223 protein-coding genes, 3 tRNA genes and 1 pseudogene (1 of these 227 running past the window's edge) are annotated in these 230,686 nt (G+C 32.7%); 65 read left to right on the top strand and 162 right to left on the bottom strand.

Annotated features, from left to right (window positions below):
- The 6 genes from ffh to GIY83_RS23510 form a co-directional block, all read right to left on the bottom strand.
- Positions 1-772, bottom strand: partial view of a signal recognition particle protein gene (gene ffh, locus GIY83_RS23535; RefSeq protein WP_083694162.1) — the 5' portion only. 581 nt of this gene lie to the left of the window's left edge; 772 of the gene's 1,353 nt are visible here — the first part of the coding sequence; it begins with the start codon at positions 770-772; the stop codon falls past the left edge of the window.
- A 293-nt stretch (positions 773-1,065) separates the two neighbouring features.
- Positions 1,066-2,751 carry an MBOAT family protein gene (locus GIY83_RS23530; RefSeq protein ID WP_208683776.1) on the bottom strand — a complete coding sequence of 562 codons (1,686 nt, stop codon included), beginning with the start codon at positions 2,749-2,751 and terminating at the stop codon, positions 1,066-1,068.
- 1 nt (position 2,752) lies between these two features.
- Complete coding sequence (locus GIY83_RS23525) at positions 2,753-4,120, bottom strand: GDSL-type esterase/lipase family protein (protein WP_229029163.1); 1,368 nt, start codon at positions 4,118-4,120, stop codon at positions 2,753-2,755.
- Positions 4,121-4,166: 46 nt separating this feature from the next.
- Entirely contained in the window at positions 4,167-5,651 is a 1,485-nt protein-coding gene (locus GIY83_RS23520; protein WP_208683772.1) for an SGNH/GDSL hydrolase family protein, read from the bottom strand.
- Positions 5,652-5,927: 276 nt separating this feature from the next.
- Positions 5,928-7,019, bottom strand: a complete 1,092-nt coding sequence (locus GIY83_RS23515) for an HmuY family protein (protein WP_208683770.1) — start codon at positions 7,017-7,019, stop codon at positions 5,928-5,930.
- Between the two features lie 18 nt (positions 7,020-7,037).
- On the bottom strand, positions 7,038-9,149 hold the full coding sequence (locus tag GIY83_RS23510; protein WP_208683768.1) for a TonB-dependent siderophore receptor: 2,112 nt from the start codon (positions 9,147-9,149) through the stop codon (positions 7,038-7,040).
- A 102-nt stretch (positions 9,150-9,251) separates the two neighbouring features.
- Here GIY83_RS23510 and GIY83_RS23505 point away from each other — a divergent pair, with 102 nt between their 5' ends.
- On the top strand, positions 9,252-10,154 hold the full coding sequence (locus GIY83_RS23505; protein ID WP_208683766.1) for a DUF6607 family protein: 903 nt from the start codon (positions 9,252-9,254) through the stop codon (positions 10,152-10,154).
- A 69-nt stretch (positions 10,155-10,223) separates the two neighbouring features.
- On the opposite strand, the gene argS is transcribed toward GIY83_RS23505, so the two are convergent.
- On the bottom strand, positions 10,224-12,002 hold the full coding sequence (gene argS / locus GIY83_RS23500) for an arginine--tRNA ligase (RefSeq protein WP_194616910.1): 1,779 nt from the start codon (positions 12,000-12,002) through the stop codon (positions 10,224-10,226).
- 327 nt (positions 12,003-12,329) lie between these two features.
- Here argS and GIY83_RS23495 point away from each other — a divergent pair, with 327 nt between their 5' ends.
- Positions 12,330-14,744: a TonB-dependent receptor domain-containing protein gene (locus GIY83_RS23495; RefSeq protein WP_208683764.1), complete on the top strand. Its 2,415-nt coding sequence runs from the start codon at positions 12,330-12,332 to the stop codon at positions 14,742-14,744.
- Positions 14,745-14,808: 64 nt separating this feature from the next.
- On the opposite strand, the gene GIY83_RS23490 is transcribed toward GIY83_RS23495, so the two are convergent.
- Positions 14,809-15,498, bottom strand: coding sequence for a copper homeostasis protein CutC (locus GIY83_RS23490; RefSeq protein WP_208683762.1), 690 nt, complete (start codon positions 15,496-15,498; stop codon positions 14,809-14,811).
- A gap of 130 nt (positions 15,499-15,628) precedes the next feature.
- A complete protein-coding gene (locus tag GIY83_RS23485) occupies positions 15,629-16,636 on the bottom strand; it encodes a 3-oxoacyl-ACP synthase III family protein (RefSeq protein ID WP_055093260.1) in 1,008 nt (335 codons plus the stop codon).
- A 262-nt stretch (positions 16,637-16,898) separates the two neighbouring features.
- Between GIY83_RS23485 and GIY83_RS23480 the strand changes: the two genes are divergently transcribed.
- Positions 16,899-19,310 (top strand): prolyl oligopeptidase family serine peptidase, encoded by a 2,412-nt coding sequence (locus GIY83_RS23480; RefSeq protein ID WP_208683760.1) that lies wholly within the window; start codon positions 16,899-16,901, stop codon positions 19,308-19,310.
- A gap of 111 nt (positions 19,311-19,421) precedes the next feature.
- Here GIY83_RS23480 and GIY83_RS23475 read toward each other — a convergent pair whose 3' ends face one another.
- The 3 genes from GIY83_RS23475 to GIY83_RS23465 form a co-directional block, all read right to left on the bottom strand.
- Positions 19,422-20,372, bottom strand: a complete 951-nt coding sequence (locus GIY83_RS23475) for an ABC transporter ATP-binding protein (RefSeq protein WP_194616914.1) — start codon at positions 20,370-20,372, stop codon at positions 19,422-19,424.
- 105 nt (positions 20,373-20,477) lie between these two features.
- Positions 20,478-21,173, bottom strand: a complete 696-nt coding sequence (locus GIY83_RS23470; RefSeq protein WP_194616915.1) for an OmpA family protein — start codon at positions 21,171-21,173, stop codon at positions 20,478-20,480.
- 17 nt (positions 21,174-21,190) lie between these two features.
- Entirely contained in the window at positions 21,191-21,691 is a 501-nt protein-coding gene (locus GIY83_RS23465; protein ID WP_208683758.1) for a lipocalin family protein, read from the bottom strand.
- Positions 21,692-21,894: 203 nt separating this feature from the next.
- Here GIY83_RS23465 and htpG point away from each other — a divergent pair, with 203 nt between their 5' ends.
- The 3 genes from htpG to GIY83_RS23450 all read left to right on the top strand — a co-directional run bounded on the left by htpG (position 21,895) and on the right by GIY83_RS23450 (position 25,582).
- Positions 21,895-23,778: a molecular chaperone HtpG gene (htpG, locus tag GIY83_RS23460; RefSeq protein WP_194616917.1), complete on the top strand. Its 1,884-nt coding sequence runs from the start codon at positions 21,895-21,897 to the stop codon at positions 23,776-23,778.
- A gap of 122 nt (positions 23,779-23,900) precedes the next feature.
- On the top strand, positions 23,901-24,731 hold the full coding sequence (locus GIY83_RS23455; protein ID WP_208683756.1) for a hypothetical protein: 831 nt from the start codon (positions 23,901-23,903) through the stop codon (positions 24,729-24,731).
- Between the two features lie 131 nt (positions 24,732-24,862).
- Entirely contained in the window at positions 24,863-25,582 is a 720-nt protein-coding gene (locus tag GIY83_RS23450; RefSeq protein ID WP_194616919.1) for a DUF4369 domain-containing protein, read from the top strand.
- A 160-nt stretch (positions 25,583-25,742) separates the two neighbouring features.
- On the opposite strand, the gene GIY83_RS23445 is transcribed toward GIY83_RS23450, so the two are convergent.
- The 8 genes from GIY83_RS23445 to idi form a co-directional block, all read right to left on the bottom strand.
- Positions 25,743-26,201 (bottom strand): DUF5362 family protein, encoded by a 459-nt coding sequence (locus tag GIY83_RS23445; protein ID WP_194616920.1) that lies wholly within the window; start codon positions 26,199-26,201, stop codon positions 25,743-25,745.
- Positions 26,202-26,353: 152 nt separating this feature from the next.
- Positions 26,354-26,427: transfer RNA gene (locus tag GIY83_RS23440), tRNA-Thr, on the bottom strand.
- 102 nt (positions 26,428-26,529) lie between these two features.
- Positions 26,530-26,603, bottom strand: a tRNA-Thr gene (locus GIY83_RS23435).
- A gap of 78 nt (positions 26,604-26,681) precedes the next feature.
- The gene (locus GIY83_RS23430; RefSeq protein ID WP_026982865.1) at positions 26,682-26,948 is read right to left on the bottom strand and encodes a hypothetical protein; all 267 of its coding nucleotides are present in this window, start codon (positions 26,946-26,948) and stop codon (positions 26,682-26,684) included.
- A 56-nt stretch (positions 26,949-27,004) separates the two neighbouring features.
- The gene (locus GIY83_RS23425; protein WP_208683754.1) at positions 27,005-27,973 is read right to left on the bottom strand and encodes a type I phosphomannose isomerase catalytic subunit; all 969 of its coding nucleotides are present in this window, start codon (positions 27,971-27,973) and stop codon (positions 27,005-27,007) included.
- Between the two features lie 55 nt (positions 27,974-28,028).
- Entirely contained in the window at positions 28,029-28,487 is a 459-nt protein-coding gene (locus tag GIY83_RS23420) for a peroxiredoxin (protein ID WP_194617238.1), read from the bottom strand.
- A gap of 3 nt (positions 28,488-28,490) precedes the next feature.
- Positions 28,491-28,901: a 6-carboxytetrahydropterin synthase gene (locus GIY83_RS23415; RefSeq protein WP_208683751.1), complete on the bottom strand. Its 411-nt coding sequence runs from the start codon at positions 28,899-28,901 to the stop codon at positions 28,491-28,493.
- A gap of 21 nt (positions 28,902-28,922) precedes the next feature.
- Positions 28,923-29,450 (bottom strand): isopentenyl-diphosphate Delta-isomerase, encoded by a 528-nt coding sequence (gene idi, locus GIY83_RS23410; protein WP_194617236.1) that lies wholly within the window; start codon positions 29,448-29,450, stop codon positions 28,923-28,925.
- Between the two features lie 295 nt (positions 29,451-29,745).
- Between idi and msrB the strand changes: the two genes are divergently transcribed.
- From msrB to GIY83_RS23385, 5 genes are all read left to right on the top strand, one after another.
- The gene (gene msrB, locus GIY83_RS23405) at positions 29,746-30,300 is read left to right on the top strand and encodes a peptide-methionine (R)-S-oxide reductase MsrB (protein WP_208683749.1); all 555 of its coding nucleotides are present in this window, start codon (positions 29,746-29,748) and stop codon (positions 30,298-30,300) included.
- A gap of 7 nt (positions 30,301-30,307) precedes the next feature.
- Complete coding sequence (msrA, locus tag GIY83_RS23400; protein WP_208683747.1) at positions 30,308-30,925, top strand: peptide-methionine (S)-S-oxide reductase MsrA; 618 nt, start codon at positions 30,308-30,310, stop codon at positions 30,923-30,925.
- Positions 30,926-31,171: 246 nt separating this feature from the next.
- A complete protein-coding gene (locus tag GIY83_RS23395) occupies positions 31,172-32,578 on the top strand; it encodes an aminopeptidase P N-terminal domain-containing protein (protein WP_208683745.1) in 1,407 nt (468 codons plus the stop codon).
- Positions 32,579-32,635: 57 nt separating this feature from the next.
- On the top strand, positions 32,636-33,304 hold the full coding sequence (locus GIY83_RS23390; RefSeq protein ID WP_208683742.1) for a hypothetical protein: 669 nt from the start codon (positions 32,636-32,638) through the stop codon (positions 33,302-33,304).
- 122 nt (positions 33,305-33,426) lie between these two features.
- Positions 33,427-34,386: a quinone oxidoreductase gene (locus GIY83_RS23385; RefSeq protein ID WP_208683740.1), complete on the top strand. Its 960-nt coding sequence runs from the start codon at positions 33,427-33,429 to the stop codon at positions 34,384-34,386.
- A 216-nt stretch (positions 34,387-34,602) separates the two neighbouring features.
- On the opposite strand, the gene GIY83_RS23380 is transcribed toward GIY83_RS23385, so the two are convergent.
- On the bottom strand, positions 34,603-35,694 hold the full coding sequence (locus GIY83_RS23380) for a hypothetical protein (protein ID WP_208683738.1): 1,092 nt from the start codon (positions 35,692-35,694) through the stop codon (positions 34,603-34,605).
- Positions 35,695-35,702: 8 nt separating this feature from the next.
- Positions 35,703-37,262, bottom strand: a complete 1,560-nt coding sequence (locus tag GIY83_RS23375; protein WP_208683736.1) for an NAD(P)/FAD-dependent oxidoreductase — start codon at positions 37,260-37,262, stop codon at positions 35,703-35,705.
- A gap of 268 nt (positions 37,263-37,530) precedes the next feature.
- On the opposite strand from GIY83_RS23375, the gene GIY83_RS23370 reads away from it, so the two are divergent.
- Positions 37,531-37,770, top strand: coding sequence for a hypothetical protein (locus GIY83_RS23370; RefSeq protein ID WP_208683734.1), 240 nt, complete (start codon positions 37,531-37,533; stop codon positions 37,768-37,770).
- A gap of 68 nt (positions 37,771-37,838) precedes the next feature.
- On the opposite strand, the gene recQ is transcribed toward GIY83_RS23370, so the two are convergent.
- Positions 37,839-40,034 (bottom strand): DNA helicase RecQ, encoded by a 2,196-nt coding sequence (gene recQ, locus GIY83_RS23365; protein ID WP_208683731.1) that lies wholly within the window; start codon positions 40,032-40,034, stop codon positions 37,839-37,841.
- A gap of 87 nt (positions 40,035-40,121) precedes the next feature.
- Here recQ and GIY83_RS23360 point away from each other — a divergent pair, with 87 nt between their 5' ends.
- From GIY83_RS23360 to GIY83_RS23340, 5 genes are all read left to right on the top strand, one after another.
- The gene (locus GIY83_RS23360) at positions 40,122-41,087 is read left to right on the top strand and encodes an SIS domain-containing protein (RefSeq protein WP_208683729.1); all 966 of its coding nucleotides are present in this window, start codon (positions 40,122-40,124) and stop codon (positions 41,085-41,087) included.
- Positions 41,087-41,902, top strand: coding sequence for a twin-arginine translocase subunit TatC (gene tatC / locus GIY83_RS23355; RefSeq protein WP_208683726.1), 816 nt, complete (start codon positions 41,087-41,089; stop codon positions 41,900-41,902). Before GIY83_RS23360 ends, tatC begins: the two co-directional genes overlap by 1 nt.
- Positions 41,895-42,248 (top strand): carboxymuconolactone decarboxylase family protein, encoded by a 354-nt coding sequence (locus GIY83_RS23350; RefSeq protein ID WP_065450930.1) that lies wholly within the window; start codon positions 41,895-41,897, stop codon positions 42,246-42,248. The genes tatC and GIY83_RS23350 overlap by 8 nt, the downstream gene beginning before the upstream one ends.
- Before the next feature lie 87 nt (positions 42,249-42,335).
- The gene (gene lptB / locus GIY83_RS23345; RefSeq protein ID WP_029272155.1) at positions 42,336-43,076 is read left to right on the top strand and encodes an LPS export ABC transporter ATP-binding protein; all 741 of its coding nucleotides are present in this window, start codon (positions 42,336-42,338) and stop codon (positions 43,074-43,076) included.
- 82 nt (positions 43,077-43,158) lie between these two features.
- The gene (locus tag GIY83_RS23340) at positions 43,159-43,380 is read left to right on the top strand and encodes a DUF5808 domain-containing protein (protein WP_194617222.1); all 222 of its coding nucleotides are present in this window, start codon (positions 43,159-43,161) and stop codon (positions 43,378-43,380) included.
- Positions 43,381-43,429: 49 nt separating this feature from the next.
- Here the strand turns inward: GIY83_RS23340 and GIY83_RS23335 are convergent, their stop codons facing one another.
- The gene (locus tag GIY83_RS23335) at positions 43,430-44,290 is read right to left on the bottom strand and encodes a glycoside hydrolase family 25 protein (protein ID WP_194617221.1); all 861 of its coding nucleotides are present in this window, start codon (positions 44,288-44,290) and stop codon (positions 43,430-43,432) included.
- A 10-nt stretch (positions 44,291-44,300) separates the two neighbouring features.
- Complete coding sequence (locus GIY83_RS23330) at positions 44,301-45,017, bottom strand: phosphatidylcholine/phosphatidylserine synthase (protein WP_208683724.1); 717 nt, start codon at positions 45,015-45,017, stop codon at positions 44,301-44,303.
- Positions 45,018-45,341: 324 nt separating this feature from the next.
- Between GIY83_RS23330 and GIY83_RS23325 the strand changes: the two genes are divergently transcribed.
- Positions 45,342-46,325: a PorV/PorQ family protein gene (locus tag GIY83_RS23325; protein WP_208687250.1), complete on the top strand. Its 984-nt coding sequence runs from the start codon at positions 45,342-45,344 to the stop codon at positions 46,323-46,325.
- Positions 46,326-46,361: 36 nt separating this feature from the next.
- Positions 46,362-47,498 (top strand): DUF4105 domain-containing protein, encoded by a 1,137-nt coding sequence (locus GIY83_RS23320; RefSeq protein ID WP_208683716.1) that lies wholly within the window; start codon positions 46,362-46,364, stop codon positions 47,496-47,498.
- 3 nt (positions 47,499-47,501) lie between these two features.
- Here GIY83_RS23320 and GIY83_RS23315 read toward each other — a convergent pair whose 3' ends face one another.
- The 27 genes from GIY83_RS23315 to GIY83_RS23185 form a co-directional block, all read right to left on the bottom strand.
- The gene (locus tag GIY83_RS23315; protein WP_208683714.1) at positions 47,502-48,896 is read right to left on the bottom strand and encodes an exopolysaccharide biosynthesis polyprenyl glycosylphosphotransferase; all 1,395 of its coding nucleotides are present in this window, start codon (positions 48,894-48,896) and stop codon (positions 47,502-47,504) included.
- Positions 48,897-48,953: 57 nt separating this feature from the next.
- Positions 48,954-50,303: an O-antigen ligase gene (locus GIY83_RS23310; protein ID WP_208683710.1), complete on the bottom strand. Its 1,350-nt coding sequence runs from the start codon at positions 50,301-50,303 to the stop codon at positions 48,954-48,956.
- A gap of 16 nt (positions 50,304-50,319) precedes the next feature.
- Positions 50,320-51,408: a glycosyltransferase family 4 protein gene (locus tag GIY83_RS23305; RefSeq protein WP_208683709.1), complete on the bottom strand. Its 1,089-nt coding sequence runs from the start codon at positions 51,406-51,408 to the stop codon at positions 50,320-50,322.
- Entirely contained in the window at positions 51,405-52,523 is a 1,119-nt protein-coding gene (locus tag GIY83_RS23300; RefSeq protein WP_208683708.1) for a glycosyltransferase, read from the bottom strand. Before GIY83_RS23300 ends, GIY83_RS23305 begins: the two co-directional genes overlap by 4 nt.
- On the bottom strand, positions 52,523-53,521 hold the full coding sequence (locus tag GIY83_RS23295; RefSeq protein ID WP_208683707.1) for a glycosyltransferase family 2 protein: 999 nt from the start codon (positions 53,519-53,521) through the stop codon (positions 52,523-52,525). The genes GIY83_RS23300 and GIY83_RS23295 overlap by 1 nt, the downstream gene beginning before the upstream one ends.
- Entirely contained in the window at positions 53,518-54,543 is a 1,026-nt protein-coding gene (locus tag GIY83_RS23290; protein WP_208683706.1) for an exostosin family protein, read from the bottom strand. The genes GIY83_RS23295 and GIY83_RS23290 overlap by 4 nt, the downstream gene beginning before the upstream one ends.
- A complete protein-coding gene (locus GIY83_RS23285; protein WP_208683704.1) occupies positions 54,536-56,077 on the bottom strand; it encodes a glycosyltransferase family 2 protein in 1,542 nt (513 codons plus the stop codon). Before GIY83_RS23285 ends, GIY83_RS23290 begins: the two co-directional genes overlap by 8 nt.
- Positions 56,078-56,080: 3 nt before the next feature.
- A complete protein-coding gene (locus GIY83_RS23280) occupies positions 56,081-57,226 on the bottom strand; it encodes a glycosyltransferase family 4 protein (protein ID WP_208683702.1) in 1,146 nt (381 codons plus the stop codon).
- A gap of 1 nt (position 57,227) precedes the next feature.
- Entirely contained in the window at positions 57,228-58,109 is an 882-nt protein-coding gene (locus tag GIY83_RS23275) for a hypothetical protein (RefSeq protein ID WP_208683701.1), read from the bottom strand.
- Between the two features lie 22 nt (positions 58,110-58,131).
- A complete protein-coding gene (locus tag GIY83_RS23270; RefSeq protein ID WP_208683699.1) occupies positions 58,132-59,016 on the bottom strand; it encodes a hypothetical protein in 885 nt (294 codons plus the stop codon).
- A complete protein-coding gene (locus GIY83_RS23265; RefSeq protein ID WP_208683697.1) occupies positions 59,016-60,449 on the bottom strand; it encodes an MBOAT family protein in 1,434 nt (477 codons plus the stop codon). The genes GIY83_RS23270 and GIY83_RS23265 overlap by 1 nt, the downstream gene beginning before the upstream one ends.
- A gap of 34 nt (positions 60,450-60,483) precedes the next feature.
- On the bottom strand, positions 60,484-61,569 hold the full coding sequence (locus GIY83_RS23260) for a glycosyltransferase family 4 protein (protein WP_229029162.1): 1,086 nt from the start codon (positions 61,567-61,569) through the stop codon (positions 60,484-60,486).
- The gene (locus tag GIY83_RS23255; RefSeq protein WP_208683695.1) at positions 61,560-62,951 is read right to left on the bottom strand and encodes a hypothetical protein; all 1,392 of its coding nucleotides are present in this window, start codon (positions 62,949-62,951) and stop codon (positions 61,560-61,562) included. The genes GIY83_RS23260 and GIY83_RS23255 overlap by 10 nt, the downstream gene beginning before the upstream one ends.
- Positions 62,948-63,850: an alpha-1,2-fucosyltransferase gene (locus GIY83_RS23250; protein WP_208683693.1), complete on the bottom strand. Its 903-nt coding sequence runs from the start codon at positions 63,848-63,850 to the stop codon at positions 62,948-62,950. Before GIY83_RS23250 ends, GIY83_RS23255 begins: the two co-directional genes overlap by 4 nt.
- Complete coding sequence (gene neuC, locus GIY83_RS23245; RefSeq protein ID WP_208683691.1) at positions 63,850-64,974, bottom strand: UDP-N-acetylglucosamine 2-epimerase; 1,125 nt, start codon at positions 64,972-64,974, stop codon at positions 63,850-63,852. Before neuC ends, GIY83_RS23250 begins: the two co-directional genes overlap by 1 nt.
- A gap of 4 nt (positions 64,975-64,978) precedes the next feature.
- Positions 64,979-65,764 carry a glycosyltransferase family 2 protein gene (locus tag GIY83_RS23240; RefSeq protein ID WP_208683689.1) on the bottom strand — a complete coding sequence of 262 codons (786 nt, stop codon included), beginning with the start codon at positions 65,762-65,764 and terminating at the stop codon, positions 64,979-64,981.
- A gap of 13 nt (positions 65,765-65,777) precedes the next feature.
- On the bottom strand, positions 65,778-66,818 hold the full coding sequence (gene neuB / locus GIY83_RS23235; protein ID WP_208683687.1) for an N-acetylneuraminate synthase: 1,041 nt from the start codon (positions 66,816-66,818) through the stop codon (positions 65,778-65,780).
- A gap of 15 nt (positions 66,819-66,833) precedes the next feature.
- Complete coding sequence (locus GIY83_RS23230) at positions 66,834-67,502, bottom strand: cytidylyltransferase domain-containing protein (protein WP_208683685.1); 669 nt, start codon at positions 67,500-67,502, stop codon at positions 66,834-66,836.
- Between the two features lies 1 nt (position 67,503).
- Complete coding sequence (locus tag GIY83_RS23225) at positions 67,504-68,388, bottom strand: glycosyltransferase family 2 protein (RefSeq protein ID WP_208683683.1); 885 nt, start codon at positions 68,386-68,388, stop codon at positions 67,504-67,506.
- 108 nt (positions 68,389-68,496) lie between these two features.
- Positions 68,497-69,738 carry a UDP-glycosyltransferase gene (locus tag GIY83_RS23220; RefSeq protein WP_208683682.1) on the bottom strand — a complete coding sequence of 414 codons (1,242 nt, stop codon included), beginning with the start codon at positions 69,736-69,738 and terminating at the stop codon, positions 68,497-68,499.
- A 1-nt stretch (position 69,739) separates the two neighbouring features.
- Positions 69,740-70,849: a non-hydrolyzing UDP-N-acetylglucosamine 2-epimerase gene (gene wecB, locus GIY83_RS23215; RefSeq protein WP_208687246.1), complete on the bottom strand. Its 1,110-nt coding sequence runs from the start codon at positions 70,847-70,849 to the stop codon at positions 69,740-69,742.
- Positions 70,849-71,835 (bottom strand): glycosyltransferase family A protein, encoded by a 987-nt coding sequence (locus GIY83_RS23210; protein WP_208683680.1) that lies wholly within the window; start codon positions 71,833-71,835, stop codon positions 70,849-70,851. Before GIY83_RS23210 ends, wecB (GIY83_RS23215) begins: the two co-directional genes overlap by 1 nt.
- The gene (locus tag GIY83_RS23205; protein ID WP_208683678.1) at positions 71,819-72,163 is read right to left on the bottom strand and encodes an FkbM family methyltransferase; all 345 of its coding nucleotides are present in this window, start codon (positions 72,161-72,163) and stop codon (positions 71,819-71,821) included. The genes GIY83_RS23210 and GIY83_RS23205 overlap by 17 nt, the downstream gene beginning before the upstream one ends.
- A 27-nt stretch (positions 72,164-72,190) precedes the next feature.
- Complete coding sequence (locus GIY83_RS23200) at positions 72,191-72,478, bottom strand: hypothetical protein (protein WP_208683676.1); 288 nt, start codon at positions 72,476-72,478, stop codon at positions 72,191-72,193.
- A gap of 169 nt (positions 72,479-72,647) precedes the next feature.
- Positions 72,648-73,601 carry a glycosyltransferase family 2 protein gene (locus GIY83_RS23195; protein ID WP_208683674.1) on the bottom strand — a complete coding sequence of 318 codons (954 nt, stop codon included), beginning with the start codon at positions 73,599-73,601 and terminating at the stop codon, positions 72,648-72,650.
- Between the two features lie 166 nt (positions 73,602-73,767).
- The gene (locus GIY83_RS25050) at positions 73,768-73,836 is read right to left on the bottom strand and encodes a hypothetical protein (RefSeq protein WP_229029335.1); all 69 of its coding nucleotides are present in this window, start codon (positions 73,834-73,836) and stop codon (positions 73,768-73,770) included.
- Between the two features lie 67 nt (positions 73,837-73,903).
- Entirely contained in the window at positions 73,904-74,923 is a 1,020-nt protein-coding gene (locus tag GIY83_RS23185; protein WP_208683672.1) for a glycosyltransferase, read from the bottom strand.
- Positions 74,924-75,092: 169 nt separating this feature from the next.
- Here GIY83_RS23185 and GIY83_RS23180 point away from each other — a divergent pair, with 169 nt between their 5' ends.
- A complete protein-coding gene (locus GIY83_RS23180; RefSeq protein ID WP_208683670.1) occupies positions 75,093-76,052 on the top strand; it encodes a beta-1,6-N-acetylglucosaminyltransferase in 960 nt (319 codons plus the stop codon).
- Here the strand turns inward: GIY83_RS23180 and GIY83_RS23175 are convergent.
- The 33 genes from GIY83_RS23175 to GIY83_RS23015 all read right to left on the bottom strand — a co-directional run bounded on the left by GIY83_RS23175 (position 76,045) and on the right by GIY83_RS23015 (position 112,849).
- Positions 76,045-76,983 carry a glycosyltransferase family 2 protein gene (locus tag GIY83_RS23175; protein WP_208683668.1) on the bottom strand — a complete coding sequence of 313 codons (939 nt, stop codon included), beginning with the start codon at positions 76,981-76,983 and terminating at the stop codon, positions 76,045-76,047. The two genes, GIY83_RS23180 and GIY83_RS23175, sit on opposite strands and share 8 nt — an antisense overlap.
- 6 nt (positions 76,984-76,989) lie before the next feature.
- Positions 76,990-77,712: a hypothetical protein gene (locus tag GIY83_RS23170; protein WP_208683666.1), complete on the bottom strand. Its 723-nt coding sequence runs from the start codon at positions 77,710-77,712 to the stop codon at positions 76,990-76,992.
- Positions 77,709-78,974, bottom strand: coding sequence for an ABC transporter ATP-binding protein (locus GIY83_RS23165; RefSeq protein WP_208683664.1), 1,266 nt, complete (start codon positions 78,972-78,974; stop codon positions 77,709-77,711). The genes GIY83_RS23170 and GIY83_RS23165 overlap by 4 nt, the downstream gene beginning before the upstream one ends.
- 49 nt (positions 78,975-79,023) lie before the next feature.
- Positions 79,024-79,890 (bottom strand): ABC transporter permease, encoded by an 867-nt coding sequence (locus GIY83_RS23160; RefSeq protein ID WP_208683662.1) that lies wholly within the window; start codon positions 79,888-79,890, stop codon positions 79,024-79,026.
- Between the two features lie 164 nt (positions 79,891-80,054).
- The gene (locus GIY83_RS23155) at positions 80,055-82,022 is read right to left on the bottom strand and encodes a nucleoside-diphosphate sugar epimerase/dehydratase (RefSeq protein WP_208683660.1); all 1,968 of its coding nucleotides are present in this window, start codon (positions 82,020-82,022) and stop codon (positions 80,055-80,057) included.
- Positions 82,023-82,107: 85 nt separating this feature from the next.
- On the bottom strand, positions 82,108-82,992 hold the full coding sequence (gene rfbA, locus GIY83_RS23150; RefSeq protein ID WP_194617192.1) for a glucose-1-phosphate thymidylyltransferase RfbA: 885 nt from the start codon (positions 82,990-82,992) through the stop codon (positions 82,108-82,110).
- A gap of 74 nt (positions 82,993-83,066) precedes the next feature.
- Positions 83,067-83,912 carry a dTDP-4-dehydrorhamnose reductase gene (gene rfbD / locus GIY83_RS23145; protein ID WP_208683658.1) on the bottom strand — a complete coding sequence of 282 codons (846 nt, stop codon included), beginning with the start codon at positions 83,910-83,912 and terminating at the stop codon, positions 83,067-83,069.
- Complete coding sequence (rfbC, locus tag GIY83_RS23140) at positions 83,912-84,460, bottom strand: dTDP-4-dehydrorhamnose 3,5-epimerase (protein WP_208683656.1); 549 nt, start codon at positions 84,458-84,460, stop codon at positions 83,912-83,914. The genes rfbD and rfbC overlap by 1 nt, the downstream gene beginning before the upstream one ends.
- Before the next feature lie 31 nt (positions 84,461-84,491).
- Positions 84,492-85,631 (bottom strand): DegT/DnrJ/EryC1/StrS aminotransferase family protein, encoded by a 1,140-nt coding sequence (locus GIY83_RS23135; protein ID WP_208683654.1) that lies wholly within the window; start codon positions 85,629-85,631, stop codon positions 84,492-84,494.
- The gene (locus tag GIY83_RS23130) at positions 85,624-86,271 is read right to left on the bottom strand and encodes an acetyltransferase (RefSeq protein WP_194617188.1); all 648 of its coding nucleotides are present in this window, start codon (positions 86,269-86,271) and stop codon (positions 85,624-85,626) included. Before GIY83_RS23130 ends, GIY83_RS23135 begins: the two co-directional genes overlap by 8 nt.
- 1 nt (position 86,272) lies before the next feature.
- A complete protein-coding gene (locus tag GIY83_RS23125) occupies positions 86,273-86,875 on the bottom strand; it encodes a sugar transferase (RefSeq protein ID WP_194617187.1) in 603 nt (200 codons plus the stop codon).
- On the bottom strand, positions 86,868-88,019 hold the full coding sequence (locus GIY83_RS23120; RefSeq protein ID WP_194617186.1) for a glycosyltransferase family 4 protein: 1,152 nt from the start codon (positions 88,017-88,019) through the stop codon (positions 86,868-86,870). The genes GIY83_RS23125 and GIY83_RS23120 overlap by 8 nt, the downstream gene beginning before the upstream one ends.
- A gap of 118 nt (positions 88,020-88,137) precedes the next feature.
- A complete protein-coding gene (locus GIY83_RS23115; protein ID WP_208683652.1) occupies positions 88,138-89,223 on the bottom strand; it encodes a right-handed parallel beta-helix repeat-containing protein in 1,086 nt (361 codons plus the stop codon).
- A gap of 10 nt (positions 89,224-89,233) precedes the next feature.
- Positions 89,234-90,241 carry an EpsG family protein gene (locus GIY83_RS23110; RefSeq protein WP_208683650.1) on the bottom strand — a complete coding sequence of 336 codons (1,008 nt, stop codon included), beginning with the start codon at positions 90,239-90,241 and terminating at the stop codon, positions 89,234-89,236.
- A 49-nt stretch (positions 90,242-90,290) separates the two neighbouring features.
- A complete protein-coding gene (locus tag GIY83_RS23105; RefSeq protein ID WP_194617183.1) occupies positions 90,291-91,139 on the bottom strand; it encodes a glycosyltransferase in 849 nt (282 codons plus the stop codon).
- Between the two features lie 43 nt (positions 91,140-91,182).
- Positions 91,183-92,211 (bottom strand): hypothetical protein, encoded by a 1,029-nt coding sequence (locus tag GIY83_RS23100; RefSeq protein ID WP_194617182.1) that lies wholly within the window; start codon positions 92,209-92,211, stop codon positions 91,183-91,185.
- A 7-nt stretch (positions 92,212-92,218) separates the two neighbouring features.
- Entirely contained in the window at positions 92,219-93,295 is a 1,077-nt protein-coding gene (locus GIY83_RS23095) for a polysaccharide pyruvyl transferase family protein (protein ID WP_194617181.1), read from the bottom strand.
- A 9-nt stretch (positions 93,296-93,304) separates the two neighbouring features.
- A complete protein-coding gene (locus tag GIY83_RS23090; protein ID WP_208683649.1) occupies positions 93,305-94,969 on the bottom strand; it encodes an FAD-dependent oxidoreductase in 1,665 nt (554 codons plus the stop codon).
- Between the two features lie 145 nt (positions 94,970-95,114).
- Positions 95,115-96,515: a lipopolysaccharide biosynthesis protein gene (locus tag GIY83_RS23085; protein ID WP_208683648.1), complete on the bottom strand. Its 1,401-nt coding sequence runs from the start codon at positions 96,513-96,515 to the stop codon at positions 95,115-95,117.
- Position 96,516: 1 nt separating this feature from the next.
- Positions 96,517-97,638: a non-hydrolyzing UDP-N-acetylglucosamine 2-epimerase gene (wecB, locus tag GIY83_RS23080; protein WP_194617177.1), complete on the bottom strand. Its 1,122-nt coding sequence runs from the start codon at positions 97,636-97,638 to the stop codon at positions 96,517-96,519.
- Positions 97,639-97,690: 52 nt separating this feature from the next.
- Positions 97,691-98,764: a lipopolysaccharide biosynthesis protein gene (locus tag GIY83_RS23075; protein WP_208683644.1), complete on the bottom strand. Its 1,074-nt coding sequence runs from the start codon at positions 98,762-98,764 to the stop codon at positions 97,691-97,693.
- Positions 98,765-98,771: 7 nt separating this feature from the next.
- Positions 98,772-101,246 carry an SLBB domain-containing protein gene (locus GIY83_RS23070; protein ID WP_208683640.1) on the bottom strand — a complete coding sequence of 825 codons (2,475 nt, stop codon included), beginning with the start codon at positions 101,244-101,246 and terminating at the stop codon, positions 98,772-98,774.
- 53 nt (positions 101,247-101,299) lie between these two features.
- Positions 101,300-102,346, bottom strand: coding sequence for a dTDP-glucose 4,6-dehydratase (gene rfbB, locus GIY83_RS23065; protein ID WP_208683639.1), 1,047 nt, complete (start codon positions 102,344-102,346; stop codon positions 101,300-101,302).
- Between the two features lie 12 nt (positions 102,347-102,358).
- Entirely contained in the window at positions 102,359-103,360 is a 1,002-nt protein-coding gene (locus tag GIY83_RS23060; protein WP_194617173.1) for a mannose-1-phosphate guanylyltransferase, read from the bottom strand.
- A 6-nt stretch (positions 103,361-103,366) separates the two neighbouring features.
- A complete protein-coding gene (locus GIY83_RS23055; RefSeq protein WP_194617172.1) occupies positions 103,367-103,786 on the bottom strand; it encodes an adenylyltransferase/cytidyltransferase family protein in 420 nt (139 codons plus the stop codon).
- Between the two features lie 11 nt (positions 103,787-103,797).
- The gene (locus GIY83_RS23050) at positions 103,798-105,081 is read right to left on the bottom strand and encodes a nucleotide sugar dehydrogenase (protein WP_305038388.1); all 1,284 of its coding nucleotides are present in this window, start codon (positions 105,079-105,081) and stop codon (positions 103,798-103,800) included.
- Positions 105,082-105,381: 300 nt separating this feature from the next.
- Positions 105,382-105,849 carry a UpxY family transcription antiterminator gene (locus GIY83_RS23045; RefSeq protein WP_194617170.1) on the bottom strand — a complete coding sequence of 156 codons (468 nt, stop codon included), beginning with the start codon at positions 105,847-105,849 and terminating at the stop codon, positions 105,382-105,384.
- Positions 105,850-105,930: 81 nt separating this feature from the next.
- The gene (locus GIY83_RS23040) at positions 105,931-107,322 is read right to left on the bottom strand and encodes a UDP-glucose 6-dehydrogenase (protein ID WP_208683637.1); all 1,392 of its coding nucleotides are present in this window, start codon (positions 107,320-107,322) and stop codon (positions 105,931-105,933) included.
- A gap of 28 nt (positions 107,323-107,350) precedes the next feature.
- Positions 107,351-108,334, bottom strand: coding sequence for an SDR family oxidoreductase (locus tag GIY83_RS23035; RefSeq protein WP_208683636.1), 984 nt, complete (start codon positions 108,332-108,334; stop codon positions 107,351-107,353).
- 9 nt (positions 108,335-108,343) lie between these two features.
- Positions 108,344-110,791, bottom strand: coding sequence for a polysaccharide biosynthesis tyrosine autokinase (locus GIY83_RS23030; RefSeq protein ID WP_208683634.1), 2,448 nt, complete (start codon positions 110,789-110,791; stop codon positions 108,344-108,346).
- A 15-nt stretch (positions 110,792-110,806) separates the two neighbouring features.
- Positions 110,807-111,598 carry a polysaccharide biosynthesis/export family protein gene (locus tag GIY83_RS23025; protein ID WP_194617166.1) on the bottom strand — a complete coding sequence of 264 codons (792 nt, stop codon included), beginning with the start codon at positions 111,596-111,598 and terminating at the stop codon, positions 110,807-110,809.
- 70 nt (positions 111,599-111,668) lie between these two features.
- Positions 111,669-112,289: a recombination mediator RecR gene (recR, locus tag GIY83_RS23020; RefSeq protein WP_194617165.1), complete on the bottom strand. Its 621-nt coding sequence runs from the start codon at positions 112,287-112,289 to the stop codon at positions 111,669-111,671.
- 194 nt (positions 112,290-112,483) lie between these two features.
- Complete coding sequence (locus GIY83_RS23015; protein WP_194617243.1) at positions 112,484-112,849, bottom strand: CoA-binding protein; 366 nt, start codon at positions 112,847-112,849, stop codon at positions 112,484-112,486.
- Between the two features lie 151 nt (positions 112,850-113,000).
- On the opposite strand from GIY83_RS23015, the gene GIY83_RS23010 reads away from it, so the two are divergent.
- Together GIY83_RS23010 and GIY83_RS23005 are read left to right on the top strand one after the other, a co-directional pair.
- A complete protein-coding gene (locus GIY83_RS23010; protein WP_208683632.1) occupies positions 113,001-113,630 on the top strand; it encodes a MarC family NAAT transporter in 630 nt (209 codons plus the stop codon).
- 300 nt (positions 113,631-113,930) lie between these two features.
- Entirely contained in the window at positions 113,931-114,287 is a 357-nt protein-coding gene (locus GIY83_RS23005) for a helix-turn-helix domain-containing protein (protein WP_208683630.1), read from the top strand.
- A gap of 191 nt (positions 114,288-114,478) precedes the next feature.
- On the opposite strand, the gene ctlX is transcribed toward GIY83_RS23005, so the two are convergent.
- The 37 genes from ctlX to rpsL form a co-directional block, all read right to left on the bottom strand.
- Positions 114,479-115,414: a citrulline utilization hydrolase CtlX gene (ctlX, locus tag GIY83_RS23000; protein ID WP_208683628.1), complete on the bottom strand. Its 936-nt coding sequence runs from the start codon at positions 115,412-115,414 to the stop codon at positions 114,479-114,481.
- 71 nt (positions 115,415-115,485) lie between these two features.
- Complete coding sequence (locus GIY83_RS22995) at positions 115,486-116,400, bottom strand: dimethylarginine dimethylaminohydrolase family protein (RefSeq protein WP_208683625.1); 915 nt, start codon at positions 116,398-116,400, stop codon at positions 115,486-115,488.
- Between the two features lie 65 nt (positions 116,401-116,465).
- On the bottom strand, positions 116,466-117,743 hold the full coding sequence (locus GIY83_RS22990) for a citrate synthase (RefSeq protein WP_194617160.1): 1,278 nt from the start codon (positions 117,741-117,743) through the stop codon (positions 116,466-116,468).
- 155 nt (positions 117,744-117,898) lie between these two features.
- On the bottom strand, positions 117,899-119,191 hold the full coding sequence (gene eno, locus GIY83_RS22985; RefSeq protein ID WP_194617159.1) for a phosphopyruvate hydratase: 1,293 nt from the start codon (positions 119,189-119,191) through the stop codon (positions 117,899-117,901).
- 102 nt (positions 119,192-119,293) lie between these two features.
- Entirely contained in the window at positions 119,294-120,412 is a 1,119-nt protein-coding gene (gene carA, locus GIY83_RS22980; protein WP_208683623.1) for a glutamine-hydrolyzing carbamoyl-phosphate synthase small subunit, read from the bottom strand.
- A gap of 248 nt (positions 120,413-120,660) precedes the next feature.
- Positions 120,661-121,152: a 50S ribosomal protein L17 gene (rplQ, locus tag GIY83_RS22975; RefSeq protein WP_029272056.1), complete on the bottom strand. Its 492-nt coding sequence runs from the start codon at positions 121,150-121,152 to the stop codon at positions 120,661-120,663.
- 36 nt (positions 121,153-121,188) lie between these two features.
- Positions 121,189-122,181 (bottom strand): DNA-directed RNA polymerase subunit alpha, encoded by a 993-nt coding sequence (locus GIY83_RS22970; protein ID WP_026109818.1) that lies wholly within the window; start codon positions 122,179-122,181, stop codon positions 121,189-121,191.
- Between the two features lie 21 nt (positions 122,182-122,202).
- Complete coding sequence (gene rpsD, locus GIY83_RS22965; RefSeq protein ID WP_026982953.1) at positions 122,203-122,808, bottom strand: 30S ribosomal protein S4; 606 nt, start codon at positions 122,806-122,808, stop codon at positions 122,203-122,205.
- 95 nt (positions 122,809-122,903) lie between these two features.
- On the bottom strand, positions 122,904-123,287 hold the full coding sequence (gene rpsK / locus GIY83_RS22960) for a 30S ribosomal protein S11 (protein WP_007803677.1): 384 nt from the start codon (positions 123,285-123,287) through the stop codon (positions 122,904-122,906).
- Positions 123,288-123,295: 8 nt separating this feature from the next.
- Entirely contained in the window at positions 123,296-123,670 is a 375-nt protein-coding gene (rpsM, locus tag GIY83_RS22955) for a 30S ribosomal protein S13 (protein WP_007803675.1), read from the bottom strand.
- Between the two features lie 2 nt (positions 123,671-123,672).
- Positions 123,673-123,789: a type B 50S ribosomal protein L36 gene (ykgO, locus tag GIY83_RS22950; protein ID WP_072945378.1), complete on the bottom strand. Its 117-nt coding sequence runs from the start codon at positions 123,787-123,789 to the stop codon at positions 123,673-123,675.
- Between the two features lie 12 nt (positions 123,790-123,801).
- Complete coding sequence (gene infA / locus GIY83_RS22945; RefSeq protein ID WP_007136545.1) at positions 123,802-124,017, bottom strand: translation initiation factor IF-1; 216 nt, start codon at positions 124,015-124,017, stop codon at positions 123,802-123,804.
- A 7-nt stretch (positions 124,018-124,024) separates the two neighbouring features.
- The gene (gene secY / locus GIY83_RS22940; protein ID WP_065450858.1) at positions 124,025-125,371 is read right to left on the bottom strand and encodes a preprotein translocase subunit SecY; all 1,347 of its coding nucleotides are present in this window, start codon (positions 125,369-125,371) and stop codon (positions 124,025-124,027) included.
- Positions 125,372-125,384: 13 nt separating this feature from the next.
- Entirely contained in the window at positions 125,385-125,837 is a 453-nt protein-coding gene (gene rplO / locus GIY83_RS22935) for a 50S ribosomal protein L15 (RefSeq protein WP_017495009.1), read from the bottom strand.
- A gap of 11 nt (positions 125,838-125,848) precedes the next feature.
- Entirely contained in the window at positions 125,849-126,031 is a 183-nt protein-coding gene (gene rpmD, locus GIY83_RS22930; protein WP_017495010.1) for a 50S ribosomal protein L30, read from the bottom strand.
- 12 nt (positions 126,032-126,043) lie between these two features.
- The gene (gene rpsE, locus GIY83_RS22925) at positions 126,044-126,568 is read right to left on the bottom strand and encodes a 30S ribosomal protein S5 (RefSeq protein ID WP_085950926.1); all 525 of its coding nucleotides are present in this window, start codon (positions 126,566-126,568) and stop codon (positions 126,044-126,046) included.
- A gap of 3 nt (positions 126,569-126,571) precedes the next feature.
- The gene (gene rplR, locus GIY83_RS22920; RefSeq protein ID WP_056245956.1) at positions 126,572-126,922 is read right to left on the bottom strand and encodes a 50S ribosomal protein L18; all 351 of its coding nucleotides are present in this window, start codon (positions 126,920-126,922) and stop codon (positions 126,572-126,574) included.
- Between the two features lie 11 nt (positions 126,923-126,933).
- The gene (gene rplF, locus GIY83_RS22915) at positions 126,934-127,476 is read right to left on the bottom strand and encodes a 50S ribosomal protein L6 (protein WP_042565877.1); all 543 of its coding nucleotides are present in this window, start codon (positions 127,474-127,476) and stop codon (positions 126,934-126,936) included.
- Between the two features lie 18 nt (positions 127,477-127,494).
- Positions 127,495-127,893, bottom strand: coding sequence for a 30S ribosomal protein S8 (gene rpsH / locus GIY83_RS22910; protein WP_017495014.1), 399 nt, complete (start codon positions 127,891-127,893; stop codon positions 127,495-127,497).
- Positions 127,894-127,997: 104 nt separating this feature from the next.
- Positions 127,998-128,267, bottom strand: a complete 270-nt coding sequence (rpsN, locus tag GIY83_RS22905) for a 30S ribosomal protein S14 (protein WP_007803655.1) — start codon at positions 128,265-128,267, stop codon at positions 127,998-128,000.
- 3 nt (positions 128,268-128,270) lie between these two features.
- The gene (gene rplE, locus GIY83_RS22900) at positions 128,271-128,822 is read right to left on the bottom strand and encodes a 50S ribosomal protein L5 (protein WP_035619635.1); all 552 of its coding nucleotides are present in this window, start codon (positions 128,820-128,822) and stop codon (positions 128,271-128,273) included.
- Positions 128,823-128,824: 2 nt separating this feature from the next.
- Positions 128,825-129,139 carry a 50S ribosomal protein L24 gene (rplX, locus tag GIY83_RS22895; protein WP_007803650.1) on the bottom strand — a complete coding sequence of 105 codons (315 nt, stop codon included), beginning with the start codon at positions 129,137-129,139 and terminating at the stop codon, positions 128,825-128,827.
- A gap of 11 nt (positions 129,140-129,150) precedes the next feature.
- On the bottom strand, positions 129,151-129,519 hold the full coding sequence (gene rplN / locus GIY83_RS22890) for a 50S ribosomal protein L14 (protein ID WP_007803649.1): 369 nt from the start codon (positions 129,517-129,519) through the stop codon (positions 129,151-129,153).
- 2 nt (positions 129,520-129,521) lie between these two features.
- Positions 129,522-129,782, bottom strand: a complete 261-nt coding sequence (rpsQ, locus tag GIY83_RS22885; RefSeq protein WP_007803646.1) for a 30S ribosomal protein S17 — start codon at positions 129,780-129,782, stop codon at positions 129,522-129,524.
- A 17-nt stretch (positions 129,783-129,799) separates the two neighbouring features.
- Complete coding sequence (rpmC, locus tag GIY83_RS22880; RefSeq protein ID WP_007803639.1) at positions 129,800-129,991, bottom strand: 50S ribosomal protein L29; 192 nt, start codon at positions 129,989-129,991, stop codon at positions 129,800-129,802.
- Positions 129,992-130,004: 13 nt separating this feature from the next.
- The gene (rplP, locus tag GIY83_RS22875) at positions 130,005-130,430 is read right to left on the bottom strand and encodes a 50S ribosomal protein L16 (RefSeq protein WP_007803637.1); all 426 of its coding nucleotides are present in this window, start codon (positions 130,428-130,430) and stop codon (positions 130,005-130,007) included.
- Between the two features lie 19 nt (positions 130,431-130,449).
- Positions 130,450-131,211: a 30S ribosomal protein S3 gene (gene rpsC / locus GIY83_RS22870; protein ID WP_007803635.1), complete on the bottom strand. Its 762-nt coding sequence runs from the start codon at positions 131,209-131,211 to the stop codon at positions 130,450-130,452.
- A 5-nt stretch (positions 131,212-131,216) separates the two neighbouring features.
- Positions 131,217-131,630 carry a 50S ribosomal protein L22 gene (gene rplV / locus GIY83_RS22865; protein ID WP_007803631.1) on the bottom strand — a complete coding sequence of 138 codons (414 nt, stop codon included), beginning with the start codon at positions 131,628-131,630 and terminating at the stop codon, positions 131,217-131,219.
- Between the two features lie 6 nt (positions 131,631-131,636).
- Positions 131,637-131,915: a 30S ribosomal protein S19 gene (rpsS, locus tag GIY83_RS22860; protein ID WP_012022488.1), complete on the bottom strand. Its 279-nt coding sequence runs from the start codon at positions 131,913-131,915 to the stop codon at positions 131,637-131,639.
- Positions 131,916-131,921: 6 nt separating this feature from the next.
- On the bottom strand, positions 131,922-132,746 hold the full coding sequence (gene rplB, locus GIY83_RS22855) for a 50S ribosomal protein L2 (RefSeq protein ID WP_007803623.1): 825 nt from the start codon (positions 132,744-132,746) through the stop codon (positions 131,922-131,924).
- Positions 132,747-132,755: 9 nt separating this feature from the next.
- Positions 132,756-133,046, bottom strand: coding sequence for a 50S ribosomal protein L23 (rplW, locus tag GIY83_RS22850; RefSeq protein WP_017495018.1), 291 nt, complete (start codon positions 133,044-133,046; stop codon positions 132,756-132,758).
- A 7-nt stretch (positions 133,047-133,053) separates the two neighbouring features.
- Positions 133,054-133,683, bottom strand: a complete 630-nt coding sequence (gene rplD, locus GIY83_RS22845) for a 50S ribosomal protein L4 (protein WP_065450855.1) — start codon at positions 133,681-133,683, stop codon at positions 133,054-133,056.
- Positions 133,683-134,300, bottom strand: a complete 618-nt coding sequence (rplC, locus tag GIY83_RS22840; protein WP_007803612.1) for a 50S ribosomal protein L3 — start codon at positions 134,298-134,300, stop codon at positions 133,683-133,685. Before rplC ends, rplD begins: the two co-directional genes overlap by 1 nt.
- A 403-nt stretch (positions 134,301-134,703) precedes the next feature.
- Positions 134,704-135,009, bottom strand: coding sequence for a 30S ribosomal protein S10 (gene rpsJ / locus GIY83_RS22835; RefSeq protein ID WP_007803605.1), 306 nt, complete (start codon positions 135,007-135,009; stop codon positions 134,704-134,706).
- Positions 135,010-135,020: 11 nt separating this feature from the next.
- On the bottom strand, positions 135,021-137,177 hold the full coding sequence (fusA, locus tag GIY83_RS22830; protein ID WP_194617157.1) for an elongation factor G: 2,157 nt from the start codon (positions 137,175-137,177) through the stop codon (positions 135,021-135,023).
- A 10-nt stretch (positions 137,178-137,187) separates the two neighbouring features.
- Entirely contained in the window at positions 137,188-137,664 is a 477-nt protein-coding gene (rpsG, locus tag GIY83_RS22825; RefSeq protein WP_007803600.1) for a 30S ribosomal protein S7, read from the bottom strand.
- A gap of 117 nt (positions 137,665-137,781) precedes the next feature.
- Entirely contained in the window at positions 137,782-138,165 is a 384-nt protein-coding gene (rpsL, locus tag GIY83_RS22820; protein ID WP_007136570.1) for a 30S ribosomal protein S12, read from the bottom strand.
- 182 nt (positions 138,166-138,347) lie between these two features.
- Here rpsL and GIY83_RS22815 point away from each other — a divergent pair, with 182 nt between their 5' ends.
- The 8 genes from GIY83_RS22815 (at position 138,348) to GIY83_RS25040 (ending at position 151,540) form a co-directional block, all read left to right on the top strand.
- Positions 138,348-140,048, top strand: coding sequence for a ShlB/FhaC/HecB family hemolysin secretion/activation protein (locus tag GIY83_RS22815; RefSeq protein WP_208683621.1), 1,701 nt, complete (start codon positions 138,348-138,350; stop codon positions 140,046-140,048).
- Between the two features lie 87 nt (positions 140,049-140,135).
- Positions 140,136-143,351, top strand: coding sequence for a SusC/RagA family TonB-linked outer membrane protein (locus GIY83_RS22810; RefSeq protein WP_208683619.1), 3,216 nt, complete (start codon positions 140,136-140,138; stop codon positions 143,349-143,351).
- Positions 143,352-143,361: 10 nt separating this feature from the next.
- Positions 143,362-144,867, top strand: a complete 1,506-nt coding sequence (locus tag GIY83_RS22805; protein WP_208683617.1) for a SusD/RagB family nutrient-binding outer membrane lipoprotein — start codon at positions 143,362-143,364, stop codon at positions 144,865-144,867.
- A gap of 311 nt (positions 144,868-145,178) precedes the next feature.
- Positions 145,179-148,340 (top strand): SusC/RagA family TonB-linked outer membrane protein, encoded by a 3,162-nt coding sequence (locus GIY83_RS22800; protein ID WP_208683615.1) that lies wholly within the window; start codon positions 145,179-145,181, stop codon positions 148,338-148,340.
- Between the two features lie 16 nt (positions 148,341-148,356).
- Complete coding sequence (locus GIY83_RS22795) at positions 148,357-149,814, top strand: SusD/RagB family nutrient-binding outer membrane lipoprotein (RefSeq protein WP_208683613.1); 1,458 nt, start codon at positions 148,357-148,359, stop codon at positions 149,812-149,814.
- Between the two features lie 175 nt (positions 149,815-149,989).
- On the top strand, positions 149,990-150,724 hold the full coding sequence (rlmB, locus tag GIY83_RS22790) for a 23S rRNA (guanosine(2251)-2'-O)-methyltransferase RlmB (RefSeq protein WP_208683611.1): 735 nt from the start codon (positions 149,990-149,992) through the stop codon (positions 150,722-150,724).
- A gap of 42 nt (positions 150,725-150,766) precedes the next feature.
- Positions 150,767-151,081 carry a hypothetical protein gene (locus GIY83_RS25045; RefSeq protein WP_229029161.1) on the top strand — a complete coding sequence of 105 codons (315 nt, stop codon included), beginning with the start codon at positions 150,767-150,769 and terminating at the stop codon, positions 151,079-151,081.
- A gap of 72 nt (positions 151,082-151,153) precedes the next feature.
- Positions 151,154-151,540, top strand: coding sequence for a DUF2490 domain-containing protein (locus GIY83_RS25040; RefSeq protein ID WP_229029160.1), 387 nt, complete (start codon positions 151,154-151,156; stop codon positions 151,538-151,540).
- A 6-nt stretch (positions 151,541-151,546) separates the two neighbouring features.
- Here GIY83_RS25040 and GIY83_RS25035 read toward each other — a convergent pair whose 3' ends face one another.
- Positions 151,547-151,723, bottom strand: coding sequence for a hypothetical protein (locus GIY83_RS25035; protein WP_228520487.1), 177 nt, complete (start codon positions 151,721-151,723; stop codon positions 151,547-151,549).
- A gap of 393 nt (positions 151,724-152,116) precedes the next feature.
- Positions 152,117-152,881, bottom strand: a complete 765-nt coding sequence (locus GIY83_RS22775; protein WP_194617150.1) for a rhomboid family intramembrane serine protease — start codon at positions 152,879-152,881, stop codon at positions 152,117-152,119.
- A gap of 152 nt (positions 152,882-153,033) precedes the next feature.
- Between GIY83_RS22775 and GIY83_RS22770 the strand changes: the two genes are divergently transcribed.
- On the top strand, positions 153,034-154,311 hold the full coding sequence (locus GIY83_RS22770) for a replication-associated recombination protein A (protein ID WP_194617149.1): 1,278 nt from the start codon (positions 153,034-153,036) through the stop codon (positions 154,309-154,311).
- 14 nt (positions 154,312-154,325) lie between these two features.
- Here GIY83_RS22770 and GIY83_RS22765 read toward each other — a convergent pair whose 3' ends face one another.
- The 7 genes and pseudogenes from GIY83_RS22765 to GIY83_RS22735 all read right to left on the bottom strand — a co-directional run bounded on the left by GIY83_RS22765 (position 154,326) and on the right by GIY83_RS22735 (position 159,425).
- Entirely contained in the window at positions 154,326-155,069 is a 744-nt protein-coding gene (locus GIY83_RS22765) for a hypothetical protein (protein ID WP_194617148.1), read from the bottom strand.
- A 2-nt stretch (positions 155,070-155,071) separates the two neighbouring features.
- Positions 155,072-155,758 carry a YjjG family noncanonical pyrimidine nucleotidase gene (locus GIY83_RS22760; protein ID WP_194617147.1) on the bottom strand — a complete coding sequence of 229 codons (687 nt, stop codon included), beginning with the start codon at positions 155,756-155,758 and terminating at the stop codon, positions 155,072-155,074.
- Between the two features lie 3 nt (positions 155,759-155,761).
- Positions 155,762-156,449, bottom strand: a pseudogene (gene radC / locus GIY83_RS22755) (DNA repair protein RadC).
- Positions 156,450-156,635: an N-acetyltransferase gene (locus GIY83_RS22750; RefSeq protein WP_228520485.1), complete on the bottom strand. Its 186-nt coding sequence runs from the start codon at positions 156,633-156,635 to the stop codon at positions 156,450-156,452.
- A gap of 21 nt (positions 156,636-156,656) precedes the next feature.
- Positions 156,657-157,313, bottom strand: coding sequence for a hypothetical protein (locus GIY83_RS22745; RefSeq protein ID WP_208683609.1), 657 nt, complete (start codon positions 157,311-157,313; stop codon positions 156,657-156,659).
- An 11-nt stretch (positions 157,314-157,324) separates the two neighbouring features.
- On the bottom strand, positions 157,325-158,680 hold the full coding sequence (gene murC / locus GIY83_RS22740) for a UDP-N-acetylmuramate--L-alanine ligase (RefSeq protein ID WP_194617145.1): 1,356 nt from the start codon (positions 158,678-158,680) through the stop codon (positions 157,325-157,327).
- A 58-nt stretch (positions 158,681-158,738) separates the two neighbouring features.
- Entirely contained in the window at positions 158,739-159,425 is a 687-nt protein-coding gene (locus tag GIY83_RS22735) for a lipopolysaccharide assembly protein LapB (RefSeq protein WP_208683607.1), read from the bottom strand.
- Positions 159,426-159,555: 130 nt separating this feature from the next.
- Between GIY83_RS22735 and GIY83_RS22730 the strand changes: the two genes are divergently transcribed.
- Complete coding sequence (locus tag GIY83_RS22730) at positions 159,556-166,050, top strand: carboxypeptidase-like regulatory domain-containing protein (RefSeq protein WP_208683605.1); 6,495 nt, start codon at positions 159,556-159,558, stop codon at positions 166,048-166,050.
- 196 nt (positions 166,051-166,246) lie between these two features.
- On the opposite strand, the gene GIY83_RS22725 is transcribed toward GIY83_RS22730, so the two are convergent.
- Positions 166,247-168,391 carry a S46 family peptidase gene (locus GIY83_RS22725; RefSeq protein ID WP_208683603.1) on the bottom strand — a complete coding sequence of 715 codons (2,145 nt, stop codon included), beginning with the start codon at positions 168,389-168,391 and terminating at the stop codon, positions 166,247-166,249.
- Positions 168,392-168,620: 229 nt separating this feature from the next.
- On the opposite strand from GIY83_RS22725, the gene GIY83_RS22720 reads away from it, so the two are divergent.
- Positions 168,621-169,061: a porin family protein gene (locus tag GIY83_RS22720; RefSeq protein ID WP_208683601.1), complete on the top strand. Its 441-nt coding sequence runs from the start codon at positions 168,621-168,623 to the stop codon at positions 169,059-169,061.
- Between the two features lie 106 nt (positions 169,062-169,167).
- Here GIY83_RS22720 and obgE read toward each other — a convergent pair whose 3' ends face one another.
- The 4 genes from obgE to hpt form a co-directional block, all read right to left on the bottom strand.
- Positions 169,168-170,169 (bottom strand): GTPase ObgE, encoded by a 1,002-nt coding sequence (gene obgE, locus GIY83_RS22715; RefSeq protein WP_194617139.1) that lies wholly within the window; start codon positions 170,167-170,169, stop codon positions 169,168-169,170.
- A 144-nt stretch (positions 170,170-170,313) separates the two neighbouring features.
- Positions 170,314-171,537: a hemolysin family protein gene (locus GIY83_RS22710; protein WP_229029159.1), complete on the bottom strand. Its 1,224-nt coding sequence runs from the start codon at positions 171,535-171,537 to the stop codon at positions 170,314-170,316.
- 252 nt (positions 171,538-171,789) lie between these two features.
- A complete protein-coding gene (locus tag GIY83_RS22705) occupies positions 171,790-172,362 on the bottom strand; it encodes an adenylate kinase (RefSeq protein ID WP_208683599.1) in 573 nt (190 codons plus the stop codon).
- An 80-nt stretch (positions 172,363-172,442) separates the two neighbouring features.
- On the bottom strand, positions 172,443-172,973 hold the full coding sequence (gene hpt / locus GIY83_RS22700) for a hypoxanthine phosphoribosyltransferase (RefSeq protein WP_208683597.1): 531 nt from the start codon (positions 172,971-172,973) through the stop codon (positions 172,443-172,445).
- Positions 172,974-173,157: 184 nt separating this feature from the next.
- On the opposite strand from hpt, the gene GIY83_RS22695 reads away from it, so the two are divergent.
- The 5 genes from GIY83_RS22695 to purE all read left to right on the top strand — a co-directional run bounded on the left by GIY83_RS22695 (position 173,158) and on the right by purE (position 179,379).
- The gene (locus tag GIY83_RS22695) at positions 173,158-174,432 is read left to right on the top strand and encodes a sorbosone dehydrogenase family protein (RefSeq protein WP_208683595.1); all 1,275 of its coding nucleotides are present in this window, start codon (positions 173,158-173,160) and stop codon (positions 174,430-174,432) included.
- Positions 174,433-174,654: 222 nt separating this feature from the next.
- Positions 174,655-176,751: a TonB-dependent receptor gene (locus GIY83_RS22690; RefSeq protein ID WP_208683587.1), complete on the top strand. Its 2,097-nt coding sequence runs from the start codon at positions 174,655-174,657 to the stop codon at positions 176,749-176,751.
- A gap of 21 nt (positions 176,752-176,772) precedes the next feature.
- Positions 176,773-177,327 carry a hypothetical protein gene (locus GIY83_RS22685; protein WP_208683585.1) on the top strand — a complete coding sequence of 185 codons (555 nt, stop codon included), beginning with the start codon at positions 176,773-176,775 and terminating at the stop codon, positions 177,325-177,327.
- 319 nt (positions 177,328-177,646) lie between these two features.
- Positions 177,647-178,801 (top strand): 5-(carboxyamino)imidazole ribonucleotide synthase, encoded by a 1,155-nt coding sequence (locus tag GIY83_RS22680; protein WP_194617132.1) that lies wholly within the window; start codon positions 177,647-177,649, stop codon positions 178,799-178,801.
- 95 nt (positions 178,802-178,896) lie between these two features.
- Positions 178,897-179,379 carry a 5-(carboxyamino)imidazole ribonucleotide mutase gene (purE, locus tag GIY83_RS22675; protein ID WP_194617131.1) on the top strand — a complete coding sequence of 161 codons (483 nt, stop codon included), beginning with the start codon at positions 178,897-178,899 and terminating at the stop codon, positions 179,377-179,379.
- A gap of 115 nt (positions 179,380-179,494) precedes the next feature.
- On the opposite strand, the gene GIY83_RS22670 is transcribed toward purE, so the two are convergent.
- A complete protein-coding gene (locus GIY83_RS22670) occupies positions 179,495-180,166 on the bottom strand; it encodes a hypothetical protein (RefSeq protein ID WP_229029158.1) in 672 nt (223 codons plus the stop codon).
- Between the two features lie 220 nt (positions 180,167-180,386).
- Between GIY83_RS22670 and GIY83_RS22665 the strand changes: the two genes are divergently transcribed.
- Together GIY83_RS22665 and GIY83_RS22660 are read left to right on the top strand one after the other, a co-directional pair.
- The gene (locus tag GIY83_RS22665; RefSeq protein ID WP_194617130.1) at positions 180,387-182,414 is read left to right on the top strand and encodes a M3 family metallopeptidase; all 2,028 of its coding nucleotides are present in this window, start codon (positions 180,387-180,389) and stop codon (positions 182,412-182,414) included.
- A 131-nt stretch (positions 182,415-182,545) separates the two neighbouring features.
- Entirely contained in the window at positions 182,546-183,205 is a 660-nt protein-coding gene (locus GIY83_RS22660) for a vancomycin high temperature exclusion protein (protein ID WP_208683583.1), read from the top strand.
- A gap of 169 nt (positions 183,206-183,374) precedes the next feature.
- Here the strand turns inward: GIY83_RS22660 and GIY83_RS22655 are convergent, their stop codons facing one another.
- From GIY83_RS22655 to GIY83_RS22640, 4 genes are all read right to left on the bottom strand, one after another.
- The gene (locus tag GIY83_RS22655) at positions 183,375-184,637 is read right to left on the bottom strand and encodes a sodium:proton antiporter (RefSeq protein WP_208683580.1); all 1,263 of its coding nucleotides are present in this window, start codon (positions 184,635-184,637) and stop codon (positions 183,375-183,377) included.
- 187 nt (positions 184,638-184,824) lie between these two features.
- Positions 184,825-185,523, bottom strand: a complete 699-nt coding sequence (locus tag GIY83_RS22650; RefSeq protein ID WP_194617127.1) for a hypothetical protein — start codon at positions 185,521-185,523, stop codon at positions 184,825-184,827.
- Between the two features lie 83 nt (positions 185,524-185,606).
- Entirely contained in the window at positions 185,607-187,100 is a 1,494-nt protein-coding gene (locus tag GIY83_RS22645) for a hypothetical protein (protein WP_194617126.1), read from the bottom strand.
- Between the two features lie 145 nt (positions 187,101-187,245).
- Entirely contained in the window at positions 187,246-187,659 is a 414-nt protein-coding gene (locus tag GIY83_RS22640; protein WP_194617125.1) for a DUF1842 domain-containing protein, read from the bottom strand.
- 350 nt (positions 187,660-188,009) lie between these two features.
- Between GIY83_RS22640 and GIY83_RS22635 the strand changes: the two genes are divergently transcribed.
- The 8 genes from GIY83_RS22635 (at position 188,010) to GIY83_RS22600 (ending at position 192,230) form a co-directional block, all read left to right on the top strand.
- Positions 188,010-188,513, top strand: coding sequence for a GbsR/MarR family transcriptional regulator (locus GIY83_RS22635; protein WP_194617124.1), 504 nt, complete (start codon positions 188,010-188,012; stop codon positions 188,511-188,513).
- Positions 188,514-188,568: 55 nt separating this feature from the next.
- Positions 188,569-188,907, top strand: a complete 339-nt coding sequence (locus tag GIY83_RS22630) for a hypothetical protein (protein WP_194617123.1) — start codon at positions 188,569-188,571, stop codon at positions 188,905-188,907.
- Positions 188,904-189,641, top strand: coding sequence for a YqjF family protein (locus tag GIY83_RS22625; protein WP_208683578.1), 738 nt, complete (start codon positions 188,904-188,906; stop codon positions 189,639-189,641). The genes GIY83_RS22630 and GIY83_RS22625 overlap by 4 nt, the downstream gene beginning before the upstream one ends.
- A gap of 35 nt (positions 189,642-189,676) precedes the next feature.
- Entirely contained in the window at positions 189,677-190,024 is a 348-nt protein-coding gene (locus tag GIY83_RS22620; RefSeq protein ID WP_194617121.1) for a hypothetical protein, read from the top strand.
- Between the two features lie 18 nt (positions 190,025-190,042).
- Positions 190,043-190,429: a hypothetical protein gene (locus GIY83_RS22615; RefSeq protein WP_208683576.1), complete on the top strand. Its 387-nt coding sequence runs from the start codon at positions 190,043-190,045 to the stop codon at positions 190,427-190,429.
- Positions 190,430-190,538: 109 nt separating this feature from the next.
- Positions 190,539-191,447, top strand: coding sequence for a TIGR01777 family oxidoreductase (locus GIY83_RS22610; RefSeq protein WP_208683574.1), 909 nt, complete (start codon positions 190,539-190,541; stop codon positions 191,445-191,447).
- 140 nt (positions 191,448-191,587) lie between these two features.
- Positions 191,588-192,058 (top strand): SRPBCC family protein, encoded by a 471-nt coding sequence (locus GIY83_RS22605; protein ID WP_208683572.1) that lies wholly within the window; start codon positions 191,588-191,590, stop codon positions 192,056-192,058.
- Positions 192,048-192,230, top strand: a complete 183-nt coding sequence (locus GIY83_RS22600) for a DUF1090 family protein (RefSeq protein WP_194617117.1) — start codon at positions 192,048-192,050, stop codon at positions 192,228-192,230. The genes GIY83_RS22605 and GIY83_RS22600 overlap by 11 nt, the downstream gene beginning before the upstream one ends.
- 369 nt (positions 192,231-192,599) lie before the next feature.
- Here the strand turns inward: GIY83_RS22600 and GIY83_RS22595 are convergent, their stop codons facing one another.
- On the bottom strand, positions 192,600-193,406 hold the full coding sequence (locus GIY83_RS22595; protein ID WP_208683570.1) for a hypothetical protein: 807 nt from the start codon (positions 193,404-193,406) through the stop codon (positions 192,600-192,602).
- 221 nt (positions 193,407-193,627) lie between these two features.
- Between GIY83_RS22595 and gcvP the strand changes: the two genes are divergently transcribed.
- The 6 genes from gcvP (at position 193,628) to GIY83_RS22565 (ending at position 201,577) form a co-directional block, all read left to right on the top strand.
- The gene (gcvP, locus tag GIY83_RS22590; RefSeq protein ID WP_194617115.1) at positions 193,628-196,477 is read left to right on the top strand and encodes an aminomethyl-transferring glycine dehydrogenase; all 2,850 of its coding nucleotides are present in this window, start codon (positions 193,628-193,630) and stop codon (positions 196,475-196,477) included.
- A gap of 813 nt (positions 196,478-197,290) precedes the next feature.
- Positions 197,291-198,349, top strand: a complete 1,059-nt coding sequence (locus tag GIY83_RS22585; protein ID WP_194617114.1) for a 3-oxoacyl-ACP synthase III family protein — start codon at positions 197,291-197,293, stop codon at positions 198,347-198,349.
- A gap of 168 nt (positions 198,350-198,517) precedes the next feature.
- Entirely contained in the window at positions 198,518-199,045 is a 528-nt protein-coding gene (locus GIY83_RS22580; RefSeq protein ID WP_173972579.1) for a methyltransferase, read from the top strand.
- 97 nt (positions 199,046-199,142) lie between these two features.
- The gene (locus tag GIY83_RS22575; protein ID WP_194617113.1) at positions 199,143-199,991 is read left to right on the top strand and encodes a glycosyltransferase family 2 protein; all 849 of its coding nucleotides are present in this window, start codon (positions 199,143-199,145) and stop codon (positions 199,989-199,991) included.
- Between the two features lie 78 nt (positions 199,992-200,069).
- Positions 200,070-200,816, top strand: coding sequence for an ABC transporter permease (locus GIY83_RS22570; protein WP_194617112.1), 747 nt, complete (start codon positions 200,070-200,072; stop codon positions 200,814-200,816).
- Positions 200,816-201,577 carry an ABC transporter ATP-binding protein gene (locus GIY83_RS22565; protein WP_194617111.1) on the top strand — a complete coding sequence of 254 codons (762 nt, stop codon included), beginning with the start codon at positions 200,816-200,818 and terminating at the stop codon, positions 201,575-201,577. The genes GIY83_RS22570 and GIY83_RS22565 overlap by 1 nt, the downstream gene beginning before the upstream one ends.
- 153 nt (positions 201,578-201,730) lie before the next feature.
- On the opposite strand, the gene GIY83_RS22560 is transcribed toward GIY83_RS22565, so the two are convergent.
- From GIY83_RS22560 to GIY83_RS22545, 4 genes are all read right to left on the bottom strand, one after another.
- Entirely contained in the window at positions 201,731-202,333 is a 603-nt protein-coding gene (locus tag GIY83_RS22560) for a SprT-like domain-containing protein (protein ID WP_194617110.1), read from the bottom strand.
- An 88-nt stretch (positions 202,334-202,421) separates the two neighbouring features.
- Complete coding sequence (locus GIY83_RS22555; RefSeq protein WP_208683568.1) at positions 202,422-203,099, bottom strand: SDR family oxidoreductase; 678 nt, start codon at positions 203,097-203,099, stop codon at positions 202,422-202,424.
- Positions 203,100-203,134: 35 nt separating this feature from the next.
- A complete protein-coding gene (locus GIY83_RS22550) occupies positions 203,135-204,112 on the bottom strand; it encodes a M20/M25/M40 family metallo-hydrolase (RefSeq protein WP_208683566.1) in 978 nt (325 codons plus the stop codon).
- 141 nt (positions 204,113-204,253) lie between these two features.
- A complete protein-coding gene (locus GIY83_RS22545) occupies positions 204,254-205,396 on the bottom strand; it encodes an acyl-CoA dehydrogenase (protein ID WP_072960457.1) in 1,143 nt (380 codons plus the stop codon).
- A 486-nt stretch (positions 205,397-205,882) separates the two neighbouring features.
- On the opposite strand from GIY83_RS22545, the gene GIY83_RS22540 reads away from it, so the two are divergent.
- The 3 genes from GIY83_RS22540 to GIY83_RS22530 all read left to right on the top strand — a co-directional run bounded on the left by GIY83_RS22540 (position 205,883) and on the right by GIY83_RS22530 (position 209,042).
- Positions 205,883-206,458, top strand: a complete 576-nt coding sequence (locus tag GIY83_RS22540; protein WP_194617107.1) for a chalcone isomerase family protein — start codon at positions 205,883-205,885, stop codon at positions 206,456-206,458.
- 146 nt (positions 206,459-206,604) lie between these two features.
- The gene (locus GIY83_RS22535) at positions 206,605-207,831 is read left to right on the top strand and encodes a Glu/Leu/Phe/Val dehydrogenase dimerization domain-containing protein (protein WP_194617106.1); all 1,227 of its coding nucleotides are present in this window, start codon (positions 206,605-206,607) and stop codon (positions 207,829-207,831) included.
- 308 nt (positions 207,832-208,139) lie between these two features.
- Positions 208,140-209,042, top strand: coding sequence for an energy transducer TonB (locus GIY83_RS22530; RefSeq protein WP_194617105.1), 903 nt, complete (start codon positions 208,140-208,142; stop codon positions 209,040-209,042).
- Positions 209,043-209,360: 318 nt separating this feature from the next.
- Here GIY83_RS22530 and GIY83_RS22525 read toward each other — a convergent pair whose 3' ends face one another.
- Both GIY83_RS22525 and GIY83_RS22520 read right to left on the bottom strand, forming a co-directional pair.
- A complete protein-coding gene (locus GIY83_RS22525) occupies positions 209,361-209,756 on the bottom strand; it encodes a biopolymer transporter ExbD (RefSeq protein WP_026983008.1) in 396 nt (131 codons plus the stop codon).
- A 3-nt stretch (positions 209,757-209,759) separates the two neighbouring features.
- Positions 209,760-210,455, bottom strand: coding sequence for a MotA/TolQ/ExbB proton channel family protein (locus tag GIY83_RS22520; protein ID WP_121322285.1), 696 nt, complete (start codon positions 210,453-210,455; stop codon positions 209,760-209,762).
- Positions 210,456-210,586: 131 nt separating this feature from the next.
- Here GIY83_RS22520 and GIY83_RS22515 point away from each other — a divergent pair, with 131 nt between their 5' ends.
- Positions 210,587-211,813 carry a folylpolyglutamate synthase/dihydrofolate synthase family protein gene (locus GIY83_RS22515; protein WP_194617103.1) on the top strand — a complete coding sequence of 409 codons (1,227 nt, stop codon included), beginning with the start codon at positions 210,587-210,589 and terminating at the stop codon, positions 211,811-211,813.
- A gap of 178 nt (positions 211,814-211,991) precedes the next feature.
- A tRNA-Val gene (locus GIY83_RS22510) sits at positions 211,992-212,069 on the top strand.
- Between the two features lie 357 nt (positions 212,070-212,426).
- Here GIY83_RS22510 and GIY83_RS22505 read toward each other — a convergent pair.
- The 6 genes from GIY83_RS22505 to GIY83_RS22485 all read right to left on the bottom strand — a co-directional run bounded on the left by GIY83_RS22505 (position 212,427) and on the right by GIY83_RS22485 (position 216,268).
- Positions 212,427-212,843, bottom strand: coding sequence for a hypothetical protein (locus tag GIY83_RS22505; protein WP_229029157.1), 417 nt, complete (start codon positions 212,841-212,843; stop codon positions 212,427-212,429).
- A 172-nt stretch (positions 212,844-213,015) separates the two neighbouring features.
- The gene (locus GIY83_RS22500) at positions 213,016-213,591 is read right to left on the bottom strand and encodes a hypothetical protein (RefSeq protein ID WP_194617101.1); all 576 of its coding nucleotides are present in this window, start codon (positions 213,589-213,591) and stop codon (positions 213,016-213,018) included.
- A gap of 76 nt (positions 213,592-213,667) precedes the next feature.
- Positions 213,668-213,802 carry a hypothetical protein gene (locus tag GIY83_RS25105; RefSeq protein ID WP_255474197.1) on the bottom strand — a complete coding sequence of 45 codons (135 nt, stop codon included), beginning with the start codon at positions 213,800-213,802 and terminating at the stop codon, positions 213,668-213,670.
- Positions 213,803-213,994: 192 nt separating this feature from the next.
- Positions 213,995-214,192 carry a hypothetical protein gene (locus tag GIY83_RS22495; RefSeq protein ID WP_208683562.1) on the bottom strand — a complete coding sequence of 66 codons (198 nt, stop codon included), beginning with the start codon at positions 214,190-214,192 and terminating at the stop codon, positions 213,995-213,997.
- 517 nt (positions 214,193-214,709) lie between these two features.
- Positions 214,710-215,480, bottom strand: coding sequence for an SDR family oxidoreductase (locus GIY83_RS22490; RefSeq protein ID WP_194617099.1), 771 nt, complete (start codon positions 215,478-215,480; stop codon positions 214,710-214,712).
- 32 nt (positions 215,481-215,512) lie between these two features.
- A complete protein-coding gene (locus GIY83_RS22485; protein ID WP_194617098.1) occupies positions 215,513-216,268 on the bottom strand; it encodes an SDR family NAD(P)-dependent oxidoreductase in 756 nt (251 codons plus the stop codon).
- Positions 216,269-216,376: 108 nt separating this feature from the next.
- On the opposite strand from GIY83_RS22485, the gene GIY83_RS22480 reads away from it, so the two are divergent.
- The 6 genes from GIY83_RS22480 (at position 216,377) to GIY83_RS22455 (ending at position 224,574) form a co-directional block, all read left to right on the top strand.
- Positions 216,377-216,730 (top strand): helix-turn-helix domain-containing protein, encoded by a 354-nt coding sequence (locus tag GIY83_RS22480; RefSeq protein WP_208683559.1) that lies wholly within the window; start codon positions 216,377-216,379, stop codon positions 216,728-216,730.
- Between the two features lie 270 nt (positions 216,731-217,000).
- Positions 217,001-217,870: a DMT family transporter gene (locus GIY83_RS22475; protein ID WP_194617096.1), complete on the top strand. Its 870-nt coding sequence runs from the start codon at positions 217,001-217,003 to the stop codon at positions 217,868-217,870.
- Between the two features lie 246 nt (positions 217,871-218,116).
- Positions 218,117-218,836: a hypothetical protein gene (locus GIY83_RS22470; protein WP_194617095.1), complete on the top strand. Its 720-nt coding sequence runs from the start codon at positions 218,117-218,119 to the stop codon at positions 218,834-218,836.
- 66 nt (positions 218,837-218,902) lie between these two features.
- The gene (locus tag GIY83_RS22465) at positions 218,903-221,611 is read left to right on the top strand and encodes a TonB-dependent receptor (protein WP_228520482.1); all 2,709 of its coding nucleotides are present in this window, start codon (positions 218,903-218,905) and stop codon (positions 221,609-221,611) included.
- A 6-nt stretch (positions 221,612-221,617) separates the two neighbouring features.
- The gene (locus GIY83_RS22460; protein WP_194617093.1) at positions 221,618-222,856 is read left to right on the top strand and encodes a DUF4249 domain-containing protein; all 1,239 of its coding nucleotides are present in this window, start codon (positions 221,618-221,620) and stop codon (positions 222,854-222,856) included.
- A complete protein-coding gene (locus tag GIY83_RS22455; RefSeq protein ID WP_208683553.1) occupies positions 222,844-224,574 on the top strand; it encodes a hypothetical protein in 1,731 nt (576 codons plus the stop codon). The genes GIY83_RS22460 and GIY83_RS22455 overlap by 13 nt, the downstream gene beginning before the upstream one ends.
- 96 nt (positions 224,575-224,670) lie before the next feature.
- On the opposite strand, the gene GIY83_RS22450 is transcribed toward GIY83_RS22455, so the two are convergent.
- The 8 genes from GIY83_RS22450 to GIY83_RS22415 all read right to left on the bottom strand — a co-directional run bounded on the left by GIY83_RS22450 (position 224,671) and on the right by GIY83_RS22415 (position 230,163).
- Positions 224,671-225,408: an SDR family NAD(P)-dependent oxidoreductase gene (locus GIY83_RS22450; protein WP_194617091.1), complete on the bottom strand. Its 738-nt coding sequence runs from the start codon at positions 225,406-225,408 to the stop codon at positions 224,671-224,673.
- Between the two features lie 78 nt (positions 225,409-225,486).
- Entirely contained in the window at positions 225,487-226,056 is a 570-nt protein-coding gene (locus GIY83_RS22445) for a Crp/Fnr family transcriptional regulator (RefSeq protein WP_194617090.1), read from the bottom strand.
- 68 nt (positions 226,057-226,124) lie between these two features.
- Positions 226,125-226,448 (bottom strand): MazG-like protein, encoded by a 324-nt coding sequence (locus GIY83_RS22440; RefSeq protein WP_194617089.1) that lies wholly within the window; start codon positions 226,446-226,448, stop codon positions 226,125-226,127.
- A 3-nt stretch (positions 226,449-226,451) separates the two neighbouring features.
- On the bottom strand, positions 226,452-227,366 hold the full coding sequence (locus GIY83_RS22435) for an AraC family transcriptional regulator (protein ID WP_194617088.1): 915 nt from the start codon (positions 227,364-227,366) through the stop codon (positions 226,452-226,454).
- A gap of 37 nt (positions 227,367-227,403) precedes the next feature.
- Positions 227,404-227,715, bottom strand: a complete 312-nt coding sequence (locus tag GIY83_RS22430; protein WP_194617087.1) for a hypothetical protein — start codon at positions 227,713-227,715, stop codon at positions 227,404-227,406.
- Between the two features lie 13 nt (positions 227,716-227,728).
- The gene (locus GIY83_RS22425; protein ID WP_194617086.1) at positions 227,729-228,535 is read right to left on the bottom strand and encodes an SDR family oxidoreductase; all 807 of its coding nucleotides are present in this window, start codon (positions 228,533-228,535) and stop codon (positions 227,729-227,731) included.
- A gap of 226 nt (positions 228,536-228,761) precedes the next feature.
- Positions 228,762-229,535 carry an acyl-ACP--UDP-N-acetylglucosamine O-acyltransferase gene (gene lpxA / locus GIY83_RS22420; RefSeq protein ID WP_194617085.1) on the bottom strand — a complete coding sequence of 258 codons (774 nt, stop codon included), beginning with the start codon at positions 229,533-229,535 and terminating at the stop codon, positions 228,762-228,764.
- A 64-nt stretch (positions 229,536-229,599) separates the two neighbouring features.
- On the bottom strand, positions 229,600-230,163 hold the full coding sequence (locus GIY83_RS22415) for a Crp/Fnr family transcriptional regulator (protein WP_194617084.1): 564 nt from the start codon (positions 230,161-230,163) through the stop codon (positions 229,600-229,602).
- Between the last annotated feature and the right edge of the window lie 523 nt (positions 230,164-230,686).

The raw sequence follows: 230,686 nt of genomic DNA, 5'->3' as shown, positions 1-230,686 counted from the left end.
CAGCTCCACCACGGGTATCTCCATCTAATTTGGTTAAGATAACTCCGTCGAAGTTCAGGATATCATTGAAGGCTTTTGCTGTATTTACAGCATCTTGTCCTGTCATTGCATCTACAACAAACAAAGTTTCCTGTGGCTGAATTGCTTTGTGAACACGTGCAATTTCATCCATCATCTCCTGATCTACTGCCAAACGACCAGCGGTATCGACAATAACAACATTAAAACCGTTTGCTTTTGCATGTTTGATTGCGTTTTGAGCAATCTCTACAGGATTTTTGTTTTCTGGTTCTGAGTAAACCTCAACACCTATTTGATCCCCAACAACATGTAACTGGTTGATCGCCGCAGGACGGTAGATATCACAAGCTACAAGAAGTGGTTTCTTGTTTTTCTTAGTTTTTAAAAAGTTGGCAAGTTTACCAGAGAAAGTCGTTTTACCAGAACCCTGAAGTCCTGACATCAAAATAACGCTTGGTGTTCCCGAAAGATTGATTCCAGCAACATCGCCACCCATTAATTCGGTTAGTTCGTCTTTTACTAACTTCACCAATAATTGTCCTGGCTGAAGTGTTGTTAAAACGTCCTGACCTATTGCTTTTTCTTTTACTTTGGCAGTAAAATCTTTAGCAATTTTAAAGTTAACATCGGCATCAAGTAAGGCACGACGAACTTCTTTTAAGGTTTCGGCAACGTTTACTTCTGTAATTTTACCGTGCCCTTTTAATATATGGAAGGCTTTATCTAACTTATCACTTAAATTATCAAACATAATTTTTTCTTTATTTGAAGTGCAAAGATAATCTAATTAGGTATTTCAGGCAATTTTTATTTATATGTAGTTTTTTGCCACTAAGGCGCTAAGACACAAAGTTTTTTTTACCAAGAACGTTGAGTTTTTTTTGCTCGCAAAGTCGCGAAGACGCAAAGTTTTTATTGTTTCATGCAGATTAAAAAAGATTTTAGCTGATTTTCAAAACCCACTTAATTTATGGCTTTAAATATAAAAGGCGCAAAAGAAAAACCTTTGCGCCTTTGTAACTTTGTCCCTTTGAACCTTTTTTTTTAAAACTGAAAGTAGATAAATGGCTGCGAACCTGCAACGGCTGTAGCGTACACTATCCAGTAAACAAAGCCCAGGATAATTGCTTTTCCTATTAAAGGGGTTTTATCGAAAACAAATTTCATTTTTGATGTGATCACTTCTGGTAGGAAATGCCAAACATATCCAAAAAGCATTAATCCGAATACATTTTTATATCCTAATATAATGGCTTGCCAATGTTCTGGTTCGAATGTTAACTGACCAATATTGTTGATGACCTGCAAAGCTGTTTCGAAATCTCTGGCGCGGAAAAAGATCCAACAGAAAACTACAAAATGGAAGGTGATTACAATTGAGAAAAACGTCCATAAGAAATTGGAACTTTTGCCTTCTTTTTTGGAAGGAAAAAATTCCATGAAGATTTTATGCACTGCTAACGCTAGTCCGTGTAGTGCTCCCCAAACAATAAATTGTGCTCCTGCTCCATGCCATAATCCTCCTAAAAGCATTGTGGTAAACAAATTGAAATTGGTTACCAATGTCTGGTGTTTTTTCTTGGAAAGTAAAAATGTCAGAGAGAATAATACAATTGCCCCAATTGCTATACCTAACGGAATAAAACTCTCGTTTATATTTGACATTCCCCAAAGCAATAATCCGAAAAAGAACAAACTTGGGAATAAAAAGCCGGCGAATGTTCCTTCTCTATTTCCTCCTATAGAAATATACAAGAAATCTTTTAGCCAGGTGGATAATGAAATGTGCCATCTTCTCCAGAAATCAGTAATGGATGTTGACTTATATGGCGTTCTAAAGTTGGCCGGTAATTTGAATCCTAACAATAAAGCAATTCCAATTGCCATATCTGAATATCCTGAAAAGTCGCAATAAATTTGAATCGCATAACCATACGATGCCATTAAATTTTCGAACGACGTATAATTCATTGGCGTGTCGAAAACACGGTCCACAAAGTTTATTGAGATGTAATTTGAGATTACCGTTTTCTTGATTAACCCACCAATAATTAAAAACAAAGCATTGTTTACATCTTGCTTGGTCAGATTTAGCTTTTGATAAATCTGTGGCAAGAAATCTTTTGCCCTAACAATTGGTCCGGCAACTAACTGCGGGAAAAACGAAACGAAAAATAAATACTCAATATAGTTTTTTGTTGGCTTGATTTCTTCACGATAAATCTCGATAATATAACTCATCGACTGAAACGTATAGAAAGAAATTCCGACTGGCAGAAAAATATCATGAAGCTTATAATTACCATGAAACATATCATTGAATGTTACAATCATGAAGTTCATGTATTTAAAATAGCCCAATAACCCTAAATTCAGGATTACACTTATAACCAGATAAATTTTCTTTCGGCTGTCTTTTGCTTCTCTATAGATAATTTGGCTTAAGCCGTAATCTACAACCGAGGAAAGCAATAAGAGCAAAAAGTAAATTCCGCTTGACTTATAATAAAAGAAAAGCGAGAAAAGAATCACGTATGTTAATCTCAAATAAAATGTCTTGCGTAAAAAAGCATACACAAAATAAAACACGAGAAACAATCCTAAGAATAAACCGGTATTAAATAATAGTTTTTCTTCGGGATTGTATATGAACCAACTTTTAGCCTGTTCTAAAGTAACTGCACCGAAATTTTGAACAAACCAATTATTTATGTTATCTATTGTAATCAACTTACTTTTTTAATTTAAAATTATCGTATGCTTTTAAAAACGCCTCTGTAAACAAGTCTCCTTGTTTTTCGTATCCTTTTTTAGAATAATGAACCCAATCGGGCCCTATTAATCCTTGAGATTTTAATTGCTGAATTCCATGCATTCCACCAAATTCATCATATAAATCCCAAACAGCTACATTGTCCGTTTCGGTCATTTGAATTATACCTCTCGCATAATCGAATATGTAAGTATTAGTTCTTCTTCCTTTAAGCAAAGAAGGTGCTGGCGTACTAATAATTATCGGCACATTTATATTCTGCTCTCTCACTTTCTTAATAAAGAGACGAATCTGTTCAATATAAGCTGAAGCTTCCATGTGATCATAACTTTCATTTGTTCCAAAGGAAAGAACCAACATATCAGGATGCAAAGCTTTTAGTTGTTCAAAAAATAATGGATACTTATTATAATCCGAAAATTTTGCTCCGTTTACCCCAATACCACTGTACATGATTCCAGGCGCATCTTTTTCCAGAACAATTCCGTTAAGCGCGTATTTATCAGCATTTTTATTCGGAATCAGAAAGATTTTATCCAATGCTTTATCCGAGTGATAAGAATGAGAAAAAGAATCAGATTCGAGATCTAATGAAACAAATGCTGAACTGGTAATATTTTTAGGCTTTGTTTCATTTGTTAAAATCCTCAGCGTTCTGCCCGCACGGATGTTATTTGACTTCAGATGATTCTCTCGTTTAATTTCAGCAATCGAGATGTTATACTTATCAGCAATTGTCGAGATCGCTTCGCCTTTTTTAATTTTATGAGTAATTACTTTTCGCTCTGTTGACTGAATTGTTTTGGTCTGGGATGATGTAGCCAAATCAAACATATTTTCATTTTTGGGCGTAATGATATGAATAGTATTAAACTTAAAATTTGCCTCTTTGATATGCAATTCGATTGCAAAACCACCATTATCTCTCCATAATGCTATCCCGCTCAAACCAACAGGAACATTTTTAAAAGGATGAATGTTTCGATAACTTTCCAATGCTCTGTTCGAATAAAAACGCTCGTTATAAGAACCATTTGTTTTTGCCAGTTGATAAGGAAAAACCAATCCTCTGCCGGCATTACCAAACTTTCGCTGAAGATTAAGCCTGATTTCATTGGTCATTAAATCACTCTGAATATGAGAATCGCCAATATGTACAATACTTATTTTTTGATTATTATGATCCTCGTTTTCTTTTAATTTCTCAAAAAAACGCTTTAAGACTTTTGCATTATAGATTCCATCCTCTGAAAAAGAATCAACTGTTGCTGTATCGACTTTATGAATCATGTTTTTTGTTATTGGTATTGGATCTGGCTTTTGCATTTTATCGTTTGTTGCGAAAAAAAGGCAACAAAAGAAAATCATTAATCTAGTCATTTACGCTATCATTTTTTACAGAAACGGAATCTGTATTTGTTTTCCTGACGGCTTTCCGCTTATTAACGTCAGTTTCTCTATTTTCTCGCAATGCTTTATATTGCTCGTAACCTTTATTTAATTGATCGTATAATAATTTACCTATAGCTTTTGCTCCTCTTTGATTAAAGTGTGTATAATCTTTATTGGCTTTTGCCGGAGATTCATCTACCCATTTTACCATAGATCCGTCGCCTCCCATTAAAGTATACAGATTCACAAATCCTGATTCGGTTTCGAGTGCATATCTTTTTTGAGCTTTCATTAAAGGCACAACGGCAGAATCTGTTTTCATTTCCATATCATATTTTGTAGACTTATCAGCTGTTGAAATAATCAAAATAGAAACTCCCGGAAAAGATTCTTTTATTTTATTCACCGCTTTTGTCATTCCTCTTTGATACCAGGAATAATTCTTGGTTCCGTAGTTTAAAACGTTGGTTCCGTAATGTAAAATAACCAAATCGTATTTTAAGCTATTATTGAATCCCTGCATTACATTGGCATTAAACATCGATATTGGTAATCCTGAATTTCCTCTTTGCGAGAAATTATCAACGTGAACTCCAATCCCATTATCAAAATTAAAGCCATAAATAGGAATTGAATCAGCATGGATGAAATTAGCTTTGAATGCCTTGATACTTCCCGAGCTTACTTTTAAGGTATTGATCAAATTGTTTGGGACAAGAGTTTTTCGTAAAGTATCTTTTCCGATAATAAAATTTACACTTCCTTTTTTAGACGATCTTCCATAATACAAAGTAGGATTATCTAAAGTTGTCGCGTATTTATTAAGACCTGCCTCGTATTGAACCCAGGTGGTATTTACTTTGTCATTTGCAAAAAACACATGACCGTTTACTCCAAAAGGACTAATTGGATTTTTAATATTTAAATACGAGAGTGTTTTCCAATTTTTAGAATACGAAGATTTTACAGATCCTCTTGAAGCTGCAGATTCTGAAGTTATCGAAACAAATCCAACACCATTACCTCCAAAACGTTCCTGATAATTAGATCGAACATCCTGCACGATCAAATCGCCATCTGTCATGGAATCTCCATAATAAGCAATCCTAACTTTGGCCTGCGGATTCTTTTCGAGTTGATATAATTTTTCATAAAAAGAAATCAGGTATTGATATCCTTTATAATTATCAAAAGTTTCAGATGGAAATTCGATTCCCTCAGCAGCGTCAAAAGTAATTTTTTCTCCTGCTTCCTTCTTTTCACTTTCAGAAATACTGTCGCCTTTTAGCGCCAAAGAGTCGTTCGCTACTGATTCTAAAAGCAAGCTATCTATAAGCACATTTTTAGAATCTACCTTACTATCTGGAAAGATTTTATCAGGTAAGATTTGTTTAAATCCAATGAAAGCTATGAATGCCAATGCTACAATTGCAAAAGACTGAAAAAAATAAGATTTTGTGTTCACTAGTAATTATAAATTTGAAGAAAGGATATGTTAAAATTTTTATTCAAAATTCCTATTAATTCCTTATAAAAAAGTATCTGCAAAGATAGAATTAAACATTAATTTATGAATTATTTTTAGCATTAAAATAAAAACAAAAAAAGAGGCTAGATTTATCTAACCTCTTTATCAAAAAAAAAATAAAAAAAACAAAGCTAATGATTCACTAATTTTAATGCTTTGGCATTTGTTAGTTAGGGTAAAACAATCTTTAATTTTTTTAGATTTATAAATCAATTATTTTAAGATCGCATACTCTAAAGTAACATAACCTCTTTCTCCAGCATCATTTGTCATGGTAAGGAATTTAACTTTATAGTAGTTTCCTGCTGCATCTTTTACTACATAAAAACGATCTGTTCTGATACTTGGTAATGAACCATTTTGTCCTCCACCATTTCTCCAGTTAGCACCAATCATTCTTTGATCAGTAAGAGAAGCTTTAAAACTATCCTCAACCACTTTTGCTTTAGTAAAATCTGCATAAGATCCTCCTGCAGAAACTAAAACCTGATACACTTGTGTTCCACCTTTTGAATTTGAAGTAATAAAATCAGAGTAACCATATGTAACATCCCCATTACCCATATTTAAGTAATTTGTAAACACAGTAAAGTTAAGGTCCCATTTTACTTTTGCTGGTTCAACTGAAACAGTATTTCCTGAAGTCAAACTAAAAAATGAAAAATTAAAATCGGCATCTTTTGCAACTATCTTTTCTGTAAAAGTTTTAGAATCTAAATCTGCATATTGAATTTTATATCCATTTCCACTTCTTAAAATTCTAACTTTTTTCCATCCTCTAGCAGCTCCGTCAACTTCTACACCACCTACAGCTGGTTTTGCACTACTAACAGCAAATCCTAAGTTTACTAAATATACTTTGTTTTCAGCATCTGTTACAGAAATTTCAGCAATTGCCGTTCCAACTCCTGCTCCAGCTCCTGCCAAAACACCTGTAGGATTGTCAACATATCCATTTGATGCTGCAGTTTCACCACCACCTGCTACAACTTTTATATCAATTACTTGTGGCAAAGTAATATCAGATGTTTCTAATTTCTTCACTGCCATCTTTACAGATCCATTGATGATTACTCTAAAATCTGTTGAGTTTGAGAAACCAAAATCCCAAGTAGCTCTATTAACTGATTTTGACTCTCCGGCACTTAAATCTAAATAAAGTTGATTAGGTTGGTTTGGACCTCCTACTGATGCTGATAAAGTTGCACCTACTGAAGGAACTTCAGGTTTTGGAGTATTGTCGTCATCACTTGAGCATGATGCTAGTGATAATAAGGCTATTGATAAGAATAATAGTTTTTTCATTGTATTTGTGTTTTTATATTAAAGATTAAGATTATATGCTAATTTTAAAAAGTACGAACGTCCGTAAGCAAGCATTACATCTCCTGACGAAGCGTGAACAGCATTTTGATTTGTTCCTGATTGAATCACATTTGTTACATCCAGTATATTTCTGGCCCCTATTGTAACTTCAAACTGATCTTTGAAAAAGTTTTTTCGGATAGAAACATCAAGCCAGTTACTAGGGTCAATTGTAGATAAAATATATGATGAAGAACCTTCAACAAATTGTTGTGTTCGCCCATTATATTTATAATAACCTGACACAATAGTTTTCCATTTCGGAATCATATAAGAAGCACTGGCATTTAAGTTGAACGAATAAAGAAATTTATCGTCTGAAGTAAATACCTGATTTTTTATTTCCTGAGAAATCCCAACTATTGCAGCACCAAAATTAACCGTTAGATTATCTTTTTTGAATTGGTTCATTGTTGAGAAATTCCACATTCTGTATTTGCTGATATTCACATATTGATATTCCGGATTTCCTGTATCGGGATTAAATCGTGAAAGTGCCATGTCTATTCTATCATTAACATCTAAGTAACTTCCTGAGAATGTATTTGAAAGTTGCGCCCCAGAAGAAAAAGTAGTCGATTTTTTAAGACTGGCTTCATAAGAAGTACTTGTTTCAGGAATAAGATTTTCATTTCCAACGAAAAAGTGTCCATCAAAAATTTGTTTTGAGTATAATTCCTCAAAAGTTGGTGTTCTAAAAGAGTTCCCATAAGAACCTCGAAGTTCAACTCCCTTATCAAATAAATATCTTAACCCAAGCGATGAAGCATATTGATTATCGAACTGAGATTGAGCAGAAAATCTAATTCCTGGTCGGATCGAAAATCTATCACTTGCCATAATTTCTGAAGCAGCAAAGAAATCGTAATTTTCAAGCGTTTTACGAACAGGTGCCATAATATTACTTGCTTCCTGAACTAGCGAATAGCCACGATTATTTACAAACTCATAACCTAATTGCAAATCGACCGTTTTACTTGAAAAAAAGTTATTCAGGGTTCCTGTAGAATAAAGTACTTCCATCGACTGATCTTTTACAATAACATTGTTTGCTTCATTTTTAGTAAACAAATAATATCTGAAACTTTCGATATCACGTGCTTGTCTCTGATGAGAAAGTGAAACATTATAGTTTAATTGAGAAAACAACTTACCGGTAGCATTTAAATTATGAAAATATCTGTTTGTTAAATATCTTTTATCATCTGCATAACGATACGATCCTAAAGTAGTATTAAAACCAGATTGCACGGTACTATTATAATAATCTACATTTTCATCTAAGTATTCGAACTTATAGAAAAAGCGAAAATTATCTTTGTGGTATGCAATTAATGCTGTTGCATTTAACTGATCTTTTGGCAACCATCGGTAACCACGCGTACCGTCATTTTCAATATAATCAGGTCCATTTTTATCGCTTAGAAACCCTTGAAAATCATTTCGGCTTGCGCCAAGTGAAACAAACCAATTCTTATTAAATGTATGAGAAACTTTTAAAGACTGAATATGGCGTCCCTGATCAAAAAGTGAATATTCTTTGCTTACTGTTTCTTCCTGAACTGATGCTGTAATGCCCCATTTATATTGCGAAGATTTTTTTGTAATTATATTCAAGACACCACTTACAGCGTTTGCTCCGTAACTAACTCCCATCGAACCCTCGACAATTTCAATATGATCAACATCATTAAGGTTTATCTGTGATAGATCAATATTATTTCCCAAACCTGCTTCATTAATTAAAGGAACATTATCAACCAGAATTTTAAAATATTGCGCATCTAATCCAAATAATGAAACTGTAGATCGCCCACTTGTTCCGCTGGGTCTAACTGTAATATTTAAATATTGATTTAAAACATCTGATAAATTATTTGCTGCTAAATTTTGAATATCCTGATTTGAAATCACACGAACATTAAAAACCGATTTCTTAATTGACTGTGGTTCAAACTGTCCAGTAACAACCACTTCAGAAAGTTTATTTACAGCTGTTGTATCCTTTTGTTGTGCAAAAGAAATTTGACAAAAAAGGAAAGCTGTAAAAAGGGTAAATTTTATTTTCATTATTTTTATTCAGTCTTAATAATGGGACAAATATATAAACTATTTTTATTTGTTCTAAATAAATTTATATATTTGCGAAAATTAAAAACAAAAAAATAAGTTATGATTTCAAAAAGCCTCTTCTTTTCAGCCGTTATGGCTTTGACTTGTAGCCTTGGTTTCAGTCAGGATAAAAAACAACAAGACATTAAATCAATCAAATCTATGTGCGGTTGTTATGAAGTGAAATTTAATTTTACAGAAACTTTTCAATATCCTAAAGATTCTCTTACTTACAAGCCTTCAGAAACGAAACATGAATCTGCTTTAGAATGGGTAGAGCTATTAGAAGACACTCCTAATAAAATTGTAATGCAACATTTATTGATAGTAAGTGACGATATGATCATCAAACACTGGAGACAAGATTGGCTATATGAAAACACTGATTTATACTCGTTTGACAAAGGAACTTCCTGGAAATATAAAAAACTGGACAAAAAAGCCGTAAAAGGACAATGGACTCAAAAAGTATATCAGGTAGATGATAGTCCGAGATATGAGGGATCATCAACTTGGGTACATGTAGACGGACAAGATTATTGGAAAAACGTTGCTGATGCTCCTCTACCTAGAAGAGAGCAAACAAAACGTAATGACTACAATGTATTGAAAAGAAGAAACATTCACGAAATTACTGCTACTGGATGGAACCACGAGCAAGATAATGACAAATTGATTCGCGATGCGAGCGGAAAAGATGTTTTGTTAGCGCAGGAAAAAGGTATGGATGTTTACACTAAAGTAGCAGACATTAAATGTATCGCCGGACAAAAATGGTGGAAGGAAAATAATGCGCTTTGGAAAAATGTTCGTGACAAATGGCAAACGCTTTTTGACAGACATAAAGACTTAAACCTTGAAGCTAAGGTAGACAGAAAAGCGCTTTACTCTCTGTTGTTCGATTTGAAACCAACTGCTACAAAAGCAGAAACAGATGCTATTATCGACAAATTTGTAAAATAAAATATTTGTGTTAGTTATAAAAAAGCCGATAGTTTTAGGACTATCGGCTTTTTTTTGCAATAAACCTTATTACATTCTTTCAGGAACTTCTATTCCTAATAATGTAAATGCTGATTTTATAACTTCGGCTACTTTCTGCGAAAGCTGCACTCTGAATATCTTTTTAGTCAAATCTACTTCTCCTAATATATGTACTGACTGATAGAATGAATTGTATTCTTTTACCAAATCATAAGTATAATTTGCAATTAATGCAGGGCTGTGATTTTGAGCTGCATTCTGAATTACTTCAGGGAAAACTTCGATTTGTTTTACCAATTCTTTTTCTTTTTCGTGCAATTCTTCGGTATGGGTTGTGGCAGAAAAATCAAAATCGGCTTTACGGATTATCGATTGAATTCTGGCATATGTGTACTGAATAAACGGACCTGTATTTCCGGCAAAATCAACAGATTCTTCAGGATTAAACAAAATACGTTTTTTAGGATCTACCTTTAAGATGTAATATTTTAAAGCACCAAGACCAATTGTTTTGTACAATCTCGCTTTTTCTTCAGCAGAATAACTGTCTAATTTCCCTAAATCTTCAGAAATTTGTTGTGCTGTATCGGTCATATCCTGCATCAAATCATCAGCATCTACAACAGTTCCTTCACGGCTTTTCATTTTTCCTGATGGTAAATCAACCATTCCGTATGATAAATGATATAAACTTGAAGCCCAATCAAAACCTAACTTTTTAAGAATTAAGAATAAAACTTTAAAGTGATAATCCTGTTCGTTACCAACGGTATAAACCATTCCGCCAACATCCGGCATATCCTTTACACGCTGAATCGCTGTACCAATATCTTGTGTCATATAAACCGCGGTTCCGTCAGAACGCAAAACAATTTTACGATCCAGACCTTCATCTGTTAAATCAATCCAAACAGAACCGTCAGGATCTTTTTCGAAAACGCCTTTATCAAGACCTACCTGAACGACATCTTTTCCTAATAAATAGGTATTACTTTCGTAATAATATTTATCAAAATTAACTCCAAGATTGGTGTACGTTGTTGCAAAACCATCATAAACCCATTGGTTCATCATTTTCCAAAGGGAAATTACAGCATCGTCTCCAGATTCCCATTTTTTAAGCATTTCCTGTGCTTCAATAATAATGGGAGCTTGTTTTTTAGCTTCCTCTTCGGTTTTACCGGTTTCTACTAATTGTGAAATTTCTGCTTTATACGCTTTATCAAACTCCACATAATATTTACCTACTAACTTATCTCCTTTTAAGTTTGAACTTTCAGGAGTTTCACCATTTCCAAATTTCTGCCATGCGAGCATCGATTTACAAATATGAATTCCACGGTCGTTTATGATTTGAGTCTTATATACTTTTTTACCTGAAGCTTTAATGATTTCGGCTACAGAATATCCTAACAAATTGTTACGAACGTGACCTAAGTGTAAAGGTTTATTCGTATTTGGCGAAGAATATTCGACCATAATAGCTTTGTCCTCCGGACTTGGAGTTACATATCCAAATTTGTGATTGTCTCTTATTTCATTAAAGAAATTCAAATAATAACTATCGGCAATTACAATATTCAAAAAGCCCGAAACAACGTTAAAACGTGATACTTCAGGAAGATTTTCGACTAAATAATTCCCTATTTTATTTCCTAATTCTACCGGGTTGCTTTTGATCACTTTTAGTAAAGGAAAAATTACCATTGTAATATCGCCCTCAAACTCTTTTCTGGTAGTTTGAAATTCGATTTTATCAACAGTAACATCAAATAATGCTTGTATTGCTTTTTGTATAGAAGGAGTAAGAATTTGTGATAATGACATGTAAACTTATTTTTAAAGTGAGCAAAGATACTGCTTATTCATCAATTACAGAAAATGAAAAACATATAAAATAGAACAAAACACTTAGAACTTCTTAAAAAGCTTTTTATTCTGATTGTTAAAATTATCAAAAAATTAAAATGCTAATCTATTAAAAAACAGGGCATCTTAAAAAAAACAAAATGTTTTTTAATTTTTCCTGTAACATATCGATGATAAAAGAGTCTTAATAGGGACTTTGAATTCGTTTGAAGCAAAAAAAAATCTAAACAAAAACAAAAAACAAATCATCATCATCAATCAAATCAAAATAATCACGACAACATTATGAAATTAAAATTCTTTCTGTTTGCATTACTGGGGGTAATTGCAACAACACAAGCCCAGAACACGGGAACAGTGTCCGGGAAAATTACCGAAAAATCGAATAATGCGCCTATTTCTTACGCCACAGTCTCAATCAAAGATAACGGAAAAGTAGTTACAGGAGTAAATACAGATGATAATGGAAGCTTTTCGATTAAAAATTTGGCTTTAAAAAGTTATACTATCGAGATTCAGTACATTGGATTTAGAAAATACGTTGGGTCAGTAATTTTTAGCGACAGTAAAAAATCAGCCACAATTAATGCTGCTCTTGAAGAAGAAGCAACGCAACTTAAAGGTGTAAATATTGTAAGCGATCGTTCGACAATAGAACAAAAAATTGACCGAAAAGTAATTACTGTCGGAAAAGATTTAACAACTGCCGGAGCTTCTGCATCTGATATTATGAACAACATTCCATCTGTAAACGTGGATCAGGATGGAAAACTTTCACTTCGTGGAAACGATAATGTTCGTGTATTAATTGACGGCAGACCATCAAATATTGATCCTGCTCAATTATTAAAACAAATTCCATCAACTTCGATCAAAAAAATTGAGTTAATCACTAATCCAAGTGCGAAGTACAATCCGGAAGGAATGTCTGGAATCATTAATATCGTTTTGCATAAAAATGCCAATACTGGTTTTAACGGAAGTTACAGCGGTGGAATCACGTTTGGAGAAACGGCTAAATACAACCAGTCTTTGAACCTGAATTATAAAACCGGAAAAGTAAATTTCTTTGGAAACGTAGGTCAGAATTTTGGAACTTATTTTAATGAGGGCTATATTAAAAGATTAGATCAGGACATTACTCAAAATTTAGATATTAAGAATGACAATGATTCTTACTTGTATAAAATTGGAATGGATTATTTAATCGATGATCATAACACTTTATCATTTTATACCAACCAAAACAAATCTAACGGAAAAGGATTTGTAGACACAAACATTGATTACAACAATGTAGCTGATTCTGATTTATTGAATGTTTTTCAAAAATCTAAATATACTGGTCCGGATCAGGTTGGAACTTACAACTTAGCATACAAACACATCTTTAAAAAAGAAGGTCATACTTTAGATTTTGAAGGAAACTATAGCGATAACAAAGAAACACAATATGCTTCATTTGATACTCAGTCAACAAAACTTGACAATACTAAAAATAGCGTAATTTATGATGACTACATTAGAGGTACTCGTAAATTAAGTACTTTAAACGTTGATTATGTAAATCCGTTAAACGAGAAAACTACTCTTGAAGCAGGTGCCGAAGCCAGAATTACTAAAACGGATAACGATTATACTACAGGAAACCCATTAGCTGAAATTCCGGTTTCTAATTATACTTACGACACTGATATTTATTCGGCTTATGTAACTTTTGGACAGAAATTTAAAAAATTCAGTTACCAGTTAGGAGCTCGTTTTGAAAGCTATAAAGTAGCTGCAAATTTAAATCACGGTCTTGAAAAATTTGATGATGATTATATTACTTTATATCCATCAGCTTATTTCACTTATAATTTGAATGAGAAAAACACTTTACAATTTAGCTATAGCCGTCGTGTAGACCGTCCTAGTTTAGAACAGACAAAACCTATTCGTGAGTTTTCTACTCCTTTAGTAACTTCATTAGGAAATCCTGAATTGAGACCTCAATTTACCAACTCAGTAGAAGTAAATTACACTAAAACTTTCGAAAAAGGAAGTTTTACAACAGGAGTATTTTACAGAAGCATCAATGACCAAATTAGCAGAATTTTATACCCGGATGACACAGATCCAAGTGGTAACAAACAAATCATGACTTTTACCAATTATGATCATAATACTTCTTATGGTTTCGAAGTTTCTTTCAATTATAAGATAACAAAATGGTGGGACATCTCTCCATCTATTGATTTCTCAAGTATTAACCAACAAGGAGTTGTGTTTTTATATGATCCGGCAACAAAACTCAGCAATCCAATTGAAAGAAAAGTTACGGTTGCTGCTTTCAACGGTCGTATGAACTCAAACTTTAAAGTAAACAAACGTTTAAGCTTCTTATTATTCGGATTTTACAGAGGTGCTGTTGATGGATTGCAAAATAATAGCCATGAAATGTACAAAATGGACATAGGTTCGCGTTATACATTGTTAGACAACAAGATGAACATTAGTTTACGTTTTAATGACGTCTTTAATACAATGAAATATGCTTTTGATACGATGTATCCTTATCCTCAGAAAGGACAATTTACATGGGAAAGCCAAACCGTTTATTTAGGATTAACCTATAATTTTGGTGGAGCAAAAATCAAAAATCTTGAGCGTAAACAAAGAGAAGACAACACTAATAAAGGTGGTGGCGGAATGTTTTAATCCCACTTTTACTAGTAGATTTTAATAGTTCTTGTAGAAAAGAAAAGCCTGGAGTTTGCCAACTTCAGGCTTTTCTTATTTTGTGTAAAAAATTCCGCAATTCCTTTATCTCTTCGGGATTTCCTGTTTGGCTATTATCTGTTATGGCTGACGAATGGTAAAAAGTAGGTTCTAATTTTTCCTGTAATAATTTAATATTCGAAGATCGTAGGCCTCCTCCGGGCATAATCTCGATTCGGTCTTTGGCAAGTTTCTGAATCATTTCTAAATCATCAATTCCTTCCTCTACATTTTTTCCGCGTCCAGAGGTTAGGATTGTTTGAAAACCGCAATCAATAACATCTTCAAGAGCCTGTCCTATCGAATTAACACTATCGAAAGCACGATGAAAAGTACAGGAAAGCGGACTGGCCAAATTGACTAATTCCTGATTTTGTTTTTTATTGACACTTCCCTCAGGATTTAAGATCCCAAAAACAAAACCATCAACACCCAATTTTTTCAGGTGTTTTATATCTTGCTTCATTTCTGTAAATTCTTCATCAGTATATACAAAATCCCCTCCGCGAGGTCTTATGATGACATGCATTTTAATTGATAATTTTTCACGAACTCTTACCGCCAAAACAGCATTAGGTGTTGTTCCGCCAAGTTGCATGTTTTCGCATAACTCAATTCTGTCTGCACCACTTTGCTCTGCAATCAGTGCCGATTCGTAATTGAAACACGCTATTTCCAGTTGATTTTTTTTCATTTTGATTAAAATAATTTTCTAATGAGACCTAACAGGTTTTAAAAACCTATTAGATCTTAATTTGCAATTTATAAAAAAAACCTGCTCCAAAAAAGAGCAGGTTTTAAAATATAATGCAAGATGAATTAATTTACCATTTAATAATAGCACTTGCCCAGGTAAAACCACTACCAAAAGCAGCCAAAACAACTGTATCTCCCGATTTGATTTTTCCTTGTTCCCAAGCTTCTGTCAAAGCAATCGGAATTGAGGCTGCGGTTGTATTACCGTATTTCTGGATATTGTTATGAACCTGATCATCCGTTAGTTTGAATTTGTTTTGAATAAATTGTGAAATTCTCAAATTCGCCTGATGCGGAATCAACATGTCAATATCAGAAACTTGCAAACCGTTTGCTTCTAAACCTTCATTGATTACCTCTGCAAAACGAACTACTGCATTTTTAAATACAAATTGCCCGTTCATGTATGGGTAATAACTTTCGTCATTTGGGTCGTTATCTGCTAGAATATCCGTTACCCAACGCGCTCCCATTCCTGGCGCCTGCAAAGCTAATTCCTCTGCATGTTGTCCTTCTGAATGTAAGTGAGTAGATAAAATTCCTTTTGTCAAATCTTCTTCACGGCTTAAAACCGCTGCTCCTGCACCATCTCCAAAAATCACCGAAACTCCACGTCCGCGGGTTGTCATATCTAATCCTGTAGAATGTACCTCAGAACCAATTACCAAAATATTTTTATACATTCCGGTTTTAATATACTGATCTGCGACAGAAATAGCATACACAAATCCCGAACATTGATTTCTAACATCTAATGCTCCAACTGTTCTTAATCCTAAATCGCGTTGTACTAAAACCCCAGGTCCTGGAAAATAGTAATCCGGACTTAATGTAGCAAAAACCACAAAATCAATATCTTCTTTGGCTACGCCAGAACGTTCTATAGCAATTTTAGCTGCTTTTACTCCCATTGTTGTTGTGGTATCTTCTCCACGAATAATATGTCTTCGTTCCTGAATTCCCGTACGCTCCTGAATCCACTCATCATTGGTATCAATAATCTTAGACAAATCGTCGTTGGTTACAACATTTGAAGGAACATAATATCCTAAGCCCGCTATTTTTGAATGATACATCTTATTTTATTATTTGTTAAAAATTTGGATTGCAAATTTAAGTATACTTTAAATCATTAGCGTACAAATTAGTGTTTTTTTCGTAATTGACAATTTAATATACTTTAATTATATATTCAATTAAGACTATTTACATTTTGAAAAATCAGTTTTTATCGCAAAATGATGAAAAGTATGAAAAATAACGTTTAAAATGTAACAAGATTGAATTACTTTAGTCAAACATAACGAATACCATTTTTAAACTTCTAAAATTCAAATTATGAAATTAAAGGTTACACTCCTATTATTTCTTAACGTCGGCTTTTTTGCCTTTGCTCAGGAAAATTTAACCTATCAAAAACCTTCTAAATCGATATTAGATTTAGCCGATTACGAAAAAGCTCCAACAGTATCTATGGACACTAAAAAGGAGAACATGTTACTAATGTATAGAAACACATATAAAACATTAGACGATTTAAACCAGGAAGAACTTCGTTTAGGCGGCCTTAGAATAAATCCGGTAACTAACATATCGAGTACAGTAACTTACATTATCAATCTTAAATTAAGAAAGATTAGCGGGAAGAACGAAATACAGGTAGCAGGTTTACCTGACAATCCAAAAATAAGCAACATTTCATGGTCACCAAATGATAAGAAAATTTTGTTCTCGCATACTACAAATTCAGGTGTAGAACTTTGGGTTATAGATGTAGCAACTGCAAAAGCAACAAAACTTACTGATGCCACTGTAAATGCAAACCTAGGCAATCCGTTTAGCTGGTTTTTAGACAATGAAACTATCCTTGTAAAAATGCTTCCTAAAAACAGAAAGCCTTTATTGGATTCTAAAAAAGATTTACCAACAGGTCCAATCATTTCGAGCACATCAGGAGCAAAATCGCAAAACAGAACCTATCCTGACATGTTGAAAAACCAAAATGACGAAATTAATTTTGAGAACATCATTACATCAGAATTGTACAAAGTAAACCTTAACGGAACTGCTACTTTATTTAAAGAAGCAGCGATGTATGCAGGAGAAAGAATTTCGCCAGATGGTAATTTTATTATGATAACTACAATCCAAAAACCATTTTCATACGTAGTTCCATTAAACAGATTCCCATCTAAAACAATTGTTTATGATGCAAGAGGAAAAGAAACTAAAATCGTTAATGAAGTTCCTTTAAACGAAGTAATCCCAAAAGGTTTTATGGCAGTTAGAAAAGGAAAAAGAGAAATGACCTGGAGAAATGACAAACCAGCGACATTATCTTATGTTGTAGCTTTAGACGAAGGAGATCCAGCTAATAAAGTTGATTTTAGAGATGAAGTTTTTTTATGGGAAGCTCCTTTTACAAACAATGCAACAACTTTGGTAAAAGTACCTCAACGTTACAATGACATTATTTGGGGTAATGACAATACTGCTTTTCTTACTGACGAATGGTACGACACGCGTAATACAAAAACGTATTTAATTAATCCGTCAAACCCGGCTCAGCAACCAAAAGCAATTACAGATCGAAACCAACAAGATGTTTACTCAGATCCGGGAGTTTTTGAAACTAAAAAGAATGAATACAATAAATATGTTTTAGCCATCGAAAAAGACAATGCATACCGTATTGGTGAAGGATATACAAAAGAGGGACAATTTCCTTTTATTGATGAATTCAATTTAAAAACACTACAGGCAAAACGTGTATATACTTCGACCTATAAAGATAAAAAAGAAGATTTATTAGAAATTGAAGATTTAAAATCAGGTAAAGTTTTAGTTCAGATTCAGTCTAAAAGCGAGTATCCTAATTATTACTTCAGAAATATTAAAAAACAAAATAGCCTGACGCCTATTACTTCTTTCCAAAATCCGTTTGAAAGTATTAAAAACGTGAGCAAAGAAGTAATCAAATACAAACGTAAAGATGGTGTTGAACTTTCGGGAACTTTATATTTGCCTGCAGGTTATGATAAAGCAAAAAAAGAGAAATTACCTTTGTTAATCTGGGCATACCCGGCTGAATACAAAGACAAAAACAGCGCTGGACAATCGACTCAAAACTCAAACGAATTTACGTTTCCTTATTACGGATCTTTCGTTTATTGGGTAACCAAAGGATATGTGGTTCTTGACGATGCCGCTTTCCCGATTATTGGTGAAGGAACGACAGAGCCTAATGACAATTTTATACCGCAACTGGTAGCTAATGCCGAAGCTGCAATTGATGCCGTTGATGCTTTAGGGTATATCAATCGTAAAAAAGTAGCTGTTGGAGGACATTCTTATGGAGCTTTTATGACTGCAAACTTACTTACACATTCAAATCTTTTTGCCTGCGGAATTGCCCGAAGCGGAGCTTACAACAGAACCTTAACTCCATTTGGTTTTCAGAGCGAACAGCGTAATTACTGGGAAGCTCCTGAGGTTTACACTGCAATGTCTCCTTTTATGAATGCAGATAAAATGAAAACACCACTTTTATTAGTTCACGGTGAAGCGGATAATAATCCAGGGACTTTTACTTTGCAGACAGAACGTTATTATCAAGCTCTAAAAGGTTTGGGAGCAACTACAAGAATGGTAATTTTACCAAAAGAGGCACATAGTTATGTTGCCAAGGAAAATATCTTACACCTGCTTTGGGAGCAAGATCAGTTTTTAGAAAAATATTTAAAAAACTAGATTTTTCAGAATTAACCATAAAAAAGAAACCCGACAGTTTAATCGCTGTCGGGTTTTTATTTTCACAAAAGATAAAAAATTATCTCATTTTCTAATGGGCAAATTATTTAATTACAGGTAATTTAAACCTAAAAATATTTCCTGTTCAAGAGGCAAATCAATTTCACTTTCAAAAAATATTAATTGTCTTTTATACACTGTTTCAATCAGATAATGATTTCCTCTAAAATAAGTTTTTCTAATTTTTACCGGCAAATTCGATTCGGCAACCATTTTAAACTGATGTGGGTAAACTAAAGTCTTGTGCGTTTGATCTTCATAAGAAAGCAGTAAATGAGTAGGAACTTCATTTACTTCTCCAAAAAGTGATGCTACATATTTAGTTTCAGGATCTTCGTAAATTTTTGCCGGATTATCTTTTACGATAACTTCTCCGTTTCGCATTACAATTGCCTGATCTGCAAACGACAAAGCATCTGTACTATCATGCGTGGCAATAATACAAGTGATTCCTTTTTGTTTTAAATATTTAAATAAATTTCGGCGTAAAGCATTTTTACGAAAAGCATCTATTTGGCTAAAAGGTTCATCAAGTAAAATTACTTCTGGCTCTAAAGCCAAAACTCTTACCAGTGCAACCCTTTGTTGTTGTCCTCCGCTTAAAAACTTCGCTTTTACATTCGAAAATTGCTCCATTTCTACCATTTCTAACAATTCCTGAACACGAAGTTTTTTCATATTCGCAAAACCATTCGAAAGAAACTTACCAACGTTTTCAGCTACAGTTTCAAAAGGAGACAAATCAAAATCCTGAGCCAGATATTTCATATAAGGCATTCCGGGAATCAAGTTGTATTTAGGGCCTAAAATAGGCTTTTCGTTATAAAAAATTTTACCTTCATTTAAATCATATAATCCATATATTAATTTAAGAAGCGTACTTTTTCCGCAGCCGCTTTCACCAATAATAGCAATATTTTCTCCTTTATTAATAGTAAAAGAAACGTTTTTTATAACAGGGTTTTCGGTATACGAAAAAGAGATATTTTGAATGTCCAGCATGGGTTATATTTGAAAGCACAAATTTACAATGTTTAATTTCTAAAGTCAAAAAAAAGCTGCTTCAATTATGAAACAGCTTTTAAGAAATTTTATTGCGTTTGAAACTTATTTTCCAGCTTCTGCTTTTGCATCGTTTACCATTTTATCGTTTGCAGTAATTGAGAATTCTACACGACGGTTTTGTGCTCTTCCTTCTGGGGTATCATTAGTTGCAATAGGATCAGCAATTCCTAAACCTGAAGTTTTGAAACGGCTTGATTTTAATCCTTTTGAAGCCAAATAAGCTTGCACAGAAGCAGCTCTTTGTCCTGAAAGCGTTAAATTGTATTCCGGTTTTCCTGTATTATCAGTATAACCAAAAATTTGAATATCAGTATCTCCATACTCATTAAATACAGGAACTAATTTATCCAAGTTTGCTTTTGCCTGAGTTGTCAAAGTTGACTTGTTAGTGTCAAAACGAACAGAGTTTTCATTTAAAGTTAAATGAATTCCTTCACCTACTCTTTCTACAGAAGCACCTGGCAAAGCCTGATCAATTTCACGAGCTTGTTTGTCCATTTTGTTTCCAATAAGCGCTCCGGTTCCACCACCTACGGCAGCTCCAATTGCAGCACCAAGAGCAGCGTTTCCACCACGTCCTAAATTATTTCCTAAAATACCACCAATAAGTCCACCGGCAACTACTCCAATACCTGCACCTTTTTGTGTGTTATTTGCGTTTTTTACTGAATCACAACTTGTAAAGAAACTTACTAATACAAGTAAACTACTCAAACCTAAAACTGTTATCTTTTTCATATTATATATTTTTAATTTTAATTAGCTCTTTGAAATTGGTAAACAACGTCTTTTACTTGTCCTCCAACATTAATATTATCGATTAACTGAAAAGAAGTTTCAGTCACACTTCCAACTTTTAACAAGTAACCATCTCTTACTTTCTTTGCTTTAATTCCAGCATCAAGAATCTTAAGTACAAACATACCCTGATTATTAATACTCCAAACAATTGGTGAACTAAAACCAGTACAGCTTGGCGCAGTCAATGCCATTGTTCCTTTGTTGTTATTTGAGATAAAGCTCCATGTACTACCAATAAAGCACTTAGAATCAGCAAGATCAAAAGAATTCACTTTGATGTATTCAGAACCAGGATAAGATACATTGGTTAAAACCCAATTTCCTTTAAGAGCGACTTGAGTAGATTTATCAAGTTTAGTCGATAGCGTAGTAGCTTCAGTTGAAGCCGTAGTCGAAGCTGATTTACACGCGAATAACATCGTGGCGATCATGCAAATGAAAATAATTTTCTTCATTTTGTACATTTATTTAAGTTAATACTTACTTATTTAACAATTATTATACCACAAAGATACAATTCATAAGAATATCTTGTGTTCCAGAATCTAATTATTTTCTTTCAAAATTAACACTTACGACATTTTGTCACTTAAAATGCAATTGGTATTCTATTTGAAGAAATGAGAATCATCACATTAAACTAAAAAATTAAAAAAATATGACAACAGGTAAAATTAATGTTTCGGTAGAAAACATCTTTCCCTTAATCAAAAAGTTCTTGTATAGCGATCACGAAATCTTTTTACGTGAGTTAATTTCCAACGGTACAGATGCTACTTTAAAATTAAAACATTTAATAAGTATTGGTGAGGCTAAAGTTGAATATGGAAATCCTTTTATCGAAGTAAAAATCGATAAAGAAGGAAAAAAAATTCACATTATCGACCAGGGTCTTGGTATGACAGCTGATGAAGTAGAGAAATATATTAACCAGGTTGCTTTTTCAGGAGCCGAAGAATTCCTTGACAAGTACAAAGATTCTGCGAAAGATTCTGGAATTATTGGTCATTTTGGTCTTGGATTCTATTCAGCATTTATGGTTGCTGAGAAAGTTGAAATCATCACAAAATCATACAAAGATGAACCAGCTGCACACTGGACTTGTGACGGAAGCCCTGAATTTACTTTAGAGCCGGCTGACAAAATTTCACGTGGTACAGAAATCATCCTGCACATTGCCGAAGATTCTCTTGAATTTTTAGAAGATTCAAAAATCAGCGGATTATTAAACAAATACAACAAGTTTATGCCTATTCCGATTAAATTCGGAACAAGAACAGAAACACTTCCAAAACCGGAAGACGCTCCTGAAGATTACGTAAACGAAACTCTTGAAGTAGACAACATCATCAACAACCCTAATCCGGCATGGACAAAACAGCCAACCGAATTATCTGATGAAGACTATAAAAATTTCTACAGAGAATTGTATCCAATGCAATTTGAGGATCCGTTGTTTCACATTCACTTAAATGTAGACTATCCGTTTAACCTGACAGGAATTTTATACTTCCCTAAGTTAGGATCTGATATGCAAATTCAGAAAGACAAAATTCAATTGTATCAAAACCAGGTTTACGTTACCGATAACGTGGAGGGAATTGTACCTGAATTTTTGACAATGCTAAAAGGGGTTATTGACTCACCGGATATTCCATTGAACGTTTCTCGTTCAGGATTACAGGCAGATGGTGCGGTTAAGAAAATCTCTAACTATATTACCCGTAAAGTAGCCGATAAACTTAAAGCTTTATTTAACGAAAATCGTGCTGATTTTGAAGCTAAATGGAATGATATTAAAATCGTTTTAGAGTACGGAATGCTTTCTGAAGATAAATTCTACGAAAAAGCGGGTGCATTTGTTTTATACCCAACTGTAGATGACACTTACTTTACTCTTGAAGAATTAAAAGAGAAACTAAAAGAAAACCAAACCGATAAAGACGGAAAACTAGTCGTTCTTTATGCAGGAAACAAAGAAGCGCAACACTCTTATATTGAAACAGCGAAAGAAAAAGGATACGAAGTATTGCTTTTAGATTCTCCGATTATCTCACACTTGATTCAAAAAATTGAAGGTGATAACAAAGATGTAACTTTTGTTCGTGTAGATTCTGATCATATTGACAACTTAATCAAAAAAGACGAAAACACGATTTCTAAATTATCTGACGAAGAAAAAGAGACATTAAAAACCTCATTAGAAGCTTATATTCCTAAAGCATACAGTGTACAACTAGAAGCTATGGATAGCCAGGCAGCTCCGTTCATTATTACTCAACCTGAATTTATGCGTAGAATGAAAGAAATGAGTCAGTCTGGTGGCGGTGGAATGTTCGGAATGGGAAATATGCCAGAAATGTACAATTTGGTAGTAAACACCAATTCTGATTTGGCAACCAACATTTTGAATACTGAGGACAAAACACATCAGGAACACTTGGTAAAACAAGCTTTAGACTTAGCTAAATTATCGCAAAACTTATTAAAAGGAGAAGCTTTGACTGCTTTTGTAAAAAGAAGTTTTGAAATGATTAAATAATATTTTTCATAAAACAAACGTTTTAAAATCCTGTAGGCCAAGCTTACAGGATTTTTTTTGTGCCCTCACTTTTTTTATTACATTTGAATGCCTTATCAATCTAACAATTAACAAAAACCATTATGAAAAAAACCGCTATTTTATTACTGGCTATTTGCGCAACAGGATTTACTTATACTTCTTGCTCCAGCAATGACGAAAATAAAACCAATCAGCCAGATGTCTCAACACTTGGAGCATCAATTGCAATTGATGCCACCACAGAAATGGATATTAAAACCGGATTATTGGTTTCTACAACATCTTCTCCAACAGGCAAGCCAGCCGAAACCGCACCGGGGCTTTGTGCAACTGTTACCGTAACACAACAAAGTGCCGACTCTTATCCAAAGGTATTTACAGTAGATTACGGAACTACAGGCTGTACCGATAATACAATCATAAAAAAAGGAAAACTAAAAATTACAGTTTCAGGACCAGTTACAACAACAGGAAGTAAAATGACGATCGAAAGAATCGATTATTCTATTACCGGAATAAAACTTGAAGGAACAATTGAATATATCAACAGCACAACCGTTCCAACTGTACCGCAGTTTACCAGAACAGTAACGAATGGGAAATTTACAGATTTAGCTGGAAGAGTTTATCTTAATACCGGAACAGTTACCATAAAACAAACTGCAGGGGTAGATACTCCATTTGTTTTAATGGATAATATCTACGAAATGCCACAAGGAACTCATACCGTAACGGCACAAAACGGAGAAAAACTAACACTTACTGTTCAGGAAACACTCATAAAAAAATACTCTTGTGAATTTATTTCTAAAGGAAGCTTGAAGGTTCAGGGCGGAATATTAAATGGAATTGTTGATTACGGAAACAATGACTGCGACAGCAAATACACTTATACAAACGAAAACGGAACTTCATTTAATCTGGTAATGTAATTTACTAATTTTAACAAAATTCAAGAATCCCAATTTAGAAATAGATTGGGATTTATTTTTTGCAAAATTTAAACACTACATCATTACATTCAAACTATTTTCTTTATTTTGCAGCAAAATCTAAAAAACCAATGAAAAAATCAATTATCGCTTTTGTTACACTCGCACTATTAGCATCTTGTAGCAAAAAAGAATCTACCGACAACTTGCACCTTACAGGAAATATAAAAGGATTAAAAAACGGAACTTTATACATTCAAAGAATCGTTGATACCTCTCTTGTAGCTATTGACAGTATTAAAATAGACGGAGACTCTTCTTTTGAAAGTGACATTAAACTGGAATCACCTGAGGTACTTTATTTATACCTGGATCGCGGAGTTACAAATTCATTAGACAATAACATCTTGTTTTTTGCAGAACCAGGAAACATCAATATCGACACTAACTTAGATAACTTTATTTTTAGTGCAAAAATTACCGGATCTAAAAATCAGGAACTATATGATGAGTATAAAAAAATAAACTCTCGTTTTAATGATGAGAGCCTTTCTATGGTTGAATCAAGATTTAAAGCCATAAAAAGACAGGATCAAAAAGCAATAGACAGCATCGACGTAAAACAAGAATCTAATATCAAAAGAAAATACCTGTACACTACAAACTTTGCTCTTAACAATAAAGATCACGAAATAGCACCTTATATTGCGTTATCAGAGATTTATGACATCAATATCAAATTCCTTGATACGATTCAAAAATCGATGACTCCTAAAGTAGCACAGTCGCTTTACGGAAAAAAACTAACCAAATATGTTGCCGACATTAAAAAAGAGCAGCAAAAACAATAGTACATCACTAATAAAGCAAAAAAGTCCTGAGAAATCTCAGGACTTTTTTGCTTTATTAGCAAACTCCAAATTTTTAAAACTCCAAATTCCAAACTACAACGAACTAACTTTATAATTGAATTGAAATTTGGGATTTTTAAAGTTTGATTTTTATTCCATTTTATCTTCCCAACAATGCTCCGAACATAGAAAGAACAAATATTAATCCGTACAATACTAAAATTGCCAGCATAAAAATACCGATAAATTTGTAATGTGACTTCAAATAACCGAAAGAACTGGTTAATGCTTCGGTATCATTGTCTCTAAAAGCTTTTTTTGCATTAGATGCAAATTTGAATAAATAATAAACCGGGAAGAAATAAATTGCTGCAATAATAAAATATACTATTCCCATTACTACCGCAAAAGAACCTCCCATAGCACTGGCTCCAGGAATAGCAGTTCCCATTGCTGCGAAAAATGTCCCTGCAAAAACAGCAATTAACATCATAAGTCCAATACCCACAAAACCTACTATCGATAAAAAGTAAGCCCATTTTGCGGTTTCTTTTAAAAAGTCTTTTGCAGATTGATCGAGTTGCAACTCAAATTTTTCAAAAACTGAATTTTCTTCCATTTGTTATATGTTTTGGTTAAGAAACAAACATAAGAAAAATATTGTTACAATTTTCACTAAAATTTTGTATTGATCACCAAAGTCTGGGGTAAAAAATAATTTCAGTTTATTCCAAAAAAAAACCACCACTAAAAAGTGATGGTTTTACGTTGAGCCGGCGGAGGGACTCGAACCCACGACCTGCTGATTACAAATCAGCTGCTCTAGCCAACTGAGCTACGCTGGCGACTCATTACGTTTACAAAAATACAAGTGGCTTTTCAATTATCCACAATAATTTGCCCTTTATTTTAATTAAAAACCACCACTAAAAGTGATGGTTTTATTGAGCCGGCGGAGGGACTCGAACCCACGACCTGCTGATTACAAATCAGCTGCTCTAGCCAACTGAGCTACGCTGGCGACTCATTACGGGTGCAAATATAAAGCGGTTTTTCGTTTTACCAAAATAAATTTGCACTTTTTTTATACTTTTTTTGCTTACAATTCGTTGATTTTAGCAATCAATTGATTAGCAGTTTCTTCCAATTCAACATTGATTTGTTTGAAGTGTGCTTTTTTGTTTTCAACGTTCTTAGCATTCACTTTTGTGATCAAAGTATCAAAAGCTGCGATAGCCTGATCGATCAAAGCATTCGTTTCCGGAGTTGGATTTCCTGTTGTAGACATTTCGAATAAGTAAATTGCCTCAATAATATCTCCTAATACGAAGTTGATGTCTTTTTTTAAATTTTTAACGTTTGCCATTTTTATTTTATTTTAATTTGCGACTGCAAAAGTACATATAATCTTTCTATTAAGTGCTATGAAATGTAAATTTCTAAAATAGAAGCTTTTCCGCTTAAAATAAATGCATTTATCTCAGCGGGAACCAAAACGGTATCTCCTTTTATATAGGTTTGCCTGAATCCTTCAAATTCAATTTTAAAACTTCCTTCGATACACATATAAACGGTAAAAGTTTCTCCTGATTTAGCAACTTCAACTTTATTTTCTAACGCAATAAAATTGGTGGTAAAATAAGGACAATCAACCACTACATTTGATGTATTGACTTTTGTCTCATATTTCTTTTGTGTATGTACCTTATTATAGTTGATAGCATCAAGCGCTAGATCTACATGAAGCTCTCTTGTATTTCCCTGAGCATCTTTTCGATCAAAATCATACAAACGATAAGTAATATCAGATGTTTGCTGAATTTCGGCTACTACTAATCCTGCACCAATGGCATGAACAGTTCCGGTTTCAAGAAAGAAAACATCTCCCGATTTTGCTTTTACGTCATCTAAAATCGATACTAATGTTTTATCCTCTAAATGTTTCAGATATTCCTCTTTGCTTGAATCTTCTTTAAAACCAACGATGATTCTCGCATCGGCATCAGCCTGCATTACATACCACATTTCGGTTTTACCAAAAGAGTTATGGCGTTCTTTTGCCAATTTATCGTTTGGATGTACTTGTATCGAAAGGTCTTCGCGGGCATCTAAATATTTAAAAAGCAACGGAAACTGTTTTCCAAATCGTTCATACACTTTTGTTCCCAGAATTTCATTTGGCATTTCATCAATAAGTTCCATCAATGATTTTCCTTTCAAAACTCCGTTAGCAACAACACTAATATCGCCTTCTACGGTTGATAGTTCCCAGCTTTCACCGGTAATTTTAGAAACGATTGGTTTGTTCAAAATTGTTTTCAACTTCTCTCCTCCCCAGATTCTATCTTTTAAAATGGGCTCAAATTGCAAAGGGTATGATTTTAGGTTCATTTTTTAGGGCTACTATTTTTATTAATTTAATATCGGTCTGAGATTATTTTTACTTCTATAAGACTAATTCTTTGACAGTTTCAAGTGCTTTTGGAATGTGTTTTCCCGCATTCATACTATCAAAAATCAAAATAACAACACCATTTCTATCAATAACATAGGTTACTCTTCCTGGTAAAAGACCAAATAAGGTATCGCGTACCCCGAAAAGGTGTCGCAGTTTTTTATCCTGATCAGACAAGAGTATAAAAGGCAATTGATGTTTATTGGCAAATTTATGATGTGATTTTACACTATCGCTGCTTATACCAATAACCTCAGCACCAAGATCTTTAAAATCTTCGTACTGATCTCTAAAGCTACAAGCTTCAGTAGTACATCCAGGTGTATTATCTTTTGGGTAAAAATAAATCACAAGAGGCTTTCGACCCAAAACACTTTGGCTTTCAAAAACTTCTCCATGACTATCTTTTGCAGTAAAATTCGGAACTATATCTCCTATTTTTAATGACATTTATTATTCTCCTTTATAAGTTACAAAATTGCGGTCCGTTTCATTCAAAACGATTTCTAGGTCAAAATCGGGCTGAATTCTTTTTCTAATTTTATTCCATATCACAACAGCAATATTCTCTGCAGTTGGATTCAAATCCTGAAATTCCGGAACATCCAGATTCAGGTTTTTGTGATCAAACGGAATTTCTACTTCTTCCAGTATAATATCCGCTAATACTTTCACATCTAAAACAAAACCAGTTTCCGGGTCAATTTTCCCCGTAACACTTACTGTTAAACCATAATTATGACCATGAAAATTGGGATTATTACATTTTCCAAAAACAGCGTTGTTTTTTTCAGATGTCCAATCTTTTCTGTGCAATCGATGTGCAGCATTAAAATGCGCTTTTCTTGATATGGTTACTCTCATTGGGTGGTTGGTTAGTCTGGGTTATAGCTTATGATCTTCTAAATAATGATCAAATTCATCAAAAATTATTTTAAACCAAACAGTATAAATCTCAGGTTGTTTCTGGATATCTGCTTTTACATCTTCAATCTTCATCCATTTCCAGTCTTCAACTTCTTCAGGATTGATGGCCGGATTATCGTTATAATAGCCAATCATAACATGATCGAGTTCATGCTCTGTTAAACCATTATCAAAAGGAGCTTTGTAAATAAAATGAAAGAGTTCTTTCAATTCGGCTTTAAAACCCATTTCTTCAAACAATCTTCTGCCTCCGGCATCAACATTCGTCTCTCCCTCACGCTGATGACTACAACATGTATTGGTCCAGAGTAAAGGCGAGTGATATTTGTGATGAGCACGCTGCTGTAGCATAATTTGGTTTTTATCATTTAAAATAAAAACCGAAAAAGCGCGATGCAGAACTGCTTTTTCATGTGCTTCTAATTTTGGCATTAAGCCAATTTGCTCATCGTTTTGGTTTACTAATATTACGTTTTCTTCTATCATAGGGCTTATTGATCAAACAAAAATACGAAAAAAGAAATGGCTTGAAAATCCTGACAGAGATTGTGAAAAGTTTAACGAGCTGGATATTTTACAAAAAACTGATTCACAACAAAATACACATCATTCAATCGCAAAAATCCTTTAAAAATAAGCCCTAAAAACTAAAACGGAATGTTTTACGTACATAATAAAAGTTAAAACATACTTAAAAAAATCTCAATTGTACAATACACAGGATTTCAGGGCGAAATCTAGTTGTATCTTTGAAATCACAGAATTAAAGCACTCAAAAACAATGAAAACAAAAACCCAAATCTTCAGCCTTTGCTTTTTAATTCCGCTTTTTATTTTACATGCATGCGGACAAAGCGCAAAAAAACAAAACACCAACACAGTAGTCATGGAAAACAAAATCAGCAAACCCGGAAATCCTTATTATTCGAATACAGATACCACCAAACTTAATGTCACGAATGCTGAGTGGAAAAAGGTATTATCCGAAGATGTTTATGACGTAATGCGAAATGCAGATACAGAAAGACCTTTTACCGGAAAATACTGGAACACTGACGAAAAAGGAACTTATTATTGTGCTTCATGCGGCAATTTACTTTTTCGTTCCGGAGCTAAATTTGCCAGCAGTTGCGGATGGCCAAGCTTTTTTGAACAAGACAACAAAAAAAGCGTAGTATATAAAAATGATAATTCTCTGGGAATGGAAAGAATCGAAGCGCTTTGCGGACGTTGCGGCGGACATTTAGGCCATTTATTTGATGACGGACCTGAGCCAACCGGAAAACGTTATTGCATGAATTCGATCGCACTTGACTTTGTTCCTGATTCTAAATAAAACAACGATGAAAAATATATTTCTGATTGCCATTTTTGCATTATCCCTGAATGGATTTGCACAAAATACCAAAACAAAAAGCGCTTCGAACCTTGAAACTATTACCCTTGGTGGAGGTTGTTACTGGTGTGTTGAAGCCGTTTATGAAAATTTAGACGGAGTAAAATCGGTAGTTTCGGGTTTCTCAGGAGGAAAAGTAGCCAACCCAACTTACGAAGAAGTTTGCACAGGAACAACCGGTCACGCCGAAGTAGTACAGATAACTTATGACAAAACCAAAACAGATATCAATGAAATTTTTCAGGTTTTCTTTACGGTTCATGATCCAACAACATTAAATCGTCAGGGCGCCGATGTTGGAACCCAATATCGCTCTGTAATTTTTTATAAAAACGCTGAACAAAAAAATGCTGCTGAAAGTATTATTGCAGAATTAAACAAAGCAAAAGTATACAACAGCCCGATTGTGACCAAAGTCGAGCCTTTTAAAGTGTTTTACAAAGCCGAAGATTATCATCAGAATTATTACGCAAACAACAAGAACCAGCCCTATTGTAAAATGGTGATTCAGCCTAAAATAGAAAAATTCGAAAAAGTCTTTAAAGACAAATTAAAAAAGAAATAATTCTCATTTATATTGGTTAATAATAGTTACCGTCCATTTTCATGGACGGTCTTTTTATGATTTTTTTTGCCACGACATGAGCCGATAGCGAACAGATGAACTAATTTCACGAATTAGCACTAATTTTTTCTTTTGTTATCCTCATTATGGTTCGTAAAAATTCGTAAAATTAGTAGCTAACTCTTTTTATAAAATCCATTCATATTTTTTGTAATTTGCAGCCACAAACCAATTAAAAAGCACATAATGAAGCAATTATTTTTCTTCTTTGCCTTATTCTTTACATTTTTTCAAATACATTCTCAGGAGAATTTACCGACAGATTATCTCTCAAAAGAATTTCATAAAGACCGTAGAGAAGCCTTTAGAAATCTCATGCCGGCAAATTCTGTGGCATTAATTTTCTCTTATCCCGAAAGAGTTTTTTCAAAAGACATTAATTATAATTTCCACCAAAACCCTGATTTGTATTATTTATCAGGATACAAAGAACCCGATGCTGTTTTATTACTTTTTAAAGATGTTCAGGGAACCGAAAAATACAATGAAATTCTTTTTGTGAGAGAAAGAAATGCCAGCAAGGAAACCTGGACCGGAAGACGCCTTGGAACCGAAGGCGCAAAATCTAAACTAGGTTTTACAGCGGTTTATAACGGAAAAGATTTTAAAGATTTTGAAATCGATTTTAAAAAATTCGACAAGATCATTTACGATAAAATCCCAACAGATATTGGTAATGATAAAAGCGGATTTGATCTTTATAGCTTATTGGAAAGTTTTAAAACCAAAGCTGCCATCTCAAAAGAAAATGAAGCCTCATCAATAGATCTTTTTACAAACATTACAAACACGCTTCGCGAAATAAAAACTCCCGAAGAAATGAATTTGCTTCGTAAATCGATCAAACTTTCCTGCATTGCACACAACGAAGTCATGAAAGCCATTGGACCCAATATGAGCGAAAACGAAGCCGACGGAATTCACGCGTACGTGCACAGACATTACGGTGCCGAAGGCGAAGGCTACCCGCCAATTGTAGGCGCCGGAGCAAACGGATGCATCCTGCATTACGGAGAAAACAACGCTACAAAAATCGACAATCAATTATTATTGATGGATGTAGGTTCTGAATATCACGGTTATTCTGCCGATGTTACCAGAACAATTCCGGCAAACGGAAAATTCACCGAAGAACAAAAAGCAATTTACCAATTGGTTTACGAAGCTCAGGAAGAAGTATTTAAAATCGCCAAACCAGGAACTCTATTCCAGGATTTAAACCAAAAATCCAGAGAAGTAATTGCAGCAGGATTAATCAAACTTGGGATTATTACAGATCCTAGAGATGCCCGAATATATTATCCGCACAGTTGCTCGCACTATCTGGGTTTAGATGTTCATGACAAAGGAAATTACGCCGGCATTCTAAAAGAGAATATGGTGCTCACCGTTGAACCCGGAATCTATATTCCGGCAAACAGCAAATGCGATAAAAAATGGTGGAATATTGGTATTCGTATTGAAGATGATATTGCGATCACAAAAGATTCCTACGAAAATCTATCCGTAGAATCCCCAAGAAAATGGCAGGATATCGAAAAACTTTCTGCACAAAAAAGCACTTTCAACGAAATGAAATTTCCTAAGATATAATATAAGATCCTGCCTGGTGAGTTTCTATATTCAAAAGCCAAAAAAATCATCAAACAAATGAAAAAGTATTTATTTTTATTGCTTTTTACAGCATTAGTAGCTTGTAATAGTCATAATGAGAAAGCAAAAGGATCCAAAAAATCAATTAATAAAGAGAGCGTCAGCCCATCAACAGCAAAAACAAGATTGAGCAATAAGTCTATTTATGATTCAAAATTTATTACAATCAAAAACGTCTTAATCAATGGTCATAAAGTAATATTGTCTAAAGCAGAATTTGAATCGATTTATACTCACATTGATTCTACAAAAACACAGATTTGGGAATGCGGAAGTCCCTTTAATTGGCTAGACACAGAATGGATGATTAAAACTTACGGGAAAGAAGATCGAGAAACAGGAATATTTAGCAAATTCAATGGCGAAATAACAACAATATATAGTAAAAATATTGAGTTTGCCACCAATAAACATATTGTATTATTTGATACTGGTTTCGCTGATAATAATTCTTTTAAAATTATTTCACATAATATAATACTGAACAAAAACACTACACTAAATGAATTCAGACACAAATTTCCGAATTCAGAAATGGAAACTACCGAAAATCTAAACGTAGTAAGATTTAGATTTTATTTAAAAGAATTAAATGACGATGCTTTTCTATTTTATTTTAAAGATGGAAAGTTGAATTATTTTACTTTGTGGTGGCTTTTATGCTGAAAAAACAACTCTTAACCATAAATAACATCAAAAATAAGATTGTGTCTTAAAACTAAATTCAATACCTGCTGACAAACATAATTTTCAATTTTACTTAATTTGTATTCTTAAAATACCTAAAAATGAAAGCACTTACCTTCTCTTCTTTCGGAGATTCAGATGTTTTAAAATATATCGAAATTCCCAATCCGGAATTAAAAAGTGATCAAATTTTAGTCGAGATGAAAGCCATCGGATTAAATTTTGCCGATGTTTACAGACGAAAAGGAAATTATCACCTGAAAGGAAATCCGCCATTTATTGCTGGTTACGAAGGTGCCGGAATTGTAGTCGACGCCAACAATCACTCCGAATATAAAATTGGAGATCGAGTGGCTTTCGCCGATGCGCCTTTTGCCAATGCAGAATTGGTTGCTGTGAATACCAACCATGTTTTGCCGCTGCCCGAAGCCATTTCTTTCGAGACTGCCGCTTCTATCCTATTGCAAGGTTTAACGGCGCATTATCTGGCAACTGATAGTCATAAAACCGCGAAAGGCGAAACGGTTTTAATTCACGCTGTTGCGGGCGGAGTTGGTCAGTTTCTAACACAAATCAGCAAATTATTAGGCGTAAATGTTATTGGTTTAACTTCCTCTGCAGACAAAGCAAAAGTAGCCATCGAACAAGGTGCTGATCACGTTTTTCTATATAATGAAGATTGGAAATCGGCTATTTTTAAAACGATTCCAAAAGGCGTTGATGTCGTTTACGATAGCATCGGAAGTACTTTAAAAGATAGTTTCGAAGTTACCAAAGAATGCGGTCAGGTCGTTTTCTTTGGGATGGCAGGCGGTGATCCTGAACCCATAAATCCAAGAATGTTAATGGATACTTCTAAGACCCTAACAGGTGGTGACTTGTGGAGCTACTTAGTTTCTAAAGAAGAAAGAATCAAAAGAGCCAATCAATTATTCGACTGGATCATCGAAGGAAAAATCAAACTTTCTGAACCCACTTCTTTTAAATTATCAGAAGGAAAACTGGCGCATGATTATCTGGAAAGCCGAAAAAGTACCGGAAAAATAATTCTGATTCCGTAGCTCTTTTCGCCACGACCCTAGCGATAGCGAACAGACAAAGAAATTCATGAATTATAGTTTTACATAAAGCTTATCTCATTTTTGTCATTCCGAGGAACGAGGAATCACCACAAGAAACTAACATAAAGTTTACTAAGCATGACGAGCTACTTACGGAGATTACTCGTTCCTCGGAATGACAAATAGCATGCGGTAAAATTCTAATTAAATTCATCTTTACAAACTATCCACCTCAATTTTTGTCAATTCAGACAATTGTAAAATTCTGGCAACATCATTTTTATTCGCCACAAAAAACAAATAATTATCTCCGTGGGTATCGTAGCTCATTAATTCCAATCCTCGTTTTTCTAAAGCCGACTGGATATAAGGAAATAAATCATGACTATAGGTTTCTTCCGGATAATCGAAATTAAGATCTTCGCCTATCATTTCTGAGATAAAATATTCTGCATCTTCAGGATCAAATTTCCAGTCACTGTTCCAGGCATCGATACTTTCGAAAAAATCCCATTGCCCTTTGACAATATCCTGATATTCTGTATGACCTTTTTTAAAGTTCTTTAAGAGTTTCTTTGATTGCTTTTGAACCAATTTTTCGTCTACATCTCCTCTTGAAACCAATTTTATAAACTCTTCAAAAGTTTCCTGCGTAACCTCAACCTCTTCAGGTAGTAAGTTTTCCTGCGAAGGAAGTTCGATATTCTCCGGTAATTCGATTTTTAAGTATTGGCAAATTCCTTGTAAAATCCTTTCAAACTCTTTGAAACCTATTTTCTGAGTATCATTTTTAGGATCCTTTATATCAATAGATTCTGCTTCTAATATTCCTTTTGCATAATCAAGAAAATAACTATTATTATAAATCATTCTAAAATCGTTAGTTTCCAGACTATTGGTACAACAAAAAAAGATCATAAAATTATGCAAAACATGTTTCAGGTACTTTTTAGCTTCCGGCGCTGGCTCTGTGTAAAACTGAATATGGATATAATCGTATTCTAATTCCTCAAGCATTTGTTCTTCAGAAACAGGACCTATATTAATCTTTTTATATATTTCATTCAGAACTTCGTAAGCGTTTTTAAATCCTGCTTTATTAATTCCGTTTTGCGCCTCTTCATTATTAAATGAACTTGGAAATGAATATAAATTTACAGAAACCGTATCATGAACACCTTTCATTTTAAAATCAAAACTATTATTCCCGTTGTACAACTCCGAATAAATAGTATCCATAACATCAAACGATAAAATCGATTTCGGATCGTTGTTTCTACCAAATAAATTAGAAAAGAAGTCTTTCATATGATATATTATTTTAAAGTTTCAGCAATCATCAAAGCACATTTTTCGCCATCAATCGCGGCCGATATAATTCCGCCCGCATAACCTGCTCCTTCTCCACACGGATATAAACCTTTTATTTGTAAATGCTCATAAGTAATTGGATCTCTCGGAATACGGACCGGAGAGGAAGTTCTGCTTTCCGGTGCATGCAAAATAGCTTCATTGGTCAAATAACCACGCATCGATTTTCCGAATTCTTTAAATCCTTCGCGTAAAATCTGCGATAAAAATCCGGGAAATACCTGTCCCATTTCTACCGAAGTTGTTCCCGGTACATAAGATGTTTTAGGAATATCAGCAGAAACTTTATTTTGAGTAAAATCGATCATTCGCTGCGCAGGAACTTTTTGAGTTTCCCCTGCCAAATGCCAAGCTTTTTGCTCGATACTTTTTTGAAATTCCATTCCGGCCAAAGCACCAAATTTTGCAAAGGGTTTAAAATCTTCCAATTTTAATTCGATTACAATTCCGGAATTTGCCGTAACCTGATCACGTTTAGATGGCGACCATCCGTTTGTAACCACTTCGCCCGGACTTGTAGCGCAAGGCGCAATTACACCTCCAGGACACATACAGAACGAATACATTCCGCGGCCGTTAACTTGTTTTACAATCGAATATGGTGCGGGAGGCAAATGTTCGCCACGATAATCGCAACTGTACTGAATACTATCAATTAATTGTTGCGAATGCTCTGCACGAACTCCCAAAGCAAAAGGTTTCGCTTCTATAAATATTTTCTTTTTATCTAATAATTCAAAGATATCACGCGCCGAATGTCCTGTCGCCAAAATTAATTTACTCGACAAAATCTTATCTCCGTTTTGAGTAACGATTCCTTCAACTTCATTATTTTTTACCAAAATATCAGTTACTCGTGTATCAAACAAAACCTGACCACCAAACTCGATGATTTTATTTCGAATATCTTCTATAATTTTAGGCAATTTATTGGTCCCGATATGCGGATGTGCTTCAACCAAAATATCTTCTGAAGCTCCAAAAGCTACTAAAAGCTCTAAAATTCTGGTTACATCGCCACGCTTTTTAGAACGTGTATATAATTTTCCGTCAGAATAAGTTCCTGCTCCGCCTTCTCCAAAACAATAATTAGAATCTTCATTTACCAAATGATCTACATTGATTGCTTTTAAGTCACGTCGGCGTCCTCGAACATCTTTTCCGCGTTCGATTACAATTGGCTTTAAGCCTAATTCTATTAATTGCAAAGCTGCGAAAAGTCCGGCAGGACCTGCCCCAACGACAATCACTTCCTGAGCCGAAGAAACGTCTTTATATATAGGTAGCTCGATTTTAGTTTCCTGAAAAGGCTCGCCTTGCAAATAGATAATCACTTTTAGGTTGATTTTTATCGCTTTTTGGCGCGCATCAATAGATCGTTTTAAAATAGAGACATGTTGAATTTCCTTAGGAGAAACCTTTATTTGTTTAGACAAATAGTCTTTAAGCAGCAATTCGTTTGCAGCTATTTCCGGTGTTACCTGAAGTAAAAGTTCTCTTGGCATTTTGTTTTATTTATTCAATTAGCTTTTCTATTTATGAAAAGAACATGCAAAAATACTATTTTGAACTGACTTTATACAATTAACCTGAAAGTGCGCTAAGATTTATTTTTTTAATCTCGCAAAGTCACGAAGACGCAAAGTTTTTTATTTTCTTTACACTTTCGTGACTTTGCGTGCATATTAAACACAAGCTTAAAAAAACTTTTTTAAGCTCCGTAAAAAAGACTTTGTACCTTTGCTACTCTGAACCTTTGTACCTATAAAAAAAATGTCTAGAAAAATAAAACTGATTTGGGATTTTCGCGGTCCGGCGGCTGCAAAAACAGCTGAACATCACGAAATTCATTTAAAAGAGTATATCACTATCGAAAAACTTCCGCTAAATATTACGGGCTTTAAAATTGTAAACGACATGCATGCAACTGCTTTCATGGTTGTCACTGATGAAAATATGATTCAGGTAAGAGATGCTTTGAAACCGCATCGTGGGGAAGTATTTGAAGGATAATTTAGTCGCAGTCTCAGTTTTTAGTCTCAGTAAAAACTGCAAACTGAGACTGAGACTGAAAACTTTTTTTAATTCGCAACTTCACTAATAAACTTAATACGCATTAAACGCAATTCATCAATATCATAATCACCATCGAATTCTTTAAGAGCATCTTCGATTTTATCTGATTCTGATTCCATGAAGTAATCGTGAATTTCTTCTTGCTGATCGTCGTCAAGCATATCATCAACCCAATATTTGATATTCAATTTTGTACCAGCGTAAACAATCTGTTCCATTTCTTTGATCAAAGCATCCATCGAAAGTCCTTTTGCAGAAGCAATATCACTTAATGGTAATTTTCGATCTATATTCTGGATAATATATAATTTATTAGCTGAATTTACTCCTGTAGATTTTACTACTAAATCGTCTGGACGAATAATGTCATTATCCTCTACATAACGATTTATCAGAGTTACGAAGTCATTACCATATTTCTTGGCTTTTCCTTCACCAACACCGTGAATATTATACAATTCGGTTAAAGTAATTGGGTATTTTAAAGCCATATCTTCAAGAGAAGGATCCTGAAAAACAACAAACGGAGGAACTCCTAGTTTTTTGGCTACTTTTTTACGCAATTCTCGCAACATTCCCATTAAGACTTCATCAGCAGTTCCTGATGATTTTGCTGCGGTAACGATTGCTTCATCTTCAGATTCATTGTATTCATGATCTTCAGACATCATAAATGAAACTGGTTTTTTAATAAAATTCAAACCTTCTTTGGTGATTTTTACCACTCCATAAGTTTCAATATCTTTAGATAAATAGCCAGCTACAAGAACTTGTCGCAATAATGCCATCCAGTATTTCTCGTCATGGTCTGATCCTGAACCAAAAAAAGATTGCGTATCTGTTTTATGCGCTTTGATAACTGCATTAATTCTACCTATTAAAGTAAAGACAATTTCTTTTGACTTATATATATGTTTGGTATCACGAACAATTTCAAGCAATTTAACGGCCTGATCTTTTGCTTCAACTTTAGTTTTAGGATTACGAACGTTGTCATCCATATCTGCACCTTCACCGGTTTCGCTGTCAAATTCTTCACCAAAATAATGCAATAAGAATTTTCTGCGCGACATTGAGGTTTCGGCGTAAGCCACAACTTCCTGCAATAGTGCAAAACCTATTTCTTGTTCGGCAACTGGTTTCCCGGACATAAATTTCTCCAGCTTTTCTACATCTTTATAAGAGTAATAAGCAAGGCAATGCCCTTCTCCTCCATCACGACCGGCACGACCAGTTTCCTGATAATAACTTTCAAGTGATTTTGGAATATCATGATGAATTACAAAACGAACGTCTGGTTTATCAATTCCCATCCCGAAGGCAATTGTTGCTACAACCACATCTACATCCTCCATCAAGAACATATCCTGATGTTTTGCTCGTGTTTTAGCATCTAAACCTGCGTGATAAGGAACCGCGCTGATTCCGTTTACTTGTAAAACTTCGGCAATCGATTCTACTTTTTTACGGCTTAAGCAGTAAATAATCCCGGATTTGCCCTTATGTTGCTTGATAAATCGAATGATATCCGATTCTATATTTTTAGTTTTCGTGCGAACTTCGTAGTATAAGTTAGGTCTGTTGAACGATGCTTTAAAAGTATTTGCATCAGACATGTCCAGGTTTTTAAGAATATCCTCCTGAACCTTTGGAGTTGCAGTTGCAGTTAATCCAATGATGGGCACTTGCCCTAATTGTTTAATAATGTTTTTCAGATTTCGGTATTCAGGCCTAAAATCATGCCCCCATTCTGATATACAATGTGCTTCATCAATAGCAACAAACGAAATAGGCACGCTTTGTAAAAAAGCTACATATTCTTCTTTGGTTAAAGATTCCGGCGCTACATACAAAAGTTTGGTTAAGCCAGAAGTTATGTCTTTTTTTACTTGTGCGATTTCTGTTTTGGTAAGAGAGGAATTTAGCACATGTGCAATTCCGTTTTCAGAAGAAAGGCTTCGAATTGCATCAACCTGATTTTTCATCAAAGCAATTAAGGGAGAAACAACGATAGCTGTTCCGTCCTGAATTAAAGCGGGTAATTGATAACAAAGAGACTTTCCACCGCCAGTAGGCATGATCACGAAGGTATTCTTTTTGTTTAAGATACTCGTAATGACTTGCTCCTGCAAACCCTTAAATTGGCTAAAGCCGAAATACTTCTTTAATTCCTTGTGTATTTCAATTTCGTTTGAATTCATTCTTTATATTAATGGATATTTTGTATAAATTTGCAACACATAAAGATACAACTTTCTTTTATACATACAAATTTAAAATATCCTGTTTTGATTACAAAAGAAAATATATTGGCAATTGCCAAGAAAACCATACTCTCTGAAAGTGAAGCAATTACAAAGCTAATTGATTTTTTAGACGAAAATTTTTACGAAGCTGTCCAACGTATTTACCAAACTAAAGGCCGATTGATCGTTACAGGCATCGGAAAAAGCGCGATCATTGCTCAAAAAATGGTAGCTACTTTTAACTCTACAGGAACCCCTTCTATGTTTCTGCACGCCTCAGAAGCTATTCACGGAGATTTGGGTATGATACAAAACGAGGACATTATTATTTGCATCTCTAAAAGTGGTAACAGTCCTGAAATTAAAGTTTTGGTTCCGTTATTAAAACGCTTTGGAAACACCTTAATTGCCATAACAGGAAATGTAACTTCATTTTTAGCAAAAGGTTCTGACTATGTTCTGAACACAACCGTTGAAATGGAAGCTTGCCCAATAAATTTAGCGCCAACAAACAGTACCACAGCACAACTTGTTATGGGCGATGCTCTTGCAGTTTGTTTGATGGAAATGCGCGATTTTAAACCTGAGGATTTTGCTGTATATCACCCAGGCGGAGCTTTAGGCAAAAAATTATTGCTTCGCGTAAAAGATATGATTGAACACTCGTTAAAACCAATGGTTACGCCAGATACGTCAGTTAAAAAAGTTATTTTTGAGATCTCTGAAAAACGATTGGGCGTTACAGCGGTAATCGAAGATGACAAAATAATAGGAATTATTACCGATGGAGACATCCGAAGAATGCTAAATGACGTAGATACTATAGCTGACTTAACTGCAAGAGATATTATGTCAAAAAATCCCAAATCAGTATCTTCAGAAACTATGGCTGTTGATGCTTTAAATATTTTAGAAGATTTTTCGATAACACAGCTTATCGTTTCAGATAACGGAGAGTACAAAGGAGTATTACATTTACATGACATTTTAAAAGAAGGAATCGTATAATGGCAAAAAAGAACCTTGGCGAGATGTCATTTTTAGACCATCTTGAAGAACTTAGATGGTTATTAGTTAGAAGCACAATTGCAATATGCGTTATGGCTTTTTTTACTTATTTTATTAGTGATTATTTATTTGATCAGATTATTTTAGGCCCCATAAGACCTACCTTTTTTACTTATGTCTGGTTTTGCGATTTATCGCATGCACTAGGATTCGCAGATAGCATTTGTATTACCGAACTGAATTTTATTATTCAGAATACGGAAATGGAAGGACAAGTAAATATTTTTGTATGGATGTGTCTTTTAGCCGGTTTCATACTTAGTTTTCCGTTTATTTTATGGGAACTTTGGAAGTTTATCAGCCCTGCTCTATACGAAAAAGAAAGAAAAAATGCCAAGTTATTCATCTTCACTTCTTCATTACTTTTCTTTTTAGGAGTACTGTTCGGGTATTTTGTTGTAATACCAATGTCCGTGAATTTCTTAGCTACATTCTCTGTGAGTGATGTGGTAAAAAACCAATTTACATTAGATTCTTATATGGGAATGGTAAAAACAAGTATTCTTGCCAGTGGATTGTTTTTTGAATTACCTATCATTATATATTTCCTGACTAAACTAGGATTAGTAACTCCTGATTTCTTAAGAAAATATTGGAAATATGCCGTTGTAATTATTTTAATTGTAGCCGCAATTGTAACTCCTCCAGACGTAGTAAGCCAGACTATTGTAGCAATACCAATGCTGATTATTTACGAAGTGAGTATCCTGATTTCGAGGATTGTTTATAAAAATAAATTGAAAGAAAATGTCTGATATCGTACAAGAGTTTAACGACTATCGTTCTAAAATGAACGAAAAATTACTAGCTGATAATAACAAAATTGTAAAGCGAATTTTTAATCTTGACACCAATGCATATGCAGCCGGAGCTCTTGATGTAAAAACAAAAGAACTTTTAGGATTAGTAGCATCGGCGGTTTTACGTTGCGATGATTGCGTAAAATATCACTTAGAAACCAGCCATAAAGAAGGAGTTACTAAAGAAGAAATGATGGAAGCAATGGGAATTGCAACTCTTGTTGGAGGAACAATTGTAGTGCCTCATTTACGCAGAGCTTACGAATTTTGGGAAGCTTTAGAAGAAGCCGAAACTAAATAATTGTTAATACATTTATTTGCTGAATCGTTTATTCGTTAATTTGTAGCGAATAAACGATTCTAACGTTTAAACGATTAAACTTTAAAAATGAAATTAAGAGCTGATAATTTAATCAAAACCTATAAAGGTCGTAGCGTAGTAAAAGGAATTTCTGTTGAAGTAAACCAAGGAGAAATCGTTGGACTTCTAGGACCAAATGGTGCAGGAAAAACAACTTCTTTCTACATGATTGTAGGATTGGTAAAACCAAATCAGGGTAACATTTATCTTGATGATTTGAATATTACCGATTATCCGATGTACAAACGCGCTCAACAAGGAATTGGCTATTTAGCACAAGAAGCTTCTGTTTTTAGAAAATTAAGTATTGAAGATAATATTTTGAGTGTTTTGCAATTGACTAAACTTTCTAAAGAAGAACAAATTGCAAAAATGGAAAGTTTAATCGAAGAATTTAGCTTAGAACATATTCGTACCAACCGTGGAGATTTACTTTCTGGAGGAGAACGTCGTCGTACCGAAATTGCACGTGCTCTTGCAACTGACCCTAAGTTTATTTTACTCGATGAGCCTTTTGCAGGAGTTGACCCTGTTGCGGTTGAGGACATTCAGAGAATTGTTGCTCAGTTAAAAAATAAAAATATCGGAATCCTAATCACTGATCACAACGTTCAGGAAACATTAGCAATTACAGATAAAACATACTTAATGTTTGAAGGTGGAATTTTGAAAGCGGGAGTTCCGGAAGAACTAGTAGAGGACGAAATGGTTCGTCGCGTTTACTTAGGTCAAAACTTTGAACTTCGTAAAAAGAAACTTGAATTCTAACAAAAGTATACAGTCGCAGTTTTTAGTTTCAGTGAATGCTGAAAACTGAAACTGAAAACTGAGACTGAAAACTAATTTAAAAATGAAGTCAGAAAAACCAACTCAGGAAGATTATGACAATTGGCATAAAGATCCAAAAAAATGGTATTTATGCTTCTTTTATTATAATCCGAAAGACAAAAGGTTACTACCTCCAAAAAGAATTGAATGGATGGGTTACACACTAAACCTTGCTAACCCTTATTCTGTACTACTCCTATTACCTCTGGTGATAATAATTGCTCTGGTTTTTTTATTGAAATAAATTAAAGCATAGCAAGAACACACTGAAAACTGTGACTGAGACTGAAAACTTATTCAACCGTAATAAACTGCAGCTGTTCTAAATCGCCGTTATAAATATTTACATCAACCCGATGTTTGATTCCAGGCAGAGAAGCTTTTTCTGTAAACTGCCAAAAAAGCCAATCGTCTTCAATTTTTTCTCTGTAGAAATTGTAATTGGCTATCCAAAATAAATATTCTCCAAATTCTTCTTTCAAAAAATCACTGTAATAACGTTCGCCTGAATAAATTATAGGACGCACCTGATAATGGGCTTCTACTTTATTGAGCCAACGCTTCAATCCTTTTTTTAAACTATCTAAAGGTTGATTTTTTGGCAATCTCTCTATATCTAAAACTGGTGGTAAATCACCTTTTTGCAATTTTACTGTTTTAATAAAAAGATTGGCCTGCTCGATAGAGTTTTCATTCGGGCGGTAATAATGATAGGCTCCGCGTATGATTTTATGCTCTTTTGCTCCTTCCCAATTTTTTCTAAACTGTCTGTCAACTCTGTCATTGCCCGCAGTTGCGCGAACAAAAACAAATTGTACAGGATATTTCTCTTCTAATACCTCAACTTCATCCCATTGTACTTTTCCCTGAAATTCAGATACATCAATTCCTATTACTTTTCCTTTATGATTTTCAAGTACTTTAATGTTTCTAACATCAGATAAATGTTTATCTACAGCATCTTCGTCTAAAACTTTATTTGATTTAAAACCAAGATAATATGCCAGTCCATCACGATAATGATAAACTGCAAAAAAAAAGAGTAACACAAAAAAAGAATAAATAATAAAGCGAATTACTCTTGCAAAAAACGATTTCTGAGGTTTCGATTTTCGTGAATAAGAAGTTCTTCGGGTAGTCGTTTTTCTTGCCATTCAGATACAACTACTTTTTCAAAAACATATTATTAACAACTGATAATAATACATAAAAAATGATAATTAAAGGAATTGCCATGTATTGGAGTCCTACTAATAAAAGCAACGAAACCAACAAAAATACTATTTGAAGCACATTATCTTTCAGAGTAAATTTCTTGATTTTTAAAGCAAATAAAGGAATTTCCGCATTCAAAATATAAGCACTACATAATGTTATAACAAACAAAACCCAGCGATTGGTTAGGATTTCGAATACGGCTAAAGAATCTGAATATTCTAAAACTAAAGGAAGACTTAAAATAAACAGCGCATTTGCCGGTGTTGGCAAACCAATAAATGAATCTGTCTGACGCGTATCGATATTAAAATTTGCTAATCTGTAGCAAGAACCCAAGGTTACAATAAATCCTAAGAAAGGAATAAAAACTGAGCCAATTACTTCATGAGGATTAGCGCTTTTTAAAAACATTGTATACATGATATATCCCGGTACAACTCCGCTGGTTACCATATCGGCCAAAGAATCTAATTGCAAACCAAGCGGACTTGAAACTTTAAATAATCTGGCAAAAAAACCATCAAAAAAATCAAAAAAGATTCCTAAACAAACCATATAAAAAGCCATTAAATAATCGCCTTGTGAAACAAAAACAACGGCTATACAACCACAAAACAAATTGATTAATGTAATTAAATTAGGAATGTGCTTTTTGATATTCATGATTTATATTTTTTGATAATTGCAACCACAAATTTCGCATAATAAGTGACAATTTATACTATTAGTATAAAAAAATTATATCAATCTTTTAAAAAAGTAAATGGGAAGCTTAGTTTCTAAAGTTTTTTTTATTTAAAATCCATCTTTTATAATATTTCTCAAAAGGAATAAATTTGCTGAGTAAAATATTATATTTTTGGTAAAAATTAAAACAGACTCAGATCTGCAAAAAAATATCCGTTGAAGAAAATCCTGCTGCTTTTATTTTGTTGGAATTGTACGTTACAATATGCACAAACTGTTCGAAAATATTCGAATGAATTTATGAATATTGGAGTCGATGCAGCAGCTTTGGGAATGTCAAGTGCAGTTACCGCTTCTACAAATGATGTAAATTCCGTTTATTGGAATCCAGCAGGCTTAACCAATCTTGAAGATCATCAAATTTCATTAATGCATGCCAACTATTTTGCGAATATTGCGCAATACGATTATATCGCATACGCAAGCCCTATTGACGACCGAAGCGCCTGGGGAATTTCGATGATTCGTTTTGGTGTCGATGATATTATGGATACCACTCAATTAATCGACAATCAGGGAAATATTGATTATAACCGAATCAGTTTGTTTTCGACTGCCGATTATGGTTTTACTTTTTCTTATGCCAGAAAGCTGCCTGTTGAAGGATTTCAATATGGGGTGAATGCAAAAATTATTCGACGAATTATCGGGAAATTTGCAAATTCATGGGGATTTGGATTTGATGTTGGACTTCAGTTCGAGCGAAATAACTGGAAATTCGGTTTAATGCTTCGCGATATTACAACAACTTATAATGTTTGGAATATTGATGAAGAGGAATATGCAAAAATTGCCAATGCAATTCCCGGAGAAAATAATGAATTACCTGAAAGTACCGAAATTACTTTACCAAAGGCGCAATTGGGAGTTTCCAGAACGTTCGATTTTCATAATGACTATAGCCTTTTGGTTGCCACAAACCTGAATATGCGTTTTGAACAAACGAACGATATTATTTCATCTAAAGTAGTAAGTATTGATCCTGCTGTAGGATTTGAATTTGGATATACCAACCTTGTTTTTTTAAGAGCCGGAGTGGGAAATTTCCAGAATGCAACACAACTAGACAATACTGAAAAATTGAATTTCCAGCCTAACATTGGTCTGGGTTTTAAGTATAAAGGCATTCAGATTGACTATGCTCTGACTGACTTAGGAAACCAAAGTACCGCTTTGTACTCAAATATTTTTTCTTTAAAAGTAGATTTAGGTATCTTTAGATAAAATTTGCAAACCATAAACTTCTTAAAATTTTAAATCATGAAAAATGTCATTTTCAAAAAAGCACTTTTTAGTTTACTATTATTACTAAGTTTTATTGGGTTTAGTCAAAATCTCCCCTTATCGAAAGATGCTAAAATAAGTGTCCTCACTTGCGGATTAGGCAATGAAACCTATTCTTATTTTGGTCACACGGCCATACGAGTTGCTGATCCCGAAAACAATATTGATGTTGTGTATAACTACGGTGCTTTTGATTTTAGAACACCAAACTTTGTTGCAAAATTCGCAAAAGGAGATTTACAATATTTTGTAATTCTACATTCGTTTCCGGAGTTTATTGAAGAATATAATAATGAAAAAAGGAGTGTATTTGAGCAAGAACTTCCTATTCCTCAGGACGCAAAACAAAGACTTTTTGATAATTTAAATACCACATTAGCTTCTGAAGATCGTTTTTACACTTATAAGTTTATTGATAAAAACTGCACATCAATGGTAGTGGATATTATCAATAAAAGTTTGAATGGTACTGTTATTACAAAAAAAGGAGCTACAGATATCACCTATAGATCTATTTTATTCCCATACTTCAATGGTCATTTTTATGATCAATTGGGAACAAGTATCATTTTTGGAACAAAAGTAGATCAATTGGGAACTAAAATATTTCTGCCTTTTGAATTAAAAAATAGTTTAGAGAAAACTACTTATCAGAATAAAGCTTTAGTTGCTAAAACAAATACACTATTACGTTTTGAAAAAGAAACTCCAGGTTCATGGTGGAATAACGTTTATACTTATCTTTTTATTCTTGCCTTTGTAGTTCTTGCCCACAATAAAATAGTGGATAAAATCTATCTTTTAATTTTATCTTTTATAGGAACCTTTTTTGTTTTTATGGGATTTTATTCCTTTCACCACGAACTGGCGATGAATTACAATGTGCTTTTATTTAGCCCATTATTATTGGTTTTACTCCTTTTTTCCGTTATCAAAAACAAAAGATGGACGTATCGATTTGCAGTTTTACACTTACTATTTTTGGTAGTTTATGCTATTTTTCTAATCAATAAAGCACATTTCCTGATTGTTTTACCAATGATTATTACAAGCGGATTTGTTTTAGTGAGAGTTGCCATTAGAAATAAAAAACGTATTCCGATTATTATCTAAGCATTATTGTCCGCGGTAAAATAAAACTGTAGTGATCGTTTTAAAAGTGATACTTAAATCGAGAAAAATACTTCGGTGTTTGATATAGTATAAATCATACTGCAGTTTTACCAAACTTTCTTCTATAGATTCTCCGTAAGAATAGTTTACCTGAGCCCAGCCTGTAAGTCCTGGTTTTATAACATGCCTTGTTTCATAAAATGGCATTACACGCGCTATTTTCTCAACAAAAAACGGCCGCTCTGGTCTTGGTCCAATAACCGCCATATTACCTTTTAAAACATTGAAAAACTGAGGTAATTCGTCTATTCTGGATTTACGCATCATTTTGCCAAATGGAGTTATACGTCTGTCGTTTGAAGTTGCAAAAACAACTCCGTTCGATTCAGAATTTTCAACCATCGTTCTAAACTTATAAATTTCAAAGACAACTCCGTTTTTGCCAACGCGCTGCTGAGTGTAAAATAATGGGCCTTTATTTGCAAAAAAGTTTACAATATAAATTAGAGGAATAAAAACAACACAAGCCGATAGCCCTATAAAAGAAAATAAAAACTCCATAGAACGTACCAAAAACAAGTAAAGCCTGTTACTATTACTTCTGCTAAAAGGGAAAAATCTGTAGAAATCCCTGGCAATATATTGCACTGGAATACGCTGCGTCTTACTTTCATAAACCTGGGTATATTCGCGAATAACATTCCCGGATTCTAATAAGTGAAGTAATTGTTGATATAAATCAGCAGTAATTCCGTCTGTTTTTTGAGAAGCAATTATAATTTCAGAAATTTGATTTTTAGATACAAAAGCTTCCAAATCCTTTTTCTTCACTTCTTTTACATAATGAAAATTTAAATTTTCTTCAGATATAGAATCTGAATTTACAAAGCCAGCAATTTTATAATGCGGGTCAACGCTTTCCAATCCTAAAACCAATTCTTCTACCTGATTTTGATCACATATTAAAACGACATTTTGAGAAAATCGTTGTGAAGCAAGAAAATAAACATAGAACAATCGCCATAACAATAATGTCCCGATTATTGTAAAATAAAAAATAAATATAATCAAACGCTGCTTTGGTAATTCCGGAGATAAAACAGGCGTAAATAAATAAGCCAAACTTGAAGCTGTTCCGGTAAACACTACACTTTGAAGAATTTGCAATTGATTACTTGCAACCTGCAAATTATACATTTCGAATATTAATCCGAAAACATATACATAACTAATAAGTAAAAAAAAGCTTATAAAATTACTTGTATTAAAAACAAAGTAATTATAATCAAATATCAAGCTTAATATATATAATGCCGATAAAATAAAAACAGCATCAAAGAAAATAAGTAATATTTTTCTTTCTGAAATTTCAAAATGCATTTTAGTAGTAGAGAACATTTATTCAGTTTGTTAGGGGCTTAAACTTGAGGCAAATGTATTATAAAAAAACAGATATTAATCTACCGAATCCTCAGCTTTTTCCGGAATTTTAACCTGAACTAACAAAAGCGACATTGCATATACAAAAGCCGGAGCTGCCGTTCGCATTGCGGCATGATTTATCGTCAAGAGCCAAAAGACAAAAAAAGATAAAAAATACAAATGCTGTCTATTATTAACATAAACAATAAAGGGAGTTATAAAAAGTACCAATAATCCAAAAATACCAAACAGCCCGTGTTCGCTAAACATTCGAGTAATTTCATTATGCGAAGCCGCATCATCACCAAATCTTTCTTTTCTAATTTGTTTTCCCATTCCCGCTCCAACACCTAAAAGAGGATTTTCTAAAAAAAGTGTTGTCTCTTCATTCATAATTTGTTCTCTACCTCCTAATCGGTCTTTCTTTTCTCTACCGCGAGCATCCTGATTTGCATATCGTTTTTCAATAAGACCTTTAGTTTGAAAAGAAGAATAGGTCCATACTCCTACTGCCATTAAACCTGTTAGAATAAAAACCAAAACAAACTTACTTTTTCCTCTTGTATTAGAAAATTTATATAATAAAAACAACAGGCAGACTATCATAACAACTGCTGTTATAATACCACCTCTTGAAAAAGTAACAATTCCTCTATAAGTTATAAAGAGCAGTAAAAAGCTATTTATAACAATTGCCATTTTTGATTTTGAGAACAGTACTAATTGTGTAAAAAAGACAAACATTCCTAAACCTAATGCAGTAGAAACCTGATTAGGTCCAAATCCTCCTGAAGTTTCAAAATTAGATTGTGTTCCTGTCACTATATCTCTGACACTAGGATTGAATAAAAACAAATATACTGTCGTACTCACTATTGGTAATCCCATCGCAACTACTACATTTTGTAAATCAGAAAATAGAATTCTTCTTTTAAACATATATATAGAAGATATGGCTAAACAAACCGGACCTGACAAATTAAAAACTAATGATTTTTTAATATCTATTGCCGGATTGAAAACCGTAGAAGTAATTAAAATACCCGGAATTAATAAAATTAAGAAAAACCAATATATAAATGCATTTGTCGAAAAATTACTATATATCATGCCTAAAAGCATGAAAAAAACAACATTAACTTTTACAAATTCATTATTAAAATTACCTCCCGTCATTCGTAAAAAAACCTCAACACCAACTAAATAAGCGGCGATATAAAGTACTTCGTTATTTGCATTTTTTGTTCTATAAATAATAAAAAAACCGGCAATTGGAATAAAAAGCGCGTATAATTTCGACAAAAGAGGTATTGCAAAAACAGCCAAAGCAATTACTGCATGAAGTATAAGCAGAAAACTATAGGACAATTTTGTATTATTCATCTTCATCTAATATTTTTTAAGCCGTAAAAGTAATTAAAGATTTCAACCATAAAAGATAATTGGAAACAATAGTCTCAGCACTAAAATCTTTTTGAACTTTATTATATAAATTCAAACCTATTTCATTTCTATATTTTTCTGACTCAATCAATTTTTCAATCGCTGCAACAAGCGCGTTAAGGTTGTTGGATTCTATTATTAACCCTTCTTTTTCAGAACTAATAATCTTTGAAATTTCCCCTACATTTGTAGCAATTACAGGCAATCTATTCAATCCATATTCTAGAATTGCAAGCGGAAGTCCCTCTGAAATAGAAGGCAAAACAGCAATCTGACATTGTAATAATGAAGAAATTATATTATTTGTTGTTCCGTAAAAATAAACTGTATTTTGAAGTTGTAAATCATTAACTTTTTTCTTTAACTGATCCGAATAAGAATCATTAAAGTCTTTTCCGAATAAATGAAAAGTCCAATCTGGAAATTTATCTTTTACTACGTTAGCAGCATCAATCAATAATATATGGTTTTTTTGCAGACGCAGATTTGCTACACAAATAATTCTTTTACTCTCAAATCCATTTAGTTGTACCTTTTCACTTGAAACAGAAGAATCCAGTATGAAGTTCGGTAAATAAATAATATTGGAGCACAATAAATAAGACTTTGCCCAATCTTTTAAATCTAAATTTACTGAAATAATAGCCATAAAAAAAAACGATCCTACTTTTAAACCCCAACTTTTTCTAGAAGACAAATCCTGTGAGATCCCGTAATGATCATGCCAAATGATTTTGATTTTTGGCAAAATCATTTTTACTAAAACTGCAATAAAAAATGAGGAACTATGGGCATGAATTATTTCAATATTATTATTTTTTAAATAATTACGTAATCTAAAAACTGCTCCAAAATCTATTTTTTTCTTTTTTTCCAAAAATAAATAAGAAACACTTTTATCAATTTGATTGAATAATAATCCTTCTTTACGAGATGCAACTAACCCCGAAAATTCTATTTTTTCAGATAATGCGTTAGCATAATTTACCGCCATACGCTCCGCTCCACCTGTTTCTAAAGAATCTATAATTTGTACAATTCTCATTGTGTCAATAGCTTTTTAATTTCAGTTTCAAAAAGATCTGTAGTGTAAATTTGTGACCATTGCATAGCTAGCGCGCTTTTAGTAAAAAATGTTTTTTCGTCGGTGATGATTTCCTTTATCATATTTACATCTTTATCTAAATCCATTTCTAACAAAATACCTCTATTACCATAATCTAGCATAGATGGTAAACAAGAAACTTTAGTCGCCACAGGAATGCACCCCCAAAACATTCCTTCGGCAATAGCTTTTGGCCAACCTTCGCTTTTAGAAGGCAAGATCACCAAATGGCTTTTTTGATAGGCTTTTTTTATGATTTCCTTATTCTGATTTCCGTGTAAAACAATAAATTTTTCTAGATTATTTGTTTGAATATAGTTTTCTAAATTATTTATTTCTGAACCTTCTCCATATAAATTAAGATGTGTTTTGTATCCTTTTTCTATTAATTCCTGAGCTAATTTAATAGCATACATTGGATTTTTTCCCGAAACCAGGCTCCCTACAAAAATGAATTCTATTTTGTTTGCAAAACTTTCTTTTATAACGTTTTCCTTTTCTGACTCTGAATAGGTAGCCGTAAAAAAAGGTTGAATATTTTTAGATTGATTTTTCCATTCTCCATATACCAAAACAGTCATGTTTCTTGTCAAAAAAGTATTGCTTAAAATCCATTTTTGAATTTTATATGTATAGGGTTGTTTACTTTGCGGATCCCAATTACCTGCATATTTTGCTGTTTTTGCTGTTTTTGGAAATAATATTTGAATCAGGCATCCTATTAGCCCCATATTCCCAGGGCAACGCAAATGAATATGATCTGCTCTTTTCATCGCCCAAAATATTCTCCAAAAAATTATTGGTAATTTAAAAACGAAACCTAAAACATTCTTAAAATTAGTCAGATTGAAATCAGGAACCGGGCGAAAATCAATCTTGTTACGATCATAAGGAATATCAATTTCTGTTGGTTTTGTATTTTTTAATGGAGCAACTATAATTACTTCATCAATATACTTAAACCAAATATTCATTTCACGAATATATGGAGAATAACCAAAATATTGATTTTCACTTTGAATATGATCTACGTGAGTTATAATCGTAAATTTCATTATCTCATTTTTGGTTTGGCAATAAATAAACTCAGATAACCAATACTTCTTCCTAAAGCTTCATTAAATGCAGCTTTTTTATTTTGCTCAGTGAAAACATTTGTAAAACGAATTAAAACTAAGAGAATCGTAATCGAATTCCATTTTAAACGATCTTCAAAAATTGGGTTTGGGTTCTTAATACGCCAAACATACCAGCCATTTTTAACTACCATTTTACCATATTTATATTGATTTGGTCTTCCGGAATTGGCATGAAAATGGCTTAACTTTGCCGCTGTATTTAGATATAACTTACCTGTTTTTGCAACTCGTAATGTAAAATCTGCATCTTCATACAAACCGTATCCTTCAAAATAAGTTGAGAACGAAAATGTTTCAAAAATTGATTTTCTAAAAGAAGAAACTCCACCCATTAATTGTTCTACTTCATATATTTTATTACTAGGTGGTAAAAAACCAATACTTCTTCCATGAGAAAACAGAGGTGAAAAACCCGGAGGAGTATTACTGTCTAAGTTAAGTTTTTTACGCAAAACAAACCTGCTGCCATCTTTGCGTTTCCATCCGTCAAAGTAAAACTCATTTATTGAAGGTTTATAATCAGCATTAACCTTTTCCCATTTTGTTTCATTAGTAATATAACCACCAACTCCTAAAGCTTCAGGATAAATTTCATACGTTTTTATTAATTCTTTAAAATAGTTATCTTCGAGAATGGTATCATCATCAAGAAAACAAACAATATCAATATTGCTTTTTACATTTTTAATTCCAAAATTTCTTTGTTTTGTAAGACCGCGATTCTGATCATCAACAAAAAAATACTTTAGGTTTTTAAATTGATTCTCATTTAAAATAATTTCCGTTTCATTATCGAAAGATCCATCGATAATTAAAATTTCATCAGGATATAAACATTGGTTATTAACTGATTGCAATAATTTCAACAATGGTTTAGGGCGTTTGTAAGTACAAATAATTAAAGAAAATTTCATACAAAACTATTGCTTTTAAAAAAATCATGAAAAATTTTAAAATAAGAAACTCTATTTAAAGTATTGAGCCATAAGTTTCGATTTGAAATTTGCATCTTTATAAAATCTTTTTCATTTATATTTGCATGAAATTGTATTAACTCATTTACAATATTTTTACCCGAAACGATTAAACAATGACTATTCCAATCAATTAGATCGTTCAAAGGCAACCTAAAATCAGTATTTACCACTACAGGAATTCTTCCCATTGCTAACGTTTCATAAAAACGTACTGAAAAATTACCTGCTCCTCTTAAACAAAAAGTATAAGGAGAATTATTTATATTTTTTAAAAATTCTAAGGTTGTTCTCTCTTTCTCTTCAATAGTTTTAGCCCCAGCTCTGTATTGATCTCTCAAAATAAAGTTAGTTATTACTAAAGGCGACTTTTTTATTTTTTTTAAAAAATAAAATCGTCTACTTCCTGAAGGATAAAAAAACTGGTAATCTGTATGCTCTCTTTTTAAAAACCTATTAAGATTATGAAATAAAAAAAGTAATAATTCTTTAATCCATTTCAATGGTGAGTTATTTGCATGACCAACAAAACCAATGGTTGGCAAATTTGTTTTTGGCAAAGCTTCAAATGCTTTATTCAATACTACATAAGGATCTGATACAAATGAAGGAAATATAAATGTTTGAATATTTAATTTACTATCAAATCCTCCCAGACGAAAAGTAAAAACATTTTTTTTTAGAGTTTTACCAAAATCACCCCCACTATATAGCCACACTTGTTTATGATTTGCATTACCCTTTTCAATGAAATCTAACAGGACATTGGTTTCTTTGTTTTTAAAAAAATAATTAATATCAACTGGTACTACCACAATATCTGACTCTTCGATTTTATCTACAAGTACATAACTTTTAGAAATGTCTAAATTTTTAAGATAACACAGATCAAGTAATAAAGGAAAGATAATTTTTCTGTACTTTTCTGTAACATAAGCTTTATCTGTGAAAATTTTAATCATTATTTCTTAATTTAATTGCCCAATATGTACTTGATTCCCATCTTTGTTTAAATTTTTTAAAAAAAATAAAATAATGGCTGATTGATTCGTTTTTTAATGTTTTTAGAAATAAAATCGTTTTATAACTTAACAGCTGTTCTATAGTACTATGCTTCATCTTCATGTGCATTAATGTTGGACTAGGCTTGGGTTGGATAGAATCATTTTCCCAGGCTAAAACTGGTTTTACTCTAAAACCACCAACCGGAGCTTTTAAATGTAAAATTGAAAGACTAGGAAAGTAAATAATATCAGCACCTATATTTCTTAACTGCATGCCATAATCCGCATCTTCTCCAAAGCCATATTCCAATGCCATATCAAAAGAAACAAATTTTAACAATTCAGATTTTAAAACACTATTTCCTGAACCAAAAATTCTAGATTGATGAATATTACAATATTTTAAAATTTCATTCTTTTGAAGATAGGAAGTCATAGCTACCTTTGTCCCAAATTGTTTTATTTGTAAAAACATTTCTTCTAATAGATTTGCTTCAAATCTATTATCATCATCATTCAGGAATACCCACTCACTTTCTACTTGATTAAGTGCAACATTTCTTGCATTGCAAGCTCCTGCCTGATGAGTAAATGTATGCTTAATAACAAAAGGCCAATCTTCAGATGTTAAATAATTTAAGGATGAAACACTTCCCGGCAAGGGATTTTGCTCAACAATTATAACATTTTTAGGTAGATACGTTTGCCGAGATAAATCCTTTAGTACATCATATAAATATTGTTCTCTTCCAATAGTCGGAATAATGACATCAATAGTTCCGGAATGAGTTACATTTAGCGAAGAGCAAACCTTAATAAAATCCAGATTAATATTTTTATTGTTTCTATTCTTAAAAAACAAGCTATATAGCAATGGTAAAAGTAGAAATCTAAATTCATAAATAGCAAAATTAAGAAACAACAAAAATATCCATCGCATTCTGTAATGTTGTTTTACGAATCTAAAAAGAGTATAATTTGAAGGTTTTAAAATTAAACGCAATTCATTTTTTAATAGCAATTTTGGTTCTGAATAACAAAGTAACCCCAAAGATGTACATACTTTAGCTAATGAATTTAAATGATAATCAAAGTCAGAATCTAGTTTTATTTTTTTACTAATCTCTAAAAGCACTGATGAATGGATAATCCCTACTAAACTACTCATTTGCCAAGTTGGATAACTTACATCTTTATTGATTTTGATAAAAGGAGATTCGTCAACATAACCTATTTTTTGACCTAAAAATTCAGTTGTTCCAGGATTGTAAGACAACATCATTTTATTATGATGAAAAATTGCGTTTATGCCTTCTAAATTTAAATTTGATTCGAACTTTTCATTGCACCAAACAATTTTTGAATCGGGATATAGAAAAGCAAGTTGAGACATTACAACAGATAGTTTTGCATTCTTATCATAAGACAAAATTTTATTTTCATTTGAAATAACCTTTACAGCTCTGGTTCCGTTATGATATAATACTATCAAAATTTAACTATTAAATGATTTATAAAACTCCATATTTTGTTTTGCCAAGACTTGTATATCAAAAAACTCTTCTACTTTTTTTCTTGCTAAAATTTCGGTTTTTAATCGTAAAGTTTCATCTTCTAAAAAATCATTTATCCTTTTTGCAAAAAGAACATGATTTTTAGGATTTACTAAAAAACCATTTTCCCCATCATCAATCATTTCATTCGCCCATCCAATATCTGATGCTACTATTGCTTTTTCCATAGCCATCGCTTCCAACCAGGAAACCGGAAAAGCTTCTGCAAACGAAGGAAATACACAAACTGTTGCCTGCTGTATTTTTTCTTTAATTGCATCATAAGGAACACTTCCCATATATTGTACATTTTGAATAGCTTTCTTAGAAAACAATTCCTGCATCATTTTCCAGGTTGAAAGACTCCCCGAAACAATATCCCGAACGTCTTTACCAACTAAAATTAATTTAGCAGCAGGATTATCCTCAATGACTTTATTAAAAATAAAAGGTAATTCCAAAAGTCCCTTTTTACGAATTAAACTTCCGAAATATAATATCGTTTTCTCGTTATGGAGTACGTCATTATTTGTCTGAAACAATTTGGTATCGATAGGATTTGCAATAATTACAAATTTTTTATTAAGGTCAAAAATACTATTTGTTGTATCTGCTGTATATTTACTCACAGACAAAAATCCATCAGCTTTTTGCAATGCTCTTTTTTCATGAAACCTATTAATCCATTTTACAGGGCGATTATCTAAATGACAGAAATAAGTATCTGATCCATGCAATCTTATAATTATCGGACAGGATTTTGGTTGAATAAAAGATGTAATACCTGTCCAATCCGGCGCCTCTACTAAATCAATTTCTTGTCTTTTATAAAGATCATTGATGATTCGTTCTATTTTTTTTCTAGTCAAAAACCAGGATAACCCTTTAATTTTTACATTTTTTATTTGTTGAATAATGAAACCATCATCATCAAAAATACCATCTTCTTTTTGCCCGTATACAAGAACTCTGACCACTGATCCTTGCTCTAACAATCCCATTGCCAGATTTTTAATACTTGTTCCTATTCCTCCAGAATTACCTGTAGCAGAATGTGGATACTCTGGTGTCAAAAAAGCTATCTTCATATTATTTATTAAAAAAATCTTTTAAGACTCGAGTTGTAAATATTCTTGCTCCTATATCATTCATATGTCCACAAGAATAAAAACATTTATCATCTTGGATAACATTTGCATAATTATTAATTTCAGGATATACCTTATTTACTTTTACAAAATAGTTCATTCCTTTTGTATTTTTACATACAGGCGTCATTATTGCAATAAGATTTATATTGTTTTGTTTGCATAGATGTCTAATTTCTTCGTAATATTTATTTTTAGCAGGAGAAAAGACAGAAAGATCTAATGGTCTTTTTTCATCAGAGTTATACAAAGCATTATACCCTCCATTATCAAGTTCTTTGCTTTTTTTATTGATCGCAGAAAAGAAAACTTCCCTAAAACCTAAGCTTGTATCATATTTCATGTATCTATAAAAAGGAATGTAATATTCAAAATTATAATCTGATAAATTTTTAAACTGATTTCTTATATTTTCTGAGCTATAGAGGTAAGGCATGAATTTCAAAACATTTGATTCTGAATAGCTATTAAAATCTGACCTTAAATTTAAATCTACTTCGATAATAACATTTTTAATTATGTATTTTTTTTCCAGCAATATTTTTAACACCAAATCTGATTCAAATAATCTAGCCCCTTGCATCCCAAAATTAAATGCTGTCAAACCTTTCTCTGCGAATAATGGTGTTACAAAGTGGTTATTTGCTCTAGATGAACCTAATATGATAACATCAATAGTTTTAGGATTTGAATTATATATATAGCCAATTTTTCTTCTGTTATTAGATTGCAGATATATGCTTGTGTAAAGAAAGTCTAAAGTAACCGCAAGCAGAATAGTTATAGTTGCTATATTAACTAAAAAAAATATAAATTTTTTCATTATCTATTCTAATAAAACCTAATTAATGTTTAATAAAGAAATCTTTTATTATTCGCGCAGTAAAAAGTCGAGCTCCGGTATCAGTCATATGCCCACAAGACGAAAAATATTTATTCTCTACCACAACATTCTCGTAATTGTGAATTTCCGGATATACTTTTTTTACTTTATCAAAATAATTCATCCCTACAACATTTTCACACATTGGAGTCATTAGAGTTATTAAATTGATATTATTAGCTTTACAAATCTTTTTAATTTCTTCATAATATTTGTTATTAGGCAAAGGATTTAAATTGACAATATTATTTTTCATATTGCCATTTTTATGCTTTTTTAATGGATAAAATCCTAAGTTATCTAAAGCATTTGTTGTTTCCTTACTTTCAATTTTAAAAATTTCTCTAAAACCAATTTTCGAATCGTACTTTATATATCTGTAAAAAGGAATATAATATAGTTCATTGAAATTTTTTTGACCCGAAAAATGTTCTTTAATAACATTTGAATTATGAATATAAGGCAGGAATTTGGCAGAAACTCCATCAGATTCCTGATCATTACAAAGATTTAAATCAGCCTCAAGAATTACATTTTTTATTTTATATTTTCTTTCGATCATTAATTTTAAAAGTAATGAAGATTCAAACAAATGGCCTCCACTCATACCGTAATTAAAGGTTTTTAAGCCAATATTTTCAAACATCTGAGATACAAAATGATTATTAGCTCTTGATGAGCCTAAAACTATAACATCATATTTTTGGGCTTTTGAGTTAAATACAGTTTCTATTTTTCCTCTATTTTTAGATTGCATAAAAATGGCTGTGTAAACACCATCAAGCGCAACAGCAATCAAAATGAATACCAGGATAATTTTAGTTATATAAATTAAAAAATGCTTCATTAAAATTGAAAATATATAAATTCTTTATAATCTGAATAAGTCCCAAATGCTAAAATAGCCGCTACAGCCAAAGTTACTTTAAGCATAGTTCTTTTTCCTGAAAGAGGTTCTACTTTGGTACGATTATTCCATTCTACCAAAATAAATATTCCAATAAGAAGCAGTAACTCATAATTGTAGCGTTCATTTTCCAGAAATTGAAAACCAAAATTCCTATTCGTAACTATGCGTTTTAAGTATAAAATGGCATCTGCAATTGTTTTGGCTCTAAAAAACACCCATGCCACACAGGTAATAAAAAAAGTTGAAAAAATACCAATTAGTACTTTTACAGAATCAAAATTAAATTTGATTTGAATTTCGTCAATATTGTTTCGGTTACTGTTGGATAAAAGTAATGGTAAAAAGTATAAAGCATTTAGGAATCCCCAAGCCAGATATGTCCAATTTGCTCCATGCCAAAATCCGCTTACTATAAAAATGATAAAGGTATTTCTAATTTTCATCCAAAGTCCTCCCTTACTTCCTCCTAACGGAATATACAAATAATCTCGAAACCATGACGAAAGTGAAATATGCCAACGTCGCCAAAACTCAGCAATATCTCTTGAAAAATAAGGATAATTGAAATTTCTAAGTAAATCTAATCCGAACAGTTTTGAAACTCCTAATGCGATATCTGAATATCCTGAAAAATCTCCGTAAATCTGAAACGCAAAATATATTGCGCCTAAAATAAGCGAGAAGGAATTCATAGAAGTATAGTTGTCAAAAATTGCATTCGCATACGTTGCACAAGTATCTGCGATGACTACTTTTTTGACTAAACCCCAAATAATTTGACAAACGCCTTCTTTGGCTTTTTCAAAATCAAACTCCCTTTTTACTTTTACCTGAGGCAATAAATGTGTAGCTCTTTCTATAGGACCCGCAACCAAAAGCGGAAAGTAACTAACAAAAAGTGAATAATCTACAAAGTTATATTCAGCTTTAATACGTTTGTAATAAATATCGATAACATACGATAAACCGTGAAAAGTATAAAAAGAGATTCCGACCGGAAGAATTACATTAAGCAAAACTGGACTTGCTTTTACTCCAACTGAATTTAATAATTCTGAAAATGATGAGGCGAAAAAGTTGTAATATTTAAAGACACCCAAAAAACCTAAATTAACTAAAATACTAAGCCAGAACCAAAATTTTCTATTTCGTTCTGATTTTCCTTTTTCAATTTGAATTCCGGTATAATAATCCAAAAAAGTTGAGAATACCAATAAAAACAAAAATCTCCAATCCCAGCAAGAATAAAAATAATAGCTGGCTACAATTAACAAAGCATTTTGTGTGCTTTTCGTTTTATTGAATACAAACCAATACAAGAAGAAAACGATTGGTAAAAAAATAGCAAATGCTAGGGAATTAAAAAACATATTTTATTTACTGTGGTATTAAATTTTAATAAAATTATTTTTTGAGCAGTTCAAAATGATTTTCTACCATTTTCAGCAAAGAAAAGCAATTAGCTACTAATTCTCTCGTATTACCCGATATCTTTTTATTGCCCAAATAAATATTTTCGAGCAATGATGCTAAAGCTTTTGTATCTCTTGCTTCAAAAATATATCCATTTTCACCCGAAGTGATTACCTCTGTATTGCCCCCAACATTTGTTGTAATTACGGGGACATTTGCGGCAAGACTTTCTAAGATTGACAAACTAAAACATTCCATATGTGTGGGCTGAAGCATATAATCGTATTCTGAAAAAACTTCATTTAAATTAGCCTTACTTCCCATAAAACTGAAACAGTCCTGCAAACTATATTTTTGAATTTTATCTAACAATTGTTGCTTATATGGCCCTTCTCCATATATTACTAATTGAATTTGGTTCTTACTTGCAATAGGAAGAAGATTTACTGCCTCGATTAAGTCCTGAATTCCTTTTGATTCTCTGAGGTGCGAAGCCACTAAAAATCTAGGCTTAACAATTGCTCTTTTATCCCTCGCTAAAATCGAAGCTATAATTACGCCATTGTAAATAGTTATAGTTTTAGATTTTAAATGAGACCCAAAATCCTTTAGAATTTCATTCACTGTATAATTTGAAACTCCAACAAAGACATCAATGTATCTTGAATACAAAATTCCTTTAAGCCTTTTATTAATTTTCTTTTTTAACGGATATCCATTCAAAGGCCGTGGATTATGATCTATAGCAATTATTTTAACGCTTGAAATTTTCTTTATTTTATAAAATACATGGGTACATAATTCTACAAAATGGGTAATGACGTGTGTATATTCAGGTTTGTTTTTCTTATAAAAAGTAAGGAAATTATTTTCTACATTCAATTCTTCATTACTATGAATACTCAGATTTAAGTAATTTCCATGATTTGATTTATTTGGAAAAAACCAATCTATTTCAATATTATTGTCTTTACACTTTTTATCAAATTCCCAGAAAAAATAATCCATGCCTCCTACTCTTTCAGGAAGCAACTCGTAATTACAAAGAATGGCTATTTTTTGCAACTTTATGTCCATTTTAAAAGAGTTTCTGCTATTCTTTTGCCTGTGTTTTCTAATGGCTTACTAACTTGTAACTGCAACAATTGCTTTCTATGTTCTGAATCTAATTTTGGATCTTTTAAATATAAATTTATTCCATTGATCAATTCATCTTGATTTTTAACAATTTTAGTTGCCTCACTATTTATAACATTCACTATATGAGCATATTTTAAAAAACGCTGATCATTATATAAACCATTTTGCGAATTCCCAAAGACTGTATTTATTACAGGTTTATCAAACTGAATAAAATCTAAACTCATGGTAGATAGCATATTAATATTAAGATCTGAGTACTCTAATAAACTTCTTAAATCTTTAATATCTTCAATTGAAGGAATTCGTTGTGACCATGACTCTTGATGGTTCTCTCTTGACAGATTCCATCTGGGGTAATTCCATTTTACAAAAGAAAAACTTTTTACATATTTTGAAAAACGAATGGGATCTTCTGCCGGTGAGGTCCTAATAATAAAATTCACCTCCTTTATTTTCCTTTCTCTTATAGCATTTGCAATAGCTTCTATGTATAATTCATCATTTTTACTTGTTGAGATATCTCCACAACTAAAACAAATGGTTTTAAAATTAGGGTTTAATCCAAACTTTACAACAAATTCTTCCTTAGATACTTTATATCTATCTAAAACATAGGGTTCAAACTGAGGAGTTCCCACAACTTCAACATTTTCGTCTTTAACTGATGAATAAAAATGTTGCAATTCCGCTTTCATTAAATCACTCCAAACTAAATAGAAATCGAAATTAGCGGCCATTCTACCTTTTGAAGCCAGATTATCCCAACTAAAAATAAAAGATGCTGTCTTAATTTTCAGTTTTTCTGCCTGATAAACCAATGGCGCTATAAATGGAGGGCGTTGATGTGTAAAAAATAATATGTCAAAATTTTCCTTTTCAAGAATTGCTCTATAACCAATTGTTTTTGGATCATTTTTAAAAGAAAATTGTTGCCATAAATTAAATCTTTGAATCCACTTTTCGGAATGTAAAACAGAAGTTAATCTAAAAACAAAACGCGTTGCATAGCCTCTATTGCTTTTTGAAGAAGATATATTCGTCTTTAAGTTATCCTGAATACCGAAGTTGTCTTTTATGTGTAATTTAAGATGAGCGATTTCTTTAGCTTTCCTAAAAAACCAAGTTTTAAAACTTTCTTCAAAAACATCTAATTCAATGATTTTTGACTTTAATACAAGTCCTGAATATATCTTAGCCGGCAAACAGGATAAAACTACTACCTCATCAAATGTATTTTCAGCTTCAGCCAAAAAATCACTTAAAATAAAATTCCTGAACCCAACACCATCTGTAATTACTATTCCAAGTTTTTTCATTTATAATTTATAATCTTCTTAACTCTATTTTTTAAATGCTTTTTATTGACTTTATACACATACTTTCCCCTTTCAATCGAACTATAGAAATATGCATATATTTTTAATCGGAAATAAGTGTTAGATAATTTGAGTTTTCCATAATCATGAATTATCCATCTTTTTGGAAAATAGTCACAATCATCATTTTTTTTCAGATATTCTCCATCGAAAGCATGTATTGGTCTAATAATTTTAGTGTTTTTATTTTCTCCAAGCCATGCCATCCACCATGAAAAAGTAGAGTTACTTATTATATAATTATCAAATTTAGAACCTAAACAAAGTTGTTCAATTGGTGACAAATTTTCTAAAAAAAAAGCATTATCCAGAAAAGAAAAGTGACTTTTACAATAAGAAATATTATCACTGGCAAAAATCAAATTATATTCTTCTAATTTTTCAAAATGTACTAAAAGCGCTGTCAGATAATATTTATAATTAAGCTGAAAAAAAATTGGATTATTCACAAAATCGCCTCTTCTAATAGTTATAAGAATATTTTTCTTTGAGAATAAATAACTATATTTTTCTAACAAGCTTTCCTCGAAATCTTGTTTAAATTTAAAAACGGATTTTATATTTGAATTTTCAAAATATTGCTCTGTTTGAAACCAACCATTTAAATTAAAATCTCCATTTAAGGCCTCGACTGTATGATATCTATACTTTTTTTCTTCTAACCTCTTAAAATTCAAATTGTCACAAGTTTTAAAAGTAAAATCAAAATAGTCCGAAAATTGCCAAGTTGGAAAACTAAAGTCCTGATTATTTCTTTTAGCAATACCGATGGTAGATGCAATTTGAAACAATTGATTTCCTAAATTTCCTTTTTTACCAAGATTTAAAAATGTAATCATTAATTTGAGTCTCTAAATTGTTTTTGATGATTGAGTTGCCAAATATCTGCTTTTTGAAGACATTGAAGAAATAATTCATTACTATTACCCTTGCCAAAATCATTATCGACACTTTTCACCTGATGTGAGTTAATAATCGAAAGTGCATTTGTTATACCACTTTCAGAATAATCTGTATTAATAATATCCGCATGAACGGCTCTATTTTGCTGACGAGTTCCGATATTAATAATAGGAATTCCGTAGTACGGAGCTTCTCTAATTCCTGCACTGCTATTGCCAATAATAAATTGACTATTTTTTAATAATGTTAAAAAATATTCAAATCGAAGTGATGGAAAGACTCTGAATCTTTCGTTTCCTTTTAACTTTTCGTACGCATCAAGAATAAATTGGCTTCCTAAATCATTGTTTGGAAAAATAACGATGTAATTATGATTGTCTTGCAGTAATGAAGTCACAAAGTTTTTTACATATTGCTGCATCTCTTTAATTTCAGTCGTTACAGGATGAAACATCACTATTGCATAATTTTCAAAATTAATTTTATAATATTCTTTTGCAATTTTCAAATCTGGTAATTGATTTGAAAACATAATATCAACATCTGGCGAACCAATTGTAAAAATTGATTCTTTTATTTCTCCCATTTGTATCAATCTTTTTTGAGCTTGTTTGTTTGACACAAAATGAATATGACTTAATTTGCTCACACTATGACGAATTAATTCATCAACTGTGCCTGAAACTTCCCCACCTTCTATATGTGCAACTAGGATATTATTGAGAGATCCTACAATAGCACCTGCCAACGTTTCGACCCTATCACCATGAACAACAATCATATCAGGATTTACATCTTTACAATAGGCAGATAATCCCTCAATGGTTTTAGCTAGAGTCAAATCCATTGTGGTTTCGTGAGTATGATTTGCGAAAGTATGGATGTTTTTAAAATTACATCTTTCAATTTCAATTAATGTATAACCATATACCTCTTGCAAATGCATTCCGGTAACAAAAACATAAACTTGAAAATCCTGTTGTTTTTCAAGAGCCTGAATTAGTGATTTTATCTTACTAAAGTCGGCACGAGTGCCTGTGAGAAAGAGAATTTTTTTCATCGGTCTAGTGCCTTTTGTTTAGCTCTTTAAAGATTTGAATTTTTGTTTTCAGAAATATGACATCATGTATTAATAATTTAAAATACTCTTTTGTGTTGGTGTAGATTATTTTTTTTAAAAATGAAGCTAAAATTGTAATTAAACCTGGAAATGTTTTTTTTTGTAATATATATTCTGAAACGGTTTCAATCTTATATCTTTTATTATTTGCTTCTGTACTTCTCTTTATGAAATAGAAGAAAGTTTCATTTAAATCTAAAATTTGAAACCCATTATCAAATACTCTTTGAGACCATTCTTTATCTTCATTAGCAATTAATTTTTCATCAAATTTGAATTGCTTCCATACTTTTTTATTTACAAGTGCACAAGCTGTCATTAATCCGTTTTTTATAGGCTCATTAACTATAAAATTATTTTTTAGAGCTCTGTTGTAATTTTCAATAGTATTTATATACCTGATTCCAGCTATTTTATCATTACTATCCAAGGCCTGAACCGTATTCTTAAAAAAACTTTTACCTATTGGAATTGCATGAGAACTAAGTAGTAAAACATAATTAGACTTTGCCGTTTCAATACCTAGATTTGTTGCTTTACCATAACTAAAATCTTTTATGTATGTTACTTTACAATTATACTTTTCCGCTATTTGAACACTGTTATCTGACGAAAAATTATCAACTACTATTATTTCAGCATAATCATTTGAATATACTTTTGTAATGATTGATAAGATGTTTTCTAGTGCCTTAGCTTCATTTTTATTTCTAATTACAATTGAAATCATTTGCTAATTATAATTATTGAAAATCAGTAAAATCCAATTGTTCGTCGTTTTCAATATCTCTTGAAGCCGTTTTTCCCATTAAATCATTGAAATGTTCTGCTAATATTTTTCCTGTTCCGGGACGTTTTACCCAAATGTTTTGCTTTGTTAATTTTTCTCCTTTTTTAATTGAGGCTATTGTACAAACTGTGGCAAATGCAAAATCTATTGTTACTTGTTCTTCTAATGCGGGTTTTTTGGTTCCGCCGCGCATTAAAGCCATTTCTGCGCTTGAAACAATTAATTCTGTGCAGGCTTTTTCATCCATACTGCAAACAATATCCGGACCTGTGCGCTGCATGTGATCTGTAAAATGTCTTTCAAGAATACTTGCACCAAGAGCAACAGCGCCTAAACAAGCATTATTGTTAAGAGTGTGATCGCTTAAACCGATAACTTTTTCCGGAAAAGCTTTGTGCAATTCGATCATTGCGCCAAAACGCACCAAATGAATTGGGGTGGGATACAAATTTGTGGTATGCAAAAGTGCTATAGGAATATTGTTTTTATCGAAAATAGCAACTGCTTTTTGAACACTTTGTATAGTATTCATTCCTGTACTTAAAATTACAGGTTTACCGAAAGAGGCAATATGTTCTAATAATGGATAATTATTACATTCTCCAGAACCAATTTTATAAGCTGGAATATCAAATTTCTTCAACCTATTAGCTGCGGCACGAGAAAATGGTGTCGATATAAAAATCATTCCTTTACTTTCTACATAATTTTTAAGTTCAAGTTCGTCAGCTTCATTCAGCGAGCATCGCTCCATGATTTCGTAAATAGAAACATCAGCATTGCCTGGAATCACTTTTTTAGCAGCACCACTCATTTCATCCTCAACAATATGTGTTTGATGTTTTATCACCTCAGCTCCTGCTCTGTGTGCAGCATCCACCATTTGTTTTGCAACTTGCAAGGAACCTTCGTGATTAATTCCAATTTCGGCAATGACTAAAGGAGGAAAATCCTGGCCTATTTTTCTTCCGGCTATTTCTATATATGGGTTCATAAAGTAGGTTCTTAATTAAGATTTAATATGTTTATGATATAAATATTTAGCGTAATCAAAATCTTCTTGTGTATCGATATCAACGTTGGCAAAAATATGATCTATTTCGAAAGGAAATGCATCTTCAGAAATAATTATATTCTCTAAAATTAGTGAGGCCTTTGTAATATAAAGCAATCCGTTTTCAAAATAAAGAGGTTCTATATCTTGGCTTCTTTGACCAATTTTATAATTATCAGGAATAAATTTTTGCTCTATTATTTTTCCAAATTTTTTATGATTTCTCGAAACTGTAAACAAACTATTGCAATTTTCTTTTTGATACAACTCAAAAGTTTCTTTCAATAAATTTTGCGGACGAATAGGATTGGTCGCCTGAAGTAAAATAACATTTTCAACCTCTGAATCTATATTCTGCAAAACATGTTTTAATGCAGAAACTGTGGGTTCGAGATCACCGGAAATATTCTTAGGTCTATCGATAACTTTTGCACCATATTGTAAAGCCACTTTTTTAATATCTTCATCATCTGTCGAAACATATATCTCATCAATAATATTACTATTTGCCTTCGCAAACAATATACTAAATGAAAGCAACGGAATTCCATCAAGTAATTTTATGTTTTTTTGAGGCAATCTTTTCGACCCTCCCCGAGCAGGAATAATAGCGATGTTTTTCATTTTAATACTTTAAAATTGATGTTTTTTTTATTTTCGCAATGACATTTTCATCAACAGGATTTCGGTATTTCAAAATTTTAGGAATATGAATTAATACGATAAAAATAGTTTTAAAATATATTTTAAAATATTCAAAATCACTTAAAGCATACTTTTTAAAATTATGCCAATATAATTTTAAAATACTTATCAAAGGATATGGATAATACACCAAAAAATAATAGGTTGAATTTTTTAATTGTTTTCCAAACCTAAAGTAATTCTGTTTATTGGCTTTTCTTTGTTCTCGATCGACTCTATGATTAACTTTAATTTCATTCGAATATAAAATATCATATCCCCTTGATAAAACTTCAATAGAAAGACAAGATTCTTCTCCATAAATATCAACCCAGACTGGGAATCCATTTGTTTCATTGTAAACTGACTTTCGAATAGCAAAACCACAACCAATAAATTCAGAAGAAAGATATTCTTTTTTTTTAGTTTCAGTTTGCTTTAATGCATGAAGATCCGACAGATAAATTCCTTTTATTTCCTCAAACGCCAAAATTCCAACACTTGGATATTTACTAAACAAACTTTCAATTTTAAATACAAAATCCTCATTTAATGGATGTGCATCATCATCTAAACCAATAAAAAATACTCCTTCAGCGTTTAAGTAAAGACTATTTCGCGCTGCCGATGCTCCAATGCTTTTCTCAGAAGAAAACCACTTGACCCAAGGTATAGTGCTTTTTAAACTAATCGTATCATCGGTGCAGCCATCTAAAAAAACTAAAACCTCATGAACGGACAAATCTATCTGTTTAGCCAAGGCCTTTAATGTAATTTCTAGTTCTTCTTTTCTGTTTTTAGTAACAATTAAAATAGAGGCTTGCATATAATAAATAAATTATCTAAATGGTTTTGATTTTAATAGTATAAAAACTTTTACAATTTTTGGTAAGAATGTCAATTAACAAATTAGGCTTAAACTCTACTCAATCAATTATTTTTCTAAGTCAGTAATTAATCCTCTTAAATAATCAACTGACAAATAATGCTCTAAATCCCTTCTATTTAAAAGTAAATTCTCCGGATTTATTTTCCATAATTGGTACATCTCTTCTATGAGGGAAGCTATTCCTTCAACATCATCCGCTTCTGCCCAATATCGATAATCATTACCTAATAATCTCCTAGTTTCACTGTAATAAGGTGCTAGAGAAAGAATCGCTTTATTAGCCTCTATGCAATGCGGGAACTTGGCTGGAAGAAAAGGACTAATTTCACATTTTGCTTCCAAAATAATATTTACTGAAACATTTTTCTGTAAATGATAAACAATATCAAAAGCTACATTTCCATTATAGATATAAATCCCTGGATTATGATCTTTTTGATATGCTTCAAGCATCCTGAAATGATAGGAAGCATTCCCTAATAAAATTAGTTTTGAATGTTTTTGAGCTTCGATATTTCGAGTCAGAAAGAGTTTATAACCTTCAATCAAACTTTCGGGAGAACGTTGTTTCATTAGATTTCCCGCGTGCAATAAATTGAATTTTGCAACATCAAAATAATCTGGAAAATTACTATTCTCTAAATTATATGTTGCATTTTGATGTGGTATTACAATTCCTGTTTTTATAAAATCAGGAAAATAACTTCCCATCCATTCCAACAACAGTTGACTTGGAAAAGCACTATACCTTGCTTTTTCAGAGACTTTCCTAACGAATTTTTCTTTTTGTTTGTAGCTTGATTCTACCCAAGTATAAGGTCTTGGATAAAAATGAAACGGATAGGGATCGTGTACATACGCCATCCACTTATTGTATAATTCTGGGGATTTTAAAACAGCATAATGAGGTCTAAAACTACCTCCTTTACTCAATGTCAATACTAAATCAGGTTGAAATTTGACTTTTTTTAATGCTTTGATGATACTGTTGGTATCATTAAAAAAAGTAAATGAAAAGCCAAACATTTCCTCTAGAAATGGTGCTAGATTAACTTTAAAACTTCTGCTAAAAACCCTTTGCATTCGACTTAAAAAATAGAATGGGCTGTATTTTATTTCAGGAATTGCAAAACAAGTTACTCCAACTAATGAAATCTTTTTTAAGGTATAATGATACACCAACACCTCAAAACCAGCTTCGGCTAGATTATGAATTAAAGCGACATTGGCTTTAGAACCACTACTATCCTCTATGTTGATAGAATCTACTACTACTAGTATTTTCATTTTAGTACTGTTTTGATAAATACTTCACAATTAGTTTTGATGCATCACCATTTCCATATGGATTGATTGTGTTTTCAAAACTGGTAAAATTATTTAAAATATCTTCAATTTTGACAATAATTTTATTTGTATCCGTGCCTACCAAGGTACAAAAACCTGCTTTAACTCCTTCCGGCCTTTCAGAAACATCTCTGGTTACCAAAACAGGCTTGCCTAATGACGGAGCCTCTTCCTGAATTCCACCGGAATCTGTCATAATCAAAAAAGATTGTTGCATTAACCAAACAAAAACAGGATACGAAACTGGCGGAATTAAGAGAATATTCTGCTTATTGGACAACAAATTATAAACAGTTTTTTTGACATTTGGATTTAAATGAAACGGATAAACAATTATTACATCTTCTCTCTTAGAAATATCCAAAAGTGCCACACAAAGATTTTTCAGACCCACTTCAAAATTTTCTCTACGATGCCCTGTTACCAAAATCACTTTTTTTCCACTCGGAATTTCCCTTTTCAATTTTTCTATTTCAAGATGATAATAATCTACCTTCGATATTTTATCTATTGTCCACAATAAAGTATCAATAACAGTATTACCTGTTTCTATTATATCTTTTTGAAGAATCCCTTCTCTCAATAAATTTTGTGTCGCCTCAGCTGTTGGTGTAAAATGAACATCTACTAGCCTAGCCGTTAATTGCCTGTTAATCTCTTCAGGAAAAGGTGCTTTTTTATTATAAGTACGCAATCCAGCTTCAACATGTCCTACTTTTATCCCTAAATGAAATGCAGCCAAAGCTACCATTGATGATGAAGTAGTATCTCCGTGCACTAAAACTAAATCAGGCTTCTCTACTTTTAATACTTCATCTATTTCAGAAAGGATTTTGACACTTAACCCATTCAAACTTTGATTTGACTGCATTATATCGAGATCATAATCCGGAACTATTTCAAAGAAATCTAAAACCTGATCTAACATTTGTCGGTGTTGTGCTGTAACACATACTTTCACTTCAATATTACTGCGTTGCAATTCGTGGTAAAGTGTTGCCATTTTTATGGCTTCAGGACGTGTCCCAAAACAAAGTAGAATTTTCAAAATTAAAGTTTTGCTGTTTTTTTTATTATTCTAAAAACGATAGATCTCAACCAGTAAGGCGTATATCTTTTTTTTATATTTACTTGTATTCCTTCAAAATCTTCAGGATTTATATATTTACCTTCAACATTTTTTAAAGTATCAACATTGCTATCTAATCTACTTCCAATATGATAAGCAAACGTTTTATTCAATGACAATCTATAATACCCTTTTCTATCAGCTTTATCGTCAATAAATTCATCTTCATATCCATTAAAAAATTTAAAAACAGGAAAATTATGATTTTCATTAATTAATGCAGTCCTATAAGTAGCTACAAAATGTCCTGATCCTAAAACAGCCACATCATTATTCTTTTTAATATAATATTGATGAGTTCGCCAATTAAAATCTCTATTATTTCTATTTAACAGCGAATCATTGCCTAATCCCTCTAGATAAATATCACAATCTTTATCAGAAACTATTTTATCCTTTTTTATTTTTAATGACCAAATTTTATCAAAAAAAACTGTACAATTATGATCGAAAGCTAAATTTGAACTAGGTAGTGGAGCTACAACACCTGCTTTTTCAAAATTTTTATAAATATTAAAAACAGCCTTTTCCCAGCCTTTTATAAATAAAACGTCAGCATCCGAAATCGTGACAAAAGGTTCGTATATACCTCTAATTTCATTCATTATTGCATAAACTTTTCCTTTATTCTCAGAATAACACACATACTTGTCAATCTTTCCTTTATCAATATATTTATCAATTACAGAATTTACATCTGCTACAGAATTGTTATTAATAAGTGTAATACAAGTTGTTTCAAAATTTATTGTATTTACAATAGATTCTAAACAAGCGTTTAAAACATTTACACTCTCCTTATAATAATCATCAGAAACATTTGGGACAAAAAAAAGAACTACCACACGATGAATTCTTTTCACATTTTTTTCTTTTTTCAATTTCTCTGGATTAATTCCCTTGCGCATACTTTTTTAATAGATTAAAATCTTTTGTTGCTGTAATTCCTTTCAAAAAAATATAATCTCCATGAGCCCGACAATCGTTAACGAATTCAAATCCTCCTGTAGAATTAATTTTATAAACTTCCTTAAAATTAAATCTAGTCAATATGTCTTTTATCTCTTTGCAGACCGTTCTACCATTAATTTCCACTAACAATTCAATTATTAAAATCGAATTTTCTCTTTCATTAAATAACTTTTCCCCTCCTTTCATGACTTCTTTTTCAAATCCTTCCACATCAATTTTCATCATCAATAAACCAGTTGGTATATTTTCTCTAAAATTATCCAAATGTGATACAGGAATATTAATTCTCTTTTATTCAGTTCCAAAACTAATTTTCAGCGAGTTTTTACCTTTGTTCCAACCCTCATTAATATTCATTGGAATAATATATTTATGTTCACCTAGCCCTAATTTAAAAGGTCTTATGTTTAAGGAATCATTAAAACTAATGTTTTTAATGAAATTAGTTGGTTCCGGTTCAAAAGAAAAAATTTCTATATTTAAATTTGTATGAGCTGCTGTCAAACTATGCACACCAATATTAGCTCCAATATCGATGAAATTATAATTTTTAACTGCAAAATAATTGATTATTTTCAAAATACTCTTTTCGTTATACTTGTCAAATAAAATATTTAATTCTCTTAAAGATTGAAGTCCTACAAATAAATTAAATCCTTCATATTTAATTTGTTTTTTTTGTCCCTAATTATTTTTTAATTAAACTTCTCATCCAAAAACTCCTTCTAATTTATTCATCAACATATAACTATACTTTATTAATAAATTTCACCATACTCTTTCTGAATAATATATAGCTAGATAAGACCATTTTTATTAAATATTTTTTATAGCCTAAGTTAATTTCTTTTTTATCAATTACCTTCCTTAATTCATCATATATAGATGCATCAAAGCAAAAAAACACATGTTTTTTCAACATTTGCTTCAATAAAAAAAAATCCCATAATGAGTTCACTTCTACAAATTCAAATAGGTTTAATTCTAACCTGTACAATGCCATTTTTATTATTTTTGAATCATATCTTTCTTTAGTATTTGAAATCAAATGTTTTCGATAATAAAATAATACATAATCAATGTTTTTATATTTTGGTTTTTCACAAAGAAATATTTTTAAATATAAATCCCTCTCCTCTGCATATAATAAATCTTCATCAAATCTATATTTTAAAATTAAGTCACCCCTCCATATTTGTCCAAGTGAATTAATTGTCATTTTTCCTAAAAGAAAATCTTTAAATAGATTATCAGAAACTATATTACATGCTTCATCAACCAAATCGAATTTAAGTACTTCATCTCCATAATAATGTCTGTATTTGCATATAGAAAAAGCCAATGACTCATCCTTAATCAAAGGCTTTATTTGTAACTCTAATTTCTTTGGGTGCATAATATCGTCATCATCGAAGAATTGAATAAATTTGGCTCCCCGAGATTTTGCAATATCTAAACTGTAGTTTCTTGAACCAGAAAGCCCTTGTTTATAATTAACACTTTTCAAATAATAACTAAATCTATTATCCTTTTTTACGTATTCATTAACAACTTCTTTTGTTGAGTCAGTGGAATGGTCGTCAATAATAATACACTCCCAATTAACATAAGTTTGATCAATAATTGAATGGAGCGTTTCTTCAATTAAATGAGCTCTATTAAATGTTGCTAATAAAATAGTAACAATTGGACTGTTTTTCATAACCAAAAAAAAATTAAAATGGTTTCATCATTTAGAAAGGAATACTCTCTCCTTTTACTAAATCTAAACATAGATTCCAACATGCTTACAACTTTTATAAACATGTTATTAAAATCTTTTTTTATAACTGAGTCAGTTATGTTATTAAAAATTGACACAATAATTTCTAAGCATTATTCTCCCCTCCATCATCAATAATTAAACATTCCCATTCTGAATAAGTTTGATTGCGAATTGAAGATAAAGTTCCCAGAATAAAACGACTCCTGTTGTAAGTTGCATAATTAATGTAACATTCTTTCTCATTTAAAAAAGGAATATTTAATTAAGGTTTTTGTACTATTCTTATCTAAATAATAAAAATATCTTTTAAAAATAAAAAAACAATAAAACCAACATTTTTTAGAATCAAAGTTTCTTGTCATTATCAAAATCATCTGATTCAAAAAAACTTTTCCAGTTGTCTTTTTATTTGGGAAATTTTTATTCTTTGAGATGTTTTTTTGAAATGTTTTAATAGTGCTATAATTTTGAATAATCCAATCAAACTTCAATTTTTGGCAGCTTAATATTTTAATTTGCAACTGTGAAAATGCTTCGAAATTATCATCTAAAAAAATTTCTGAAAATTCAAGATACATTTTTCTTATATTTTTCTGCCAAAGAATTTGTTTGCCACTAACTGTACTAATCTGATTCGTTAAACTATCCTCATGTATTCTATAATTATATAAAAACTGGTTTAGTTTAAAATATTTACTATGCAAAACAGCACGCAACCAAAAATCATAATCTTCTATCAAAAAGAACTCTTCATTATATCCTTTGTTCTTCTCAAAAACTTCTTTTTTATATAAAAAGCAGGATCCTATGACATTCCCAAAAACTATATTCTCAAATGCTAATAATCTAACTTCTTTTACTCTATCATCAAATTCATTTATTAAATAGATATCGCTGTACACGATATCTGCTTTATTTTCTGCCAATGCTTTTAAAAGTTTCTCAACGGCATTAAGTTCATAAAAATTATCATCGCTTGTCCATGTGATGAATTTTCCTGTAGCCTCATTATGACCAATATTTAAACTAGTTGGTAACTTCCTATTTTCAACATTATTTATAATTTTAATCCTATCATCCCTTTGGGCATATTTATTTATAATAGATAATGTACCATCAGTTGAACAATCATTAACAATTATCAACTCAATATTTTTATGAGTCTGCTTTAGACAGCTCTCAATTGATAACGAAATATATTTTTCACCATTATAAACAGGAAGTACAATGCTTACCAATTCCCTATCTAAGTCATTCATTTTGGTTCTTTTTTAACTTCTTTCAAGAAATAATTTTTCATTAGTACTAAAATGTAATTTAAAAATACTGTTGTACATTTACTTTTCGATTTAAAATCTATCTGGCAAAATAATGCCAAATCTATACAATTATACCCCTATTGCAAAGTTTGCAATTAAAAAAAGTAAAATGGAAATCAATTATATTATTCTTGCACATAAAAATCCTCAACAAGTAAAACGATTAATAAACCAACTATCTTCTAGTAACTGTTTTTTTTATATCCATATTGACAAAAGTGCCGATATCGATCCTTTTATTCAATCTCTTTCATATATGAATAATGTATACTTCTTACCCGATAAATATAGAGAATTTGGTATTTGGGGTGATATTGGTATTGTCAAAGCAACCATAAACGCATTAAGACTTATAATTAAAAAAAGTAATTTTGGATATTGTGTTTTATTAAGCGGACAAACCTATCCTTTGAAAAATAATGATGAAATAAATAAATTCTTTAAAAATAACTATGGTCTGAATTTTATATCTACTTTTCAAATTCCAACTGTACAGGGCTGGGGACCAAAACGCGGAATGGATAGATTAGAGCTCTATAAAATAAATATGTCAAACAAACGTATGGATTTTATTCAAATCCCATCTTTGTTAGATTCATCCTTCTACAAAAAAGTAACAATAACAAAAATAAAGAAAATAATTAAATCGAATAAATCGCTTTTTTTGAAGAAGTTATTTTATAGAAGAAAACATCCTTCGAAAATTAAACCTTTTGGAGGAAGCCAATGGTGGTCTTTACCTATAGAAACTGTTAGACTAATGATTAATTTTATTGATGAAAACCCATATTATTTAAAGTACCATGAAGATACACTTTTACCTGATGAAATTTTTTTTCAAAGTATCATTATGAATCTAAAAGAAAACACAGACAATATAATTGTAACCCCTAGTATTACTCATGTAAACTGGACAAGAAAAAACGTTCCGCTTCCATTAACATTCACAAATACTACTAAAGATCAAAATGAATTAAAAGAGCAGTCAAAGACAAACTTATTTGCTAGAAAATTTGATATTGAAACTGATGAAAAAATCTTAGACTGGATAGACAAAAAACTTATTTAATTTGATTTACCAATTTTTCTCCTTTTCCCGTAGTATAAACAGCGAGATATCCTACAATTAGTGATATTGCACTTCTTGTTTTGTACAACAGAAAGGTTTCTCTAACAATTTGTGGAAGTAAATTTGAAAAAAACTTCCATTTCATTAAATAGAAAGAATGCGTAATGCAACCTTTAAAATATTTTTTTTGTTGATGTAACTCTAGGTTATGCTTTAGATCTTTGTAGGTATGAAACTTTGCAAATAATAAATTTTTATGAAAGTCAATATTCGATTTATTCAAATTATCTTGGATCGAATTTTCGTGGATACGCCTAAACGTTAAAACTTTATCTATAAATATACCATTAGTAGAAAAGCTAAGCATTTTAGCGAAATAATAATAATCTTGCCATGATTTCATTTTTTCAAAATAATTGGTTTGGGAGGCTAAGGATCGTTTAAGCAAACAATCATAAGTATACCAATGAATGTGTCGGATTAAAAATAAAAATAAATTAAAACCATTTTCTTCAATGCTATATTTATAGGGGGATTGAAATCCATTTTTCTCAAAATTTTGAGTTTTTGAAATAACAAAATCTACATTTGTGGAAAGTAATTTTTCAATTTTAATTTCAATCTTATTAAGATGCATTAAATCATCACTATCAAACCATTGGATGTATTCTCCTCTACTAACTTCAAAACCATAATTTCTAGCAGCATTTCCGCCTTTTAATCGTTCTTTCGGTCGGTGATAATATTTAAATCGTTGATCCTTTTTTACATATTCTGCTACTACATCATCTGTGTTATCAGTACTTGCATCGTCAACAATAATGCACTCCCAATTTTGGTAAGTTTGTGCCAATACACTATCGAGTGTTTCTGTAATTACATGCGCTCGATTGAACGTAGGAATTATTATTGAAACAAGTGGCTCATTCATACGATATTATAAACTTGTTATATATTTATACTTTTCAGTTCCTATAACAATAACATCTTTCATTCCTGTATAAGTTGCTGTAAAAACATTCATTTCTTTGTTTTTAAACATTTTTAATAGTTCATTCACCGTCTGCTTCTCTCCATGTCTATCATAATCATCAATTAAAATGATAAATTCATCTTTATTACTTAGTTTTTGAACCAGTGTAAAAATATCAAATCTAGAATAATTTGAGCTTCCAAATGGACCATCAATAAGATACAAATCAAAAGCTGAAGTAATGGTATTCTCAATATTTTCATATCCATTAAAATCGCATTCTTTATATTTCTTTTTAATTAAGGGCAATACTTTAATCAATGATCTTAACGATAAGACAAATTTATTTTCAAAAGTTATTCTCCAATTATCATCTTGCTCAATAATCAAATGTTCGGAATTAATTAAATAATTATCTAAGTAAACAGAAACGAATTTTGAAGATTCTCCTAAACCAAACTCAAGAATTCGCTTTGGTTGATAATCATTCAAGATTCTATTTAAAACATAAAAAAAAGAGTAATTACCTGCCCAACGGCCAATATTCAATGGCAGATCTTCAATTGCTTTTTTACCTCTTATGCTGTCATGAAAAACGTTAGCCCATAACAATTCTTCATTTTGCGCAATAATTTTCTTTTGCCTTTCCTTATTCTCTTTTATTACTTCCTTGATCCTTTTTATCATACAAATACAACATTATAGTCCATTAATATCTTACTCTGAATCGGTGAAACTTGCTTTCCTGTTCCGTAATAATCTCCTTCTGTCACATCAAAACTAAAAACATGCTGTATCCAATCACTCAATTCTTGATCTACTACTAAATGTGTCGTTACATAATAAGTTCCTTTGTTCAAATTTAACTTCTCAATTTCAAATCGAATGATTTTCCCATTTCCTTTGGTTCCTTGTTTAACAACCGTAGTACTCAACCAAACGATTCTTTGCCCCGCATAATCATCAATTCGAAAATCAAATTTTATTCGATCACTATCTATATTTTGCGGATTATCAAATTCAAATTCCATTACAAATTTCTTACCTATTTGTGGCATAATTCCTTTTGAAATACCAAAGGTTGATATATTACGCAATTTCATTATTCCCGTTCCTTTTCGATCAGCAATATCTGCAATAACAAACTCTTCAGCACTTCCTTTTAAGTAAAACTGTATCGCCTCTTCTGTATTTCCTTCAAATTGTACTCTTCCGTTCTGAAGTACAATTCCTTTTGTACAAAGTGACTGAACTGCCGCCATATTATGACTTACAAATAAAACAGTCCTACCGCCTTCACGAGAAATATCCTGCATCTTCCCAATAGCTTTTTTCTGAAATTCAGCATCACCAACAGCTAAAACCTCATCAATAACGAGTATTTCAGGTTCTAAAAATGCTGCTACAGCAAAAGCCAATCGAACAGTCATTCCAGAACTGTATCTTTTTACTGGGGTATCAATATAACGTTCGCAACCTGAGAACTCAATAATTTCTTCAAGCTTTAAAGAAATTTCTTTTTTGGTCATTCCAAGAATTGCTCCGTTTAAGAAAATATTTTCTCTTCCGGTCATTTCACCATTGAATCCTGTACCAACTTCAAGCAGTGACGCAATACGACCGCGAAACTTTATACTTCCCGTAGTTGGAGCTGTAACTTTTGAAAGTATTTTTAAAAGTGTTGATTTTCCTGCACCATTTTTACCAATAATACCTAAGACTTCTCCTCTTTCAACTTCGAAATTAATGTCTTGTAAAGCCCAAACATAATCAGAAGTTCCTTTGGTAGAACGATCATTAGTATCACCGATTTTTAAATACGGATTTTCTTTACCTCTTATTTTATGCCACCAACGATTGATGTCATGACTTAAGGTTCCTGTACCTACTTGTCCTAAACGGTATTGTTTAGAAATATTTTCAGCTTTTAATATTATATCTTTTTTCAAGTGTAAATCTAAAATGGTAAGTGAAGTAAACCGTTTTTAATATTCAATTCTAAACAGTATCTATAAAACTTTTTTCTGTTTTGTTGAAAACTAAAAGTCCTATAAAAAATACTAAAATAGTAACAACTAAAGTATAGGATAATCCTAAGAATGACACTTCTCCAACATCCAAAAGCATATAGCGAGCCGTTTCTATTATATACGCTAATGGGTTATATTCGACAAGCCAACCGTAACTAGGTAATTTATCCTTAATTAACTCCATTGGATACATTACTGCAGATAAATACATTAATAACTGTATCCCAAAACTAATTAAGTGACTAAAATCACGATATTTTGTAACCATTGCCGAAATAAGCATTCCTAATCCCAAGCCTAAAATTCCCATTATAACAATTAAAATAGGGAAGAATAAAATTAAACTGTTTAAACTTAAATTCGCACCTTGAAAATAATAGAAAATATAGAAGCCAATAAATATTAAAAATTGAATTCCGAATTTTACTAAATTAGAAATCACAACCGATAGAGGCGTAATAATTCGAGGAAAATATACTTTTCCAAATATCGCAGCATTCGCTTTAAAAGTATCCGACGTTCCTGTTAAACATGCTGTAAAATAATTCCAAACGGTTATTCCTGCTAAATTAAATAAAAATGGAGGAACAGTACCCGTATCGATACCGGCGACGTTATTGAATATTATTGTAAAAGTAACCGAGGTAAATAAGGGCTGGATTAAATACCAAAGTGGCCCTAAAACCGTTTGTTTGTAAACAGTAATAACATCGCGTTTTACAAAGAGCAATAACAAATCTCTGTATTGCCAAACTTCTTTCAGGTTTAGTGAAAAGAATTTATTTTTAGGTGTTATTTCAAACAACCAATCATTTGGGGTATTGTTGTCGTTCATTTTATTTTACACTAATTAACCGAAATAGTTCTTAAAAAGCAAGATTCATTTAATTAACAAGATTTTTATTCGCTTATAAATTATTATAAAAGCAAAAAGGCGTTTTATAAAAAAAACACCTTTTTAATATCATTTGAATCCAAAATTCACCTTATCATAAGAAACTACTTATCTAATACCTCGAAAGCAGAATTCATACTTTTAAATTCAGGAACAATTTTTTTCATTTTAGTAACAATATCATCATTATCGTAGAAATCAGCAATACCTATAAGTTCATCGATTTCGATATGCAAATTTTCATATTCATCTTGTATTTCCTGAGCAATCATAATTTTGTTATGATAAGTTGGCAAAGTCTTAGAAGTATCATTTAATAATTCTTCATATAGTTTTTCGCCTGGTCTTAGACCAACAATTTTAATCTTGATTTCTTTATCCGGAATAAATCCTGCCAGTTTTATCATTTTTTTCGCCAGATCGATTATTTTTACGGGTTTACCCATGTCAAAAATATAAATCTCACCTCCATTACCCATTGCACCCGCTTCTAATACCAACTGACAAGCTTCAGGAATCGTCATAAAATAACGAATAATATCCTGATGAGTAATCGTAACTGGACCTCCTTCCGCAATTTGCTTTGTAAACAGAGGAACAACAGATCCGTTTGAGCCTAAAACATTACCAAAACGGGTAGTAATAAATTTAGTCACGCCTTGAACGTTCTCTTTTTGATTTTTTAAATATAGCGACTGAACGTATTTCTCTGCTATTCGTTTACTGGCCCCCATAACATTACTAGGATTAACCGCTTTATCTGTGGATACCATAACAAATTTCCTCACACGATACTTACACGATAAATCTGCCAGATTCTTAGTTCCTTTAATATTGGTTTGAATAGCTTGCGACGGATTCTCCTCCATCAAAGGAACATGTTTGTAAGCTGCTGCATGAAAAACAACATGAGGATTATAACTTTTAAAAACTTTATCTAACGCTTTCTTACTTCTTACATCAGCAATTACAGCAACAATTTTTGATCCCGAATTCAAAGCTAAAGTTTCTAGACACAAATTATGAAGTGGTGTCTCAGCATGGTCCAGAATAATAACCATCTTAGGATTAAATCCTAAAACCTGTCTTACTATTTCACTTCCAATTGATCCTGCTGCTCCGGTAATAAGAACCGTTTTGTCTTTTAATTGTTTAGAGATCGATTTACTATCCAGAACTATGGGTTTTCTTTCGAGTAAATCTTCAATCTGAATATTTTTTACTTTTTGGGAAATTTCTTTTTGGTTTTCCCAATCTGAAATTAAAGGTACAGTATACACCCTATAATTGAATTCTAAACATTGATCAACAATAATTAATTGTTCTTCTTTAGATAAACTTTTATCAGCTATAATAACACCTTCTGCAGCTACAGAGCGCATTAAAGCTGGCAATTTTTTTCTTAAAATCAGAATTGGTAAATCTAACATTCTCTTCGATGCATTCTGATTATTTTTGTCAACAAAACCAACAATTTTAAATCGAGAAGGAGTTTCGAATTTCAATGCATTTGCTACTGAAATTGCATTAGCATCTGTTCCGTAAATTATAGTTCTAATTAATTTAGAATTGGTCTTCTCTGAAAAATACAACTCAAAAGTTTGTTTTACTACCACACGATACAAAAACAAACCACAAAATGACAATACTAAATTAATAAATAGAGCGGTATTTAAAAATGCTTTGTATCCCGTATAGAGTTCAAAAACTAAATTTAAAAATAAAAAAAACACCAAAACTGACATTTGAGAAAAGAGCAGTTTTATAGCATCAATGTAAGATGAATGTCGAATAATTCCTGAATAAGTTCTAAATAGCCAAAAGAAAAAAACATTTACAACAATTAAGCTGGTAACAAAGTAAAAATGATGGGGAGTTATAATGTAACCTAAAGCTGTTCCCTCAAACAACATGTAAGTAAATGTAAATGCAAAGATCAGAACCATTATATCTATCGCGATAATGATCCATCTTGGTAAATAACTGAGGCTATTTATACTTGCTCTCAAATTTCTTGGTGAGAAAGAATTAAGTAACAAGGAGGCTATTTGGTTTGATTTATCTGTATCCAATTTGGTTCAGTTTAATTTTGTAAAATTTGTATGACTTACAAAAATACGAATTAAAGGTTTTAAAATAATTATTTATTAACATAAATTAAATTTTAACTCCTTTTCTCTTTCGTTTTATTAAATCAACTAAATAAGTTCCGTATCCTGACTTTAATAAAGGAAATGCTAATTTTTCTAATTGGGCATCATTAATAAAACCTTGTCTCCAGGCAATCTCTTCAATACAGCCTACTTTAAGTCCTTGTCTTTCTTCAAGAACCTGAACAAATTGTCCTGCCTGCATCAAACTATTAAAAGTTCCCGTATCTAACCATGCTGTGCCTCTGCTTAATATTCCTACTTTTAAAGCTTCTTTTTCTAAATATACCTTATTAACATCGGTAATTTCATATTCGCCACGAGCACTTGGTTTAATATTTTTGGCAATTTCTACAACCGAATTATCGTAGAAATATAATCCCGGAACAGCATAATTAGATTTAGGCTCTTCTGGTTTCTCCTCAATAGAAATCGCTTTGAAATTTTCATCGAACTCAACTACTCCATATCTTTCCGGATCGGACACATGATAAGCAAAGACAACACCACCATTGGGCTTTGTATTTGATTTTAAAAGTTCCTGCATATTAGATCCAAAAAAGATATTATCTCCCAATATCAAAGCAACATCATCACTACCGATAAACTCTTCTCCAATCACAAAAGCCTGAGCTAAACCATTTGGAATTGCCTGTTCTGCATAACTAAACTTACACCCTAAATTAGAGCCATCGCCTAATAATTTTTTGAAATTTGGCAAGTCATGTGGAGTAGAAATAATCAAAATTTCACTGAGCCCTGACATCATCAAAGTAGACAACGGATAATAGATCATTGGTTTATCATATACAGGCATCATTTGTTTGCTCATCGCAAGTGTCAATGGATGTAAACGTGTGCCAGAACCTCCGGCTAAAATAATTCCTTTCATATATTTTGATTTTAGATTTTAGATTTCTTAATTACTGAAGTGCTAAAACCAAATCTTAATCATCTTTACTTATTTTATATAAACATTTTTTTCAAGCTTTCTTTATAATTTGGAATATCCAGATTATAAAGAGTTTTAATTTTTTTCTTATCTAATAATGAAAACTCGGGGCGTTTTGCAGGAGTTGGATATGATGCTGATGTTATCCCTGCAATATTGCAATTGTATCCACCAAATTCTTTTATACTCAACGCAAATTCAAACCAACTTATTTCACCTTCATTAGAATAATTGTAAATTCCCGGTATCCATTCTGGAAATTCCAAAATATCAATCATTGCTCTGGCAAGATCCGCAGCGTATGTTGGAGAACCTATTTGATCGTTTACCACATTGATCGCCTCTCTTTCCTGCATTAATCGCTGCATAGTCTTTACGAAATTATTTCCAAATTTACTGTAGACCCATGAAGTTCGGATAATAATTGAATTTGGATTTTCCTTCAAACAAGCAATTTCACCTGCTCTTTTACTTGCTCCATACACATTTATAGGATTAGTTTTTCCCTCTTCATTTAAGGATATTGACGAAGTTCCATCAAATACATAGTCTGTAGAAACATGAATTAGTTTTGCATTATTCTCTCGGGTATATTTTGCAATTAACTCTACGGCTAGATGGTTAATTGTAAAAGCTAATTCTTTTTCAGTTTCTGCTTTATCAACTGCTGTATAGGCACCACAATTAAAAATTACATCAGGTTGAATTTGATTTAGTTGAATTTCAAGGATATCTAAATCATCTAAAGTAATTTGAGTTCTATCAGCAAAAATCCATTCATATTGATAATAATTTAATGATAAAACATTTAATTCAGAACCTAACTGTCCGTTTGCTCCTGTTACCAAAATTTTCATCATTAAAACAAGCTATTACAATTATCAATAAAAGGAAGTACTTGATCTTTTTGAGAAACAACTGCATCCTTTAAATCCATTCCCCAATCAATATTTAAAGATGGATCGTCAAATTTAATTCCACCTTCAGAAGCTTTATTATAAAATTGATCACATTTATATATTACTGATGCTGTTTCACTTATTACAGAAAACCCATGAGCAAAACCTTGAGGAACTAACAATTGCTTTTTATTTTCGGCTGATAATAAAACACTAAATGATTTTCCATAGGTTGAAGAATCTTTTCGTAAATCTACAGCAACATCTATAATTTTTCCTTGAGTTACACTAAGTAATTTTGTTTGTGCAAAAGGTGGATTTTGATAATGCAACCCTCTTAAAGTACCTTTTTTAGAAAAAGATTGATTATCCTGAACAAAGTCAATAAAAATACCCAAATCTTCAAATTTAGTTTTGCTGTACGATTCAAAAAAATAACCTCGCTCATCTCCAAAAATAACAGGCTCTATAATTACTAAATCTTTTATAAATGTTTCTTTAACTTTCATATTAAAATACAATACTGAACAGCATTAAAAATTATTTAAAAAAAACATCTAAGACATTTTTTATTCTTTCTTGATCGTGGTCAACCAAATTTGAGCCCGATGGCAGACATAGTCCATTTTCAAATAAAGTTTCAGCTATTTTTTCGCCATAATAAGGATACTTTTCAAAAATAGGTTGCAAATGCATAGGTTTCCATAAAGGGCGACTTTCAATGTTTTCTTCTTCTAAAGCTAACCTTAAATCTTCTCTAGTCTTGCCATTTAGCTTTTTTGGATCAATTGTAATTGCAGATAACCAGTGGTTTGAAAAATAATCATCATTTATTTCTGTTAAGACAAATACTCCTTCAATACTTTTAAAATAATCTTTATAAAAATGATGCATTTTTCTTCTAAGTAAGATATGTTTATTCAACACTTCCATCTGTCCACGACCAATACCTGCACAAATGTTACTCATTCTATAATTAAATCCTACTTCACTATGCTGATAATGAGGCGCATTATCTCTTGCTTGAGTGGAAAGGAAAACAGCTTTATCTTTTGTTTCTTTATCCTTTGTTACAATGGCGCCTCCACCAGAAGTTGTAATAATTTTATTTCCATTAAAAGAAAGTGCTGCAATATCACCAAAGGTACCGCATCTTTTATTTTTATAATGACTTCCCAAAGCCTCTGCGCTATCTTCTAAAACAGGTATTTCATATTTAAGGGCAACAGCGTGTATTTCTTCAACTTTATAAGGCATACCATAAAGATGAACAGCAATTATAGCTTTTGGTTTTTTTCCATTTGAAATTCTATCTACAATTGCTTTTTCTAAAGAAACTGGACACATATTCCATGTTTCCAATTCACTATCAACAAAAACGGGTGTCGCCCCTTGATACATAATCGGATTTGCCGATGCTGAAAAGGTCATACTTTGACATATAACTTCATCTCCTTGCTTTACCCCTAAAAGTATTAACCCTAAATGAATTGCAGCTGTTCCGGAACTTAAAGCTCCTACTTTAACTCCTTCATTTAAGTATTTTTCTAAATCATCTTCAAAACCATTTACATTTGGTCCTAGAGGAGCTACCCAATTTGTATCAAAAGCTTCTTGTACATACTTTTGTTCGCTTCCTCCCATATGTGGAGAAGAAAGCCATATTTTTGAATTATTCATGAAATTTAATTGGCTTTGCCGGTATTCCAACTGCTGTACATTTTTCCGGAAGAGTTTTTGAAACAACCGCCCCAGCTCCAATAATAGTTGAATTACCTATTTTTAATAAGTTAATAATTTTTGCTCCAGTACCCACATAAACTAAGTCTTCTATTACAACTTCTCCTGAAATATTGACGGAAGGCATAAAAGAACAATAATCTCCTATGACAGTATCATGTCCTGTTGTACAAAAAAGGTTAAGTATCACAAAATTACCTATACTAATATTTACTGTAATAATGTTAGAAGCACAAATAATACATCCCTCTCCTATTAAAACAGAGTCTGTTCCAATTAAAACATTTGGATGTATTAAAGTTGGGAAGGAAATATTAGAATTTATTTTTAATGATTTATGTATTTGGAATTTTATTTTTGGATCAGCAATAGAAATGACAACGCTTATCTCATTATTATAAATCATTAGATCATTTACACCTCCTAAAACAGGGTATCCATTTACTTGGGTTCCAATAGAAATATTATCATCATAAAACCCTAATAAGTTAAACTTCTTCTCTACCAGATTTATTTGATCAATCAACATTTTTACTTCACGACCAAATCCTCCTGCTCCAATAATTACAATATTCTTCATATTAATTTCCTTTAAATGCTTCTGTTGTTACGGAATTATCTGAGCTAATTCCTTCTCTAATAATTACTTTACTAATTGTCTTTATAAATATTTTTAAATCTAAAATGAATGATATATTATCAACATACCAAACGTCATATTCAAATTTTTGATTCCAACTAATGGCATTCCTTCCATTTACTTGGGCCCAGCCTGTAATTCCAGGCTTAACATTATGTCTTCTCTTCTGAAAATCATCATACAAACGTAAATATTCAGGTAATAATGGCCTCGGACCTATCAAGCTCATATCTCCAATTAATACATTAATTAATTGTGGAATTTCATCCAAAGAAGTTTTTCTAACAAATGAACCAAATTTTGTCAATCTGTCAGCATCAGATAGAAGTTTCCCATTTACATCCTTCTTATCCGTCATCGTTTTAAATTTTACGATCTTAAATATTTTTCCATTTTTCCCCGGGCGCCTTTGAATAAAAAAAGGTTTCCCATGATTAACAATAAATAAACAAATAGTAACTAATATCAAAAGCGGACTCAAGAATAACAATCCCAATGAAGCACACATAAAATCAATTACTCTTTTTAAATAAACATTATACATTTTTTTCTAAACTTTTATATTCTGACAAAATAGCGTTCCAAACTAACTGCTGTTCATACCGGGAAATAATACTTATCCGTGCGTTAGTTCCAAGTTTATAACAATATTCTTTATCGGTTAACATTTTTTCCATCGCATCATAAATAGAGGCTGAGTCTTTCACAGGAATAATTATTCCGTTTTCGTGCTCTATGATAATTTCATTACAACCATTAATATTTGTAACAATACTTGGTAATCCCATAGCTCCCGCCTGCATAACAACATTAGGAAATCCTTCTCTATAACTTGGAAAAACCAATGTATCAGCCATTGCATAGTAAGCCCTAACATCATTTTGAAAACCAACACTAATAATGTTTTCAGATTCTTTTATTGTTTTTATAGTTTCAGTATTCAAAGGATCTAAATCGTCCTCAAAGGGTCCAACTAATAATAGTTTTACGTTTTTGTAATTATATTGAAATTTAGAAAATGCATTTATTAGTTCATTAATTCCTTTGTCTTTGACTAAGCGCCCTACAAAGACAAAAACAAAATCATTTTCTGAGATACCTAACTTATTTCTTTCCTGGATGATATCTTGCAAGTTAAACAGTCCAGGATTAAAATAATTCGTATCTATTCCATTAACATTTCCATTACCAATAACCTTCAAAGGCTTTTTAGTAATCTTATAGTTTATCAAATCATTCTTAACTCCCTCACCCTCTGGATAAATATTTGTTGCCCAGAGACATAATAGCTTATCCATCAAAATAAGTATTTTCTGAAATAGTCCCTGCTTCGAAGGAAATATCAGCCCGGTGAAAGTATGTATACGAATTGGAACACCCGCGAATTTAGCTGCTGTCATACTTAATAATCCAGCTTTCGGCGTAATTGAATGTACTATGAGTGGTCGTTCTTTTTTAAAATAAAAATATAATTTAACTAAAGAAACGAAATCTTTTACAGGTGAAATTTTTCTCTCCATTTCAACAGAAAACACTTCAACACCTTCTCTACTAACAACTTGATTCAAATCAATACCTTTTCCTGAAACAGCAATAACATTATAATGTTTATTTAAAAATTCTAACTGTCCTTTTAATAAAACATTCAGTGATATTGGAACGGTGGACAACCGGATAATTTTATTCATTTTACAATTCAAACTTCATTAATCATTTCAACTACGTTGTTTAATAACGAAACAACTTTATTTTTTCTCTACCCCTTGTATCTAAGACTATTAAATCATGAATAGTCTCAACGAAAAGCTAGTTCTCTTTATTAATTAGTACGTTATTTTTATATTTTTTCACTTTATCCAAAACAATTTTTACTTCATATTTGCTTGAATTTCTCCAATAAAAATCTTTTTTAGGATTTTTCCACACCGCATTAATGATCGTAATTGTTCCTATTGGATTTTGAATTGAATTATCATCATTTATGGATGTGCCGAATGAGTAATTAGATCCATCATCTGTATAATTTTGCATCGTAATACTTACTTCTTTTTGTGGATTATTTTTAATCGAAAAAGCTTGCAAATTGATACAGAATCCCCCTGGATTATTAAAAGTATAAATATTACTTAAATTAACATCTTTAAGAGTTTCTTTGTACAAACTAGGCTCAATTTGAATACCGTTCATAGGAAGAGTTCCAAAAGTATTAGAAATAAAAACAGAATCTATATGTAAATTATTTGCAGAAGTAATTGATATACCATCCCTTCTCGCATTATCTATTGATCCGTTTTTAATAACAATATTTGAGCTTACTTTGCCATCTTCTGAACCTACAAAAACTCCATCTCCCCAAGTATCTTTTATTTGAAAATTATAAATTTCAACATTTAAACTATTTAAAACACAAATACCTGCACTCCATTCTCCAGCTTGGTCGCTCTTTTCTTTTCTGCTACCAACAATATTTGCATTGTAAATTTTTACATTTGAAGCATTATAAACTTTTATAATATCACTCAACCTACCTTTTGCCGGACCTCTATATATAACTTTTGAATATCTATTAAAATATATTTTTCTATTTGAAGGAATGATAAGACCATTACTATTAATTAAAACAGGAAAGTTAGGCATTATAACGACAGGATACTTATTAATCGCATCCTGCAGTTTTTGCGTATAATCAACTGTTGCCTTTTTATTAGGATTTCCCGGCAGACTCTTTTCAAGGTTATAACTGTCATTTGGGAAGGTATAATTATAGTACCCCTTGTAATACTTATTTACAAGCTGTTTAGATACAGTACGATACTCATGATTTTGAGCATTTGACAACTGAGAAAAAACTAAACATAGAAATAATGTTTTTAAAAAATCAGCAGTTTTCATAAGTTTGGAATTATCTAGTTTGAAAAAAAATAAAAATAAACATTAAAAAAAGTACAGAAAAAGTTGCTCTAAAACTTATTCTATTTTGATAGACTTTAAACATAGGTGCAAATAAAAACGGAATAACACACCAAGACATTACGCCCCATCTATCAGAAAAAGGAATTTGGAACATCATATAAAACACTGCACTAATAAGAATATAATACTTCAATAAATTTTCATAAAAATCATTCTTTTCAAACTTATTCAAGTATATAAATAAAATTAAAAATATAGTATTAAATGCAACAAACTGCGGTTTGAATCCCACTGAATATGAAGAATCATTTCCCTCCAGGTATCCGCCCCTTCTTTCGTCAAGCAATAAAAATCCAATAAAATAATCTTTAAACGACAAAACGCTTATACTCGCGGCCGATAAAAGAACAGAAATTAAATATAAACAATAATAATAAAACAGGCGTATTTTCTTAAAATAACTAACCAATAAGTATAAAAAAACTGGTATAAGGCTTGTAAAATGAAAGCATACCGCCAGTACAAAAAATAAAATCCATCGAAATTTCTTTTTTGGTGAAATATTACGTGAAATAATAGCCAATACAAAAAAAGCAAGCGACAATCCCTGACGTATAATATTTATCCCTAATGACTCAAAGAAAAACAGACTAATTAAGCAAAAAACAGAAAGAAAAAAATTTGATTTGTAAAAATTTGTGTATTTCTTTAAGGTGTAGAAGTTTAATGCTACAAATAAAAAACTCATTACAAATAGAAAAATTTGCGGATCTTCACTAAAAATATTTAATATTCTAAATACTAACCCAATAGGCGCATCAGTACCATAAGTTATTTCATTATAATGCGTATACTGCCAATGATACATTTCAGTATCTGTACCAACATCTACAGCACGCATACCAAACAAAAAGATATAGGCAAACATTAAGAAAAATACAATACAATTACCTAGGACTTGATAATTTTTTTTCTTAAAATCTACAGTAATTGACATCCAAATTGCAAGTAATGATGCTACTACATAAATCAAACAGTATAATAAATTAAACTCTGGCACCTATAATTGAATCTAGTTGTTTTTTAAAATCTACTTTTTCAGATATCGTTAAATACTGAAATCGCTTATTTAACAAAACATGCTCTTTTTTGATTTTTTCTAAAAAAACATAAACAGTGTATTTTAAATAAGATTCTAATACTAATTTTGATTTTTGCAATTTTGTTGCATGATAAGTTTCAGCAAATTTGATCTTCCCTTTAATCATTTTTAAATGCTTTTGAGAATTATTACTACTGTCTTCTCTATAAAAAAGTAAAGGATGATTCAAATTTTGAAAGCGATATTTTGTTATTAAACGATACCATAATTCCAAATCTTCCATTTGTATAAAACCATCTTTATATGGATTACCTAACAACACTTCTCTTTTTGCCATCACTGTTGGATGTATCGGACAAATTCCTTTGAGGATATCGTCTTGGATTTTTATTTCTGCAGATTTTTTAAACCCTAAAATGTGGTTATCTTTATCGATACTTACAGCATCACCGAAAACTATATCAATTTCAAAGTTCTGTTTTAATACTTCTAATTGCCTTTCTATTCTGTCAGGAAACATTATATCATCAGCATCCATTCTGGCAAAATACATGCCCTTTGAAAGATGAATCATCTCATTCAGTCTAAAAATTAATCCTTTATTAATGCCATCGTTAATAATTTTAATTCTGGGATCATTATAAGATTTCATAATTTCTAAAGAACCATCTGTAGAGCCATCATTTACTAAAAGTAATTCAAAATCTTCAAAAGATTGCTGCAATACAGAATCAATAGCTTGTTTAAGATATTGACCTGCATTATATATTGGAATTCCGATCGAAACTAGCATTTTTTAATTTTAAAGTAAATGAACACAATAGAGAGATTTAACTTTAGCTTTTCTTTATATTCTTTAATTTCTCGCTAATCAAAGTAATATATTTATCATCTGAATAATATTTTTCAAAAACTTGCCTATAAGTATTTTTTAGATCTTCAACAAAAATGTTTTTTTTATCAAAAATGATAATTTTATTTGCAACTTCTTGTAAATCTTCCTCCTCAAGTCGACATTTAATCGAATAATTTTTTAAATCAATATTTTCCTCAAAATCCTTCACAACGTCTGTATATATGGGAATAATACCGGCAGCAAGATAGGAATTCATTTTTGTTGGCGTTGCAACATTATTAATTGGATCGTCTTTTCTTATTAAAAACCCATATTTATATTTCACTAGTTCATCTTGTAACTCTTCTAGTTTAACAAAATCAACCGACACATTTTTTAAGCTATATTTCTTTATTAGTGCATCAGCTTCATTTTTTTGCCCCGTAAGCAAGCTTAATGTAGCTGATTGGTCGTGCTCATATATATATTTAAAAACTACTAGACTTTCTTCAATACATTGCCAGCCATACAAAGCTCCAGCATATACAAAACTGAGTTTCTCATATTTTTTTTCAGATAAAAAAGAAGTTTCATCTAATTTCTTATTATAACATGGTATGACAATCGATTTTTTATCAAATTTTAAAGCATATTTATTTTCATAAAAACGTCTCATTTCATTAGAAACAAACAAACATAAATCTGTCTTTTTAAGGCATTTTTTCTCTAAATAGCTTAAATAAACTTTTCCAATCTTAGACTTTAAAGTGTAATTATGCAACAACTCATACTCCTCTGGTCCAATACCTTGAAACCAATTAATATAAAAATATTTTTTCTTTTTTTCTTTATATTTTAACGATTTTTGATCTCCTCCGCGAATAGTTACAATAATATCAATATCTGCACTTACCAATGGCTCTTGAGAAATAACTACTTCATAATCATGAAATGCATTTACGATTAAACTCGTATAGTATTCTGTTGCCTCATTCATGGCACTTTTAGGCAGATAAAAAAAAGCTTTCATTTTATAATTAATTTTTGGCGAATATTTTTTTAAATTCTAACAACATAGTATCTGCATTTGCTCTTCTATCTTTCAAAGAAGTTTCATAATCAACATCAAAGTTCAATTCATCAACCAATTTAATTAAATGTTGCATATTAAAGGGTTTCTCCCAAAGTTTTATTTCTTTCACTTGTTCTGTTAATATTCTCAACTTTGGTTCTATCTCAACACAAACAACAGGTTTATTTAATAAAGAAGCTATAATCGCTCCATGATAACGTGCTGTTATGAATCCGTCAAATATATTTAATTCCTCCAAGAATGATTCAATCGAATATTTTTCCGGATCCCAAGCTAAAAAATTCTCATTCTTTAATTTTCCAATCCATTCTTTATCTTTGGATGGTGCAAAAACAATAAATTGCAATTCTGCATCCGAGTATGTTTTATAAAATTCAATTAAAACATTGATATAATTATTTCCTGATTTTTCCCAGTCCCAATCTCTAACAATAATTCCAATTTTCCTTTTTTCGTTAAAACCTTCAGATTTAATGCAAGTAGGTTTTTCAAAATAAGAAGAAAAAACAACATCTGCTCCTAAGGTTGCAGGAATATTCCAACCTGCACAATATTGATATGAAATTTCATCTCTTACCCCAACAAAATCAGCCATAGCAATCTTTTGTTTTGCATTAGCTATTGCTTCCTGATTTTCATAAAAAGGGCCAATTCCAAAACCTATGAATGCGATCTTACCAGGATTTATACAGTTTTTAAAAAAAACATCACTTAGTTTTTTTTTTACAAGTCCAGGATTTCTAAAAGCTATACCAATCTTTTGAATTAAAGATGTATTATAGCTACTTTGAAAAGCAAAAAATTGAGTCCCTCCTCCATAAACTTCCCAATCAGGTTGAAAATTAGGTTTCAAATAAGTACTGCTTATTAAAAGCTTATTGGCATAATTATTCTCTTCTCCTACAAAATTTAACTGTAAATCATCAAACTCTTTTAAAAAGTAGTTTTCAAATACACACATTAACAAATCATCTCCAAAATTAGTTTCTCCGTAAGCTCCTTTTATAGTAAGTTTTGTCATTTTTTTTTATTATAAAACCATCTTCTTTTCCAGTAATATACTCCTTAAAATATCATAAGGTAAATCCTGCACAGTCGTTCCATTCTCTATTGCCAATACTGCGGCCGCACCAGCAGCTTGTCCCAGAGACATATACACAGGTTCCATTCTAATAGAACTATATGCAGTGCGAGATGCCGACAAACAAACAGGAACAAATAGGTTTATGCATTGTGCTTTTTTTGGCACAATCGAACGATAATCAATTGGATATGGCTTAGGAGTTCTAGCCATAAATTGCCCCTCATTCTTAATATTTCCATTATTATCTACATAACGTTGAACTATATGTGAATCCATCGCATAATCTCCAAATGCCACAGGCCTTTCAGCAACAATTTGACCTGTACAATTTCTCTCTGTCATAACGTATTCACTTATCATTCTACGCCCTTCTCTAATATACAATTGATTTGGCCAATTGCCAGTGTCTACAAATTCATCTTTTGGTAATCCCCATTCTTTATAAAAATCGCGAATTCTGGCGGGAACTTTCGGATGATTTGCTAAAGTCCATAAAAGTCCTATCTGATAGCGTTTGTGATCAGCAATTATCATTTCTCTTTCAGCATAATTTGCATCAGGGTACTTATAATTTTTACCTACATAATCAGTCGAAATCGGTCCAGAATTATTTGAGTCCGTTTTATAATTTGGCATTGGTACTAAATCAAAAAAAGTACTTCCCTCATAGGTTTTAAGATATTCGAAAAGTATATTATAATCATCTTCATTATAATCAACAGGCTTTTCAATTTGTATTCTATTTCGGCTCTCGTTGGTTAGGCACATTCTATAACAATAGGCTTGTATTTTTTTATCACCCGTACCGTTACCAGGCAAGTTTAAAGGAAACTCTGTACCAAAATGTTTTATTCCGTCAGGCAATTGATTTCTATCATTATTCCCCATTCTTTGAACACCACTGGTTCGCTCATTGTATTGACTGTTGCTTTCTCTTCCAATTGTATACGAAACACCCGCTTTCGCCATAAGATCTCCTTCATAAGTCGCATCAATAAACATTTTACCTTTTATTTTTAAACCCGATTCCATTTTAATGGAAGTAATAGCATTCAAGTCATTTTTAGTGACTCCCTTATCTAAATCAAGTCTTTCGTTATGTAAAATTGGAATAGCATTATTGATGATAAAGTCTCGCAAAACATATTGAGCTGCTTTGGGTTCAAACCAAATCATGACATCTCCATCATATGTGTATCTTGCATATCCACCTGAGTTACCACCAAACCAACTATTAGAGTTACTGTAATAGCCTTTTATGGATTTATAAAAATCTCTTGTCAACCCTCCCAATATAGAGTTATTCAAAATATCAGTTGCCCCAAGCCCATTTGCAGTCATACCCCCTAAAGCCGTATTTGAAGGTTTAATAAGTAAAACACTTTTTCCAGATTTTATAACCTCTGCAGCAGCCATAATACCGGAAACTGTCCCCCCATACACAACTACATCGTATTCTTTAGTAGTATCTATATCTTTTACTCCTGTAGTAGTATCGAAATGTACAATAGGTTTTATATTCAATAAATCGTCATTATCTTTTGAACATGACAGGTAAAAAAAAGAACAAAATACTAAAACTGTGATCAAGCGTAATTTTAGACTATACATTTTTAAAATAATAAACGTTTATATTTATTCAATTCTTAAGTTAATAAAATTAATGTAACATTAAATTTATTTTATATAGTATCTTACTAAAAAAATAAATTGAAATTATCTTATCAATACCAATGATTGAAAATAAAAAGCAGAATTAATGTTTCTTTAAAACTCTTATTACTAAATCTCGATTAATAAACAAAATTAGTATAAGTACTAAAACAAATAACGGCAACTGATATTTAAAATCTAAAACATTTACTAAGAAAATTAATGCAATAACACCAATTAAAGTTATTATATAAGAAAATACATTTATGCCTAAATTTAACTCTTCTCTCAAATCAAAGTATCTCAACAAAAAGATAACAAAAAAACCAGAAAAATAAGATATCGATATTCCATACAACCCCCATCTTCCAACTAATAAAAAGCACAAACCAATAGATACAGCTCCTCCAATTATTGTAGTAAAAGTTATTTTTGCGGTTGATCTACTTTTTTGGTGAATAAGACTAATTAGTGTAGCTACAGTATTAAACCCAACACCTAAATATAAAAAAGACATAAATCTCCAAGATTCATAAAACTCTGAGTTAACAACATACTTTGTGTAAATAGGTGCTCCAACGATAAGGATCACAATAATACTAAATTCTATTTTGAAAAAATAAACCAATAACTTACTAAAATCTACAAGTTTGATGTCTTTTTTAAGGAAGCCATCTTGAATAGGTAACACAAAGATGGAGTTTACTATCACAATAATAGACGGAAATCTTGAAGAAATTGCATAAACTCCGTTTGCTTCTGTCCCTAAATAATGTAATATAATAAATTTACTTGCTGAACCTATTACCCACCAACTCATCAAATTAGGAATAAGTGGAAGCGAATAATGGCACATTTCTTTCATTAATTCTTTATTTAGAGCTTGAAAAGAAAAATACTTAAATATATTAATTTGAAATAAAATCAATAAACATGCTATAGTATATGCTATTACATTCGCAAGCAAAATTCCTTCAACTTTAAAGTGGAACACATATATAAACAACACATTAAAAACAATTACTAAAAATGTAGTCAAAAGGCCATTAACAGCAAACTTTTTAGTATGTCCTTCTCCTCTTAAAATACTTTGCAATATGGGCAGCAAACAATTCAGGAACATTAAAGAAAAAAAATAACCTTTGTATAGGAACGTTTCCAATTCTGAGTAAATTAACAGAAATGCAGAAAACAACAAAAAGCCTGCACCAAATGCAAGCATTGAATTAGAGATTATTTGTTTTTTTAAATACTCGTTTTCTTTATCTTTATCAATCAACCAACGATAAGCCGCATCAGATATCTGCAAAGAAACCAGAGGAACAAATAATGTGATTGTTGTTATAAATATATCGTACTCACCTAAATCTTTTTTTGTCAAAAAAAACGTATAGAGAGGAAGAAGTAAAAAAGAGAGAACTTTCGATCCAAAGCTTCCTACAGAATAGATTAAGGTCTCTTTAAAAAGATTATTGCCAAGACGACTAGAAGGAATTTCACCCATTTTAATTTGTACGTATGAATTCAACTATTCGTTTGCACGCATTACCATCTCCATATGGATTATGCAAAGCACTCATATGCTGATAACGATCGAGGTTGACTAGTAAATCATTTGTTTCAGAAATTATTCTTTGTTTATCAGTACCAACTAAAATTACAGTTCCTGCATCGACAGCTTCTGGTCTTTCTGTAGTATTTCTCATTACTAAAACAGGTTTACCTAAACTAGGTGCCTCTTCTTGTACTCCGCCAGAATCAGTAATAATCAAATAGGATTTTTTCATTAACCAAACAAATGCTGGATAAGCCAAAGGAGTAATTAATTTTATATTAGAAATATTTGATAAAATCTCGTATACAGGTTTTTTTACATTAGGATTTAAATGCACTGGATAGACAATTTGAACATCTGGATGCTGCATTGCAATTTCTCTTAAAGCTTCACAAATATCTACAAAGCCCTTTCCATGATTTTCACGTCGATGACCGGTTACTAAGATTAGCTTTTTAGATGAATCGACAATTGACTTTAAAAAATCAACTTCCTGGTTATCTATTGAATCAACAATTACCACACTTTCTAATAATGCATCTATTACAGTATTTCCTGTAACTAATATACTATCCTGACTAACATTCTCTGCCAATAAATTTTCTTTTGAAGCATTTGTAGGCGCAAAATGAAAATCAGCAATTCGTCCAGTAACTTGTCTATTAATTTCTTCAGGAAATGGAGAACGCTTATCATAAGTACGTAATCCAGCTTCTACATGGCAAACTTTTGCTCCTGAATAAAATGCCGCTATACTGGCAGCCATTGTTGTGGTTGTATCGCCATGAACATAAACGTAATCTGGTTTAAAATCTTCTAAGATAGCTTTTAATTCGGTAATAATATCAGCTGTTAAAGAAAATAAATCTTGATTAGCTTTCATTAAATTTAAGTCATAATCAGGAACAATTTCAAAAAAATCCAACACTTGGTCTAACATTTCTCGATGTTGTGCTGTTACACAAACTTTGGATTCAAAATCAATTTTATTTTTTTGAAATTCTTTTACCAAAGGAGCCATTTTAATAGCTTCCGGTCTAGTTCCAAATATTATTAAATTCTTAATCTTCATAAATAGTAGTTATCAAACATTAAATTAAATCAAAAAATAATTAGTAAATCAACTAGGAATTCAAGGATTCCCTAATATATTTTTTTATAACAAGAACTAAAGCAGCTAGAAATGTAAAAAGAAATGCCCCAATCAAAATCCCTTTAAATTTTCCTATCTGGTCCTTTTTCAGAGGTAAAATTGGTTTGTCAATTATCTGAATTAAAGGAGTTTCTTTGCGCAAAGTAACCTTGGCTAATTCTGCTTGTTTTACTAATTCTGTTAAGATTGCAATATTTGCCTGGACGTCAACTTGTTTTTTTGATGATGGCGCTCGTCTAACATTTAAAGCAGGATTTAAATTGAAAATATTATCATTTGCAACAGCTACACCGGTAATCGCATCATCAAGCTCTTTTCGAATAGAATCGGTCTGCCTTTCAAGAATATCCATATTGATTCGAGACTTTTTGCTTTTAGTTTCAATGTAAAACTTACCAACTTGATTTGCCAAAGCCTCGCAGAAATATTTTGCAAATAATTCATTTTTAGATAAAACCTGCATTGTAATGATAGAAATTTTTTTATCCTTCTGATCAACATCTAAATCACCCTTTGCTAAATTTTCATAAATATTACCTAATATACTATCATGTACTCTTGTAAAATTTCGTCGATCATTATTGGGAAGAAACTGTAAATTTTTAAATAGACTATTATTATTCCACCTTTCTCTCCAATTATTATTTTCTATATACATTTCAGCCAATGAAATTACTTTTCCCTTTACTTTAACAGGACTCAACAATGTTTGCTCTACCATTTTACGAGATTTAAATAATTCTGTTAAATTTGAACCTGTAAAAATACTACCACCGCTACCTCCAATATCCAGACCAAGCGTACTTGCTAATCCTAATGCACTACCTAATCCTCCTCCTGATTTTTCATCTTCAATTGCAAAAGACAATGTAGCTATATACACAGGTTTTTTAACAAAAGAATATGAAAAGCCAAGAAAAGCTCCTATGACACCAAATATTAAAATAATTTTCCAGCTTGAAATTAAATAATCAAACCATTCTTTTATTGTTTCAAGAAATTCTTTAAACGAAATTTCGTCATTTTCAGTATTTTTATTCTCCATTAAATAATTATTTAAAAGCAGTTACAATCAATAATGCCAGACTGGTTATCACGCTACCAATACTAACCCATTCTCCCGTACTCATTTTTTTCGATTCTGGCTTTTCAGGAACCACTATTTGAGAACCTGGCGTTACTGAAGGATAAGCTCTAAAAAATAGGAAAGAACTTGTGACGGAAGCATTACCGTTTGGATAGATAATATATGCCTTTTTCTTCCAGCCCTTATTGTCTACCCCTCCAACAGCATTAATATAATATTTAAATCCTTTTCCTTTTCTGTAAGGGATTTCTGATGTCAGCAATACATTTCCGGCAACTTTAACCCCTTCATTAAAGATTGCAACTTCAATTTCATCCCCGGGAAATAAAGTAACGTTTGAATAATGATTTTTATCTTTTATAATTTTCTCCCAGTTGATCGGAATAACAGCAAATTTCACTTGATCTCTTAATTTTTTAGATAATTTAGAATTGAGAGTATCATTTCCCTTCGAACCTAATTGTTCTTCTGAACCTAATTTTTTATCTAAATTAAGATCTACACTTTCTAATTCTTGAATCTGTTCTTCTTTTACAGGTCTTTTGATTCTCATGCCATCTAAATTTGCAATAGAGCTTAATCCTCCAGCCCTCATAACAATATTGTATACAGACTCCTTTTTATTTGCCAGAACATATTTTCCTGGATATGTTACAGCCCCGCTCACTTTTACCATCTCTGGTTTTTCGTAAATTGCCATTTTGCGAATATTGATAACATCAAACGGTTTTAGTACAAAATTTTTAAGTTGTTCGTTGCTATCTGAAGTAATTTCAATCTCCATCAATTCAATGCGCTTGGGATCTGCATCATTTACGACATCAGACTTTACCATTCTAGCAATTTCAACCCTTTTAGATGCTGAACCTGTTAAGCCACCAACTTGAACGACTAGATCATTTAAAGTTAAATTCTCGAAATACTCATAAATTCCAGGATTTTTAACTTCTCCATCAATAGTTACTTTATATTCTTCTCTGAAATCCAAAATAGAATAAACTGTCACAATATCTTCTCTTTTCAATTCTATATCCGAATTCAAATCTCCTGATAATGCAGCACTTAAATCTACATTTACAATTTCTGTAGTTAAATCTTTTTTTAATCGAATAATCCTTGCTCTTTTTGTATAAGCGTCTTCTTTTAATCCTTCGGATCTTGTAATAAGATCAGAAATTCTCATTCCTTCATTATAAGAATAATAGTCCGGTCTAAAAACAGCACCTTCAATTTTAATACGATTTTCAAATCGGTTTAAAATTTTAGTCACTCTAAATACATCACCAGATTGTGGTAAATATGTATTATACTCACTTTCATTTATATCATGTACTTTAAATTCTTTTCCTGTTTTCTGCGTTACATTTACTGATGCAGTATAGGCAAATTCATTAAAACCAGATGCAAAATTCAGCAGATCAGAAAATTTTTCTCCTTTTTTCATTTCAAAAATTCCGGAACGTTTTACCTCTCCTTGAACTGTAACTCGTTGACTATATGCAGGAATTCGAATAACATCATTATCCTTCAAACTTACATTATCAGATTGATCTCCTTTAACCAAAAATCTATATATATCAATACTTTTATAGACTTTATTATTTCTGATTAATTCTATATTTCTGTAGCTCCCATTTTTCCCGGGTCCACCGGCCAAATGTAAAGCATTATATACTGTAGCTAAAGAAGAAACTGAATAGTTACCAGGTTGCTTTCCGCCGACAATAGTGACTTTAATAGTACGTATTTGACTTAAGCTTATACTTACCTGTGATTGTCCAGAACGAACTGTACTATAAACTCTGGCAATTGCTGCTTTAATTTTTTGAGTTGCGGCTTCAATTGACATTCCTGAAACAGAAATTTGTCCGACATTATCAATATTTACTTTTCCTTCTACACTAACCGGGATATTAGCATTATATTCCTGAACTCCATATACACTTATCTGTAATTCATCACCTGGTCCCAAAACATAATTCATAGGAGTCGCTAATTTTAAATCAGGCTCAAAATTTAAAGTAGGATTATCAAATAATTCAGAACCAAAAATTAAAGAATTAATAGAATCTTTTACTTTATCATTTTTAACTATTTCCTGTCTTCTTCCAAATTCAGAATTTTTAGTTCCAGTTTTTGAATTATTATTTTTATCTTTTACATCTTTATCAGAGTTTTTTTTATCAAACTCAAGAAGTTTAATTCTAAGTTTATTAAATTCACTTTGAGTCATCCCTTTCGACAAAGCCACTGGCTCAACATCATCAATTGACGCATTATTGCTTTTTAATTGAGTGCTAATTTTAGCGAGATCATCCTCCGACAAATAATCAACTTGTACGCTACTTAGATCTCTCGATTTAAGTATGTCCTGAGCATTTGCATTAAATGATAGTAGTGAAATCACAATTAGCGTAAGAACGTAAGTTATTTTTTTCATATGAAATTATAATTTTATCTATAGTCTTGTTTAAATAAAACTATTTATTTTTTTTAGGAATACTGTTTTTTATAATAATCTTTATAAATGCCTGATGTTACATTTTCTAACCATTCTACATTACTTAGATACCAATCTATTGTCCTTTCAAGACCTTCTTCAAAAGTTACTGAAGGTTTCCACCCCAACTCTTTATTAATTTCAGAAGCATCTATTGCATAACGCAAATCATGTCCTGGTCGATCCTTTACATAGGTAATCAACTCTTGAGATTTACCTTCTGCCCGCCCCAGCTTTTGATCCATAATAGTACATAACAATTTTATTAAATCAATATTCTTCCATTCATTAAATCCACCAATATTGTAGGTTTTGTGATTCTTTCCTTCATGAAAAACTAAATCTATTGCAATTGCATGGTCTTCGACAAATAGCCAATCACGAGTATAATTACCATCTCCATAAACAGGCAATGGCTTGTTATTCAAGATATTATTAATAAAAAGCGGAATTAATTTTTCAGGAAAATGATAAGAGCCATAGTTATTAGAACAATTTGTCAAAACATAAGGTAACCCGTAAGTCTCACCATAAGCCCTTACAAAATGATCTGAACTTGCCTTAGAAGCTGAATAAGGTGAATTTGGATTATAACGAGTTGTTTCGGTAAAAAGACCTTCACTTCCTAAAGAACCATAAACCTCATCAGTACTTATATGATAAAACCGTTTACTCCCATAATTATCTTTCCATTGATTTTTGGCAGCATTCAATAAATTCATCGTTCCAATAACATTTGTCTTAATAAATACCAGTGGATCTTCAATAGAACGATCTACGTGGGATTCTGCTGCCAAATGCAAAACACCATCAAAATTATGGAGCGAAAAAAGTTCATTGATAAAATCCTCATCCACAATATCACCTTTTATAAAATTATAGTTAGGTTGATTTTCGATATCCTTTATATTTTCCAAATTACCAGCATAAGTCAATGCATCAAGATTGAAGATTTGATAATCAGGATATTTCTTTACGAAACGTCTTACTACATGTGAACCAATAAAACCAGCTCCTCCAGTTATAAGAATTTTATTCATCTTAAATTTCAATTAATTTAATAATTCTGAATTTATTTTTTCCAACTCATTATAAATATCCTTTACATCTTGTGAGTTTTCTTTTTGCAAAATTAAATTTGCTGTATCGGTATACACAAAAATAGTGTTTTTTAATCCCAGAAAGGTTGTGTGCTTACCTGAACCAATTACCATATTTCCATTTTTGTCTATCGGATGCCCTTTTAACACTAAATAATCATAAACCGACTCAAATGATCCTAAATCTGACCACGAAAAAGCTGCAGGCACTACTTTTATTTTTTTACTGCGTTCCATAACAGCATAATCAATACTAATTGATGGAATTTCTAATGACAAATCTAAATCCAAAAAACCTTCTTTACTTGCTTCCCATACAGCTTTGGATTTTTCATAAACATCAGGTTGAAATTGTTTTAATTCTTCTAAAAGAACACTCGCTTTAAAACAAAACATTCCACTATTCCATAAAAAATTACCTCTGGCAATAAACTCTTTTGCCGTAGTTTTGTTTGGTTTTTCACGAAATGAAATTACATCATCTCCTTTTGATTCGATATAACCATATCCTGTTTCTGGCTTGGTAGGTATAATTCCAAAAGTTACAATAAAACCATCCTTAGCTTTTGAAACAGCCTCATTAATTGCTTTGTTATAATCTTCTATTTTATCAATAATATGATCTGACGGTGTTACAATTAATATATCATCAGGATTCGACGCAAATGCAGCAAAAGCAATTGCAGCTGCAGTATTGCGAGGTGTTGCTTCCACTATATTCACATAGCAAGTTTTGGTTTTATCCATCACTTTACCACTTAAATGATGGTTATCAACATTTCCAACAACCATTACCTTATTCACTAAGTGACTGTTACGATCAACCGTCATCTCGAATAAAGATTTATTCTCAAATATCTCAAGATATTGCTTAGGCTGGCTTTTTCTTGAAAGCGGCCATAATCTGCTACCTACACCACCAGTTAAAATAACGTGAGTTATTGACACTCCCATATATTATTATTTTTTTAATTGTTTTTCAGCAACCTCTTTCCTAAGATTACTACTTGAAAATCGATGATCTCTAACATTAAAATAAAGTGCTATTCCTTTTTGTTCACAATAAGCGCGCCCTGTAAAGTTTTTTTCTCGATATTCATCACCAATAATACGTACATCTATTTTAAAGGATCTTAAAATATCTTCTAAATCTTGTTCAGTTGCATAAGGCACAATTTCATCTACAAATTTGCAACCTTTAAGTTGTATATATCTTTCTACTACGGTTTGCGAAGGACTATTTTTGTCAGGACGATCAAGTGTGGGATCCGTTTGCAAACCCACTATTAAATAATCACATTCTCTCTTTGCTTCTTCTAACATCTTAATATGTCCGGCATGCAATAAATCAAAAGCACTAAAAGTTATTCCTACTTTCATAATTTAAAAAATTAAAGTCTATTATCAGCTATACTGCCTAAAACTCCTTTTACATCATATAATAAACTATTTTCTTTTTGCAAATCTGAAAAATTTAATTCTAAGAATTCTGCGTGTGCAACTCCTAAAACAATCGCATCAAATTTATTATCGGGAGTACTGTTAATAGTTATTAAATTATATTCTTTTTTTACATCATTCGCATTAGCAAGCGGATCAAATATCGTGACTAATATTCCGTATTCTTTTAATGCTTTTACAACATCTACAATTTTTGTATTGCGAACATCCGGACAATTTTCCTTGAAAGTAATCCCCAACATTAGAAGATTTGCTCCGTTTACTGAAATTCCTTTTTTGATCATCAATTTTACTATTTGAGAAGCAACGTATTCTCCCATGCTGTCATTCAAACGTCGACCTGCTAAAATTATTTCGGGATGATAGCCAAATTCCTGAGCTCTTTGTGCTAAATAGTATGGATCAACACCAATGCAATGTCCCCCTACTAATCCCGGTTTAAATGGTAAAAAATTCCATTTTGTTGATGCAGCTGCCAATACTTCTTGCGTATCAATATTCATTAAATTGAATATTTTGGCTAACTCATTTACAAAAGCTATATTGATATCTCTTTGTGAATTCTCGATAACCTTAGCTGCTTCTGCAACTTTTATACTTGGTGCCAAATGTGTTCCGGCAGTAATTACCGATTTGTACAAAGTATCAACTTTTAAGCCAATTTCAGGTGTTGACCCAGAAGTTACTTTTAGAATTTTTTCGACTGTATGCTCTTTGTCTCCGGGATTTATCCTTTCTGGTGAATACCCGGCATAGAAATCTTCATTAAATTTTAATCCTGAAATCTTCTCTAAAACAGGAACACATTGTTCTTCCGTTACACCAGGATAAACTGTAGATTCGTAAATTACGACATCTCCTTTTTTTAGTACTTTACCAACGGATTCACTTGATTTATATAAAGGAGTCAAATCAGGGCGGTTATTTTTATCAACCGGCGTAGGAACGGTTACTATAAAATAGTTACAATCGACTATATCATTTAGGGATGTTGTGCAATACAATCCCCTTTTAGCAGAAGGATTATCTACTAAAACAGCTTGCAAAGTAGCATCATCAACTTCTAATGTTGTATCTGTACCTGATTTTAAAGAAGCTACTCGTGCTTCATTAATATCAAAGCCAATAACTGAATATTTAGTAGCAAATAATCGAGCCAAAGGCAGGCCAACATATCCTAAACCAACAATGGCTATTTTTACGTTTTCGTTCAATTTGTAATATTTTTTATCTATTTCAGTCATAAAAATTCACGGCTTCGCCATTCTGAGTCACAAAGATTTGACACAGATACTCTAAAATCATTTTCGGCAAATATAGCATATTAAGTCAATTTATTCAATACGGTTTCGCGTAATACAGAAAAAACAAACAAATAAACAACAATAACATGCAGCAACACTCTATTGGTCAGCATGTAAAAATTCAACTTATAAAAAAAACAGAAAATAAAATTTCTATTTGGAGAAATCTTACCTTCTGTTTAATACCAATAGTTATACAATATAACTACTTTATTTATATTTTATTTTAAGGACGCACCCTAAAGATTCCAAAACTAACGTATAATAAGTATTTGAGATTTCCTGAACTATTGCATCCTGATTGCTAAAAACTCCGGATTCTAATTTGATACGGTCACCAACCTGAATCGAAGACACTGAAATATCACTTAAATTTGGAGCTGCAAGACTCGTTTTTATGATGTTAATTTCTTCATCACGAACAATAGCCGGTTTTCCTAACCAAAACAAATACCGGACTACACCTGAGATCTGAAAGACCGAATTTCGATCAGTATCTTCTAACTGCACAAAAACATAAGAATTAAAAAGCGGCACCTCAATTTTCTTCTTTCTATCGGTCCATTGTTTGATTTGAATTATTAATGGACAATAACATTCAATTCCAATTTCATTGAGTCTTTCGGCAACTTTTTTCTCCCATTTGGGTTTTGTATATACTACATACCAATTCTTCATTTTTCTTTTTATTGAAATAAACTTTAAACCAATCTTCCCTTATTCGTTTCATATTAAATTTTACCTCAATATCTTTTGTAACTAAGAACCTATTGCTTTATAAATAAAACCTATTGATTCTAATTCTTTTGAATCCAGAATATTTCTTCCGTCAAAAAGAAATGCCGGTTTGTGCATCGAGTCATAAATTTTTTGCCAATCATAAGTTGTAAACTCATCCCATTCTGTTAGAATCGCAATGGCGTGAGCGCCTTTACATGCTTCATAGGCATTATCAAATATTGACAGGGCCTTACTATTTGCTTCGTCACTTCTTGTTTCTAAATAATCTAAATCGCTCAGCATTTTATTTCTTGAAACCTTTGGATCATAAACAGAAATTTTAGCCTGCTCATTAATAAGATCATCAGCAACATAAATCGCAGCAGATTCTCTGGTATCATTTGTATCTTTTTTGAAAGCCCATCCCAAAAATGCAATTTTCTTATCAGCAACTGTATTGTATAAAGTCTGAACTATTTTATTCGAAAATCTTCTTTTTTGATGATCATTCATTATAATTACCTGTTCCCAATAATCAGCCACCTCATTTAATCCGTATGATTTTGCAATGTAAACTAAATTCAAAATGTCTTTTTGAAAACAAGAACCACCAAAACCAACAGATGCTTTTAGAAATTTCGGTCCAATCCTGCTATCCATTCCAATTGCTTTTGCTACTTCGTTGACATCAGCGCCTGTCTTTTCACACAATTCAGACATTGCATTAATAGACGAAATTCTTTGTGCCAAAAATGCATTTGCCGTTAATTTAGACAATTCTGAAGACCAAACATTTGTCGTTAGAATTTTATCTTTACTCACCCAATTTGCATAAACATCAACTAAAGCATTAATAGCTTCTTCACCTTCCGGCGTTGTATCTCCACCAATTAAAATTCTATCAGGATTTAATAAATCTGTAACCGCAGTGCCTTCAGCTAAAAATTCCGGATTTGATAAGATTTGAAACTGTACCCCATTTCCTGTATTATCCAGAATACTTTTTATCGCCTCAGCCGTACGTACTGGTAAAGTAGATTTTTCGACAACAATTTTATTCTGCTTGGCAACTTTTGCAATTTGCCTTGCACAAAGTTCTATATATTTTAAATCGGCTGCCATACCTTTTCCTTTTCCATATGTTTTGGTTGGCGTATTTACCGATATAAAAATTACCTGAGCCTCATCAATAGCTTTTTCTACTTCTGTCGAAAAGAAAAGATTTCTCCCTCTTGCTTCCGCTACTATTTCTGAAAGTCCGGGTTCGTAAATCGGAATATTATCTGTATTTGGATCGTTCCAATCTTTAATTCTTTGTTCGTTCAAATCCACAACTGTGACTTGAATATCGGGGCATTTTTGAGCAATTACTGCCATTGTCGGACCCCCAACATAACCTGCACCAATGCAACAAATTTTTGTAATTTTCATTTAATTTACTATTATCTTGATCCTTATTTTATTTTAAATTTTGCCAATACCAGCTTACCGCTTCTTTTAACCCATCCTGCAATGAATATTTAGGATCATATCCTAAAATTGTTTTTGCTTTATCTATACTTGCCAGTGAATGCGGAATATCACCTGCTCTATTGGCACCGTAAACAATATTCACATCTGCTATTTCAGGGTCAAATTCTGATAGATATTTTTTTAAGTATCCTACCAGATCGTTTAATGTATTGCGATCACCAAATGCGGTATTGTAAACTGTATTTATGGCTTCCGGATTTTGACTCGTCATTGCCAGTTCATTCATCTGAATTACATTGTCGATATAAGTAAAATCGCGAGAATAATTTCCGTCTCCGTTAATAACCGGACTTTCATAATTCATTAGTTGTGTAACAAACTTTGGAACTACGGCAGCATAAGCTCCATTAGGATCTTGCTTTCTTCCAAAAACATTAAAATATCTCAAACCTATCGTCTCCAAACCATAAGTTCTGCTGAAAATTTCAGCATACAACTCGTTTACATATTTTGTAATTGCATATGGTGATAATGGCTTACCAATAACATCTTCTACTTTTGGCAGCCCTTGCGAATCACCGTAGGTTGAAGAACTTGCTGCGTATACAAATCTTTTTACTTTTGCATCACGAGCAGCCACTAACATATTTAGAAAACCGGAAACATTAACATCATTTGTCGTAATTGGATCATTTATAGATCTTGGAACAGAACCTAAAGCAGCTTGATGCAAAACATAATCAACTCCATAGACTGCTAAATTACAATCAGCGATATTTCGAATATCACCTTCGATTAATTTATAATTAGGATTCTCTATAAAATCTTTCAAATTATGGTGATGCCCTGTAGAAAAATTATCCAGACAAACTACTTTATGACCCAATCCTAAAAAATACTCGGACAAATTCGAACCAATAAAACCCGCTCCGCCTGTAATTAAAATTGTATTTTGAGTTGATGTTTTCATTATATCAAATTATTTTTTCTTGAATTTATTCAAAATTTCTTCCCAGAAGCTTAATTTATTTACTTCATCATGATAACCGTTTGAATAAGCTCCATAACCGTACCCATAACCATAAGCCGTGCCATACTTCGCTTTATTCTCATAACCATTTAAAATAATACTAGCATTTGCAAGCTCCCCGCGCTGTACTCTGGTATTTAGCAACGTTATCATGTCTTTTTTAGTATAATTTTGTCTTACTATATATAGCGTAACATCAGCATATTGCGCTAACTCCAGCGCATCTGACACCAGCCCAACAGGAGGCGTGTCCAAAATAATATAATCGTATTGTTGTTTCAGCTCCAAAATTAAATCCCGCATTGCATCGCTCAAAATCAATTCTGACGGATTTGGAGGTATTGGCCCTGACAGGATAACATCAAGATTAGGAATTTGTGTAGAGTTGATAATCTCAGCTAAACTATTTTGTTTAATTAAATAATTCACAACTCCTATTTGATTTTTCAAACCAAACTCGTCTGCCAATCTTGGTTTTCTTAAATCCAAACCAATAATCACCGTTTTCTTTTCGCTTAAAGCGAAAACTGTAGCGATATTTATCGAACAAAATGTTTTTCCTTCTCCACTTATAGACGAAGTGATCATCAATGTTTTTGGACCACTTACCTGTTGTTTTTTATACAAAAACTGCAATGAAGAGCGAATTGTTCTAAAAGCTTCTGAAAGTGCTGACTTTGGTTTATCAAAAACTGCTAAATTCAAAGAATCTTTATTAACTCCAATTACTCCAATTAATGGTATTTGAGTTAATTTACTAATATCTTCAGTATTCTGGATTGAATTATTAATAAAGAAAATTCCGAAAATGAATAATAAAGGTATTAAGATTCCTAAGAATAAAGCTAAAATATAATTTACAGAAGTTTTAGGACCTATTAATCCTCCACCAATATCTTTTGCGGGATCAATAAAATGAAGATCTGATAAATTTGATGCTTTTACAATCTCAGCCTCATTTCTTTTCTTTAAAAATTCAGTATAAATATTATCGCTTAAATCATATTTTCTTTGAATTTTCAACAATTCCTGCTGCTCTTCCGGAAGTCTTTTTACAGTGCTTTCGGCCTGACCAATTTTAGCATTTACCATTGCTAAATCTGTCATTAAAGATCCTTTTGCAGAAGCTATATTTTCCAGCAGAACATTTTTCACAGCCTGCATTTGGTTATCAAAATCTTTAAAGATTTTGTCGCTTTTTACCGCATAAGCCATTTCTGACCTTTGTGTAGAGAGCGCAATAAGTTTCGAAACATTTACAACAACATTAGGATCTTCTATTCCTGCCACAGAAGGCGCGGGTAATCTCGAGTAATCGACACTATTATTTAAGTATGATTTTAAAGAATTGTAATAGGCAATCTTTCTTGTAACCTGATCTCTTTCGACATCAAAATCCATGATTTTATCTGAAACTTTTTCTCCTCCTCCTTCAATCTCGTAAATATTTTTATCTTTCCTGAAAGATTTAAGCTCACCTCCAGTTTCTTTCAATTGCGATTCCATTGCAACAAGAGTACTATCAATAAATCGAATAGTATTAGTAGCAAATTGATTTTTTCCGTCAAGCTGAAGTTTGATTAACATTTTTACCGTAGCATTCAAATACTCGACCATTCGGGCTTTATTTGTTCCCTGCATTGATAATGTCAGTATTGAACCGCCTTTATCATCAGAACTAACATTTACTCCTCTGTAACCTGACACAGTACCATCAAAATCATTGAATTTTACAAAATATTCGATGCCTGTATACAGCCCCGGATTATCATTTATTTGCAGTTTCCAGTTTAAAAAAGGCAAAGACACCTGTTCTCCAACTTTATATTTTTTCACAAATTCCGTTGGCGGAACAGCAGTATTACTATAAGTATTATTAGAATAGGTTATTAATGAAACCGAATTATTCTCGAAAGGAATTCGAATTTCATATTCATTGGCACTCAAGAATTTAATACCAATCAAGGTGTTTGCTAATTGACCTTTTGATTTGTCTATATTTACATAAAAAGGAACAGCACCGTAAGAATCGACCAAATTGTATTTTCCTTGTGTAAGGTAATCGATATAAAACTGCAACTTCTCAACCACCAATTCGTTATGAGATCGTGATTGTATTATAGTGGAAATTCCGTTTACCTGATCTGAAACCCCTCCCCAATTAAAAACTAAACTGGTATTTGAGGTAAAAAATGGATTTCTTTCTTCTTTAATAGAAACCATGGTTTGCATAGCGTAAATTTTCTCTTTTCGAATATTTACCTGATATGCAATTGTAAAAGCGATGATTAAACTAGCTAAAAACCATTTCCAATAACTTAGAATCTTCAATAAAAATCCTTTAAAATCAAAATTTGAATGATTTTCAAAAATGGAAAAATCTTTTATATCTAACATTTTTTGAATTTAAGTTTAGTTTTTAAGCAATAGAAAAACTGTTGTAGCCAATGACAAAACAGTAATAATTGTAGTAATGGATTCTATACCTGTTTTTCCTGTTCCCCAACTTTTTTGTTTCAGTGGTTTTACATACACATAATCATTTGGCTGCAAATAAAAGTAAGGCGATTTTATTACATTAACATCTGTCAAATCAATATCATGCATTTCTACGCCTGTTGGAGTCTGACGAATGATCGTTACTGCTTTTCTATTTCCGGTTATGGTTATATCACCTGCATTTGCGATGGCTTCCATAATATTTACATGTTCCTGAAACAATGTTTTTGTACCGGTACTTCCTACTTCTCCATTTATTGTATACCTGAAACCCGCTAATTTTACTGTAACAAAAATATTAGCTTCCTTTTTAAAATATTCTTCCAGTAATTTTTTTTCAATTGTAATACGGACCTCTTCCAAAGTGTATCCTATAACATTAATTTCTCCTAATATTGGCATTCTGATATTACCGTGATCATCAACTGTAAATCCGTTAAAATATAATGTTGATTCAGATTTCACTGCTCCCGAAGAAGCTTCTGTTGTATTAAAAATTGAAACTAATTTAGGATCAATTGCTTTTATATCGACACTTAAAATATCATTTACCTGTAATCTGTAAGGTTTAGATTCTACAGCGGCAATGTTATTTTGCTCACTGGAACTGTTTTTATCCTGCAAATAGGTTAAGTCTTTTACTGGAATACAGGAGGTAAACAACACGCTAATTAGCAGTAATATATAAAAGCCGTTTTTTGTCATTATTGAAATTTTATCGCAAATATAGCTTTTCCTTTAATTTTCAGAAAATCTAACCTTTATTTGGGTTTATTTAATTGTTTTTGAAAGTTTTTTCGAACGGAACGCGATGTAAAATACTTCTTCCGAGGGTAATTTCGTCTGCATATTCTAATTCATCACCTACTGATATACCTCTGGCAATTGTAGAAATTACAATTTCTGATTCTGCAATTTGTTTATAGATATAAAAATTCGTTGTATCTCCTTCCATAGTAGAGCTTAATGCAAAAATAATCTCGATTACTTTTCCCGTTTTTACTTTTTCGACCAAAGTCGAAATATTTAACTGACTTGGGCCAACACCTTCTATTGGAGAAATTTTCCCGCCTAAAACATGATAAATACCTTTGTACTGACCGGTATTCTCGATTGCCATAACATCACGAATATCTTCCACTACGCAAATAGTCTGGTGATTCCTTGCCAAATTGGCACAGATCTCACAGACTTTAGTATCTGAAATATTATGACAACTTTCGCAAAATTTAATATCCGCCCGCATATTTAATAATGCCTGAGATAAAAAGCCAGTTTGTTCTTTTGGCTGTTTTAATAAATGCAGCACTAATCGCAACGCCGTACGTTTACCAATTCCCGGTAATTGCGACATTTCGTTGACTGCTTTTTCTATTAATTTTGATGAAAATTCCATGACGACAAAAGTAATATTTTTAATGGTTTAGTAAACTTGAAGACCACTAAATTCAATAGGACCCAGAATACCAATTTTAGATACTATAAATTCTTTCTATCCCCGATGGTAACGGTATCCTCCTTTTGTGGTGGGGTTCACCACAAAAGATATAGTAAATCCCAAAACTTCGGGGAAAATAGCTTCTAAAAAAATTAATACTGATTTGTAGCTAATAAAACCAAAGTACAAGCAACTTCTGCCTTAATATTATTCAGTTCTAATAATTGATATAATTCAGGGTTTTCGGTTCCAGGATTAAAAACTACACGTTTTGGCTGTGCTTCGATGATATAATTATAGTAATCACGCTGACGCGCAGGATTTAAATATAAAGTTACTGTGTCTATATTTTTTACCGGAATTGCTTTGGTATGAATTTTTACACCTGCAACTTCTCCTGTATTCTGTCCAATGGCCAATACAGTATGTCCTTTTTCGACTAACATATTTATGGCTCTAAAAGCGTAACGATCTGGTTTTGTGGTAGCGCCCAAAACTAAAGTTTTTTTATTTTTCATCATTTTTAAATATTTTACAAAAGTAATCAAAAAGTACGAGCTTAGTTTAGCTTATTGATTGAGATATAATAACATTTAAAATAATATCCTAACAAGAATTTGCTTTGAGATATTAAAAAATAACTATTTTTACTTCATTAACTTCAACTACATGGATTTATTCATTTATTTATTTGCTGCTCTTTTCTCGGTATTAAACCCTATCGGAACGGTGCCAATTTTTGTTGGACTCACACAAGATGATTCTAAGGAAGAACGTTCCCGAATTTCGCTTTGGACTGCCATAAATGTTTTTATTATTTTAATTGTTTCGTTTTTTATTGGCCAATATGTTCTGAGCTTTTTTGGAATCAGTATTGACGCGCTTCGAATTGCAGGGGGAATTGTAATTGTAAACTCAGGCTTTTCGCTACTTTCGGGAAAAATAAACAAAAAACGAGGAATCAATAAAAAGGTCGAAACAGATGCGCAACAGCGTAATGACATCGCACTCACTCCATTAGCAATCCCAATGCTTGCCGGCCCCGGTTCGATATCTTTACTTATTGCTTTTTATCAGGAACATCATGGAATGCAAGAAATTATCATTTCAACTCTGGCTATTTTAGCTATTGCAGTTGCCATTTTCGCTATTTTAAAGAGCGCACATTATTTAGCCCGAATACTAGGAGCTTCAGGAATTGTAGCTATTTCCAGAATTGTCGGCTTTATTGTCATCTCTATTGGAATACAGTATATTGTTAGTTCTATAATAAATATTGTCAAGGGAAATCTAATGTAAATTCTTTATTTCATAGTCTAAAAAAAGAGGTAAATAACTTTACCATTTATCCCTTTTTTTAGAACTCATTCAGAAATGTTCAATTATTTTGCTGATCATATTCCTGCAACTCCTTACTTCCTTGACACCAATACGTATTTGATCATCTAAATTGTTCGTCCTCACAGTCCGACAATAACCCATCTTCAATAACCAAATTGCACAGTTCGTCCATCAGTTTCTAAACAATTACATTCATCTGAGAAACCTTTTCTGTGCTCAGTTTGGTTAATTTATGATAAGGGGTCATTTGTCTATCTAATGCTTGGAATTAAACAGGATGCATTGGCTTTTGATCTGGGGGAAGACTGGAATCAAAAGAAAATTTCTATGCTAGAGCAAAAAGATGTAATTGAGGATAATATACTTAAGCAAATCTCGAACTCATTAAAAATTCCTGTTGAGGCTTTTCAGAATTTTGATGAAGAGCAGGCTGTGAATTTAATTTCATGTAATTTCTCAGATAATGCAATGTTCAATAACAGAATTGAAGTTTTTAATAATAATCCGATCGACAAATTGATACAACTTCATGAAGACAAAATTGCATTATACGAGCGCATGCTCAAAGAAAAAGATGAAATGATGCAAAGGCTTGAAAAATTAATCAATAAGTAAATTAGTTATCATAATTTATAAAGACAAAGGCTCAACCAAATAGTTGAGCCTTTTTAATATCAAATTTTATATTCCGCTTTCAATTGCATTATTCTAAAATCATAAAAAGCAGTTGAAAATATTTACTCGCCACTATTTGCCTTTTCTATTTTTAATGCATTTTTACTAAAGCATTATTCTAAAAACGAACTTTAACTTCTTGGAAGAAAAACTTCTGCCATCATGCATCTTGCACTTCCGCCACCACAAGCTTCAATCGTATCAAGGCTTGAACTTAAAATTTCAGCATGATTCTCTAATTGAGCAATTTGCTTTGGGGTTAAACTTTGATGTGCCGACGCGCTCATAACGATATATTTCTTATCATTTGTACCTCTAACTTCAAGCATATTACCGGCAAAGTTATTTACCTGAGCCTCGGTTATTAGAATAATTTCTTTTTTATCGGCTTTTAAATTCTCCAAAACCATTTTACGCTCTTTTTTATCATCTATAGAATCTGCACAGATAACAGCAAAAGTTTCTCCCAGGCACATCATTACATTGGTGTGATAGATTAGTTTACGTTCTCCCTCGACAGTCTGGAAAGCTTCAAAAATAACTGGAGCATAGTCAAAATCTTCACAAAATTCGATAAACAATTCTTCATCAGCACGAGGGGATAATGCACAGTACGCTTTTGCATTTGCACGGTCCAAAAGCAAACTACCTGTTCCTTCCAAGAAAAAACCATCTTCTTCTGCCGATGTATAATCCATTATATTAGCTATTTCGAATCCTTTATCTTCAAGAGTACCCAAAATATCTTCTCGACGTTCCTGGCGACGATTTTCTGCAAACATAGGATAAAGGGCTACATCTCCATTTTCATGAAAAGAAACCCAATTGTTTGGAAAAATGCTATCCGGTGTATCTGTTTCCAAATTATCATCAATAACGGTAACATCAACCCCAGCAGCTCTTAATTTTTCTACAAAAACATCAAATTCCTGTTGTGCTTTTGCATTTACTGTACTTGGCAAAAGTCCGTCTAATACTTTTTGGTAATAATTATTTACAGCCGTTTGCTCATTCATTCTAAAAGCAACTGGCCTAATCATTACAATTGCATTTGTCGTTTGTTTCATAATCTTTATATTTTTTTTTGTTTCAGGTCTAAATTTTCAGGTTACTTCAGTTTGAAACTTGAAACAAATATTTAATCTCTAATTAAAGGCAAAGTCGAACATCTCAGCAAACCTTCCTGTTTTGCAATTTCAGCATACGGAATTTCTTCTACTGTAAAACCTTTTGAACGTAGCCAATTGTTTAATCTTGTGAAATTTTTCTCTGAAACAACTACATTTTCATCGATAGAAAATACGTTAGAAAACATGTTGTACATTTCGTTTCTTTCGATATGAAATAAGTTTTCTTTTCCAAAAAGATTAACCAAATACATATAATCAGCTTCTTCACGGAAACCTCTTTTATAAATAATCCCCTTATCTTTTCCAACTGGCTGAAAACAGCAATCCAGATGCAATGCATTATCACGCGCTTCGATTTTAGATTTCACCAAATCAAACTCTTTTACGATTTTATTTGGGAATAATTCTTTGATGAAATTTACACCCTGCATATTGGTTCTTGCCGTAATGTAATCTTTATAGTCACTTCCTTTGTAAGTCCCAATAAAGATATGATCATTCCAAAGCATAACATCTCCGCCTTCGATATGAACTTGCTCTGGGGGACGAACAACCTTTAGCGGATCCATTTGATCAATTATATATTGAATCGCATCTAATTCGCGTTCTCTCTCAGGAAGAATATTTGATTTCACAAAAGTATCATCTATTACAAAACCTATATCTCGCGCAAAAATCTGATTGTAGTTTTCAATCATTTCAGGACGATACACCTTTACATCATATTTTTGAAAAACGGCATTAAAAGCATCCATCTCAGCAACCATATCTTTTTCTACAGGATATGTGCCTGCTTTAATATGTTCCAATGATTTCGGATCATAGGCTTCCTCTAAAGATGGAGTTGGCCCATTATGAACAGCAGAACCCAAGACTACAGCACGCAATCTTGAGGTTTCGTTCTTTATATTTAATTGCAACATAACTTTATTATATTTTGGCCAAAGATAAAAAAAGCTTCACAGTTAAGTGAAGCTTTAAAATATTTTTATTTGTTCGACTTAAAGTCTCTGAGCGGGTGCCCAGTATAAATTTGTCTTGGTCGGCCAATTGGTTCTTTATTCTCACGCATTTCTTTCCATTGCGCGATCCATCCTGGTAATCTACCAATAGCAAACATTACCGTAAACATATCTGTAGGAATACCTAATGCTCTGTAAATAATTCCAGAATAGAAATCTACGTTTGGATATAAGTTTCTTGATTTGAAGTACTCATCTTCTAAAGCTGCTGTTTCTAATTTTTTAGCAATCTCTAAAATAGGATCTTCAACTCCTAAAGTTTCCAAAACTTCTTTAGCTGCTTTTTTGATTATTTTAGCTCTTGGATCAAAGTTTTTGTAAACTCTATGTCCGAATCCCATTAAACGGAAAGGATCGTTTTTATCTTTCGCTTTCGCTAAAAATTTATCAGTATCTCCACCGTCTTTATTAATTTCTTCTAACATTTCAAGCACTGCCTGATTTGCACCTCCGTGAAGTGGTCCCCAAAGTGCAGAAACTCCTGCAGAAATAGAAGCAAATAAACCAGCATGAGATGACCCAACCATTCTTACCGTAGATGTGGAACAGTTTTGCTCGTGATCTGCATGAAGAATAAACAATTTATCTAATGCAGCTACGATAACAGGATTCGCAGCGTAAGGTCCTGTAGGCAATTTAAACATCAATTGCATAAAGTTCTCTACATAACCTTGTGTATTGTCATAATAGTTCAACGGATAACCCATAGTTTTTCTATAGGTCCAGGTTGCAATTACAAGAAATTTACCCATTGTTTTGCAAATGGCCTCGTACATTTCTTTTTCATTATCAACATTTACCGCTTTTGGGTTAAATGCAGTTAATGCACTTGTCAAGGCTGACAAAACTCCCATTGGGTGCGCTGTTTTAGGAAAACCATCAATGATATTTTTCATTTCTTCGTTTACCAAAGTATGTTTTTTAATACCATTTTCAAACTGCTCTAATTGTTGAGCCGTTGGCAATTCACCAAAAATTAAAAGATAAGAGACTTCTAAGAAATTAGCTTTTTCAGCTAAATCTTCGATTGAATATCCTCTGTAACGTAAAATTCCTAATTCTCCGTCTAAGAAGGTGATTTCACTTTTGCAAGAACCAGAATTTTTATATCCAGGATCCAAAGTAATAATACCAGTTAAATCACGTAATTTGTTAATATCGATAGCTGATTCATTTTCGCTCCCTGTAATTACCGGAAGTTCAATTTTTTGACCATCTACTTCTAATGTAGCTATTTTTGACATAATATATCGGAAATAAATCTTTAAAATAATAATTTATCAAATCTAAGGAATTTAAGACTAATTAAAAAAAGAATCCTGCTATGAATTTGTTAAAACTCCAAAAAAAAACCATTCGCATAAGCGAATGGTTTAAATTCAATATATAACTCTTACAATTATTTGATCTTGAAAGCGTTTAATCCAGGGAAATAAGCAGTACTTCCTAACTCTTCTTCGATTCTTAATAATTGATTGTATTTTGCCATACGATCAGAACGAGAAGCAGAACCTGTTTTGATTTGACCACAGTTTAAAGCTACAGCTAAATCAGCAATTGTATTATCTTCTGTTTCTCCAGAACGGTGAGACATTACCGAAGTATACCCTGCATTTTTGGCCATATTTACAGCTGCAATAGTTTCAGTTAAAGTACCAATTTGATTTACTTTTACCAAGATTGAATTTGCAATTCCTTTTTCGATTCCAGTTGATAAACGCTCAACATTAGTAACAAACAAATCATCCCCTACCAATTGAACTTTGTGTCCAATTTTTTCAGTTAAATATTTCCATCCATCCCAGTCATCTTCGTACATACCATCTTCGATAGAAATAATTGGATATTTAGCAGCAAGTTCAGCTAAATAATCAGCTTGCTCTTCAGAAGTTCTGATTTTTCCAGTTTCTCCTTCAAATTTAGTATAATCGTATTTACCGTTTACATAAAACTCAGAAGCAGCACAGTCAAGAGCAATTACAATTTCGTCACCAAAAGTATATCCTGCTTTTTCAACAGCCAGCTTAATAGTATCTAAAGCATCTTCAGTACCACCAGCCAAGTTTGGAGCAAAACCACCCTCGTCACCTACAGCAGTACTTAAACCTCTATCGTGTAAAACTTTTTTCAAACTATGAAAAATTTCAGTTCCCATTTGCATAGCGTGTGAGAATGAAGTTGCCTTTACAGGGAAAATCATAAACTCCTGAAATGCGATAGGCGCATCAGAGTGTGAACCTCCATTGATTATATTCATCATTGGTACAGGTAGTGTATTGGCAGAAACTCCACCAACGTATCTGTATAATGGCAATCCAAGTTCGTTAGCAGCAGCTTTTGCAGCAGCTAAAGAAACTCCTAAAATTGCATTAGCACCTAATTTAGATTTGTTTGGAGTTCCGTCTAAATCGATCATTAACTGATCAATTGTATTTTGTTCGAAAACGGAAGTCCCCACTAGTTCTTCAGCAATAACAGTATTTACATTGTTCACTGCATTTAAAACTCCTTTTCCCAGGAATGCTTTTCCCCCATCACGTAATTCAACAGCCTCATGTTCTCCAGTTGAAGCTCCAGATGGAACAGCAGCTCTTCCTAAAACTCCATTTTCAGTAACTACATCAACTTCAATAGTTGGATTACCTCTAGAATCAAAAATTTGTCTTGCGTGAACTTTTATTATAATACTCATTATTTTTGTTTTTTATTAATAAATTATAAATATTTTTCGAAATTATAAAAATATTCAATATTAAATACCACATTTAACAATTAAATATCTTTATTTTATTAACTACATCGTTTTAGCAGAAGCCCCTTTTATATTCTCAACAAACTGATCGAATAAATAAGAAGAATCATGTGGTCCGGGACTAGCTTCAGGATGATATTGTACTGAAAAACAATTCTTATTTTTCATGCGCATACCTGCAACAGTTCCGTCATTTAAATGTAGATGTGTGATCTCTAAATCAGGATGATTATCTAATGCCTCTTTGTTTACAGCAAAACCGTGGTTTTGAGAAGTGATCTCTCCTTTACCTGTAATAAGGTTCTTAACCGGATGATTTATTCCGCGGTGACCATTAAACATTTTATAAGTCTGAACACCATTTGCCAAAGCAATTACCTGATGTCCTAAACAAATTCCAAACAAAGGATTATCATTAGCTAAAATTTCTTTTGCTACTTCAATAGCTCCAAAAAGCGGATCAGGATCTCCAGGGCCATTTGACAAGAAGTATCCATCGGGATTAAACTCCGCTAAATCTTTATAAGTAGAGTTGTACGGGAAAACTTTAATATAACAATCTCTCTTGGCAAGGTTTCTTAAGATATTCTTTTTGATTCCAAGATCTAAAGCTGAAATTCTATAAGTAGCATTTTCATCTCCAAAAAAATAAGGCTCAGTAGTTGAAACTTTTGACGCCAACTCTAAACCTTCCATGTTTGGCACATTTGCCAATTCTTTTTTAAGATCTTCAACCGAAGTTCCATCTGTACAAATAACAGCATTCATTGCGCCATTATCACGAATGTAGCTCACTAGCGCTCTGGTATCAACATCAGAAATACAGATTAGGTTTTGTTTAATAAAATAATCTTCTAAACTTCCTGAAGAATCTTCTCTTGAGTAGTTAAAACTAAAGTTTTTACAAACTAATCCGGCAATTTTAATGCTATCCGATTCAACTTCTAAATCATTAACACCATAATTTCCAATGTGAGGATTAGTTGCCACCATAATTTGACCAAAGTAAGAAGGATCAGTAAAAATTTCCTGATATCCGGTCATTCCAGTATTAAAACAAACTTCACCAAAAGTTTTACCGCTAATTCCGATAGATTTTCCGTGAAAAATAGTTCCATCACTTAGTAATAAAATGGCGCTTTGTCGTGTAGTGTATTTCATTATTTAATTTGTATTGTTTTTAATCGTCTTATAAAACCCTCTAAGCTTGTTTTAATTTGTAACTAGATATTTTGCAAATTTACTTCTTTAAAACAGTGCCTCCAAGATTTTTTAAAAAATTCATTGATAAAATTAAAACCTAAGTTTTAAAATAAGTTACATTTCAAACTTTTTAAAAAAAATCAAAAAAAAAGGATAAACTAAAAATTAGCTTATCCTTGATTTCTATAGAATCATTACTTTCATAATTATTCAGAAGCTTCAGTAGTCGATTCTGATTCAGCAGCTGGAGCTTCAGGAGTAGTCTCCTCAGCTTTTTTTGCTTTACCACCACGACGGCTTTTTGCTTTTTTAACTTCTTTTTTACCGCCATTGTAAAGTTCATTGAAATCTACAAGTTCGATCATTGCCATATCAGCATTATCTCCCAAACGATTTCCAACTTTAATGATACGAGTGTATCCACCTGGACGGTCTCCAACTTTAGCAGCTACGTCTCTGAACAAGTCAGTTACCGCATATTTACTACGTAAGTAAGCAAAAACAATACGACGGTTGTGAGTCGTATCTTCTTTTGATTTTGTAATTAAAGGCTCAACGAATTGTTTAAGCGCTTTAGCTTTAGCAACAGTAGTATTAATACGTTTGTGCTCAATAAGAGAACAAGCCATATTAGCTAGCATAGCTTTTCTATGTCCAGTCTGTCTGCTTAAGTGATTGAATTTTTTTCCGTGTCTCATTGCTATTTTAAATTTAATCCCGCAAGCGGGATTGAATTATTCTTTATCTAATTTGTATTTAGCTAAGTCCATTCCGAAAGTTAAATTCTTAACAGCTACAAGTTCATCTAGCTCAGTTAAAGATTTTTTACCAAAATTACGGAATTTCATTAGGTCATTTTTATTGAACGATACTAAATCACCAAGTGTATCAACTTCAGCCGCTTTCAAGCAATTTAATGCTCTCACAGATAAATCCATATCAACAAGCTTAGTTTTAAGCAATTGTCTCATATGCAATGACTCTTCATCATACGATTCTGTTTGTGCAATTTCGTCAGCCTCGAGTGTAATTCTTTCGTCAGAAAATAACATGAAGTGGTGAATTAAAACTTTAGCAGCTTCAGTAAGAGCATCTTTAGGATTAATAGATCCATCAGTTTTAATTTCAAAAACTAATTTTTCGTAATCTGTTTTTTGCTCAACACGGAAGTTTTCAATTGCATATTTTACATTTTTTACCGGAGTAAAAATAGAGTCTGTAAAAATGGTACCAATTGCAGCGTTCTGTTTTTTGTTCTCCTCAGCAGGAACATATCCTCTACCTTTTTCGATTGTTAAATCGAAGTTCAATTTGATTTTAGAATCTAAATTACAGATAACAAGGTCTGGGTTCAGCACTTGGAAACCTGAAATAAATTTTTGAAAATCACCTGCTGTTAGTTGATCTTTACCAGAAACAGAAATTGTAACTGCTTCATTATCGATATCTTCAATTTGACGTTTGAAACGCACTTGTTTTAGATTAAGGATAATTTCGGTAACATCTTCAACAACACCTGAAATAGTAGAAAACTCATGATCTACACCTTCGATACGAACAGATGTAATTGCATAACCTTCTAATGCTGAAAGCAAAACTCTTCTAAGTGCATTACCAACTGTCAATCCATAACCAGGTTCTAAAGGTCTAAATTCGAATTTACCTTCAAAATCGGTTGAATCGATCATGATAACTTTATCGGGCTTTTGAAAATTAAATATTGCCATAAATTTCGACTAAGTCAATTATTATTTGTTGTACAACTCTACGATTAATTGTTCTTTAATGTTTTCTGGAATTTGAAGTCTTGCAGGTACAGAAACGAAAGTTCCTTCTTTAAGATCATTGTTCCAGGTAATCCATTCATAAACATGACTTGAATTTGATAAAGAACGTTCGATAGCTTCTAAAGATTTAGATTTTTCACGAACTGCAACTTTATCACCAGGCTTAAGGTGGTAAGAAGCGATATTTACAACTTCACCATTTACAGTAACGTGTCTGTGAGAAACTAATTGTCTAGCACCTCTTCTAGAAGGAGCAATACCCATTCTAAAAACAACGTTATCTAATCTTGCTTCACATAATTGTAAAAGAACCTCACCAGTAACACCTTTAGTAGCTGATGCTTTTTTGAATAAATTTCTGAATTGTTTTTCTAAAATTCCGTAAGAATATTTAGCTTTTTGCTTCTCCATTAACTGAACAGCGTACTCAGATTTTTTTCCTCTTTTTTTAGCCATCCCGTGTTGTCCAGGTGGGTAATTTCTTTTTTCGAAAGATTTATCATCTCCGAAGATTGCTTCGCCAAATTTACGAGCAATTCTAGTTTTTGGACCAGTATATCTTGCCATTTCTAAAAAATTAAATTTAAGGTAGAGATTATGAATTCAGGTCAAATCCTTCGATAATCTATATTCTACCTTGTTTATACTATGAATAAATAAAATTAAACTCTACGTCTTTTTGGAGGACGACATCCGTTGTGAGGCATTGGAGTAACATCGATAATCTCTGTAACTTCAATTCCACCGTTATGAATAGAACGAATAGCAGACTCACGTCCGTTTCCTGGTCCTTTTACATAAACTTTTACTTTTTTAAGTCCAGCCTCAAGAGCTACTTTACTACAATCTTCTGCTGCCATTTGGGCTGCGTATGGAGTATTCTTTTTAGAACCTCTGAAACCCATTTTACCAGCTGAAGACCAAGAAATAACTTCACCTTTTTTGTTTGTCAAAGAAATGATGATGTTATTGAAGGTAGCAGAAATATGAGCTTCTCCCGTTGATTCAACGATAACTTTACGTTTTTTTGCAGTTGCTTTAGCCATATTACTTATTATTTAGTTGCTTTTTTCTTGTTAGCAACAGTTTTTCTTTTACCTTTTCTTGTTCTAGAGTTGTTTTTAGTTCTTTGCCCTCTTAACGGAAGACCAGATCTATGACGGATACCTCTGTAACAACCAATATCCATTAAACGTTTGATGTTTAAAGAAACTTCAGAACGTAATTCTCCTTCAATTTTGTAAAATGAAACTGCATCACGAATCGCTCCGATCTCATCATCATTCCAATCTTGAACTTTTTTATCTTGGCTAACTTGAGCTTTTTCTAAAATCTCAATAGCTCTACTTCTTCCTAATCCAAAGATATAGGTAAGTGCTATAACACCTCTTTTATTTTTTGGGATATCTACCCCTGCTATTCTTGCCATAATTATCCTTGTCTTTGTTTAAATCTAGGATTCTTTTTGTTTATTACGTACAATCTCCCTTTTCTACGCACAATGATGCACTCGGGACTTCTCTTTTTTACTGATGCTCTAACTTTCATAGTGAATATCCTTTAATATCGATAAGTAATTCTTGCTTTTGACAAATCATAAGGACTCATTTCTAGTTTCACTTTATCACCAGGTAATAACTTGATGTAATGCATACGCATTTTACCAGAAATATGAGCAATTACGATATGTCCATTTTCTAACTCTACACGGAACATCGCATTTGATAATGCTTCGATGATTGATCCGTCTTGTTCTATTGCTGATTGTTTTGCCATATAAAAATTAAGCTACTGCTTTTCTATTTTTACCAGTCTTCATTAAACCATCATAATGTTTGTTTAACAAGTATGAATTGATTTGTTGAATAGTATCTATTGCAACTCCAACCATAATTATTAACGAGGTACCTCCAAAAAACATTGCCCAAGATTGTTGTACATCCATAATACTTACAACAATAGCTGGGAACACAGCAATCAAAGCAAGGAATAAAGATCCTGGGAAAGTTATTAAAGACATCACTTTGTCAAGAAATTCTGAAGTTTCAGCTCCTGGACGAACGCCTGGAATAAAACCACCACTTCTTTTCAAATCATCGGCCATTTTGTTAGTAGGAACTGTAATTGCAGTATAGAAGAATGTAAATACAATAATTAAAGTTGCAAATACAAAGTTATACCAAAATCCGAACATATTACTAAACGCGCCAACAATAGATTGTGATGTGTCTGATTTAGACAATCCAGCTACAGCTGCAGGTATAAACATAATTGCCTGAGCAAAAATGATTGGCATAACCCCGGAAGCATTAAGCTTAAGAGGAATCCATTGTCTATTACCACCTGCCAAATCTTGTTCGTAATCCCCACTTGTTGTACGACGAGCGTACTGAACAGGAATTCTACGTACTGCCATTGTAAGCAATACACAAGAAATGATTACTAATAACCACACAATAATTTCAATAACTAACAACATCGGACCTCCATTGTTATTGGTAACTCTGGTTGTAAATTCTTGTATAAAAGCTTGCGGTAAGCGAGCTAAGATACCAACCATAATCAATAATGAAATTCCATTTCCAATACCTTTATCAGTAATTTTTTCTCCAAGCCACATAGCAAAAATTGTACCTGTAACTAAGATAATAACAGACGAAAACAAAAATTCAGGTGAATTAAAGCCTAGTAAGAATGCACTTCCAGGTAACGTTCTGTATAAATTATAGATATAAGTTGGACCTTGAACCAGTGTAATAGCTATAGTCAACCAACGAGTGATTTGATTAATCTTTTTTCTACCACTCTCTCCATCGTTTTGAAGTTTTTGCAAATAAGGAATAGCAATTCCCATTAACTGAACAACAATAGATGCAGAAATATAAGGCATAATTCCTAAAGCAAAAACTGAAGCTTTAGAGAAAGCACCTCCTGTAAACATGTCTAGGATAGATCCTAAACCATTTTTAGTTTGTCCCGCTAAACCTGTTAATTGAGTTGCGTCAATTCCAGGTAGCGTTACGTGTGCACCAAAACGATATACTAAAAGCAATCCTAATGTAATTAAGATTCTGTTTTTCAGTTCTTCGATTTTCCAAACATTACTTATTGATTCAATAAATTTCTTCATCTTAGTAGATAAGTTATATAGTTACAGCTTCTCCTCCAGCAGCTTCAATAGCAGCTTTTGCAGTAGCGGTAAATTTGTGGGCAGTTACTTTTAATTTTGCTTTCAATTCTCCTCTACCTAAAATCTTAACGATTTCATTTTTGGTAGCAAGACGATTTGCTACGAAATCTGTCATTGAAACAGAATCAGTAATCACACCATTGTCTACTAATAATTGAAGCGTATCTAAATTAACACCTTCGTATTCTTTACGATTGATGTTTGTGAAACCAAACTTAGGTACACGTCTTTGAAGTGGCATTTGCCCTCCTTCAAAACCAATCTTTTTAGAATAACCAGAACGAGATTTTGCTCCTTTGTGACCTCTTGCAGAAGTACCACCTTTTCCTGAACCTTCTCCTCTACCTAATCTTTTATTTTGATTGTGTGTTGACCCTTCAGCTGGTTGTAAGTTACTTAAATTCATAACAGTATTTGTTATTTAGCTTCTTCGACAGAAACTAAGTGTTTAACTTTGTTTATCATACCAAGGATAGCAGGATTTGAATCATGCTCTACAACTTGTCCCATTTTACGTAGACCTAAAGCTTCCAAACCTCTCTTTTGAGAAAGAGGACAGTTGATTTTGCTTCTTACTTGTTTTACTAATAATTTAGCCATAATTTCCTTGAATTAACCTTTAAAAACTTTTTCTAAAGAAACACCTCTTTGTTTTGCAACAGTGTGAGCGCTTCTCATTTGTAATAAAGCATCAAAAGTTGCTTTTACCACGTTATGAGGATTTGATGATCCTTGAGATTTAGATAATACATCGTGAATACCTACTGATTCAAGAACTGAACGAACAGCTCCACCAGCAATAACTCCTGTACCATGAGAGGCAGGAATTAAAAATACACGCGCACCACCAAATTTACCTTTTTGTTCGTGAGGAACAGATTGTCCGTTCAAAGGAATTTTTACTAAATTTTTCTTAGCATCTTCTACTGCTTTCGCAATTGCTTCAGAAACGTCTTTAGATTTTCCTAATCCATGACCCACTACTCCGTTTTCATCACCTACAACTACAATAGCAGAAAAACCGAAAGCTCTACCACCTTTTGTAACTTTAGTAACACGATTAACACTTACCAGACGATCTTTAAGTTCAAGACCACTTGGTTTTACCAATTCTACATTTTTGTATTTAGACATAATATATTAGAATTTAAGTCCAGCCGCTCTTGCGCCTTCTGCTAATGATTTAATACGACCGTGATACAAATATCCACCTCTATCAAAAGTGATGGTTTCGATCCCAGCTTTTAACGCTTTCTCTGCAACTAATTTTCCAACAGCAGCAGCGACTTCAACGTTAGTACCTTTTCCTATTTCTTTTTCTCTTGAAGATGCAGCTAAAATTGTAACTCCATTTACATCGTCAATAAGTTGAGCGTAAATTTCTTTGTTACTTCTAAATACAGATAGTCTTGGGTTAGTAGCAGTACCACTAATCGATTTTCTAATTCTGAATCTAATTCTCTGTCTTCTATCAGATTTTGTTAATGACATAATCTTATTTTTTAAGCTGATTTACCTGCTTTTCTTCTTAATACTTCACCCACAAATTTAACACCTTTTCCTTTGTATGGCTCAGGCTTACGGAAACCTCTGATTTTCGCAGCAACCTGTCCTAAAAGTTGTTTGTCAAATGATGTTAATTTTACGATAGGGTTTTTACCTTTTTCAGATATTGTTTCTAAAGCTACTTCTGGAGCAATTTCTAAAACAATATTGTGAGAATATCCAAGAGCTAAATCTAATTTTTGACCTTGGTTTGAAGCTCTATAACCAACTCCAACTAATTCAAGTTCTTTTGTAAAACCTTCAGACACACCAATTATCATATTATTGATTAATGATCTGTATAATCCGTGTTTTGCTCTTTGGTCTTTATGATCAGACGATCTTTCTAATAATACCTGATCGCCTTCAACTTTTACAGTAATGTCCGAAAACTCCTGAGTTAGTTGACCTTTTTTTCCTTTTACCGTAACGATACCGTCTTTAACTTCTACAGTTACTCCAGCAGCGATTACAATTGGGCTTTTACCTATTCTTGACATCTTATTTAGTCTTTAAAATTAGTATACGTAACAAATTACTTCACCACCTACATTTAATTGTTTCGCTTGCTTTCCAGTCATAAGACCTTTTGAAGTTGAAACAATAGCAATTCCTAATCCGTTAAGGATTCTTGGTAATTTGGCAGCACCTGCGTATTTACGTAAACCAGGTTTACTAATTCTTTGGATATCTTTAATTACTGGCTCTTTAGTATCTTTATCATACTTCAAAGCGATTTTGATTGAACCCTGAACAGAGTTATCCTCAAATTTGTAACTCAAGATATAACCTTGATCAAATAAGATCTTAGTTATTTCTTTTTTTAGATTAGATGCCGGAATTTCAACAACTTTGTGGTTTGCAGCCACAGCGTTACGAACTCTAGTCAAATAATCTGCAATAGGATCTGTATACATATGTATTTGATTGCGACTATGGTTTTCGGGAGGCACCCGCCTCCCGAACCTTTAATCAATTAAAATTATTTTTTGGTTTGCAAAAGTACTAACTTTTTGCGAGATTACCAAGATGCCTTTTTAACTCCAGGAATTAACCCATTATTAGCCATCTCACGGAAAGTTACACGTGAAATACCAAACTGACGGATATAACCTCTTGGTCTACCTGTTAACTTACAACGATTGTGTAAACGAACTGGTGAAGCATTTTTAGGTAATTTTTGTAGACCTTCAAAATCTCCAGCTTCTTTCAAAGCTTTTCTTTTCTCAGCATACTTAGCTACCGTTTTCTCTCTTTTCACCTCACGGGCTTTCATTGATTCTTTAGCCATGTCTTAATTCTTTTTAAAAGGTAATCCTAATTCAGCCAATAATGACTTTGCTTCCTTGTCTGTTTGAGCAGTAGTAACAAATGTAATATCCATTCCTGAAATTTTGTTTACTTTGTCAATATCAATTTCCGGGAAAATGATTTGCTCTAAAACTCCAAGATTGTAATTACCTCTTCCGTCGAAACCAGTAGCTTTGATACCACTAAAATCTCTAACGCGTGGTAAAGCAGAAGTAATAAGTCTATCTAAAAACTCATACATTCTCTCACCACGTAAAGTAACTTTTGCTCCAATAGGCATCCCTTTTCTCAATTTGAATGACGCAACGTCTTTCTTTGAAATTGTAGATACTGCTTTTTGTCCAGTGATCTTTGTTAACTCATCAACTGCATAGTCAATAAGTTTTTTATCAGATACAGCTGCACCAACTCCACGGCTCAAAACGATTTTTTCAAGTTTTGGAACTTGCATCACGTTTGTATATCCGAACTCTTCTTTAAGAGCAGAGATCACTCTACTCTTATATTCTTCTTTTAGTCTAGGTGTATATGCCATTACTATAGTACTTGATTAGATTTTTTTGAAAATCTTACTTTCTTATCTCCTTCTACTCTAATACCAACTCTAGTTGTTTCCTTAGTTTTAGGATCAATTAGTGAAATGTTAGATATTTGTATAGAAGCTTCTTTCTTAACGATACCACCTTGAGGGTTTTTAGCACTTGGTTTTGTATGTTTCGAAACCATGTTTACACCTTCAACTATCGCTTTATTTTTCTCACGGTAAACACGTAAAACTTTACCTTCAGCACCTTTATGGTCTCCAGCAATAACTCTTACGATATCTCCTGATTTTATTTTTAGCTTTATCATCTTAAAACGAATTAAAGCACTTCTGGTGCTAATGATACAATTTTCATGAATTGTTTTTCACGAAGTTCTCTTGCTACCGGACCAAAAACACGAGTTCCTCTCATTTCCCCTGCAGCGTTCAAAAGAACACATGCATTATCATCGAAACGGATATAAGAACCATCGGCTCTTCTCACTTCTTTTTTGGTACGTACAACAACTGCAGTTGAAACAGCTCCTTTTTTAACGTTACCGTTAGGAGTTGCATCTTTAATAGATACTACAATCTTGTCACCAACAGAGGCATACCTTCTTTTGGTACCTCCTAAAACACGGATAGTTAAAACTTCTTTTGCTCCCGTATTATCTGCTACTTTTAGTCTTGATTCCTGTTGTACCATAATTATTTAGCTCTTTCTAAGATTTCAACTAATCTCCAACATTTTGTTTTACTTAAAGGACGCGTTTCGCTAATTCTTACAGTATCTCCAATGTTACAGTCGTTTGTTTCGTCGTGTGCAACGTATTTCTTTGTTTTCAACACGAACTTACCGTATAATGGGTGTTTTACTTTTCTTACTTCAGCAATAACAATAGACTTATCCATTTTATTTGAAGTAACAACACCTATTCTTTCTTTTCTTAAATTTCTTTTTTCTTCCATCTTTCAGCAGAATACAATTATTGTAACTCTCTTTTAGTTAACTCTGTAGCCAATCTTGCAACTGTTCTTCTTACACTTCTAATTTGAAGTGGGTTCTCAATTGGAGAAATAGCGTGAGCCATTTTTAGGTCAGCATATATTTTCTTAGTTTGACTAAGTTTTTCTTGCAACTCCGCTGCAGAAAGATCTTTTATTTCTGATTGTTTCATAATATAAATTTAATTATGCTTCGAAATCTCTAGCAACGACGAATTTAGTTTTTACTGGAAGCTTTTGAGCTGCAAGACGTAACGCCTCTTTTGCAACTGATAAAGGAACTCCTCCAACTTCAAACATAATTCTTCCGGGTTTAACAACGGCAGCCCAATATTCAACGGCACCTTTACCTTTACCCATACGTACCTCAAGAGGCTTCTTAGTAATTGGTTTGTCTGGAAATATTTTGATCCATAATTGTCCTTCTCTCTTCATGAAACGAGTTGCAGCAATACGTGCAGCTTCGATTTGACGAGAAGTTAAGAACATTCCATCTTCATGTACAGATTTAATACCAAACATTCCATTAGAAAGTTCATGCCCTCTTTGAGAGTTACCTTTCATTTTACCCTTTTGTACCTTACGGTATTTTGTTCTTTTAGGCTGTAACATTTTTCTTTAGTTTAAAAATTTACTTTCTTTTACGAGCGTCTGGTTTTCCACCTTTATTAAAGGGCTTTCTGTCTCCTCTTGGAGAATCGCCACCTTTACCACCACCAGTTCCAGATTGTTTTTTATCCATTCCTGCAAGTGGAGAAAGATCTCTCTTTCCATAAACTTCACCTTTCATGATCCATACTTTGATACCCATTCTACCGTAAGTAGTGTGAGCTTCAGCCAAAGCATAATCAATATCAGCTCTGAAAGTTGATAGAGGAATTCTACCTTCTTTGAAACCTTCTGAACGTGCCATCTCAGCTCCGTTCAAACGACCAGAAATCAAAACTTTGATACCCTCAGCGTTCATACGCATAGAGGCAGCAATAGCCATTTTGATTGCACGTCTGTAAGAAATACGGCTTTCGATTTGACGAGCGATGCTTGTCGCCACAAGATAAGCATCTAATTCAGGTCTTTTGATTTCAAAGATGTTGATTTGAACCTCTTTGTCAGTAACTTTCTTAAGTTCTTCTTTTAACTTGTCTACCTCTTGTCCACCTTTTCCGATAATGATACCAGGTCTAGCAGTAGTGATAGTAACGGTTACAAGTTTCAAAGTTCTCTCGATGATTACTTTAGATACACTAGCTTTTGATAAACGAGCGTGGATATACTTTCTGATTTTGTGATCCTCGGCAAGTTTATCACCGTAATCATTTCCACCATACCAGTTTGAGTCCCACCCTCTGATGATACCAAGTCTATTTCCAATTGGATTTGTCTTTTGTCCCATGCTGCTTAAGAATTGCTTTGTGTGTTATTGATAGCTCCAAGCACGATTGTTACGTGATTAGAACGTTTTCTTATTCTGTGTGCACGACCTTGTGGAGCTGGACGAAGTCTTTTCAACATCATTCCACCATCTACTCTGATCTCCTTAACAAATAATCCAGCTTCTTCTAAATTACCTTCACTATTTTTTTGCTCCCAGTTGTTGATTGCAGATAATAATAGTTTCTCTAATTTTCTTGAAGCTTCTTTAGAACTAAATCTTAAGATGTTAAGTGCTCTTTCTACCTTCTGACCTCTTACCAAGTCCGCTACTAAGCGCATTTTTCTAGGTGAAGTAGGGCAGTTATTCAATTTTGCGAAAGCAATAGACTTATTAGCCTCTTTTCTCGCATCTGCTGTTTCTCTTTTACGAACTCCCATTGCTTCTTATTTTTTACCTTTATTTTTTGCTCCAGCATGACCTCTAAAAGATCTAGTTGGTGAAAATTCTCCTAATTTGTGACCTACCATGTTTTCTGTTACGTAAACTGGTACAAATTGACGACCGTTATGAACTGCGATAGTTTGTCCAACGAAATCCGGAGTAATCATAGAAGCTCTAGACCAAGTCTTCACTACACTATTTTTACCACTCTCTACGTTTTCCTGAACTTTCTTGTCTAACTTATAATGAACGAAAGGTCCTTTTTTTAATGAACGTGCCATATCTTATTATTTCTTTCTACGTTCTACGATATACTTGTTACTCGGGTTTTTCTTAGAACGAGTTCTATAACCTTTTGCTGGTATTCCATTTCTTGAACGTGGATGTCCACCAGAAGAACGTCCTTCTCCACCACCCATTGGGTGATCAACAGGGTTCATTGCAACAGGTCTTGTTCTAGGTCTTCTTCCTAACCATCTTGTTCTACCAGCTTTTCCTGATACAACTAATTGGTGGTCTGAATTAGAAACAGCTCCAATTGTAGCCGAACAAGTCAACAAGATTAATCTTGTTTCACCAGATGGCATTTTAATTGTAGCATATTTTCCATCTCTTGCCATTAATTGAGCAAATGTACCAGCTGAACGAGCGATTACCGCTCCTTGACCTGGACGTAACTCAATACAAGAGATTACAGTTCCTAAAGGAATTCTGCTTAAAGGCAATGTATTACCAATTTCAGGTTGAGATTCTGGACCAGAAACTAATTTCTGACCAACTTTCAATCCGTTTTGAGCAATAACATAAGTTTTCTCTCCATCAGCATAAGCTAATAAAGCGATAAATGCAGTACGATTTGGATCATATTCAATTGATTTCACAGTAGCCGGAATTCCGTCTTTAGTTCTTTTGAAATCAATGATACGATATCTCTGCTTGTGACCACCACCCGTATAACGCATGGTCATCTTTCCTTGACTATTTCTACCTCCAGAGTTTTTTATCGGCGCTATCAAAGAGCGTTCCGGCTTATCAGTTGTAATGGCGTCATAACCATTCACAACTCTAAATCGCTGACCTGGGGTAATAGGTTTTAATTTTCTTACTGACATTTTTCTATCTTAGATATTGTTGTAAAAATCAATTGTTTCTCCTTCTTGTACTTGAACAATCGCTTTTTTAATTGCATTTGTCTTTCCACTGATCAAACCACTTTTAGTGTATTTTGTAGTTCTATCCGGTCTTACGTTCATCGTGTTAACTGAAACGATAGTTACTCCATAAGCAGCTTCAACAGCTTTCTTAATTTGAACTTTGTTTGCTTTTTTGTCAACAACGAATCCGAAGCGGTTTAAAACTTCACTTTCTTTGGTTACTTTTTCTGTTACTATAGGTCTAATTATGATACTCATATTCCTATTATTTGCTTAAATTTTCTTCGATTAACTCCAAAGAACCTTCTAAAAGCACTAAATTGTTAGTGTTTAAAATAGCGTAAGTGCTTAATTCTGAGCTAGTTACGACATTAGAAGCCTTTAAATTGCGTGACGACAAATATACATTTTTATTTGACTCTCCCAACACAAATAGAGATTTTTTATTTTCTAACCCTAAAGCTTTCAAAACGTTAATGAAATTTTTAGTGTTTGGCGCTTCAAAATTAAAGTCTTCAAGAACAATGATATTCGACTCTTTTGCTTTGATTGAGAAAGCTGATTTTCTTGCCAATCTTTTCAAGCTTTTATTCAATTTGAATGAATAACTTCTTGGTCTTGGCCCGAAAATTGTTCCACCACCTTTAAACAATGGATTTTTGATACTTCCCGCACGAGCTGTACCTGTTCCTTTTTGTTTTTTAATCTTACGCGTACTTCCTGTCACTTCAGCTCTTTCTTTAGCTTTGTGAGTCCCTTGTCTTTGATTAGCAAGATATTGCTTCACATCAAGGTATACAGCGTGATTGTTTGGTTCAATTGCGAATACTGAATCAGAAAGTTGAACTTTTCTTCCAGTATCTTTTCCGTTGAAATCTAATACTTTTACTTCCATTACTTCTGAATGATTACATAAGAGTTTTTATGTCCAGGAACACATCCTTTAATAACAAGTAGGTTCTTTTCAGCAACCACTTTTAAAACTCTAAGGTTTTGAACTTTTACATTGTCTCCTCCCATTCTTCCAGCCATACGCATTCCTTTGAATACTCTAGATGGATAAGAAGAAGCTCCCACAGAACCTGGCGCTCTTAAACGGTTGTGTTGACCGTGAGTTGCTTGCCCAACACCACCAAATCCGTGACGTTTAACAACCCCTTGAAAACCTTTACCTTTAGATACACCTTGTACATCTACAAATTCTCCTTCAGCAAAAATAGAAACATCAATAAGATCTCCTAATTTTTGTTCAGTTGCAAAATCTTGAAATTCAACGACTTTTTTCTTAGCAACAGTTCCAGCTTTTTTAAAGTGACCTAAAGCCGCTTTAGTGGAATGTTTCTCGTTTTTGTCATCGAAACCAAGTTGCAACGCTTCGTACCCGTCAACACCTTTGGTTCTGACTTGGGTAACAACACACGGCCCAGCCTCGATTACCGTACAAGGAATGTTTTTCCCGTTTTCGTCGAAAATACTAGTCATGCCGATTTTTTTACCAATTAACCCAGACATAAATATTAATTATTAATTACTAAAATTCCCTTCAATTTGAAAATAACAGAAATTTCCAAACAGGGAGTGCAAAAGTATACATTAAAATTGAATATACCAAACAGTTAGAAAAATTAAATAGCTCATTATCAAAATCAAAGCACCGATTCGAGCTCTATCAATATTTTTTTTCCTCAAAAAATTATTTTTCATCATCTTAACCCACAAGATCCATTGCCTTAACATTTAGCTAATCCTTTACAGAAAAAACCTTCGCAACAGCCTAAACCAAAGACATTTCAACTAAAACACAATCAATTAACCGTTATAGATTTCAAGAAAATTTATAAAATATATTTTTTTTTAAACATAAAAAAGCGAGACATTTCTGCCTCGCTTTTTTATATAAAATATAATAAAAAAATTATACTTTTATTTCTACTTCAACTCCACTTGGCAATTCAAGTTTCATTAATGCATCAATAGTTTTAGATGAAGACGAATAAATATCGATCAATCTCTTGTATGACATTACTTCAAATTGCTCTCTCGCTTTTTTGTTAACGTGCGGAGAACGTAACACAGTGAAAAGTTTTTTGTGAGTTGGTAACGGAATTGGACCTGTTACAACTGCTCCAGTAGTTTTTACTGTTTTTACGATCTTTTCAGCAGACTTGTCTACCAACATGTGATCGTAAGATTTTAGTTTTATTCTGATTTTTTGACTCATTTTCTTAAGAATTAAGCGTTACCTTTTGCTTTTTTAATTACAGCTTCTGAAATATTAGAAGGTGTTTCTGCATAGTGAGAAAACTCCATTGTTGAAGTAGCTCTACCAGAAGATAATGTTCTTAATGTTGTTACATATCCAAACATTTCTGATAAAGGCACATCAGCCTTAATAGTTTTAGCACCATTTCTATCACCCATGTCATTAACCTGACCTCTACGACGGTTGATATCACCTACGATATCCCCCATGTTTTCTTCAGGAGTAATAACTTCCATTTTCATGATTGGCTCAAGAATAATTGCCCCAGCAGCTTTAGCCACTTCTCTATAACCCATTCTTGCAGCTAATTCAAAAGAAAGAGCATCAGAATCGACAGGGTGGAAAGATCCGTCTGTCAAAGTTACTTTCAAACTATCCACTTGATAACCAGCTAAAGGACCAGTTTTCATAGCTTCACGGAAACCTTTTTCCACAGAAGGGATATATTCCTTAGGAACGTTACCACCTTTTACTGCATTAATAAACTGTAATCCCACAGGAACTTTACCGTCAACTTCGTCAGCTGGCTCAAGTGTAAATACGATATCACCGAATTTACCACGACCTCCTGATTGTTTCTTGTAAGTTTCTCTATGTGTTGCAGTTCTTGTAAACGCTTCTTTATATTCAACTTGAGGCTCACCTTGGTTTACTTCAACTTTAAATTCACGTTTCATACGATCTACCAAGATATCTAAGTGAAGCTCACCCATACCAGAGATAATAGTTTGCCCTGAAGCCTCATCTGTTCTAACAGTAAATGTTGGATCCTCTTCAGCTAATTTAGCTAAAGCCATACCCATTTTATCAACGTCAGCTTTTGTTTTAGGCTCAATTGCAATACCAATTACCGGTGCAGGGAATTTCATAGACTCAAGAATGATTGGGTGTTTTTCATCACACAATGTATCCCCAGTTTTGATATCTTTAAATCCAACAGCAGCTCCAATATCTCCAGCCTCAATAAATTCGATTGGATTTTGTTTATTAGCGTGCATTTGGTAGATACGAGAAATTCTTTCTTTATTTCCTGAACGAGTGTTCAAAACATAAGAACCAGCATCTAAACGACCAGAGTAAGCACGGAAGAAAGCCAAACGACCTACGAATGGATCAGTAGCAATTTTAAATGCTAAAGCAGCAAACGGCTCTTTTACATCTGGCTTACGCAAGATTTTAGTTTGATCTTCTTCTAATAATTCAGCATCATCAGGATGAATCCCTTCAATACCCTCCTTATCCATTGGAGAAGGCAAATACTTACAAACCGCATCTAACATGAATTGAACTCCTTTGTTTTTAAAAGAAGAACCAGCAATCATAGGAATGATAGCCATATCCATAGTAGCAGCTCTTAAAGCCTTGTTGATTTCTTCCTCTGTAATAGAGTTTTCATCTTCCATGAATTTCTCTAAAAGATTCTCATCGTAATCAGCAACTGCTTCAATAAGAATAGATCTGTATTCTTTAACCTCCGCAACCATGTCAGCAGGAATTTCAACAATATCAAAAGTTGCCCCTTGAGTTGCATCATGCCAAATGATAGCTTGGTTTTTTACCAAATCCACAACACCTTTGAAATCATTCTCCTCACCAATTGGCAAAGTGATCGCAACAGCATTTGATTTTAACATATCACGAACTTGTTGACAAACTGCCAAAAAGTTAGATCCTTGACGGTCCATTTTGTTTACGAATCCCATACGTGGAACTCTATATTGATCAGCAAGCCTCCAGTTAGTTTCTGATTGAGGCTCAACACCATCAACAGCACTAAACAAGAAAACCAAACCATCAAGTACACGCAAAGAACGGTTTACCTCTACAGTAAAGTCAACGTGTCCAGGAGTATCAATAATATTAAAGTGGTAAGGCAAAGATTCAGGCAAAAGTTTACCTTGCTCAGTTGGAAAATTCCACTCACAAGTTGTTGCAGCTGAAGTAATTGTAATACCTCTTTCTTGCTCTTGAGCCATCCAGTCCATTGTTGCAGCACCATCGTGTACCTCACCAATTTTGTGTGACTTTCCAGTATAAAAAAGGATACGCTCAGTTGTTGTTGTTTTACCAGCATCAATGTGAGCAGCAATTCCGATATTTCTTGTATATTTTAAATCTCTAGCCATTTCTTACGAATTAAAATCTAAAGTGAGAGAAAGCTTTATTAGCTTCTGCCATCTTGTGAGTATCCATTCTTTTCTTAACCGCAGCACCTTCTTCTTTAGCAGCAGCTAAACATTCTGACGCTAAACGTTGTGCCATAGATTTTTCATTTCTTCTTCTAGAATAAAGTATCAACCACTTCATTGCCATAGAAATTTTTCTGTCTGGTCTAATTTGCATTGGAATTTGAAATGTAGCTCCACCTACTCTACGACTACGTACTTCTACGTGAGGCATAACGTTTGTTAAAGCATCTTTCCAAATTTCTAATGAAGATTTTTCTGAATCTTGCTTTTTAGACTCAATGATGTCAATTGCATCATAAAATACTTTGAAAGCTGTAGATTTCTTACCATCCCACATTAAGTTGTTCACAAAACGTGTTACCAATTGGTCGTTAAACCTTGGATCTGGTAAAAGTGGTCTTTTCTTTGCCGCTCTTTTTCTCATGTCTTTTTTTTAATAAAAAGTTATAGGTTATCCGTTAAATGTTATGTGTTACAGATCTCTACCTAAGTTTTAATCCACAACCCTTAACTCCTAACCTCCAACTCTTAACGTTTTAAATTACTTTTTTGCTTCTTTTGGGCGTTTAGCACCGTACTTAGATCTTCTTTGCGTTCTTCCTGCAACTCCTGACGTGTCAAGCGCTCCACGAACGATATGATATCTAACACCTGGTAAATCTTTTACCCTTCCACCTCTAACTAATACTATCGAGTGCTCTTGTAAATTGTGTCCTTCTCCAGGGATATAAGCATTCACCTCATTACCATTTGTCAAACGTACACGCGCAACTTTACGCATTGCAGAGTTTGGTTTTTTTGGTGTAGTAGTGTAAACACGCGTACAAACCCCTCTTCTTTGAGGACAAGAATCTAAAGCAACCGATTTACTCTTCTTAGTTATCTGAGTTCTTCCTGTTCTTACTAATTGTTGAATTGTTGGCATAATTAATACTAAAAATTTATTATGTATATTAAATTCCCGCTTTTTACGGGGTTGCAAATGTATAAAATATTTTTCAGTATACAAACCTTAATTCATTAATTTTCAATAACATTATTTAAGCTTAAACTTTTACAAACAAATAATAGATATTTGCAATACTTTTAAAAACCAAACAATTAGACTTGAGACATCTCTTATACATACTTATTTTCTGCGTCGGCACATCTGCTTACAGCCAAAATTTTTATTTAAAAATAACCGGCTCAGACAAAACCGAAAACCAAATAATTGATTCTGTTAATTACACTACAAAACACCCGAATATTAAATCATTAAATAATGAACCAATAATCATGTCTGAAAAGCTGTCCAAAATAGGCTTTCTAGACAATAAACCCGAAGCAATTACACAAATAAACGACAGTTGCTACACATCAAAAATAGACCTAAAAAACAAGATCAAATACATACATATATATATAGGTACAAATAACTCATTTTTTGACTCAACAGAAACAAAAAATGATACCGTAATTTTACCTTACTACGAAATAGAAAATTTCTTAAATCAAAAAATAATTGAAGCCGAAAAAAGAGGTTTTGCATTAAGTAAAATAAAATTTGAGAACATCAAAAGAAAGAATTTGGTAATTTACGCTGATTTAAATTTTAAATCCGAAAAAAAACGCACTGTAAATTCAATTATTCTAACCCAGATTAATTTGCAAGAAAAAAACTTTTTCCCTAAAGGACACTTAAAACAATTAAACAAAAAATACCTCAATAAAACTTTCAACCAACAGACTGTAAAGGAATTATATGATGACATAAATAATTTCGAGTTTGTAACTCAAACCAAATATCCTGAAATTTTACTTACAAACGATTCAACCAAAATTTACACCTACATAGAAAAACGAAAAGCAAATAGTTTTGATGGCTACATTGGATTTTCAAACGACGAAAATAAAAAAACAACCATCAATGGCTACCTTGACATAGCACTCATAAACACACTGCATGCCGGCGAGCAATTTTCATTGTACTGGAAAAGCGATGGAAATCAGCAAAAGACTTTTAATACCAAATTAGAAATTCCGTATATATTTCAGTCGCCGTTAGGAATAAAAGCGCAATTAAACATCTTCAAACAAGACAGCACTTTTCAAAACACAAAAACGGCAATCGATTTGGGATATTATATTAATTATAATTCAAAAATATATCTGGGATATCAATCTACTGAATCAAGCGATATTCAGAACACCAACAACTCCACCATTAGCGACTATAAAAACTCTTATATAACATCAACTTTAGAATATAAGAAAACAGACTACATTAACAACCTATTCCCAAAAAAAGCATCACTTAACTTCATAATTGGCTACGGAAAAAGAGACACCAATGACAACCCTGAAACAGCTGACCTAAGCAAGCAATTTTCGTCAAACTTCAACCTCTCGTATAATTTCGAACTGAACAAAAAGAACTTTATCTATCTTAACTCACAAAATCTATATCTAAAAAGCAAAAACTACATAACAAACGAATTATTTCGATTTGGAGGAATAAACTCGATAAGAGGTTTTTCTGAAAATAGCCTTCAAGGTAATTTTGCAGCAATACTTCTAACAGAATACCGATATGTTGTATCAAGCAATTTATACATAAATTCAATTTTAGATTACGCTCTTTACCAAGATTTAACAAATAGTCAAAATCCGGAAAAAATCAAAAATTTAACAGGAATTGGAATCGGAACAAATATCCAAACTCCGAATGGTCTATTACGGATTAATCTCACTAATGGCGGGGGAAAGCTTAATGAAATTCAATTATTTAACACTATTGTTAATATATGTTATAATGTTAAATTTTAGCTGTTATTAAAAATTCATTAACATAACGTTAGGTTTATTAACTAATTATTATGAATATTGTAACACTAATTCAAAATAATTGAGAAAATGAAGCCAAAGTTCAATGGATTTTTAGTACTATTATTAGTGCTATTCGCGCAATTAACCTTCGCGCAAGAAAGAACCGTTTCGGGAACTGTTACCGATGATGCAGGCATGCCGCTACCAGGTGTGAGTGTATTGATAAAGGGAACAAAAACCGGAACACAAACCGATTTTGATGGAAAGTACTCTATCAAAGCAACAACAAGCCAAGTTTTAGTATTTAGCTACATTGGAATGAAAACGCAAGAAATAGCAGCGAGTTCATCACAAGTAAATACTAAATTATCCGGAGATGCTCAACAACTTGAAGGAGTTGTAGTAACTACGGCGATGGGGATTAAAAGAGAAAAAAAATCTCTGGGATATGCCTCTCAACAAATTTCAGGTGCAGATGTTAATGGCGGAGCAGGAAATGCAAACGTTGCCAATCTTTTATCTGGTAAAGCTGCAGGTGTAGAAGTTCAAAGAAACAATAACTTTGGAGGATCTACAAACGTTGTAATTAGAGGAAACAAATCCCTTACAGGAAACAACCAGGCCCTTTGGGTAATTGACGGGGTGCCAATTGACAACTCAAATTCAAATGCATCTTCTCAGCAAGTAGGGGGCGGAGGTTACGATTATGGTAACAATGCATCAGACATTAACCAAGAAGACATTGAAAGCATTAACATCCTTAAAGGAGCTGCTGCAACAGCACTTTACGGATCAAGAGCTGCAAATGGTGTTGTAATGGTAACAACAAAAAAAGGAAAGTCAAATGACAATAAAATAGGATTTTCTTTCTCAAGCGGATTCACAAATGGAAGTATCGATAAATCAACTTTTCCTACCTACCAAAACAGATACGGCTCAGGATATGGTTTTGGATCCTCATTTTTAGGAACCGGAACACCGGATACTGTAGACACATCAAATGATGCATCTGATGGAGACGCATTCAACAATCAGTTAGTATATCAATGGGATGCTTTTACACCATTTTCGCCAAATTATGGAAAAGCAACTCCATGGGCCGCGGCAAAAAATGGTCCTGTAACCTTCTTTAAAGATGCTCAAACCTTCGTTAACAGCATCTCTCTTGAAAAATCTACAGAAAGATCAAGCTTATCTATGAGCTATGTTAACACAAACCAAACAGGTATTCTGCCAAATAGTGAATTGAAAAAAAATCAGATAAGCGCAAGATTTAGCCAAAAAGTTACCGATAAACTTACCGCTAACGCTTACGCTTCGGTTACATTACAAAGCACAGTAGGTAGAAACTCTACTGGTTACAATGATAACATTATGAGTAACTTCAGACAATGGTGGCAAACTAACACTGATGTTCAAGCTCAAAAAGATGTTTATTTTGCATCAGGAGGCCAAAACATAACCTGGAACTGGAGCGACCCTACCTCCCCAGAAGGACTAGTACCGGCTTACTGGGATAACCCTTACTTTACACGTTATCAGAATTACTCATCTGACGACAGAACTCGTTTATTTAGCTACGCATCCTTAAACTACGAAATAACCCCATGGTTAAGTGCACTGGGAAGAGCTTCATTAGATACCTACAAACAACTTCAGGAAGAAAGAAGAGCAATTGGTTCCATTGCTTCAGGATTTGGCCTTTCTCCAGTTGATGAATCATCAGGATACCAAAGAAACGACATTAGCTTTCAAGAAATCAATTACGATTTTATGTTAAATTTCAATAAAAAATTCGGAGACGATATCAGCATAAACGGAGTTCTTGGAACAAACATAAGAAGAAACGACAGAGACAATGTACTATCATCAACAGTTGGCGGATTAGTAGTACCTGGAATCTACGCTTTATCTAACTCGAAATTAGACTTACCATTCCCAAAAGAAGCAAAAATATCTTCAGGTGTTAACGGTATTTACGCTCAGGGATCTATTGGGTATCTTGACACTTATTTCTTAGATGCCTCTATCAGAAGAGACGTTTCATCTACACTACCAGACGACAACAACTCTTACGTATATCCAGCCGTTTCAGGATCTTTTTTATTCTCAAACGTAGTAAAAGCAAACTGGTTAAATCTAGGAAAATTCAGAGTTAACTATGCCGAAGTTGGTAACGACGCAGACGCATTGCAACTAAACAACACTTATACAAGAGTTTCTAATTTTCAAGGACAGCCTCTTTATACAAATTCATTATTACTTCCATTCCGTAGTATTAATAAAAATCCGGAACTTAAACCAGAAAGAACAAAATCATTCGAAGTTGGCTTAGAAGCAAGCATGCTAGACAGACGCTTAGGATTTGATATTACTTACTACAAAACAAACTCTGTTGATCAAATTGTATCTGCTGCAGTATCTTCTGCTTCCAGCTACACAAACGGACTTGTTAATGGTGGAAATATTGAAAACAAAGGTTTAGAACTTCAATTAAATGGTACTCCAATTAAAACAAAAGATTTTACCTGGGAAATTATCATTAACTGGTCAAACAACAGAAGTAAAGTAATTTCATTACCAAATGGACTTGACAACCTACAATTAGGATCTTTCCAAGGTGGGGTTACCGTTAATGCTGCTCCGGGAGAAGCTTATGGAGCCTTAAAAGGAACGGATTATGTTTACACAAACGGACAACCAACTGTAGACCAAGCGACAGGAAAATATATGATTACTACCTCTTCAAGCAATGTAATTGGAAACATTACTCCAGATTGGATTGGTGGTGTTAGAAATAAATTCACATACAAAAATTTAACTTTCGGATTCTTAATTGACACTCAAAAAGGCGGAGATATTTTCTCTTTGGATATGTATTATGGTCTTGCTTCTGGATTATACAAAGAAACTGCCGTAGGAGATATCAGAGAAAATGGAGTTATACAGCCAGGTGTAGCACCAGACGGATCAGTTAATACCGTAAGAACAGAAGGTGGAACAATTGAAAACACTATGGGATATGGAGCAGCTCCAAACAAAGCTTTTATTTACGATGCTTCATTCGTAAAATTAAGAGAAGTATCAATCACATACAACTTCCCTAAAAAAATGTTCGAAAACACATTCTTAAGCTCTGCATCAGCAAGCCTTGTAGGATCGAATTTATGGATAATCAGTAAAAATCTACCATACGCAGATCCAGAAAGCGGATTGTCTTCAGGAAATAGCTCTAGAGGTTACTCAGTTGGATCACTTCCAACAACCAGAGATATTGGATTTAACTTAACATTCAAATTTTAATACCAAAAAAATGAAAAAATTAATATATGCTTTAGGAATTATGATTCTCACAGTTTCTTGTGATGATAGTAGCCTAACAGACTTAAATGTAGATGTCAAAAACCCTTCGGTAGTCCCAGCCAGCACTCTATTTACAAATGCAGAAAAAAACCTTACCGAACAACTTGTTAACACTAACGTAAATAGAAACATATTTAGATTAGTAAACCAACAATGGACAGAAACTACATATCTGGACGAATCTACCTACAACTGGGTAACCCGTAAAATATCAGACAATCACTGGGACAGATTATACGCAGGAGCATTAGCTGATTTATCGCAAGCAAAAGCTTTTATAGAAAAAGAAGTAATAGACCCCACAGATCCCCAATTTGCAGAAAAGACTATCATCAAGAAAAATCAATTAATATTAATTGATATCCTGATGGTTTACACTTATCAAGTATTAGTAGACACTTTTGGCGATGTTCCTTATACAGAATCTTTAAAAGCAGCAGATAATTATCTACCTAAGTACGACAAAGCAATTGATATTTATAAAGATTTAATTGTTCGTCTTAACAATGATATTGCGGGTATAGACACTTCAAAACCTGCATTTGGTACTGCTGAAGTTATTTATAAAGACAACTTAAAAGCCTGGGTCAAATTTGCCAACAGCATTAAATTAAAATTAGGAGTAAATCTAAAAGCATCTGGACTAGAAGGTGCTATTGCTGACGCTACAATTATATCTGGAGCAGCAGGCGGATTTACATCAAATGCTGATAATGCAAAACTACCTTACATGTTAAATCTTCCTAACACAAATCCACTCTATGTTGATATGGTATTTTCCGGAAGAAATGATTTTGTTGTGGCAAAACCATTTGTCGATGCATTAGTAACACTAAATGACCCTAGAAAAACTCCATATTTCAGACCTACATATAAGGATCAGGATCCTGTTACAGAAGAACTGATAACAGTTACTGGTTACAGAGGAGGAATAGTAGGAACAAAAAATTCGCAATCCCGATTCACCCACGCAAGCGATAAAATTAAAGCTCCGGATTTCAGTGGTACTTTATTAGACTATGCCGAAGTAGAGTTTTTATTAGCTGAAGCTTCAGGAAGAGGAGTTGCAGTAGGAGGAACAATCGCTTCGCACTATGAAGCAGCAATCAGAGCTTCTATGCAAGACTGGGGGGTTTCAACAGCAGATGCAGACGCTTACCTAAGCCAACCTGCTGTTGCTTATGCTACAGCCGCAGGAACATGGCAGCAGAAAGTTGGAGAACAAGCCTGGTACGCTTTATTCAACAGGGGTTTTGAAGGATGGACCTCTACCAGAAGACTAAATTTCCCGGTTTTAGCATTAGCTGCAAATGCAGACGCTGCAGCCGAAGGTCAGATACCTTCAAGAATGGCATATCCTATTAGAGAGCAAACATTAAATGCTACAAATTACAATGCCGCATCCACTTCAATTGGAGGTGATAAATTAAGCACTAAAATTTTCTGGGATAAGTAAAATAGTAATTCTAACATAATTTAACAGAAAACCACCCTTCAAAAAGGGTGGTTTTTTTGTGCAAAAGTTATAAAAAAAAGAATAATAACCACTATTTTCTTAAATTTAACATTTTAGACAATCACATTATTTTTCATTATTATCATATTTGAAGCAAAAAAATACGAATTTACAATTTACACATCTTTTTTAACTATAAAAAAACAATATCTTATAGTAAAATCATAATTTAACTAAAAAAAAAGCTTTTTATATTAGGTAGATTAACAAATTATTAAGATTTTTGTCGGACTAATTCAAAATATTTAAAAATGAAACTAAAGTTCAATGGATTCTTAGTGCTTTTATTAGTACTAATTGCGCAACTTACTTTCGCGCAAGAAAGAGTTGTTTCTGGAACTGTTTCCGACAATACAGGAATGCCTTTACCAGGTGTTAGTGTATTAGTTAAAGGAACAAAAACAGCAACACAAACTGATTTTGATGGAAAATACTCTATCAAAGCAGCACCAAACCAAGTATTAATCTTCAGCTACATTGGGATGAAAGCCCAAGAAGTTCTAGCAAGTTCTTCTAGCGTTAATGCGAAACTAAACAATGATTCAGTAGAACTGGAAAGTGTAGTAGTAACTGCATTAGGTATTAAAAAGGAGAAAAAAGCATTAGGATATGCTACTCAAGAGGTTAAAGCGACAGAATTAACAAGAGGAAACAACAACAGCTTAGCTGGTGCTCTTCAAGGAAAATTAGCAGGGGTTCAAATTACTCCTTCTAGTGGTGCTCCTGGAGCTTCTTCTCAAATTGTTATTCGTGGTGCTCGTTCATTCACAGGAAACAATACTCCTTTGTATGTAATTGATGGTATGCCAGTAGCATCTACGGCTGATTACAGTACTGGAAACAGTGTAACTGGATCAGATGTTGCGAACAGAGCAGTTGATATTGATCCAAATGATATTGAATCTATCAACATCCTTAAAGGACAAGCTGCTGCCGCACTATACGGACTTAGAGCAACAAATGGTGTAGTAGTAATTACTACAAAAAGTGGTAGAGGCGCTTCTAAAAGCGGAAAACCTACAATAAACTTCAACAGCTCTATAACTGCAGATGATATCTCTAGAAAGATTAATTATCAAGATGAATATGCACAAGGAACAGGTGGTGTTTACAACCCTACTAACTCATTAACTTGGGGACCTAAAATTTCTGAGTTACCAAATAGCCCTGCATACGGAGGTAATGTACCTAATGCTTTAAATGGAATGAATGCAGGAGCTCATCCTGGTAAATATTATGTACCACAAAGAGCTACAGCAGGTTTAGACCCATGGGTTTCTCCTAAGGTATATGACAATTTTGGTGATTTCTTTAAGACAGGAATAACAGTCAACAACTCTTTTAACATAACACAAGCTACTGACAAAAGTAATTATGCATTTGCTTTAGGTTCATCAAACCAGGATGGTTTTATACCGGAAACTGGTATGGATCGCTACAATGCAAAAGCAGCATTTAGTACAAAATTAGGAGACGAATGGAAAACTGGTTTCGTAGGTAACTATGTTAATACAAAAATCAAAAAGGCTACAGGTGCAAATGATTCATCTGTTGCAGGTGCATTCGCAAGTCCAATAAGCTACGATTTAAAAGGAAACGGATTTGCAAGTCCAACAGACCCTTACAAACAAATTTATTACAGACCTACAGGATTTAACAACCCTTACTGGGCAGCTAAAAACAATATCTTTGACGAGGAAACTGATCGTTTCTTCGGAAATACATATGTTGAATTTACGCCAAGCATCTCAGCAAATGACCAACACAAAATAACATTCCGTTATCAACTTGGTGCTGATTCCTATACTACTAACTATAGAGATATCCAGGAATACGGAAATGCACAAACTACAGCAGGACATTTAGAAATTTACGGAATTACATCCAGAACAATAAACTCATTATTCACAGCGAATTATGAATACAAAATTTCTGACGACTTAAACTTAACAGCTTTAGTTGGTAATGAAATTAACGATACTTACAATAAATCGTATAATATGATTGGAAACGATCTTAATTATGGTGGTTTCCCTAATTTATCAAATACACAGCAAACAGTTGCTACAGATGAAATTATTAAAAGCAGAACTTTTGGTATATTTGGAAACGTGAATCTTGCATACAAAAACTTTATTTTCTTAGGTGGTACCGTAAGAAACGATATTGTATCTACAATGCCAAGAGACAACCGTTCATTTGTATACCCATCAGTATCATTAGGTGTTGTATTAACTGAACTAGAAGGTTTAAAAGGAAACTCAACATTATCTTTTGCTAAACTTAGAGCTTCTTGGGCTGAAGTAGGTCAGCCAGCAACTTACAGAGCTAACTACTACTCTGTACCTGATTATTCAGGTGGTTTCTGGGCAAACTCTCCTGTAAATTACCCACTTGGAGGTGTAAACTCATACATACCAAACAATGTACAGTATGATCCAAACTTAAGACCTCAAAACACAAGATCTTATGAGTTAGGTGGTGAGGTAAGATTATTTAAAGATCGTGTAAGTATCGATTATACTTATGCTAGACAAAATGTAATCGACCAAATCTTCCAGGTACCATTAGCAGGTTCTACAGGAGCTGCAACTTTAGTAATGAATGGTGGAAAAATCCATACTAACAGTCATGAATTGATCGTAAGTGTTACGCCAATTAGAACTAACGATTTCGAATGGACAGTCTCTGCAAACTATACTCAAATTGATAACTACGTAGACGAATTAAAAGAGGGAGTACCTAATATTTTCTTAGGAGGATTTACAACACCACAAATTAGAGCAAGTATTGGAGAGCGTTTCCCGGTAATTTACGGAACGGCATTTGCAAGAGATGCAAATGGAAATATCATAGTTGATGCTAATGGATTAGCTACATCTGGAGAAACTAAATCTCTTGGAGAAGTAGCACCTAAATTCAACCTAGGAGGAACAACTACTTTCAGATACAAAAAAATAACTCTTGCAGCTACTTTTGACTGGAAAAACGGAGGAAAAATGTACAGCGGAACAAACTCATTGTTAGATACTTATGGATTAAGTGCTAAAACAGGAAACCGTGACGAACTATTAGTTCAAGAAGGAGTAACAGCAGATGGACAGCCAAACACAAAAGCTGCTACTAAAGAAGCTACTTACAACAGATATTCGAATATTGCAGAAACTGCTGTATATGATGCTTCTTTCGTGAAACTTAGAGAATTATCTTTAGGGTATACACTTCCTCAATTTTCTACAGGATTCGACATACGTGTTTCTGCATTTGCAAGAAACATTTTATTATGGGCTAAAATGCCAAACTTAGATCCAGAATCATCTCAAGGAAACAACAATATGGCTGGAGGTTTTGAAAGATTATCAGTTCCACAAACAACAAGTATTGGATTTGGAATGAATCTAACAATTAATTAATATAATTCAAAAAATCATGAAAAAATATAAAGTCATCTTACTTTTGGTGATTGCGTCAATTTCATTAAATTCTTGTTCTGAGGATAAATTGGACGACATCAACAAAAACGTAAACAATCCAGCAGATGTGCCAACTCGTTTTGCCATCACTGATGCTATGGTAAGTACTGCATTCAGCAATACTGGTTCAGACCTATCTTTCTACACTGGTGTTTATGTAGAATTAAACGCAGGTGGTTTTGGTCAAATGTACAATGCAGAAACTAGAAATGGTGAACCTAAAAACCAAACCACTTTCAACAACTCTTGGAACAGTATATATCAGACTATGTACAACCTAAAGTTGATCATTAATAAATGTACAACTGGTGAAGAAAAAGGTAACACGGCAACATTAGGTGCTGCACAAGTTCTATACGCATATAACTTAGCGTTACTAACAGATATGTTTGGAGATGTTCCTTTTACTGAGGCTTTTCAACCTGGAGTAATTTTCACACCTAAATTAGACCGTCAGGAAGATCTTTACAAAATTGTTTTTGCAACTTTGGAAGATGCAATTGTTAATTTAGGAAAAACATCAACTTATGCATCTTTAGGATCTCAGGATTTAATATACGGAGGAGACAATGCTAAATGGATAAAAGCAGCTAATGGTTTATTAGCTCGTTACACACTTCGTCTTTCTTTTAAAAACCCTGATTATGCAAAAGTATTGACTTATGTAAGTAAATCTTTTACAAGCAAAAGTGAGGAATTTAGAATGAAAAACACGAATGTTCCAAATCCTTATTTCCAATTCGATAATGATAGAGGTTATTTATTTGCAAGCAAAAGTTTACATGATAAATTAGTTGCAAAAACTGGTGATCCACGTACTACAGCTTATTTTGAACCAATCAGAAAATCAGCTGGAGCACCACTTACTTACGAGTTTTTTATCCAAGGTGTTAGCCCACAAAGCCAAAACTATTCGTATTCAGCATTATTAGATGCAAGTAATCCGATATTTATGTTAAGCTACCACGAACTATTGTTCATTAAAGCAGAAGCAGAAGCAAGAAACTCAGCTGCTGTTACAAGCACAGCTAGTTTGACTGCCGCAGTAAATGCTGCTTTCAATAAAGATGAGGCAACTAATTTTTCAACTACAAATGCAACAACTTATGTTGCTGGATTGGGCATTGTAACTAATGCTGATTTATTAAAAGAAATTGCTGTACAAAAATACCTTTCTTTCTATGAAAACGAATCTGCTGAAGCATACAATGATTACAGACGTTTATTAGCTATGTACGGTTCTGCAGCTGCACATCCAATTCAATTGGCAAACCCAAAAAACACAACTGAGTTCCCACTTAGATTACCTTATGGTGATTCTGATGTATCTGCAAACAGTAATGTAAAAGCAGCATTTGGAGATGGAAATTACGTTTATACAGAAAAAGTTTGGTGGGCTGGAGGTACTAGATAATAGTATTCTTTAAATCTAAAAACAACTTCAAAAAAGGGCACTTATCTTATGATGAGTGCCCTTTTTACTTTTAGAGATTTCAACAAAACCTTTTGTCAAAATATAAAACAATTACTTGTGTCACTCTCTTTTCAGAGTGATTTTTTTTTGCAAACATTATCCCTATATTTGTCCCATGGAAAAAGAACATCAAATATTTGGAATTAGAGCCATTATAGAAGCAATTCAAGCAGGTAAAGAAGTCGATAAAGTATTTATACAAAAAGAGATTTCAGGAGAGTTAATGAAAGACTTAATGAAAGTGATGAAACGCGCTAACATTAATTTCTCGTACGTACCTGTAGAAAAATTAAATCGATTAACTCCAAACAATCACCAGGGAGCAGTTGCAACTATCTCCCCTATTGGTTTTATAGAACTGGAACATTTAGTTGAATCAACCATTGCATCTGGAACTAAACCTTTATTTTTAATATTAGATCAGATTTCTGATGCCCGTAATTTTGGAGCTATCATAAGAACAGCAGAATGTACAGGTGTAAACGGCATCATTGTACAAAAATCTGGTTCTGCCCCAGTAAACGGAGACACCGTTAAAACATCAGCAGGAGCTGTATTTAATGTGCCTATTTGCAAAGTTGAACATATCAAAGATGCTATTTTTTATCTTCAGGGATCAGGCATCAAAACTGTTGCCGCAACTGAAAAAACAGATCAAAATATATATGACGTTAAATTAAACGAACCTTTAGCCATTATTATGGGATCTGAAGAAAGAGGAATAAACCCTTCTGTACTTAAAATCGTTGATGAAAAAGCAAAACTGCCAATGTTCGGATCAATAGGATCTCTAAACGTTTCTGTAGCTTGTGGCGCATTTTTATACGAGACTGTTAGACAAAGAAGCTAAATAGTATTGAGGAATTAGGCTGACAAACAAATATAATAATTGATGTCTTTAAACCCTACTCACAACATATCTTCCAAAAGAACCGATTTAATACTTGTAATTGCATTGATTACAAGTATTAATTACGGACAAACTACTACATACAACCAATTTTGGAATGAAATTCAGTTTAACAGAACAATCAATGAAAAATGGTCGGCTGAATTAATCTTGGAACCGTCTATAGCAACACAGAATCTTCTTCTAATATCTTTTAACAAAACATACAGCGTTCCGCACGAGTTTGGAGACATTACTACTTTCTTCTTTCCCGCCTTACAATTACAACAAAGACGTTCCGGAAATTGGTCAGTTTAAATCTCCCGAGGTTAGATTTGCTTTACAAGGAATTTACTATTTTCAAAAACAGGTTACACCTTAAGTACCCGAATGAGAATGGAATTGAGACATATGCGAAATGAAGAGAAAGACTATGATAATGTTAGATATCGCCAACAAATAAATTACATTCAACCTATAAACAGTAAAGTTTTAAGAGAAAGTGTTGTTTATGCAATTGCTTCAGATGAGCTCTCCTTTAAATCGGGAACAAAAGTAACAGGCCTTAGCTTCTTTGACAACCGGCTAAATCTTGGTGCAGGATATTTATTTAATGACGACATACATGTCGAAGTAACTTACGCCAACCAATACCTACTCAGGGACGAGGAAAATCAAATTGTGAATGTGGCATCTTTGACTGTTACTTTTAATAATCTATTTAAAAACTTGAATAAAAAGTTACATCATAAAAACGAAGCTTCAAGTGAAGATTAGTACTTTTTATTTATCATATTTTTTCAAAAAACAAGCCAGCTGTTTTACTGTAGCACCTTTATGTAATTTGAAATCATAATTACGAACAAACTCTGTTCCTTCCATATTAATTTCAGCTACGACAGCTTCAAACTTAGAAAAAGCTTCAATATCTTTTTGATCTATTAAATAAAGCACTTGCATCACTGAATCGCTATTGCTGTACTGAGTATCGTAATGTCTTCGTTTATAAATATTTTTAACCGAAGATGAATCCCTAAATCATCTTTAATTTTAACGCCATCTTTTTTAGCAGGAAATGGCGAAGGCTGCAGCGCTATAAAAAAATGTTCTTTATCTGTTACAATATTAATTTTAATGATTTTGATATTGTGGTATAAAAATTGGCTGGCTCGAAATAGTATGTCACAGTACCATCAGCAAGCACTCGATTCTTTATATCGCATTGCGCATGGTTTTTTGAACTAATTAAGACTAATAAAAAAACAAGTGTAAAGTTTATTTTTTCTCATAACACATTAATTTAAATTAAAATATAAGCAAAATAGTCATTTAAATGAATTCAAATCTTGCACTTTACATTTTATCCTCTGATTCTGTTTTGGTTACAGTATAATTAACTGAAACATCAGAATTATAATAAGTCGAAAAATACTCCGGTTCTTCTTCTGGTGTTTCAGTATTTACGAAATTTCCATTTTCATCAAAATGTTTCATAAACGCATCTTCTTCAGGATTAAAATCAGGCTTTTGCCATTCGTAAACAATTGGCTTCGTATATTCTGGTGTTTTATAGATCAAAGACATCCCAAATCCGGTAATAAAACCAGCCAAATGGCCTTCCCAGGAAATTGTCTTATCTACATCGGGAAAAACATACCAAATCATTCCGCCATAAAGTAAAATTACCGATAATGAAAGTGCTACTAAGCGATAATAACGAGTTTGAATTCCTTTAAAAAAAATAAAACTAACCAAAACATAAATCAATCCACTTGCACCAATATGATAATTTTCACGACCAATAACCCAGGTTATTAAACCAGAAAATAAAATCCCGAAAGCAATAACAGCAAAAGATTGTTTGGGATAAAAAAACTGCATAGCCGCCAATAATACAAGTAGCGGGATAGAATTATTATATAAATGATCTAGATTTTCATGAATAAAAGGACTAAACAAAACACCTTGTAAACCTGAAAAGTCACGTGGATAAATACCATGTTGATAAAAATCAAAATCGAAGCGGATTTGCATCCAATAAACAATCCACAAAAAAAGAACAAACAAAACAGGAAGACCAATAACGGCATTCGAAAATTTAAATTGGTTATCATTCATTATTTTTGGAAATAAAGTTAAAAAGACAATATCAAAAAACTATCCAATTACAATTTACTGATAATTTGTCAGCTAAAGCCTTTATGCCCTTTGTTATGATTTGCAACCCTTTTTTAACTATGAAATTAAAATTGAAATAGTAATTTTACAGAATGGAAGCACCTTTAGCCGAGCGTATTCGCCCACAGCAATTAGAAGATTACATTAGTCAAAGTCATTTGGTTGGACCAAACGGTTCGCTAACGCAACAAATTTCGAAAGGAATTATTCCGTCATTGATATTTTGGGGGCCTCCGGGTACAGGAAAAACAACCTTGGCCCAAATTATTGCTCAGGAATCAAAGCGCCCATTTTACATCTTGAGCGCTATAAATTCGGGCGTAAAAGATATTCGTGATGTAATTGAAAAAGCCAAACAAAGCGGCGGATTGTTTACTGCAAAAAATCCTATTTTATTTATTGATGAGATTCACCGATTTAGTAAATCCCAACAAGACTCACTTTTGGCAGCAGTGGAAAAAGGATGGATTACACTTATTGGTGCGACGACAGAGAATCCGAGTTTTGAAGTTATTCCTGCATTATTGTCACGTTGCCAGGTCTATATACTAAATGCCTTTACAAAAGCAGATCTTGAAGCTTTATTACATCGTGCCGTAAAAACAGATACTTATCTGGCTTCCAAAAGTATCACACTAAAAGAAACAGAAGCTTTGCTCCGACTTTCTGGCGGAGACGGAAGAAAATTATTGAACATTTTTGAACTTGTCGTAAATGCTTCATCCGGTGATGAAATAATTATTACAAACGATCGGGTTTTCGAACTGGTTCAGCAAAATACTGTTTTGTATGACAAAAGTGGCGAGCAACATTATGATATTGTTTCGGCCTTTATAAAATCAATACGAGGCAGTGATCCAAATGGAGCGGTTTATTGGCTGGCAAGAATGATTGAAGGTGGTGAAGATGTAAAATTTATTGCCAGAAGGATGCTTATTTTATCTAGTGAGGATATCGGTAATGCGAATCCAACGGCTTTTATAATGGCCAATAACACCTTTCAGGCCGTAACTACAATTGGTTATCCTGAAAGCCGAATTATATTAAGCCAATGTGCTATTTATTTGGCAACCTCGCCAAAAAGCAATGCGTCTTATATGGCTATTGGCAATGCACAGCAATTGGTAAAACAAACAGGAGACTTGCCTGTTCCTATTCATTTAAGAAATGCACCTACCAAACTTATGAAAGAATTAGGTTATGGTGATGATTATAAATATTCGCACGATTATGCTAATAATTTTGCAGAACAGGAATTTTTACCTGACGCCATAAAAAAAACGGTTCTTTATAATCCGGGAAACAATTCAAGAGAGAATAGCAACCGCGAATTTTTAAAGAACCGTTGGAAAGATAAATACGGGTATTAAACCGTATTTTATTTTTAGAATTTCACTACCACTTTTTCAGATATTAATTGATCATTTTTGTAATACTCAAAAAACCATTGATTGTCTTTTGCATTTAATGATCCCTGAATACCATCTTTTATCGCAATAAATGAATCCGGACGAGATGTTTTTAACAACTTCATTACTACTTTAGGAGTTTTGTCAATTAACTGATATCCGTTTTCTGTTGGTTGGGCATATAATAAGTTCGGGTCTGTGATATCTGCAACTGGAGCCGATACAACTACTGATGCTGCGACATTTTGAGGAGTTGCAGGAACCGAAGCAGTAACTTTTGCTGTATTAGCATTTGTTCCGTTATATTTATAATTCAGCGCATTTATAGAAACAAACGCCAACTCAAGACTTTCTCTGTAGGCAGATTCATATTCTTTCTCTTTGCTTTTCCCTACTTGTGAAGTATAAATAACCTTTCCGTAACAATCTCTAAATTCTAAATAAAGTTTAGTTATTAAAAATCCATTATCTCTTTTTACATCAACATATAATAGATCACAACGATCAGCAAATCCTGCAGGAAGTTGTTCATTAGCATAAAAAGCCTGAAAACCGGCTTTTACTAAATTTGCCTTAGTCATCGTTGATAACCTATATTGATTTTCTGTTTTAAGAAAATCATATTTTAAAGGTACAATAACTGCTTTGTAATCATTAACACTTTGTGAAAATCCAATCACTGAGGTAAGAAGTGCTATCAACAAAAATTTAATTCTCATAATTATAAATATTTTTTAAGTTCTAATAAATGGTTTATTTGTTTTATGTTTTCCGGGGCTGTAATTTTTTTGTCATTAAAAAAGATAGCATCCAGACCAGCATTTAAAGCCCCATTGACATCGGCGTCAAGGCAATCACCAATCATTATACTATTCTCTTTTGATGCTTTAGCAAAATTTACAGCATAATCAAAGATAATACTATTTGGCTTTTTTACGCCCGCCAATTCAGAATTTGTTATAGTCTCGAAATATCCAGAAAGTAAGGCATTATTAATTTTCTTATCCTGAACATTGGCAAAACCATTGGTAATGATATGTAGTCTGTACTTTGGTCGCAAGTATTCTAAAACTTCAATTGCACCATCAAAGAGATGGTTATTATCAGTTAAAAACTCTATATAATCATTTGCAATTTGATTGATATTTTCATCAGAAATCTCAATATTCAAAGCATCAAAAGAAAACTTTAATCTATTGTAGCGTAATTCTAAGTGTGTAATTTTATCGTTTTGATAAAGCTTCCAGCATTCCTGATTTATAGGAGCGTATTTTTCTATAAAATCCTGTATTTTAATTTCAGGAAATCTGTTCTTAAAAATTCGATCAAAAGCCATCTCTGAGTTCTTATCAAAATCCCAAAGGGTATGATCTAAATCAAAAAAAACATCGGTAATATTTGTGTTCATCTGTTAAAAAATTCCTTCATCTACAAAACTATAATATTTTGTTTCAGTAATAATCAAATGATCTAAAACTTTAACATCTAAACTCTCACCTGCCCCTTTTAGTTTTTTTGTAATTTCTTTGTCAGCCTTACTGGGCTCTAAGTTACCTGAGGGATGATTATGACACAAAATCAGGCCTGTAGCGCCATTTTTAGTGCTAATTTTAATACAAGACACACATCAACAATTGTTCCTGTCATTCCCCCTTTACTAGGTTGGGATTTAGAAATCATCTTATTGGAATTATTAAGAAAAAGCACCCAAAATTCTTCATGTACTAATTCACCAATAATAGGGTGCATCATTTCGAATATTTTTTTACTAGAAGTAACTTTTATTAAATCAACCTCATCTTCGGCCCTTCTGCGGCGACCCAGCTCCAATGCGGCATAATTGTAATTGCCTTGGACTCTCCTATTCCTTTATAATTAACTAATTGCGAAACAGACATTTTACCTAACGCGTTCAAACTATCGACACTGGATAAAATTCTTTTGCTTAAAGCTACAGCAGACTCATTTCGACTTCCCGAACCAATTAAAATAGCAATTAATTCAGCGTTGCTCAAAGCCTCTTTACCTTTAAGCATTAATTTTTCACGAGGACGATCTTCTTCTGACCATTCTGAGATTCGGAAAAAAGTAGCGTCCATTTATTGTAATGTATTAATTGATTTGCTCATGTAAATACTATTTAACAACCCCACATATGGTTCGTAGTTTTCTACAATTTCAAAACCTGCCTTTTGGTACAAACTAATCGCTTCTGTTTGCTTGTACAGCGTTTCTAAAATAATCACTTCAAAACCCTGGTCTATAGCTTCTTTTTCCAGTCGCAATTTCGATTGGCTTTATATTAATTATTTAACATTGAAGTGTATAATCTTTTTTATCCCCCAAAAACCTTCTTTGGTGTACAAAACCAATTTCTTCTTTTTGACCTCGTCGTTATCCAAATTTTTTAATTCACCAATAACTGCCGAATCATAACCATTAAACTTACTAAGGCTAAAGTTACCATTTTGCATTGTTGCATCATGATATTCAATCCTTGAAAATCGATTGATGCTATTTCTCCCTCCAGTTCCGTAAATAAATCTGTCGATGCTATAAAATTGTATTACTGTTGACTTATCCTTAACAGAATAATCCATTAAAGACTTATAAATAATATCAGATACTGTTCCAAAACTAAGAAAAGAAATCATGATGCCCATTAATAACAAAAGCAAAAAACAGCCAATCTTATCAAGGATTGTTGTAGTATCTGAATAATATTTAACAAAAGAATTAAACTTAAAATAAAAGAAAATCATCCCCAGTAGCATGGGTAGATAAATAAATGTTATATGACAAAGAATTCCCTCATTTAGATACTGGTTATACCAGAAAAGCCAATTTAAAATTCCGAAAACAGAAAAACCAACTAATAACTTATACAGTTTTTTATCACTACGTTTTATTTCATTTTTTAACTGTCTTTTTCTTTGTTTTAATTCATTAGTCCTTCTATCCATTTCATATAAAACTACTCAATTAAACCTTTTACATCATCAAAGTTTAATCCTCCGTAATTTCCTGAACTCATCAATAACAAAGCAGAATTATCAAGATTTAAATTAAATAAATATTCTTTGAACTCAGCCGGGTTTGTATAAATAACTAAATCTTTTCGATTGAAAGCTGTTGCAATTTGTTCATAGGTTACCTCTTCTAATTGCTTAATTTTTACAGCATCCGGAGAATAGAAAACTACAGCAACATCTGCATATTCTAAAGCTCCTTCATATTCTTTTAAAAATTCGGCATTTAAACTACTATAAGTATGCAATTCCAGACAAGCTACCAAAGTCCTGTTTGGGTACTGCTCTTTTACTGCTTTTGTGGTTGCAGCCACTTTACTAGGAGAATGTGCAAAATCTTTATAGGCCACTTTTCCTTTTCCTTCAGCAATTTTTTCTAAACGTTTCGATGCGCCTTTAAAACTTGCAATTGCTTCATAGAAATCAGCTTCGTCTACGCCCATGTTTTGGCAAATCCATTTTGCTCCAGCCAGATTATTCAAGTTGTGTGCACCAAAAACTTCGATTGGCATATCGCCTTCCGGAGTTTCTAATAAAGTAACTCCATCATTTACACTATATTTTGGAGTTGCATAAGCCAATTTACGAATAGGGTTTGTAGCGGCTTCAGCAACACGCTTTACTTCCGGGTCCTCTTCGTTATAAACCAGGATTCCTCCATTAGTAATTTTAGCTATGAAAATTTCGAATTGCTCGACATAATTTTCATAGGTTGGAAAAACATTGATATGATCCCAGGCAATTCCTGAAATTAAAGCAATATTTGGTTGATACAAATGAAATTTTGGACGTCTGTCTATAGGAGATGATAAATACTCATCGCCTTCCAGAACCATAAAGTCATTTTCTTCTGTAAGATGCACCATAGTATCAAAACCTTCAAGCTGTGCTCCTACCATATAATCAACTTCGATATTATGATAATGCATAACGTGCAAAATCATCGAAGTAATAGTTGTCTTTCCGTGAGAACCTCCAATAACAACACGCGTTTTATTTTTAGACTGCTCGTATAAAAACTCCGGATATGAGTAAATTTTCAATCCTAATTCCTGCGCTTTTAGCAATTCCGGATTATCCGCTTTTGCATGCATTCCTAAAATTATAGCATCAATATCGGCGGTTATTTTTTCAGGAAACCAACCTAATTCAGCAGGTAAAATTCCCTTTTTTTCTAATCTTGATTTTGATGGTTCAAAAATAGCATCATCACTACCTGTTACCTGATATCCTTTGTTATGCAATGCTAATGCTAAATTGTGCATGGCACTTCCGCCAATGGCGATGAAATGTGTTTTCATTTAAATTCCAATTTTTTAATTCCAAATTCCAATTAAACAGAATTCAATTTTGATCTTATTAAGCTTCAAATTTTTGTTTTAATTCTCTAGCTTTTTTAGTGTCTTTTAGATTATTCAAATATAAATTATATAATTTTTGAAACGTGGTTTTTGATTTACCAATTTCATGAGCCTTTATAAAGTTTTTTTCGGCTGCAGCATATCTCTTAAAATAAACATCTATTCTTCCTCTTGATAAATAACCATCAACGGGCGATAATTGCGCTAACTGATTTGAATATAAAATCGCTTTTGATTCGCTTCCGCCAAAAATTCCCGGCAACTGCAAGTATATTTCGATTAATGCCCATCTGGCCGGAATGTGTTTAGGGTCTAAAACAATAGCTTTTTCGAATGATTCTTTCATTTCACCAACCATTCCCAAAGCTTTTAACCTACTCACTTCCATAGCCCGCATGGCCAGACAGCCTCCATATTTATAAAAATAATCAGCTTCTGTAGGCTTTAATTCTTTCAGTTTTTTGAAATATTCGGCACCTTTTACCCATGATTTTTGATGCGCAGTAATTTCTCCCAAATACTCAATTGTTTTTACATCTAAAGGTTTGCTTTTTAAAACTCCTTCAAAAACAACCTGGGCTTCATCATATTTTTTTGCATGATATAGCTTTTCTGCTTTTTCAAAATTAGATTGTGACCAAATAAAAATTGGTACAAATAAAAAAAAGAGAAGCAGTTTTTTCATGTTTCAAAAATAGGGAAATATAAAACGTAACATTTGGTTTTGAAGATAAATTAGTAATTTGTACGAAATTTATTTTATCTGCATCCCAACCTTTATCAAAAAACCGCTCTCTATATTCTAAAACTTACTTATGAAAAATATATTATTTATTTTCTTATTGTTCTCAACGGTCTTATTTGCGCAACAAAATGATAAAAACTGGGCTAAAGTTATTGACTTTGAAAACGAAGGGAAAGTTAAATCAGCGAATGAAATAGTTGATAAAATTTACAAAAAAGCAGTTTCGAATAAAGATGAAGCACAAATGATAAAAAGCTTTTTTTATCAATCTAAATATTTGCAGGTCCTTGATGAAAATGCACAAACCAAAATTTTAAACAATCTTAAAACAGATATCAATCGTGTTTCTATACCATCAAAAGCTATTTTGAATTTGGTTTATGCTCAATGTTTGAATAATTATTTAAACCGAAATAATTACAAACTTAAAAGCAGAACCAACACAACTGATCCTGACAGCGATTTTTTGACCTGGACAGAAAATAATTTTATTGCTCAAATTAATAATACTTTAAGTAAAACATTAGAAAATGAAACAATCTTAAACAACACATCACTAACAAAATATGAGGCTATTTTTGATTATCCTACTTTAGAAAAATTCAAAAAGCAAACTTTGTATGATTATGTTATTAAGGAAAACATAACCATTTATACCTCAAAAAACCGTCAATGGGAGATTCAAAAAAATGATTTTATATCTATTAAAGAGCAACTTTTAGGAAATTCAAATGATTTTACAGAATTGAATTTTGATTTTGTATCTAATGAAAATTTACGCTTGCTTTTGAAATTATACCAAAAACAAGAAAAAAACAATCCATCTACAGAGAATCAATGGGAACGCATACAATTTTCCATAACCAATTTAGTAGATACGGAAGACAGTTATTTTTCGTTATTAAATAAACTACAAAAAAACACAACCGATGATTTATTAATTCAAAAAATACATTTGGAAAAAGCTGCTTTTTTAATTCAAAAAGCATCAAAAAAAACTCATCCGGATTACAATATTAAGGCACTTGCAACTTTAGACAGTATTATAAAGGTTAACAATCGATCTAATGCATACAAATTAGCTATACAAAAAAAAGAAAACATTTTATACAAAAGCATACAAGCTCAACTTCAGCAATACACTTATGCAAACGAAAATACCAGAGCTTTACTTCGTTATAAAAATGTAGAAAGATTAAAAATCTCATTTTATAAAATCAATCAGAATCAGCTTAATGAATTTAAAAAATCAAATTATAAAAAAGATAGTTTGGGGAATTCTATTGTCGAAAAATCACAACCTCTCAAAAGTACAACTTACCCACTTTTAGATAAAAAAGATTTTTTCGAATATACCACAGAGGTTCTTTTACCGCAATTAGAAAAAGGTTCTTATTTGGTTTATTTTGAAAGTGACTCAGATTTAAAAGATAAAAAAGCATTTTCTTATGAAACCCTTTCCGTTTCAAACTTATCTGTCTTGGCATCTCAAACAGCATCAAAAGAAACATATCAGGTTCTTTATCGAAAAACCGGAAAACCAGTAGAAAATGTAACTATTAAATCTCCATCATTTTCTATTAAAACCGATAATAACGGAATAGCTATCAATAGTCAAAAACTCAACAACTATAATTATGAAAATTTAATTGTATCGACAGAAAATGACACACTTTCAATAAATAAAAATTACATCAATTATAACTCTGAATATCTCGCAAAGAATAATAAAAACGATCAGGATTCAGATGGTAAAGTAGAATTCTATCTCGACCGTGCTATTTATCGTCCCGGACAAACTGTTTATTACAAAGGAATCGCATTTTATAAAAAAGAAAATAAAAACGTAATATCGCCCAATACTTCTTTCAAAATTATTGTAGAAGATGTCAATGACAAAAGCTTCAAAGAATTTGAAATTACAACAAATGAATTTGGTTCTTTCTCCGGCGAATTTGACTTACCAAAAACCGGACTTACAGGTAGTTTCAAAATCAAAGCTGAAGAACCAATTGATTATGAAAAAGATATCATCTACGACAAAGAAGAAGATGACCATCCATTTTGGGATCATGTAGATCTTCAAAATTCAGAACTCGCATTTATAGTCGAAGAATACAAACGTCCTAAATTTGAAGTGACTTTTGATCCTAAAAAAGAAAGTTTTCAGGTTAACCAACCGATTAAAATAAAAGGAACAGCCAAAGCATTTGCAGGAAGCAACATTTCTGATGCCAAAGTAACTTACACAGTAACCCGATATACAAGTTATTATAGAAATTATTATGCGCAGGACAATAATGAAATTATAGCATCTGGCGAAACTAAAACCGATGCTTCAGGTAAGTTCATTATTGATTTTGTTGCCTTACCTTCTAAAAACAGTAAAAAAGATCAACTACCTGTTTTCAATTATAGTATAAAAGCCAATGTAACCGATATTAATGGTGAGAGCCACGACACAGAAACTACTGTAAAAGTAGGTTATCATGATTTAGTTCTTACCGCCTCTATTTCTGCTGTAATAGAGACCAAAAACAAAAATCAAATCAAACTATCGAGCACGAATTTAAATGGTGAATTTTTAGCTGCCAAAGGCGAAATCAAGATCTATTATATAAGTCCATTTTCGAATAAATTTAAAGAGAGAGTATTTCCTCAACCTGAAATCAAAACGATATCTGATCAGGAATTCGAGAAATTATTTCCATATGAAAATAATAAAAACACAAAAGATAGTATCAGGGAAATTTTAGTGTTTACTAAAGATATAGATACTCAAAAAGACAAATCTCTGGCATTAGACTTTATTTCAAACTATAAATCCGGGAATTATAAAGTTGTTTTTTCAGCAAAAGATACTTTTAAAAATACAATCGAAAACGTTTTGAATTTTGAACTTATTCAAAGCAAAGACAAATTCGATACTAATAAATTATTAAAAATTAATCAAATAAATGCAGATCCTAAAAAAGATGGTTTTGTAACATTAAAAATTACATCGGTTATTCCTGAACTTTATATTATAACCACAGGAAATTATGAAGGTGAAATATTTTCGCAGGAAACTTATCATCTTCAAAACAACGAAATAACACTTAAAATTCCGATCAAAAAAGAATTTAAAGAAACACTAAATATTGGTTTTGAAAGTATATTCGAAAATGAAACTTTTAATAATGAGATCGAAGTAGCCTTAAAAGACACATCTTCAAAATTAGAATTCAGCGTAGAGAGTTTTAGAAACAAAATCCAACCCGCAAGCAGCGAAAACTGGTCCTTTAAACTGAACGCGATAAATACAAAAAAAGAGGCCGAAGTTTTAGCATCTATGTACGATAGCTCACTGGATCAATTCACGACAAAAAACTGGAATATCCTTGGTTTTTATGATTATAACAGCAACGAAAACAATAAAAAATCACGCTTAGGTTTTGATAAAATATATGCTTCTATAAACCATCTAAACTCTCCATACAGACGCATAGAGCTTAATAACGAAACCACTAAACTAATGTGGTTTGGATTTGATTTTAATAATGACCAAAGAGCTTATTACATTCAAAAAGAATATCAAAAAGAACTGACTAAAAAGCTGAAGAAACCTAAAAATGCAAAAATCATCTACGGATCAGTAACTGATACATCGAACCAACCTCTTCCAGGAGTTGCAATTACAATAAAAGGAACTCAAAGAAGCACATCATCAGATTTTGATGGTTATTTCGAAATTGAAGCCGCAACAACAGAAGAACTTGTTTTTAGTTATATTGGTTCAAAAAGCCAAACTATTTTAATAACGAATCAAAAAAATATCACTGTTGTTTTAGAGAACGACGCAAATGGTTTGGAAGAAGTTGTTGTTGTAGGATATGGCAAAACAACTAAGAGAAGTTTGACCACTGCTGCCACTGTAAAATTAAAATCTGTCAGTTCAGAAGTTGTTGAGGAAGATAATACTGTTTACAATACTGCTGCTCCACAAGCTCTAGCCGGAAGAGCTGGAGGAATCGTAATAAGAGGCACTAATAACATTGGCGAAACTCCTTTATATGTTGTAGATGGAGAAATTACGAACGATATAAAGAATATCAATCCAAACGATATTCTCTCGATAGATGTTTTAAAAGGACCAAAAGCCACAGCACTTTACGGAAGCAGAGGTTCAAACGGCGTAATCATCATCACAACCAAAAAAGCCTTAGAAGCCTTAAACCAAGTAAAAGCCAGAAAAAATCTTTCTGAAACGGCTTTCTTCCTTCCAAATTTAAGAACTGATTCTACAGGAAAAGTAAATTTTAATTTTACTTCTCCGGAAGCTTTAACCGCCTGGAAACTTCGTTTATTGGCACATAATAAAGATGCCGTTTCCGGTTATTTAGAAAAAAGTGTTATTACACAAAAGGAATTAATGGTTCTACCAAATTTCCCACGATTCTTTAGAGAAAAAGATACGATTGTGATCTCTGCCAAAATTTCGAATATAACAGATCAGGCAAAAACCGGTATCGCCATTTTACAATTTTTCGATGCCGTAACCATGCAGCCTATCGATGCCAAGATGCTAAACGCAAAAAACGTAAGAAACTTTACTGTTGGTGCTTTTGGCAACACAACGGCGACTTGGACCATTTATATTCCTGAAGGTTTACAAGGGGTTCAATATAAAATCCTGGCCAAGTCAGGTAATTTTTCTGATGGGGAAGAAAATATACTTCCGGTTTTAACTAATAATATGTTGGTGACTGAAAGTATTCCTATCTGGGTTCGCGAGAATGCTACTAAACAATATACGTTTGAGAATTTAAAAAACAATACTTCAACAACTTTAAAAAATCATCAGCTTACGTTTGAATACACATCGAATCCTTCATGGATTGCGATTCAGTCTTTGCCTTATTTAATGCAATATGAGCATGAATGTGCAGAACAGACTTTCGCCCGTTTTTATGCCAATGCCTTGGCTTCAGAAATCATTTCGAGCAATCCGAAAATCGCAACCATTTTTGAAAATTGGAGAAAGAACGGAAAACTGAATTCGAAATTAGAAGAAAACGAAGAACTAAAATCAATCATTCTGGCTGAAACTCCCTGGCTGAAAGATGCCGAAAGCGAAGATGAAAAGAAAAGGAATCTTGCCCTTTTGTTTGATTTAGAAAAAATGAAAACCTCACAGGAGGCCACTTTCGAAAAATTAAAACAAAAACAACTACCATCAGGAGGCTTTTCATGGTTTGGAGGAAGTTCTGAAAGCGAATATATTACACGCCATATTTTAGCCGGCTTAGGTCATTTATCAAAATTGAATAAATCTCAGGATAATGCTGCGAAAATTAATGCCATTGCCAAAACTGGTATTCCGTTTCTGGACAATAAATTTTTGGAATATTATAAGAACCAGACCAAAAACGTAAAAGCAACCAATAAGTTAATATGGGTAAATCCGTATTCTGATTTGCATTATCTGTATACCAGAAGTTTTTATTTAGATAAATATCCTCTTTCTGATACGCTGAAAAAAGCAACTAAATTGTATTTAGAAACGGCTAAAAAAGACTGGTTAAAATATTCTCTTTACGAAAAAGGACTGGCAGCTTTGACTTTAAACCGTTTTGGAGAAAATGAATCGGCTAAAAAAATCATAGAAAGCCTGAAAGAAACAGCATCCAACAACGAAGATTGGGGAATGTACTGGATTGCCAATAAAGCAGGTTATTATTGGTATCAGGCACCAATAGAAACTCACGCTTTATTGATTGAGGCTTTCGCCGAAGTGAATCACGATACCAGATCTGTAGATGCGATGAAAGTATGGCTATTAAAAAACAAGCAAACCAAAAACTGGCCAACTACAAAATCTACCACAGAAGCGGTTTATGCTTTATTGATGCAAGGCACTGATTGGCTGAGTGTGAAAGACAATACCATCATCAAAATTGGAGATGAAAAAATCCTAACCAAAAAATTAGCCGAGAACGAAAAAGAAGCTGAAACCGGTTACATTAAACTGAACTGGGAAGCAGATGAAATCAAAAAAGAAATGGCTTCTATAAAAATTGAAAACAAATCGAAAGTTCCTGGCTTTGGTGGCGTTTATTGGCAATATTTTGAAGATTTGGATAAAATTAAAAGTAACTCAGCTGCGGTATTATCTGTTTCAAAGGAATTATATCTAAAGAAAAATTCGATTAAAGGCGATCAATTAGAAAAAATCACAAACAACAATCCTCTAAAAACAGGTGATTTAGTTACGGTAAGATTAGTTATAAAATCTAAAGAAGACATGGAATTTGTTCATCTTAAAGATATGCGTGCTTCCTGTTTTGAACCTGTAAATATACTTTCACAGTATCAATACAAAGACCGATTGGGATATTATATGAGCACTAAAGATACTGCAACTCATTTTTTCTTTGACAGCATCAATAAAGGAACTTATGTAATAGAATATGATATTCGTGTAAACAACAGCGGCGAATTCTCAAACGGAATCACTACAATTGAAAGTATGTATGCTCCTGAATTTTCAAGTCATACAAAAGGGATACGTGTAAAAGTGAATTAACAACTTGGAATAAAATTCCAAAAAATAAATTCCAAATTCCAAAATTTCAACTTGTGTCAGGCAGGCGAAGTCGAAGCCCTCCCCGACACACGAGCCTTCGACTCCGCTCAGGATGACATTCTTTTACAAATAAAAGTCATAAAAAAAACCGACAAGCTTTAAAAACTTGTCGGGTTTACTTTTAAATCAATTGAGATTATTTTGTAATAGTCAATTCATCAATAATATTTTTAGCTCCAGCGTATTTGTCGATAATCCAAAGTACGTAACGAATATCTACGTTGATTGTTCTTTGCAATTTAGGATCAAAAATAACGTCTCCTGCCATAGCTTCGATGTTTCCGTCAAAAGCAATACCAATTAATTCTCCTTTTCCGTTAAGAACCGGTGAACCAGAGTTACCACCTGTAATATCATTATCTGTCAAAAAGTTTACTGGCATATATCCTGCTTTATCAGCATATTGTCCAAAATCTTTTTTCTTGTTTAATTCCAACAAACGTTTTGGTAAATCAAATTCCTGATCTCCTGCTTTGTATTTTTTTACCATACTTTCCATAGTAGTATAGTTATTAATTGTAGCATCATTTCTTGGATCTGCAGGTAATGCACGAACTTTTCCGTAAGTCAATCTCAAAGTAGAGTTGGCATCAGGGTATTGAATTGTGTTTAATTTTGATTCTCTTAAACCTTCAACCAATTCGCGGAAAGCAGTTGCAAAACCGTCATCAGCTTTAGCCTGATCATCAGTTTTCGCACGGTATTTTGTCATCAAATCATTAGAAATAATATACAAGGGATCGTGTACAATTGCTAATGGTTTCGGATTAGCCATAAATGCCAATACTTTTTCTTTAGTGGTAAAATAACTGATCTCAGTTGCTTTTGCAACATCTGCAGTAAAATCACCATTATTCTCTGATTTCATTTTAGCTACTTGCGTACCTAAACCATATTCAGCACCTTTAGAAGTGTATAAATTCAATTGTGCTGCAAAAATATCTTTTTCAAGCGGCGCATAAAACTCACCATAAATGTTATCAATCATTGCATTGATCTTAGGTAACATTTCTGCTTTTTTAGCGTCATTTTCGTTATAGTAAGCAATCAAAGCATTTCCTAAATTTGCTGGTCCTGTTGCATAACTTGAAGTACGCAAAAGTTGCATTAAGTAATTGTCGTGAGTTGCTTTTAAATTTGTAGATCTGTAATACTCATTAATGGTAGGAATTACATTTTCGTACTTTTCTTTATTAGCAGGTTTAGTTGCCCATTCGTAGAATTTATCTTCTTGCGCAGTTTTAACATCTACTGTTCCAGCTTTTGTTAAGGCATCAATCATTCCCTGACGGTTTTTCCAGTAATTGGCAGTCGAAGCATATTTAGACGCATATTGCAAACGAACTGTTGCATCTTTGTCCATATACTTTTTCATTACATCCATTCCGGTTTTTGCACCTTCAACCCATGCAGGATAGGCATATTTTATGTTTTGCTCAATTCCGCCAGCTGGCATCCAACGGTTTGTTCTTCCAGGATATCCTAAAATCATAGCAAAATCATTCTCTTTCACTCCTTTAATACTTACTGGTAAGTAATGCTTAGGCTGTAAAGGCACATTGTCTTTAGAATAAGCTGCAGGATTTCCGTCTTTATCGGCATATACTCTAAACATAGAGAAATCTCCTGTTTGACGTGGCCACTCCCAGTTATCAGTATCTCCACCAAATTTACCAACACTTTCAGGAGGAGTTCCTACCAAACGCACATCGGTATAATCCTGGTATACGAAATAGTAATATTCATTTCCCTGAAAGAAAGGACGAACAGAAACAGTATATTTTCCGCCTTCGTTATTTTCTTTTTCAATCAAATTGATTTCTTGCTGAATGATTTTGTTTCTTTCAGTTTCAGTCATTTTATCATTTACTTTTGATAAAATTCTTTTAGAAACATCATCCATACGAACAAAGAAACGAACGTATAATGATTTTGGTTTCATTTCGGCACTTTTTTCTTTTGCCCAGAAACCGTCTTTCAGGTAATTTTGTTCAGCTGTAGAAAGTTCAGCAATTGCATTATATCCACAGTGGTGATTAGTTAAAACCAAACCGTTTTTAGAAACGATCTCAGCAGTACAACCTCCGTTGAATTGCACAATCGCATCTTTTAAACTATGGTGGTTAATACTATAAATTTCTTCGGCTGTAAGTTGCAAGCCCATTTTCTCCATATCTCTATGGTTCAATCTTTCGATAAACATCAAAAACCACATTCCTTCATCAGCTTTTACAGGAAAAGCCATTAGGCACATGGTAAAGAATAAAACTATTTTTTTCATGTTATTTTGTTTAAGTGATGCGAATATAATTCATTTTCGCAACAAAAAATAGCACAAGTCATCAAAACCAAAAGATACAGAATACATTTTAAGACAATTTTACGAAATTCATAATTTCATAAAGCAAAAAAAATATTATTAGTTACAGATTCTTATTCTATAAAACTCTTAAAATCTGAAACAAAACAGTCAAAATATTCAATAAATTTATTAGGAGGAAATATTGGATTTGACTCAGGAAAAAATTGGAGATTCTAAAGCAACTAATTTTGAGATTTCTCCAAAAGTAGGATATCAATTTGCCGATACCTGGACAATTGGTGCTGAAGGGGCTATTGGTTCTTTAGATGTTAAAGGATCTGAAAAAACCGAAAATTATAAAATTGGACGTTTTGTACGTTATTCAACTTCGTTTTCTCAATTATTTTCATTTTATGCAGACTTGGGAGCAGGTTACCAAAACACTTCTTTAAACAATGCAAAAGGAATGTACGCTAGTTTTGATCCGGGATTATTCATTAACATGAAAAGAGGTTTTGGACTAAACTTTTCTATTGGAGGAATTAAATACGACAATCTTGATGGAAAAAATGATCCAAGACAAGAACGCCTTGGTTTTGATTTTGGAAAAACTTTCAACATTGGAATCCCTAAAAATTTCGGACTATAATTTCTTCGCTTAACTGGAAATTAATCTGAGATCATTTGTTTTTTCGTTAAAAACAAAAACCCGTCAATCAAAATTGTCGGGTTTTCTATTTTTTAAAATATCTTTCTTAGTCGTTTAACATCTTCCAAAGCTTATCTTTCAAATCCGTTAAACCTTGTTGGGCAACTGATGAAATAAACATATAAGGAATATCTTTGAAAGCAACATCTAATTCTGTTTTCAGTTCAGCTTTAAGTTCGTCATCCAGCATATCGCATTTTGAGATTACTAAAAGACGTTCTTTGTCTAACATTTCAGGATTGTATTTGGTCAATTCGTTTACCAAAATATCATACTCACCCTTAATGTCCGGTGTATCAACGGGAACTAAAAACAACAAAGTTGAGTTACGCTCAATATGACGCAGGAAATAATGCCCAAGACCTTTTCCTTCTGCAGCACCTTCAATAATACCCGGAATATCTGCAATTACAAAAGATTGAAAATCTCTGTACGCTACAATCCCTAAGTTTGGTTTTAAGGTTGTAAAAGGATAATCGGCAATTTTTGGTTTTGCAGAAGTCAATACAGATAATAATGTTGATTTTCCTGCATTAGGAAAACCTACTAAACCTACATCGGCTAAAACTTTAAGTTCCAGAATCACATCCATCTCTACACCCGGTAAACCTGGCTGTGCGTATCTTGGTGTTTGATTGGTTGAACTTCTAAAATGCCAGTTTCCTAACCCGCCTTTTCCTCCTTTTGAAAGGATTCTTTTTTCACCATCTTCGGTAATTTCGAATAAGGTTTCTCCGGTTTCTTTATCTTTTACGACAGTTCCTAAAGGTACTTCGATAAATTTATCTTCTCCATCAGCACCTGTACTGCGATCTCCTCCTCCGTCTCCACCGTGACCGGCTTTGATATGACGAGCAAATTTTAAGTGAAATAATGTCCACAAACCTTTATTCCCCACTAAATAAACGTGTCCTCCACGACCACCATCACCTCCGTCCGGGCCTCCTTTTTCAATAAATTTCTCTCTATGTAAATGTGTAGATCCTTTTCCTCCCTTTCCGGAAGAAACATATATCTTAACATAATCTACAAAATTTCCTTCTGTCATTTTTTTTAATTTCAGATTTTAGATTTTGGATTTTAGATTTCTCTAAATCGTATTACTAAATTCTATTGTTTTTAGCTCAGTCTCAGCCTCGCTTTCAGTGCAAACTGCGACTGAATACTGTGACTGAAAACTATTTTATTCTCTTTACTCTTTAAGTGCTTTCACCAACACTTTATCAATCTTTACGCCATCCATATCAATGACTTCCAGCACAAATTTTTGCCAGATTAATTTTTCACCTTCTTTTGGAATATGAGAAAGCTCGGTCATAATCATTCCGCTTACGGTATTTACTTCGTAATCATTTGTCAATTCGTCTAACTCGAAATAGGTTAGGAAATCGTGTAATGAATAATGTCCGTCTACCAGCCATGTCCCATCTTCTCTTTCGACCAATTGAAATTCGTCTTTATAAAAATCAGATGCATCACCAACTAAAGCTTCAAGAATGTCATTCAAAGTAATAATTCCCTGAAAAACACCGTATTCATCAGAAACTAAAGCGTAATGAACTCCGGTTTTCTTAAAATTTTCTAACGCTTTGTAAGCTGTTGTCTGCTCCATTAAATAAGGAGGATCTGTCATTATTGCCCCTAGATCGAAATGATCACTTTCGATATTGGCAAATATATTTTTTAGGGTTACGATACCCACAATGTCATCGTAATTATCTCTGTAAACGGGATAAACGGTATGCAAATCCATAAGAACAAGTTCCTTTATTTTGGCTTTATCAGCATTAAAAGGCAACATATCTACCGATTTACGGTGTGTCATTAATGAATTTACTTTTCGATCACCAATATGAAAAACACGTTCTACGATATCTTGTTCGATTTCCTGAACTTCTCCGCCTTCTGTTCCTTCTTTGATAATGGCTTTTATTTCTTCCTCGGTTACTTTTCCGTCAGCTGAAGGTTTAATTTGCAAAACGTTCAGTAAAAAATCTGTCGAAGTGGTAAGCAGCCAAATAAATGGTGCTGTAATAATCGAAATGATCTTCATTGGCATTGCTACCATTTTTGCAATCGATTCAGGATAATTTAACCCGATTCGTTTTGGCAGCAATTCTCCTAAAACTAATGAGAAAAATGTTAAGACTACAACTACAATCCCAACTGCAACTGAATGTGCATAGGGTTTTAAAACAGCAAATCCGCTTACAAATGTTTCTACATCCACCGTGATTTTATCACCACTATAAATACCTGTCAAAATCCCGATTAAGGTAATTCCGATTTGTACCGTAGATAAAAACTTGTTTGGCGAATTGGCTAAATCGAGGGCAATCCTGGCACTTTTATTTCCTTTTTTTGCGGCAGTTTCGAGTCTATTTTTTCTTGCTGAAATAAGTGCAATTTCAGACATAGAGAAAACTCCGTTTAATAGTATTAGAAAAAATATTATTAGTATTTCCAATTTGAGGGTTATTCGTTATTTAATAGTTCGTTAATATAATTTGCAACTTCGGTATTTCATAGCCCAGATGGAAGAGAAAAGCCCGGAGCTAAAAAAACTAATTTTTCTTGCCAGAAAACAGCGACCGGAGGAAGCTCGTTTTATGGTATAGAAAAATAGTTTTTTTAGTGAGGACTTGAAACGTACAGCTGGAAAAAGCTTCTACAAATTATCTATAACTGACGTTAATCGCTCTGTAATTTCTTCGATAGTTCCGATACCGTTTACGGCATAAAACTTGTTTTGTTCTTTATAATATCCAATTAGTGGAGCTGTTTTCTCATTGTATTCCTGATATCTGACACGAATTTTTTCTTCGTCCTGATCATCAACTCTTCCACTTGTTTTTCCTCTTTCTAACAAACGCGCCACCAAAATTTCATCATCGGCTTCTAATGCGATTGTAGCAGTAACACTTGACCCAATTGTTGGTAAAAATTTATCCAGAGCTTGTGCCTGATCTAATGTTCTTGGGTAACCATCGAACAAGAAACCTGCTGTATCAGGATGTTTTTTTACTTCGTCTATTAACATTGCAGTGGTTACTTCGCAAGGAACCAACTCTCCGTTGTCCATAAAAACTCTTGCTTTTTTACCTAAATCTGTATCATTTTTTAAATTAAAACGAAAAATATCTCCTGTTGAAAGATGTGTTAATTTGTATTTTTCTTTTAAAAATTCTGCCTGAGTTCCTTTTCCTGCTCCTGGCTTTCCAAATAAAACAATATTAATCATAATATGAGTGAGTGTTGTTACTTCTGTTTTTTATAAGAAGTTTTAAATGAATATATAGTTGTGTGTGTGTGTGTTTATAATTATTCTGCCAATTTATATACTTCGGCTAAATTTCTGCCTAAACCATCGTAGTCTAGTCCGTAACCCACGATGAATTTATTTGGAATCCTGATTCCGATGTAATCTATTTTAATGTCTTTTTTATACGCATCCGGTTTAAAAAACAAGGTTGCAATTTTAAAATGCTTTACATTTTGTGCTTTAAACATCTTTTTTAATTCTTCGATCGTGTTTCCTGTATCGATAATATCTTCGATGATAATTACGGTTCTGCCGGATAAATCCTGATTGATTCCAATTAATTCCTTTACGGTATTAGTCGTTTCGGTTCCTTGGTATGATGCCATTTTGATGAATGAAACCTCGCAATTACTTTTATACTTTTTTAAAAAATCTGCAACGACCATAAATGCACCATTCAAAACCCCTATAAAAATCGGAGTATCGTCTCCAAAATCATCTTCTACCTGAGCTACTAATTTGGTCAAAGCAAAATCAATTTCTTTGGCCGAAATAAATGGAACAAATTGTTTATCGTGAAGTTGTATCATTATTTTTATGTTTAAAATAATGGGCAAAGATACAGAATTAGAACTAAAGTGTAAGTATCAAAATAGGCTGGACACATATTTTTTTAAGAATGTTAAATATCACATAATATTTACAAATCTTTTCTTAAAAACATTTTTAATTTTACTAAATTGTTGTTCTATAAATATTTAACCCAAAACTATAATGAAAAATACCACGCAACTATTTTCGATATCCCTACTAGCTATACTAACAGCCTGCAACGGACAGGTAAAAAAAGAAGAAAAAGAAGCGCTTAGCAAGCAACCTAATACGGTTGTAAAAACAGCAGTGGGCGACCTGACTTTGCCTCCGCCATATGCAACAGAATCTAAAACAAACAACAGTAAAGTTATTGGCTGGCCTGAAGGAAAAACACCAATCGCGCCCGAAGGTTTTACGGTTACAAAATTTGCGGATGGTTTCGAAAATCCGCGTTGGACTTATATTGCTCCAAACAATGATATTTTTGTTGTAGAAAGCGGAACAAGAACCAGTAAAAATCAAATTACTGTTTTGCGTGACAAAGATAAAGACGGGAAGTTTGAAACTCGCGAAGTTTTTATAAAAGACTTAAACAAACCTTTTGGAATGCTGGTGCTAAAAGACTTTTTCTATATTGCCAATACAGATGGATTATACAGATATCCTTATAAAAACAATCCGTTAAAATTAGAAACCAAAGAAACTAAAATTCTTGAACTTCCGGCCGGAGGCTACAACAATCACTGGACAAGAAATATAATTGCTAATCCTGAAGGAACCAAAATTTACGTTTCGGTTGGTTCGGGAAGTAATGTGGGCGAAAACGGAATGGATAAAGAAGTACGTCGAGCTGATATCTTAGAAATTAATCCTGACGGAACCGGAGAAAAAGTTTATGCTGCCGGACTTAGAAATCCTGTTGGAATGGACTGGAATCCGGCAAACAAGGAGCTTTGGACTGCTGTGAACGAACGTGACGAATTGGGCAATGATCTTGTTCCTGATTATGTAACGAGTGTAAAAAGAGACGGGTTCTACGGTTGGCCTTATTCGTATTACGGAAATATTCCTGATCCAAGAATGAAAGGCGAACGCAAAGATTTAATAGCCAAAGCTATTGTTCCGGATGTTCCGGTTGGTGCTCATACGGCTTCATTAGGATTGGCTTTTTATACTAAAGATGCTTTTCCTGCAAAATACAAAAACGGAATTTTCGTAGGACAGCATGGTTCCTGGAATCGCGCCAAAATATCGGGTTATAAAGTGGTATTTGTTCCTTTTGCGAAAGGAAAACCTTCTGGAAAACCTGAGGATTTTTTAACTGGTTTTATTTCTAATGAACAAAAAGCCGAAGTTTACGGACGTCCGGTTGCAGTTACAGTTACTCCAGACGGATCACTTTTGGTGAATGATGATAGTGGGAACACAATTTGGAAGGTTACTGCTAATAAATAAAATTAAATTCCAATTCTTTTAAATTCCAATTTCCAAACTTTACGCGAATAATTTTAAACGCATAGAACATAGGTTTTATTTTGCGAAAAGGTCATTGAAAAAAAACACATTTCTTTTACATAGCTATGTGCATTAATGCTAAGTGAAACGCCTTTTTAAGTCATCAAAAGCTATGTTTCTATGTGTTTATAATTATGCGCAAAAACTGATCAAAACTCTTTTATGATTTTAAAAAAATATTGTTTTTTCTTTCTTGTGTTTTGTGTTTTTCAAAATAGCAAGGCACAAGAAAAAGAAAGCAAAACTATAGATTCTGTAAAAACTCAAAAATTAGATGAAGTCATTATAAGTTCTCTTCATGTTAATAATCGCTTGCAGAATACACCGGCCTCTATTGGGATTTTATCCAAAAAAGATCTTCTGCAAAATAACGCAACAGATATCACTACGGTAATTAATACAATCCCGGGAGTTTTTATGCAGTCATCGAATTTTACAACTACTCGAATTTCGATTCGTGGTATTGGCGCAAGATCTCCTTACGGAACCAATAAAATCAGGGCTTTTTATGGCAGTATTCCACTGACTTCCGGAAACAGCGAAACGGTTATTGATGATATCGATCTTGAAAACATTGGGCAAATCGAAGTTATTAAAGGTCCGCTTTCGAGTATTTACGGCGCGGGTTTGGGCGGTGCGATTCTAATTTCACCTCAGCTTTTGAAAACAAATGGAGAAAATGCCAGCGTAAGTAGTGTTTTTGGTTCGTTTGGATTACTTAAAAACAGTCTGAATTATAGTCTGACGGAGAAAAGCTCGAGTTTAAATATCAGTTACCACAATCTTAAAACTGACGGATGGCGAGAAAATAGTTCGTACAAGCGTGAAGGAATTACACTTGCCGGAGAATTATTTAGGAAAGAAAACAACAAGCTGACATATTTTACGAATTATACTTATCTGAAAGCGTACATCCCAAGTTCTATTACTAAAGAAGTTTTTGATAATAATCCAGAATTGGGCGCTCCAACCTGGGTGGCTTCAAAAGGTTTTAAGGAATACAAATCGACTTTGGCGGGATTGGCATATGATTTTAAAATTAATGATCATCTGAATAATTCAACTTCAATTTTTATTAATTATAAGGATAGTAACGAACCTCGTCCTTTTGATATTTTACTTCAGTATACTTTTGGAACCGGCGGAAGAACTCAATTTTCTGGGGATTTTAAAATTGGTAGAATAGAAAATCAGTTCATTGCCGGGATTGAATATTTTACGGATAATTATAGCGGAAATACTTTTGAAAATCTTTACAAAAACAATAACGGACAAGGAAGTTTACAAGGGAATCAGCTTACTGAAACCGATCAGAAAAGGCATTTTTATAATATTTTTTCCCAAATCAGAACGTTACTTTCAAATCAATTCGAAATTCAGGCGGGATTAAATTATAATGAAACTCATTTTGAACTAACCAACTTTCTCCCAAATAAAACGGCAACTGAGAAATACAGCTATGATGGGATTTTTTCTCCCCAATTGTCTTTTTTATTTAAACCCACCGAAGAACGAACTTTATACTTTTCTGCAAGCCGCGGATTTTCATTGCCTGCTACTGAAGAAACACTTACCAGTACAGGAAATATTAATCCGGATATAAAACCTGAAAGTGGTTATAATTTTGAGGCGGGTGGAAAATTCTATTTCTTTAATAAAAAACTTTATACTGAATTTGCGGTTTACCGAATGGAAATAAAAGATTTATTGGTAGCCAAAAGAATTGGCGACGATCAATACGAAGGTATAAATGCCGGCAAAACATTTCATGAAGGAATCGAAATTCTAGCAAAACACAATTGGACCATTAATCGTTTTTTTACTTTGAATTCTTTTGTTGCTGCTTCGTTAGGCAAATATGAGTTTAAAGATTTTGTCGATAACGGAAATGATTATTCCGGAAATAAATTGACCGGAGTTGCAGCGAATAAAGTGAATGCGGGATTCATTTTAAATACTTCTTTGGGTATTTATTTTTCTGCCGATTATCAGTTTACAGATAAAATTCCGCTGAATGATGCCAATTCTGTTTATTCAGATTCTTATAGCATAATCAATTTAAAAACAGGTTATCGTTTTGAAATTCTTCCTAATTTAAATACCAATTTAGCTTTTGGCATTAATAATGTTATGGATGAAAAATATGCCTCGATGATTTTGCCCAATGCCGTTGCGGTCGGGAACGCAAGTCCGAGATATTATTATCCGGGACTTCCTGTAAATTATTATGGAACTATTTCACTAAATTACTTATTTTAGATGTGTCCTAAATCGAAAAAAATGTCATCTGAATTACAAGCAAAACTACACTATGTAAATGCTTACAGAGAAAACCGACTCATGGCGGCTCAGTATGTTTTAGAAAACCAGCATTTATTTGAAGAATTGGTTTCGATTTGTTTTTCACCCGAAGACAAAAACAATCATAAAGCCTGTTGGATTTTAGAATTTGTATCCTATGAAGAATTGATCTGGCTACAACCTCATCTTAATTTTTTATGCTCTAATTTGAAAGTTCTAAAGGATGAAAGTTCAATAAGGCCAATTGCAAAAGTGGTTCAGCTTTTAGTAAAATCACATTATAAGAAAAACGATGACAGTGTCTCACTTTCCGAAGAAAACCTGCAGGATTGCATCGAAGTTTCTTTTGATTGGTTAATTAATGATGTAAAAGTCGCCACAAAAGCGTATTCTATAAGAACATTGTATGTTCTGGGAAATCATTACGACTGGATTCATCCTGAATTGCAAATTATCCTAAACAAAGATTACGGAGATCATTCTGCGGCTTATAAAGCTGTCGCTAAAGAAGTTTTGAAGAAGATTGAAAAGTAAACTTTTAGAATTTGCCACGAATTTCACAAATTAGCTCGCATTTTTAATCTGCAAAATTTTAAACATACTGCTTTGTGACCTTAGCCGCTATTTATAGCCTCATTATATAGACTTTGCGAACTCTTTGCGGTTAAATTTTTAGCCACAGATTAAAAAGATTAGAATGTTTTTTTTTTATAGCTCGCCACGAATTTTACGAATTATATTTTCTCAAAAATTGAAGCTTAAAAATTTGTGTAATTCGCGGCAAAAAAAATAATCTTACTCCATATTGTGGCAAAAAAAGATTAAAAAGTATCTTTGCAAAAACACAACTACAATGAACTATTTTTCTTCTGATTTTAAATTAGGAATATTAGGTGGCGGACAATTAGGAAAAATGCTATTGTCTGACACTCGAAAATTTGACATACAAACTTATGTTTTAGATCCGAGCGATGAAGCTCCGAGTAAAATTGCCTGTAATAAATTCTTCCAGGGCGATTTGATGGATTATGAAACAGTGTACAATTTTGGAAAACAAGTCGACGTTCTGACTTTCGAAATCGAATTGGTCAATCTTGAGGCTTTAACGCAACTAGAAAACGAAGGTCTAAAAGTATATCCTTCTCCAAAAACCTTAAAAGGAATTCAGAATAAGGGAGTTCAAAAAGATTTTTATACTCAAAGTAATATTCCAACAGCTGCATATTTACGATTTGAAAGCCCGTCACATTTGCAAAAATCAGTTGGAAATAACGAAATCACGATTCCTTTTGTATGGAAATGTACTGAGTTTGGTTACGACGGAAACGGTGTAAAAGTCATTCGTCAGATTTCTGATATGGATGATTTACCAAATGTAGAATGCATTGCTGAAACAATGGTTCCATTCAAAAACGAATTGGCGGTTATCGTAGTCAGAAACCCATCAGGAGAAATAAAAACATATCCGGTTGTAGAAATGGAGTTTCATCCGGAAGCCAATCAGGTAGAATACGTAATATGTCCAGCCAGAATCGATGAGAAAGTGGCCGAAAAAGCAAGAGCAATTGCTTTGAATGTTTCGGAGAAATTTAACCATGTTGGTCTTTTGGCAGTTGAAATGTTCCAAACTCATGAAGATGAAATTCTGGTAAACGAAGTTGCCCCTCGCCCACACAATTCTGGTCATTATTCTATCGAAGCAAGTTATACCTCACAATTCGAAAATCATTTACGTGCCATTCTGGATCTTCCGTTAGGAAATACAGACAGTAAAGTTGCCGGAGTTATGGTAAATTTAGTGGGTGCCGAAGGTTTCTCTGGAGATGTTGTTTATGAAAATATCGAAACCATTTTAGGTTGGGATGGCGTTACACCACATATTTACGGTAAAAAACAAACACGACCTTTTAGAAAAATGGGGCACGTTACCATCGTCAACGAAAACATGAACGAAGCCAGAAGAATTGCTGAGGATGTTAAGAACACTATTAAAGTAATAAGTATATAGTTTTCAGTCCCGGTCGCAGTCAAGTTTTCAGTCTCAACAAAAACCTGAAACCTGAAACTTGAAACTTGAAACAAAATTAAACAAACAAAAAATCTATGAGCAAAGTAGCCATTATAATGGGAAGCATCTCAGACATGCCAGTCATGCAGGATGCCATCGACATATTAAAACAATTCAATATAGAAACTGAAGTAGATATCGTTTCGGCACACAGAACGCCGGAAAAATTATTCGACTTTAGTAAAAATGCACATACACGAGGAATTTCGGTAATTATTGCCGGAGCCGGAGGAGCTGCACATTTACCTGGAATGGTTGCGTCAATGTCGCCGCTTCCTGTAATTGGAGTTCCAGTAAAATCAAGTAATTCTATCGATGGATGGGATTCGGTTTTATCGATTCTGCAAATGCCAGGCGGAGTTCCGGTTGCAACTGTAGCTTTAAACGGAGCCAAAAATGCCGGAATTCTAGCTGCGCAAATCATCGGAAGTCATGATAAAAAAGTATTGGATACGATTATCACATATAAAGAAGAATTGAAAGCAGCGGTTAATAAAGCAGCTGAAGGATTGAAATAGTTTTCAGTTTTCAGTCGCAGTTTTCAGTATAGACTGCAACTCAATAGAATACTAAAAAAAAACAAAGACTTCCGTAACTGAAAGCCTTTGTTTTTTTTAGTATTCTTTTTTGAAATTACGCTTCTTCTTCGATATCCTCGAGAACAGATTCAAATTCATATTCAGTTATATCTTCTTTATTTATCCAGTTTTCTGACGTAACGAGATTATAGTTCATATTATCTTCTGTTGTCAATTCCCAAACAATAGCTTCAGCTTCAGGAAACGGAATATTTTGAGAGATTTGATTTTCAAATAATCTTTTGATAAGATTTCTATCAGATAAACCATTGTTCAATAATTTTAGCACATTTTCGGCTGTCAGTTTTTGTACTTCACCATCAGTTGGTGTCATAGAAAAATGGACAATAGAAGCTTTTGCATTCGGGAATTTTCCATTATAAGCTTTAAAAAGTAATTGGTTGATGTGAAACAAAGTTCCCTGCATGTCTATTTCGGGATATTCCTCACAAACTTTATCAATCAACATGTTATGCGATATTTGCTCAATTTGTCCGTCGCTTAATCGATCAGGAAATTTATATTTCAAAACTATTTCGGCAGCTTCGTTAGGTTCGTAATCAGAAATAGCCATTTCTAACAATTCCGGTAAACTCGCTTTATCTGCTGTTGCCCCATCAGGATAATTGAATTTTTCTAATAACTCAACAAGATCTTCATCAGACCAATATCCTTCTACTTCATTAACTGTATCTATATTCTTTATTACAACTTGATAATTCATCATTTTTCTGTTTTACAATTTCTGATTAGCATTTTATATTCTAAACGTATTTTTTCAATTTACGCTTTTTAAAACCCTTACAGAAATAAATAACATATCTATAACACAATTTAAGAGGATTTTATGCCCAGAATCGATTTTGTATAGACCATTAGATTTTTATAAATTACTATCTTTGGAATTCAAAAATCTGACTTCAATTAATATAAATAATTACATTATAATGAACGTTTTACTTTCAAAATTCACAACCAAACATAACACAGCTCCTTTTTCGCAAATTAAGATTGAAGATTATCTTCCGGCTTTTCAGGAAGGAATTACTTTGGCTAAAGCCGAAATTGATGCTATCGTAAACAATCCCGAAGCACCAACTTTTGAAAACACTGTGGTTGCGATGGATTTTTCAGGGGATATCTTAGATCGTCTTTCTAGTGTTTTCTTCAATTTAAATTCGGCTGAAACGAGTGACGAAATGCAAAAAATCGCTCAGGAAGTTTCCCCTTTATTGTCTGAATTCGGTAACGACATTACACTAAACGCAGCTTTGTTTGCTAAAATAAAAGCCGTTTACGACCAAAAAGAAACATTAAATCTAAATCCGGAACAAACTACCCTTTTAGATAAAAAATATAAAAGCTTTTCGAGAAACGGAGCGAATTTACCAGAAGACAAAAAAGATAAACTTCGCGAAATCGACAAAGAATTATCGAAGTTAAGTTTACAATTTGGTGAAAATGTTTTGGCTGAAACCAATGCTTTCGAATTGCATTTGACTAATGAAAAAGATTTAGCCGGATTACCGGAAGGAACAATTGAAGCTGCCAGATTATTGGCTAAAAGCCAGGAAAAAGAAGGTTGGATTTTCACCTTAGATCATCCAAGTTATGTTCCGTTTTTGACTTATGCAGATAATCGTGAATTGCGTAAAAAAATGGCGATTGCTTTTGGCGCAAAAGCATTTCAGAATAACGAATTCGACAATCAGGAAAATGTCTTGAAAATTGCCAAATTACGTTTCGAAAGAGCTAATTTATTAGGATATAAAACTCATGCTCATTTTGTTTTGGAAGAAAGAATGGCCGAAAGTCCGGAGAAAGTTTTCTCTTTTTTGAATGATTTATTAGCTAAAGCAAAACCTGCCGCTCAAAAAGAATTTGCTGAATTAACGGCTTTCGCCAAAGAACTGGACGGAATCGAACAATTAGAAAAATGGGATGGTGCTTATTATTCTGAAAAATTAAAACAACAACTTTTTAATTTAGACGATGAGAAACTAAAACCTTATTTTCAATTAGAAAAAGTATTAAACGGCGCTTTTACGGTTGCCAAAAAATTATACGGATTAACGTTTACCGAAGTTTTTGACATTGATAAATACCATGAAGAAGTTACGACTTATGAAGTAACAGATGCTGATGGTAATTTAGTTTCGATTTTCTATGCTGATTTCTTCCCAAGAAAAGGAAAAAGAAACGGTGCCTGGATGACGTCATTCAAATCGCAATCTAAAAAAGACGGCGTTAACGAAAGACCACATATTTCGAACGTTTGTAATTTTACAAAACCAACAGAAACAAAACCATCTCTATTGACTTTTAATGAAGTAACGACTTTATTTCACGAATTTGGTCACGGTCTACACGGAATGTTAGCCAATACAACATATCCAAGTTTATCAGGAACTTCTGTTTTCTGGGATTTTGTAGAATTACCAAGTCAGATTATGGAAAACTGGTGTTACGAGCCTGAAGCTTTGGCCTTGTTTGCAAACCATTATGAAACCGGAGAAATTATTCCGATTGAATATGTTCAAAAAATTAAAGAAAGTGCCAGTTTCCAGGAAGGTTTGGCAACTTTACGTCAGTTGAGTTTTGGATTATTAGATATGGCTTGGCATGGACAAGATCCAACTTCTATTATAGATTTAAAAACTTTCGAAACAGAACAATTTGCCAACACACAATTGTATCCTGATGTAAAAGAAAACGCGATGAGTACGGCATTTTCTCATATTTTCCAAGGTGGATATTCTTCAGGATATTACAGCTACAAATGGGCGGAAGTTCTGGACGCCGATGCTTTTGAATATTTCCAGGAAAACGGTATTTTCAATCATGAAATAGCTACAAAATTTAAAGACAATGTTCTTTCTAAAGGAGGAACAGAACATCCTATGATTTTATACAAACGTTTTAGAGGTCAGGAGCCAAAACCGGAAGCTTTATTGAAAAGAGCGGGATTATTATAATTTTAGATTTCAAATCTTAGATTTTAGATTATAAACCGAAGCATTTCCGCTTCGGTTTTTTTATTTGATTTTGCCTAACAATAAATTTACTTATCTTCGTGTTTTTAAATCTTAATCTTACAAAATAAATTTTGAAAAAATATTTTAAAATTATTCTTTACCTTGCCATTATTGGATTAGTTGCTATTATTTCCGTAAATTATTACGTGAAATCTTCGACCAAAAAAAACATTTATTATTCGATTAAGAAATTCCCTAAAAACGATGTGGGAATTATTTTTGGTGCAGGAATAAACGGAGATCAACCAAGTAAATATTTAAAAGATCGTCTTGATGCCGGAATTTCTTTATACAAAGCAAATCGAATTAATAAAATTTTACTTTCGGGAGATAACGGCAGTGATGAACATGATGAACTAACAGTAATGAAAAATTACTGTTTCAATCATGGAGTTGACACCACCAAAATATTTATTGACTATGCCGGATTTGATACTTATTCAACAATGTATCGTGCCAAGCATATTTTCAACATCAAAAAAGCGACTTTAATTTCTCAGGAATATCATTTAAACCGTGCGATTTATATCGGGCAAAAACTCGGGATAAAATCTGTTGGATATTCGGCAAATAATGGAGAATATTTGGGATACAAATATGTAACTTTCAGAGAATATGGTTCTATTTTTAAATCCTTCTTTGATGTTTTAAGAAATAGAGAGCCTCACTTTTTAGGAAATCCAATTGATATCAATGGAGTTTCAAATTATTCGAAAGACGACAAACGATAAAAATGATCGGGTTAATTATATCGCTCCTCTGGAGCTTTTTAACATTGGGAAACGGAATTTGCTATAAATATTCTGCTCCGCTGGAGCAGCAAAAAAAAGGGCTGACTCACTTTTGAAACAGCCCTTTTTCAATCTTAAAATAAAATCTTTATTCTTTACTCTATTTTCTCTATTCCTTTTCTAAAACTCTATTGGCTAATTTCCCAACGGTCAGTCCCTGAACTACAATTGAAAATAGTACCACAATATAAGTTACTTCCAGCAACAGGTTTTTATATTCTCCCTCTGGCATAGAAAGTACCAACGCAATAGAAACTCCTCCACGAATTCCTCCCCAAACCAGAACCATTAAAGAACCTTTGTTGTAAGCAGATTTAATTCCGAAAAATTTAAATATATCAAAGAATTTCCAAGGTAAAACGATAGAAAAGATTCTGGCGAATAACACTATAAAAATAGCGACAAAACCAGTTAATAATTGTTTATTCAAATCTGGCAGCAATAACAACTCAAAACCAATAAATAAGAATAAAATAGCATTTAATATCTCATCAATAAGTTCCCAAAATTTACCCAAATAATCTTGAGTAACTTCGCTCATGGCTACTTTTTTACCATAATTCCCAATAATCAATCCGGCAACTACCATCGCCAACGGACTTGAAACGTGTAAACTTTGAGCAATTAGAAATCCTCCCATTACAATGGAAAGCGTTATTAGAACAGAAACTTTATAATCGTCGATTTTCTTCATAACCCTCGATGTGGTATATCCTAAAACGGCTCCTAATAAAAGTCCGCCAATTCCTTCTTTTGCAAACAACCAGGCGATAGAACCAAAAGTCATATCAAATGTAGGATCGGTTGCCATTTTTAAAACAACAGCAAACATTACTACTGCTACTCCATCATTAAACAAAGATTCACCAACAATTTTGGTTTCTATTCTTTTAGGAACTTTTGCCTGTTTTAAAACCCCCAATACCACAATTGGATCAGTAGGAGAAATTAATGTCCCGAAAACCAAACAAAATATATAAGGGATTTTTATGCCTAAAATTGGTGAAATATAATACAGTAGGATAGAAATAATCAATGCTGACAATACTACACTAACCGTAGAATAAATCATAATAGGAACTTTTTGTTCCTTAAGATCAGACATATTTACGTGTAGTGCGCCCGCGAACAAAAGAAAATTCAACATTGCTCCCATTAAGATTTCGTTGAAGTCAAATTCTTTTATCAATTCAAAAAAATGTTTGGTTGTGGCCGGAAAATAAGAATCTCCCAACAGACGAATGCCTACGGAAACCAACATGGCAATAATCATTATTCCAATAGTTCCGGGAAGTTTTAAAAATCTTAAATTTAAATAGGCGAAGAAAGAGGCCAATACAATTAGTATTGAAAAGGTGTAGTATAATTCCATAAATTTGATTTTTACAAAAATAAATTTCCATTATCTAATACAAAATTTCATTTCCTAAATTAACATAACTTTACAATTCTTAAAGTGACTTAAAAGAAGATAAACTATATGCAGAAAGCCAAAGTAAATTTAATTTTACTTTGGCCTTATAAAACAAAACGAGATGATTAATCTTTAAAGAAGATTACTACTGTACTCTTCCACCTTGCACAATCCACTGTCCTCTGCTTGTGAAGGTAACCGTTACCTCTGAATTTCTAAAATCACTCAATTCAATTCTTGCAGCCTGGTTAGAAATTGTACCAAAATCAGCAAGCTGAGAACTTGAATAAGAACCAGTAGATATGTAGAATGCAAATTTTGGAGTAATAGTATTTTGATTATTTGGTGATGGAGACCAGGTAACCCCAATAAATCCATTTTCTGTTTCAATACCAAAACTCATATTACTAAACCAACCTCCATTTTCGTTATTCATTTTATCGAATGAATTAGATAATAAACCAATAGTATTGTTGGGACTTCTTTGACCTTGTATCAAACTTAAATGTGGTCCCTGCTTAGGTGGTATAGAGGCATACTGAGCCTCCCATGTTTGTTGCAAGTCAACTGCATTAACAACAGATGAATCAATACGTACACCCAAACCTACAGCGTTATTAGATGCACCAGCTCCGATAACGAATTTAGCGGGAATATTAAATTTATTTGTTCCGCCATAACCTGACATTACAAATAGATTGGCAGATGAATTTGCAAAAGCGCCATAATCTGATATTCCATCTGGTTTTTCTAAAAAACACCAGAAGTTTTTGTCATTATTACTTTCGTTTTTTAAATAAATTGTATAATTAGCTCCTGCACTTAGTGTTTCTATATTTGACATAATTTATATATTTTGGATTATTTTTCCCGTAGTTAAAAGCTTTTCGGGTCATGTTTCGTAATTATTTACTGAATACCGACAATTTATTTTTTTTGCTTTTCAGCATTAATAAAATCTATAAGTTGTTGTGTTTTCAATGCTTCTATTTCTTTAATACGTTTTGCACGTGAGTTGTCTAATTTATTGGCATTTTTACCGGTAGACGCTAAAGCCGGTTTAGTAAATAGTAAATAGTCTCCAAATAAATGACTTAAAAACAAAGGAGATTTTCCTGGTCTCTCTTTATCAAAGTTTGCAGATCGATGACAAGAGAAACAATTTGCTAAATTGCTATTGTTAATTTTATGTATATCATCTTGAAAAGTCTGTGTATAGGTTTCCATCGTAATGTTGGCCAAATTAACAGAACCTCTGGCTAACGAATCCGGAAGCGCACTTGCAATGTTTTTTGTTACAATTGCTTTCTTTTGATTTTCAGAAGAAACTCCGTCAAAATTTAACCAGATAGAACCATTATAAAAATAATTTCTAAAAACATCTTTTAAATTAGATGCTACACATTTATTGATATCCTCAATATTATTAAAATTAGCAGGTTCTGACTGACTTGTAGCCATAAAAGCACCAGTGTTTAAATCCTTTGGCACACCATATTCATAAAGAATAAAAGCTTTATTTGCAACAACCGGAGAAGTTGCACCTCTAAGCCATCTGATACCATCTATACCCCTACTTGTTCCTTTTCCATAAAACAACATTTCGCTTGCAGCCGTTACCGAATTGTTTTTCTTATCGTAAACAGGCGCCATATCTTTATGTTCAAAAGTGGCCCAGATAAATTCAGGATGATTTTTTACCACTCCCACTACGTGCATTCCTAATAATGCAACGGTTTTTTCAACATATTGCCCTTTGCTGTTTTGAACAGCGGCCTTGGTGGTAAAATAATCCTTTTGCTGTGCTTTTGCAATGGCATCGATATTAATCCAAGAAACTTTTAATTCTAAAGCTCCAACCGGAAATGTCTCTAAATTAGAAACAGGTAATTTCCCACTGTTGATCAAGGAAGCCATTAAAACTGCTTTATCTTTTAACAGCGCATTAATATGAATGGAATAATACACCGTATCTGCGACATTATTAAATTTAGGATTAGAACGTAAAACAGCACTAAAACCAGCTTGATTAATAGAACTCAACGTAAGCTTAAGTCCTAATTGTGGCGCAACATCTTCCATTTGCGGACTAACTAAATCGAGAGAATCTAAAAAGAAAGGATTTCCGCTTGGCAATGGTTTTGTTACCCACAAAAACTTTTGCCAGGACCATTGGTGAAAATCACAATTTGTAGTGGACTCGCTATCAAACGGGCTTCCGTCCCCTTCTTTTGGAGCTGGAGTCTGCTCATGTGGAAACCAACTTGTTTCGCAATTACAAGAATCAGCTGATGCAGATGCGTATGAAGATGTAACTCCATCTTTATAGATTCCGTTATTTTTATTAAAAAGAAACAGCCACAAACCAACTGCTACTATGATAATTAGCAGCAAACTAATAACAACGTATTTTTTTTTCATTTTTTTATAAGTTTAAATTGATCAGATAACAGGATTAGTCAATAAAAAAGACCGCCTGAGTCAGGCGATCTTTAAATCAAAACTCTTTTCGAGTCAGGAAATTTTTATTATCCTGTTGAATTTGTTTTTGGGGAGAAATTTATTTCTAAACCAATTCTTCTTTTAAATTTTTTATTGCTGCAACCGGTACATTTTCAACATTATGGTTGAAATATGAAAAACCTCCGGTTCCGTTCCATGCATTATCGATCGCTAAGTGAGCATCAAAATTGGCTAAAAAAGATCCAATTGCAGGAGGAGGAACACTATGAACGTATTGTCCTTGCAGACTAACTACTTTCGTAACATTTCCTATTCCTGTTGCATATATTTTTCCTGTTACCTGAACCACAATATGGCTATCAGGACCTGGTATAGCCTGAGTAATTACTACAGTACCTGAAACTGAATTTTGTGATGGTACTACTACTAAACTAAATGTAGCGATTGGAGCACCTGGTGTTCCAACATTCCCAATTGTGCCTTTTGCTAAATAAGCACCTGCTAATAATTCTGACATAACTTTTTGATTTAGGTTTCCTACTCATAAGGCTTTTCGGGGACGCCTCGTTTTTTTTAGTGGTTTCTGCTCCACCTGATTTGTTAATGCTATTACTTAGTGTTTTAAAAACATCTTAAATAATGCATTTGGGATGATTTCTATTTCAAAACTATATCAAATAAAAAGGCATATTTAATAAAATGATACAGGATGGAAATTATTGGGCATGAATGAGATAATGAATGACACAGAATATTTTTGCACGTAAAAACACCTATTCCTGCTCATTTAAAAAATTAAATGCAATTATTTTAATCAAACTTTCATTTATTTTTGAAAGTTTAAAAACTTTTACTTACATTTGATCTATGGAATTCAAAGAAGCAAAAAATAAGTTCGTACAAACCTGGGGAGCATTAGGTTCTCAATGGGGAATTAATAAAACAATGGCGCAAATCCATGCTTTATTAATGGTCTCGAACGAGCCTGTTTCTATGGAAGATATTATGGAAGAATTGCAAATTTCCCGCGGCAATACCAGCATGAATTTAAAAGCTTTGATGGATTGGGGAATTGTATATAAAGAATACAAAGCCGGAGAAAGAAGAGAATTTTTTACTGCCGAAAAAGATCTTGACGAATTGGCCGTAAAAATTGCCCGAGAAAGAAGCAAAAGAGAAATTAAACCTGCTCTTAAAATATTAAAGGAAGTTTCTACAATTGATGCCAGTAATTCGGCTGAGGAAAAACATTTTGTAGATCAAACTTCTAAATTGTATGATTTCGTTTTGAAAGCAGATAATATGCTAGATAAAATGACAGAATTCAACGAAAACTGGTTGGGTCGTTTGGTTCTAAAAATAATGAAGTAAAAAAATTTAATTAAAACTTTCATTTTTTTCTGAAAGTTTAAAACACTCAATAACTATGAAAGCTATAAATTATCTTAATTACTTCTTTGTTGGCATGCCAATCTTACTAATTCTAATAGGACTTATTTCTAGTGCAGAAATAGCCTGTTGCGGTCTACTTTCAACAATACTTACCGGTTTATTTCAATTGATTTTCGGAATAAAAATGTTAATCGATGAGCCGCAGGACAAAAACCTTCAAAACTATATAAACGGGGTTATTTTTTTCTTCTTATTGTTGTTTGTGAATGCGTTAATACTTTCATGGGAATTTGTTTACTTAATTTTAGTTACAATACCTCCAATACTTGCAATTTACTTTTCTTATATAACGTTTAAAAAAGCACACCAATGAATTTCTTAAAAGCCGAATGGAAAAACCTAGCACTTTTCAATTATGAAGTTGATGCTAAAATCTTAGAAAAATATGTTCCTGCAGGAACTCAAATAGATCTTTGGAACAACAAATGTTATATAAGCCTGGTTGGTTTTATGTTCAAAAACACCAAAGTTTTAGGATTGAAAGTGCCATTTCATGCAGATTTTGAAGAAGTCAATTTAAGATTCTATGTAAAACGTTTCGAAAACGGCCAATGGAAACGCGGCGTAGTTTTCATCAAAGAAATTGTTCCTAAAAAAGCAATCACTTTTATCGCCAACACTTTGTATCAGGAACATTATGAAACTCAGAAAATGAAACATGAAATTATTGAAGGTGATACAACCAATACTTTCATTTATCAATGGAAGAATCAGGAAAGATGGAACACGATTCAATTAGAAACTAAAAAAGGTTTAACGGAAATTAAAATTGATTCTGAAGCTGAATTTATTACAGAACATTATTTTGGTTATACCAAAATCACAAAAAACCTCACTTTCGAATACGAAGTTCAGCATCCAAGATGGGAGCAATATGAAGTTTTAAATCATGCAATTGAGATTGATTTTGAAAAAACATATGGAGAGGATTTTAAATTCCTTCAAAACATAAAGCCAACTTCAGTTTTTCTTGCGAAAGGTTCCAAAATTACAGTTAAGAATAAAAGAAAATTAGAATCTGTAAAGGATCTGGAGGAAATGGCATAATAAATTCGCGATCATTAATTTATAAATCGGCAATTATGAATCTTAATATTACAGGATATTTTATCTATCTCAGCATAACGATTTTTATCATCTTGAGAGTTGGAAAAATTTGTTACAAAAACGGAAATATTTATGTAGCAGAACTGATTCCTAATCATGCAGATATTTGTCAAAAAATAAATCAGGTTTTGCTTTTAGGCTATTATCTCTTAAATATTGGTTATTGTGCGATGACCCTAATTTCCTGGCAGAAAATCTTATCCTCAACTCAGCTTATAGAAACAATCGGGATAAAAACAGCCATCATCATTTTTATCATTTCAGTTTTGCACTATCTCAACATTATAATTCTAACCAAGTACATTGACAAATTAATCAAATAACACTTAAATTCAAATATCATGGAAACTACAAAAATCTTAATCGGTTACGGCATTTATTTACCAGTTGCTTTATTCCTTACTTATTATGTTTCTAAAACACTTTTTAAAAACGGAAAAATTTTCATGCTGGATATTTTCAAAGGCCGTGAAGAAATTGCCGAAGCAACCAACAGACTTTTTGAAACCGGCTTTTATCTTTTAAATATTGGTTTTGCTTTAATGATTTTACAATTGCAATTAGGACAAGATACTTATCAGGAACTGATCGAAAGATTGAGCTACAAAATTGGGGGATTTTCTATCTATCTTGGTGTCATGTTATTCTTCAACTTATATTTCTTTTTTAGAGGAAAAAGAAAAGCAAAAGAAGCTCACGAAGAAGAACGATTGGTTTTTAAAGCATAACTTCATATTAAAAAAGTTTGCCACGAATTTCACCAATTTTCACGAACTATATTTTTTTAATTATCAAATTGAAAATTCGTGCAATTCGTGGCTAAAAAATCACTTACAAATGAAAAAACTCATTATTGCCGCCGGAACCGGTTTTCTAGGACAAGTTTTAATTAATCATTTCAAAGATAAATTTGAAGAAATTGTAATTCTGACCCGTGGAAAATCTCAAACAATTGACGGAATAAAATATGTAAACTGGAATGCCAGAAGTTTTTCAGGTTGGGAAAATGAATTGGAAAATGCAACGGTTCTAATAAACCTTGCAGGAAAATCAGTTGATTGTCGTTATACCCAAGAAAACAAAAAAGAAATCTTACTATCCCGAATTGAGAGTACAAAGGTTTTAAACAAAGCCGTTTTGAATTGCAAAAAACCGCCACAACATTGGCTGAATTCATCAACTTCTACAATATATCGTTTTTCTCTGGATAAAGAAATGGGTGAGGTTGACGGAGAAATCGGAAATGATTTTTCTATAAATGTCGCTTTGTCCTGGGAAAAAGCATTCTTTAAAACTGAAACTCCTAATACTTTAAAAACTGCTTTAAGAACTTCAATTGTTTTAGGAAAAAATGGCGGTGCTTTTATTCCGCTTAAAACTTTGGCAAAAATTGGTTTTGGTGGAAAACAAGGTAAAGGAAATCAATTCATCAGTTGGATTCATGAAGAAGATTTTGCCAATGCGGTTGATTTTGTTATTGAGAAAGAAATTACAGGAGTAATTAACGTTGTTTCTCCGAAACCAATTCGCAATGCTGATTTTACACAGAAACTTAGAAAAGCTGTCGGTTTTCCTTTCGGGATTCCAGTGAATACTTTTCTCCTTAAAATTGGATCTTTCTTTATTCGCACAGAAGCAGAATTGGTTTTGAAAAGCAGAAATGTGATTCCGAAAAGGCTTTTAGAGAATGGGTTTGAATTTAAGTTTGGTGATATTGATGAGGCATTTCGAGATTTAGTACACTAAAACTATCCATACTTTTGTCATCCCGAACGAGGGATCACACACGAAGTTCGACAAAGAATTGTCGATATCCTATGCGGAGTTTCTAGTGTGATCCCTGGTTCCTCGGATGACAAAGATTGCGCAAAAACAAGCTTAAATCAATGACAACAATCAATCTCACAACCAAAATAAAAGCACCAAAACAAACCGTTTTTAATGCTTCGCGAAACATCGATATTCATCAAAAATCTGCAAGTCCTACAAACGAAAAAGCAATTGCCGGTGTAAGATCTGGATTAATAAATTTGAACGAAACGGTAACCTGGCGTAGGAAACATTTCGGCTTTTATCTCACACACAAAAGCCAAATTACGGCAATGACTTTCTACGATTATTTTGTGGATGAAATGGAAGAAGGAAAATTCAAATCGTTTAAACACGAACACTTTTTTGCAGAAGAAAACGGAATTACCATAATGAAAGATAAATTACAATATGAAACTCCGTTTGGACTTTTCGGGGAACTTTTCGATATATTATTTTTAGAAAAGCATCTTACTAATTTTCTTCTAGAACGAAATAAAGTTTTGAAAGAAGTCTCAGAAAAAACAGACTTAAAATATGACTTCTGATCTTGACAAAAAGGTAAAAGAAAAACAACAAAAAGTTAAAGAGAAAACTGCTGATTTGAACGAAGCGATTAAAGACAAAGAAAGTCAAGAAAAAATCGATAAAAAAAGAAAGAAATTAAACGAAGCTAAAGCTGATTTGAATAAAGCGTTGGCAGAAGAGAAAACAAAATAATTATTTTGAAATTTTTCTCTCGCAGATTTAGCAGATTGGGCAGATTTTAAAATAATCTCAATAGGCTCCAGCTTTAACTGGAGAAAAATATAATAGAATGTTAGTGGCTTTAGCCAAACTTTATCTTTCGGCTAAACCCAGATTGAATTTCATTTATTACCTCCAGCTAAAGCTGGAGGCTATTCATACAAATGATTAATAAATTTCTCTTGAAAATGAATTTTCTCTTTTTACAGTTTGCGTGAAGGATTGAGGCGGTATTCTTTTATGTAGCGGAGCGGAATAAAAGATATAGTCGAAAGCCCGGCCCGGAGGGACACGCCTAAAATATTATCATTTAGAAATCCCGATGCATCAACATCGATTTTTTTATAAAAATACAATCATCAACCACCAAAATATCGGAACGCTTTCGACCCAGAAAGAAGTATAATATTTAGATCGGTTTGAGTTTGCGAATAAGATAAACAACATGAGCATGACCACCATAATCAGATTTATAATAAGGTCATGAAAACTGAAAGACAAAATCCCCACAATCCAAAACGGAACTAAAAGCGAAAGCCCTAAAACCTTGGTGCGCTTTACGCCTATGGTTTGGGGAACGGTTTTGAGATGCGGATCGTCATTGGCCAAATCTAAAATTTCGAAAACCAGAATCAGTACAAAAACCAATACAAATCGCTGAATACACTTAATGAAAAAATTGGATGTAAACGGAACTTCTGCATTTATATAAGGCAAAACCAAAGTGGCTCCTACCCAACAAAGCGCCACGATATAAATCTTGACACCTGCCCAGTTTCGGGCATTTTTTCTGTTCGGGAAAAAGGGTAAAGTATAAAGTGCGGTGATAGCAAAAATGATAACCGAAACGATTTGTGTAATTCGTTTGAGATGAAAAAAATAATACCCAACTAAAACGAGTGAAATGAGACTTAAAACAGCGATAATTTTCAATTGATTTCCTATTGGTTTTTTCTTCACACGAACCAAAGTATCATATTTAACAAAATTATACCCCACAATTGTTCCAAAAAAAACGAACAAAGCCATTGGTTCATCATACTGAAGATGAAACACATGAAACGTAACCCAAACCAAAGCATAACAGGATAAAGCCACATGAATACTGCTATTGAGGTAAAAATCGAATATCTGTTTTAGTAGTTTCATTTCTTAAATCTAATCAATTATTAACAAATCAACTCTTTAGTTGTAAATTTCATAAAAATTGAAGTTAAAAATACCTATTAAATTATTAATAATACTTAATTTTGCGCGACAAAAAAACAACACATTTACTATAAAATGTAATAAACCTTGTGTTACACTTGATTAAGTCAAAGACAATACATCGTGAATTGCATTGCCCTTAAAAAATTAGATAGCTACAAATGAGAACAGATGCTTTTGCTTTAAGACACATTGGCCCAAGAGAAACAGATCTTCAACACATGTTACAAACCATTGGGGTTGAATCGATCGAACAACTTGTTTACGAAACCCTTCCGGATGATATTCGTTTAAAAGCACCTTTGAATTTGGATCCTGCAATGACGGAATACGAATTCGCTAATCATATTCAGGAATTAGGAAAGAAAAACAAAGTATTCAAATCATATATTGGTTTGGGTTATCACCCAACTATCGTTCCTGCGCCAATTCAGAGAAATATCTTCGAAAATCCAGGATGGTATACAGCTTACACGCCTTATCAGGCAGAAATTGCTCAAGGTCGTCTTGAAGCAATATTAAATTTCCAGACTACAGTTATTGAACTTACAGGAATGGAAATTGCAAACGCTTCTTTACTTGATGAAGGAACTGCCGCCGCCGAAGCTATGGCTTTGTTATTTGATGTTCGTACTCGTGACCAAAAGAAAAATAACACCAACAAATTCTTCGTTTCTGAAGAAATTTTACCACAAACTTTATCCATACTTCAAACGCGTTCGACTCCTATCGGGATTGAATTAGTTGTTGGAAACCACGAAACTTTTAATTTCTCAAATGAATTCTTCGGAGCCATTTTACAATATCCGGGAAAATACGGTCAGGTAAACGATTATAGTGCTTTTGTTGCTAAAGCAAAAGAAAACGAAATCAAAGTTGCCTTTGCTGCTGATATTTTATCATTAGCGGCTTTAACTTCTCCGGGAGAAATGGGAGCTGCAGTAGTGGTTGGAACTTCACAACGTTTTGGTGTACCAATGGGTTATGGTGGTCCTCACGCTGCTTTTTTTGCAACTAAAGACGAATACAAACGATCTATGCCAGGTCGTATTATTGGAGTTTCGATCGATGTAAACGGAAACCGCGCTTTACGTATGGCATTAGGAACTCGTGAGCAGCACATTAAACGTGAAAAAGCAACTTCTAATATTTGTACGGCTCAGGTTTTACTTGCGGTTATGGCCGGAATGTATGCGGTTTACCACGGACCAAAAGGATTACAATATATTGCAAACAAAGTTCACGCATCGGCGGTTACTACTGCTGAAGAATTAAATAAATTAGGCGTTTTTCAAACCAATACAGCTTACTTTGATACTATTTTGGTTAAAGCAGATGCTCAAAAAGTAAAAGTGATTGCAGAGAAAAACAAAGTTAACTTCTACTATGTTGATGCAGATACAATTTCTATTTCGTTAAACGAAACGACTTCAATTGCTGACATCAATCAAATTATTGCCATTTTTGCTGAAGCTTTAGGAAAAGAAACTTTCACAGTTGCTGAACTAACTGCTGCAAGTCAATTACCGGCTTCACTACAAAGAACATCACCTTTCTTAACACATGATGTATTCAACAATCATCATTCAGAAAGTCAGATAATGCGTTACATCAAAAAATTAGAGCGTAAAGATTTATCATTGAACCATTCGATGATTTCATTAGGTTCTTGTACGATGAAATTAAACGCAGCTTCAGAAATGTTGCCTTTATCAATGCCTAACTGGAACAGCATTCACCCATTTGCACCAGTAGAACAAGCAGAAGGTTACATCACAATGCTTAAAAAATTAGAGCAGCAACTAAATGTAATTACCGGATTTGCCGGAACAACATTACAGCCAAACTCTGGAGCTCAGGGCGAATATGCAGGGTTAATGGCTATTCGTGCTTATCATTTATCAAGAAACGAAGCTCACCGTAATGTATGTTTAATTCCTTCATCTGCTCACGGAACCAACCCTGCTTCTGCAGCTATGGCCGGAATGAAAATCATCGTTACTAAAACGACTCCTGAAGGAAACATTGACGTAGAGGATTTAAGAGAAAAAGCTATTGAACACAAAGATGACTTATCTTGTTTAATGGTAACATATCCTTCTACTCACGGAGTTTTCGAATCTTCGATTATTGAAATCACTAAATTAATCCACGATAATGGCGGATTAGTATATATGGATGGTGCAAACATGAATGCGCAAGTTGGATTAACAAATCCTGCTACAATTGGAGCCGACGTTTGTCACTTAAACTTACACAAAACATTTGCTATTCCTCATGGTGGTGGTGGACCTGGAGTTGGGCCAATTTGTGTAAACGAAAAACTGGTTCCATTTTTACCAACAAACCCAATTCTTAAAGTAGGCGGAGAACAAGCAATTACAGCTATTTCATCTGCTCCTTACGGATCTGCTTTAGTATGTTTAATTTCTTACGGTTACATCACAATGATGGGAGCTGAAGGATTAAAAAGTGCTACAGAGCATGCTATTTTGAATGCCAACTATATGAAATCCCGTTTCGAAGGACACTACCCAATTCTTTACACAGGAGAATGCGGAAGAGCGGCTCACGAAATGATTTTAGATTGTCGTGCATTTAAAGAAAACGGAATTGAAGTGGGTGATATAGCAAAACGTTTGATGGATTACGGTTTCCACGCTCCTACGGTTTCTTTCCCGGTAGCAGGAACTTTAATGATCGAACCAACTGAATCTGAAGATTTAGCAGAATTAGATCGTTTTTGTGACGCTCTTATTTCAATCAGAAAAGAAATTGAAGTTGCAACAGCCGATGATAAAAACAATGTATTGAAAAATGCACCGCACACATTGGCAATGTTAACAACTGACAATTGGGATTTCCCATACACTAGAGAAAAAGCAGCTTACCCATTAGAGTACATTGCTGAAAATAAATTCTGGCCATCAGTTCGTCGTGTAGATGATGCTTACGGTGACAGAAACTTAGTTTGCAGCTGTGCTCCTATCGAAGCTTACATGGAAAACTAAGAAATAAGTTTTACCTAAAATAAATTTCCAAACCCGACACGTTTTTAAAGCTTGTCGGGTTTATTTTTTGTTTCAAGTTTCAAGTTCAGCAACGTGAAACCAGAGGCTTTCTCAAAATCTACAATCAGAAATCTATAATGTAAAATTTAATCTGGGCGTGCCACCATCCCGGTAAAACAGCTAATTTACTGTACGCTTATTCTCCCTTTTATCGGGATGCTGTCGGGCTATCCGGTCCGCTGCGGCGGATTCCTCCTATCTCAATGTCATTAAGTTAAGATTTTAGAAAATAAAATTATTGCAAATCAAATCCGTTTTTATCCGCGTTTTTACGAAGTAAATCTGTTTTTATCCGCGTCAAAATTAGACGCTGATTTTACTGATTCGCTAAAGCGAAAACGCTGATAAAAACGGATTTTTCTAATTACGTTCTTGATTGAACTGTTAAGTAATTTTATAGATTTTTCCTTAACTTAATGACATCCTCCTATCCTCACGCAAAAACTACATTAACGCCTACAAAACTTCAAAACAAAGCGTAAGGTTTTCTATTTTTTAACACTTTTTGAAACTTCGGTTTTATTTGTAACAAAACATAAAAAAACTTTACAATTTTTCCAAAAAAAAATAAATCAAAAAACAAATCTCAATCGTTTGAAATCTCGGTAAAACTTAAAATTCGTTAGAAAATTAACAATAAATCCCACAAATAATTATTATTTCATAATTATATGCATGCATAGTATTTTTTATGATAGTTATCATGAATTTATTTATACTTTAGCAATAAATTTATCGGATAATTACTGAATAATGAAAATAAAAATAATAGGCATCGGAAGCTATATTCCAAATAAAGAAGTAAGCAATACTGACTTTGGTGATCATGTTTTTTTGAATGAAGACGGAACTCCTTTTGCTTACCCTAACGAAGTTGTAATTAAAAAATTCAAAGGTATTACCGGAATCGAAAATCGCCGTTATGCCGAAGACCAACATACCTCATCTGATTTAGCCTTTTTCGCTGCCGAAAGAGCACTTGAAAATGCTAAAATAGATCGTGAAACCTTAGATTATATCATTTTCGCCCACAATTTTGGCGATGTAAAATCTGGAACCAATCAATCTGACATTTTACCAAGTTTAGCTACTCGTGTAAAAAACAAATTAAATATTAAAAACCCTAAATGTGTCGCTTACGACATTCTTTTTGGATGTCCGGGCTGGATCGAAGGTGTTTTGCAAGCCAACGCTTTTATCAAGTCAGGTATGGCAAAACGTGTTTTGGTAATTGGTGCTGAAACGTTATCAAGAGTTGTAGACGATCACGATCGTGATTCTATGATTTATTCTGATGGTGCCGGTGCTTCAATTCTGGAAGCTTCTGATGATGAAGCAGGTTTACTATCTTACGAAAGTGCCACTTTTGCCAATGATGAAGCCAACTTTTTGTTCTTCGGAAAATCATACAACCCAGATTTAGATCCGGATATTAAATACATCAAAATGTACGGTCGTAAGATCTACGAATTTGCTTTAAGCCAGGTTCCTTGTGCCATGAAAAGCTGTTTAGACAAAAGCGGAATCGGTATTGATGAAGTAAAGAAAATCCTGATTCACCAGGCCAACGAAAAAATGGATGAAGCCATCGTTGCACGTTTCTACAAACTATACGATAAAACTGCACCTGAAAACATTATGCCAATGAGTATTCATGATTTAGGAAACAGCAGCGTTGCAACTGTACCTACTTTATTTGACTTATTGATTCAGGGAAAATTAGAAAATCATGAAATCAACAAAGGAGACGTTGTTATTTTTGCTTCAGTTGGAGCAGGAATGAATGTCAATGCATTTGTTTATAGATATTAATTTATAGTTGCAGTATTCAGTCACAGTTTACAATATGCTGAACTGAATACTGTAAACTGCGACTGTAAACTAAAAAAAAGTCCGCATTTTAAAATGCGGACTTTTTAGTATATTTGCGACCTAATTATAAAATCAAGAACGAGAGATTGTTTCGTTCCTCGCAACGCTATGTACGAAAAAACGTTTCCGAATAAAAGATTCAAACTTACCTTAGAGTTTTTACAAAAACACGTTAAAACATCAGAAACCATTTTTGATTTTGGTGTACCAAATCCATTCTCAAAAATAATGGAAGAAAACGGTTATACCGTAAAAAACACCAAAGGCGAAGATTTAGACAACGATCAAACAGCTTTACAAACAGAAGACTATACTGTTTTTACTGCATTTGAAATTTTCGAACACTTGCTAAATCCGTACACCATTCTACAAAATGTAAAGTGTGATAAATTATTAATTTCAATTCCGTTACGTTTATGGTTTTCTCCGGCATATCGTTCTAAAACAGATATGTGGGACAGACATTACCACGAATTTGAAGACTGGCAATTAGACTGGCTTTTAGAAAAAACAGGCTGGAAGATAACCGACCGCCAAAAATTCACCCATCCGGTAAAAAAGTTTGGCTTCAGACCATTACTAAGATATTTCACTCCAAGATATTATATTGTGGTAGCTGAAAAGATAAAAGCATAAAACAAATTCCAATATTTAAATTCCAAATTCCAATTTGAACCTAACCGGTAAGATTGGAATTTGGAATTTAAAAAGATTGGGATTTAATTTGACAAACATGAAATATTACATCGTTATTCCCGCTCACAACGAGCAAAATCTAATTGGTCTGACTTTGCAATCTTTGGTTTCGCAAACTGTTTTGCCATCAAAAGTGGTGGTTGTAAACGACAACTCGACTGATAAAACCGAAGAAGTGGTTTTGAGTTTTGCTAAGGACAATCCGTTCATTTCTGTTGTAAATAAAACTTCAGATGCGATTCATATGCCGGGAAGCAAAGTAATTCAGGCTTTCCAGAAAGGTTTCGAAACGCTGGATTCGGATTATGATATTATTGTAAAAATAGACGGTGATTTAATTTTTCCTCCTAATTATTTTGAAACGATAATTAAACATTTTGAATCTGATCCTAAAATTGGAATGGTCGGAGGATTTTGTTACATCGAAAAAAATGGCGACTGGATATTAGAAAACCTAACCGATAAAGATCATATTCGTGGCGCACTGAAAGCATATCGTACAGCAACTTACAAGCAAATTGGAGGCTTAAGACCCGCTATGGGCTGGGACACGGTAGACGAATTACTTTGTAAATATTATGATTGGAAAATCGTTACCGACGAATCTTTACATGTAAAACACCTTAAACCAACAGGTGCAAATTACAACAAAACAGCACGTTATAAACAAGGAGAAGCTTTTTATACGCTGGGATACGGTTTTTGGATTACCGCAATTGCATCGGCAAAACTGGCGATGATGAAGAAAAAACCATTTTTATTTTTAGATTATATAAGAGGATTCTGGAAAGCAAAAAAAGCCAAAACACCTTTATTAGTTACACCCGAACAAGCTAAATTTATAAGAAATTATCGTTTTCAGAAAATGAAACAAAAGCTTTTTTAGTTTTTAAAACTTAAAAAACTGTAAACTGAAACTGTAAACTGTAAACTAATCCTTAATTTAGCCAATATTACTAAAATTATGATGCTAATCCGTTATATATCTCAACTAGGAAGATATTTTTTAATGCTGAAAGAAATTTTTAACAAACAGACGAAATGGTCTGTGATGAAAAAATTGATTTTTAAAGAAATCGACGATTTAATAATCGACTCTCTTGGCATTGTTTGCTTTATCTCTTTTTTTATTGGAGGAGTTGTTGCCATTCAAACCGCGTTAAACTTAACTAATCCATTAATTCCAAAATATTTAATTGGATTTGCTACACGTCAATCGGTGATTTTGGAGTTTGCTCCAACTTTTATTTCGGTGATTATGGCCGGAAAAATGGGATCTTACATCACATCAAGTATTGGTACAATGCGTGTTACAGAACAAATTGATGCCTTAGAAGTTATGGGTGTTAACTCATTAAACTACTTAGTTTTCCCAAAAATAATAGCTTTATTAATGTATCCTTTTGTAATTGGTATTAGTATGTTCCTTGGGATTTTTGGAGGATGGCTTGCTTGTGCTTATGGAGGATTTTCAACCAGTGAAGATTTTATTCAGGGTGCTCAAATGGAGTTTATTCCTTTTCATATCACTTATGCTTTTATTAAAACTTTAATATTCGCAATGTTATTGGCTACAATCCCGTCTTTTCACGGATATTACATGAAAGGTGGCGCACTAGAAGTTGGTAAAGCAAGTACAGTTTCATTTGTATGGACCTCTGTTTGTATCATTCTTTTTAATTATATATTAACTCAATTATTATTAGGATAATGATCGAAGTAAAAAACATAGAAAAATCATTTGGTGACAGTAAAGTTTTAAAAGGCGTTTCGACGGTTTTTGAAACCGGAAAAACCAACTTGATTATTGGACAAAGTGGATCGGGAAAAACGGTTTTATTAAAAACCTTATTAGGAATTCATACTCCAGATTCAGGAACAATTGAATTTGACGGACGTATTTATTCTGAATTAAACCCTGACGAAAAACGAGAATTAAGAACTGAAATTGGAATGGTTTTTCAGGGAAGTGCTTTATTTGACTCCATGACTGTTGAAGAAAATGTCGCTTTCCCATTAAAAATGTTCACCAACGATAACAAAGCTAAAATTCAGGAACGTGTTGATTTTGTGTTAGAAAGAGTAAATCTTGTTGACGCGCATAAAAAATTACCTTCTGAAATTTCTGGTGGTATGCAAAAACGTGTGGCGATTGCCCGTGCGATTGTAAACAATCCGAAATATTTATTTTGTGACGAACCTAACTCAGGTTTAGACCCGAACACCTCAACTTTGATCGATAACCTGATTAAAGAAATCACCGAAGAATACAATATCACTACGGTAATCAATACGCACGATATGAATTCGGTAATGGAAATTGGTGAGAATATTGTTTTCCTAAAAAAAGGTGTAAAAGCCTGGCAGGGAACTAAAGAAGAAATCTTTAGAACCGATAACAAAGATATTGTGAAGTTTGTTTACTCTTCGAACCTATTTAAAAAAGTGAGAGAAGCATATCTTAAGGGATAAAAATTCCAATATTTTAAATTCCAATTCTGGAAGAACTCAATAAAAAAATTCCAAATTCCAACTGCATCAGTATTGGAATTTGGAATTTTTTATTTGGAATTTCCTCTCTACGGTTGGAATTTGGAATTTAAAATATTGGAATTTTCATCAGGCTTAATGATGGTTTATCAATTCTACCTCAGCATTTGGATTAAACAAATACGTTCTTCCTGAACTGATTTCGATACATTCAAAACGTTTTGTCCTAACGGCTAGTTTCTTGAATACTTTTCCGTTTTTAATTCTGAACACACTTCCGTACGGAATTTCAAAAACATAGTTTTTATCGTTTTGCGCATCGTATTGCTTTAAAGCCAAAGACAAAGTAGTATCAGTGTCACTACTCGCAGATGGGTTCTTAAAATGCCTTGCTAATAAAGGCAATAATTGACTTGGGAAAATCTCCGGACGGATAAAAGGAACCATCATACGCTGAAAGGTAAGTTTCCATTCATTTCCGTGTGGCTTTATATTTCGTCCAAACCTTTCAAACGCAACTAAATGCGAAATCTCATGAATCAACGTAATCAAAAAACGGTACTTATTTAAACTGGCATTTACCGTGATCTCATGTTTTCCACTCGGTCCTCTCCTATAATCTCCATGACGTGTTTGGCGTTCATTTACGATCTTAAGATGCACCTGATTGGCAACAATCAAATCAAAGACAGGCTTTACAGCATGTTCCGGTATATATCTGGCTAAAGTTTCGTTCAATTTCTTTTTACGTTAAAAGTTATTTGTTAGAAGTTAAAAGTTTAATATTCAGATTTGGAATTTGGAATTTCTAAAATTGGGATTTTAATTAAGGATTAGTAGAAGAAACCTCCAGCACTTTCCCGTTAAAATATTTATTTCCGTTAAGAGTAAAATCATAAATATAAGTTGCCATTGCTTCAGCAGAAATTGGGGCCTGATACCCCGGGAAAGCTTCATTTAGCATTTCAGTCTGAACTGATCCCAGAGCCAGAACATTAAATGAAATTCCCTGTTCTTTATATTCTTCTGCCAATAATTCGGTTAAGGTAATTACAGCACCTTTACTTGAACTGTAAGCGGCTAATCCTGCAAATTTAAGACTTCCTCTTACTCCGCCAATCGAGCTAATTGTAACGACATGACTTCCTTTTTGAAGATACGGTAAACAAATGCGGGTAAGATTCGCCACAGCAAAAACATTCACTTTATAAATACTTTCAAAATCAGCCTGAGTGGTTTCAGCAAAAGGCTTTAATAATAAAGCTCCGGCATTATGCACTACAGCATCGACTTTTTTCCAGGTCGAAGAAAGAAAACTGTCTACTTCCTGCAAAGCGGCTTCATCAGCCAAATCGACTGAAAGGCAAGTGATGTTTTGATGTTCTAAAAGTGTTTGAGGTATTTTTCTGGAAATGGCCAAAACCTGATTTCCGGCATTAGCAAATTGTAACGCTAATTCGTAACCAATTCCTCTGCTGGTTCCGGTAACAATAATATTTTTCATAAGGCAAAAATAAGCAAATCAGATAAAAAGACCGATTATTTATTCATTGTAATTTCTTGAGTTGGTGTAGTAGCAATTTTGGTCACAGCTGGCAAAAATTCCTGAATAAAAGAGGTCATGTGCGGAATGTCAATTAATTTAAATTCATCCGAAACATGGTGATAGAAATCGAAGTTCTCAAAATCAAAAGTACTTATAGACTGACATGGTTTCCTGAATGCTTCATAAAACGAATAATTATCTGATCTGTAAAACAATTGATACTCGGCTTCTTTTGGTAAAAACCCAATGGTCTTTTTTCCTGTGTATTCATTTATTTTTTCAGCCATATTCGATTTATCAAAACCGGTAATGTAAGCCAGATAATCGCGTTTCATTGGTACACCAATCATTTCGATATTTAATTGTGCATATAAATTGAAGTTTTGCTTTTGAAGTTTCTGCACTAAACTTTTAGAACCTAACAAACCTTTTTCTTCACCGGCAAAAAATATAAGAAGAATACTGCGTTTATTTGATTTTGTTTCACTAAAATATTTTGCCATTTGTGCAACAGCCGTAACTCCTGAAGCATCATCGTTAGCACCATTATTAATCACATCTTCCTGTTGCTTTTTCTCCAGACCAATATGATCGTAATGCGCACTTAATACCACAAATTCTTTTTTTAGCATAGGATCAGTCCCTTCAAGAACCCCAACAATATTATAGGCGGGAGATTTAAAATTAGTGAGCGTATCACGATACGAGGAGAAATAAGGCTTTACATTATTCTTCTTAAAAAAATCTTCTAAAAACACTGCTGCTTTTTCGATTCCTTTTGTTCCGGTTTCACGACCTTCTAATTCATCCGAAGAAAGATATTTTAGAAAGTCAGACACTTCAGCCTCATTTACTTTATAGGTAATTTCAAGTGGTTCCGAAATTGATTTTGACTCTTTTTCGCTTACTGTTGTTGTATTCGACTTACAGGCTAACAAAGCAAACAGAAGAAGGAAGTATAGTTTTTTCATAAAAATAACAACTGAATTAATAGCTAAGTTATTGGTTTAAAAGTATAATATTCTGAAAATTAAAAAAATTATCCATAAAAAAACCCTTTCGATGCTAAAAAAGCTGAAAGGGTATTTTTTTATAATAAAGAGAAATTAAATTTATCCCGCAATTACAGATCTTGAAATTACAATTTTCTGAATTTCAGAAGTTCCTTCGTAGATCTGAGTAATTTTTGCATCACGCATAAAACGCTCTACATGGTATTCTTTTACATAACCATTTCCTCCGTGAATCTGCACCGCTTCAACCGCTGTATCCATTGCCACTTGTGAAGCAAAAAGTTTTGCCATTGCACCACTTACATCATAGTTTTTATGCTGGTCTTTATCCCAAGCTGCTTTCATACACAAATGACGTGCTGCTTCGATATTTACTGCCATATCTGCCAGCTTAAAAGCAATTGCCTGATGATTGCAAATTTCTGTTCCAAAAGCTTTACGTTCTTTCGAATATTTCAAAGCCAACTCATAAGCTCCCGAAGCAATTCCCAAAGCCTGAGATGCAATCCCGATACGTCCGCCTGCAAGTGTTTTCATCGCAAACTTGAATCCGAAACCATCTTCTCCAATTCTGTTTTCTTTAGGAACTTTTACATCACTAAACATTAATGAGTGTGTATCAGAACCGCGAATTCCCATTTTTTGTTCTTTTGGACCAATAGAAAAACCCGGCATATCTTTGGTCATGATCAACGCATTAATTCCTTTGTGCTTTAATTCAGGATGCGTTTGAGCAATTACCAAATAAACTGATGCTGTATTTCCGTTTGTAATCCAGTTTTTGGTTCCATTTACAATATAGTGATCTCCCATATCTACCGCAGTAGTTTTTTGCGAAGTGGCATCACTGCCTGCTTCCGGCTCACTTAAGCAAAATGCTCCGTGAATTTCTCCAGATGCTAGACCCGGTAAATATTTTTGTTTTTGTTCTTCGGTTCCAAATTCCTGTAACCCCCAACAAACTAATGAATTGTTTACAGACATTACTACAGAAGCTGATGCATCCACTTTCGAGATTTCTTCCATAGCAATAACATATGAAATCGCATCCAGACCGCTACCTCCGTATTTAGGATCAACCATCATTCCCATGAATCCTAATTGTCCCATTTTTTTTACTTGCTCAGTCGGAAAAATTTGTTTTTCGTCACGTTCAATAACGCCCGGTAACAATTCGTTTTGAGCAAAATCTCTGGCAGCTTGTTGAATCATTAAATGTTCTTCGGTCAGATTGAAATCCATAGTTATATTGTTTTATTATTTCCCCTAAACCAAATTTTAAAAATTTCGCTTAGCTGATGGTTATTTTTGTTTTTTGAATTGTTTTATTTCCTTAAAAAAGGCTTTCAAAGATAATTTTTAAATGTGGAATTAACAATGCGTGCATATAAATTTAATAGATTTGCAACAATTACGATATCGTTTTCGTAATAATTATGAAATTTAGCAATACAGACGCTAAGTTTGCAACGTTTTCTGTAAAATTGAAGAATATAATTACAGCTAAAAATAAGGTAACATATGGATCTTTGGCTCATTTACCAGAGCAAAAAGATTAAACAAGTCATAAAACACGTAAATCTACGTAAAACAAGTCTTACTAATTTGATTATTAATTAAATACGATAAAAAAAACTTGACTACCCCAAGAAAAAAACTCCCGAATAAACGACGTTTAATTGATAAATTAACATTATTTTTGCCTAAAAATTATAAAATTGACAGAACATGAAAAAGATTTTACTACTCCTTACTCTCCTTTTAAGCATACAATTTTCTACCGTTTCTGCCCAAACTCAACTAGAAGTAAATGGCGTTACGGTTCCTAGAAAAATTGAATTTCAAAACAAATCTTTACAGCTTAACGGAGCCGGAGGAAGATCTAAAATGTGGCTCGAAGTTTATGTTCAGGCATTGTATTTATCTCAATTAAGTCAGGATCCCCAATTTATTATTGACAGTGATACTGAGATGGCAATTCGAATTGAGATTACATCGTCTATGGTTTCTTCAAACAAATTAACCAAAGCAATGAATACCGGTTTCGAAAAATCGGCAGGAAGTAATCTTGAAGAATTGCGACCAAGAATAGAAGATTTTAAAAAATTGCTAAGTGATCCTATTAAAGAAAAAGATGTTTTTGTTTTAGGTTACAATCCTCTTGATCAAACTATAAATGTTTATAAAAATGAAGTTTTGAAAGGAAAGGTTCCCGGATTCGATTTCAAAAAAGCATTGTTCGGAATCTGGCTTTCTAATAAACCAGTAGACGAAACACTAAAAAAACATTTACTGGGAATATAAAAATTCTACTAAATTTTACAGAATATGAAAGCCGAAAACGCATTGTTTTCGGCTTTCTTTTTTTTGTTTGTTAAAATTGCAACAGAATACATTATTCGCATTATTCTATTTTATACTTTTACGCAAACTAAACATATCTCAACAAAATGAAAGATTTATTACAGCAATTTGAAAATAAAGAGCCTGAAATTGTTTTTAACTGGAAAGATTCTGAAACTGAAGCTGAAGGTTGGACTGTTATTAATTCACTTCGCGGAGGAGCTGCAGGTGGAGGAACAAGAATGAGAAAAGGCTTAGATATGAATGAAGTTTTATCATTGGCCAAAACAATGGAAGTGAAATTTTCGGTTTCGGGACCTGCTATTGGAGGAGCCAAATCAGGAATCAATTTTGACCCGAATGATCCTCGTAAAAAAGGGGTGTTACAACGTTGGTACAAAGCGGTTTCTCCTTTATTAAAAAGTTATTACGGAACTGGTGGAGATTTGAATGTAGATGAAATTCACGAAGTAATCCCAATGACAGAAGAATGTGGTGTATGGCATCCGCAGGAAGGTGTTTTTAACGGACATTTTAAACCAACCGAAGCAGATAAAATTAATAGAATTGGTCAATTACGTCAGGGTGTAATTAAGGTTATCGAAAACCCTAAATTCTCTCCGGATGTAACCAGAAAATATACTGTTGCCGATATGATTACAGGTTATGGCGTTGCCGAAGCGGTTCGTCATTTCTACGCGACATACGGCGGAGACATAAAAGGTAAAAAAGCAATCGTACAAGGTTTTGGAAATGTTGGTTCTGCAGCTGCTTTTTACCTTGCTGAAATGGGTGCAAAAGTTATCGGGATTATTGACCGTGATGGTGGATTGATCAAAGAGGAAGGTTTTTCTTTTGAAGAAATAAGAACTTTATTCCTGAATAAAGACGGAAACAAATTAGTTGCCGACAATATGATTCCGTTTGAAGAAATCAACTCTAAAATATGGACCATTGGTGCTGAAATTTTCACGCCTTGCGCTGCATCAAGATTGGTACAACAAACCCAAATTGACAGCCTGATCGCAAACGGACTAGAAGTAATCTCTTGTGGTGCAAATGTTCCTTTTGCTGACAAGGAAATTTTCTTTGGTTCAATCATGGAAGAAGTAGATCATAAAGTAAGTTTGATTCCTGATTTTATTTCGAACTGCGGAATGGCAAGAGTTTTTGCTTATTTTATGGAGAAGAAAGTTCAAATGACAGATGAGGCTATTTTTAATGATACTTCTGAAATTATAAAAAATGCGATTGTAAAAGCTCATGCTTTAAATCCATCAAAAACAAATATTAGTGCAACGGCTTTCGAAATTGCATTGAAACAATTAGTATAATTTTCTTTATACTTTTATTTTAAAACGAGCTAAATTATTTTGCTCGTTTTTTTTATGCCATAGATTATTAAGATTAAAAAGATTTTCAAGCTGTGTAATAAAGTTTTCTTGCAGATTTGGCAGATTGAGCAGATTTTTTCTTTTGAAGAATCAATAAATAGTATATTTTCAAAAATTGACCTGCTAAATCTTCCAAATCTGCGAGAGAAAACAACTCATTACAAAATAGCTGCAGCTCTTTGATTTTAAACAATTTTTACTACTTTTAAACGTTTTTATTATATACTATTACAAAACTCAGAATCAAAATGACTTTTACGGATTCTTCAGATAAAAAGAAATCGCTATTAATATCTACAGCTATTTATGCTGTTTTGTTGCTGCTTTTATTTTTCATTCGTTTTTGGCCTCCTTATAATCCGGAGAACAATGCAGCACTTGCTTCAGGCGGTGGCGGTGGCGGCGTGACGGTTAATTTTGGAGATAGTGATTTAGGATCAGGAGCGAATTATAAGAGTGAAGTTTTAAACATAAAAAACAACGTTAAACAAGCTCCTGCAAAAGCAACTCCAGACGAAGCGATCATAACACAGGAGAATACAAAAGACGATGTGAATGATGTAATAATTCCGGCAAAGGAAAAACCTAAAAAAGCTACTCCAGTTGTAAAACCGCAAGCGAAACCTGTTCCTGAAAAACCAAAAGTTTCTAATTCTACAAACGATGCTTTATCAAGTATTTTAAAAGGATCGAACAAAGGTGGCGATGGCGACGATAAAGCAGCAGGAAATAAAGGAAAAGCTAACGGAAGCTTAGGTTCTAACGGATATTATGGCGCCGGAGGTTCCGGTGGCGGAACTGGCGGTGGAAACGGCACAGGAAATGGAGTTGGTACAGGAAGCGGTTACGGAGCCGGAAGCGGCGGTGGTTCTGGCGGTGGCTCAGGATACTCGTTAGGAACTCGAAAAGCATTATCGAAACCGGCACCAAAATATACCTGCAATGAAGAAGGAAGGGTTGTCGTTGAAATTACAGTCGATCAAAACGGAAAAACGATTAGTGCAACTCCGGGAATAAAAGGTACTACAAATACAGCAAGATGTTTACTTGATCAGGCGAAGATTGCTGCCATGAATACAAAATGGGAACCAGATTCTGATGCGGCTGCCAAACAAGTGGGTAAGATTATTTATAATTTTAGTTTGGATTAAGAAACATGAATTGCACTGATTTACACTAATTGCTGGATTTCGAATATATAAAAAAGGCTTTCTGAATATTTCAGAAAGCCTTTTTTATTCGCTTTTATGTAATCTCGACGCAGGAGAAATCCTTACAATCACATACTCTACTACTTCTTCTTTAATCTTTTTTCTATTCTCTTTCTTCTATTCTCTTTTCTTCCGCGTAAGGGATAGAAGCTGGCTACCGAAGTAGCGCTGATAGCCCGAACGCAATAAAAAAATGGGCAAATCAACGTGATGCTGATTGGCCCATTTTTTTATTGTGGTCACGCCCAAATGATCATTTTACTTGGGACTTGTAGCAATTACAAACTTCAAATTGTTCTTTACTCCTATTTGCAGTACGTCGACTAAATCCTGTACTTGCAGATTAAACGGAATTCTAACTACAACGGTTTGCTCCTTGTCTGCTCCTATTTTTGACATCAGACTCGTTTCGAGATTTTCAAAATCTACGGGTTCTTTGTCGATGTAGAACTTTTTATCTTCGGTAACTGATAAACTGATCAGTTGCTTATTTGTTTTTTCATTTGATTTCGCTTTAGGCAAAGTCATTTTTATAACATTAGGGTTTGCAAGTGTTGAGATAATAAGGAAAAACAACAGCAGGAAAAACATAATATCACTTAATGATGAAGTCGCCACTTCGGCATGAAATCTTCTTTTTCTCTTAATAGACATACCTTATGCTCTTTGAATTATATTTACAAATTCTAATATTTGTTTTTGGATTTTTAAAGCAAAATCATCAATTTTTCCGTTTAGTAAATGGTAAGCACTATAGGCAATAATACCTACGATTAATCCTGAACCTGAACTGATCATTTTTTCGTATAATCCTCCGGAAATGTTTCCGATACTAATGTTTTCTGTTACTGAGATGCTGTAGAAGATTTTGATAACTCCGGAAATGGTCCCGATAAATCCTAAAGTTGGTGCGATACCGGCGATAAGTCCCAGATGCCCCAAACGTCTTTCCATTTCTCCAATTTCGATATCGGCAGCACGGTCCATGTTTGATTCTATTTCTGCAATTGGTCTTCCGATCACGAGAACTCCTTCTTTTAGAATATTTCCTGCAGCGGTATTGCTTCTTTCTACAATTGTTCTTGCCAATTCTATATTACCGGCATTTAGTTTATCTCCTACATCCTGCATTAATCGTGCATCAATTTTAGAGGCTTTACTTATATATAGATAACGTTCTATAATAACGTAAAAGGTGTAGAATAATAATAGGGCAATCGGGATTAGGAAAAAACCTCCTTTTAAGATAAATCCTAAAACTGAGATTTCGGTATTTGGTGCAATTTTTTCGATAACTACGTTTGATGCGGCGTTTGCAATGGTGTCTGTTTGTAATTGAATAAAACTAAACATATATTAATTCTGGTTTTTAATAATTAATTCTAAAAAATATTTGAAATTTGCAATAAAGATAATTTTCGCTGTAATATAAAACTAAAAAAAACGAAAATTATTTCAATCGACAACTATTTTATCCAAAATACATGAACTATCAGGAAACTACGAATTGGATGTTTAATCAACTCCCGATGTATCAACTTCAGGGCGCCTCTGCATATAAGGAGGATTTGACCAATATTAAACTATTGGCAACGCATCTTGATAACCCTCAAAACAGGTTAAAATGCATTCATGTTGCAGGAACAAACGGCAAGGGATCGACTTCGCATATGCTGGCTTCGGTTTTACAGGAAGCGGGATATAAAGTGGGTTTGTATACTTCACCTCACTTAAAGGATTTCAGGGAGAGAATTAAAATAAATGGTGAAGAAATTTCGGAAGATTTTGTTTGTGAATTTGTCGCCAAACACAAGGATTTTTTTGAAGCGAATGATATGAGTTTTTTCGAAATGTCGGTTGGTTTGGCTTTTGATTATTTTGCTTCTGAGAAAACAGATATTGCAATTATCGAAGTGGGTCTTGGCGGAAGATTAGACGCTACTAATATTATCACGCCTTTGGTTTCGGTTATTACGAACATCGATTTAGATCATACTCAATTTTTAGGCAATACTCCGTCAGCAATTGCTGGTGAAAAGGCCGGAATTATTAAACCTAATGTTCCTGTTGTTATTGGTGAATATACGAATGAAACTCAGCCTGTATTTTTGGCTAAAGCCGAAGAAAACAAAGCGACTATATATTTTGCTGCTGATTTAATTGCTGAAGTTTTCCCTTCGGATTTAATTGGGGATTACCAATTTCATAATAAGAAAACGGTTCAGGAAACTATTGCTGTTTTGAATTCTCAAAATGAATTTAAGGTTTCTGATGAAAGTCTGAAATCTGGTTTATTGAAGGTGGTAAAAAATACGGGCTTACAAGGAAGATGGCAGCAATTGGGCGAAAATCCGAAAATCATTTGCGACACGGCACATAACAAACATGGTTTGGCGGTTGTGATGAATCAGATTCAAAAAGAAACTTTTGATCGTTTACATATTGTTTTGGGAGTTGTAAACGACAAAGATCTGGATGCTATTTTGCCTCTTTTTCCTAAAAATGGGCACTACTATTTCTGCAGGCCTGATTCGTCGAGAGGTTTAGACACTGAAATCCTGAAAGAAGCGGCTAAAAAACATGATTTATTAGGAGAGAAATACGATTCTGTAGCCGAAGCTTTCACTGCTGCGAAGCAAAACGCCACAGAAAATGATTTTATCTATGTTGGCGGAAGCACTTTTGTTGTTGCCGAATTGCCATTAAACTAACGGAATTTTAAATTGTCTGAAAAAGACTAAAAAAACTTCTTTTATAATAAATTCAATTACAACGAGATAGAAAAAACTTTAAAAAAACTTTAAATTTTTAGCGGGTTTTGTTTGCAGAACTGAAAAAGTGCCTTATATTTGCACTCGCAATCACAAACGATAGCAACCTAGTAAAATAGGGCGATTAGCTCAGCTGGTTCAGAGCACCTCGTTTACACCGAGGGGGTCGGGGGTTCGAACCCCTCATCGCCCACCAATTTTAAGCAACCTCTAAAGTCTTTTGATTTTAGAGGTTTTTTTATGGTTCGAAAAAACTTCACTTTTCTGCGTCCATCTGTGATCCCTTAATTTTGGGATCAAACGCAAAGTTTGGGGATTAGGCAAAAAGATTAGATAATCTGAATAAGAAGAAATCTAGAAATATACTAAATTTAGTAAAAACACAAAATTCTCAAAGCTTTGTACACTTAGTGTATAAACACAACTTAAATCCGTGAACTCTGCGAATCCCGATAACTATCGGAAATGCGCCCTGTGCGGTAAAAAATAATTAGTGAGTATATTTTTTCTATGTTTTTCTACAACATTTAACGTTGATACGAAATTCGCTTTGTTATTTTTTCTCTTTTACCTGAATAATTTCACTTTTTATGGAATCATTCGGTTTTAGTGTATCCTTTTCTTTATTGATGATTTCATTATCACTAATTGTATCATTATCGATTACTGCTGGCTCTCCATCTATTACTGCTTTTCCCATACAGCTTGATAAAGAAAAAAGAAGACTCAAGGAAAACAAGACTAATTTCTTAATTGGTTTAATCCTAATTCTGCTCACTCTATTTCTCAAGTTATCATATTTGAAACTATTGTCATTCTTAATTTGATCAAACTTAAAATGGCCACAAATACTTTCTTTTCCTGAGTTTTCAATCAAATAATTTTTAATTTCAGTATTCTCCATTTTCGTAAAATCAATTACTGTTTTACTACAAGAATTACAAAATCTGCCCTCTTTATTTGGTATCATTGAATTCCAATTTTGACTGCAGGGTTTTGGGATAATAATTTTATTTTCCATTTGATTAAAGAATTATTAATTGTTGTTTAAAGCTTGTTAGCTTCTTCACGCAAGACAAATATAATGCCGCAATAAATGAACTCTTAAAATTGAGAAAAAATATAGTTGCAGTTCTTATTAATCAATTACTCAATTTCACTTTTATTATTTTAAAATTTCCGTTTTCATCTTCTTCCCATTTATCTTGGCCAATTAAATAATATTTTCCTTTTTCTTTAATTATCCGATTTTCAAAATCCTTGTCTTCTGATATGAATGCATTAGTTTTTGCGATCATATGCCAGATTCTATTTTTAAATGACCAGATTGAAATATTATTCCACCAACCTTCATTTGTCCTTGAAAAAACTATTATTTCGTTTGCCTTGTCATTATTAACATCTTCAGTTTTCACTACAAAGATCCCTAAACTTTGAGCAAAACTTATTTTAGGAATATTATCTTTAAATTCAATATCTATATCACAACTATTTCTTCCGCATTCAATTTCACTTGTTATTACATTCCATTTATAATTTACAAATGCCGTATCATTAATTTTATCATTATCAAGATCCCCCACAAAAAATTTTCTGTTATATATTTCTATTTTATCCGTAATAGGTTTTTCTATTTTCGTTTTTTTCGAAATACTTTTTTCTGTTTTAGTTTCGCAACTATAAATAACCAAAAGCAAAATTAAAAATCTAATTTTCATAATTACATTTCCTCTATTATACTAAACGTCGATTAACTCATTTACATCAGCAATAAAAAATCTTAATCTCTTCAACTTATAAACGTTCAATGCTTTTTATGGTAATCCCAACAAAGCAATCATCCATACAGCCTTTTTCGACATATCCGCATTGCGATATTAGTCCATCATTTTTTGCTTCAAAATAATTCGTTACATTTTTTCGTTTCACTAGCCATTCATCTTTCGCTTTTGCGTAGATTTCGTCTAATGTTAAAGCAGCGGCAGCACCTGAATTTTGATGACTATTTATTTCGCTTTCATTCTCTGTCCTCTCTAATTGTTCTGCCGGAATATTGGCTGTATTACCAATATATTTAAAATTTCTGGATATGATTTTTCCATTAGATACTGTTATTGTAGTTTACCAGCTGTACGTTGCAAATACAGAACCTCCCACAACAACATATTTATATGAATTTTTCGAAGATTCTTTAAAATTAAACCACGTAGCCTGACTGCTTTGAAAATCGTTTTTATAACTCAAACTTTCATCTGAAGAACAGGAAATTATTAAGGTACTAATAAATAATAATGTCATGCAGTAAATTTTGTTTTTCATAATTTATGTTTTTAATGTTATACTGTATTTTTTACTATTCTAAGCTACAACACAAATACAACTTTTTAGTTGCTTGCGCATTGGAATACTTTTAAGCAAATATTGTTGCAAATTATTCTTCAAAAACTAAACCCATCTGCATTAGGCGGCTTATCGTTTTATCTTCTAATAAATCTTTCGATAGACTTGAATGCTCAATATTCATCACATCAGGAAATTGAATAGTTCTCAATTTATTGTTTTTTAAAGCAATATCTCCTAGTTTTTTGTTTTTGGAAAAGTTTAAGCTTTTCAATAAATAATATTATTAAAAAAATGTCAAAAGTTTCAGTTTTTTAAACACTTTAACGAATATAACATTTTACTACAATTAATAAGCTATTCCTAATTGGTTTACAAATCAAAACCCTCCAAAGTCATTTGATTTCGGAGGGTTTAGGTTGAAATTTGATATTTAATATTGTAGCCCTACATTAAGATCAATTCGTTAGATTAATCATTTATAGTTGTATGATAATTATTTCATCAGGCTAATATTTGTCAAACCGCCATCAGATAAGATTTCGGTGCCTACTATAAAAGCTGAATCATCAGATGCCAGGAATACAGCGGCTTTTCCAATATCAGAAGGAAGTCCTTGTCTGCCTACAGGTGTGATATCGATCCACATTTGTTTTACTTGCTCTACATGTTCCTCTGGCACGATTTTTCCAAAAACAGGTGTATCAATAGAACCAGGTGAAAGTGCATTGACGCGTATTTTTCTTGATAACAAATCCAAAGACAAACCTTTAGCCAATGATATAATAGCTGCTTTTGCTGCTGAGTAAATAGCCATACCTGGTGCTGCACGATGAGCCGCACTTGATCCGATCAATATAATGGATGCACCATCATTCAAATACGGCAGTGATTTTTGCACCGTGAAATAGGCACTTTTCAGATTCAAATTCATATAGCTGTCATAACTTTCTTCTGTAGCATTCTCTATGGTTCCCATTTCTACACCATCTATAGCACCTCCCGCATTTACTACTAATACATCAATTTCACCAAATTTATCAAAGGTCTTTTTGAATGTATTTTCCAAGTCATTACTATTCGTAACATCGCCTGGAATGCTAATAAAATCTGAACCCAGAATCGCTACAGCATCGTTTAATGTTTTCTCATTTCTTCCTGTAATAGTACCAACGGCACCTTCTTTTTTGAATGCTTCTGCTATGCCAAATCCAATCCCACTATTACCGCCTGTAACTACTGTTACTTTATTTTTTAATTTGCTCATTTTGTTTCTTTTTAATTTTTTAATCGATGAAATTAAAGACCGTAAATACCCCCTGAAACAGAAATTTTTTCACCTGTAATCCAACCTGCATCTTCAGAAGCAAGAAATACCGCTACTTTGGCAATATCTTCAGGTTGTCCGGTACGACCAAGCGGCGTAGTGGCAACAAATTTTGTTTCGGCATCACTACCAATAAAACCTGCGCTACGTGAACCTTCTGTTTCTACAATCCCAGGCAAAATAGAATTGATGCGGATGTTTCTTCCGCTAAATTCCTTAGATAATGAAATTGTAATGGCATCCAGAGCTGCTTTAGTTGCTGAATATACAGATCCTGTTGGAAGAGGCGTATTACTTGCTCCCGAACTAACATTGATAATATTCCCACCTTTTTCACCAAATGATTTTAAAGCAGCCTGAATAGAAAGCAATGATCCTAAAACGTTAATATTAAACTGCGAGTGGAAAGATTGGGCTGAAAACTCTTCAATTGGTGCATATTGATAAATACCCGCATTGTTTACCAAAATATCCAAAGTACCGAAAGCTTTTTTTGTTTCCTCAAAAATTCTTGTTACGTCTGATTCTTTTGAGACATCACCTTGCACTGCAATTGCATCTCCGCCATTATCTGTAATCTCTTTTACTACTTTATCCGCATCTTCTTTACTTGATGCATAATTTACTACCACTTTTGCACCTTCGGCTGCAAAATATTTAGCAATAGAAGCGCCGATTCCTTTTGAAGCACCTGTAATTACTGCTACTTTGTTTTTTAATTTATTCATTTTTAATGTTTTTTATAATGTTACTGATGCAAATTTATAGCAGTTTAATTTATTTTAGTAACTTTGTAACTAAAAGTAACAGTAACCTTGAAGTAACAAAGTAACCTTATGGAATGCACAGTACCCGAAAAAGAGCAACACAAAAAAGAGATGATGGCTGTCCAGGACTCAATGGATGTTTTGAGTGGAAAATGGAAAATTGCTATTATTTCTTCTATCTGCTATTATAACAAAAGAAGATTTTCTGATATATTGAATGATGTTGTTGGCATTTCGAATAAAATGCTAAGCAAGGAATTAAAAGAATTGGAAGTAAATAAACTGATTAAAAGATCTGTTTTAGAAACGCAACCTATCACTGTTCAATATACACTAACAGATCACGGAAAAACACTGCAGACAATTATTAATAATTTGACAGATTGGGGCATAGAGCATCGAAAAAAAATTATTGGTGATTAATTTCTTTTTACTTCCAATATAAAATTTCTCCTCTTAACGTCTATTATTATATAAAAAAAACGTCGTCAAATTTAGAGTATCACTCAAATTTTCATACATTTGAAAAAATAAAAACAATGAATAGAAAAGGTTGTCTTCCTCCGCCAAGAGTTTAATTTCTTTCTAAAATGAGATGAAGTTACAAGTTGATAGCATATCAACTGTTTCTGTGTATTTCATATTTAACTAGTAATTAATTAAATCTTGTTCGGTTTCGAGCAGACACTTTTCATGAAAAATTCATATCTAAAGTTACACTTAGCTGTACTACTTTCGGGTTTTACCGGTATTTTCGGTAAACTCATTTCTCTTAATGAAGGACTTTTAGTTTGGTATAGAACCTTCTTTTCTGCCATTATTTTATTTTTTCTTATCCAATTGACCAAAACATTGGTTCAAATCAATATTCGGGAAAAATTAAATATTGCTAAAATCGGTTTTTTTATAGCCATTCATTGGGCATTTTTTTATGCCAGTATAAAATATTCAAGTATTTCTATTGGAGTAGTTTGTTATTGCCTTACCAGCTTTTTTACGGCGATTTTCGAACCCTTGATCAATAAAAACAAACTCGTTTTTTCTCAATTAATCTTTAGTGTCATCACATTATTTGGCATCAGTCTGATTTTCCATTTTGATAGTTCTTATCATACCGGAATTTTATTAGGCTGCGTTTCATCTGCATTTGCCGCTTTGTACACCATTTACAATGAGCGTTTGGTAAAAACCTACGACAGTAAAGTCATCAATTATTATCAAATGATTGGCGGAACAATTTGTTTAGGAATTTTAATGCCTTTTTATTTGATCTTTTTTCCTGTTGAAAGTTTAATCCCTAACGGAAGCGACTTTTTTTATCTGATATTGCTGTCATTATTTTGTACCGTTGGCCTCTATGTTTTGTTTGCCGAGGCATTAAAAAAAATACCTGCCTTTACAACCAATCTTACCTTTAACCTAGAACCTATTTATGCGATAATTTTAGCATTTGTATTTTTTAATGAAGGCAAGGAAATGAGCAAATCATTTTACCTTGGATTATTTTTCGTGATGACTTCTGTCATTCTTCAAACCATTATTTCCTTAAGAAGGAAGAAATAAAAACGAAACCTCCAGAGTCATTGACTTTGGAGGTTTTTAAAATTTAAAGACTTTTCTATTTTTTCACCAAGGGCTAACCTCTGTTTATTCTTATTTTTCACTTTTGTTAAAATTGTAAACATTACACGTTTGCTTTTTAATATTATTTAACGAAATTTAAAATATTTATAGGTTTTTTCTAATATTTTTTAATATTTTTGAAAACCAAAACCAAAAACGAAACCAAAACCTTTAATATTTAATCTTTTGAAAAAACTTCAAAAAGAACTTCTTTATATATTTCTATTTGGATTATTCCTAAACACTCCAAAAATTTTCAGCCAAAATAATAATGAAGTTTTAACTTACAATTGGTTCGACAAAAATTTAGGTAAAGAATCTCTGAATTACAATAATGGGACCGGACATTTAAATTTTGACAGAACAATAAATGATTCGCATCGTTATTATAATACTACCGAATTCAAAAATGGCAGTATTATTTATGAAGGTCAAAGCTACTTTAATTTAGACTTAAAATATGATCTTTTTAATGATCAGCTAATAGCTAGACCTTACATTGAATCACCAAACATACAAATCAATCTTATTAAAGAAAAAGTTGATTCTTTTAAAATTGACAATGAAAATTTCATCAATATAAAGCAAACATCTACCAACTTTAAATCTGGTTATTATGAAGAAATTATAGTTGGAAATAATGATGTTTTATACATAAAATATAATAAGGAGAAAAAAGATGTCATAAAAGACTATTCTGTTTTCGTCGATTATAAATCTCATAATGACTATTTACTATTAAAAGATAATAAACTTACCTTAATTAATGATAAAAAAGAAATCATAAAATTATATCCTGATCAAAAAAGAAAAATAAATGATTTCTTTCTTATGAATAAGGATTTAAGAAAGACCAATCAGGTTTTATTTATGAAAAATCTAATAAAATACATTAACAATTTTTAATTTCTAGAAAATAATTAAATGAGAATTTTTACTATTATTTTACTTTTTTTTGGTTTAAATCAGTTAATGTATTCACAAGACTCAAAACCAACTATTAATATTAATTACAGCAACATTAATCAAATCGAAGTTTTAAAAAAAATTGAGGCTTCGACAAATTACAAATTTTACTTTCAAGAAGAGTGGTTTGATAATACTGTTTTAATTTCTGGCAACTTCCAAAATAAAACAATAGACGAAATATTGTTTAAAATATTCAAGGACACAGATCTTAATTTTTTTGTGGATAAAAATAAAATCATCTTTACTAAAAACAGTGTTATTTATAATAAATACCCTGTAAAAGGCGCGGCTGATTCCAGAAACATACAAACTCCTGTATTCTTTCAGCAATATGACTCAATTGGTAAAAATGAGCCAAATGCAAAAGATAATCACATTGCATTAATTGGTAAAGAGCAAGTAGAAGAAACTGAAGTAGATTTTTATACTTTATCTGGTATTATAACAGACCTAAAGGATAATAAACCTCTTGCTGATGTAACGGTAAAAGTAAAAAACACAAAAATCATTGCGACAACTGATGCTGCAGGTTTTTATAGTTTAAAACTTCCTACTGGTATAAATACTATTGAAGTTGAATCGTTAATCTATAAAAATACTTCGAGAAAAATAATGATTTACAGCAATGGAACTTTAGATTTTTCTATTATCGAAAAAATAAACCAGCTGAATGAAGTTGTAGTAAAAGGCAAAAACAGCCAAAATATTAGAACAGCAATTACTGGAGTTACAACATTAGAAGCAGAAGGTTTAAAAAACATTCCGCTTGTTCTTGGTGAACGTGACATTTTAAAAGTCGCTCTAACAATTCCAGGAATAAAAACAGCAGGAGAAGGCTCATCAGGATTTAGTGTTCGTGGAGGAAAAGAAGATCAAAATCTACTTCTTTTAGACAATGCAACTCTTTATAATCCTACTCACCTATTTGGATTCTTTTCATCTATTAATCCTTATACTATAAATAAAGTAGACATCTATAAAGGTGGTATTCCATCTGAATTTGGAGGAAGACTATCGTCTGTATTTGACATTACTTCTAAAAATGGAAATGTAGACAAAATCTCTGGAGAAGGTGGAATTGGACCTGTAACGAGTAATTTAACCGCTTCAATTCCTGTTGTAAAAGGAAAAGCAAGTTTATTGGTTGGAGGAAGAGCAACTTATTCTGACTGGATTCTTAAATCTTTAGATGATGAAAATCTTAAAAACAGCCAGGCTTCTTTTTATGATCTATTTGCAAAATACAATCATAAAATAAATCAAAACAATTCAGTTGAGGGAACTGCCTATTATAGTAGAGATGCTTATAATATAACACCTGATTCTTTATATAAATACAGTAACAGACTTATTTCTTTGAAATGGAAGCATAATTTCAGTGAAAAAACGAACACCGAATTTAATGTAAGTAACAGTGAATATAACTTTAGTATTAATTACAATTCAACCAATCCGGAATCTTTTCTTTTTAAATATAAGATAAACGAAACTCAGGCTAGTATAAAATTTAACACTTCATACAACGCAAAACATAAATTTACTTATGGAATTCAAACTAAACTTTACAAGGTTAATCCTGGAGAAATGACACCAAACGGATCGTTTTCTTTGATAACCCCAATAAAAGTTGATGACGAAAAAGGATTAGAATCTGCAGCATATTTCTCAGATAAATTTCAAATTACCGAGAAATTATTACTTGATGTTGGCGCAAGATATTCATTGTATGCTGCTTTAGGAAGATCAACTCAAAAAATATATCAGGAAAACGTACCTTTAACTCCATCTACAGTTATTGAAGAGAGAACTTATGGCAATAATGAAGTCATAAATACTTCAGGAGGTTTTGAGCCCAGAATTGGATTACGTTATATTTTTGATCCTTCATTTTTTATTAAAGCAGGTTTCGATAAAAACTTTCAATATATCCACCTATTGTCAAACAACTCTACTCAAGCTCCAACAGATACCTGGAAATTATCTGATTTAAACGTAAAACCAGAAAGTGGAATACAGTACTCATTAGGTCTCTTTAAAAAATTAGAAAACCATGATATCGAATTAAGTTTAGAAGGATATTATAAAACATCTAAAAACATATTAGATTATAAGGTTGGTGCAAATATTATATTAAACCAGGATTTAGAAACCGAATTACTTCAAGGAGACGGAAAATCTTATGGAGTAGAATTTTTACTAAAGAAGCCAAACGGCAAGCTTAATGGATGGATTGGCTACACATATTCAAGATCTTTAATAAAACTGAACAGTCAGTTTTATGATGAAAAAGTAAATAACGGAGAATTTTTTCCTTCAAATTTTGATAAACCCCACGATGTTAGCATTGTGATGAATTATAAATTTACTCATAGATATAGTTTTTCATCTAATTTTGTATATCAAACCGGAAGACCAGTAACTTACCCTATTGGTAAATACGATTACAATGGGATAGAATACACATTATATAGTGACCGAAACAAATACAGAATACCTGATTACTATAGACTGGACATTGGCTTAAACATTGAAGGGAATCATAAAATAAAAAAATTAGCACATAGTTTTTGGAATATTTCAATTTATAATGTGTTAGGAAGAAACAATCCATACTCTGTCTTTTTTGTAACAGAGGACGGAAAAGTTAAAGCCTACAAAACGTCAATTTTTGCAGTTCCAATACCAACTATTACTTATAATTTTAAATTTTAAAGAGTTATGAAAAAAATCTTCTACTATAGATTTCTTATAACGATACTGCTTGCATCAGTTTTTGGATGCACAACTCCGTATAACTATCAGGCCAATGGCTTTGAAGATGTTATTGTTATTGAAGCAACCATCACGAATGAATACAAGTTTCAGGAAATAAAAATATCAAGAACATATACTCTTGAAGAAAGTACTCCTAAATTTGAAACTGAAGCTGTTGTATATGTGACTGATGACGCAAACAACAGATATGAATTTGAAGAAGGTGACAGCTCATATATTTCTGCAACACAATTTCAGGCAAGTCCGGAAAGACAATATCAATTGCATGTTCTAACCAAAAATGGAAAATCATATGTTTCCACTACTGAAAAATTAACTACGCAAACGCCACTTGAAAGTGTTGAGGCCAAAGCAGTAACCAAAAATAATATTTTGGGCGTAGAAATAACTGTAAATAGTACCGATCCAACAAATACATCTAAATACTACAGATACGAATACGAAGAAACATCTAAAATTATTGCTCCGAAATGGTTTCCACAGAAAGCTGTTGCCAACATGTTTCCTGCAGGATCTAAACCTAAAGGTGAAATCATTTTTGTGGAAAGAACCACAGAAGCCAGAGTTTGTTTCTCAAGTCAAAAATCAAACACTATACTTTTAACAAGTACGAATAATTTATCTTCAGACAAGGTGGTAAATTTCCCTGTAAGATTTATTAGCAGTACAGATAATTATATTAGAAACAGATACAGTATTCTTGTAAAACAGTATGTTCAAAGCCTTGCTTCGTATACGTACTACGAAACATTAAAAAGTATATCAAGTTCCGGAAGCTTACTCTCACAAACGCAACCGGGGTTTTTCGCAGGAAATATTAAATCTGTTGATAATCCACGAGAAAAGGTCATTGGATTTTTTGATGTAAGTTCATATTCAGAAAAAAGACTGTTTTTTAATTTTATAGATATTTTTCCTAAAGAAAAAATTCCGGAATATCAGTATCACTGCCCTGATGAAAGTCAAATTGTTAAAGAAGCACCTGACCTTTACTTTTATAACTATTGCTTTAATGAAGATCCTGCTTTTCTTTGTAGAGGCAATGAAATTCTTGATTTCATTAGTACAAACAGCAAAATCTACTACCCAAGCAAACCAACAATCTACATATTGTATCCTGTTGCATGCGGAGATTGCACATCTTTTTCATCAAATATAAAACCATTATTTTGGATAGATTAAAACATATATTAGTCCTAGTATTATTATTGAGCTGCAAGCAAATAATCTTTGCTCAAAATAATAATTCTTCAATTGAACTGAATGAAGTTGATACAAATCTTAACGAAACTGTTTATATAAGTACCAATAGTAACTCATTTTTAACTGGAGAAACTTTATTATATAACATTTCCTGCCTAAATAAAACAACAAATTTACCAACTAAGTATAGCAAAGTTGCGTATTTTAAACTTATTGACAGCAATAAAAAAACCATTACAACACAAAAGATATTTCTTAAAAACGGAACTGGAAATGGTGATTTTTTTATTCCTACCACTTTAGAAACTGGTACTTATAAAATAATAGGATATACTAACTGGATCTTAAATAAAAATATTGAAAATTATTTTATCACTGATATTTATATAGTAAATCCTTATAAAGAAATTAGCGCACAAACAACAAATCAAAGTCAAGTATTAATTTCAGAACCAGCAACTAACAGCAATATTTCATTTAATTTTAATAATAAGATATTAGCGAATCGTCAGAAAGTTGAATTAAGCGTTAAAACTTCTAATGACGATTTTTTAAAAGGAAATTATACAATATCTGTAAGAAAATCAGATGGTTTTTCTGTTCAGAAAGCGTTATTTAACGATTATAAGTTAATAAATCAAAACAAAAATCCTAACAATATTATTTCTTCTGATTTTATTCTTCCGGAATTAAGAGGAGAAATTATTAAGGGAAGAATAAAATCTAATTTAGGTGAAATAAATAACCAAAAAGTAGCTTTATCGATTGTTGGAAAAAATTATGATTTAAAAATAGCTAAAACAGATGAACAAGGGCGATTTACTTTTAATTTAGAAAAAGCAAATACAAACCCCAATATCGTAATTCAATTACTTGGAGACAATAAAGAAAATTATAGTATCGAAATTGACGAACCTAAGGAAACGGACTTTTCTTCGCTAGTATTTCCTGCTCTTCAATTAAATTCAGAATCAAATAAAAACATTACTGAAAGATTAATTTCAAGTCAGATAGAAAATGCATATTATAATACAAAAAAGGATAGCATAATTAATAATGATAAATTTGTTCCATTTTTTGGCACTTCAACTATCGAATATAAATTTGATGATTTTACCAGATTTCCAACAATGGAAGAAACCGTTACCGAAATTATAACTAGTGTAGTTTTTAGAAAAGAGAAAGATAATTATAGTTTACTGGTTTACGATCATAATCAAACTTTCAACTCAACATTACCTCCATTAGTCGTTGTTGACGGATTGATACTTGAAAATTTGAATGATTTTTTTACATACAATCCTAAAAATCTCTATAGCGTAAATGTTGTAAAAGGTCTTTACTACTATGAAGCAAAGTCATTTAACGGATTACTTTTCTTTACAACAAAGAAAGGTGATTATGAAACAAAACTTAGTGGAAGCTACATAATAAAGCCTCAGCTTTTAAGACCAGTAGATACAAAAAGATATTTCCAACCTGATTATACTCAAGATAAAAACACAAGAATTCCTGACTATAGACATCAACTTTTATGGCTGCCAAATGCTGATTTAAGTGCAATTAACTCAAATATTCAATTTTACACATCGGATGTTTCCGGTAAATTTGAAGTAGTATTAGAAGGTTTTTCGGCAACAGGAAAGCCTGTTTATATAAAAGAAATTATTGATGTAAAAAGTATAGATTCAAACTAAAAAACAGTAAGACTGATAAATTTTTCATCTAAAGTGTATTTTATTAGAGAACAGATTTAAACTCCATTTGAATCTGTACTCTAATTTTGAAATATTTTACCACGGGCTTATTCCGGTTTCATCTTCTATATCATTACTAAAAAATTGTCCTGTAGGCGCATTTTCATCTGTAAAAGTATGTTTGATAATAAAAGCCGCAGCACTTTCTACTGAACCCGGACCACTATGATGATTAAAATCTGTAGCCGTATAACCCGGATCAATTGCATTTACTTTAAAAGGGAATTCTCTCAACTCATACGCCAATGCAATAGTATAGGCGTTCAAAGCTGCTTTTGATGTAACATAACTTGCTGCTTTAAAATTATAATATTTCCACGCTGGATCGCTATGCAAGGTCAGAGATCCTAGTCCCGAGGTAATATTACTTATTCTTGGACTTTCCGATTTTTTAAGAAATTCCAAAAATGCTTGAGTAACACTGATAACACCAAAAAAATTAGTATCAAATACATTTTGAATGTCTTTAATCGATGTATCTAAAGCACTTTGCGGAAACTCCCCGCTGATTCCTGCGTTGTTGATCAGAATATCCAATTTTCCTTGCTCACTTTCGACAATGTTTTTCGCCGCTAAAATGGTGTCCGGTTTCGTAACATCAATTTCAATGGGTTTGATATTTTCAAATCCGCTTTCGCTTAATTCTTTTACTACCGCCTGCCCTTTTTCAAGATCACGGGTTCCTAAATAAACAAATAATCCTTTTTTAGAAAACTCTTTTACCAGTTCTAAACCAATGCTTCTATTTGCTCCTGTAATTAATACTGAATTCATTTTTTTCTTGTTTTAAATTATTGAAGCAAAGGTCATTCCTTTAAAAATAAAATCATTTGCCATTTGACAAAAAGCAATTTAACTTATATTTTTTCTTATTCTGCTTAATGAGGATTGAGTAACACCTAAATAGGAAGCAACATAAGATAACGGAACACGATTGACAACATTGGGATAGATTTCTAAAAATTTTAAATAACGTGTAGTCGCATCTTCTGAAATTTGCGGACTTCTTCTTTCTACTTTCTGCATTAACGCTCTCGAAATAACTTTATGCACTATTGCGTCCCATCTCACGATAGTATTAGAAAGTTCTTTCCAGTCTTTTTTAGAAAAAACCACAATGGTAGTATCTGTAATTGCCTGTACATACGCTGTCGAAGCAATTTCATTTTCAAAACTTTCCAAATCCACTACAAGATTATTTTCATCAATAAAGTACTTCGTAATTTCTTCTCCCTTATTATTATAATAACAAACCCTAACAATACCATTTAAAACAAAACCTACTTGCTGTGCAACTTTTCCAGCTTCAGAAAAATATTCCTCTTTTTTTAATTCTAATGCTGTAGCTTTATTTAAAACCAAGTCGATTTGTTGGGAATTTAAATTCCCAAATTGCAATATATATTCTATAAACTGTTCCATAGTTGCAAGTTAGTCAAAGTTATTAGGGAAGAATTTGTCATTTGGCAAAAAAAATAAAATCCTAAATATTATTTCTCAAATAAATTTTCGGTTTTACTTAAAAACTCTTCTGTTGCTTCTTCTATATTTATATTCATCCTTTCGGCTAAAATGGCCAACCACCAGATAGATTCTCCTATTTTATGTTTAAGTTCTTTCTCTGTATTTTCTTTTGGCCATCTGCCTTGTTGCGACATTACATGGCGTCCTACCAAGCCGGCATCTGTTAAAAAAGCCAATGCATCTTCTTCTACAGTCCATTCACTTCCATGATGATTCAGTTCCAGTTCGTGATAACGTTGTCTTATTTTTAAAGAACGTTCTTTTAATTGTTCAAAATTTATCGATGCCATAGTTTAATTTTTGTTGAATGATTCTTTGAATGCGACAGGACTTAAGCTGGTCTTCTTTTTAAATAATTTATTGAACGATTGCGGATGTTCGAATCCTAATTTATATCCAATTTCTGCAACTGAATAAGTCCCGTTTGCAATATATTCTTTTGCTTTTTCAATTAATTTATCATGAATAAACTGTTGTGTATTTTGACCACAAAGATTGCGTAACAAATCGCTCAGATATCTTGGTGAAAGATTCAATTGCTCCGCCAAAAACTGTACGGTCAGCACGCCCTTTATCAATGTTTTCTCCTGATCAAAATAATCATTTATTTCATTTTCTAATTTAGCCAATACATCATGATTCACTGCTTTGCGCGTAATAAACTGCCTATTGTAAAAACGATTACTATAATTAAGCAAAAGCTCTATCTGAGATAGGATAACATCCTGACTAAAATTATCTATACGTTCCTTAAGCTCATTTTGTATAGAAGCAAAAACTCCTAAGATTGTTTGCTTTTCCCGCTCTGATAAATACAAAGCTTCAGATGCCGAATAATTAAAAAAGCCATATTTTTTAATAGTATTATTTAAAGCATACGGACGAATAAAATCGGGATGAATATGCAATGACATTCCACTATAATCCGCTTCTTCATCCTGCATTCTCAAGATTTGTCCTGGAGAAACAAAAGACATTCCTCCTTCTTCAAAATCATAAAAACCCTGACCATATCGTAATTTTCCTGAGAAGTTAGTTTTAAAAGAAATTTTATAAAAATCCAAAATAATTCCCTGTTCAAAATCCTTAGGATCAAAAATGGCTTCTCCGTAATTCAGAATACTAATAAGCGGATGCATTGGCTTAGGCTGCCCCATAGCAACATGCAGTTCAGATATTGTATGGAATATTTTAGGCTGATTTTTCATTGTTGCTGTTTTTATTACTGCTCTACTTTTAAGGTTTTTACTTTCCCAAATTTACAAAATGTTCTACAGGCGTAATATTCCAACTCACAGTGTTTTGATCAATTAAGTCATGCACAATAGAATCGCTGAGTTCGGTCATTAATTTGTGCATAGCATTTGTACCGTCTTCAGCATTTCTCCATACAAGCAGGTCGTGTACAATACCTTTTTTTAATTCAAAAATACTTCTCGACACAAATCCTTTTTGTCGCTTTAAAAATGCATCAACCACTTTATTGGCCACGATGAATTGATCGATAGTACAGTTATTTAATCTAAAGGTAGTTAGTTCTATAGCCTGATTTTTCATTTTCATTTAAAATTTAAAAAGTAAACATTGTTTTAATATTCTGAACCTGAGTTTCACTTCCCAATTTTAGTCGTTCATCATACAATTGATTTGCATCATTACCTGCAACATATCGCAATTGATTTTTATTATCTGTAGCCGATTGATAGACAATTTCAGCAATGTCTTCTACCTTAGTATAATTGCTTATTTTTTCGGGACTGTAACCTTTACTTACTTCGGCTGTTAATTTTTCATAAGCATCATGTTGTCCTGTCTCCATAGATCGAACAGCAAAATCAGTCTGCATTCCGCCTGGCGCAATAACTTTAACTTGAATCCCAAACTGAGCCAGTTCGTAAGCCATACTTTCGGAAAAACCATCGATAGCAAATTTTGTAGCGCTGTAAACAGAACACATTGGAAATCCTATCAATCCAAAAGTAGAAGTAATATTGATAAACATACCGCTCCTTCTTTCACGAAAGTGAGAAGTAAAAGCTTTAGAAACTCTTATAACACCCAATAAATTTGTTGTTATCTGACGTTGAATTTGTTCATCATCTAAAGATTCCAATACCCCTATTAAACCATATCCTGCATTATTCATCACAACATCTACAGAATATAAATGGTTCACTTTTTCAATAACCGAAATTATCTGATCCTGATTGCTTACATCCAAAGGAAGTAGAATTACATCTTTGAGTTTATTTAATTCCGTTTCATTTTCAGGATTGCGCATTGTCCCAATTACGCGCCAACCCTTACTCTGAAATAATTTTGCTGTTGATTTTCCTAAACCAGATGAAGCTCCTGTAATAAAAATTGTCTTTTGCATTTTTTTTATTGTTTTAAAATTATAAAGCAAAAGTCTGAAGAAGTGTTATCTGAGATGTAGTCATTTTGATCCTTCTATTAGCCAAAATGACAAAAGAATATGAATGGTATTTTATATCTGAATAAAAAAACAAATAAATACGTATAATAAAATCAATTGAAGTTTATAAAGTAAAATAATTCCACAAGATCTCGTAAAAGCTTCATTTAATATTAATGAAGCTTTTTTATTCAACTGTTCCTTTTATAATTCCTCTGGTTGACTGTCTAATAAAAGTTAAAATGATATCACGTTCTATACTCTGTTTAAAATTTTGTTCTATCAGATGTAAAGCATTAGTTGTATTGCGTTTCTCCAGAAAAATAATACGATAAATATCTTTTAACTCATTAATCTTTTCATTTTCAAAGCTTCTTCTTTTCAATCCAACTATATTTAAACCACAATAAGACAAAGGCTCCCGTGATGCTAAAACATAAGGAGGAACATCTTTTACAATACGGCTCATTCCGCTAATCATAGAATGTTGCCCAATAATTGAGAACTGATGTATTGCTGTCAAGCCACTTATATTACCCCAATCACCAACGATAACTTCTCCGGCCATTCCAACATTAAATCCAATAACACAATTATTACCAATACAACAATCGTGACCAATGTGCGTATTCGCCATAATTAAATTGTCGCAACCAATAATAGTTTTACCTTTTGATGCCGTTCCTTTGTTGATCGTTACAAATTCTCTAATAATCGTATTGTTCCCAATCTGAAGTAAAGTATATTCTCCTTTGTATTTCAAGTCTTGCGGATTTCCACCTAAAACAGCTCCCGCATGTATTTCACAATTTTCCCCAATCCTTGTACCATTCAAAATGTTCACATTATTACCAATCCAGGTATTATCTCCAATTACGACATCATTTTCGATAGTTGTAAAATTTCCAATGTGTACATTCTTTCCAATTATAGCCTTTTGCCCAATCACAATATTCTTCAATTTATTTTATTTTGTATAGAATACAAATGTTGCAAAGAAATAAATCTTATTTATTGATCTAAAGTCAATTAATTTGAGTTCTGATTCTGCTCAGAGTCTCCGGACTTACCCCAATTAAAGAGGCAATATCCTTCAACTTAGCTTTTAAAATAATTTGAGGTAATGTGTTTAGCAAATACAAATACTTTTCCTGAGCATTCATCGATGCATAGAAATGATGAAACTCATTTAATTTAGACAGATAAAAACGTAACAGCTTAATATGGAACTTAGAAAATAAAGGATATTCCAATAAAATTTGTTCATCGTCATAGGACAAAGAATATAAAATAGTCTCTTCAGAAGCCTGAAAATTTTCGAACGAAGGTTTCTGTTCAAAAAAACTACTCAACGACGTAATAAATTGATTATCGGTATAAATCCATTTTGTAACTTCTACACCATCTTCCAGGTAAAACCTACGAACCAAACCCGATTTGATAAAATAAATTTTAGAACATATTTTGTCCTCAGTAATTATAAATTCGCCCTTTTGAAATTTTTCTTCGATAAAATACTTTCTTACCGCTTGCTCCGTTTCCGAATCCAGTTCTTGAAAGCTATCTATTACATCTAATAATTCCGTCATGATTTAAACTATTGCTAAAACAAATTTACCAATATAATTGAATAATGAATTTTAAAATACATCACAACAGGTTTCACAACCCCGAAATTACAAAACAAAAGATTTAAGGCATTATTTTCTCTTTACTACAATCGAAGTAGCAAAAATTATTATACAAGCTAAAAAAATAAAATAAAGCACCTTTACACATGATCAAAGTTTATCTGTGCATATTGAAAAATAATAATTTGGGCATCTACGCCGCCGCGGACCGGGCTATCCGCTAAATCTTTTGCAAAAGAGGTTTTGGCCAGGCTTCGCCAGAAATGTAGTGTGACGCAAAAGGATACCGCTCCCATCCCTAACGCGGTCTCGTATAAATAAGAGATTGATTTTTTAAAAGAAATTCCCAATTCTAACGATTAAAAAATTATTAGTTTCACTGAGATCCCAATGTAAATCGCCACAAAGCTTTGCGAACTTCATAATTCAAAAGAAGAATAAAAACTTTTGCTACCGATAGCTATCGGGATTGCGGTTAAAT

The organism is Flavobacterium sp. SLB02, from assembly GCF_009664855.1.
Classification (GTDB): Bacteria; Bacteroidota; Bacteroidia; order Flavobacteriales; family Flavobacteriaceae; genus Flavobacterium.
Note: the sequence above shows the minus strand (reverse complement) of the source record. Positions and strands in the feature narration are given on the sequence as shown.

Excerpts from the sequence above, each read along its gene's own strand:
- GIY83_RS23525 (WP_229029163.1), bottom strand. The coding sequence starts at position 4,120 with ATGCAAAAGCCAGATCCAATACCAATAACAAAAAACATGATTCATAAA.
- GIY83_RS23515 (WP_208683770.1), bottom strand. The coding sequence starts at position 7,019 with ATGAAAAAACTATTATTCTTATCAATAGCCTTATTATCACTAGCATCA.
- GIY83_RS23510 (WP_208683768.1), bottom strand. The coding sequence starts at position 9,149 with ATGAAAATAAAATTTACCCTTTTTACAGCTTTCCTTTTTTGTCAAATT.
- GIY83_RS23505 (WP_208683766.1), top strand. The coding sequence starts at position 9,252 with ATGATTTCAAAAAGCCTCTTCTTTTCAGCCGTTATGGCTTTGACTTGT.
- argS (WP_194616910.1), bottom strand. The coding sequence starts at position 12,002 with ATGTCATTATCACAAATTCTTACTCCTTCTATACAAAAAGCAATACAA.
- GIY83_RS23495 (WP_208683764.1), top strand. The coding sequence starts at position 12,330 with ATGAAATTAAAATTCTTTCTGTTTGCATTACTGGGGGTAATTGCAACA.
- GIY83_RS23490 (WP_208683762.1), bottom strand. The coding sequence starts at position 15,498 with ATGAAAAAAAATCAACTGGAAATAGCGTGTTTCAATTACGAATCGGCA.
- GIY83_RS23485 (WP_055093260.1), bottom strand. The coding sequence starts at position 16,636 with ATGTATCATTCAAAAATAGCGGGCTTAGGATATTATGTTCCTTCAAAT.
- GIY83_RS23480 (WP_208683760.1), top strand. The coding sequence starts at position 16,899 with ATGAAATTAAAGGTTACACTCCTATTATTTCTTAACGTCGGCTTTTTT.
- GIY83_RS23475 (WP_194616914.1), bottom strand. The coding sequence starts at position 20,372 with ATGCTGGACATTCAAAATATCTCTTTTTCGTATACCGAAAACCCTGTT.
- GIY83_RS23470 (WP_194616915.1), bottom strand. The coding sequence starts at position 21,173 with ATGAAAAAGATAACAGTTTTAGGTTTGAGTAGTTTACTTGTATTAGTA.
- GIY83_RS23465 (WP_208683758.1), bottom strand. The coding sequence starts at position 21,691 with ATGAAGAAAATTATTTTCATTTGCATGATCGCCACGATGTTATTCGCG.
- htpG (WP_194616917.1), top strand. The coding sequence starts at position 21,895 with ATGACAACAGGTAAAATTAATGTTTCGGTAGAAAACATCTTTCCCTTA.
- GIY83_RS23455 (WP_208683756.1), top strand. The coding sequence starts at position 23,901 with ATGAAAAAAACCGCTATTTTATTACTGGCTATTTGCGCAACAGGATTT.
- GIY83_RS23450 (WP_194616919.1), top strand. The coding sequence starts at position 24,863 with ATGAAAAAATCAATTATCGCTTTTGTTACACTCGCACTATTAGCATCT.
- GIY83_RS23445 (WP_194616920.1), bottom strand. The coding sequence starts at position 26,201 with ATGGAAGAAAATTCAGTTTTTGAAAAATTTGAGTTGCAACTCGATCAA.
- GIY83_RS23430 (WP_026982865.1), bottom strand. The coding sequence starts at position 26,948 with ATGGCAAACGTTAAAAATTTAAAAAAAGACATCAACTTCGTATTAGGA.
- GIY83_RS23425 (WP_208683754.1), bottom strand. The coding sequence starts at position 27,973 with ATGAACCTAAAATCATACCCTTTGCAATTTGAGCCCATTTTAAAAGAT.
- GIY83_RS23420 (WP_194617238.1), bottom strand. The coding sequence starts at position 28,487 with ATGTCATTAAAAATAGGAGATATAGTTCCGAATTTTACTGCAAAAGAT.
- GIY83_RS23415 (WP_208683751.1), bottom strand. The coding sequence starts at position 28,901 with ATGAGAGTAACCATATCAAGAAAAGCGCATTTTAATGCTGCACATCGA.
- idi (WP_194617236.1), bottom strand. The coding sequence starts at position 29,450 with ATGATAGAAGAAAACGTAATATTAGTAAACCAAAACGATGAGCAAATT.
- msrB (WP_208683749.1), top strand. The coding sequence starts at position 29,746 with ATGAAAACAAAAACCCAAATCTTCAGCCTTTGCTTTTTAATTCCGCTT.
- msrA (WP_208683747.1), top strand. The coding sequence starts at position 30,308 with ATGAAAAATATATTTCTGATTGCCATTTTTGCATTATCCCTGAATGGA.
- GIY83_RS23395 (WP_208683745.1), top strand. The coding sequence starts at position 31,172 with ATGAAGCAATTATTTTTCTTCTTTGCCTTATTCTTTACATTTTTTCAA.
- GIY83_RS23390 (WP_208683742.1), top strand. The coding sequence starts at position 32,636 with ATGAAAAAGTATTTATTTTTATTGCTTTTTACAGCATTAGTAGCTTGT.
- GIY83_RS23385 (WP_208683740.1), top strand. The coding sequence starts at position 33,427 with ATGAAAGCACTTACCTTCTCTTCTTTCGGAGATTCAGATGTTTTAAAA.
- GIY83_RS23380 (WP_208683738.1), bottom strand. The coding sequence starts at position 35,694 with ATGAAAGACTTCTTTTCTAATTTATTTGGTAGAAACAACGATCCGAAA.
- GIY83_RS23375 (WP_208683736.1), bottom strand. The coding sequence starts at position 37,262 with ATGCCAAGAGAACTTTTACTTCAGGTAACACCGGAAATAGCTGCAAAC.
- GIY83_RS23370 (WP_208683734.1), top strand. The coding sequence starts at position 37,531 with ATGTCTAGAAAAATAAAACTGATTTGGGATTTTCGCGGTCCGGCGGCT.
- recQ (WP_208683731.1), bottom strand. The coding sequence starts at position 40,034 with ATGAATTCAAACGAAATTGAAATACACAAGGAATTAAAGAAGTATTTC.
- tatC (WP_208683726.1), top strand. The coding sequence starts at position 41,087 with ATGGCAAAAAAGAACCTTGGCGAGATGTCATTTTTAGACCATCTTGAA.
- GIY83_RS23350 (WP_065450930.1), top strand. The coding sequence starts at position 41,895 with ATGTCTGATATCGTACAAGAGTTTAACGACTATCGTTCTAAAATGAAC.
- lptB (WP_029272155.1), top strand. The coding sequence starts at position 42,336 with ATGAAATTAAGAGCTGATAATTTAATCAAAACCTATAAAGGTCGTAGC.
- GIY83_RS23340 (WP_194617222.1), top strand. The coding sequence starts at position 43,159 with ATGAAGTCAGAAAAACCAACTCAGGAAGATTATGACAATTGGCATAAA.
- GIY83_RS23335 (WP_194617221.1), bottom strand. The coding sequence starts at position 44,290 with ATGGCAAGAAAAACGACTACCCGAAGAACTTCTTATTCACGAAAATCG.
- GIY83_RS23330 (WP_208683724.1), bottom strand. The coding sequence starts at position 45,017 with ATGAATATCAAAAAGCACATTCCTAATTTAATTACATTAATCAATTTG.
- GIY83_RS23325 (WP_208687250.1), top strand. The coding sequence starts at position 45,342 with ATGAATATTGGAGTCGATGCAGCAGCTTTGGGAATGTCAAGTGCAGTT.
- GIY83_RS23320 (WP_208683716.1), top strand. The coding sequence starts at position 46,362 with ATGAAAAATGTCATTTTCAAAAAAGCACTTTTTAGTTTACTATTATTA.
- GIY83_RS23315 (WP_208683714.1), bottom strand. The coding sequence starts at position 48,896 with ATGTTCTCTACTACTAAAATGCATTTTGAAATTTCAGAAAGAAAAATA.
- GIY83_RS23310 (WP_208683710.1), bottom strand. The coding sequence starts at position 50,303 with ATGAATAATACAAAATTGTCCTATAGTTTTCTGCTTATACTTCATGCA.
- GIY83_RS23305 (WP_208683709.1), bottom strand. The coding sequence starts at position 51,408 with ATGAGAATTGTACAAATTATAGATTCTTTAGAAACAGGTGGAGCGGAG.
- GIY83_RS23300 (WP_208683708.1), bottom strand. The coding sequence starts at position 52,523 with ATGAAATTTACGATTATAACTCACGTAGATCATATTCAAAGTGAAAAT.
- GIY83_RS23295 (WP_208683707.1), bottom strand. The coding sequence starts at position 53,521 with ATGAAATTTTCTTTAATTATTTGTACTTACAAACGCCCTAAACCATTG.
- GIY83_RS23290 (WP_208683706.1), bottom strand. The coding sequence starts at position 54,543 with ATGATTAAAATTTTCACAGATAAAGCTTATGTTACAGAAAAGTACAGA.
- GIY83_RS23280 (WP_208683702.1), bottom strand. The coding sequence starts at position 57,226 with ATGAAGATAGCTTTTTTGACACCAGAGTATCCACATTCTGCTACAGGT.
- GIY83_RS23275 (WP_208683701.1), bottom strand. The coding sequence starts at position 58,109 with ATGAAAAAATTTATATTTTTTTTAGTTAATATAGCAACTATAACTATT.
- GIY83_RS23270 (WP_208683699.1), bottom strand. The coding sequence starts at position 59,016 with ATGAAGCATTTTTTAATTTATATAACTAAAATTATCCTGGTATTCATT.
- GIY83_RS23265 (WP_208683697.1), bottom strand. The coding sequence starts at position 60,449 with ATGTTTTTTAATTCCCTAGCATTTGCTATTTTTTTACCAATCGTTTTC.
- GIY83_RS23260 (WP_229029162.1), bottom strand. The coding sequence starts at position 61,569 with ATGGACATAAAGTTGCAAAAAATAGCCATTCTTTGTAATTACGAGTTG.
- GIY83_RS23255 (WP_208683695.1), bottom strand. The coding sequence starts at position 62,951 with ATGAAAAAACTTGGAATAGTAATTACAGATGGTGTTGGGTTCAGGAAT.
- GIY83_RS23250 (WP_208683693.1), bottom strand. The coding sequence starts at position 63,850 with ATGATTACATTTTTAAATCTTGGTAAAAAAGGAAATTTAGGAAATCAA.
- neuC (WP_208683691.1), bottom strand. The coding sequence starts at position 64,974 with ATGAAAAAAATTCTCTTTCTCACAGGCACTCGTGCCGACTTTAGTAAG.
- GIY83_RS23240 (WP_208683689.1), bottom strand. The coding sequence starts at position 65,764 with ATGATTTCAATTGTAATTAGAAATAAAAATGAAGCTAAGGCACTAGAA.
- neuB (WP_208683687.1), bottom strand. The coding sequence starts at position 66,818 with ATGAACCCATATATAGAAATAGCCGGAAGAAAAATAGGCCAGGATTTT.
- GIY83_RS23230 (WP_208683685.1), bottom strand. The coding sequence starts at position 67,502 with ATGAAAAACATCGCTATTATTCCTGCTCGGGGAGGGTCGAAAAGATTG.
- GIY83_RS23225 (WP_208683683.1), bottom strand. The coding sequence starts at position 68,388 with ATGCAAGCCTCTATTTTAATTGTTACTAAAAACAGAAAAGAAGAACTA.
- GIY83_RS23220 (WP_208683682.1), bottom strand. The coding sequence starts at position 69,738 with ATGAAAATACTAGTAGTAGTAGATTCTATCAACATAGAGGATAGTAGT.
- GIY83_RS23210 (WP_208683680.1), bottom strand. The coding sequence starts at position 71,835 with ATGCGCAAGGGAATTAATCCAGAGAAATTGAAAAAAGAAAAAAATGTG.
- GIY83_RS23195 (WP_208683674.1), bottom strand. The coding sequence starts at position 73,601 with ATGAAAAACAGTCCAATTGTTACTATTTTATTAGCAACATTTAATAGA.
- GIY83_RS23185 (WP_208683672.1), bottom strand. The coding sequence starts at position 74,923 with ATGAATGACTTAGATAGGGAATTGGTAAGCATTGTACTTCCTGTTTAT.
- GIY83_RS23180 (WP_208683670.1), top strand. The coding sequence starts at position 75,093 with ATGGAAATCAATTATATTATTCTTGCACATAAAAATCCTCAACAAGTA.
- GIY83_RS23175 (WP_208683668.1), bottom strand. The coding sequence starts at position 76,983 with ATGAATGAGCCACTTGTTTCAATAATAATTCCTACGTTCAATCGAGCG.
- GIY83_RS23170 (WP_208683666.1), bottom strand. The coding sequence starts at position 77,712 with ATGATAAAAAGGATCAAGGAAGTAATAAAAGAGAATAAGGAAAGGCAA.
- GIY83_RS23160 (WP_208683662.1), bottom strand. The coding sequence starts at position 79,890 with ATGAACGACAACAATACCCCAAATGATTGGTTGTTTGAAATAACACCT.
- rfbA (WP_194617192.1), bottom strand. The coding sequence starts at position 82,992 with ATGAAAGGAATTATTTTAGCCGGAGGTTCTGGCACACGTTTACATCCA.
- rfbD (WP_208683658.1), bottom strand. The coding sequence starts at position 83,912 with ATGATGAAAATTTTGGTAACAGGAGCAAACGGACAGTTAGGTTCTGAA.
- rfbC (WP_208683656.1), bottom strand. The coding sequence starts at position 84,460 with ATGAAAGTTAAAGAAACATTTATAAAAGATTTAGTAATTATAGAGCCT.
- GIY83_RS23135 (WP_208683654.1), bottom strand. The coding sequence starts at position 85,631 with ATGAATAATTCAAAAATATGGCTTTCTTCTCCACATATGGGAGGAAGC.
- GIY83_RS23130 (WP_194617188.1), bottom strand. The coding sequence starts at position 86,271 with ATGAAGAATATTGTAATTATTGGAGCAGGAGGATTTGGTCGTGAAGTA.
- GIY83_RS23125 (WP_194617187.1), bottom strand. The coding sequence starts at position 86,875 with ATGTATAATGTTTATTTAAAAAGAGTAATTGATTTTATGTGTGCTTCA.
- GIY83_RS23120 (WP_194617186.1), bottom strand. The coding sequence starts at position 88,019 with ATGAATAAAATTATCCGGTTGTCCACCGTTCCAATATCACTGAATGTT.
- GIY83_RS23115 (WP_208683652.1), bottom strand. The coding sequence starts at position 89,223 with ATGAAAACTGCTGATTTTTTAAAAACATTATTTCTATGTTTAGTTTTT.
- GIY83_RS23110 (WP_208683650.1), bottom strand. The coding sequence starts at position 90,241 with ATGTCAATTACTGTAGATTTTAAGAAAAAAAATTATCAAGTCCTAGGT.
- GIY83_RS23105 (WP_194617183.1), bottom strand. The coding sequence starts at position 91,139 with ATGCTAGTTTCGATCGGAATTCCAATATATAATGCAGGTCAATATCTT.
- GIY83_RS23100 (WP_194617182.1), bottom strand. The coding sequence starts at position 92,211 with ATGAAAGCTTTTTTTTATCTGCCTAAAAGTGCCATGAATGAGGCAACA.
- GIY83_RS23095 (WP_194617181.1), bottom strand. The coding sequence starts at position 93,295 with ATGACAAAACTTACTATAAAAGGAGCTTACGGAGAAACTAATTTTGGA.
- GIY83_RS23090 (WP_208683649.1), bottom strand. The coding sequence starts at position 94,969 with ATGTATAGTCTAAAATTACGCTTGATCACAGTTTTAGTATTTTGTTCT.
- GIY83_RS23085 (WP_208683648.1), bottom strand. The coding sequence starts at position 96,515 with ATGGGTGAAATTCCTTCTAGTCGTCTTGGCAATAATCTTTTTAAAGAG.
- wecB (WP_194617177.1), bottom strand. The coding sequence starts at position 97,638 with ATGAAGATTAAGAATTTAATAATATTTGGAACTAGACCGGAAGCTATT.
- GIY83_RS23075 (WP_208683644.1), bottom strand. The coding sequence starts at position 98,764 with ATGGAGAATAAAAATACTGAAAATGACGAAATTTCGTTTAAAGAATTT.
- GIY83_RS23070 (WP_208683640.1), bottom strand. The coding sequence starts at position 101,246 with ATGAAAAAAATAACTTACGTTCTTACGCTAATTGTGATTTCACTACTA.
- rfbB (WP_208683639.1), bottom strand. The coding sequence starts at position 102,346 with ATGAATAAAATTCTTATAACTGGAGGAGCTGGTTTTATTGGTTCACAT.
- GIY83_RS23060 (WP_194617173.1), bottom strand. The coding sequence starts at position 103,360 with ATGGGAGTGTCAATAACTCACGTTATTTTAACTGGTGGTGTAGGTAGC.
- GIY83_RS23055 (WP_194617172.1), bottom strand. The coding sequence starts at position 103,786 with ATGAAAGTAGGAATAACTTTTAGTGCTTTTGATTTATTGCATGCCGGA.
- GIY83_RS23045 (WP_194617170.1), bottom strand. The coding sequence starts at position 105,849 with ATGAAGAATTGGTATGTAGTATATACAAAACCCAAATGGGAGAAAAAA.
- GIY83_RS23040 (WP_208683637.1), bottom strand. The coding sequence starts at position 107,322 with ATGAAAATTACAAAAATTTGTTGCATTGGTGCAGGTTATGTTGGGGGT.
- GIY83_RS23035 (WP_208683636.1), bottom strand. The coding sequence starts at position 108,334 with ATGAAAACATCAACTCAAAATACAATTTTAATTACAGGCGGAGCGGGT.
- GIY83_RS23030 (WP_208683634.1), bottom strand. The coding sequence starts at position 110,791 with ATGTTAGATATAAAAGATTTTTCCATTTTTGAAAATCATTCAAATTTT.
- GIY83_RS23025 (WP_194617166.1), bottom strand. The coding sequence starts at position 111,598 with ATGACAAAAAACGGCTTTTATATATTACTGCTAATTAGCGTGTTGTTT.
- recR (WP_194617165.1), bottom strand. The coding sequence starts at position 112,289 with ATGGAATTTTCATCAAAATTAATAGAAAAAGCAGTCAACGAAATGTCG.
- GIY83_RS23015 (WP_194617243.1), bottom strand. The coding sequence starts at position 112,849 with ATGAAAAATAAAAAAACTTTAGTTTTGGGCGCTACCACAAAACCAGAT.
- GIY83_RS23010 (WP_208683632.1), top strand. The coding sequence starts at position 113,001 with ATGGATTTATTCATTTATTTATTTGCTGCTCTTTTCTCGGTATTAAAC.
- GIY83_RS23005 (WP_208683630.1), top strand. The coding sequence starts at position 113,931 with ATGCTTGGAATTAAACAGGATGCATTGGCTTTTGATCTGGGGGAAGAC.
- ctlX (WP_208683628.1), bottom strand. The coding sequence starts at position 115,414 with ATGAAACAAACGACAAATGCAATTGTAATGATTAGGCCAGTTGCTTTT.
- GIY83_RS22995 (WP_208683625.1), bottom strand. The coding sequence starts at position 116,400 with ATGTTGCAATTAAATATAAAGAACGAAACCTCAAGATTGCGTGCTGTA.
- GIY83_RS22990 (WP_194617160.1), bottom strand. The coding sequence starts at position 117,743 with ATGTCAAAAATAGCTACATTAGAAGTAGATGGTCAAAAAATTGAACTT.
- eno (WP_194617159.1), bottom strand. The coding sequence starts at position 119,191 with ATGAGTATTATAATAAAAGTTCACGCAAGACAAATTTTTGATTCTAGA.
- carA (WP_208683623.1), bottom strand. The coding sequence starts at position 120,412 with ATGAAATACACTACACGACAAAGCGCCATTTTATTACTAAGTGATGGA.
- rplQ (WP_029272056.1), bottom strand. The coding sequence starts at position 121,152 with ATGAGACACGGAAAAAAATTCAATCACTTAAGCAGACAGACTGGACAT.
- GIY83_RS22970 (WP_026109818.1), bottom strand. The coding sequence starts at position 122,181 with ATGGCAATATTTAATTTTCAAAAGCCCGATAAAGTTATCATGATCGAT.
- rpsD (WP_026982953.1), bottom strand. The coding sequence starts at position 122,808 with ATGGCAAGATATACTGGTCCAAAAACTAGAATTGCTCGTAAATTTGGC.
- rpsK (WP_007803677.1), bottom strand. The coding sequence starts at position 123,287 with ATGGCTAAAGCAACTGCAAAAAAACGTAAAGTTATCGTTGAATCAACG.
- rpsM (WP_007803675.1), bottom strand. The coding sequence starts at position 123,670 with ATGGCAAGAATAGCAGGGGTAGATATCCCAAAAAATAAAAGAGGTGTT.
- ykgO (WP_072945378.1), bottom strand. The coding sequence starts at position 123,789 with ATGAAAGTTAGAGCATCAGTAAAAAAGAGAAGTCCCGAGTGCATCATT.
- infA (WP_007136545.1), bottom strand. The coding sequence starts at position 124,017 with ATGGCAAAACAATCAGCAATAGAACAAGACGGATCAATCATCGAAGCA.
- secY (WP_065450858.1), bottom strand. The coding sequence starts at position 125,371 with ATGAAGAAATTTATTGAATCAATAAGTAATGTTTGGAAAATCGAAGAA.
- rplO (WP_017495009.1), bottom strand. The coding sequence starts at position 125,837 with ATGAATTTAAGTAACTTACAACCAGCTGAAGGGTCAACACACAATCAA.
- rpmD (WP_017495010.1), bottom strand. The coding sequence starts at position 126,031 with ATGGCTAAATTATTAGTAAAACAAGTAAGAAGCAAAATCAACTGTCCT.
- rplR (WP_056245956.1), bottom strand. The coding sequence starts at position 126,922 with ATGTCATTAACAAAATCTGATAGAAGACAGAGAATTAGATTCAGAATT.
- rplF (WP_042565877.1), bottom strand. The coding sequence starts at position 127,476 with ATGTCAAGAATAGGTAAAAGCCCAATTGTAATCGCTGCTGGAGTAACT.
- rpsH (WP_017495014.1), bottom strand. The coding sequence starts at position 127,893 with ATGTATACAGATCCTATTGCAGATTATTTGACTAGAGTTCGTAACGCT.
- rpsN (WP_007803655.1), bottom strand. The coding sequence starts at position 128,267 with ATGGCTAAAGAATCAATGAAAGCCCGTGAGGTGAAAAGAGAGAAAACG.
- rplE (WP_035619635.1), bottom strand. The coding sequence starts at position 128,822 with ATGGCATATACACCTAGACTAAAAGAAGAATATAAGAGTAGAGTGATC.
- rplX (WP_007803650.1), bottom strand. The coding sequence starts at position 129,139 with ATGATAAAGCTAAAAATAAAATCAGGAGATATCGTAAGAGTTATTGCT.
- rplN (WP_007803649.1), bottom strand. The coding sequence starts at position 129,519 with ATGGTACAACAGGAATCAAGACTAAAAGTAGCAGATAATACGGGAGCA.
- rpsQ (WP_007803646.1), bottom strand. The coding sequence starts at position 129,782 with ATGGAAGAAAAAAGAAATTTAAGAAAAGAAAGAATAGGTGTTGTTACT.
- rpmC (WP_007803639.1), bottom strand. The coding sequence starts at position 129,991 with ATGAAACAATCAGAAATAAAAGATCTTTCTGCAGCGGAGTTGCAAGAA.
- rplP (WP_007803637.1), bottom strand. The coding sequence starts at position 130,430 with ATGTTACAGCCTAAAAGAACAAAATACCGTAAGGTACAAAAGGGTAAA.
- rpsC (WP_007803635.1), bottom strand. The coding sequence starts at position 131,211 with ATGGGACAAAAGACAAATCCAATTGGAAATAGACTTGGTATCATCAGA.
- rplV (WP_007803631.1), bottom strand. The coding sequence starts at position 131,630 with ATGGGAGTTCGTAAAAGAGAAACAGCAGATGCGAGAAAAGAGGCTAAT.
- rpsS (WP_012022488.1), bottom strand. The coding sequence starts at position 131,915 with ATGGCACGTTCATTAAAAAAAGGACCTTTCGTTCATTATAAGTTAGAC.
- rplB (WP_007803623.1), bottom strand. The coding sequence starts at position 132,746 with ATGTCAGTAAGAAAATTAAAACCTATTACCCCAGGTCAGCGATTTAGA.
- rplW (WP_017495018.1), bottom strand. The coding sequence starts at position 133,046 with ATGAGTATCATAATTAGACCTATAGTAACAGAAAAAGTAACCAAAGAA.
- rplD (WP_065450855.1), bottom strand. The coding sequence starts at position 133,683 with ATGGAAGTAAAAGTATTAGATTTCAACGGAAAAGATACTGGAAGAAAA.
- rplC (WP_007803612.1), bottom strand. The coding sequence starts at position 134,300 with ATGTCTGGGTTAATTGGTAAAAAAATCGGCATGACTAGTATTTTCGAC.
- rpsJ (WP_007803605.1), bottom strand. The coding sequence starts at position 135,009 with ATGAGTCAAAAAATCAGAATAAAACTAAAATCTTACGATCACATGTTG.
- fusA (WP_194617157.1), bottom strand. The coding sequence starts at position 137,177 with ATGGCTAGAGATTTAAAATATACAAGAAATATCGGAATTGCTGCTCAC.
- rpsG (WP_007803600.1), bottom strand. The coding sequence starts at position 137,664 with ATGAGAAAAAGAGCGGCAAAGAAAAGACCACTTTTACCAGATCCAAGG.
- rpsL (WP_007136570.1), bottom strand. The coding sequence starts at position 138,165 with ATGCCAACAATTCAACAATTAGTAAGAACAGGAAGAACTCAGATAACT.
- GIY83_RS22810 (WP_208683619.1), top strand. The coding sequence starts at position 140,136 with ATGAAGCCAAAGTTCAATGGATTTTTAGTACTATTATTAGTGCTATTC.
- GIY83_RS22805 (WP_208683617.1), top strand. The coding sequence starts at position 143,362 with ATGAAAAAATTAATATATGCTTTAGGAATTATGATTCTCACAGTTTCT.
- GIY83_RS22800 (WP_208683615.1), top strand. The coding sequence starts at position 145,179 with ATGAAACTAAAGTTCAATGGATTCTTAGTGCTTTTATTAGTACTAATT.
- GIY83_RS22795 (WP_208683613.1), top strand. The coding sequence starts at position 148,357 with ATGAAAAAATATAAAGTCATCTTACTTTTGGTGATTGCGTCAATTTCA.
- rlmB (WP_208683611.1), top strand. The coding sequence starts at position 149,990 with ATGGAAAAAGAACATCAAATATTTGGAATTAGAGCCATTATAGAAGCA.
- GIY83_RS25045 (WP_229029161.1), top strand. The coding sequence starts at position 150,767 with ATGTCTTTAAACCCTACTCACAACATATCTTCCAAAAGAACCGATTTA.
- GIY83_RS25040 (WP_229029160.1), top strand. The coding sequence starts at position 151,154 with ATGAGAATGGAATTGAGACATATGCGAAATGAAGAGAAAGACTATGAT.
- GIY83_RS25035 (WP_228520487.1), bottom strand. The coding sequence starts at position 151,723 with ATGCAAGTGCTTTATTTAATAGATCAAAAAGATATTGAAGCTTTTTCT.
- GIY83_RS22775 (WP_194617150.1), bottom strand. The coding sequence starts at position 152,881 with ATGAATGATAACCAATTTAAATTTTCGAATGCCGTTATTGGTCTTCCT.
- GIY83_RS22770 (WP_194617149.1), top strand. The coding sequence starts at position 153,034 with ATGGAAGCACCTTTAGCCGAGCGTATTCGCCCACAGCAATTAGAAGAT.
- GIY83_RS22765 (WP_194617148.1), bottom strand. The coding sequence starts at position 155,069 with ATGAGAATTAAATTTTTGTTGATAGCACTTCTTACCTCAGTGATTGGA.
- GIY83_RS22760 (WP_194617147.1), bottom strand. The coding sequence starts at position 155,758 with ATGAACACAAATATTACCGATGTTTTTTTTGATTTAGATCATACCCTT.
- GIY83_RS22745 (WP_208683609.1), bottom strand. The coding sequence starts at position 157,313 with ATGGATAGAAGGACTAATGAATTAAAACAAAGAAAAAGACAGTTAAAA.
- murC (WP_194617145.1), bottom strand. The coding sequence starts at position 158,680 with ATGAAAACACATTTCATCGCCATTGGCGGAAGTGCCATGCACAATTTA.
- GIY83_RS22735 (WP_208683607.1), bottom strand. The coding sequence starts at position 159,425 with ATGAAAAAACTGCTTCTCTTTTTTTTATTTGTACCAATTTTTATTTGG.
- GIY83_RS22730 (WP_208683605.1), top strand. The coding sequence starts at position 159,556 with ATGAAAAATATATTATTTATTTTCTTATTGTTCTCAACGGTCTTATTT.
- GIY83_RS22725 (WP_208683603.1), bottom strand. The coding sequence starts at position 168,391 with ATGAAAAAAATAGTTTTATTCTTTACCATGTGCCTAATGGCTTTTCCT.
- obgE (WP_194617139.1), bottom strand. The coding sequence starts at position 170,169 with ATGACAGAAGGAAATTTTGTAGATTATGTTAAGATATATGTTTCTTCC.
- GIY83_RS22710 (WP_229029159.1), bottom strand. The coding sequence starts at position 171,537 with ATGTCTGAAATTGCACTTATTTCAGCAAGAAAAAATAGACTCGAAACT.
- GIY83_RS22705 (WP_208683599.1), bottom strand. The coding sequence starts at position 172,362 with ATGATTAATATTGTTTTATTTGGAAAGCCAGGAGCAGGAAAAGGAACT.
- hpt (WP_208683597.1), bottom strand. The coding sequence starts at position 172,973 with ATGATACAACTTCACGATAAACAATTTGTTCCATTTATTTCGGCCAAA.
- GIY83_RS22695 (WP_208683595.1), top strand. The coding sequence starts at position 173,158 with ATGAAAAATACCACGCAACTATTTTCGATATCCCTACTAGCTATACTA.
- GIY83_RS22690 (WP_208683587.1), top strand. The coding sequence starts at position 174,655 with ATGATTTTAAAAAAATATTGTTTTTTCTTTCTTGTGTTTTGTGTTTTT.
- GIY83_RS22685 (WP_208683585.1), top strand. The coding sequence starts at position 176,773 with ATGTCATCTGAATTACAAGCAAAACTACACTATGTAAATGCTTACAGA.
- GIY83_RS22680 (WP_194617132.1), top strand. The coding sequence starts at position 177,647 with ATGAACTATTTTTCTTCTGATTTTAAATTAGGAATATTAGGTGGCGGA.
- purE (WP_194617131.1), top strand. The coding sequence starts at position 178,897 with ATGAGCAAAGTAGCCATTATAATGGGAAGCATCTCAGACATGCCAGTC.
- GIY83_RS22670 (WP_229029158.1), bottom strand. The coding sequence starts at position 180,166 with ATGATGAATTATCAAGTTGTAATAAAGAATATAGATACAGTTAATGAA.
- GIY83_RS22665 (WP_194617130.1), top strand. The coding sequence starts at position 180,387 with ATGAACGTTTTACTTTCAAAATTCACAACCAAACATAACACAGCTCCT.
- GIY83_RS22655 (WP_208683580.1), bottom strand. The coding sequence starts at position 184,637 with ATGGAATTATACTACACCTTTTCAATACTAATTGTATTGGCCTCTTTC.
- GIY83_RS22650 (WP_194617127.1), bottom strand. The coding sequence starts at position 185,523 with ATGTCAAATATAGAAACACTAAGTGCAGGAGCTAATTATACAATTTAT.
- GIY83_RS22645 (WP_194617126.1), bottom strand. The coding sequence starts at position 187,100 with ATGAAAAAAAAATACGTTGTTATTAGTTTGCTGCTAATTATCATAGTA.
- GIY83_RS22640 (WP_194617125.1), bottom strand. The coding sequence starts at position 187,659 with ATGTCAGAATTATTAGCAGGTGCTTATTTAGCAAAAGGCACAATTGGG.
- GIY83_RS22635 (WP_194617124.1), top strand. The coding sequence starts at position 188,010 with ATGGAATTCAAAGAAGCAAAAAATAAGTTCGTACAAACCTGGGGAGCA.
- GIY83_RS22630 (WP_194617123.1), top strand. The coding sequence starts at position 188,569 with ATGAAAGCTATAAATTATCTTAATTACTTCTTTGTTGGCATGCCAATC.
- GIY83_RS22625 (WP_208683578.1), top strand. The coding sequence starts at position 188,904 with ATGAATTTCTTAAAAGCCGAATGGAAAAACCTAGCACTTTTCAATTAT.
- GIY83_RS22620 (WP_194617121.1), top strand. The coding sequence starts at position 189,677 with ATGAATCTTAATATTACAGGATATTTTATCTATCTCAGCATAACGATT.
- GIY83_RS22615 (WP_208683576.1), top strand. The coding sequence starts at position 190,043 with ATGGAAACTACAAAAATCTTAATCGGTTACGGCATTTATTTACCAGTT.
- GIY83_RS22610 (WP_208683574.1), top strand. The coding sequence starts at position 190,539 with ATGAAAAAACTCATTATTGCCGCCGGAACCGGTTTTCTAGGACAAGTT.
- GIY83_RS22605 (WP_208683572.1), top strand. The coding sequence starts at position 191,588 with ATGACAACAATCAATCTCACAACCAAAATAAAAGCACCAAAACAAACC.
- GIY83_RS22600 (WP_194617117.1), top strand. The coding sequence starts at position 192,048 with ATGACTTCTGATCTTGACAAAAAGGTAAAAGAAAAACAACAAAAAGTT.
- GIY83_RS22595 (WP_208683570.1), bottom strand. The coding sequence starts at position 193,406 with ATGAAACTACTAAAACAGATATTCGATTTTTACCTCAATAGCAGTATT.
- gcvP (WP_194617115.1), top strand. The coding sequence starts at position 193,628 with ATGAGAACAGATGCTTTTGCTTTAAGACACATTGGCCCAAGAGAAACA.
- GIY83_RS22585 (WP_194617114.1), top strand. The coding sequence starts at position 197,291 with ATGAAAATAAAAATAATAGGCATCGGAAGCTATATTCCAAATAAAGAA.
- GIY83_RS22580 (WP_173972579.1), top strand. The coding sequence starts at position 198,518 with ATGTACGAAAAAACGTTTCCGAATAAAAGATTCAAACTTACCTTAGAG.
- GIY83_RS22575 (WP_194617113.1), top strand. The coding sequence starts at position 199,143 with ATGAAATATTACATCGTTATTCCCGCTCACAACGAGCAAAATCTAATT.
- GIY83_RS22570 (WP_194617112.1), top strand. The coding sequence starts at position 200,070 with ATGATGCTAATCCGTTATATATCTCAACTAGGAAGATATTTTTTAATG.
- GIY83_RS22565 (WP_194617111.1), top strand. The coding sequence starts at position 200,816 with ATGATCGAAGTAAAAAACATAGAAAAATCATTTGGTGACAGTAAAGTT.
- GIY83_RS22555 (WP_208683568.1), bottom strand. The coding sequence starts at position 203,099 with ATGAAAAATATTATTGTTACCGGAACCAGCAGAGGAATTGGTTACGAA.
- GIY83_RS22550 (WP_208683566.1), bottom strand. The coding sequence starts at position 204,112 with ATGAAAAAACTATACTTCCTTCTTCTGTTTGCTTTGTTAGCCTGTAAG.
- GIY83_RS22545 (WP_072960457.1), bottom strand. The coding sequence starts at position 205,396 with ATGGATTTCAATCTGACCGAAGAACATTTAATGATTCAACAAGCTGCC.
- GIY83_RS22540 (WP_194617107.1), top strand. The coding sequence starts at position 205,883 with ATGAAAAAGATTTTACTACTCCTTACTCTCCTTTTAAGCATACAATTT.
- GIY83_RS22535 (WP_194617106.1), top strand. The coding sequence starts at position 206,605 with ATGAAAGATTTATTACAGCAATTTGAAAATAAAGAGCCTGAAATTGTT.
- GIY83_RS22530 (WP_194617105.1), top strand. The coding sequence starts at position 208,140 with ATGACTTTTACGGATTCTTCAGATAAAAAGAAATCGCTATTAATATCT.
- GIY83_RS22525 (WP_026983008.1), bottom strand. The coding sequence starts at position 209,756 with ATGTCTATTAAGAGAAAAAGAAGATTTCATGCCGAAGTGGCGACTTCA.
- GIY83_RS22520 (WP_121322285.1), bottom strand. The coding sequence starts at position 210,455 with ATGTTTAGTTTTATTCAATTACAAACAGACACCATTGCAAACGCCGCA.
- GIY83_RS22515 (WP_194617103.1), top strand. The coding sequence starts at position 210,587 with ATGAACTATCAGGAAACTACGAATTGGATGTTTAATCAACTCCCGATG.
- GIY83_RS22505 (WP_229029157.1), bottom strand. The coding sequence starts at position 212,843 with ATGATACCAAATAAAGAGGGCAGATTTTGTAATTCTTGTAGTAAAACA.
- GIY83_RS22500 (WP_194617101.1), bottom strand. The coding sequence starts at position 213,591 with ATGAAAATTAGATTTTTAATTTTGCTTTTGGTTATTTATAGTTGCGAA.
- GIY83_RS22495 (WP_208683562.1), bottom strand. The coding sequence starts at position 214,192 with ATGAAAAACAAAATTTACTGCATGACATTATTATTTATTAGTACCTTA.
- GIY83_RS22490 (WP_194617099.1), bottom strand. The coding sequence starts at position 215,480 with ATGAGCAAATTAAAAAATAAAGTAACAGTAGTTACAGGCGGTAATAGT.
- GIY83_RS22485 (WP_194617098.1), bottom strand. The coding sequence starts at position 216,268 with ATGAATAAATTAAAAAACAAAGTAGCAGTAATTACAGGTGCTTCAAAA.
- GIY83_RS22480 (WP_208683559.1), top strand. The coding sequence starts at position 216,377 with ATGGAATGCACAGTACCCGAAAAAGAGCAACACAAAAAAGAGATGATG.
- GIY83_RS22475 (WP_194617096.1), top strand. The coding sequence starts at position 217,001 with ATGAAAAATTCATATCTAAAGTTACACTTAGCTGTACTACTTTCGGGT.
- GIY83_RS22465 (WP_228520482.1), top strand. The coding sequence starts at position 218,903 with ATGTATTCACAAGACTCAAAACCAACTATTAATATTAATTACAGCAAC.
- GIY83_RS22460 (WP_194617093.1), top strand. The coding sequence starts at position 221,618 with ATGAAAAAAATCTTCTACTATAGATTTCTTATAACGATACTGCTTGCA.
- GIY83_RS22450 (WP_194617091.1), bottom strand. The coding sequence starts at position 225,408 with ATGAATTCAGTATTAATTACAGGAGCAAATAGAAGCATTGGTTTAGAA.
- GIY83_RS22445 (WP_194617090.1), bottom strand. The coding sequence starts at position 226,056 with ATGGAACAGTTTATAGAATATATATTGCAATTTGGGAATTTAAATTCC.
- GIY83_RS22440 (WP_194617089.1), bottom strand. The coding sequence starts at position 226,448 with ATGGCATCGATAAATTTTGAACAATTAAAAGAACGTTCTTTAAAAATA.
- GIY83_RS22435 (WP_194617088.1), bottom strand. The coding sequence starts at position 227,366 with ATGAAAAATCAGCCTAAAATATTCCATACAATATCTGAACTGCATGTT.
- GIY83_RS22430 (WP_194617087.1), bottom strand. The coding sequence starts at position 227,715 with ATGAAAAATCAGGCTATAGAACTAACTACCTTTAGATTAAATAACTGT.
- GIY83_RS22425 (WP_194617086.1), bottom strand. The coding sequence starts at position 228,535 with ATGCAAAAGACAATTTTTATTACAGGAGCTTCATCTGGTTTAGGAAAA.
- GIY83_RS22415 (WP_194617084.1), bottom strand. The coding sequence starts at position 230,163 with ATGACGGAATTATTAGATGTAATAGATAGCTTTCAAGAACTGGATTCG.